A 230,686-nucleotide genomic window follows, 5' to 3' on the forward strand; every position below is an offset into this window, starting at 1 on the left:
CCCATTGGCTCTGTGGAACCGCCGCCTTTATCTGTTAGGACAAAGGAAATGCTCTCTGGGGTATGCCCAGGAGTATGCATTACTTTAAATTCCACATTTCCAATCGTGAAAACATCGCCCTCTTTTACAAGCTTAACAGAAAGGTTATCAGTATATTGATATTTCCAATTTTCATCGCCTTCATTTGACAAATACAAAGTGACGCCATAATCATTTGCCAACTGGCGTGCCCCTGAAACAAAGTCGGCATGGATATGCGTTTCAGTTGCTGCGGTTAATTGGAACCCTTCCTTTTTCGCTGTTTCAACATACGGCGTAATGTCACGTGCTGGATCAACAACAATTGCCTCTCCTGTTTTTTGACAAGCGACCATATAAGAATATTGAGCTAATTTTTCATCAAAGTAAGAACGAAAAAACATGTTTAACCCTCCTATTACCCCATTGGGTATATTGTTGTAACTTCATATTACCCTATAGGGTATAAAAAATCAAGCGGAAATTTTTAAAGCGGTCATCTCCATTCGATTTAGCAGCTTCTTTCTTAATCATAAAGGCGTTATTCATCGTTCGCTTCCTGTTCTTCACGAACTCAGCTTACATAAACGCATAAAAAAATTCCGGCTGTCATTCATGGACATGCCGGAATTTTTATTTTGATTGTTTTTTTCTTTTCATCATGAGGCTGGCCAGCCAAAACCCAATGGTTAACGAAGCAGCATCAATAATAATCAGCGGCCATGTATGGGTATATCCTTTATAAGCAGAGGCTGCAATTAACGCAACGGTCAAGCCCAGGCCCAAAAAATGATTAAATGTTACTCTCGTGAAAAAAATCACGAGAAAGCCGGGCAAAAACATTGCCATTATCATTTTACCTACCATGTTTTCACTCCCAGCAAGCAGCTTTTCTTGCCTCCATCATACTGAAATCTTATCCATTTAGAAAGACTTTTTCTAAAAAACATCCTACTTTTTCTCATATTTCTTAACAATCATCTCGGTCATATAATTCAACTCGTTATATGGGATAAACTCTTCGGAAAGCATGTCCGGTAAAATGTTTTCAATAAAATACTTTACGCAGTTCATATCAGAGAACTCCATAATGGTAGACAGCGCTTCTTTATAAATTTCCAAAAAAAGCGGCTCCGGATTCCGCTTCAGGATTTCCCCAAAGGTTTCATACAACAAATCAATTTTATCCGCCACCGATAAAATCCGTCCCTCAAGCGTATCATCTTTCCCCTCTTTAAATCGCTCTATATAGATACTTTGTAATTCTTCCGGGAACTCTTGCTCGACAAACTTTTTCGCCATTTGCTCTTCCACTTGTGAAAACAAATCTTTTAATTCTTTCGTGGCATATTTTACAGGCGTTTTAATGTCACCAGTGAACAACTCTGCATAGTCATGGTTCAATGCTTTCTCGTATAAGGCCCGCCAATTTACTTTCATTCCTTCTAATTCTTCAATGGTCGCCAAAAATTGAGCGATCTTCGTTACTTTAAATGAATGCGCCGCTACATTGTGCGACTGATATTTAAATTTTCCCGGCAGCCTAAACAATTGCTCCAAATCGGACAAACTCTTAAAATAATTATGTATACCCATGAAATGATCATTCCTTTCCAGAACTATAGAAAAAAATAATGGTATTTCTTCGAATTCCTAGACATATTTTCATTGTAGCCATACAATCGTTAAGTGGCTATTTATTTTATTTTTTGAGGTGACAAAATGAACTTGTGGGAATTATTCGTTGCTTTTATCCTCGGACTCGTAGAAGGGGCAACTGAATTTGCGCCTGTTTCTTCTACAGGGCATATGATTATTGTAGACGATATTTTGCTAAAATCGAAAGAATTGTTTTCAGAACCGGTTGCGAATACATTTAAAGTCGTCATCCAGCTTGGCTCCATTTTAGCGGTTGTGGTTGTATTTAAGGACCGTATTCTCAACTTGCTTGGATTGCAAAAAGGAAGCCGGTCAGCTTATCGATCCGGCCCAAGACTGACGCTCGTTCATATATTTATTGGACTAGTTCCAGCGGCCGCGCTTGGCTTCTTATTCGAGGATTACATTGATGAACATTTATTTAGCATTAATACAGTGCTAATTGGACTCGTTGCTGGTGCCTTTCTTATGCTCGCAGCGGACTGGCTGGCCCCGGGACGTATCAAAGCCGAAACGGTTGATGACATTACGTACAAGCAAGCCTTTCTCATTGGTTTATTTCAGTGCATAGCATTATGGCCTGGCTTCTCCCGCTCCGGTTCTACGATTTCCGGAGGCGTTCTTCTCGGTATGAGCCACAGAGCAGCTGCTGACTTCACCTTTATTATGGCAATGCCGATCATGGCAGGGGCCAGTGCCATATCCCTTATTAAAAACTGGGAGTATTTCTCGATCGATGTATTGCCTTTCTTTATCGTTGGTTTTATTAGCGCCTTTGTTTTTGCTTTATTGTCGATCCGTTTCTTCCTGGAGCTCATTAACAGAATCAAGCTCACGCCGTTCGCGATCTATCGAATTGTGATAGCAGCCGTTATTTATTTCGTATTTTTATAGAAATTAAGTAAAGCCTGCTGCTTCTGTTAGTAGTCTAAAGTCGGTAACCCCTATCATAGGGATTGCCGACTTTTCTCTTTTCTAAACACGCTTTCCTCTGCTCTTGCTTCTCTGCGTTAATAGAGTGAAAAGCTGATTCTATAGAAAAATGCATTAATATAGCTCACTATCTTTTATATACTAGGATGCAAAAACATCCCAAAGTCATTTTTTAGAAAATTGTTTTGTGTTAATGTGGCAGGGAGCCTCTCGGAGCGAAAGTCAACAACTCCTCTTTTTATTCTATAACGCCCCATTTACAAGAACAGGTTGAAACAAAAAAACAAGCAGCTAGGTTAGTCGCTTGTTTTTTTATTTTAGGCTTGATGGATTTACATATCGAAAGCCTGATTCGCTTGTTGTAAATTAAGCTTCTTTTACAGCTTCGATCTCACCGATCACCGGTGACAGAGCTGGGGCAGCCTTTGTGACTTCCACGAATTTAATATGGTAGCCATCCAGTTCCACAATTTTGAATGTGCAGCCTCCATATTCAATCGTGTCGCCTTCCTGAACTTCAAATTTCTCAGTCAAAATCCAGCCGCCGACTGTATCGACATCTTCTTCGTCAATATCTAAGCCGAATAAATCATTTACTTCGCTCAGCAACACTTTTCCGTCAAGAATAAGCTGCTGATCGTTAATTCTTTTAATCATCGGTGTTTCATCCTGGTCAAACTCGTCACGAATTTCACCAACGATTTCTTCCAGAATATCCTCTGTTGTTACAAGTCCGGCCGTACCGCCGTATTCATCAATTAAGATCGCCATCTGAATGCGTTCCTTTTGCATTTTTACAAGCAGATCATGAATAGCAATCGACTCAATGACTTGGATCACAGGGCGAATATAGTGGTCAATCGTCACATTCTTTTTCTTCTCGTCTCTAATATAATCCGTCAATACTTCCTTCATGTTGACCATTCCGATAATACGGTCTTTGTCACCGTCCGCAATTGGATAACGAGTATAGTTTTCTTCCATCGCTATCTCGATACACTGCTCAACCGTGTTTGACTTATCAAACGCTGTTACTTCGGTACGTGGCACCATAATTTCTTTCGCAAGGCGGTCATCAAATTCAAAAATATTGTTCACGTACTTATATTCCGATTGATTGATCTCTCCGCTCTTTAAGCTTTCTGATAAAATCATGCGTAATTCTTCTTCTGTATGGGCCATTTCACTTTCTGAAACAGGCTTGAAGCCAAACAATTTAATTAACAGCGTAGAAGATCCGTTCAATATTTTAATGAATGGATACATAAGCCGGTAAAAGACAATCATTGGTTTAGCGGCTAGTAATGTAACTTGTTCCGCCTTTTGAATCGCTATGGTTTTCGGTGCTAATTCACCCACAACGACATGTAAAAAAGTAACCGTGGAAAAAGCAATCAAGAACGACACGACACTGACAACAGATTCCGCTAAATCAAGGCGAACAAACAGCGGATGCAGCAAATGCTCAACAGTCGGTTCACCGAGCCAACCAAGTCCAAGAGCTGTCACTGTAATCCCTAATTGACAAGCGGATAAATACTCATCCAGATTCGTAATCACTTTCTTTGCAGCGGCCGTGTTTGCACGTCCCTCTGCTGCCAATTGATCGATTCTTGTGCTTCTGACCTTTACAATTGCAAACTCAGTCGCTACGAAGAAACCGGTTAATGCAATTAAAAAGGCAACCATGATTAAGTTTAATATGTCCAAATAAGATCCTTGCGGCTACATTGTGCCGTAAGGAATTACACCTCCGTTAAATTAAAGTGAATAGTACTATTCAACCGTCCTTTTTTTCGTGCGCCGAGGCTTGATCCGGCCTGTTTGCGTACAAAAATCAGTCTGGCTGCTTTTATCCATAAACCGAGTCGCACTGCCTGCAAACATTTCTACATTTCTTTCTACTGCCTTCCCAACATCCTCACCTCACTTCTCCATACTTCTACTTTAAAATATCGGTCTTTTTCAGTCAATGTTTAGTAAGGAAAATATCAGACAATAACGACTCATTTAGAAGGGATTATACGTTATTATATTTCTTCAAGCAGGAAAAAAAGCGCCCAAAATGTTGCTTTTGGGCGCCCTTGTGTTATTTATTTTTTTGACCGGGCACGTTGATTATTCATTCCCTGACCGCCCATGCCTGTCAGCTGAGGAATGACATTCGAAAGTTGTCCGGCCCGACCAGTCATCATGCTGTAAGCAGCAGCTCCAATGCCGATTGATGCAACAATAGGTAAAATTTGAATGTTATTTCTCATGATGTTTCCACCTGCCCCTATTAGATTGCTTTCTCAAGCATATATAGGTTTTGTTATTTGCCCGTAAAACAATCAAGTATTTTTTAACAAAGAACTAGTACATCCTCTTCATAAAACACAGCTAAAATGAAACATATTCTAATTTTTTCCTCATAAAATGGACAAGGAGAGAAAGTCTTTAGGGAGGAATAAACATGGAGGTTATAAAGACAAACTTAAAGGATTCATTCAAATAACGATGAGAAAATTATTGTTAACGTATTTCTACTTACTCTTTGGAGCTTTCTTACAAGGGATGTCGATGTCTTTATTTTTGTTTCCACACTCCATCCCCTCAGGAGGAGCGGCCGGGTTAGCTCTTCTAATGAATCATTGGTTTGAACTGCCTCTCGGTTTTTCTTTATGGTTAGCCAATGCCGTTTTTCTGCTTTTTGCCTTAAACTACTTCGGGTTCACTTGGACGTTTCGAACGATCACTTCGGTAGCCGCAACCTCGACAACCATTAGTATTTTGACTTATCAAGTGCCTCATATGCACATACACATTTTTCTCGATATGCTGGCGGGAAGCATTCTCTTCGGTATTGGAGTGGGGATTCTTATTCGGGTTGGAGCATCAAGCGGGGGAATGGTGATTCCTGCACTCATGATTGCCTCTTATAAAAACTGGAGCCCTGGAAAAGTGATGATGGGGATTAACCTTTTTATTTTCTTATTAACTTCTCTTATCATTGATTATAAAATCGTTATATTTGCTGTCATCTGTCAATTTTTCTCTACTAGTATTATCGATTATATTTACGATTTCAGATTTCAAAAAGTGAGTGTTCTATCCCCCCATTGGCGGAGAAAATAAACAGGCTGTTGACAAACGCTCGCTGTCTTTGCTGCTCGCCTTCCTGCGGTGCTCATGACCCTTATCGTCATTCCGCTCCTCATCAAGCTTCGCATCTCGTTGGACAAGCGCTTTCAATCAGCCTGAGTTGTTGAAAATAGACTTTGTCTGCATCCTTGAAGAAGATCCCTTTTATAGGATCTTCTTTTCCTTTAAATAAGCCAGTATTTCTTTAACAGACTGTTCGACAGACATTTTATCCGTCTCAATCACAATTTCAGGGTGATGAGGGGGTTCATAAGGAGAGCTAACCCCCGTGAAATCAGGGATGACTCCTTTTCTTGCCTTTTTATACAGGCCTTTTGGATCCCGCTCCTCACAAACCTGAATCGGACAATGAACAAAAACCTCAATGAACTCTCCGGGTGCAAACATGCTTCTGACTAATTGCCGATCCTCACGGAAAGGGGAAATAAAGGCGGAAGACACAATTTGGCCGCTATCCACAAATAATTTTGCCACTTCTCCTATTCGACGAATGTTCTCTTTTCGATCTTCTGTTCCAAAACTTAAATCCTTATTCAAACCGTGGCGGATATTATCCCCGTCTAACACATAGCTTCTGCAGCGCTGCTGAAATAACATCTCATCCACGGCATTAGCCAATGTTGATTTTCCAGAACCTGATAATCCAGTAAACCATAAAACGCAGCTTTGGTGCCCATTCAAGAGGTGGCGACTTTCTTTTGTAACGGCTGTATGATGCCAGGTAATATGATCAGCTGTTCCCATATCCTACATCCTTTATATTTTTGTATAGATTTCTTTCATTCCTTTTATAAGAATGTCTATTACTTCCGGCCGGCTAAATTCCTTTGGCGGATGTTCGCCGTTTTTCAGCATTTGCCTAACCGCTGTGCCCGACAGAATAATATGCTCTTGCCTGTCATGGGGACAGGTTTTTTCAGAAGCCATATTGGCGCACTTTTTGCAGTAAAAACTGTGCTCGAAAAAGAGCGGTTTAATCCCGATCTCTTCTTCCTCAAAATGACTGAATATTTTTTGGGCGTCATACGTGCCGTAATAACTTCCTACGCCTGCATGGTCTCGGCCGACGATGAAATGGGTACAACCAAAGTTTTTACGGACAATGGCATGAAAAATCGCCTCTCGCGGGCCAGCATAACGCATGGCTGCCGGAAAAACAGATAAGAATACCCGCCCTTTCGGATAATAATTTCCAAGCAGGACCTCATAGCTTTCCATCCGGATTTCACTTGGAATATCGTCAGCTTTTGTTTCGCCAACGAGTGGATTCAGGAAAAGTCCGTCCACCGTTTCTAATGCTGTTTTTTGAATGTATTCATGGGCGCGATGAACAGGATTGCGCGTTTGGAAGCCGACAATGGTATTCCATCCAAGTTCTTTAAACTTTTTTCTCGTTTCAGCAGGGTCCAAATAGTAATCGTTAAATTTACTTTTTTCCGGCCGTTTAACAAGCGTGATCGGACCGGCTATATACACTTCAGGCCGTGCGAAAAGTTTTTTTACACCTGGGTGATCCAAATCAGCCGTTCGATAAACTCTCTCGGCCTCTAGTTTTTTATCTGGGGAAAATAGTTCCTTCACTGTCATGACGCCATAAACCGTCCCGTTATATACAAGGTTTACGGTTTCTCCCTTTTGTAACGTTCTCGCCTTATCTTTGTTGACCGCCAATGTAATCGGCAACGACCAAGGAAGCCCATTTGACAATCTCATGTTTTGCACAACAGAGTCATAATCAGCCTTTCCCATAAATCCCTTAAGCGGGCTATACGCGCCGTTTGCAATCAGCTCCAAATCACTTAATTCTAATTTATCCAGCTCCACACAGTTAAGCGATGAATCAATGGAAAATAATAAATCTATCCGATTCACTAATGTACCGCCATGCGGCGCAATTCCCCACACATCTTTCCCTCCCTGATAATCCAAGCTGCCGTGTCTTATCCTATATTCTAATTTTGATGAAGCCCACATTCCGACTTAGATCGTCCTGCCCATCGTCCCGCTCGAAGCCCCTCGTTTTCGGAAACCGGTTCGGTACACGGCGCACACCCGATACTCGGAAACCCTTTGTCATGCAATGAATTATAAGGCAATTGGTGAACGTGAAGATACGTCATAATATCCTCCCATGTCCAATGAATAAGTGGACAAACTTTTACCTTGTGAAATTTCTCGTCTTTATTAACATATTGAACATGACTTCTCGTCGGAGATTGCTCTCTTCGCAATCCTGATATCCATGCTTTAGACCCTTGTAATGCTTTCTGAAGAGGCACTACCTTTCTAAGGTGGCAGCAAAGGTTTGGATCACGTTTCCACAGTTCCTCGCCATGCTCCTTTGCCTGCTCTTCCACTGTCATAGCAGGCCGCACCTTTGTAATATTCAACGCAGGATAGCGTTCCTTTACTTTCTCAATCAATTCATACGTCTCCGGGAAATGGAGCCCTGTGTCCAAAAAGATAATCTTTGCTTCCTTATTCACCTTTGCAATCAGATCAATTAAGACGATTCCTTCCGCTCCAAAGCTGCAAGCATACACAATGTCATCGCCGTACTCTCGAAAAGCCCATTTTAATACATCAAAATAATCTGATTGGCTCTCTAAAATCTTTTCTAGCTTTTGTTCATCCCAATTTTCATACGTTAATAAGCCAGCCACTAGGCTTTCCCCCGTTTCTCTCTCCCTGATGACGTTAGAAATGGAAGGTCAATGTAATGCACTCATTGTTTTCTACCGTCATTTTATTCATATTGTTGATATGGCCGTATTGGAAATACGATATAACAGCTCTGATCCATGACCCATGGCCAAACACTAAAAGATTGTTCAAGTCTCGGTACTTTTCCAAAAACGAGATAATTCTCTCTTCCAAGTTGATAAGGCTTTCCCCTAGGATTAATGCTCTTGGCTGTTCGAACCATTGCTCTCCATATTCTTCGTACAGCTTTTCTTTTGGAAGCCCTTCAAAAGGGCCAAAGTCTAATTCGTCTAATAAAGGCTCTGTTTCAAACGAATAACCATAAAGACGGGCTGTTTGCTGGGTTCTTTTCAATGTGCTCGTTAACACCATATCAAATGGTGATAATGCTTTAAGCTGCTGTTGATTGCGAGCAATGCCTTGCCTAGATCCTTCTGTTACAGCTGCAAGGGCAATGTCTCTTCTTCCTTGTAGCCTTTGCTCCTTGTTCCATTCTGTCGGGAGATGCCTTATAAAGGTAATTTGCATTCACTATCCTCCAAATAAAATGTCTCGCTTCTTAATCCGCAGCGTTGAGCTTCTAACACTAACACATCCGTTAACTTCACATTTCCTACATTTACATTTGCTCCAACTTCTTTAATAAAATACATTTGATGCTTCGGAGTAGGAGCTTCAAAAATAATTTTTTTGCTATCAATGTCCTTAATTAATTCACTGATCAAGTTACTCTTAACCTTGCCGTTTTTCTCATAAATACCAGCAGTCCCAGAATCCCTTCCTTCTGTAATGACATACTGGCAGCCTGCTTCTAAAAATTGCTTAATTTCATCTTTCCATTGAGAAATGGCCATTTCCTTGCTGGAATCTTTTGATCCGACTTCGGCAATCACGCAGAAATCTTTTTTGATCTGAGCAATAAGATCGAGACGTTCTTGCAAAGGAATATTGAGTGTCCCGTTTGAAACTTCAATATAGTCAATGCCTAAATTTTGCAAGCTCATCAGGTATTCCGGAATCTTATTCTGGTGGTAGCATTTTTCAAATAAGGTTCCTCCAAAGTAAGGATGGATATTATATTGCTTATAAAGTTCGATCTTTTCCTTTAGATTAGGGGTCACATAAGCAGAGCCAAAACCCATTTTGGCAATATCAATCATAGAACTGTAATCGTTTAAAATACTTTTTAGCTCCTCTAAAGGGGTTCCTAAATCAATAACGGAAGTTAATCCGTATGTCCTGTTTCCTGTTGTCCTTTTCGGTAATTCTAAAAATTCCATAGGAAATGGGCCTCCTCTATTTTTCTAAGATAGATTATTCAAAAACTGGGTAAACGTGTAGATAATGGGCTTTTCCCCATAGAAATTAGACGATTACCCCGTATAAATGCCCATCTCTGCTCAAACAATAGGAGAAGTATATATTCTCAACAGTCAGGGGTGTACATCATTGCCAAAGCAAAAAAAGAAAGGCATGACTATTTTTGCGATCGGGTCTATTCCGCTTATTCTTGTCTTAGGAAACTCCATGCTGATTCCCGTTCTTCCAAGGATGAAAACAGAACTGGATATATCTCAATTTAAAGTGAGCTTGATCATTTCAGTGTTTTCCATTGCGGCTGCCGTATCGATTCCGGTATTAGGTTATTTATCAGACCGGTTTTCGCGGAAAGCTGTGATCATTCCTGCTCTTATTTTGTACGGAACTGGGGGACTTTTAGCAGGATTTGCAGCGGCATGGTTCTCAAATGCCTATACATGGATTCTTGCTGGGAGGGTTATGCAAGGGATCGGCGCCGCAGGAACAGCCCCAATCGCCATGGCGTTAACCGGGGATTTATTCAAAGGTGGAGAGCAAAGTAAAGTATTAGGACTAGTGGAAGCCTCCAATGGATTCGGGAAGGTTATTAGTCCGATTATTGGTTCACTCGTAGCGCTGCTCTTCTGGTATGCAGCATTTTTTGTCTTCCCGGCTTTTTGTCTAATTTCCATTTTGTTAACAATTTTCTTTATTAGAGAAAAGAAAACAAAAAAAGAACCGCCGCCTGTCGGCAAGTATGTAAAGGGGCTCGTCTCCGTTTTCAAAACAGAAGGCCGCTGGCTGTTTGCTGCTTACCTAACAGGTGCGATTTGCTTGTTTACTCTATTTGGAATTTTATTTTATATTTCCGATATTCTCGAGAAAGACCACAAAATTGATGGTCTGCTCAAAGGAGGTATTTTAGCCATTCCTCTGCTGTTCATGACCACTACCTCCTATATAACCGGAAGTAAAATCGGTAAAAAGATGAGACTGATGAAGTCATTAATTGTAATAGGGCTGTTGTTAATGACAATCTCTTTTTCAACATTAGTATTTTTTGATCGCTTAGTTCCTTTCTTTGCCGTCCTTGTCATTAGCAGTATCGGCACCGGGCTCGTTCTGCCATGTATAAACAGCTTTATTACCGGCTCGGTTCCTTCCGACCGCAGAGGGTTCGTCACTTCGTTATATGGTTCAGTCCGCTTTTTAGGTGTGGCAATCGGACCGCCCGTTTACAGCGCGTTAATGGCCTGGTCACGAACAGGCATGTTTTTAGGGACCGCCGGGCTTACGCTGCTGGCTGCACTGCTATGTCTTGTGCTCATTAAGGTAGGCAAAAAAGAACCATCTGAGGAAAAAAGCGATACTTTGTTTGAAAAACTTCAATTTACGTAAAGGAGCAGGTCAATTTGCAAATATACTTTTCACCTGAGGTTGTAACACCTCATTTCCAAGTGTTAAATGTCGTAGACCCTGATCATAAAGCTGTCGGAAACGTAGCTCTTTTATTTGATGAAAAAAAGCTCTACGTATATGGAATATTGGAGGAGGAAGAAGTAGGGGCTGATTTCAAGGACTTAGTCACCCCTTATATAAAAGGCCTCACTAAGGCGAAGCCCGACTTAGATGTTCTTTCCTGCTTATATGTCGGCTGTAAAAAAATAGAATTAAATACAAAAGAAGAAGGTTAAGCTTTTAAGCCCAGTCACTAATGACTGGGCTTAATTTATTGACAGACGTTTCCCATTACCTTAAAACCGAAGAAACGTGAAAGAAGCTGGTCAAAACTTTTTCTCAATCTTCTTTGCTCCCCGCTCCTTTTGTCTTCTGATCGCTTTTTATTGCGCTAGTCCCCTTACATATCTATGTAGCAAGGCGGACGCCCCTTTCATAAATTGAGGGTATAAAACTTGATTAAAGATAGACTGGGGTGTGCGTCTAATGAGCATGGGGATTATTATCATGGGACTCTTTGTTGGTTGTTTGGTTGGATTGACAGGTGTTGGCGGTGCAGCTTTGTTAACACCTGTTTTAGTTTTAATGGGGATCAGTCCAGCAATCGCCGTCGGAACTGATCTCGTGTATAACTCTGTTACAAAGCTTTTCGGTTCTTTTCAGCATTGGAAGCAAAAAACGATCGACCTGCGATTAGTAAAGTACCTGGCCATCGGGAGTATTCCAAGTGCTATTTGTGCAGTCGGACTCCTTCACCTGTTCGATTCCTTCTTTAACAATCAGGAGGAAATTATTAAACATGCGTTAGGGTATGTGCTCATTTTGGTGGCGTTGACTACGCTCATCAAAACCTTTATGAAGGATCGATTTGAGTCCAATTATTTTCAAAGAAAGCCTTTGGAGGAAAAGCGAGGCTTGACGATCGCTATTGGAGCCGTATTAGGCTTCATTGTTGGATTAACCTCTATTGGCTCGGGTTCATTATTTGCCTTAGCTATGCTTTATCTGTATAAAATGCGCCCCTCAGAGCTAGTTGGAACCGATATTGCCCATGCTTTTCTGCTCGTTACAGCGGCTGGCCTTATGCATGCTGGAATAGGAAACGTTGATTATTTGTTAGTGATCAATCTCTTGCTCGGTTCCATTCCAGGTGTCATATTAGGAAGCAGCTTGTCAGCTAAGTTTCCGGCCAAACCTTTAAGAACGGTTATGTCCCTCATTATTCTCATGAGCGGCTTCAAACTAATCACTTAATGACATCGATAAAATTCAGCGGGGAGAAGGATAGAGAGCCTTCTCTCTTTTTATTTACTGCTGCACGGTAAATAGCTCCAGTATAATCTATCGTTAAATTTGTAAAACTAAGTATAGCTCTAAAGCATTTGCTTTTTAGAGGCCCTTCGTTTGATCAATTTACTACAGGAAGGATGGGTTGTTATGAATAACCAAGGCGGTATCATGACCTCGTTGTTAGCTGTAGGAGCGGCTGGAGCGGCCATTTATGGAATATCGAGAGGGATAAAAAATGGAACTTTCCAACAGCTCTCTCAGACAGTCTCTAACTCATTAGACAACCAGGCTGTCGAACAAATAGCGAACTCTGTGCTTGGCATGAACCAAAGCCAGTCTTCTCAACGTCGAAACAATCGATAACTTTATCGAAAAGCAGAGAAAACGATAAGACTGATAGCTAACTCCTGTTCCTTCCACATAACGGAAACCCCTTTTGGACGCAATCGCCCAAAAGGGGTTTTTTATTCTGCCTCTCCTTCTTTTTACATTGTCACATAACCGTGAGTATGCAAACAAAAGAACACTGAAGCATCAGTGCTCTTTTAATCCTATTTTTTCTTAAGAAAAAAGTAAAAAGCGATGATTAAAGTGAGACAGGTAATAGCAGCAAGCTGCCAATAAGACGTGGATGCAAAAATTTGTTTCACTGAATACGCCTCAATGAACAAGGAAGGAATTTTTCCAATGGTGCTTGCTAAACTAAAGGAAAGCAAGCTCATCCTGCTTAAAGCTGCTGTCAGCGTAACAGCACCGGAGGGAACAAAAGGAACGATTCTCAGTAAAAGGACGAGAAAGATTGCCTCTGCTCCTCCTGTATCCTTGAGTTTATTTAAAAACTTATGGTTGAATTGTTTATGAAGCTTTTTAAATCCGTGTCGATAAAGAATAAAGCTGACGACAGCCCCAGCCGCTTCCCCCATAATGGAGACGAGCAGTCCCCATTCAAACCCAAACAGAGCGATATTCGCTCCTGTCAGGAAAGCACTCGGAAGTATACCTGAAACAGCAACAATTATATTTAAACTAATGCTTGCTAAAAACGCTAAAGCTGAATTAGCCGGAAGCCATTGAATCCATTCATTCTCCACGCTCTATTCCTTTCTAGGGTCAAGAGTATCGTTCATTCTCTTCTGCCATAAGCTCCTTGTCTTCATCGGCTAAGATTAAACCAAGCTCGTAATGCTGGCCTTCATAGAGTGAGCCTTGAGCAAATCGATTTTGGCCATTGACATCGACAACCTCGAGCTTACAATAGGCAGCATTTTTTTGCAGTGCTTTATAAAACTCATTTTCTGTGTTCACTTCTATGCCATTGACCTTGTAAATAATTTCTCCAATTTTCAAATCCATTTTCTTGGCTGGTGTATACGGCAAAATGCCAAGAATCATCACACCTTTTGGCTGTGGCGTAAAGAAATAGTGACGGTCCTTCTCATAAGCATGATGACGCCAGGAAATCCAAATACGGCTAAGAAAAGCAAATACAGCACTTACAATCGCAAGCAGCGGTACCCAATAAGCTGCGATAGCGAGCAGCAAGGTCACGACGCCAGCCGCTATAATATTTTTTCCAGTTGCCTTAACAGCAAGCTCTGGGAGCGTACTTTTAACCAACTGAGCAAAACCAACTAAAAAAGGAAACCAAATAAAGGAGTATGTTTCTGAACCGATCGAGACAACCGGCCACCAAGGCCACGGCGATGTAAGCTCACCTGTTGGCAATACTAAAAACACCGGCACAAGCCACAATCGCTGAGCCAATTGCACGCCTACTTTTAATCCGCGCGGACTTTCTACGAGACGAGGCGATGTTCCTTGCCAGCCTTGCTTTAGCATAAGCAGTCCCTCTGTGATGAATAACAACGCTAACACGATGGCCATTGTCATAAGAATTTTATTAAATGAGAGCCCTTCGTATGGAATAAAGGAATAACCTATTTTTTCCGATACAACGAAGATCAGCAAAGCGAGGCCGATTATCCACGCAGGAGACAGCAGCCGAAAACCACCTGCACTTAAGACAATCGTAACAGCGGCGATGAAATTAAGCAGTCCAAGCGGAAGGGTTAATCCAAAACCCACCGCAATAATGGACAGGAGCAGTCCAATTAATAAACTAGACGGCAGTATGTAGCGAACCTCCTGATAAATATCATACACCCGCGTGTGAAAGTCTTTTCGTTCCCTTGATACTCGAAACATGCCGACAACAAAAGCGAGCAGGAACGAAAAATAAAAGATTGGATGGATAAATAACTTTCCAAAGCCGGCCAAAAGCTCCAATAACCATTCTTGTAGCATGGCGTCTCCCCACCTTACATTAATTGCATTCTACTCAACATTGTAGCAAAAAAAGCGGACATGCGTGAGTATATATCGCGTTTCATTTATAAAAGAAGTATTTCCATATAAAAAAGAACGGCCGGCTGCGTTCAGCAGCGACCGTTCTTCCATTATTTATTTAAGCTTTTTATATAAGAGAGAGCCGCTTGCAGCTGAAGATCATTTTTTTCCTTTTTCATTTCTTCCATCCATTTCTGTTCAAGCTGATTTGCTGTTTGTTTATCGATTTTCCCTGTTACCTTGATTTCCTCTTGAACCTGCAAAGCACGAACCGCTTTTTCTGTTTCTTCGCTAAAGTAACCATCTGTTCTTCCAGGCGCATAACCGAGACCGTCGAGCATCATTTGGGCACTCTTTACGCTATCATTGTTCATTTCACGAGTTAACGGCTTGTTGACCTGGAGAGGATGAGCATAAAAGTAATGAGGCTGTCTGACTTCGATGTCAGGTTGAATGCCTTTATTGTGAATCCAATTGCCATTCGGTGTCAGCCATTTATGAGTCGTCAGTTTCAGATTACTTCCATCTCCAAGCGGTACTGGCTGCTGAACAGTCCCTTTACCAAAGCTCGTTTCCCCAATGATCGGGTACCCTTCCGCTTCTTTTAACGCACCTGCCAATATTTCAGAAGCAGAGGCGCTTCCTTCATCTGTCAGTACCGCAATTGGATAAGGCTTTACTTTTTTCGTTTCAGAAAAATAAGGGACTTTTCGTCCTGACTTTTCTTCAATTTGCATATACGGTTTATTTTCCGTCACAAGCTCTTTTAAAATCGCTTCTACACTCGTTAAGAAGCCGCCCGGATTTCCACGCACATCAATGATAAGACCATTTAGTTCTTTTTTCTCCATCTTCTTTAGGGCTGATTTGAAGTCTTTAGCTGTTTCCTCAGAGAAAGAAGTCATTTCAATAACGCCAATTCGCTTCCCTTGCTTTTCTTTCACTTTGGCAAAGACCGTTTCAATTGGGATATTGTCGCGTTTCACTTTAACATTAAGTGATTTCGTCATACCTGGACGCATAATGCCAATCGTCACCGTCGACCCTTTTTTGCCGCGTATTTTCTTTGTTGCTTCATAAATCGTAAGACCACTGACCGTTTTTCCATCAATTGTGACAATTTGATCTTTCGGCTTTAATCCTGCTTTTTCTGCAGGTGAATCTTTAAATGGAGCGACGATCGTCAGTTTACCGTCCACCACCGTAATTTCAGCACCGATGCCTTCAAACGAGGAGTCCAGTGATTCCTCGAATTGCTTCGCTGTATCAGCATCCATATAGACAGAATAAGGATCTTTTAAAGAGCTGACCATCCCGTCAATGGCCCCTTCTATCAGCTGGGTTCGATTGACCTTTTCAACATATTGATTAGCAATCACTTCGTATACGGTCTGTACTTTATGAAGCTCGTCTGGCAGATTTTCATTTCCCTGCTCTGGTGCTTGTCTTTGCGGCTCGGCTATGTTTTCATTTCCGTCCAGCACCAGCAGCCCCCCGTACATTCCACCAGCTCCTATCATAAAAGAAAACAACACTAGCACTGCCACCCATTTTCTCTTCACCATTCCGCCCCCTCCGATTTGGAAAGCTAAAAAAGCCGCCCGGCTCACTACCGCACGGACAGCCCTTTCTCCCACTTTATGAAGAAAATGGACAAGTTATGAATGAAAAAAGGGGGCAGTCCCCCGCTATATTAACGCGTTAGTGCATCGTTGATCGCTTGTTCAACCTGCTGGAGAATATCCGCTGATTCCTCTATGCCAACCGAGATGCGAACGACTCGTTCGTTAATTCCAATTGCACTTTTTTCTTCGTTTGTCAACGCTCGATGCGACGTGCCAAGCGGGTAAGAAACGGTTGTTTCTACGCCGGCTAGGGAAGGGACGATCTTAATCCATCCAAGTGCAGAGAAAAATTGACTCATATTGACTTCTTCCGTTAACTCTATGCTCACCATCGCCCCATTGCCCTGCTCTGATACGTACTTAGGGTAATACGTCTTTTTCACACCGTTATGTTTCTGAAGAAAATCAGCCAATTCTTGCGCATTTTTTGCCTGTCGTTCCATGCGGATGGCCAATGTCTTTAAACCACGGTAAGCGAGCCATGATTCAAACGGGCTCAAGTTCATTCCCATATTTACAACCCGGCTACGGCTCTTCTCAATTAATTCTTTGCTGCCAACTAGTACGCCGGCTGTAATGTCGCTATGTCCGCCGATATATTTTGTTGCACTATGAACGATGAGATCTACACCTTTTGTAAATGGCTGCAGTAAGTAAGGCGTCGCAAATGTATTATCAATCATGACAGCTAGATTATATTTTTTTCCTATCTCTACTAGACCTTCTATATTTTCTACACGTAAAAAAGGGTTGGAAATCGTTTCAGAATACAACAGTTTGGTATTTGGCTGAATCGCTGCTTCAATCGCCTGTTGATCACGGAAATCCACAAATGAAGCCGTAATGCCGAATGCCTGTAATTCTTCTTTTATTAAATGATACGTTCCGCCATAAAGATCACTCGCTGCAACGACATGATCTCCATTTTGTGCTACGGTTAAAATTCCTGCGAGAATAGCCCCCAGTCCGGAGGATGCCGCTACACCATCCGGAGCCTCTTCCAGTGCTGCTACCGCTTTAGCCAGCTCATCTGTATTAGGATTGCCATTTCTCGTATATAAATAAGGTGTTTCCCCTTCGAAGTAGCCCTCTAACTCTTCCAAACTGCTAAATGAAAAAACAGAAGTCTGATAAATAGGCGTTGCCTTACTCTTGAAATTCCGCTGCTCCGCCAATCCGCTATGTACCGCTTTCGTTCTAAATGATCGTTCTTTCATATACCTATCTTCCCTTCCCTTTATGACGTTGATGCTGTGAGGAACTGTTCCCTCTTAAGCTTTTATATACATACTCTACACCGGTTGGTCCAACATGGCCAATGTTATTTATTTGGAAAAGAGGTTTCATTTCATACTTCTATGACTATAGAGCAGCCTGCCTGTCCCAAGTAATGAACGCAGCGGGGGATTGCCTCCATGCTGCGTTCATGTATGATCATTTATTTAAGCTCGCTTACGAGTTGATTCATCATTTGTTCGTCCATAGGGCCTATGATTCTTTGATGAATAGTGCCATCTGTATTGAGAATATACGTCGTTGGAATGGTGGCGATTTGGTATGTTGAGCCAGTGGTCCCGTCTTGGTCAAGTAAGATGGGAAACGTTAAACCGTACTGCTTGGAGAATTCAGCTACTGCTTCTTTCCCTTGATCATTATTCGTTAAGTTCACTGCTAAAATTTCTACATTGCTTTTGTTTGCTTCTTTTTCATAAAAGTTTTGCATATGAGGCATTTCGGCTTTACAAGGCGGACACCAAGTAGCCCAAAAATTCAATATGACTTTTTTGCCTTGATAATCGGATAAAGCTGCTTTTTTTCCATCTAGGGTTTCCAGGATAAAGTCGGGCGCTTGATTGCCTATTTTGAGGCCAACAGCCTTTCCAGCCATTACCTCTTGGTTCTCCCCAGCTTTTATCCCTGGATTTTCAATTTCGGTTATTTCCTTTTTATCCTTCATAATATTTATTGCTGCAATTCCCGCAAGTAACACGAGCAGCAATACCCCAAACCATTTTTTATTCACTAGGATTCCTCCTTATCATCAAAGTAAAGAACAGAGCTGCGCCCATATAAAGCAAGCTGCTGTTAGAGAATAACTCAGCAGTCAGTGATTCAAATAACAACTGCCACAAAGTAAACAACCAGATGGTTTTGCTTATTTGCCCCAGCGGGATAGCGAGCAGGGCAACACTGCCAACAAATTGGCTAAACGCCAGCATCCCTGCTTGTCCAATTAACAAGGACATCGCTAACTCGAAGGAGGCAATGACAATCATCCATGTCCAAACAGCCTGCGCCTGCTCTTCTTTTCGGCATCGCCTAACAACATATATGCCTACCGTGATCAAGCCGAGCCAAATTCCTTTCCAGCCGCCGTTAAAATACAGGATAGACAAAGGAGCCTGTTTGACAATCGCAAAGCTAAACAGAAGCACGCTTGCTTTCCACACGGCAACAAATAGAAAAATGGCATTGCCGTAAATATCTAAAATATATCGTTCTTTCTTCAGCCAAAGTACAAGTGCCGTGATGACAAAAGCAGCCAAAACAGCAAGCTGGGCAGCTGGAATGGTTAAAGAGCCTATCGTAAACCAGTTCATTTTATTCTATTCCTTTACAAGAAAATCTTGCCTGCCACAACCTTCCCTCTTCCATTTTGTGAGGGACTATGATGGGCAGCCGTTTCATACACCTATAGGTATTACATTACACAAAAAGCTGCTTATCGTCCAACTTCTTTTTATTATAAGCAAAAAAGGGCTGCTCCCAAAGATCAGCCCTTTTCTTCCTCTTTTATTTATTAGTAACCCCAGCCAATATAAGCTGCTCCCACAATAATCAAGAGGATAAACAAGACAACGATCAACGCAAAGCCGCCCCCGTATCCGTATCCGCCACCAGCGCTCATGCATTACACCTCCCCTTTACTTACAATTACAGACTATTCAAAAGGGGGGAGATTGCGCGGGCGAATGCCCAGAACAGACTCTTTAGACCGGTGTCTATAAAACAAAAGCTGCCCGTGGAGACTCATATTGAGATTCCAAGAGCAGCTTTCTATTAAAAATTAAAAGTTTACATATTTACGTGGGTTCACTGCATTTTCTTTAGACAACGTCCAAGGGCCTTCGTGAACTTCAAAGTGCAGATGCTGGCCAAATGAACGGCCAGTGTTACCCATATAGCCGATAATCTGGCCTTTTGAGACACTTCCACCTTGAACAACACGCTCTGACATATGCGCATAAACGGTAGTCACTATCTTTCCATTAATAGAATGAGAGATTAGAATACAGTTTCCATAGGAAGACGAATAATAAGAACGGATTACTTGTCCATCCGCCGCAGCGACAATCGGGACACTGACACTATTTGCAATATCGATCCCTTTATGGTCTCCTAAGCTTCTCAAACCAAATTCAGAGGATATATGTCCTTGCGCCGGCCGCGTAAATGCGCCTGCTGAAACAGATGGTGTTTCATCTGAACGGTTAACTGATGATGTTTCTTCTTTAGGAGCAGAAGGAGCAGGAACAGCTGCTGGTTGGCGTTGTTGGCTCTTCTTCTGATCCGCTTTATTTCGTGCTTCTGCTTCTCTTTCACGAGCGAGTCTTTCTTGTTCCTTACGTGCTTGTTCTTCTTTTGCCAGGCGGGATTTTTCAGATGCAATCGCTGCTTTAATCGCCTTTTCTTGAGCAGAAAGCAGTTCTTGCTCTTCTTCTAAGCTTAGCTTTTGATTGTGCGTGTGATCTTCCTCAGTAGCAAGCTGCTCCATCACCTGATCTTTCGCTGCTTTTTTCTTATCAAGCTCTGCTTTTAATTTTTTCAAATCAGCCAGCATATTCTCTAAATTAGCCAGCTTTGTTTTTAACTGTTTTTCACTTTTTTCAAGCTGTTTTTTATCTTTTTCTTGCTCTTCCAAAATATCTTTATCGGCATTTACAAGCGTTGTAACAGCGCTTGCACGACTAATAAAGTCCGTAAAGCTTTCAGAGCCGAGCAGCACATCAATATAACTCGCTGAGCCGCCGCTTTGCTGAAGAGAGCGAGCCCGTTCCTCAAGAACACGATTTCGTTCAGCAATCCGGGCTTTCAATTCTTCTATTTCTTTCCGAAGCTTCGTTATTTCTTGCTTTGTCTCCGCAATAGCTGTTTGTTTTTCTCGGATTTGTTTTTCTGCTTTAGAGATAGACTGATCCAGCTGTTTAATTTCTGCAGACAGCTTTTTCTGTTGATCTTGGAGTTTGGTAATTTTGTTGCTCTTCTCACTAATGTTTTGTTCAATATTCGATTGTTTACTATCAATGTCATGCTGACGGCTCTCAAGGTCAGATAATTTGGAGGCAAATACCTCTTCCGCCAGTCCAAATGTACTTCCTAAACCAAGTGATGCCGCTAAAGCAAATGTAAGTCCTGCACGTTTCTTCAAACTCCAATCTCCTCTCTTCTCTCTAAAAATTTCTAGTTTATCTGTTTGATAGTCGGATATAAGTATAGTATTCGTTAAATCTTTAAGAAGCGGCGAACCGCCATAAAGCTTCCCCACATGCCAATGAAGGCTCCGATTAGTAAAATAACGCCACTGATTTGCCATATAAACGGGAAGTAAGGCAGCGGCTGAATAAAATGGCCTTGCACATGGGTTGTAATGGCCTTCACGACATACGAATAGCCGATAGATACCGCTGCAACCGGCAGTACAGAACCGATTAGCCCGAGCCATAGGCCTTCCAATAAAAACGGCCAGCGGATAAACCAGTTGGTGGCTCCCACTAATCTCATAATTTCAATCTCTTTTCGCCGTGCAAAAATAGTCATCTTAATCGTATTTGAAATCAAGAACATCGCTGTAAACAACAATCCTAAACTAAGTACTAATCCAACGTTACGGCTTGTTTTTAAAAAGCTGAATAACCTTTCAACTTTTTTCTCACCGTAAACAGCGTCCTCTGTATAATCAAACCTTTTAATCTTCTTAGCTACTTTCGGCGTGTCCGTAGGATGCTTTGTTTTCACAACGAACACGTCATAAAGCGGATTGTTTTGTTCGAATAAGGCAAAATCCTCGCCCATGTCTTTAATCAAATTTTGCAGTTCTTTTTCTTTTGGTGAATACGTTACACTTGCCACCTCAGGCAAACTTAACAGCTGCTCTTTCAACTTCTCCTGCTCCGTTTTAGTTGCCTCTAACTTGACAAGCACGCGTACTTCGACATCATTTTCTATATCGGTCGCGGCTTTGTTTAGGTTTAGCAGGATGGTAAGAAAAACCCCTACTAGCAATAGAGTAACCGTAACAGCTGAAACAGCAGCAAACGTCATCCAACCGTTTCGGCTTAAATTTTTAAAACTTTCTCTGAAATGGCGGCGGAATGTTCTAGACTTCATAACCATAATCCCCCCGCTGTTCATCTCGTACAATGCAGCCGCCTTCAATGGCAACTACTCGGCGGCGGACCGTATTAACAATTTCTTTGTTGTGAGTAGCCATTACAAGCGTTGTACCTTGAGCATTGATTTTTTCAAAAATGTCCATGATGTCCCAAGCTGTATCTGGATCAAGATTCCCCGTTGGCTCGTCTGCAATAACGACCTTAGGTTTATTCACGATGGAACGAGCAATCGATACACGCTGCTGCTCTCCACCGGATAATTCTTCCGGAAGCATTCTCGCCTTATTTTTTAAGCCGACGAGCTCCAGGACCTCCATCACCCGCTTTTTAATAACAGCTGGACTTTCTTCGATTACTTCCATCGCAAATGCCACATTTTCATAGACTGTAAGCGTTGGCAATAACTTAAAGTCCTGAAACACCACGCCAATTTGACGACGCAGTAAGGGGACAGATCGAGCTTTTAAAGTCGACAAGTTTACTCCATTTACGACAATACGGCCGTTTGTTGGTTTTTCTTCTCTATACATTAGCTTTATAAAAGTTGACTTGCCGGCACCGCTTGGCCCGACAACGTAAACGAACTCACCTTGTTTAATGGAAATATCAACACCTCGTAAAGCCAAAACTCCATTTGGGTATTTTTTTGTCACACCCTTCATTTCTATCATCAAATCACCTGTCACTTTTTGTCAATTATACAGGAAAAAGCTGAAAAAATTCAGCTTTTCTGCTCAAATCAAGACCTATTATATCACTGATTAAACCCTTGTTAACCGTTAAATACATTACATTTTCTTTTCAGGTCGTAATATATCCGATTATTTCTATGATAAATATGTAAAAATGATCGCTTTTCTCTATATAAAACGCTTTATAAAATGAATGAAAAAGTTGTAATATTTTGTGTCAGGTTGTTCTATTTTGTTTGTCGGTAAAGGAAGATAGAGGGGATCAAAAGAAGAAAAAATAAAGAATGCAGTGTATGTTTCTGCATTCTTGTGGTTACCATTATTTTTTTGTAGCAAGCCAGTCAGCTACCGCTTCAGCATCGGCACCTTGGACGATGTTTGGAGGCATTTGGCCTTTACCATTTTTAACAATGTTTAAAATTTCATCTTTGCTATATTTACTTCCGATTTTGTCTAAAGCAGGCCCAACCTGTCCTTCAAGATTCTCACCGTGACAGCTTAAGCAGTTCTGCTTGTACACTTGTTCACCCTGTGCACTGGCCGTCTCTTTCCCTCCGTCTTCATTGTTGCCTTTGTCTGCGTTGTCATTTCCGCCGCCGCATGCTGCGAGCGCCACGGATGAGCCAATTAACAGAGCCATTAATGATTTTTTAAATTCCATGTTCTCTCCTCCTAGGAAAAAATAACAATGCATGTTAAGTATACCAAAGCCGCCATGTTTTAAAACCAAGTTAAACACTTGAAAATTACTAAGAGCCGCTTCTATTCCAGCTGCCTCAATGCTTTCATCAATTGTATACACTTTATGAACTTTCATTCAGTCGCCTGTTGACATACGCGGAAGCTGCTCGGTATTCTTTGGCATCAAAATTATTGTGCTGCATCATAGTCAATTTTATGTATCCATTGAAGCCCTCTCTTTATTACCATAACCGTTTTTAGCTTCTTTAAACTTGTAAAAGCTAATTAGATGGCCTTTGGACAATGTCTCCATGCCACCATTCAAAAAGCCCTTTACTGCTCTAACAGTAAAAGGCTACATTTTATAAACGCGAACGCAAATATGCATTAATAAACGGATTAATGTCTCCGTCCATTACCGCTTGAACATTCCCGGTTTCCTCATTTGTACGATGGTCTTTTACCATTGAATAAGGGTGGAAGACATATGAACGGATTTGGCTTCCCCAGCCGATTTCCTTTTGTTCACCACGAATTTCTGCCAATTCTGCTTCCTGCTCTTCAATCTTCTTCTGATAAAGCTTAGCTTTCAGCATTTTCATGGCTTGCTCGCGGTTCTTAATTTGTGAACGCTCAGATTGACATGTCACGACTGTATTCGTCGGTAAATGCGTAATCCGGACAGCAGAATCAGTTGTATTGACGTGCTGACCACCGGCACCGCTTGAACGGTACGTATCGATCTTAAGATCATCTGGACGGATATCAATTTCAATATCATCGTTAAACTCCGGCATAACCTCGCAAGAAACGAACGACGTATGACGACGGCCTGAAGAATCAAATGGCGAAATTCGCACTAAACGATGTACACCTTTTTCAGCTTTTAAGTAGCCGTAAGCGTTATGCCCTTTAAATAAAAGCGTAACACTTTTTACGCCTGCCTCGTCTCCCGGAAGGTAATCCATTGTTTCCACTTTGAATCCTTGCTTTTCTCCCCAACGGGTATACATACGCAGCAGCATCGAACCAAAATCCTGCGACTCTGTGCCACCCGCACCCGGATGCAATTCTAATATGGCGTTATTCTTATCGTATGGATCACTTAACAATAACTGCAATTCAAAATCACCGATGCGATTCCGGAACTCCTCCAGTTCGCTTTCTAGTTCATTCTGCAGTTCTGCGTCTGCTTCTTCTTTGACAAGCTCATGCGTCAGTTCAAGATTTTCTTGTGTATCGAGCAGCTCTTTATATTCATTCACGATTTCTTTTAAACCGTTTGCTTCATTAATCACTGTCTGAGCAGCCTGCTGATCATCCCAAAAATTAGGATGCAGCATTTCATCTTCAAGCCCAGCAATGCGTTCCTCTTTGATTTCTAAGTCAAAGAGACCCCCTGAAGTCCGCCAATTTCTTAGCTGTTTTGTCTAACTCATTTCGAATTTCAAATAATTCCATATAGGCACCTCTTCTTTAGTGTAAAAATGTTGTATTGTGCACACATTATTCAAGACATGAATCTGGCGTGCTGTTGATCATTCCAGCCATTTTGTTTACGGAACTGCTGCAGCGGCCGGCCCGTACGGTGGTTTCAGACTTTCTGCTGAGTCAAAGAACGACTCCTTGTCAAGCCCTCCAACCTCCTATCGGGCTAAGCGGGCCGCTTCCGCTTTTCTTTTGTCTAGCTGCAGCGGCCAGCCCGTACGGTGGTTTCGGTCTCTCTGTCGGAGTCAAAGAACGACTCCTTGTCGAGCCCTCCAACCTCCTATCGGGCTAAGCGGGCCGCTTCCGCTTTTCTTCTGTCTAGCTCCGCCTCCTTGCCCCTCGAGGTCACAAGCCAATCCGTCCGGAAAGGTTACAGAACAACCTTTCAGCCGGCCAGTCTTGTGCTTGTCGGGCCAAAACAGTCGGCTCCGCTTTTCTTCTCACCCGCAGCAGTTTTTGTATTTTTTGCCGCTTCCACATGGGCATGGTTCGTTTCGACCGACTGCTGGTGCTTTTCTAACAGGTTTTTTCTTTGCTTTGCTGCCTTCGTCTTCTTTCGGATTGACAGCCTGACCTTTAGCTACTTCTTGCCGCTCCAGGTTGTTTTGGATTTCTGCTTTCATGACATATTTAGCCGCTTCCTCGTTAATAGAGGCAACCATGGCTTCGAACATAGCGAATCCTTCGTTTTGGTATTCTCGCAGTGGATCGATTTGTCCGTAGGCGCGCAGGTGAATCCCTTGACGCAATTGATCCATGGCATCGATGTGATTGATCCATTTAGAATCGACCGCACGAAGCAGAACGACTTTTTCAAACTCGCGCATCTGCTCCTCGCCCATTTGTTCTTCGCGTTCGTCATAGCGCGCTGTTACTTTTCCGTAAATGACATCAATCATTTCATCGGCATCTTTGCCTTGTAAATCAGCGGTTGTCAGTTCCCCTTCACTTAAGAGGCTGCCATTTACATAATCGACAATCGACTGCAGATCTTTCTGCTCTTCCGATTCAGTCGCACTCATATGAACTTGTACAACTTGCTTAATGACCGTTAAAATCATGCCTTCTAAAATTTCACGCAAGTTCTCTGATTCTAGTACTTCATCGCGTTGTTTATAAATAATCTCACGTTGCTGACGCAAGACATCATCGTATTCAAGCAGGCGTTTCCGGGCATCAAAGTTGTTGCCTTCCACGCGTTTTTGAGCGGATTCTACCGCTTTGCTGACCATTTTGCTCTGGATCGGCTGGCTATCATCCATACCAAGCCTTTCCATCATCGATTTCATGTTATCGGATCCAAAACGGCGCATTAATTCATCTTCCATAGAAAGATAAAATTGCGTAACCCCCGGATCACCTTGACGTCCAGAACGTCCACGCAGCTGATTATCAATCCGGCGGGATTCGTGACGCTCCGTACCAATAACGGCTAGACCGCCTAGTTCTTTTACGCCCTCTCCCAGTTTAATGTCCGTTCCGCGTCCAGCCATGTTAGTCGCAATCGTTACGGCCCCCGGCTGACCCGCTTCCACAATAATTTCCGCTTCACGGCCATGATTTTTTGCATTCAGAACGTTATGGGGAACGCCCCGTTTTGTTAACAAGGAAGAGATCAATTCAGATGTCTCGATTGCGACTGTACCCACAAGCACAGGCTGCTTCAGCTGGTGACGCTGATAAATGTCTTCCACAACGGCGCGGAATTTGCCGTCCATAGAAGCATAAATTAAGTCAGGCCGGTCATCGCGGGCAATCGGACGATTCGTCGGAATGCTGATAACTTTCATATTATAAATATTGCGGAATTCTTCTTCTTCCGTTTTAGCTGTCCCCGTCATCCCGGCAAGCTTTTCATACATCCGGAAAAAGTTCTGGAACGTAATCGTTGCCATTGTCATACTTTCATTTTGAATCGAGACGCCTTCTTTTGCTTCAATTGCCTGATGAAGCCCATCACTGTATCGGCGGCCTTTCATTAAGCGGCCTGTAAATTGGTCAACGATAATAACTTCATCTTCTTGTACTACATAATCAACATCTCGCTGCATCGTGACATGTGCTTTCAGCGCCTGATTAATATGGTGATTAAGCGTTACATGTTTCAAATCAAACAAGTTTTCAATTCCGAACGCTTTTTCCGCCCTATTAATTCCTTCTTCTGTCAACAATACGCTTTTTGTTTTTACGTCGTACGTATAATCATCCTCTGCTTTTAACGTGCGGACAAAACTATTAGCGTGAATATAAAGCTGTGTTGACTTTTGGGCCTGGCCAGAGATAATCAGCGGTGTTCGCGCTTCATCAATTAAAATGGAGTCTACTTCATCGATCACCGCATAGTTCAGCGGGCGCTGTACTTTATGTTCTTTATAAAGCACCATATTATCCCGTAAGTAATCAAAGCCAAATTCATTGTTCGTTCCGTACGTAATATCCGCTGTGTATGCTTCTTTTTTCTCTTCCTTCGAGAGACTGTTTAAGTTCAACCCGACAGTCAAGCCGAGGAAGTTATAAAGCTCTCCCATTTCCACAGCGTCACGTGAAGCCAAATATTCGTTAACCGTAATTACGTGAACACCTTTGCCGGAAAGAGCATTTAAATACACGGGCATCGTGGCCGTTAACGTTTTCCCTTCCCCCGTCTTCATCTCAGAGATATTTCCTTCATGAAGGGCAATCCCCCCCATTAACTGAACACGGTATGGATAAAGACCGAGCACACGGCGCGCTCCTTCGCGTACGACTGCAAATGCCTCTGTTAATAAATCGTCGAGCGATTCACCTTTTGCATAACGCTCCTGAAACTCTATTGTTTTGGCGCGCAGTTCCTCATCAGACAAACTTTCCATTTGGTCTGCCAATGATTCAATTTTTTGCGCCATTTTTTCTAACCGCTTAACATCGCGTTTATTTGCATCAAACATTTTTGTTAGTAAGCCCATTTATAGCCGCTCCTTTTTACTTGCAACAAGTTAGTCCGTGAGCCTGAAAACCCTCATAAAATCCTATTTAATATTACCACTATCCCCTATTTGAAACAACTGAACGGCATAGACGAAAGACTAGATTAAAAAGTAAAAACGCCCATTTAGGGCGTTTAAAAGTATAGATAGCGTCTATCTCCACATAACGGGCTATCTGCAAACGAGCGTTTTTATACTTGTAACGCTTGTTTATCCTGTTGCAAGTGTCCTTCAAGCACCTGCTCCATTTCCTTCACTCGCTTTGCCAGACTTGCAGCGGATACACCGAGGCGTGAAGCGAGCTGACTATTTGAATAGTCGGTATCAATCATTTGATGAGATTGCAAAAGCGAATAAACGGCAGCCGTATAAATCTCCGGTTTGCGAATAGTTGGATTTTCTTTTTGGCAATATAAATTCCAGAGAAGCACAGCTGTTTGCTGGCGCAGCTCCCCTATCCCTTCTTCCTGTAAAAAGGCAAGCAAGGCGTCTGCTGTTTTCTTTTGAGATTCTTTTTCCCATGTCAATTCACTATGGTCTAAAGCCTTCTCTTCGCTTTCATTTTGCTCTTCATAGATAGAAAATAGCCCTTCTAACACAGACAGCCAGTTAGCCGCCAAGAATTGTTGTGAGCTGATTTCTTCCGATTGTTTAAATTGTAAGGACAGCCAATTCGTTGCTTTTGGTACAACGTATTGTTCAAAATGAAAATCAATCATGAAAAATGTATACTCTTTTTCAAATGGAAGAAGACCGCCACTTACGAATACTCCCTCAATCGGCAGCTGTCGGCGTGCACGAATAGATACCGTTTCTCCTGATAATACGTCTTCCACTTCGTAAACATTTCCTCGCGCCGTTTTTACCGTACCTGCGATAAACTTCACTTGAGGCCATGTAAGGAAAACGGTTCTCGTCCGTTCTCTATTCACCGTTTGCGCACGATGAGCAACGAATTCCTGAAGAATCGTTTGTCCATTTTTTAAAGGCTGTGTTAAAATAAACCAAATTTCAAAAGCGATTAAATACACCTGTGGATCTTTGCGAAGCACCTCATATGTATGTAAGAATGATTGAAAGTGTTTTTTCATTTCATATGAATGATGTTCCATGGCGTAATCGATTAGTTCACGCTGCAGATTTTCAAGTTCCTCCTGCATCACTCCATGAATGGCAGAACCTTCTATTCTTCCACAGCATTTTTTGAATTTCTTTCCGCTCCCACATGGACATGGTTCATTTCGTCCAACTAACATAAATTTACTCCCCCCTGGATCATCAACTCTTTCTCTATAGTAACATGGATTGTCAATCCATAGTAGAGAAGGCGCCAGGAATAAAAAGTCATTTCTCGCGCCCCATATCCAAATTTGACGAATCGTGGAGACTATTGATAAAGGTTCTTTCGTTTTGCATTCATGTTTAAGAATATAGAGCCTAGAAATGATAGACAAAGTTATCAGGTTAATGGAAAGCACTTATCAACAGCTTGCAGGCTCCCTGCTACGGGAGCCTGCCTTTTGCTTTTTATAATGCTGATTCAGGTAATGCTTGAGAATTGATCTGCTCTTGAAGTTCATCTAAACGACTTTCTAACTGATCTAATCTATCAGTAATGCCTTGAACAGATGCCACATCCTCTACCGCTGGCGCTTCAGGAGTCTCAACTACCGGTGTTCCTGTAGTATCTTCTGCTGCAGGTGTTTCTGTATCACCTTCATCTGGTGTTGGCGCTGGTGTTTCTACATCACCCTCATCTGGTGTTGGCGCTGGTGTTTCTACATCACCTTCATCTGGTGTTGGCGCTGGTGTTTCTACATCGCCTTCATCTGGTGTTGGCACTGGTGTTTCTGTGTCGCCTTCGTCAGGTGTTGGCGCTGGTGTTTCTACATCACCTTCATCTGGTGTTGGCGCTGGTGTTTCTACATCACCTTCATCTGGTGTTGGCGCCGGTGTTTCTACATCACCTTCGTCTGGTGTTGGTGCTGGCGCTTCTACGTCACCTTCGTCTGGTGTTGGCGCTGGTGCTTCTACATCACCCTCATCTGGTGTTGGCGCTGGTGTTTCTACGTCACCTTCATCTGGTGTTGGCGCTGGCGCTTCTACGTCACCTTCGTCTGGTGTTGGCGCCGGTGTTTCTACATCACCTTCATCTGGTGTTGGCGCTGGCGCTTCTACGTCACCTTCGTCTGGTGTTGGCGCTGGTGTTTCTCCAGCTACTGTTTCAATTAACGTATTCACTTGAACTAATAGAATTTCAACCTTTTGTTCACGCTTCTGAACCTCTCCATCAGCTGCGCCTTTTAGCGACAAAGTGTCTAATCGATGGTTGACAGCATTCAAACGGTTTTCTAAACTCGTTAATTTCCCTGCATATTCTTCGCCTTTTTCTGTTTCTTCAACGGTAGGTGCCTCTTGTTGTTTTTCTTCGGCCGCTGATGTTTCAATATTTAGGGAATCGACCTCCTGCTTATAACCATCCAGCTTCTCTTCTATCTTCACAAGTTGCTTGTCAATTGATTTAAGCTGATTCACTTGTCCTTTTACTTTTCCCATATTGATCTTTTTTGCCCACTCTTGCTTTTCGGACGGATGAACATCATCCTGTTGTGCAGCATGTCCATATACCGGAGCGGAAAAAATTGTTCCCGCTGCTAGAGTCATTGCCAGTACGGATGATACCTTTTTCTTTTTTGTCATTCACTTACTCCTCCTTCAACATAGTTAAGCAAAGATCAACGGCCAACACGAAAGTTAATCTGCAGCTGTGTCTGGCACAGTCTTTACGCTACCCATGATAGCGGCAGATTCAACTTGAAACCAAGGCCTAATATGAAAAAGGGAGAGCTTCACTGATCAAATACCATTTTTAACCTTTTTTCTCTTTATTTTGTATATTTTAAGGGAAAATTTTCTTGAATCTTACGCTTACTTCCCTTCTTTCTTTTTTCGAGTTATTCCGCCTTACCTGTTGTTTTGATAAGGTTCTTTCACTATCAACAAGATAATCGTTATGGATTTTCTTTTTCAAGGAAGCAAGCCTGTCCATCCTACTACTTTTCCAATAAAAACAGTCGTTTTGATGGAGTTTATTTTCTAGAAAATTGTTTTCATCTGTCAAAAAAACCCCCACTGCCAATCAGCAGTAGGGGTTTTGATCTTTCTTAATTTGTCTCAATTAAACCGTATTTTCCATCTTTTCGTTTATAAACGATATTAGTACCGTTGCTTTCTGCGTCTGTATAGATAAAGAAGTTATGTCCAAGGAGATTCATCTGCAATACAGCTTCTTCAGAATCCATTGGCTTCAAATCAAATTGCTTTGTGCGAACAATCGCCAACTCATCTGTATCTTCTTCCGTTTGTGTTGACGCTGTTTCACTTTGAGCGATAGCAAAATAATCTTGCGGTTCACCTTTTTCACGGAACTTACGATTTACCTTTGTTTTATGTTTGCGAATTTGACGCTCTAATTTATCAACGATTAAGTCGATAGCTGCGTACATATCTTCATTTCGTTCTTCAGCTCGAAGCACAAGGTTTTTCATTGGAATTGTAACTTCGACTTTTGAATTTTTATCAGAATATACTTTCAGGTTTACGTGAACAATGGCATTTGGAGACTCGATAAAATAACGCTCCAATTTGCTAATCTTTTTCTCAACATATTCCCGAATTGCTGGAGTTACTTCAATGTTCTCACCACGGATGCTGTAGTCTAACATGCTGACTCCTCCTTTACAAATAACTATGTGTATATACTTCTCCTTTCCCTCGGAAACTCCTGCTTAACCTAGTAAAAATGTTTGTCGAAATTGTAAGAAAGAGTGCCTATTTCGTCACTTGGTTTTTTGCTCATGATCTAAGCAGAAGAGATCAGGACGACACATACTTATTGAGGAAGTATACGCTGGCTGCACGGAAATAATGTGGGAGATTTAAAGTTTGCCCTTTAAATCATAAAAAAGCAAACCAGCTAAAAGCGGGTTCGCCCTAAGTCAATTCTTTCTGTCATAAAAAACACCGTCCATCTGCATAGACGCATACGGATTTACATACTTATCCACGGAATCCTTCTTTTTCGTTAAGCTTTGCATATCTTTTTGAATCGTCGCCTTTAATTTCTTTAGCTCCATATCAATCACTGCGTTACGCTTGATGATTTCCTGTCCAAGCTTCTGCTCTTCTTCCGTAAAAGGCGCTTTCACATCCGCAAGAAGAGTTTCTCTTTGTTCAAGAAGGGTTTCAATCGCTGTTATCATCTGATCCCGATCGGCTGACTGGCGGTGCAAAAGCTGGAAGAGCTTGTCTGTTACGTCAAAGCAAGCTTTTACCGCAGACATTATGCTTGGCCACCCGCACCGGCATGCTGGAGCTGGCGATTTTTTTGGATGACTTCTTTCCATGTATCGCGAAATTCTGTCACGAATCCTTCTACTTCTTCTAAAATCGCTGTGTCATTTTTAATATTTGCTTCAATCAAACGACGGTTTAAATAATCATAAAGAGACAGTAAGTTTTCTGATACATCCATGTCCATGTTCAAAGTGACCATGAGTTCTTGAATAATCGCTTGTGCTTTTTGAATGCTTGTATTTTTTGCTTGAATATCTTGATCGGCAATCGCTTGTTTTGCCTGATGGATAAATTTTAAGCAGCCATTATAAAGCATTAGGGTTAATTCGCCAGGAGAAGCTGTTGTTACGGCGTTATTTGAATATGTTTGATAAGGGTTTTTCATTGCCATGAAAAAAAACACTCCTTTAATAATCGAAAATAATAACAATTGAAGATAGATCCTGTGGGGCGCTAGCTAGAGTGCTAAACCGCCCACATGAAATTAAATTTTTTTATCTACTAAAATTCCCAAGTAATCCGTCATGGCTGCGTACATGTCAAGAAGCTTTTTTGACGGAATTTCTCTGATGACTTCTTGTGTTTCGTCATCGATCATCGTGACGTAATATTCTTCCAATTCATCATGAAATTCAAACTTCAAATGAGTGTTTGACGGTTTTAAAAAATCATTCATTCCTTGCACGATTTTTTCCATTTTTGCTTTTTCCGGCTTACGCACAGCTGTTTCAGTTGTTTCTTCCTGCTTTGGTTCCTGCAAGTTAACTTCTGTCGGTTTTTGCACCGCATTTACCGGTATTACTAAATGTTTTTGATTCCCTAATTTATCTATCACTCATTACCGCCCCTTCCGGCTTGGTTTTGCTATTAGTTATATCGGAAGAAGCGAGGCAAAGTTAATAAAAAGAAAAGAATCTTATTGAATGGTTTTGTGAAAAATTTGAAAAAGCAGGAATAGTTGCTCTCCCTGCGTTAAAGTCCATCGTCATTGCCATTGACCAATATACTTATGTATAGAAGAAGCTACATTTTTGAAGTAGGCTTCCTCATGGGGGACAAAGTCTGATTTGCTGATCATCCGCCTAAATGGGATTTGTTCGTTATCTTGATTAATCAAAAAACCTTCCCCTAAAATGGTACGCTCTTTCCCTTCGCAGAATTTTAAAAAGGCAGATAAGTCTACAGAAACAATACCGGCTACCTCTTCTCTCTGTAAGGAATATTCTTCAATAGGCCGCATGCTTTCATATAAAAAAACGTGGCACCATTCGTTATCTAAAAAACCCGCTATGTGCAGGCGATCCGGAATGATACCAAGCAAAATCAGCTCGTTAAAAGCAACGTCCAGCCCTAATTCTTCTTGAACTTCACGCACGCCATCCTGCACCGTCTCATGTGCAAGCAAATGGCCTGCTGCTGTAATATCCAACAGGCTAGGGAAATCCTTTTTCGTTTCACTGCGAACTTGTAAATGAAGGTCGTAACCGTTCTCTTTCTTACTGATGACCCAACAATGGAACGTTTCATGCCAATAACCTTTTTTATGTACTTCATTTCTTGAAGCAATGCCTATTTCATTCCGCTTCTCATCTATTACTTTAATCATTTCTATCGTCATGTTTTCACTCTCCAGGGTGGATATGCTGCACGCGCCCGACTTGGCCATCTTCAAGTCTTACCTTTATCCCGTGCGGATGTGAGGTGGAGTTTGTCAAAATGTCCTTTACAATGCCGGTCGTTCTTTTTCCTGTTCTCTGGTCCTGTTTTAATACAATATCGACTTTTAATCCTGGCTGAATGTCTTTACGGTTCTTTCCGTTCATAAGTTAAAACCCCTTTCGCTTAATGGTTCTATGCCTTACTATAAACGACCAATCCGTTTCTTCCTAATGAAATGGCAGCTCTTCCTTTACCAAGACACTCATATGCTACTTTTTGACTAGAAAGGAATATTATTATATAATAATTATTATAAACTAAGCTTAAAGGAGTTAAAAATGAATATACACGACTTCACGGCAAAGCAAAAAGATGGCAATGTAATCGATTTAAAAGACTATAAGGGCAAGGTTTTGCTTATTGTTAATACAGCTAGCAAGTGTACCTTCACTCCGCAGTTTGAAGATTTGCAAAAATTGTATGTACAATATAGAGAAGCTGGCTTGGAAATTCTCGGTTTTCCATGCAATCAGTTTGGTGGCCAAGAACCCGGCAGTAACGAAGAAGCGGCTGAATTTTGCCAGTTAAATTATGGCGTTGCCTTTCCCATTTTCTCAAAGATCGAGGTAAACGGAGAAAACGCTGATCCATTGTTTCAGTATTTGAGAGAGGCTGCCCCATTTCGAGGCTTTGATGATTCAAACATAAATGAAAAACTCTTAAAAATGATGATCGCAGATCGAAATCCCGAATGGCTGGTTGGAGACTCTATCAAATGGAACTTCACTAAATTTCTCATTGATTCTAACGGCACTGTAATTAAGCGCTTCGAACCTTCAGATGGCTTCTCGTCTATCCAACAACATGTTGAGGGTTTGCTAATTTAATAGAAGAAAGGGGACAGCTTATGCATAAAAACTGGATTATCCTCAAAGATCACGTACGCGATGAATGGCTCGATTATAATGGCCATATGAACGATGCCGAGTATGCACGTGTATTCAGCTGGGCAGGATTTAACTGGATGGAGGACGTCGGCTTTAATGACGACTTTCGCAAACGGCATGACTACACTATTTTCACACTAGAAAGCCACATTTGTTATTTAGCAGAAATGAAACCGCGGGAAGCACTTGAGGTATCTCTTCATATACTAGATTATGATGAAAAGCGCGTTCATTTTTTCTTTGAATTATTTGGTGAAAATGGAAAACGTGCAGCCACATGCGAGCAAATGCTAATGGGCATTGATCAAAAACAACGGCGTCCTTCTCCCTTTCCAAATGAACTTTTTGAAAAAATTTCGTCCTTAGCTAAAGAGCAGGCAGACCTTCCGAGACCAAAAGAAGCCGGACATGTGATTGGCATCCGCCGAAAAAAATAACCTAAAAGCGCTCCAAAGAAAAAACCAATTTCCGTCCCCCACCTGAATGGATGAACGGAAATTGGTTCTTTTAATTAAGGTGCGATCTTTTCGTCTGTCCCCGTTGGTCCTTGATGATTAAATCCATCGGCCAAATGGCTATGTTCCCCAAGAATATAATAATCGAGTGTCTTTTTTGGAATTTGCTTATAGGATTTTCCGCGCACCATGTAGAACACAACACCGATAGCGAGCCATATGATTAGCGCAATCCAGGACGGTACACCCATAAATGCTGGCGAGCCTGGCACAGCAAGCAACACAACGAAGCAAAGGCTGCTAATGACCCCCAGCAAGCTGCAAAACTTCTTCCCTGGCGAAACAGCCCCTTCCATGACCGATTCATCTCCCGACCATTTGAAGAACTTGTAAGCTGCAAAACAAGTATAAAAATAAGCAACGGCTACGCCGATAGAAGCCATATCCACAATCCATAATAGTACTTGGCGGCCAAACCATGGAGCTGCTAAACAGATGACCATCGTAAAAATGATGCCGGCATAAGGTGTTCTATATGTTGAATGAAGTCTTCCGAATACATCAGGTAATATCTTCGCGCGGGCCATCGCAAACAACAAACGGCTCGCCGATACATAAAACCCATTCAGGCCTGTAAAAATCCCCATACAAATAGCAATAGCCAAAACGATTAAACCGACGTTACCAAACGCACCGGCAACAATATCTCCTGTTCCCCAAATCGATTGCTTAGCGACAAGTTCTTGCCATGGCATTCCCACAGCAGTAAAAAGAATATTTGTTACGTAAATTATCGTAGCAAAAATAAGGGCCCATACGATGAGAGAAAACGCTTTCTTGGCAGGGAAGTCAAACTCCTCCGCCGACTGTGGCACGTTATCAAAACCAACGAAAGCAAAAGGCGCAATCGCAACAATCGTTAAAATAGCCGACATCGCTGGGATTTCCGGGTTAAACACTGGCTGTAAATGAGAGAAAGATGAGTCAGGGTGAGTAAACATGCCGAGCGCTAAAGCGGCTACTCCTAATACAAGTATGACACAAAAGATGAACTGCAGACGTCCTGAGAAAGACGCCCCACGAATGTTCAGCCAGGCAAACACACACAAGGCGATCGTGGCGATCAACACTTCTGTGAAGTAGACGTCCCAGCCAGCAATACTGTACATCTGCCCTTTCATTGCTAATTTTGGAATCGTAAATTTAAACAAAAGGGCCATAGCCGATGCGTTTAAAGCGACGATACTCATATAACCGAGCACTAAAAACCAGCCACAGATGTAAGCGTGCGTCCTTCCAAATCCGAGATACGCATAGGCAAACTCCCCTCCTGAAACCGGAAAGTGCCTAATTAAAAACCCATAGCTAACCGCAATTATAATCATTAGCAGCCCGCCGATTCCAAACCCGATCGCTGCCCCAAGCGGCCCCGGTTTCGCCATCCAGTCTGCTGGAAGGACAAAGCTCCCCCATCCGATTGCCGAACCTAAGGCAATCGCCCAGACCCAATGCGGCTTCAACGTCTTGTCCAGCTGTGTTCTTTCTTCCATGTAAATAACCCCCTTGATTTATAAGTAATTAAGCTCATGAAGGGAGGTTAGTCTGAAAGAAGCCGTCACCGTCCCTAAGAGCATAATCCCCAACAATACTGACAAATAATTTAAATATTCTGACAACATTCTACATACTTAGTCTAGGATCGGCACTGCTGCATTTGTTTGTAGAGAAGAAGGAGTACGAGGTAATGTGGAGTTCACGTTTTTTCTTATCCCTACTATATTATAAATTTGTCCAGCTAACGATTCAACATCTCGATAGGTGTTATGAAATACTTCGATAAGTGATCCTGCACGGCCATTAGTAATTGACAGTCTATCTCTTTTATATGTGAAAGGACAGAAAAAAACACCTCCCATGTTAGTACTTAATTTAGTGTACTACCCTCGAAGGTGTTTTTATGCTCTTTCGTTATGTTCTTGGATCATTTGCTATCGCGGTTAAACCTTTTTATTTTCAAGATCCTTTAAAGCTTCTATACCTGAATATAAGAGTGACTCTTCGCTAAAAGGTAACTTTTTTTCCGTGCAAAATTTTATAAATTCTTGATAACCGCTGAAAATGCCCTCTAACAATTTGCTAGCGGGAACAACAGATGACTGTATTACTTCTTGATCCTCATTCATAGCGAGCTTGTTTATTTCAAAGAAATAACCATTCTCTTTTTTTACTAAATAAAGCTTATCGGGATTATCTAATAATTCAATATGGTATTTTTCCTCCCTACCATCGTCCATGACAATATTTAAGAAGTCAGCCCAAGTTTCCAGCAATTCATCCGTCCACTCTTCTTCAGTTAAGAGCTCCTTATGATCATACCTCACTTTTACATATCCGGGCAGATACTGACCCTCCTCATAGTTCAATAATTTCTGTGCTGCTAGTTCGGCAGCAGGATGAGCAATGGGAAGAAATCTGTCTTTTTCATCAGTTAAAAACCCCCATTCCGGAATAAAATTAGAAACATGCGTTACGATCTCCATTTTTTTATTCATCTTGACCCTCTCCCTTTATCCGACTAGAGCGCTCTCCATCCTTTAATCTATATTTAACACTATTTCTCCTATTTTGAACATGAACACTCTGTTCTCTCAAAAAACGGCGCCCCAACGGCTAAACACACGTCTAACCATTAGGGCGCAGTTCAGTTTTTTATTAAAACGGAAATTTTCGATACTCTGTTTGCAGTGAGACCCATTTGGTAACGGTAAACTCTTCGATCACCCATGGGTAGCCAAAGCGGCCCATTCCACTCTGTTTGTTGCCGCCGAATGGCACGACGGGGCTGTCATTCACTGTCTGATCATTAATATGTGTCATACCGCTATCAATTTGAAGAGCGAGCTTCTCCCCTCTGTCTAAGTCAGTCGTAAAGATTGCTGAGCTTAAGCCGTATTGTGTGTCGTTAGCCATTTGAAGGGCTTCTTCGTCTGTTTCTGCTCTAATAAGAGAGGCGATGGGTGCGAATAGTTCCGTTTGGGCAAGCTCACTCGAATTATCCACTTCGGAGAAGACGTACGGTGTTAGCACATTGCCTTCCGCCTTTCCTTCTAGCGCAACATTAATACCTTCTTGCTTTGCCTTTTCAATTATTTGCACTGCTTTATTTAACTGGTTTTTATTCATTAATGGGCCAATAACAGTTTTCGGATCGCTCGGATCACCTGCCGGTAGTTCTTTTACCCGTTCTATAAACTTTTGCTTAAACTCTTCATATAGATCTTTATGAATAATAAGGCGGTTAATAATCATACAGATTTGCCCTTGATGGATGAACTTTCCGAAGATAGCTGCATCTACAGCACGATCTACGTCGGCATCTGAAAGCACGATAAATGGATTGTTGCCGCCCAGTTCAAGAGCTACACGTTTAAAGTTTTCTCCAGCAATCCGTCCGATTAACTTCCCAACTGGAGTAGAACCAGTAAAACTGATTAAACGAGGAATCGGATTTTCAAGCATTTCATTCCCAATTTCTTCAAGGTCCGTTAAAATCATATTAAAGACCCCTTTTGGCAAACCTGCTTCTTCAAAAGCTTTCGCCAAAATTACACCGCCCGTAAGCCCAGTCTGCAAGTCCGGCTTATGGACAACGGCATTCCCAAGAGCGATCGCTGGTGCTACTGTTCGCATCGATAAATTCATCGGAAAATTAAATGGAGAAATAGAGGAGACCACGCCAAGCGGCAAACGATGAACATGGTTCACCTTTCCCTCAATGGGATCTTCAATTTTTTTAACTTCATAGAGCTCACCTGTATATTTCGCCGCTTGCTCAAGGAGGCCAATCGTTAACCCAAGCTCTACTTCTGCTTTTACAGCTGTTCCGCCGGTTTCCCGAGATATGGTTTTTTGTACGTCCTTTTTGTTTTCTTTTAAATAGTTGGCCGCTCTCGTTAAGATGTCCCGCCGCTTTTCAGCAGAAGTCCTGGCCCACTCTTTTTGTGCCCGCTTTGCTGTTTCAAACGCTTCCTTTAATTGCTCTTTTGTGGCAAGCTTCACAGTGGCAATAACAGATTCATCGTATGGATTAAGAATATCTCCAGTTCGTTCACTTTTTCCTTCCGTCCACTCACCGTTTAAAAAACTTTTGTTATAGTGTTCAAATGTTGGCATTTCATTCACCCCTAGCTGTTTTTCAAATGTTATAAAAGTTAACTCTTTTGTGTTTTACCTTGATTAAAAGATTTAAACATGTTCATATGTCCACTATGGATTAAATGTTTTTTTTAATAGCCTTATACCCTCTTTATACACTTCTGCCAAAAAACATCCAAAATACCCATTGAAATTGAAAGCGTTTTCTTTTATACTATTATTAGGTTGGACAGCAACAGTGGCTGTCATGGTATTTGGCGCAGGCGGGGCCGATATCGCATATATATGAATAAAAAATCATCGTTTGTATTTAAAATACAAATGATGCTCACAACTTCATCCACTTCTAAAAAGCGTTAAAGAAAGTTTTTAACGCTTTTTTTCATGCTCTATTCATTCAACCGACATAGCAGACATATAAGAAACAAGGTACAATAAAAAAGAAGTTCATTTATTTACAAGGGGTGGAAAAATATGTTGATCGTGACAACTGAGAAAATTGCCGGTTATAAAATTACTGAAGTAAAGGGCCCAGTGTTTGGCCTAACCGTTAGAGCACGCGGAATCGGAAAAGATATTGTAGCTTCATTCAAAGGACTGGTTGGCGGGGAAATTAACCAGTATACAGAGATGCTAGAGGATGCACGGAAGCAAGCAATGGACCGTATGGTAAAGAACGCTAATGCCATGGGCGCTAATGCGATTATTATGATGCGCTTTGATTCCGGCGAAATCGGCCAGAATATGAGTGAGATCGTTGCTTATGGAACCGCTGTTGTCGCGGAACAGGAATAAAGCAAATGATAGAATGGATTGTCGGCTTTTATGGCTTGCAGCTGATTGCCCTTATCATCTTAGTAATCGGCTCCTGGTTCATTTGGGACCGCCGCTTCAAAACAAAACACGGTGAAAAAGTACCAGAGGGCTTCATCCGCACAAAAGAAATCTCGATTGACCCAACAACAAAAAAGAAACTCGTCGTTTACATGCATCCTGATACAGGAGAACGATTCTATAAAGAAGAAGACTAACCGAAAAGACTCCAGGCTTCCCCTGGGGTCTTTTAAGTATCTATTCATTCATCAGCTTATTTAAGTGAGTCACTCACTTATTGGAAATTTTTTATTCAATAAAATACATAAAAAGTATTTCCCCATAGGTAGCCTTCTCAACTATTTGTTAAGATAACTGTAATCACTCTATCTAAATAAAGAGAAAAGGACGAATCATTTTTAAGAAGACAGGAGGACAATCATGTGAGTTGGAAAGCGTATATTGATATTGCAGCAGCCATGGCCCGAACGGGAATTTTAGGATACGGAGGAGGCCCGTCCGTCATTCCGCTTTTCCGGCATGAAGCTGTTACGCGCTATAAGTGGATCAGTGATGAAGAGTTCGGTGAAATTTTAGCCTTTGCTAATGCATTGCCCGGACCGATTGCCACCAAAATGGCCGCCCAGCTCGGCTATCGCCAAAAAGGAACGATCGGCGCTTGTATCGCCGTGATCGCTCATATCTTCCCTACTACCGTTGGAATCGTTGCCCTTCTAGGGATACTCTATACCTTAAAGGAATCCCCTATCATTTCAGGCATGATTGCAGCGGTCCGTCCTGTGATTGCTGTTTTACTTGGCATGATGGCTTACGAGTTTTGTGCAAAAACGTGGAAAGGATTAGGAAAAGTCATCGGTCTTATTTCTGGCCTAGTTGCTTTTCTGCTGCTTGGCATCATTCATATTCATCCAGCTATTACAATCGCGCTGTTTTTAGCTTATGGTACCGTTCATTTTAAGTTTTCAAGCTGGGCCAAGCGTAAGACCGGCCAAGATCGTGAGGGGTCACTATGATTTTTGTACAGTTATTTTTAGCATTTTTTATCGCAAACTTGCTCGGTTACGGTGGAGGGCCAGCCTCTATCCCTCTTATGCAGCAGGAGGTAGTCGATCATTACGGCTGGATGACCAATGAACAATTTGTTGATATGCTTGCGGTCGCCAATGCTTTGCCTGGACCCATTGCAACGAAGATCGCGGCCTTTGCCGGTTATCAGCAGGCTGGCTGGCTTGGACTAATCGTAGCTACTTTAGCGACTGTCGCTCCTTCTGCCATTGCGATCGTCGTTCTTCTTAAAGTCTTGAACCGTTTTAAGCACTCTCCTGTGGTAAAAGGAATGACCCTTCTCGTTCAGCCGGTGATCGCGATCATGATGATCATGCTGACGTGGGAATTCAGCCACGTCTCCTTTGATTCCATCGGCTACTGGCAATCCCTTCTGATCGCCGCCGTTGCCTTGCTGGCGATAACCAAGTGGAAAGTACACCCGGCCATCGTCATCGTAGCAGCCTTTGTTTACGGCGGGTTAGTACTGCCGCATTTTACAGCATAATTATAGAAGAAAGCTCCTTATATACAGATCTCCAGGGGGCTTTCCTCTTATTTGTTTTGTGCTCCTATGCTCCATAAACAGGGAAATATGACTTTCTTTATAAAAATGATATGTAATGGTTAATTGAAAGCAGGCGCTTGTCTTTTATTATCTTGTGATTAATTTTCAGAATAGATAGAATGTTATTTATCACAACAAGTGAATGAGGCGATTAGAGTTCATTGTCCTCTTCGCCGCACTACTCTTTTGGGGAGGCTCTATATGAATCCACTATCTAATCTTACTAAAAATGTAGATATGACTTTAGAATCGCTTGTAAAGATACTAGATTACTCATCGGATGAGATTTTTGTTCTTGATGGAAATAAGACCATCATTTATGTGAATAGCGCCTGTGAGAAACATTATGGATTAAAAAAAGAAGATGTTCTAGGCAAGTCTAGTGTAGAGCTGTTTGAGCAAGGCTATTGGAAACCATCTCTTGCTCCAGAAGTGTACGAAAAGAAAAAACCCCTCTTTATGAAGCAGACAACGAATCTTGGAGCCGAACTGCTTACATCGGCTATTCCGATATTAAACGAAAACAATGAGGTTGAATTAGTCGTCACCACTGCACGAGAGTTACAGAACTATAACCTGCTTAAACGAAAGGAGAAAACGGGTGTTTCAGCTGCTAAGCATTCAGAGCAAGCAGAAATCGATCTTATTACGAACTGTGAAAAAGTGAAGAGCATTTTAAAGTTTGCCCAAAAAATTGCGGTAACGAATTCAACTGTTTTAATTCAAGGAGAATCAGGGACAGGAAAAGGAGTGCTGGCTCGCTATATTCACCAAACAAGCAAAAGAAAGGAAGGCCCCTTTTTAACCATTAACTGTGCCGCTATCCCTGCTGAACTACTTGAATCGGAGCTTTTTGGCTACAACCCAGGCGCTTTTACCGGCGCTAATCGAACAGGAAAAATAGGCCTGCTCGAGGCTACTGATCAAGGGACACTTTTCTTAGACGAGATCGGTGAAATGTCGTTAAGTCTTCAGGCAAAGCTTCTTCAAGTCATCCAGGACAAAAAATTTATTCCTGTTGGCGGCTATGAAGAGAAGAAAGTGGATATACGCATCATCGCTGCTACGAATCGAAACTTGGCTGAGATGGTGCAGCAGAGGCAATTCCGGGAAGATTTATATTACCGTTTAAATGTCATTGATATTAAAATGCCGCCTCTAAGGGAACGACAAGAAGACATTATCCCGCTCTCCTACAATTTTTTGCACACCTTTAATCGTCTTTATGAAATGAACAAGCTCATTTCCCAAGAATGCCTTGATATGTTGACGTATTATTCTTGGCCAGGAAACGTACGGCAATTAGAGAATTTAATCGAAAGACTCGTTGTGACGAGTGATTCCATCATTGATGTATCCGATCTTCCCGAAACGATCTATGAAAGTATTCAGGACAATCCCGCTCTCTCTCCCCCTTCCTCTCTCAATGAAGCGGTAGATAGAGCCAAAAGAGAGATTGTCCGCAAATCGTTTCAAAAACATAAAAGCTCGCGAAAGGTTGCCAAAGACTTAAAAATCAGCCAGACAAACGCAGTGAAGCTCATCCAAAAATATTGCGAAGACCTGCGCGATCATTCATTTTAGCCAAAACAGGAGCCATCCTAGATAGGATGGCTCCTGTTTTTCAGCTCGATTTTTTCTCTGATGCATACTCATCCTTTTCAGATCGATCAAGCGAAACTTCCTGAGTTCCATAATCCTCTTTTAGCCATTTTAATAGAGAAATTAAAATGATAAGGGAAATAAACATGATCGGAAATCCAGTAATGACGGACAGTGTCTGCAAGGCCTGCAGTCCACCCCCATACATCAGCACAATCGCGACAGAGCCGATAATCAGCGCCCAAGATAAACGAATCCACCTGGCCGGTTCCTTTTCTTCTGTCGTAGCTTTTGTTGACATAAATGAAAGAGTATACGCCGCAGAATCAATCGTCGTTGCCAGGAAAATAAACGCTAGAACAATGAAAACAGCAAGCACAACGTGTGAGCCCCAAGGCATTGCCTGAATCATAGCCACGATCGCTGCTGGCGCCCCTTCATTTTGAAGAATATCAATCACCGGCAGAATGTTATTTAATTCAAAATAAAGACTCGTATTGCCAAATACCGAGAAGGCTAACGCACAGCCGAGAGTTCCGCCAATACACATGGCGAAGACGACAGAACGGATTGTTCTTCCTTTCGAGATTCTAGCGGTAAACATTGCCATAAACGGAGCTAAAGCAAACCACCACGCCCAGTAAAAAATCGTCCAGTCTTGGGCGAAGGTGGAGCCGCCTACCGAATCTGTATACAGACTCATTCTCAAAAAGTTTTGCAGCAGCAAACCCATGCTGTCCGTAAACTTGTTAATGATAAAAACAGTCGGTCCCGCGATAAAAAAGAATAAGGCAAAGGCAAGATAAATATGAATATTAATGTCACTTAACACCTTTAATCCTTTTTTCAATCCAAAATATAAACTTGCTGAAAAGATCATTGTCCAGAATGCGATAATGGCGACATCGAGCCCCAGGGAACGTTCAATGCCAAATAGTTTTGATACCGCCTGTGATAACATTGGTGTCCCTAAACCGAGCGATGTTCCAACACCGCCGACGATCCCAAACATAAACAGAATATCAATACACTTTCCTAAATAGCCATCTACCCGGTCCCCAAGCACTCCCCGGCAGGCTGAGCTAAGACGAGTGTTGGGTATCTTGCGAACGTACAGCGCATAGGCTAAAGCGATGGAAGGAAGACAGTACACGGAAAAACCCATAAAGCCCCAATGAAAAATTCCATAAGTCGATGCCCATTCCGCTGCTTCTACACTTTTCGGAGCGATTCCAAATGGAGGTGCCGTATAATAATAGCTCCACTCAATAAATCCCCAATATAATAAGCTCGAGCCTGCCGTTGAGGTAAAGATTAACCCGATCCAGCTGGCAGTAGAAAACTCCGGTTGATCATGTTTATCCCCTAGTTTAATATTTCCATACTTACTCATCGCCAAATAAAGCAAAACTACGAAGATTAAAAAGGTCACCAGTAAATAAAGCGAGCCAAATTTGCCGCTGATCAGTCCCAATATACTTCCTAAAAATTGATTTCCTTTTTCAGGGTTAATCAGTACAGGGACTGTAAAAATTGCTAACACAAGCAGCGCCGTTGAAAAAATAAATCGATCTATCCTCGATTGTTCCATCATCAATCCCCCTCTTTCTGTATATTCTGACTTTTACCACTAAAAGACATCCATTCGAGATGTAGATACAGTCTACTTGATATACTATCAGGCTGATTGAAAGCGTTTGCCTTTCGAGGCGCGAAACCTGACGAGGAGCGGAGTCATGAGCACCACAGACAGGCGAGCAACGAAGCAAGCGAACGTTTGTCAACAGCCTGCATTCTCTTTCTTCATTTTATCGAAAAGAAAAATTCAGCGCTATCCAATTTGAATGAGAAGCTTTTATTCAAGCATAAGATACGCTGAATGCAACGATCAAGAACGTTTCTCATGGATTAAAACCTTTACTTCATCGCTTCTTTAATTTGTTGGTGAAAATGATGCAAAGCGTGTTCAGTCGGTGAATAAACGCCTCTTTTAAAAGCTTGGGTGCGGAAGCCCATTTGCAAAAGCTCTACAAGCTCAAAGTCTTCTTCCCGTACTTGATCAACAAACTTGATGAGTTCCTCCTGCTCTTCGGATACTTCCTCTGTTGGGAAGTAGTAACTGTAAATAGCGAGTGATTGATCAGGGGAAAGCGGTAGAATCTGGCTCGTTGTCATATTTCCGGAACCGGGATAAATACTAATCATCATATTAGGCCATACCCAATAGAACTGGGCTGGTTCTTCACTTTTTCCATTCGTTAGACGCGAATACTGGCAACTATAATTCTTATAGAGATCGATATTATAATTTTTCATATCGAAGGTTTTAGAAAAAGCCGGATGAGCAATCAGGCAATGGTCACATTCCAGGTAATTATCGACGACCGCTTTCCAGTTCGCCTCAATTAACCGCTCACTTACTCTTACTTTTTTCAAAGAAGCAAGGAAAGGATATTGATCCAACCCGCCCATTAATTCTTCGTAAACATCTCTGAGAGAGGAGGCTTCTGGATCTAAATTAATAAAAATCATCGATTGATAGACAGCTAATTTGACTGGCGTCATGCAGCTGTGCTCTCCTAAATCCGTCGTCTTGAAATTAGGTGCTTTATTTAGTTTGCCGTCTAAATGAAATGTCCAGCCATGATAAGAGCACATAAAAATTTTCTTGTTGCCTTCTTTGCTGCGCTCCACTTTTGCTCCCCGGTGAGGACAAATATTATAAAAAGCATGCAGCTCCCCGTCCTGGTCACGGCTAATAATGATAGATTCTCCTGCAATTTCAAATGTGAAAAAATCACCTTTCCGTTCTACCTGGCTTACATGCCCGGCCAGAACCCAGCTCTTTAGAAAGATCTTCTGTCTCTCTTCTTCAAAAACTTCAGGATTTACATAATTTTCATAAGGCAGTGTGTACCCCAATTGCTTTGCTTCTTCTTTAACATTCATAAAAATTCTCCTCCCCAATATTAAGTCATAAAAATGATGCCTTTCTATCTATAATGCAATAGCTGTGCCAATAGCCAATAGGGGTAGAAAAGCCGTTAAAATCACTCTTTTCAAGAAGAAAGTGAGTTTTTTTACGTTCAGGTGAGTTTTTTTAAAATCATTTTCCCATAAAAAAGAGAGTGCCTTTTTTCGGCACTCTCCTTCTTATTTTCCATTCACCGTTGTGTGAAATTTGTGAGCGCTTCCATAATGGAAAGCTGTCACGATTATGATTTGTTAAAATTACATTTCTCTAGTGGTACAATTTTTGTTTTCTTTATAAATTTATACCCTAACCAAACAGCAATGAACAATGGAAGACCGATGTAGGAAATGATCGCTCCATTCCAGTCAACTGCTCCGCTTGTGAAAGCGCTGTAATTTTGTCCTAAAATAACAATAATACAGAGTGTAAGGGCGAATAGAGGACCAAACGGGAACCACTTTGCCCGGTAAGGCAAGTCACGCAAGTCGCGGCCTTGGGCTATATAAGCTCGTCGGAAACGGTAGTGGCTAATCGCAATTCCAACCCAGGCAATAAAGCCGGACATCCCTGATGCATTTAATAACCAAATATAAACCGCTCCGTCACCAAAGAAAGAAGCAAGAAACGCAAGTGTCCCCATAAGAGAGGTCATAATCAAAGCGTTTACTGGTACCCCACGACGATCTAACTTAGATAAAAATCTTGGTGCTTTTCCTTCTCTAGCCAAATCCCACAGCATCCGAGTAGAAGCATACATCCCTGAGCTTCCCGCTGATAGAACGGATGTTAAAATAATCGCATTCATCACCGATGCAGCAAAGGCAACTCCCGCCTGATCAAATACAAGCGTGAACGGACTCACCGTGACCTCATCACTTGCCAGGCTTGCTGTCGTATACGGAATAATCAGACTAATGATGAGAATAGCAAAGATATAAAAGAGCAGAATACGCCAGAATACTTGTCGAACCGCTTTCGGAATCGAACGGGACGGATTATCCGTTTCACCGGCAGCTACCCCGAATAACTCGGTTCCTTGGAAGGAGTAACCGGCCGCCATAAAAATCCCTAGAATGGTCATAAATCCACCGTGGAATGGAGCATCACCGATCGTAAAGTTTTTAAAGCCAATGTATTCTCCGCCAAGAATACCAAAAATCATCATGACCCCAACGATTAAAAAGACAATAACCGTTACGACTTTAATCATTGAAAACCAATATTCTGATTCTCCAAATCCTTTAACAGAAAGGTAATTTAATGAGAAAATAATCGCTAAACACAAGCCGCTCCACAGAATGGAAGGACTATTTGGAAACCAAAATTTCATAATGAGCGTGACAGCCGCAAGCTCGGAGGCAATTGTGATCGCCCAGTTGTACCAATAGTTCCAGCCGAGAGCAAATCCTAGAGACGGGTCTACGAAGCGGGTGGCATACGTACTGAATGAACCGGCAACAGGCAAAAAGGCGGCCATTTCTGCGAGGCTGATCATAACAAAATACACCATAATCCCGATAGCTCCATAAGCGAGAAGAGCTCCTCCCGGTCCTGCTGTATGAATGGCGCTCCCACTGGCGAGGAATAGACCGGTTCCGATCGTTCCGCCAAGGGCGATCATCGTTAAATGTCTTGATTTTAAATTTCGTTTTAACTCCTGCGGTGACTCTTGTACTCTCTGATTCTCTGCCTCAGTTGAAGATAAAACCGTAGATTGAGAGGCGTTATTTGGCATACATTGTTCCCCCTTTTTTCTGATGAGGACTTGTCATGTTCTGCTTGCGGATTCTTCGGTTGTGCATTCCAGTCTTCATACTTTTGTGTAACCAGCCGCAGCCTCCTGCAGATGCGGCGGCTGATTGAATGCTAAACTACTCTAATACGTATAGTGTTTTAAGCGTGTCATCGGAAGGGCTTTGGAAATAGGCGCCCATTTCCTTCAACTCTCTAATGGTTTGCACATGAGTGGCCGTAATTTCTTCACCAGGTGTTAACAACGGAATCCCCGGCGGATAAGGAAGAATCATTTCTCCACAGAGGGAGCCAACCGCCTCCTCCAGTGCCACTTTTTTACGCGGCATATGGAAAGCATCCCGTAAAGAGACTTCCTGCTTATACAACGTTCCTTCTGCTGCGAAAAGAACCGTTTCTCCTTTTTCTTCCTTTTCAGTCATAGCCCACTGCTGCAGCTTTTGGTCAATGGCTTTAATAGCGTCCACTACTTTATCAATGTCTTCTTGTTCTTCATTTAGTGAAAACAAAAAGACGATATTGCGCGGGTCGCTGATCTCGGCCGTGCAGCCTTGCTCATAAAACATATCCAACAGCTGATAACCGGAGACAATTTCATTGTTACAGGAGATAATCCACTTTAGCGGATCACGGTAATGAACTTCTTTGCTTCCTTCCCAGATGGAAAGCGCTTGCAACTCGTCTGCAAGAGCAATGCGTCTTTCTTCCAAACGCTTCACGGTTTCTTTTAAATGAGCTCGGCCCTCTGTCACTAAATAACGTCTTGCCAAATCCAAAGAAGCTAATAGCGGGTAGGAAGGACTTGTTGACTGAATCATTCCAAGCACTTGTGCCAGCCGCTCACGGGAAACACGATTTCCTTTTACGTGGAGCATGGAAGCCATCGTCATCGCTGTAAGCATTTTATGTGTAGATTGGACAACGACATCTGCACCTTTAGAAAGAGCCGACGGCGGCACTTCTTCCGCTTGCCCAAAATGTGCGCCATGTGCTTCATCGACAATAAGAGGGACACCAGCTTTGTGACAAGTCTCTGCTAAATGAGTAATATCCTGGCTCATTCCGTAATAATTAGGGTTTGTAATCCATACTCCCTTCACATCCGGGTTTTCCTTCAACGCTTTCTCGATAAAATAAATGTCAGACATTTTCGCTACTTTCGTCGTGGATTCAATAGCCGGTGCAATAAAAATTGGCTGAGCGCCTGCCAGCATTAAACCATGGAATACGGATTTGTGCATGTTACGCTGTACGAGAATTTTATCCCCAGGTGCACACAGCGTAAGAGCTACCCCAATGTTTCCAATTGTGCTTCCGCCTACTAAAAAGAAAGTATGATCGGCTCCAAACGCTTCTGCTGCTAGATTCTGCGCATCGGCAATAAAATCAGTCGGATGATGCAAATCGTCGATTCCTACTGATTCAGTCGCATCAATTTTTAATATACTGTCAAAGCGGTCAAATGCTTCCCTGTCAAATACCCGCCCATCCTTATGTCCTGGAACGTGCATCGATGTACGTTTGCTTGCTTCATATAAACAAAGAGCCTCATAAAGTGGTGCCGCTGTGTGATCAACTTTAGAATGAGGTGCTTCAGGTAAGTTCGTAATAGTAAGATTCATTCTCTTTCTCCTCTCATGCATTTTTTAATAGCACTGCCTTAAACGAATGTCACCTTTCTCTATAGCAAGTTGTATGCCAAAAAGGGTGACGCTTCTCATAAACCTTGCAGCAGCGCGAAAAATTAATTTTCCCGAGGAAAAATAGAGAGAATATTTCATAAAATGACCCTGCTAAACCAAATAAAAACCGCCGAAATTTCGGCGGTTAAAAACAGAGAAACAGCTGCACTTTTTTCAAGACAGAGGGCATGAAGCTTGAATATCATAAACAATAAGGAAAACCGCTCGAGTGATTTTACAATATATTTAGCTTCGTCAATTTATATTGCAGTGTTTGTCGGGGAACATCTAGTAACTTCGCTGCCTGTTGAATATTCCCCTCTGTTTCTGCTAGCGCCTGTCTGATCAAATTTTCTTCGGTTTTGATGAGTGCTTTGCGCAATGGCTGCAACGGAATGTCCTCTATCTTCACTGGCGCCGGGGCACTTCCGGCAATATGCATTGGAATGGACTCTACTGTAATAACATCGCCATCCATGATGTTCATTGCCGATTCAATCGCATGCTCTAGCTCACGGACATTTCCCGGCCAGTCATAACGGTTAAAAACAGCTCTAACCTCATCATCTACCTTCATCACAAGCTTGTTAAAAAGAAAATTGTATTTTTGGATAAAGTGATCCGTCAGCAGCGGAATATCCGCTTTTCGCTCTCGAAGCGGCGGGATTTGCAAATTGATTACATTGAGACGATAGTATAAATCTGACCGCAATGTTTTTTCGCGAAGACAAACATCTGCTGTCTCGTTCATCGCAGCGATGATCCGAACATTCACTTCATGCTCCTTCGTTCCACCTACTCTGCGGATTACACCGTTTTCCAGCACCCTTAATAACTTAGCTTGAATATCGAGAGGCATGGAATTGATTTCATCTAAAAAAAGTGTGCCACCATCTGCAATCTCGAACAAACCAGGGCGATCAACAGCGCCCGTATAACTTCCCTTCGCGGTTCCAAACAAAATACTCTCGAGCAGTGAGGAAGGAATCGCCGCACAATTCTGTGCAATGAAGGGATTGGATTGGCGGGGAGAGGCATTATGGATCGACTGAACGAGCAACTCTTTTCCTGTTCCGGTTTCTCCATAGATTAGAATGGGCGATGAAGTCAAGGCTACCTTTAACGCCTTCTTTTTTAACTGTTCAAGAGCAGGATCATTCGTAATAATATCTGTTACTTGATACTTTGCACCAGTCTGGCTGTTCGAAGTTTTTTTCTGACGCTGCCCTGTTTCCACCCTTGCCTGCAAATCAATCAGTTTTTCGGAAAGCTGCTTTACCTTTGTTAAATCTTTCGCAATCTCAACAGCCCCAACCAGTTCCCCGTCTACTTTGATCGGCAGTGTCGTGTTCACCATATCGATCAACGTTCCACGCAAATTGTAATAAGATTGGTGCTGATTATAGATCGGTTCTCCTGTTTGAATCACTTTTATTAAGGTACTGGTGGCGCTAGACAGAGAAGGAAACGCTTCCAATAAGTGCTTGCCCAGTACCTCCTCCCGCTCGACGTTATCATGCTTAGCAGCCACATGATTGTAAAAAATCGTTATGCCATTAGCATCCACCGCATGAATGCCTTCATCAATCGTGCCCAAAATCGCCTGAATCATCTTCATTTCTTTCGTGTCGGTTGCATTCAATAGCATTTTGAACAAGTCTCCTTTTCCACTTACCAAAGGCTTAAAGTATAGCTAAGATCGACAGGCTGACTAAAAATATGTTTAGACAAGAAGCCAGAAAAACGAACTTTTGGCCGCAGCCTGCACTTTATTCCATTTTAAGACAGATCCCTATCATAGAATCAATGCCGGATTTTTGTCGTCGGGTGCCTAATTTTCGGCACTTCTTTGGATCAACCCTTGCGGCATTTTATAATTTTTACCATTTATTCCTATTCCATTATAATCACTATCCTTTTTTAAGTACAGATTAATTTCGCAGCTATCTGCCTCAAACAGCCGCGACAGCGATCCATTCTCCTGTTAGCGATACTCCGCTCCGCCTCCCCAAAGCTCGCGGCCGCCGGTATGTCCCGTTTGATGATGTACTTCCTTGTCTATAAGCTCAAGCGTCCCTGGTTCTTCACTATGATGCCAGACGTAGCCAGGCGGCGTATCTCCTGCAGCGAGCGCCTGCTTGTCCGCTGTGTTTAACCCAAGCTCATCTGCTAATCCTGGGTTTTTTTCAATCGCCTCGTGTAACGTTTCATTGGCGACGGCAAAATGGATATCATCACTTTGCCAATACAACTCTTCAGCTATTACTACGCGAAACTCAGAGTCGAACACAGGAAATGTTCCTTCTATTCTATCGCCACCAGGCAATTCTACTGTCTTTTCCACAAACGGCACACCGGTTTCCGGATGTTCGTAACCGCTCAAATGATCATTGCGCGTATCAATCTCCTCGGCCTCCGCGATATCAGCTCCGTCAACCAAGTCAATCACACCAATAGCAAATGTCGTCACTACCGCCACTTTCCCGATATTTTTCAGTCCATTTAGCGCTTGGTCCTTGTCACCTGCTGCTGCCCCTTTAACCACTTCTGCTGCATTGCCCGCTGTGTACTTAATCGTGCCGCCGATGCCTTTTATCGTTTTGCCAGCTGAATCCTTTAAATCAGCGAGACCTTGCTGTTGATAATGCTCATCTTTCTTCACGAGCCCATATGTACCTTGTACAGCTCCGTCCACAAACTGACCGGCATTTTCTAAAGCAGCCGCAGAAGCCGTCTTTACACTGTCTCCTGCTTCTTCGATCCACTTCTGCTTTAGCGCTTTTCCCCCAAGTTTTACAGCTCCTCCAATCACCGTTCCTCCAGCTTTTCCAACTGTCTTCCCAATCCAGCGTCCTGCTCCCATTCCTCATTCTCCTTCTCTCGTTCAATCATTCTTGCTTTATCTATCTGTTAGTAAGTAGTTCTATATTACCACAATAAAAAAGAATAACAGTTTTTTACTATTGATTGCAGAGGAAAGAATCAAAGTACAATAGCATCTATTTTGTAAGAAAAACACCACTCTACACGGGCCTTTCACTAGACTAAAGACGCATATAAAAGAGACTTATCCACCTCCTAATAGTTTCCTTTTTCATCTAGTTTCCCTCACCTCCATTTGTCATAATAGACACTATAAACATTTCTAGGAGGGAAAAGATGAGGAAATCGATATCAAGACAAAGCTGCCTGCTTATCTGGGTAGTTTGCTTGCTGCTCCTTGCGGCTTGTTCTGATCATTCGAAGACTGTCGAGGCTAATGAGCCAAAAACGACAGCAAAGGCTGAACCGGTTAAAGAAATTCCTAAAGCTGCTAGAACAGTTGAGGGCATGATTACTCAAAAAGCTGGATGGTTAATGGAGAAGCATTTTGATAAAAAGATCGAAGCGGTCAAAACGATCGACTGGTTTAAATATCGCAATTTTTACGACGTGACGTTCGAGCCTATTATGGAGAAAGAAGTTAGCAGCTACTTTGAAAAGCACAAGCAGCCAACCGCTAATGAAGTATATGACTATCTCGTCTACACATTAGGATCAGGACAATATGAACGATTTTACCAGCCCCTTTCCACCTTTAGCCATGGCTTTCAAGCACCTGACTTGCCTACCGGAGAAGATCAAGCCAATAAGAAGCCAAAGCAGGCAAATGTCATCGCATTAATAGATGCGAGCGGCAGCATGAAAGCCGCAGTGCCGGGCGGAGTAAAAATGGATTTAGCGAAAGAAGCGGTTCAACAATTCGTTTCTGAACTGCCAACAGGAACAAACGTATCCCTTCTCGTCTATGGACATGTCGGAACTGGAAGTGATGCTGATAAAGCGAAGTCATGCCAAGCTATTGAATCTGTATTTCCGTTGGCAGCATATGAAAAAGAGGCCTTCCAAAAAGCGACAGACTCCTTTCAAGCAAGCGGATGGACCCCACTTGCTGGAGCCATCAATAAAGCGGCAGACATTCTTTCCGCCTACTCTGCTGATGAATATGTCAACAGCGTGTATATCGTTAGTGACGGTATAGAAACCTGTGACGGCGATCCTGTGGCGGCCGCCAAGAAACTACAGGCTCAAGCTATTCAAGCAAAGGTAAATATTATCGGATTTGACGTTGATGACCTTGGCCAAAAACAACTGAAAGCCGTAGCCGAAGCAGGCGGCGGCGCATATGCCACCGTTAAAACGAAAGACGAACTTGAAACACAAATGATCAAAAAATGGCGCCCTTCTATTTTTGAAATCGTTGGGAAGCAAGGCGTGCCGCTCAATGAATATGTCGATAAAACGGGCGAGCTAACCGATTACAAGATGCACTTAATCGATTTAAGCAACTACGAAAAAAATCGGATTGCGAATGCTGTTTACTTTTTATCCAACCATCAACTGATCGACGACAAAACAAAAGAAGAGACCCTTGCCCTTGCTGAAGACATGAACGAGCTGCGCAACGATCACTTTACGAAAGTATATGAAATGAAAAAGCAGGAATTAGAAGAGGCCAAAAACAGGATTGACAAGGAAGTGTCGGATTGGAAGGAACAATGGAAGGAATAAGCTTGAGAGTATTCTCTGTTCATGACAGAACAAAAAGAGAAGTGCCCTTTAGGCACTTCTCTTTTCTACTTCCATATTCTCTTAATCCGTCTTCATTGCTCCGTTATCCGGATCAACGATTAAAAAGTAATAGCCATACGGCGTCCCTTTAAATCCTACCTTTGCCCGGTAAACATCGCGCTCCCCTTCATAATAGCTCATTTTAATTTCTTTGTCCGGAGACGGTTCACTATTCAAAATCAATTGTTCCGCTTCCTTCAATGTTAATCGGCTTTTAAATTTCAGATGAGCAGTTGTTACGTAAGCTTTCTTGCCATTATACCTAATTTCTGACCAGCCTTCCGTATCAGTCGCATATACAGCAGTAGTTGTTCCTCTTTTAAGTTTCCCCATCACTTTTGCCTGCTGGCTTGGGGTTGCCCGAACGCTGAGAGTGGGAGAGGCCAGTACAATAGCTTCTTTTTTGAATGTACCTGTTGCATTCGCTATCGGCACTAGGTAAGCAGAGGCTATATAACCTGCTCTATTGTTGTATTTAATCTTGGCCCATCCTCCAGGCTCTGTACTATATACATACACCCTCGTCCCTTTTTTCAATGTGCCTATTACTTTTGCCTTTTGGTTTGGCTTTTCCCGCACATTAAGCTGTGTATCCACCTTTACAGTATAGGATCCCGGACCATTCACTGCTGCCTGTGGCGAATAAACTGGCAAGCAAGCTAGACTCAGGAGAAAAGTTAACATGACGGCTAATCGTTTTTTCATTTGGCTCCCCCTTATGATGTTTTTCATTTCAAAAGACCTATTAAAATAATACCATAATAAAAGATATAATTTTACTTAAAATTAATTTAATTCCATATTATTCACTGCCTATTAGAATAAAAACTTTAAGGCTTATGAGCAAGAAATATCTAATTTATTTGACTATTTACATGCAAAATTTTTAGCGCTTTCATGTTAAAATTTTGCATTGTTTACCGATACATACAATTGTCTCTATATGGTTGGAACCTTTTCATTCCAAACAGCCAAAGAAGAACGATTACAGAAAAGAGGTTTTTTTGATGGGAAGCAGCTTTACATATTTCAAAAATATAAGTCCAAAATTGATTTTATCTTTTTCCTTTATCTTGATTATTCCAGCACTTATAATCGGAGCTCTTTCCTATGGGACAGCCAAAAAAGCAGTAGAGCATGAGATGATGGCCGGCTTTTCCGATAGCATCAACTTGCTGAACACGTCCATTGATAACACGATCCAAGCGAAAATCCATGACATTGAGACGTTTTCTAAAAGTGTCGCGCTCTCCTCTTATAAAGGCGAACAAAGCCCAGAGCTGCGTCAAAAGCTAGCGCAGTATTCCAAGCTGCACCCGGAAGTTTATAGCATCTATGTCGGCACGAATACGGGATTATTTATCGAGGAGCCAGTGATTACCGATACGTCCACTTATGATCCGCGGACAAGAGATTGGTACAAAGAATCGATGAACAAAAAAGGTGAAATGGTTGTCTCCGAGCCTTATCCTGATGTCACAACAGGCGACATGGTCGTCACAGTTTCCAAAGCGACAGAAGATGGATCGGGCGTTGTTGGCGTTGATATTAGCTTAAATTATATCCAGGGACTTATTAAACAGGTGAAAATCGGCGAAAAAGGCTATGCCTTTCTTTTAGATAAAGACCAGACCGCCATTGTTCATCCTTCTGTTAAAGCGGGAGAACAGGTCAAGGCCGCATTCTACCAAAAGATGTACGACAAGAATAAGGGACAACTCGAATATGAGGACAAAGGCAGCGAACAAATCATGAGCTTTGCGACGAATGAATTGACTGGCTGGAAAATAGGCGGAACGGTGAAATATTCAGAGGTCACCGCAGCTGCTTCTCCTATTTTCAAAAAGACCTTATTTGTCATTTTGCTCTCCATACTAGCAGGTGCTGCCATTGTTTTCTTCATTATTAAATCCATTATCAAACCGCTTAGAGAACTAAAAGAGCAAGCGATCACCGTAAGCAAAGGCAACTTAACAGAACAGGTTAACATCGAGACAAACGATGAAATTGGACACTTGGCGCAAGCCTTTAACGACATGCAAGAGAATATTAAACGGCTCGTTCAAAAAATCGAATATAACGCAGAACAAGTAGCAGCCGCTTCACAAGAATTAACAGCAAGTGCCGAACAAACAAGCGCAGCAACAGAACAAGTCGCCGTATCGGTCCAGGAAGTCGCCGGCGGTGCCGAAAAACAAACAGCTGGCATTGACCAGACAGCCCGCTCCTTAAATGAAGCAGCACAAGGAACGACTCAAATTGCCGACCGTTCTGCCAAAGTGTCTGACCTTGCGCAGCATACAACGACTCAAGCAGAAGAAGGCGGCGAAGCTCTTGGCAATACTGTCAAACAAATGCATTCTATTCATCAGTCTGTTGCGGAATCTAATACGATGATTCAATCTTTATATGAACGTTCCAAAGAAGTGAGCTCTATTTTAGATGCGATCACCGGAATTGCCGAGCAAACTAACTTGCTCGCTCTTAATGCGGCCATTGAAGCAGCAAGAGCTGGCGAACATGGCAAAGGGTTCGCGGTTGTAGCGGATGAAGTCCGCAAGCTAGCCGAACAATCGCAACAGTCAGTGAAAGAAATTTTCGATATCGTTCAAGGCATTCAAAAGGATACAGAGAACTCCGTACAAGTCATGTCCCGTGTAACAAACGATGTGCAAACTGGTGTAGATATTTCAAATGAAGCAATCGAAAAGTTTAAACGGATCCTTCAAAGTACGAGAGAGATCACTCCGCAAATGGAGGAAGTATCGGCTACAGCCCAACAAATGGCCGCAGCTGTTCAAGAGGTCACTGAGGTTACGACTGAATTAGCCATCATTGCAAAAGGCAATGCAGCGACGTCAGAGGAAGTCGCCGCATCGACAGAGGAACAATTAGCTTCCATGGAAGAAATCTCGGCCTCCGCACAAGCCTTATCCTCCATGGCGGAAGAATTAAAAGAGCTTATTTCTGTCTTTAAATATTAAAAACTAATAAAGCGTGCTGTCTTGAAAATCTACTTATCTTCAAGGCAGTACGCTTTCTTTATGTGTAAGCGCAGATATTAAGGGAATAAACCAAAAGAATCTAGTGAAAGGAGCGATGTTATGGGTGAAGCTTTGCTTTGGGGTGCAATCGCCGGTGCAGCCAATCTATTAGGAGCTGTTATTGTATTACTTACTTCCCTCCCGAAGAAGCTGATTGGGTATATCATGGCACTCGGAACAGGCGCGCTCATTGCAGCTGTTTCTTATGAGCTTCTTGAAGAAGCCTTAGAGCTGAGCGGATTAAAAGAAATTGCATTTGGCTTTCTTGGCGGTGCTATTATTTTTACTGTTTTTGATATGATAATTAGTCGAAAAGGCGCCCAACATCGCAAGCGTTCTGGTGAAGGAAGTGCTTCGCCGGATGGCTCCGGCTCGGGAATGGCTATTTTTATCGGAACCATTATGGATGCCATTCCTGAAGCAGCGATGATCGGGCTAGGCCTTATTAGCGGCGGCGTGAACTCTGCACTCGTTACCGCTATTTTTATTAGTAACGTCCCAGAAGGACTCTCTAGTACATCCGGTCTTCGAAAAGGCGGATTCAGCAAGAAGAAGGTTCTAATGATGTGGCTGTTCGTCCTCATTGCTTCTGCTCTTAGTTCTCTTGCCGGCTATGTCTTTCTTGATCACGCTTCCGACAGTATGAGAGCCATTCTTCGTGCCTTCGCAGCTGGCGGCATTATCGCTATGATTTCCTCTACCATGGCACCGGAAGCTTACGAGAAAGGCGGTCCTGTCGTCGGGTTTATCACTGCATGCGGTATCTTTATTACGTTGCTTCTTTAATCAGGATGACTGTCCTTTTTCTGGACACCATCCTTTTTATTTTTTAGTTAGCAGCTGGATTGTGAGCGATTTTTTGTTGTTTATGAGCGGAGTGTACAATTTATGAGCGAACCTTTGTCGAATGTGAGCGGAGCCATAGGGTTTATGAGCGAAACACACATTTTATAGTTTAAACTAACTAACTTGTTCCTATTGTTCTTTTTTCTTGATCTACTATTTCTTTCATTTTCAGCAAACAAAAAAGCACTGCTTTAAAAGCAGCACTTTAAGACCCGTTTATACAACTTCATTCCTCTTCTTTAATTAAAACACTTTGATTACTGCCAATTGGCATAAGTCTAACTAACCGAACAGCGAGCAGGCCTTTTTTATAGGAAGCGTTAATCTGGTCGGTTTTCACAGAAAAAGGCAGGTTCACCACACGTGTAAAGCTTCCTTCGTTAAACTCTTCTTGAATAACGCGAAACTCACCTTCTTTAAAGCGAATATCACAGCTAACCTCCAGCATCTTCTCGTTCACAATCAACCGGATATCTTCTACTTTTTTGACGCCCGGCAGCAGAAACAAACACATTAGCTCATCTTTCGATTCATATAAGTTCATGCGCAGCTGGTTTTCCGTTCCTTTAAAATACTGATTAAACTTTTCTTCCACTTCCCCGTCAAAGAACTTTTTAAATAAAGAATCCCATCCATCAAAGTAGTTATCCATCCATATTCACCACTTTTTATGAGTTAATGAGAGTGATATTTATAAATTGCCAGCCTGTGTTTGATCCGCTACATCGGGATCTATCGCACTACTTATGCTAATACCGTTATTCGTCGTAACAAAGTCCCCCGTATTAGTTCCTCCTGCTCCGTTTACCTGTTTGAATATGCTTTTCGGAGCAATGTTTAATGTATCGCCAAAATTCATCACTCCGCTATTCGTATTGACTTTAAATGGTCCTGTCACTATGGAAGGCATATGAACACCCTTTTCAATCTAGATTCTTCTAACTCACACGAACCATTGCCGCCTTTATGTGTGCAGCAACTGTCTAATATGCTTGATTCTCGATTCCGCATCTATGATGCCTGTTGATCCAATATGCAGCACACTCGATGAAGCGACCCCTACTATACTAATATGATTCACCCGGATGAAAGGGGAAAGATTGTACCTCGTCACCGTCAGATTCTCATCTATTAGCGGTGTCAACCTTGGTCTTGAAAAAATGGGATAATCGTTAAAATTGCCTTCATTCCCGAAAAAGAGCTCTGCCTGACGCTGGACCGCTAATACTCTATTCCGTAATGTCATAGTAGCGGAATCGCCAATTTCAAAGACTGAACTGTCAGCTACCGTGATGACGCGAGTATCTTGAACAATGGATGTTCTTTTAAACAATGGAGTACCTCCTACTCAGAGGAAAGAGGAACCAAAGGCCCGACAATAAAAGATTCAGGCGGTGTATCAAACATCGACGACAGCGTAATCGCATCTGTGTCCCCCACTAAAACAATAGAAGAGCTCGCCACTGCTTCGATGGCTAAGTTATCTACACAAATATTTTTGTTTACGACCGTAAAATTCATGTCAAAAAGCCCCCTTCCTTTGGCAATTTTGTAATAAATTCATCGTATGTTTTATGAATATCTTCCTTTACTTTATTAACTGTCCGGCCCTCAATCTCTGCGAACTGCTCTTCCCCTATAGGACTCATATTAATTTGATTCAAATAATAATGGATGCGCGAATCAATTTGTCTTCTAATATCATCAATAATATATTGCCGGTAATCTGGATTTATCGGCTGATTTTTTTGCTGCTCGATCGTCTGTAGTGCAGGGTAGCACTCCCCGTTTAAATAATCATGAACTTGCCGCTGGATGTTCCCAAACAGTAACAGTCGCTGCTGCGGATCCATTGGCGGCACTGATAAGTCATTTTGCTCAACGGAAAAGTCCTCGATCGATCCTCCCCCATTATGCGGGGTAATGCCGATATTTAAGGTTCCTTCCAGCCTTTCCACTTTTAATTGATCGAATTTATATTCGACCCTTTCAATGTTGGAGGACTGATTTTTTTTTAATGATTGAATCTCTTGCTGGAGCTTTTGAACATCCGCTTCCAGCTGAGCAATTCTTTGTTGCTGGGAGTTGATCTGTTCGTGCATTTGTTGGAGATTATGTATCATATGAGAATAATTAAAATACATATCATCTCCTCCTTACAGCCAAAGTTGGTGGATCGTTTTAGGAACGAGTCGGGGGAGTGAGAGGAACAAAGAAAGGCCGCCGCCCCGGCGTGCCTGCCTGTGGACCGGTTTGTGGAGCTGGTTCAGTAAATCCCCCTGTGTTGTAGAGATTGGACAAAGCCTTAATAATCCCAGCACTCCCAATTTGCAAAAAAGAAGAGTTGGAAATGCCCTCAATTCTTAAATTGTGGATGACGATGTTTTGATTGATGTGAAAGTTCACGCCCTCTCCCCCTCACAAGAGCACTCTTACATAACGGACTGAATATTGGAATCGGCCGCATCGGCATCATACGTATTCGTTGAGCTATACTCATTTCTTACCCTCATGCCATCACCTGTATTGAAGGAACCCGCCCCGGCAAAGGTTTTGGCTGTGCTGGACGGAGAAATCGCATACACATCACCAATATTAAAAACACTGCTGCTTCCGATACTAATGACCTTTACCGCCCCTACGATCGCTGGCATTGATCTCATCCCTTTTGAAAATCATTCTACTAGTACAGTATGAAGTAACAGCATAAACGTGATAAACGTCTATAGGCGCCAGGCCGTTTTCAGCACTTATCAATAATATATTAACGACAGAAAAAAAAATGAAGGAATCCATTGTTTTTTCGGATTCCTTCTTAATAAAAAGGCTCTGTGATACTTGGTTGTCGATTTTCGCTGCAGGCGGACGCTTTCCGCGGGCGGTCCGTGAGCCTCCTCGTCGCATGCGCTCCTGCGGGGTCTCACCAGGACACGCTTTTCCCGCTGGAGTCGCCGCCTTCCGCTACAATCGACTATTGAAAAAATAATATTCCCTTTTAACGGAGCCAATAGAAATACGAGCTTCCATCGTTTGGTATACACAAATTATAATTCAAAAAATGCTGCTCCAAAAGCCAGTCATCATCAACTTTTGAAGCAGCACAGCTATTTTATATTCTCACATAAGGGGCTAGTACTTGTTCCATTTCCTGAGCCCACGCGTGAAATGCCGGATACAGCGATTCCTTTATGACTTGCTCTTTCATCCGCTGATCATTGAAAAACCCGTTGAGCTGGGAAGCCTGCTCAGCGACTGTTTCGAATCTATCAATAACCTCTTGAATGTCGTCTGCAAAAATGCTTTGCAGCGTCTCATTCACATTCGCCACCTGGTACAAGGCCGCAAAGATATCGGATAACATTTGATCGCTTTCTGTTTTACTATAATCTTCAAAGCTATTGATGACATACACAAAGCCTTCTTCAATCGTCGTCAGCAGATCCACATATTGCTGAACGAAGCTGAACTGCTCTTCTGTTAATGGTTGTTTTCCCAATAGGTTCACCTAATTTCCGTGTCAAAATCTTACTGGCCATTGCTAAACTGGTTCATTAAATAGACCGATTGCTGGTTGGAACGCTGGATCGCCTTTTCCATGGCCGTAAACTGGCGCCAGTAGCGGTCCTCGACTTGAACAAGCCGCTTTTCGAAGCTATTAATGCTAGTATCCAGCCCTTTAAGTGTCCGGCCAATGGCGAACTGCTGCTGAGTCGAGAAAGAGTTTCCTGCCTTTGCCTTTAATTGGTCCATCGTTTTATTCACCGTATCATACAAGCGATGCATAATTCCTTTTTGTCCATCTGTTGTACCGTCACCACGGAAAAAGTTTTCAACAGCTTCTGGGTTCTCTTCAATGGCCTTGCGGAGTTTCGTTTCACTAATTTCCAGTTTCCCGCCTTCTAAATAGTTGCCCGTCGTTGTAATACCGAGCTTCGCCATTTGATTAAACATAGTTGATACTTTGTCGTTTGTCACCGGCTGGGAAAAATTCATCCGCATATTGTTCAGAACACTGCCTAGTATAGGGTCACGACGCAAAAGCCCGCTTTTCGCCTTCTCCTCCCATAGCTCCTGTTGCTTATCGGACAGCGACTCACGTTGATCATCGGTGAGTGGTGTGTAATTGCGGTATCTTTCTTCACCCGTTTTCTTCTGGATTTTATCGATAAGTTCGTTATATTTATTGACGAATTCTTTGATGTTATCGAAGACTTTGCTGCTGTCGTTGTTGATGGAGACGCTGACAGCCGGGCCAGTTTCGAATTCTTGTTTTAGCGTGAATGTGACGCCGTTCATTTCGAAGGTGTTGGAGTTTCTTTCGGTTGATAGACCGTTGATAGTAAATACGGCGTTTTCTCCGCCTTTTTCTAATGATGGATCATCGGAAAATTTCAATATTCCGGTCATAAAATCCCCATCCGTTTGAATTTCCATTCCTGTCGTGTTCCCAAACTTACCCGTTTCTGTTCGGGTTAATGAAACGTTTCCAGTAAACGTATCGAAGAACATAGAAACTCCGGCGTTTGAACTGTTTACCTTATTGACGATTTGATTCATTGATTCAGCAGAGTTAATTAAAAACTTTTCTTTTACCTCTCCCTTGGACGTTTGGGAAGTAATACTAAAAGCAGAGTACTCCTGTGTATACGTTACCTCTGCTACCGTGTCCTTCGCCTGCTCATCTATAAAACTGATTTTGCCTGTATTAAGGTTTATTTCACCCTTAACATCATTAGTATTCTTATCAACTAACTTTACAGTTCCTTTAGCAACATCTAGGGAAGCGGGGTCAAGCTCATAAAAATTTATATCTGTCCCTGATGTTACCTTTAAAGAGAATGTTTCATCCACGGCAATTCCCGCTTTAGAAAGCTGCATCTCCTTGCCCGCCTCGGTGAAGGTTTTAGTGTCTAGCTTTTGTTTAATAACATAGTCTACTTTAATGCTTGCATCTTTTGGAGGAACTGTCTTGAATGTCAACTTCCCATCTTTACTTAGACTTACATCATCGTCACCAAGTGTTGCGCCCTCTCCTACAACCTTAAAAACTTTCCCACCTACCTTTACAGTCATCTCACTTAGGGCAGTGATAGAAATCTCTTCTCCTGCTTTAAGTCCAATCGCTATTGGGTTACTTGTGCCGTCGGCTGCTAAAACAGCTCGATCAACAACTCCTTGTGACCAACCAAAACTGCCCCCATCCTTAATTTTGGATTGCTGGCTGCGTAGGCTTTGAGAAGGATCAATCTTATCAGTGGAGTTTGCTAAAATGGGCTCTTTACTAGTTCTCGTAGCAGCGCTAGCCAACTGTTCTACCTTCTCAATAGAATAAGAAGATTGACTAGCCGCACTGCTCGCCGTTGCCGTTACTCTTGCTTCATCAGTCGATGCTGTCGTTCTCGCCCGGTATTTGGTCGTTAGTTTCATTTGTGTCAACTCTGATCGAAAGTCCTGAAGTAATAGATTCATTGCCCGGTAGTCATCACGCTGCCATTCCAATACTTGCTTTTTTTGCTTTATTTTATTAAGCGGCATCCGTTCCGCTTTCATGAGGTCTTTTACCATTTGGTCGATATCCATCCCACTTGCCAATCCGCCGATCCGAACCATTTATCTCCCACTCCTTACCTGTTTAATCTGCTAATTTGAGGAATTAGTATGTAACGATCATTAAATTATCTTCTCCAGTATTTATATCGGTTAATCGGGAGGGAGTTTAACAGTGAAAGAGAAACAATCCGATATAATGCTCACGCCCTTACATCCGATATCTTTTCCTGTTTTCTTTTAGTGGAAAGAGAGCTGAAAATTGGAAGGTGTATTTCATTGTAAAATTTAACGCTGGAAACCTATAATTAAATCAGCCTATTTTAGAAAGGAAGCTATCAGATTGAGAAGCTTTTTTTATACGATTATTGTTTTAGTTCTTTTATTTATCTCTTGGCCTCTTATTGAAAAGCAAATGGGTGAACCCGATGCTTCCCCATTAATGGAGAAAATGATCTCTTTTACAGAAAACCCTTATTTTTCTAAAGCACTTGACAGTCTTTCTGCCACTCTGCAGCAGTTCATTACCTCAAGTGATACAGCCACCGAACAAGAAACAACAAAATTTAAAAAGCCAGCTTTAACAAAGCCGGAAGCGCAGGCTTTCTCTATTCACAACATCGAACTTTTAGACAGCAAAGCAGAGGTAGAGAAGATTCTCGGTGCTCCTAAACGCTCTTCTTACAATGAATACGGAGTGGAGTGGCACACGTATCATCAGGACTATCAAAATTTTCTGATGGTGGCTTATGATGATCACAACAAGGTAGCCGGTCTTTATACGAATCAGGATCTCGTTTCTTCCACAAGCGGCATCAAACTCGGCAGTTCGAAAGAAACCGTTCTCCAGAAACTTGGAGTGCCTCTGAGCCAAATGCGCAAAGGCTTAGTTTATATGAAGATTCAAGAAAAAGAGGATTATAGTGTGTTTATGATTGATAACAGCTACGTCACCATTTTTTATGATAAACATGAAAATAATACAGTGACCGCCATTCAAATCATCAACAAAGAGTTAGAACAAGAAAAACCTTCCTTTTACGCACAAGGGAGTGCACCGTTAAAAGAAGGGTTTGAATATCAGTTATTTGATTTAACGAATGCTGCCCGGGTAAATCATCACCTGCCAATTTTAAGATGGGATGATCAGGTGAAAATAACCGCAAGAAAGCATAGTGCAGATATGGCGAAGCAGCATTATTTTTCTCATACAAATCTTCGAGGACAATCGCCCTTTGATCGGATGAAGGCTGATCACGTCTTTTTCACATCGGCCGGAGAAAATTTGGCCTACGGACAGTTCAGCAGCATTTTTGCCCATGAAGGTCTCATGAATTCTCTCGGTCACCGGGAAAACATCCTGCGGCCTGAATACCGCTTTTTAGGTGTTGGAGTCGCATTTAATGAGGAAGCGCAGCCTTACTTCACGGAAAATTTCTTTGCTAAATAGTTGAAAGGGCCGAAAAAATCCGGCCCTTTTTTGCGTCAATTATTCGCCGCCATTCGTCCCAGCGGGCCATTTTGATCAATAATATCCTGCAAATTATAAACGGAAATCAGAAACATCGGAAAACCAAAAACATATGGAGTAATCTCATAAAGCTGAAAGTAGATGACAAGCGCTTTGTCGACAATATAGGCTGAATAGCTGTAAAACCGTTTAGAAGCGGGATATCACGCTAATGGATTTGTACACGGACTAAATCCGACAGTCTTTTCACGTAATCACTTCCAGGCTTAAATAAGTCTTTAAGCTGATAAAGCTTTCCGTTTTGCTAATTAAACGTCCAGGACTTGATATAGGTCATTCTATGAGCCGCATGAGCATGATACGTATAATTGGAGAACGATAAGCTTAAAACTTCACGCTGATTATTCTTAATCTCATAGGAACCTTTCATTTCTTCAACGATTGTCTGCATATTTCCAACTTGCAGGTCGATTAGCTGCTAGGTTTAATAGACAATAGTGCGATTTATTGCTTTTTCAATCCCTTTATTTTTCATACCGGTAACTTGGGAGTAGAAAACTGTTTTATTCGGCCCGATATTTAGCTTGATTGCTTGAATTGTAACTGGTCATGCATTAGGCACCATTTCTCATCCTTCTCTCGTTTTACTGCATAGTACTCTTAACGATAAAGAGGGTGTGCGGAGGGGCATGAGATTAGCCATTCTCCCCCCTGATTCATTTTTCGTACAAAATGTTAAACTTCCGGTCCATACGATATAATACAGATAGGTCTTTCTTGCAGAACATAGGAAATACCTCATACCTACCGAATAAACCATCTTTCTAGGCAGGTAAAATCTTTTGTGATATTGTGTATATTTTTTACTTGTCTCCCCGAAAATCAGCAAGTCTTTCAGAAAATCATGTATAACTAGAGAGTGTAATTCATTCCATAACCCCTGGGAGGTGATTCAGGGAAATACGGACTCTTTTCCATCTATTAAAAAATACTTTGTCGATTATTATTTATTTTATTAGACAATTGGCCAAAGAAAAAAGAAAGCCCCAGAAAAATGGAAGCGATTACACCAAGAGATATTTCACTTATGCTATTTCCCTTTTCTTAATGAAAGTTGGCGTGTCCACCCTCTTAAAACCAAACTGTGATAAAAGGAGAAATGTGTATGCAAGAAGATAATAATCATACCCCTACCAGCCTGCAAAGAACGATGACAAGCAGACATTTATTCATGATCTCTTTGGGAGGGGTTATTGGCACAGGGCTTTTCTTAGGCTCTGGCTATACGATCAATCAAGCTGGACCGGGAGGCGCGGTTCTGGCCTATCTTGTAGGAGGATTTCTCGTATACCTCGTTATGCTCTGTTTAGGAGAATTAGCTATCGCCATGCCCGTTGCCGGTTCTTTCCAAGTGTACGCAAGCAAATATATTGGGCCCGGCGCCGGCTTCGTCATCGGCTGGATGTATTGGTTAAACTGGTCCGTTACAGTCGGTGTGGAGTTTACAGCATCCGGTATGCTGATGAAACGCTGGTTCCCGGACACGCCGATATGGATATGGTGTGTAGTATTTGCCGTTCTTCTCTTTCTCTTAAATGCCGGCTCTACCCGCAGTTTTGCAGAATCGGAGTTTCTGCTTTCAAGCATTAAAGTGGCGACCATTTTATTATTTATTATCATAGGCGCGGCAGCCATGTTTGGACTTGTTCATATAAAGGGAACAGAACCCGCTCCCGGTCTTTCTCATTTTGTAGATAATGGCGGACTCTTTCCGAATGGTTTTGCTGCTGTCTTTCTTACCATGATTGCTGTTACTTTTTCATTTCAGGGAACAGAGTTAATAGGAATTACTGCCGGAGAAACGAAGGAGCCTCATAAAGCGATTCCTAAAGCGATCAATAACACTGTATGGCGGACGATGTTTTTTTATGTACTGTCTATGATTGTACTCGTTAGTCTCATTCCATGGCAACAAGCAGGTGTAATTGAAAGTCCTTTTGTGATGGTTTTTGACGGTGTTGGTATTCCATATGCAGCTGATATTATGAACTTCGTTATTCTTACGGCGGTACTCTCCGTAGCGAACTCCGGGCTATATGCTTCCACACGTATTCTATGGGCCATGTCTGGCGATGGAATGGCAAGTTCTGCTCTCCGCAAGCTAAGCAAGCGCGGAGTGCCGTTAAATGCTTTATTTGTAACGCTCGCGATCTCTTGCTTGTGCCTGCTGTCAAGCTTTGTAGCAGAAGACACTGTGTACGTGTGGCTCTTATCCATTTCAGGAATGGCCGGTCTTGTGGTGTGGGCATCCATTCCTATTTGTCAATATTTTTTCCGCAGCCGTTTTCTTGCAGAAGGAAGGCCGCTCAAAGACTTACAATACCGCACGCCGTTCTACCCAGTTATACCTATTCTCTGCTTCCTCCTGTGCGCAGCTGTCTTAGTAAGCATGGTATTCGTTGAAGATCAAAGAATGGCCATTTACTGTGGAGTGCCTTTTATGATTCTTTGTTACCTATATTATTATGTAAGAATACGTCCGAAGAAAGACTCTTCCTCTTCAGAGTTTACGACCGAGAATGGAAAACTGAATATTCATAATTAATTTTTTTCTGTCTTTTTGGGATAGTAAAAATAAGGCCGTTGAAATGATTGATTCAACGGCCTTTTTAAGATAGCAAAAAAAGGATTGTTTTTTATGTTCAAGAACTGCTACCCTTTTTAACATCTCTAGTGAAGGATTCAACCTTTGCTATATATCAAGATATACTCTATTCCATACTTTCCGCAAATAAAAAAAGAGCAACCACTTTGGCTACTCTAAAATGATTCTCTTATCCTTTCAAATCAATATTGCCCCCTAAATGTGGCTGAGCAGCGTGTTGGATGGCTGTTGCATTAGCAGTACCCATTAATCTCTGAAGGGCTTCCCCCTGCTGTTTTGCCTCTCCCATTACCATCTTCATGACTGACATAGAAGCTTGCTGCTGAATTTGTCCCTGGCTTAATGCCATTGACATGAATGCTATATCCATAAAACTGCCTCCTTTCCCTTCTAATAAATCACAGAATGTAGCTGCTTCTCTAGAGAGTGAACTTCACGTTTTAATTTATTCAGTTGATCATTCAACTCATCAATCTCTATTGACGTAAGCTCATATTCAAGAGCGTACTCTGCTATTTGCTTCATTTCACGGAGCTTCTCATCTATCTGTTCAAGAATGCTATCTCGTTCCTTACACCATTGGAGTTGTTCTTCAAGAAAGTTTTTATAGTCTTGGTGAGTGTTATCCATTTATTTTTCTCCTGACAGGCAATTTTTTATAAGGTCTAAAAAGACTGACTTTGTACAATTAAAAATCTCTAAATATCCACCTTAACTTCTTCATTGGCTAATGCCTCATTCACATGTTACCATAAGAACAAACATTCTTTAAAGATGAGGTAATGATGAATGGAGCCATGGAAATTGTCTTCCGTCCAGCAAAATGTTTTGATCGCAAGTATTGCAGGAGACGGAGAAATAACTAATCTTTATAAAGGTTCCCGACGCAGGAATAACAGCTATGGGGAACACTATGGCGTCTAACAACTAGCATATCGTGAATGGAAACAAACGCTCATACCAGAGTTGCTGTATCTCACTCCCAAAAGCAACACACTACGCGCAAAATCTAGTTCTCTCTTTATAGAGCTTTATCCATATTTTTATGACAATGCTAATCAGAAGCAAATACCATCACGGCTGCTGCCTATTTGTACTTTACATGGACGACGGAACACTGTGTAACGAAAAGAGTAAATCACTTAAAGAAAAAGATTTATTTAAATTCTTCTATTATGCTCGCTTTACTGAACTTTCCCCGACAACAGTTAGAGATATTACAACAGCATATTAATCGTACCTTTAATCTTTCTTTTAAATATGCCACCGTCACGGACGGCTATCGCTCTGCTTTAAAATTCACCTCGGTAAAAGACACACTTACTTTCCTGAATACTATCCAATCCATTACGGTAGCATGCCAAAGCATGTACTACAAAACAAACTGAGCTTGGCGTTTTAACTATGAGAAAGAACTGCTTGCCAAGTAATGCCAATAACCACCAGTTCAGAAAGAAGCAAGCCCTATTCATGTGAGGAAATTTCATTAATGATCTCTCGCTTAAACAAACCGGTCAAACAACAAATCAAAGTGCTACGGCCCTCGGCCACACTTATTGGTCTGTCACTTATAAGCTAGGGACGCTTCGGCGAGAAGGCTTAATACAAAATTAATGGAATAAAAACCTCCCCTCCCTATGACTTCGGAGAGGTTAATAAACTTTTAGTAAAAAAATTATATGTGATGAAACAAACTTCAAATGACAGCTAGGTTTCTGTAGTTAATAAAAAGAGACCCTAGTATAACTAGAGTCTCTTCCAAATAATCTAAAATTAACGAAGAAGTTGAAGAACTCCTTGTGGTTGTTGGTTCGCTTGCTTTGCGACTGTACCTTTCAGTGACAGAATAGACTATATCTTCACCCTTATTCTATAAGGGGCTGGGCACTTCGAACAGCGTTTACTGCCCTACGAGATTCATAGTCATAGCTTTTACCTTAGACCGTTTTCTCTAGTCGTTGAACCTTCTCCAGAGTTTCCTCACAGGAGCTTGGCTGCTGATTATCCATTGTTCCATCTCCATCATTTTCACACCTTCACGTTGACCGTTTCCAGTTACGTTGTGGTTGATGAAGCTTTAGGAAGTTCCAGCAATTCACCCAGTGATCCTCTTATCCGTTACCAGATAAGACGCCCTTCTTATCTAATTATCTCAAGAGTTGTAAAACGCCTTGAGGCATTTGATTCGATTGAGCCAACATTGCTTGTGCTGCTTGAGAAAGAATAGAATTCTTCGTTTGGTTCATCATTTCTTTCGCCATCGTGCGAACATTTGCTTTCACAAATGACCAGACTATATCTTCACCCTCTAGCAATCTAGTAGGGGTCGGGCACTTCGGATTCACAATGCTGATGATACATTGTTTCACCTATGGATTCATCGTCATAGCTTTCGCCTTAGACGGTTTCCTAGTCGTTGAACCTTCTCCAGAGTTTCCTCACAGGAGCTTGGCTGCTGATTGCCCAATCTTTTCTTTTTTAGACCGTCACGCTTGTCGTTTCCAACTACGTTGTGGTAAGAAAAGCTCTAAGGGGTTTCCAGCAATTCACCCGATAATAATCACTAACCGTTACCAGCTAGGACGACTGTGCTTGTCACTGCCTAAGCAGCTAAAGCATAATCTACGTCACGGATACGAGATTCCGCTGCAGTTAGGTTTTCAGAAGATGTACCTAAGTTGTTAATTGTGTGTTCTAGACGGTTTTGGTATGCACCAAGTTTAGAACGTTCTGCAGAAACTGCATTAATCGCATTGTCTAATACTTTGATTGCAGCTGTAGCAGAGTCATGCGTAGAAACATCAAGAGCAAATTCTGCACCATCGTTATTAGTTCCGTTCGTAACATCTTTAGTAGCTGTGAATTTAGCACCTTCAACGACACCTTGAGATGCACCAGCAGATGTACCAGAAATATTCAATGCTTGAGAACGCATATCTTTAAAATCAACTTGGAAACTTTGTCCATTGTTGGCACCAATTTGGAGTTTTTCAGTGAATGTTCCACCAACTACTTCAGCTGTTTCCTTGCCAGCCGCTTTTGTTTCAAATGACCATGAAATTGTGTCATCCACTGCAAAATTAGCTGCATCCCAACCGCCAATATTGACCTTTGCTTCACCAATACCATCTTCTGCTGTAAGAGTTACGTTATTCTCGCCATTTGTGATTCTAACTGCTGTACCCGCAGCATTACTTCCAGATTCTGTTAGAGTTGCTTCGAAATGTTTTGCATCAATAGAGAAAGTAATATAGTCAGTTCCAGCAGAAAAATCATTCGCTGAATAAGTACCACTGAACGCAACTTTTAGATCACCATAATCAATAGCCGTACTAGATGCAGCACCTGCTTGAGCTCCGTAACCTGTAACTGCACCCCATGTAGTACCATCATCACCTAGTTTTTCTAATTTAAATGTATCATTAGCTGTACCAACTAATCTATAAGTACCACTTGCTAAATCACTATTTTTGTCAACAGTAATTCCTACCTTAGCAGCAGTAACGTTACCAGTTGCAGTTCCAGCAGTTGAGCTTGTTCCTACATAACTAACAGTTACTTTATGCTCACCATCAGCAAGTCCTTTAGCAGATGTTACTGCTTCACCGTCTAGTTTGTTATTACCATAAGTTTGAGTTACAGTTACTGCAGCATTATTACCTAATTGAATTTCACTACCGGCTAAGCCTGATTGAGATGCTGTGATTTGTAGTTTGTTTCCATCCGTTTTTGTTAAATAAACACCGGAAACTCTTGATGAACCAGAGTTGTTTGCTGCATTAACAATTGCATCAACAATCTTTTCAGCACTTCTTGCACCGTTTAAGTCAACAGATAGTCCTGCGTTTCCATTATAGCTACCATCTGCACTATCATAAAATGCAATTTTTGTTCCATTAACAACGATTTCAGACCCCTTCAATTCATCTATAGTTGCTTTAGAGAAATCAATAGTTTGCGTTGCATGTGCACCTTGTGAACCCGCATTTGTAACATTAGTACCTGCAGTAGTAATAGCTTGTTTACCATTTGCAATAGTTACAGAACCACCATCGAGTGCACCTTGTAATTTGCCATCAGTTGATAAACTCACAGCATTCGCTTGGATTTGAAGCTTGTTGCTACCAGTACTTCCTCCAATTGCAGATGCAGTATATTTACCTTTTAAATTCTCATCATTATTAATAAGTGAAGTTAATTGATTTACTATATCTGTTGCAACATCTGCTCCAGCTTCATTGTTTGATGTTTTGATAGTAATAGTATTTCCAGACACACCACTATTTGTTGCTGTAGAATCAAACGTTACCTTAATCTCTCTACCATCTAAATTAATATTGAAATACTTACCATCATCAGTAGTAGCCGTTGCATTAATAGCAGCAATATCAATAGTTGCTGTTGCTCTATTACCAGGAGTATTTAATCCATTAGTTATACCAGAACCACCAGCAAGCTTAGCAGCAATATCCAATCCATTACCAGAAACCTTTGTAGCAGATTTAGGATCAACCCCACCACCATTTAACAATTTCTTCGTATTGAATTCAGTAGTGTTACCGATACGGTTGACTTCAGATGTTAATTGGTTAATTTCTTTTTGGATTTCTCCACGGTCTTGATCAGTATTCGTTCCGTTTGCTGCTTGTGTAGCAAGTTCTTTCATACGTTGAAGGATATCATGTGTTTCATTTAAAGCACCTTCAGCTGTTTGAATCATTGAAATACCATCTTGTGAGTTCTTAGCAGCCATGTCTAAACCACGGATTTGCCCACGCATTTTTTCAGAGATTGCTAGACCAGCAGCGTCATCTCCAGCACGGTTTATACGAAGACCTGAAGATAATTTCTCCATAGATTTAGATTGCGCACCTGAAGCACTGTTCAACTGACGATACGTGTTAAGTGCCGCAATGTTGTGATTAATTCTCATTTCCTTTTCCTCCTTGGATTATACGGTGGACTTCCGTTTCCACCGGTGAGTGATTTATATAAAAAGCGTGAAGCTTCTTATACCTTTATTAGGGGGCGAAACTCTGCCAGTTCTGTACAAAAAGGACGGGCAGCTAAACAGCTTCAAGCGTCCTGCTTGAATTCGTTTAGCTGCCCGTCCTTGGGCTAAGTTCTTATTCAGTTTGTTTTGTGATTTTACACTTTTTCAACTTGTCGAGCGGCTTCATGTATTTCGCCGCGAACGATTGGCACTTCTCTTGGTGCGTCAATAGCTAATCTAAGATTACCATCTTCACTTTTAACTACTTTGACAAAGATATTGTCATTAATGACTACGTACTCCCCTGGCTTTCTCCCTAGAACTAGCATAGTTTCACCTCGTATGATTTTTTTAAAATGATTCTTTCTTTAACTTACCTCATTATATAGCAAGCAAGTTGCATTAAATAGGTCTAACTACCTGTTTTAGTCACAAAAAAAGGCTGAGTGATAGACTTCTGGGTAGACGGGTAGCGTCTTAAGAAGTTATCACTCATCCTTGAGTGTGCTATTATTAATAAAAAATTTAATAATTTCATCCGTGAAATTATGTAGTTGTTTTAACTATTTTTTATATCGGAAGGTTTATTCATTTGTTTAGCTGTTTTTTAAAATTTTTTAATGTTTTCGCTATTATTTTTTTGTAAATTATAAAAAATATAAAGGCTCCAGATAAAATCTGGAGCCTAAGGATAAACCTATTAACGTAACAATTGAAGTACGCCTTGTGGTTGTTGGTTCGCTTGCTTTGCGACTGTACCTTTCAGTGACAGAATAGACTATATCTTCACCCTTATTCTATAAGGGGCTGGGCACTTCGAACAGCGTTTACTGCCCTACGAGATTCATAGTCATAGCTTTTACCTTAGACCGTTTTCTCTAGTCGTTGAACCTTCTCCAGAGTTTCCTCACAGGAGCTTGGCTGCTGATTATCCATTGTTCCATCTCCATCATTTTCACACCTTCACGTTGACCGTTTCCAGTTACGTTGTGGTTGATGAAGCTTTAGGAAGTTCCAGCAATTCACCCAGTGATCCTCTTATCCGTTACCAGATAAGACGCCCTTCTTATCTAATTATCTCAAGAGTTGTAAAACGCCTTGAGGCATTTGATTCGATTGAGCCAACATTGCTTGTGCTGCTTGAGAAAGAATAGAATTCTTCGTTTGGTTCATCATTTCTTTCGCCATCGTGCGAACATTTGCTTTCACAAATGACCAGACTATATCTTCACCCTCTAGCAATCTAGTAGGGGTCGGGCACTTCGGATTCACAATGCTGATGATACATTGTTTCACCTATGGATTCATCGTCATAGCTTTCGCCTTAGACGGTTTCCTAGTCGTTGAACCTTCTCCAGAGTTTCCTCACAGGAGCTTGGCTGCTGATTGCCCAATCTTTTCTTTTTTAGACCGTCACGCTTGTCGTTTCCAACTACGTTGTGGTAAGAAAAGCTCTAAGGGGTTTCCAGCAATTCACCCGATAATAATCACTAACCGTTACCAGCTAGGACGACTGTGCTTGTCACTGCCTAAGCAGCTAAAGCATAATCTACGTCACGGATACGAGATTCCGCTGCAGTTAGGTTTTCAGAAGATGTACCTAAGTTGTTAATTGTGTGTTCTAGACGGTTTTGGTATGCACCAAGTTTGGAGCGTTCGGAAGATACACTATCAATAGCTGTTTGTACAGTAGTGATCGCAGCATCCGCACCAGCTTTAGTGGAAACATCTACTCCAGCAATACCTAATGCTCCTGATCTCATATCTGAAATACTAAGGTTAATATTTTGTCCCTGATTAGCACCAATCTGGAAGTTTGCTGCACCAGCAGTTACTACTACATTACCAACAGATGCATCCTTTGCATAGTTAGAGTTTGTTTTAATCTCAATACCAAAATCCGAGAAGTTAAGTGTTTGAGCTCCGGCAGCATTGTCGATAGTCTGCGCTTTTCCTGAAGCATCAGTCATAGTTAGCTTTCCAGTTGCAGCACTTGTTATGGTATAAGTACCAGCGGCAGCGCCTGTAGTAGATGCAGATGCTACACCTGCAACAGCTAGGACAGTAGTAGTGCCAGGAGCCTGGTTTACTGTTCCACCCAGTCCACCATTAAGAAGTTTCTTTGTGTTAAACTCTGTATTGTTACCAATACGGTCTACTTCAGTTAGTAACTGAGCAACTTCTTTTTGGATTTCCGCACGGTCATTATTATTGTTTGTATCGTTTGCAGACTGAACTGATAATTCGCGTACACGTTGTAAAATATCATGAGTTTCATTTAATGCACCCTCAGCGGTTTGAATCATTGAAATAGCATCTTGAGAGTTCTTAGAAGCCATATCTAGCCCACGAATTTGTCCACGCATTTTTTCAGAGATTGCAAGACCAGCAGCATCGTCTCCCGCTTTGTTAATACGAAGGCCTGAAGACAGCTTTTCCATTGATTTAGACTGTGCACCAGAAGCACTGTTCAATTTGTTATAAGTGTTAAGCGCCGCAATGTTGTGATTAATTCTCATTTGATTTTCCTCCTTGAAATGAAACGTCCACATCCTTGTGGACCGTTATTGTGTAACGGGTTGTTGAGGTCGGCCGCCCTTTGTTCCTCGTTACATGTTTAATATCGGAGGCAGGTGGGTAAGTTTAATAGTTTAATGAATATTTTTTTATATTTTTTATTTTTTATGTATAAATTGTGAAAGCTTACTGTGGCAAGAAAAAGAGCCTCTTAATGCAGAGACTCTTTTGTCACTTATTTACTTTTCCTAATAAACCAAAGATGTCTTTTACTTCGGCGGAGGCATTTTCATTTTCTTCTTGTATAGATAGGTACACTTCCTTTCGATGGATATCTACGCGTTTCGGCGCATTGATGCCCAGTTTAATTTGATCGCCTTTAATACTGACAACAGTGATTTCAATATCATCGCCGATTTGGATGGCTTCTCCTGTTCTTCTTGTTAAAAGTAACATTGTGCGCTCACTCCTTTACAGCACCGGCCGGCATGATGAGGTGACGGGTGTGGTAGCGATTTTCGTTTAAAATAGCCTGCTTGGCTTTTCGATTACTCATATTGATCACAACGGGCGCCTGCAAATTAGCCGTTGTTTCATTAAATGGTTCTCGAACAGTCAAGATGGTGTACACTGCTGCATCTTCTGGCTTTTGTAGCTCTAGCGCTTCTACTGTAGCGTTATCCAGTTCAATATCATAATCAGGGAAAAAGGCAAACGGATTGGCAATAATAAAGCCCAACTGAGGTGTTTTCATTGATTGTAAAACAAAAAAAGCATCATTGTCAGAGAAAGCAAGCAATGTAAACTGCTTTTCTTCCACAAATCCTGGGATTCCATGATGAAACGCTAAAATAGCTTCCTTTTCTATTTCAACCTGCCCATGGTATTTTGTTTCGATCTTCATCTTGTTCACATCCTTTTATTATATTTCTTGTTCGTAGTTAATCCCTCTGTATTTTAAATTTGCAAAGTCAACAGATAAAGAGGGGTATTGTTTCATACTAATGTTTATCTTACCCGGTTGATAATTGTAAATTGGCTTTTGCGGACGCGTATTATTAATGACTGGATTTACTTTTACATTAATATCTACTTTACCCGGATCATATTGGATACTAACCCCGCCTGCCGAAGGAATCCAGCCAATGTTGAATTCAAGCTCCGGCCCTTCGCTGTTCTGCTTCGCTTGATCAATAAGCGGTTCACCGCCATTTTCAATCATCATTAACTCATCACCCTGGGATGACACTCGTTCCAAACCGCCTAGCCAATCTTGATACCCCTGCTGGGCCGCTTCTTCAATCCGCTTGGAAATATGCTTTAAGTCCATATCTTCCCGTGCTTTTGTCTGGTCAATCGTCAGCCGTGCCGGTGTGCGCTCAATCGTCATTTCTGCCGGTGGCTGTTGTAGGTCTAGTTCAGCAGACGGCTGTTCAATGGACTGAACCGGCTGCTGAGTTGTCATCTCAATTTTGGCTTGCTGGGACGTCATCCTAATTTGGGGCACTTGCATCGTTCGTCACCTCCTGTAAAATAAAAAAGCTATCCCCGCAGGAATAGCTTATCTTAAAAAGTCCATTAAAGTAGGCTGGATAATGCGGGCACCGATGCTCAGGGCGGCACGGTGGACGCTTTCTTGAGTTTTTAGTTCTGTAATGACTTTTTCCATATCGATATCTTCATTTTCAGACATAATGCGGTTCGCGATAACTTCTTGATCCGCCACCCGTTCCTCCATTAGCTCAATACGGTTTAAACGAGCACCAATATTCGCACGTTCATACGTAACAGCATTGATATGCTCATCCAAATCGCCAAGGAAATCACCGATTTCTCTATCAGTTTTGTCTCCCTTTAATGTAGATGAAAGTTTTTCAATGTCCGCGAACATCTTTTGTGTAAAAGCCTTTGTAGGATCAGCATTCACTTGAATGTAAACTCCCTTGGATAGCTCTAACTTAACCGGATCACCTTTTGGGTTAACAGTCACTATTCCCTCACTACTTATTGCAGCTGGTGGATTTAACGTATCGGTTCCATTAAACAAATACTTATCCCCGAATTTCGTGTTGGCGATTTGAACAAGGTGTTCTTTCAATTGATCAATTTCCTGCATAATCGCTTGCCTCTGGGTGCCCTCATACGTATCGTTGCTTGCCTGTACGGTTAATTCCCGAATTCGTTGCAAGGCACTCGTCGCTTTATCTAAAGCGGCATCTGAGTTTTCCGTCCAGTTATACGCTTCAGAAAAATTGCGTTGATACTGCTCAACTTCCAGCAAATTCGTCCGGTACGTCATTCCCTTCATAGCCACGACAGGATCGTCAGACGGGCGGGTAATTTTCTTTTGAGAAGCCATTTGGTCCTGCAGCTTGCCAAGCCGGTCATAGCTGCCTGACAGGTTGGTCAGCATGTTATTAGATAACATCGATTGTGTTACGCGCATCATTTATCCCCCCTTCTTATCTTCCTACCGTGCCCATGCCGTTAATAATTTTATCAAGCATTTCATCTACTACCGTAATATTTCTTGCGGCCGCATTGTAGGCATGCTGGAATTTTATTAAATCTGTCATTTCTTCATCAAGTGATACCGAGCTGACGGATTGGCGGTTTGTTTCTACCGATTGAGCGAGTACTGAGCTGTTTTTTGACATACGCAGCGCCTGCTGGGCATCAACACCAAGCTTTCCGATAATCCCTTCATAAAAAGACTGGATTGTTCCACCTGTTTCAATGGCACTGAGACTGTCAAGATTGATAGGTACCTCTGGATTTGAAAAGCCCTCTAATTTGTACGTTCCCTTCAACAATATAGTGGAAATATTGGCTAAGTTAATAGCGTTTGCTCCGTTTCCGCCATTTAAAGCTTTGGCAGAAGCGGCAATTTGTTTTGTGGTAATTCCCCCCATAGCGATAGAGCTTGCGGCTCCAACATAATTGTCCTTGTCCATGTTTTCTAGCCCTTGGAAGAAAGAAACAGAAGGAGACATCGCGCCTTCTAAACCATACCCCTTGCTATGCACTTCATTAAAAATCCGTCCGAATGTATAAGCCATCTTATCTAAATCGTTAAGCATGTTTGGGTAAAGACCTTCATGGGAATCTGCCAGCCCTTTTAATCTTCCTTGTGAAAAATCCCCTAAATCTATATTTCCGTTTGCTACCGTTGCCTTTGAAGAGTCTTTAACGGTAAAACCTGTTATATCTCCTTTGTTGTCTTTAGTTGGTTCAATAGAATTAAACTTATCTCCATTTACAAGCTCTACAGGATCGCCATTTGTATTGACTAACGAGATCGTATAAGTCCCATCCGCAATCTTGAACGCATTACCGCCAGAAGGATTTTTTATTACTTTAATATTCACAAGCTGCGATAGCTGGTCTACCAACCTATCACGCTCATCATACAAATCATTCGGCAAATAGCCATGCGGTTCAATCTCGCTGATTTGCTTATTAATCCCGCCAATCTGTTCAAGGATAGAATTGACTTCATCTACATGTACATTAATTTGGCTGCCAATATCATTCTTAATCGCTGAAATGGAATCGCTCAGATAATGGAACGTATCAACGACAGCTTGTCCACGCTGCAAGACAACCGCCCGCGCTCCTTCATTCTCCGGATTCACACTCAAATCCTGAAGCGACTGCCAAAACTGCCCCATGACGGCGGCTAAGCCATTCGTGCTCGGTTCATTTAGGATGTTTTCCATTTTACTTAACGCTTCTGACTTGGACTGCCAGTAGCCGAGTTTGTTATTTTCAGTCCGGTATTGCGTGTCTAGGAAGCTTTCCCGTACACGCTGAATCGAGCCGGCTTCCACGCCTGTTCCCATTTGTCCTGGAATTTGCGGGCGATTCATAGCCGGTGCCGGATACGGCTCAGTTTGCTGAAAGTTCACACGCTGGCGTGTATAGCCTGGTGTGTTGGCGTTAGCGATATTTTGTCCGGTTACGCTAATAGCGGTTTGCTGTGTAAACATGCCGCGCTTGGCGGTTTCTAACCCCTGAAAAGTGGAACGCATCGTTGTTCCTCCGTTTCTCTATCATCGTTTTGCTTAAATTGCTCAAAAAAAAGGGGGCAACATAGCCCCTTACCTTATACTTGTGAATCAAACATGGAACGCTTCGGCCGCTGTCCGGCATGTTTAGCCGGGTGTGTATAGGTTGCCTGCTGCGGCTGCGGTTGGAGCATACTCATGCTCATGCTGACGAATTGGAGCGACTGATAAATGAGCTTTTGGTTTAAATCATTTAGTTCCTTTAATTGCTTCAGCCGCTCAAGGAGACTCGTCTGCAATTTTGCTAGTCGCTCCTTGTCCGCTTCTGTTGCTGCCGAAATACAGTCTTCAATCGTCGCCTCCGCCTTGCCAGCCACTTTTTCTGCTTCCCGCTGGCGTTCTACCTCTAGCGTTTGAATGGCGGCTGTGTACTTTTGTTCGTCTTTCAACAGCTGATCCAGTCCATCCATGTCGTTTCGCTTAATAATATCGGTTTTCTTTTCACAGAGCGCCAGCAGCATTTCGTGCAGGCGGTCCATCTTTGCTAGTGTGTCAATTAATTTCCCTGCAGACATATTTCTTTCCCTCTGCTTTCCTGCGGCGCGTTTGGCACTCCGCTTTCATTATTTCTTATAAAACTTCACAATGCCCTCAGCGATTTTCTCCGGCTGCGGCTGATATTCACCTTTGGCTACCTGTTGTTTCAGGCTTGCGATTTTTTCCATACGTTCTTTTGTCATTTTAGACACTTCCTGCATGCCTTTTGCCGCTGAAGAGATTTCCAGTTTATCTTTTGGCGCCTCGACCGCTTTTTTTGCGTCTTGCACTTTGTTTAGCTGTCTTTGGTACGGATTGATGCCGGATACGCCATTCTGGTTAATTTTCACGTCTGTTGATCCCTCTCTTTCTTTTTTTCCGATTTTCTCATGTGTTTACTCATTATATCGGTTTTTTGGAAAAAAAGTTAACAGCGGTTTCATAGGCGGTTTTTATCAATTTTTCTTAAAGGTCCAGTGCCGCTCAAAAAAGAAAATCGGGTCATTTTTACTATCTCTATTTTAACTTCTTTTATTCGCCGCATAGTAAGTCGTTTGTTTTTCTTGCTTTGCTTTTTCGGCTAAAAAGGCTTCCTCACGCTGGATTTGCTTTAAATCCGTTTCAATGTCATTTGAACAATCTCCGCAAACTTTGCCTTTATTAATGATGGCTCCGCACCGGTCACATGGATAGCCGAGGTTCGGAAAATGGGCTGCATGGAGTCGGCCTTTTTTCATCCATTTGTGAATGAGCATCTCATCCACTCCTGTCACTTCTACAACTCGTTCAATTGTAGCTGCCCGGTTTTCTCGCTGGCGTAAAAATTTGTAGACTGTTTCATACAGTTGTTCTTCTTCTTTTGCACACTTCGCACAAACATCACGAAATGCATTCTCCATGTAAAGATCACCGCAACGCGGACAGTTGACAATTTCCCCCATATCAATACCTCCAACAATCACTCAGGTTCCCTATCCTCTGGCAAGCGTGAGTGCACTCACTTCCGCTGCTCCTGCTTGTTTCAACAGATGAGCAGCCTGCCTAAGAGTAGAGCCTGTAGTATATATATCGTCCAGGATGAGAATTTTTTTATGACAAAAGGAGGATTTTTCTTTTATTCTAAAAACTTGAGGAGCTTGAAGACGTTCCACACGGGATTTCTTTGATTGCTTTTCAGAGTGGATACGCTCAAGAATAGAGGTAACTTCAAGACCGGCTACTTCAGCCAATGCTTCCGCTTGATTAAAACCACGTTCAGATAGACGCTCTTCACTAAGTGGAATAGCAATAACTAAATCATACTTAATCTGTTTGGCTGCTTCTCTGATGTCTTGGGCAAATATTTTAGCCAGTACATAATCGCCCCGGTATTTAAAACGGGCAATTACTTCTTTCATCGCGTCATTATAAACGTATAGTGAGCGGTTTTTAGCAAGCGTTCCCCGGTAGAGCGGGTCTTCCTCCCAGCGTACGCAGTCTAGACAAACTCCTTCTATGATAAAAGATGGATCAAGCGCAGCAAGCGGACGAGAACAAGTCCGGCAGCCTTCTCCCTTTATTTTTTCAAAAGACTGCCGGCATTTCTCGCAAATGACAGCCGGGTCCTCCAGCAGGAAAAACTGATGCCAGCTTAACGCCCTGTTTGTTTCTTCCTCACACAGCAAACACCTATTCATCGATCGAGCCACCCCTTTTCTATCCCTTCTCTGTTCATTTGTTCAATACGGGAAACCGCCTGGACGATCGCTTTTGTTTTACCATAGTGAAAAAAGCGAACTTCTCCGTCCGGAAAATCTGCACTCCTGCCAGCACGCCCTGCAATTTGTACAAGTGCACTTTCAGTAAACACATCGTCTTCTGCACCGATCACGGCGACGTCAATGTTTGGAAAAGTCACGCCTCGTTCTAAAATGGTGGTAGATAGTAAGAGTGGAAGCTGACATGCACGCATAAGTGCGACCTTTTCTTTTCGCTCGGAATCTTCGGCGTGTACGGAGGTGATCAAAGGGTTTAACTGCTGAAATAGCGGGAGAGCTTGCTGCATGGAATCAATATGCGGGAAAAAGAGGAGGGCTTGCTTGTTCTCCTGCAGGCTCTTCAGCGTCCAATCTTTTACATTGGCCGGCAACCGTCCCTTTTGAATCGCCTTTTTCCAGTTACCGCACCAGCTGAGCAAAGGCACAGGCAGCGGCTGTCGATGAAAACGGGCAGGAATTTTGACGAATGGCCTGTTTCCTTGTCGGCATTCTTTTTGCCAGGTTTCATTTGGGGTGGCTGTTAAGTAAATAAGGGTGGAGCTGGACTTGCGGGCTTTTTGAACAGCGAATTGCAGGGAGGTGTCGTAGGAATATGGAAAAGCATCGACTTCATCGACAATCATCACGTCAAATGCTTGATAGAAGCGAAACAATTGGTGAGTGGTAGAGACAACGAGCGGACTGTAACGGTGTCGGTCAGGACTGCCGCCGTATAAAGCTGTAACAGTGGTTTCTGGGAAGACCTTCTGCAGACGCGGAGCCAGCTCAAGTACTACATCTGTCCGGGGAGTGGCGATACAAACACGTTTTCCCACAAGTAATGCAGACTCAATGCCGTGAAAAAGCACTTCTGTTTTACCAGCTCCGCATACCGCCCAAATTAACTGCTCGCTATGATCGTGAATAGCCTGAACGACAGCGCAGGAGGCCGCCTTCTGTCCTTCTGATAACTGGCCGCTCCACTGAAGCGTGCCGTTTCCTTCGTACGCTGGTTCTGTGCCTGTCCAGTGAATGAGCTGGGAGCAGCCCGAAACGCGCCCCATCATTAGGCAATGACGGCAATAGGGACACATTGTTTTACAGCGGGCACATGGAAAAACAGCGAACCGGTCTTGTTGATCGTTGCCACAGCGCTCACAATAAAAAGTTTGCTTTTTCTTTGAAATACCGGGAAGCCACCTGATGTTTGGGGAATCCGGGAGTGGAAAGGGGATTTCTTCTTGAAGCAGGAGCCGGCCGGAAAGAAAGGCGGCGATGGAATGAGAGGAAAGCATTTTTTATCTCCTTTTTGATGAGTTTCTTCTATTATATATGACTTTCTATTTGAAGAGGGCTTTTTTCCCATTCAAACAGCGAATTACTTATATTATCATGTAAAGTAAGCGCTTTTCCATTAGCTTCCTATGATAAGAAATTGCTAATATGATATAATGTCAAGGGTTAAAAATTCCATGGGGAAAGGGGAAATTATGAAAAAATTTCTAGCGAGCCTGACCGTGATCGTTTTGTTTTTTACGTTGACGGTTCAAGCGTCTGCTCAAGTGCTGAATGACACGAAAAATCATTGGGCTGCAAAAGAAATACAGACGCTTGTCGATGCCGGTGTCATCAACGGCTATCACGATGGAACATTTCGGCCAGACGCTCAAGTAACAAGAGGACAGTTTATTGCATTTTTAGTTCGGGCATTGGATTTGCCACCTGGAGATTCCGCGTTTAAGGATGTCCCTCCAGGCAGCAATTTATATAAAGATATTGCAGCAGCCAAAAAGGCCGGCCTTCTTTTAGGGAATGCCGAGGGCTATGCACTCGCCAATGATCCGGTTACACGCTCAGATGTTGCGGTTATGCTTGATCGAGCCATGCAGTTAAAAGGAAATTACCCGACAAAAGCCGCACTAACGTATAAAGACACAGCTGAAATTACACGCTATGCTTATGAATCCGTACAGCGCATGACACATTACGGATTAATCAAGGGAACAGCAGATAACTACTTCCTGCCGAAAAAGATCGCTACACGCGGGGAATCAGCCGTCTTCGTGTACCGCTTGATGGAAAAGCTTGATTTATTTTCTGTTAATAAAGATCCAATTACGATTCCTAAACCCGTTGATTCTTCAGAGGTTGTCGTTCCTGTTAATGACTATCAGTATATCAAAGTGCGAATGAACACACGCGGTGTGCCGCTTTCATATGACAAACGCACGACAGCTGATCACATTCGTTCGACAGATTACCATTATTATTATCATATGGGGAATGCCTCTAAACCGCTTGGCTCGTTGAGGGTGACATTAAGAAAACTTGATAACGGCGATGTATTCATCTTTACAAAATTTATCCATAACGGTGATAACACCTACTCTGCTTCAGTCATTGTGCCATTCCAACAGTCGGACAACTATTCATTAGCAAAATATGAATCTTTCGGCCAAGTGGAGCAAACACATGATTCTACCTTCGGCGTTGATAAAACATCCCATCCAGTCGGTATTTTATCAGCTAAGAAAGGCAGCACCGTTACGAATGAAATGATGATGGGGAAAAACTATATTTCTCTTCATCGCCAAACAAATTACGCAAATGGACAGCGTTCAGTCCTTCGTGAGCTGATCAATGAATATGAAAGCTATCAACTATACACAGATACCGCACGGAACCTCGTTACAGCTCATGTAAATATGTCCGTAAAAGCGAAAGCCATCTCCGAAAATTGGGTATTGATTTCGAGCAAGCGTCTGTTTGCGGACAATGCTAACCGGGATGACTGGTTTAAGCGGACCATCAAAGAATACAGTTCTATTAATAACTGGCTAACAGCAGATGGCGCTTATACGAAGCTGCCATGGTCGATTGAGCCTGGTTATAAAATGGGATATGGCCGTAATATCGGCCGATTGCAGGGCGGCATTTATCTGACATCCTATGAGGGCAGCAAAGAGCGTTATTTTGAAGACCTTGTGGTAAATGCTATCGCTGATCTTGATGTTTTTTCTGGTGGAGTTATCGCTTCAGGCAAGACACCAATTTTCAAAACAGAGTATACGAGCACATGGCTGAAGAATGCTTATGGAACGACCGCTCCTTACGTCGATACGCGCCATAATGAAAATGCAGCCTTATTCTTAAAGAACGCTGCACAAGCCTTGGATATTCCACAGCTGTCCGAAGCAAACCTTCGCTATGCTGATTTTCTTGTGAAGCAAAAAGAGATTGGAAACATTATTCAGGTGACCGCTTCTAGTCATTTAATTGCTGACTATTATGCACCAGGCAGCCAGAAAACGCACGTATCACTTAACCATGCTTTAGGTGAAATGAGATTTTTATTAGAAACGTATAAACAAACGCAAAATCCAGCTTACTTAAAAACAGCACGGGAACTGAAAGCCGGCATTGAAAACCTTTATCCACGGTGGATCCGGTCAAATGGTGACTTGTGGTATCAGGTGAACGGCAAGCTTCAGTTTACTGGCAATGACTATGATTGGCTGACATTAATGGACTTGCTGCTCTCACAAACTGCCTTTGAAGAAAACGGCATGAAGCGCAGTTCGATTTTTGATGCCATGATTCGTTCGAAGGCACAGTACCTCGTTAATAACGATATTCCGATCAAATCACAAATCGTCCTGCTTCTTGACCAGCAAGGATTTGGGGATATTGTCAAGCCTGCCGCTGCCAGCGCGAAAAAACAAAACGAAAAGCTGAACCTTGATGAGCTTCCAAAAGATGAATTAGATTTACTCGCTGAATAAGCAAAAGCTCTCCCTTACGTATAGGGAGAGCTTTTTTATGTGTGTCATTACTGATTCTGAAAAGCTACTTTTAAACCGAGTGCAATATAAATCGTGCCGACAATTTTACCGCTCCACCTGCCGATCCAGGAAATCCGCTTGACCAACCTTCCAAGCGGACCTATGCCGACAGCGATGAGCGTGGTATACGTAAAGCTCATGAATACAAAAATGAGACCGAGCACAAGGAACTGTATGATCGCAGCTCCTTGCTCTGGATGGATAAACTGCGGTAAAAAGGCTAAGAAGAATAGCGCTGTTTTGGGATTGAGCACCTCAGCAATAATCGCCTGGCTGTATATGCTAGCGCTCGAAACCAGTGAAACCTTAGGCATTTCCGGATCGGCAGGCTTTTCCAACATCGCCCGGATGCCCATATAAAGCAAATAGGCAGCACCCGCAAATTTCACGATATTAAAGGCAAGCGCAGACGTCATGAGAATGGCGGAAAGTCCAACAGCCGCAAACACCGTATGGACAAAATCCCCGGTCGCAATACCAGCCCCAGCCATAATGCCCGCTTTACGACCACTCTGTGCCGTCCGGGTAAGGGTCAGAAAAACAGCCGGACCTGGAATTAAAAACAGTCCCATTACAACTGCGATGAATGTACCTAAAGTTGAAAAGTCAAACATATAAAACGATCCCTCTCTGTTTTTTCATAGATAATGAGCTAGCTGGCCGCTTGTTTATTTCATCAGTTTATTAGCCAAAAATTAATTTTATCATCCGAATTCACCATTTTATTAGCGAAACACATTAATCTCGCTTCTTTGTCCAGCCAAAACCAAAGGCGCCTTCACCAAGATGGGTTCCAATAACTGGACCGAAGTAGCTAATCGTGAAAGCAGCTTCCGGGAATCGCTCCTTCAGCTCTTCCATCCAAAGACGAGCTTCCTTCTCCCGATTAGCATGAATAATCACCGCTTCTAGCGGCTCACCCTTTTCATAGTCTTCTCCGAATAGATCGGCGACCCGCTTGAGCGCTTTTTTGCTCGTGCGGATTTTCTCAAACGGCGCAATGACCTTGTCCACGAACTGCAACAAAGGCTTCACTTGCAAAAGCCCGCCGATTAAAGCCTGAGCACTGCTTAATCGCCCGCCGCGCTTCAAATGATTCAAATCATCCACAACAAAATACGCTTTCACAGATGACCGCATCGCTTCCAGCTCCTGCATAATCGTTTCTGGCCCTCTTCCTTCCAAAGCCAGTTCAGCAGCACGAAGTACATAAAACGCCTGCGGACCACAGCTGATTTCCGAGTCAAACGAGTGGACGGCTAAGCCTTCCACCATATCAGCAGCTGCGATAGATGTCTGATACGTACCACTGATCCCACTCGATAAATAGACGCCGACCACCGCCTCATACCCTTCATCTGCCAAACGCTCATATAATTTCACAAACTCACCAATCGGCGGCTGCGTCGTTTTCGGCAGCTTCTCCTCTGTGCGGACGACTTCATAAAATTCTTCTGCCCTAATATCCAGTTCTTCTCTGTAGGTTTCCTGCCCGATCACCACGCTTAACGGAATCATATGTATATGCAGCTCGTCACGCAATTCTTTCGGAAGGTAGCTCGTACTATCCGTTACAATAGCCGTTTTCATAAAAGTCACCCCCTTGTTTCTCGTAGTAAAAAGCTTTTCTTCTATTCTATTAAATATAGGGCTTGTTTGCATCTCTTTTCGCTAAAATGCAAGATTGTTCTGTATGGCAGTTCGGTTGCTCATATTTATAAGAGTTTGTTTATCATTCCAGCCGAGTTTTTCCTGCAAAAAAAGCCGTTCCCGCAAAAGGAACAGCCTGACTTTATTTTTTCGACACCATGTGAATCGCCTGTCCGATGAGGCCTTCGACTGCTTCAAGCAAGCCTTCGTTAAAACTTGGGTGAGCGTATGCCGGGAATTTTACGTCTTCTTCTTTGGCGGCCATTTCAAGCAATTGTACAAAGGTGCTGGATAATTCAACTGCTCCCTCGCCAATCATATGAATGCCGAGCATGATCTCGTTAGAAGCATCGGAAATTACTTTGACGAAGCCATCCTTTTTCCCCGTAATCATGGCGTAGCCGTTTCCGCCAAGAGCAAATTGGCTGACACGAATGTCGATGCTAAGTTCGCGTGCCTGTTGTTCCGTCAATCCGACAGAGGCAATCGGCGGGATCGAGTGAGAGATGGTTGGCAAGAACGTCAAGTCTACTTCCGGCTTGCCGCCAGCGATGGCTTCTACTGCCGCTTTTCCTTGCTTGATCGCTTTAACTGCTAAAAGCGGACCTTCCGTCACGTCGCCAATCGCATAGATAGAAGGAATAGAAGACTGCATGTTTCCATTTATCTTCACAAACCCTTCGTCTGTCTGTTCGACACCAAGGCGGTTGAGACCTAGATCTTGCACGTTCGGCTTGCGGCTGCCAGCGATAAATACATGAGAGCCGGTTAGTTCTTCTGCTTTTCCGCCAGCCGTAAACGCAACACGTACGCCGCTTTCTGTTTCTTCCGCTGATTGAATAGCTGCTTCCTTTATCGCTTTGATCTTTTTCTTCTTAAGCAATCGGTTCAGTTCTTTAGCGACTGACTCATCAAATGGAAAATCAGCTGCGTTTTCTAACAGGATCGTCACTTTAGCCCCTAAAGCGTGAAAGCTTGTCGCCACTTCAAGAGAAATATAGTCGTTGCCGTACACAATTAAATGTTCAGGCAGCTCCTGTAAGTCAAAAATTTCATGGGAAAGCAAAATACGTTCACCATTTTTCGATATTCCTTGTGGTAAAATTGGTGAACTTCCTGTAGCGATGATTGCTTGCTTGAACACAAAAATATCAAACTGGTGGCCATTTTCAACACCGACACGATCTTCGGCAATAAAACCGGCTTTCCCTTTAATGACCTCTACTTTGTTCGCTTTGCAAAGGGCTTCTACGCCTTTTCGAAGCTGTTCTGTCACCTTTGACTTGTAAGAAAGCAGCTTCTCTACATTAAATGCGCTTTCTCCTGTTGACAGGCCAAGCTCTTCCATATGGCTCATTTCCGACTGTTTTTTCGCCGCATATGTAAACACTTTAGACGGAATACAGCCTTTATTTAAGCAAACACCGCCGAGATCTTCTTGTTCGATCAGTGTGACCGGCAAACCGAGCTGGGCGGCCCGGATCGCCGCACTGTAGCCGCCCGGTCCGCCGCCAATAATAACAAGATCTCTTTCCTGACTGATTTCTCCAACAACCATTTATATCATCTCCAGCATCAGTTTGTTCGGCTGCTCAATTAAGCTGGCAAACCGGTTCGTGAAGGCAACAGCCGTTGCCCCATCCGCAACGCGGTGGTCAAATGACATAGACAGTGTCATCATATGGCCAATGACGATTTCATCCTGTTCGTTGACAAGCGGCACCTTTTTCGTTTTATGGAACGCGATTAAAGCCGTTTCCGGATAGTTGATAATTGGCGTTGCCCCAATGCTGCCAAGCGGTCCGACGTTGCTGACAGTAAAGGTGCTGTTTTGGATATCCGTCGGCTTCAGCTTGCCTTCCCGTGCTTTTTCGTTCAGACGCTTAATGTCATCATGAATCGTTTTAATTGATTTTTTATCGGCATCATGGACAACCGGAACGATTAAGCCATCTTCCGTATCTACTGCCATACCGATATGATACTCCTTCTTCAATAAAATCTTTTCATTTTCTTCATCAAGTTCTGCGTTGAATACCGGGAAGTCTTTTAACGCGATGACAAGCGCTTTGACAAAGAACGCCGGTACGGATACTGATACACCTGCCGCTTTTAATTCTTCTCGTAATTTAAGCAGGTTCGTCATGTTCACTTCATCAAAGTGAGTAACATGTGGAATCGTGAACAGTGATTTTGTCATCTTTTTCGCAATTTGCTTGCGCATGCCGCGGAATGGAATTTCATCCGGTGTTGTTTGCTGTTTGGAAACAGACGCTTCAGCTGTTGGGGCTGTTTCTTTCTGTGGCTGTTGTTCTCCTTTTAAGAACCGGTACACATCTTCCTCTGTTACCCGTCCAGAAGGATCGGAAGGTGTCACATCTTCAATATTAATATTGTTGTCGCGGGCGATTTTTCGTGTATAGGGAGTGGCCAGCACACGGTTAAAAGAAGAAATAAAGGCTTTCTTCTCCTCTTTCTTTGTAGCCGGCACTTCTGTTTTCGGTGCTGCTTTTACTTCTGCCGCTGCCGGACTGCCTTCTCCTTCAATGTATAGCAGTGTCGTGCCGACTTGAACTGTTGTGCCGGTGTCTATGACGATTTCCTTTACCGTACCGGCGCCTGGTGATGGCAACTCGGCTACCATTTTATCCGTCTGTACTTCAACAAGCGGCTGATCCGCCGTTACCCGATCTCCTGGTTTCACATGATAATGAAGAATTTCGCCTTCCGTCATCCCTTCCCCAATATCATGCAGTTTCACTTCTAGCACATTATTTCCCCCTTTATTTAAAAGTGTAAGCGCCTGAATTGTCCCGACAAGCACAAGAGAAGCCGACGGGAAGGTTGGTCTTTAACCTTCCGGGCGGATTCGCTTGTGACCTCGAGGGGCAAGGCGCTGGAACTGGATAAATTTAAAAGTGTAAGCCGCTCGCTTAGTGGCTAGCTAGCGCCTGGAATTAGATAGGACAAAAACTTAAGGCGCCCGCTTAGTGGCGCCTTAAGCCAGAACATTAGAAATAAACCACTTTTTCGATGCCTTCCAATACACGTGCTGGGGTTGGAAGAAAGTCTTCTTCAAGAGCAAAGAATGGAACGGGGACGTCGAAGCCTGTAACGCGTTCGATTGGTGCCCGCAAGTGTAAGAAAGAGGTGTCGTTGATGATAGAGACAATATCATTGCCTAGTCCGCCTGTTAATTGGGCTTCATGGACGATGACGGCTCTGCCTGTTTTTTGGACAGATTCTGCAATGATGTCACGATCAATCGGGTAGAGTGTGCGCAAGTCAATGATTTCACAGCTGATGCCTTTTTTCTCCGCTTGTTCGGCTGCTTTCTCGACTACTGCCATCATCGCGCCCCAGGCGATCAGCGTGACATCTGTTCCTTCTTTTACTTTTTTCCCTTTGCCGATTTCCACTGTGTATTTTCCAGTCGGCACTTCTTCTCGCTTAGCGCGGTAGCTCTTCATCGGTTCCAGCATGATCACGGGATCTGGATCTTCCATCGCGGCGATCAACAAGCCTTTTGCATCGTACGGAGTGGATGGGCATACGACCTTGATTCCCGGCATATGAGTGAAAAGTGTTTCGGTACTGTCGGAATGAATCTCCGGTGAACGAATGCCGGCTCCATAAGGTGCGCGGATGACCATCGGTACGGTAAAATGCCCCATCGTTCTCATTCGAATCCGGGAAACATGTGTCATGATTTGCTCGTAGGCTGGATAAATAAAGCCAAGAAATTGAATTTCCGCAATCGGTTTAAACCCATTCACCGCAAGGCCAATCGACGTTCCAATAATACCGGCTTCTGCAAGCGGTGTATCCACCACGCGGTCGGCACCGAATTTTTCCTGAAGTCCTTCTGTAGCCCGGAATACTCCGCCATTTTTCCCGATATCTTCCCCGAGGATCATGACGCTGTCGTCTGTTTCCAACAAAGTCTTCATACCATCATTTACGGCCTGCACAATCGTGAGAAATTGAGTCGTTTCCTTTTTTTGCGATACGTCTCTTACTTCCATTTCCATTGCCATTTTACCCCCTCCTCAAATGCGCGAGATAGGATTCCTTCTGATCAGCAAGCTGAGCCGGCATTTCTGCATATACGTGGTCGAACAAATCTTCAACATTTGCTTTCGGGTAGCTCTCCATTGCCTCAACAGCAGATTCTACTTCTGCCTTAATCTTTTCATCGATGTCCGCCATCCACGTTTCATCCCAGTAACCATGATTCTTCATGAAACGCTCCATGCGCAAAAGTGGTTCCACAATGTCTTTTCCTTGGTCTTCTGGACGATATTTCGTCGGATCATCAGCTGTCGTATGAGCACCAGTACGCCATGTGACCGCTTCAATAAGTGTCGGGCCATTGCCGCTGCGTGCATAATCCAATGCTTTCTTTACTTCAAAATACACCGAGAAGCAGTCGTTGCCATCAATGCGTACACCTGGCATGCCATAGGCGACGGCTTTTTGGGCAATCGTTTCCGAGTTCATCTGCTTTTCAATCGGGACCGAAATGGCGTAGCGGTTGTTCTGGTTAAAAAAGACCGCTGGCACTTTAAAAACGCTGGCAAAGTTTAATCCCTCGTGAAAGTCCCCTTCTGACGTAGCCCCGTCACCGAAGTAAGCGATCGCTGCGTTTTTCGTTCCTTTACGCTTTTCAGCCCAAGCGGCTCCTGCTGCATGCGGCAGCTGGGTTGCGATTGGTACAGCGGGCGGGAAAATCTTTTTTCCTTCAGGAGGCACACAGCCTTCTGCCCGGCCGTTCCAATAAAGATAGGTTTTAGCCATATCGGCGCCGAACGCGAGCTTTGCTCCGTGATCACGGTAAGTTGGAAACATCCAATCGTCTGCCCCGAGTGCCAGTGCACTGCCGACTTGAGCAGCTTCCTGTCCTTCGAATGGGGCATACGTGCCGAGGCGTCCCTGACGCTGCAGGCTGATTGCTTTTCTATCAAACGTTCTGATTCTATGCATATGGTAATAAAGGGTTTTGACAAGCTCTTCATCTAGCTGTTCTTCATAAGAAGCGTCCACTAAATTCCCTTCATCATCAATAATTCTTTTGATTGGGTATTGAGTCTCCATAGTATCCTCCCCGAACGATATTAGTTGCGAATATCCCACTTTGGCTTAACGGAAGAAGTGTAAAAGCTGTTTCTTCTGCCTCTCGCAGCCATTCTTTGCTCACACATTCTGTTCGCTGCTTCCATTGTCGTTACCCGATCAAGCTCAGCTTGCTGGTATACTTCTAAAATGGCATCGTAAATGTGCTTTGTTTTAGCAAGTACACGCTCTTTGTTCACTACGTACAATTCATCGGCTACTTGAATGAGGCCGCCGGAGTTGATGATGTAATCTGGAGCGTAAAGAATGCCTTTATCCGCTAACTGTCTTCCGTGCTCTTCTGTCAGCAGCTGGTTGTTGGCTGAACCTGCGATCGCTTTCACCTTGAACTGCTTCATCGTCTCGTCATTGACCACTCCGCCAAAGGCACATGGAACGAAAACATCCGCTTCTTGGGAGTAAATTTCATCGCTGGCTACTACCGTTACAGAACCCGGTGTCGCTTTCGCTTTTTCTTGGATCATTTGCAAGCTTTGCTCGTTAATGTCTGTCACGAACAGATGGGCTCCTTCTTCCAGCAAGCCTTCTGCCACTTTGTAGCCTACTTTGCCGAGCCCTTGGATGGCATACGTGACTCCACCTAAATCGTCTTTGCCAAATAGCATTTTGTTCGTTGCTTTAATGCCGTATAGAACACCCATGGCCGTTGGAATGGAAGAATCGCCGCCACCGCCGTAAGCTTCCGGTACACCAACGATGCAGTTCGTTTCTTTCATTGCATGAATGAAATCCTCCATGTTCGTTCCCATATCCGTACCTGTGTAGAAGCGGCCGCCCAGAGAATCAACAAACTGGCCAAAAGCTCGGAATAATTCAGGAGATTTATCTTTTTGCGGGTCACCGATAATGACTGCCTTTCCGCCGCCAAAATCCACATCAGATGCTGCACATTTATAGCTCATTCCTTTGGAAAGACGAAGAGCATCCTCGAGCGCTTCCTCGACGCTGTTGTAAGGCTGCATACGGCAGCCGCCCAGCGCAGGACCGAGTGTGGTGTCATGAATCGCAATGATCGCCTTTAGTCCTGTTGCCGGGTCGTTACAGAAAACAACCTGTTCATGCTCAGACATTTTTTCAAAAAGAGTAAAATCTTCTGTGATAGAGGTTTTTTTTACTAGACTCATATTCAATCCCTGCTTTCGTTATGAATAGTTAAGCGCTTTCACTTGACATGATCAAAAGAGCGCTGGCCCCTTTGTCATTCTCTATATTTGTAAGCCCTTTCATAAAGAGGCCAAGAAATAGTTTCTAAAGGCACTTTGTTACTTTAATTATAAAAGGTTAATTCCAATATATACATATCAATGCGATTGAATTTTCAGGCTTTTGTTTACTTTTTGTATGTATTTTCTTTTATTCCTCTTCATTTTGTAAAACGCTTTCATTTCCATAAAAAAGAACCTCTTTAATCTAGGATTAAGGAGGTTTCAACAGTTTATTATGAAGCTAAAAAGCCTAATTTAAGGCCATTCCTGCTCTTCGTCAGACGGCAAAATAATTTTTTCAGGAACAGGCGACTTCAGCACAATGGACGTATGAATAATGCCAAACTGAATTAAGTAATCAATCAGCTTGTTTAAATGCTCCATATCATTGACGGCAGCTTTTAGTAAATAATTCACGGTTCCAGTCAAGCGATGACATTCAATAATGTCCGGATGGTTACACGTCATATCCTCAAATACGTCATATGGAACGCTGACCTCGCTCACTTGGATGAATAAAAGAATGTTGCGGCCGACAGCATTAGGAGATACTCTTGCACTTATTTTATCAATAATGCCCTTTTCCATTAATCTAGTGAATCGTTCCGCCACGCTTGGCCGGCTGAGAGAGAGCTTCTTCGATAAATCACTTAATGTAATCCTGCCGTCTTCCTGAAGAGTTTTTAGTAACTGAATATCTATTTCATCCATATGCTCACCTTCACACCCTTTTGTCACGTTGAGTCTAGCTCTTAAATAATGCCAAGTACGTCTAAGTACACAATAATAATCGCCACTGGCGCTAAATATTTAATTAACAGGAACCAAGCTGCAAAAATCTTTTTCCCGATAGAGGATCCAGTGGAAATCTCATCCAGCAGTTTTTGCTTTGGAATTTTTAACGGAACGAAAATAGCAATCAATAAGGCGCCCAACGGCATCAACAAGTTACTGACGAGAAAATCTGCTGCATCGAAAATCGATTTATTAAAGATTAGTATATCGCTCCACACCCCAAATGATAAAGCAGAAGGAACACCTACGATGAAAATAAGCAAACCAATGATCCATGAGAATTTCATTCGCTTGCTGTCATTCCCTTTAGCTAGAACGGCAACGATGATTTCCAGCATAGAAAAAGCGGACGTTAAAGTTGCGAATAAGAATAACACTAAAAAGGCGATTAAGAACAGAACGCCAAATGGAATTTGGTTGAACACGGTTGGTAAGACGTTGAACAATAAAACCGGACCGGCATCTGGTTTTAATCCGAATGAGAAAACGGCCGGGAAAATAGCGAGCCCTGCTAAAATCGCGACAAGCAAATTCAACACAACGATCGAAATAGCGGATTGGGGAATACTTTCCTTTTTCGATAAGTAAGAGCTGTATGTTACCATAACGGACACCCCAACGCTTAGCGCGAAGAAAGACTGCCCCATCGCAAACAAGATCGTTTCTGACGTGATTTTTCCTAAATCAGGCTTTAAGAAAAATTCAATCCCTTCCATTGCTCCATCAAGCGTCACAGAACGCAAAATGATTAACAAAAACAAAATAAACAAAGCCGGCATCATAAATTGACTTGCCTTTTCAATTCCGGCTGTTACTCCTTTGGATACAACATAAATCGTAATTACCATAAAGAGAAGCTGAGCGAACACAGCTAACAATGGATTGGAAATCGTTTCACCGAATAAGGAGCCGTATTGAGCTTCTGACAATCCACTCAAGTCTCCGGTAAAGCCTTTAAAAATATAGATTAATATCCATCCACCTACTACACTATAAAACGACAATAGGACAAAACATGTAAAAATACCGAGACGTCCAATGAAATTCCAGGATGAGTTCGGTGCCAACTCCTTATAAGATTCAATTGCATCCTTCTGAGTGCTTCTTCCGATGATAAATTCCCCGATCAGAAGCGGCAAACCGACAAGCAGTGTAAAGAGGATAAAAATTAAAAGAAAAATTCCTCCTCCGCTCGTGCCAGCTACGTAAGGGAACTTCCAAATAGCCCCTAGTCCGATAGCCGAACCGGCTGCTGCTAAAATGAATCCCAGCTTCGATGACCACTGTTCTTTTTGTTCCATTTTTTCACCCCATAAATTTTTAAAATCAGAAAACGCTTACATTCTTTTCTTTCGCATTACCCAATTTATGTATAACGTTATTCATACGCCATTTTACCAATCGGTAATATTCCAGTCAACAATGTTTTTAGAAAAATCTTTCTCTTGCAAAATTACAGTCATTTTTCCGATAAAAAAAGAGAGTGGTTGATCCCCTCTCCCTTGAAAAGCTTTTTCGATAAAATGATTTCACTTCTCATAACGATTCACCTGAACATATTACCACGAATGCTTCCTTGTCGGCAATAGTGTTGACTGTTTATTTTTCCGCTCTTAGCCTAATCTCTTTTAATTCTTGGGCTGAGCGATTCAACTGTTCATCGGCTTCTTCGATCATTCTTTCTAGCAGTTCTTTGACAGTCGGCACATCCTCAATCAAGCCAGCAATTTGACCGCTGTTAATAAAGCCATTTTCCATATCGCCTTCCACAGCTCCTTTAATATGCTTTTCTTCTGATGTCCATTCCGCATATTGTTCCAGTGTCATTCCTGCTTGTTCCCGTTCGTTCAGTTGTTTAGCATAAGGCGTTTTTAGAATTCTTCTTACCCGGCCAACACTCCGGCCAAAAATCATCGTTTCAGTGTCGCCTGCACCTACTAAATTATGCTTGTACACTTCATGAAACGGAGCTTCCTTCGTCGCAATCAGCCGAGTTCCCATTTGCACACCGCTCGCTCCAAGCATGAGAGCGGCCGCTAATCCTTTGCCATCCCCAATTCCTCCAGCGGCCAGTACCGGCACCTTCACATGCTTAACAATTTGCGGGATCAGCGTAAAGGTCGTCAATTCCAGGCTGGAGTTAATGCCAGCGGCCTCAAAGCCTTCCGCCACAAGAACATCCGCTCCGGCGGCTTCCGCTTTTTGCGCATGCTTCACCGAAGCGACAAGCGTAATGACCTTTATTCCATGTTCATGGAGCACCGGAATAAACGGCGCAGGGTTTCCAGCTGACAATGAAACAATAGGCACTTTATGTTGAATTACGAGATCAATCAATTCTTTCGTATAAGGTGACACACTGAGCGCGATATTGACAGCAAAATTTTTCTTCGTACGCTGTTGTGTTTCTAGAATAATTTTTTCTACTTCATCCGGTGTCATCGTACCGCAGCCAATCGTGCCGAGACCGCCTGCTTCCGAGACAGCTGCCGTTAGCTGGGCATTGCTAATATTGCCCATTCCCCCTTGAATAATCGGGTAGTCAATCTGGAGTAATTCACAAACATCTTTCATTTTTTCTCCTCCTCTTAAAAGAAATGTTATAATAAATAAAAAAGAAAAACAATTGCGTAAATTTATATTTGGAGGGATTCCATGATTGTTACGTATAACAGGAAAAAACCTGAATTAGATGAAACAGTATTTGTGGCTCCAGGAGCCTATCTCATCGGTGATGTTCACATCGGTGCGGAATCGACCATTTGGTTTAATGCTGTTCTCCGCGGAGATGAAGGATCGATTACGATCGGCAAGCGCTGCAGCATTCAAGACAATTCAACGATTCACTTATATGAAGAGGCACCGGTTGTTGTAGAAGATGAAGTGACAGTTGGCCACAATGTTATTTTACATGGCTGCAAAATAGGGAAGCGCTCTATTGTCGGCATGGGCTCCACTATTCTCGATCATGCTGAAATTGGCGAAGAATGCATTATTGGAGCGAACACGTTAATTCCGAGCGGCAAAAAAATCCCACCGCGTTCACTCGTTGTAGGTTCGCCCGGAAAAGTCGTGCGTGAATTAAACGACAAAGACTTCGAGCTTATCCAGCTTTCGATTGATACATACGTCCAAAAAGGCTATGAATTCCGCGAAGTCTTTAAGAAGGACTAAGTCTATCGCTCGCGTTTTCATGGTTTGCACTCACATTCGGCGAAAACACGACCGCAAATCCATAAATTCCGCTCACACTCCATCATTTTGCCCGTAAAAAAGAGAAAGGCGCTATTTTGAGCGCCTTTCTCTTTTTATTTTTGGTATGCGCTCTGGTTCACAATGTACGGATGATCCGCGGCATCATAAGATTTATCCTTGCGGCGCATATCGTTGTCTTCACGGAACACTTCCTCGAAAAAGCGGCTGGCCGGTTCTGCGAGCAATTTATAATATTGCGCGAACAAAAGAGCAGCATGATCGCCGTTCCACATAGACGGCAGCAGCTCTTTTGGCAGTCCTGGATCGGTAAAAAGAAATTTACGGTATTCATGAACGAGGTTTGTCCGTTCTACAAAGCATTCGGCATCAGTCATTTGTCCGCTCGCCATCGCGCTCTGATGGATGATATACCGTTTGCTGTATGTCGAAATAAACTCTTCATACTTTCCTTCAATTTCATCAAGCGGCCAGCTTTTTTCAACGAGCGCGCGGTCTTCCTGCGGCCCTTTATAATCCGCAACAAATAAATCGACATACTCACTAATGTCGTATTTCTCTACGAGCATCTTCACTTCTTTTTCAAGATTGTTCGGTGAAATCCAACAGCCATTGGAAAAGCTCCCAAATCCGCTCCATAACAGCTCTTTCCGTAATTCATCACGAATTTGCCTTTTTTCCTCTGGGATGGTATACATCAGCATCCGCCATTTGCCGTCCCAATCGTGAGCCTGTAATTTGAAAATTCGGCGGGCCGCTTCTTCCATACGCACTTCGCCTCTTGGTGTCAGGAAATAGTAACTCTTATTTCCCTTCTTTTCCGACTGAATCCACCCCTGCTTCACCATTCGTGAAACGGCTACACGAACCGATTGCTCGTTATGGCCAAATTCTTTCAATACACGAATGAGACTGCCAATCCAAATTTTGTTGCCATAATGGCGAATATAGTCGCCGTAAATGGTAAAAATCATTGATTGTGTGTTCGCCATTTCTCCCACTCTTTCTCCCTTGATCGTTTGCATCACTTTCCTTTTATTCATCTTATTATAACGTGACAATAGGAAAAAAGCTTATTTTCCTGTGAATTTCGGGCTTCTTTTTTCACTAAATGCTTGAAGTGCTTCTAAGCGGTCTTCTGTTGGAATCGTTAATTCGTATGCTTTCGATTCAATCGCAAGACCTGTCTGCAGATCGGTGTTCATGCCTTGGGTAATCGCATATTTTGCTTGTTTCAGCGCGACGGGACCGTTTTTCATCATGTCCGCAGCAAGCTGTTCGCAAGCAGTCATGAGCTCTTCCTTCTTCACTACTTTCAGTACAACCCCAAGCTTCTGTCCTTCCTCGGCTGTAAATTTCTTAGCGGTAAAAATTAATTCTTTCGCTTTCATTTCTCCGACAAGTCTAGGCAGGCGCTGTGTGCCGCCAGCTCCCGGGATAATCGCCCAGCTCGTTTCCGTTAATCCCATCATGGCACCTTCTACTGCAACCGGAAAATCACAAGCGATCATTAATTCAAATCCCCCGCCAAGGGCATAACCATTTACCGCAGCAATGGTCGGCTGCGGCAGGGCAGCGATGCTATTAAAGACGTCCCGAATCGCTTTTACATTGCGGCGCACTTCAGTTTCTGTTAATGTTTTGCGCTCCTTTAAATCCGCACCGGCACTAAATGCTTTTTCGCCCGCACCGGTAAAAATAACGACTTTTACTTCTGGATCAATCGAAATTTCATCTGTTACTTCCTGCAGACTTTTTAATGTCTCGTAATTAAAGCAGTTCAACGCTTTTTCGCGGTTAATCGTTACATAAGCAATGTTATTTTCTTTCGTATATAAAACAGTCGACATGTTCATTCTCCCTTTCTATAGAAAAAAGCTGTCCAACGCCTGCCGCTGCTCTTCCTTTTCTTTAATAGAAAAGAGCTCTGGCGCCTGAAGGACAGCCTGTTTATCGAGTGATCCTATTTATCCCAGGTTGTAGACAAATGGTTTCAATCAGCCTAAGAGCCTAGAAAATCGCTTTTGCCTACACTCCTCATTATTCGTTTATATTTTCTACGATTGCAGCAATCCCTTGGCCAACGCCAATACACATAGTCGCTAAGCCGTACTTTTCATCACGCTTTTTCATTTCATACAGAAGCGTCGTTAAAATGCGAGCGCCGCTTGCGCCAAGCGGATGGCCAAACGCAATGGCTCCTCCGTTGACATTTACTTTGCTTTGGTCAAGCTCTAATTGACGGATACATTCGAGTGATTGGGAAGCAAACGCTTCATTCAACTCAATTAGGCCTAAATCATCCACTGTAAGTCCAGCACGGCTGAGTGCTTTTCTCGATGCATAAATTGGACCAAGTCCCATCACAGCAGGCTCTAGACCCGCTGTTGCTCCTGTCACGTATTTAGCGAGCGGCTTCAGGTTCAATTCTTTCGCTTTTTCCGCACTCATGAGAATCAAAGCAGAAGCTCCGTCGTTTACACCGGAAGCATTTCCAGCTGTAACCGTACCGCCTTCAAACAATGCTCTTAACTTGCCCAGTTTTTCAAGACTCGTATCTGGACGCGGATGCTCATCTGTATCCACTACCACTTCATTGCCTTTTCGATCTTTATAGACGACCGGCACGATTTCTTCTGCAAAGCGATTTTCTTCCATCGCTTTTTTCGCACGCTGCTGGCTTTCAAACGCAAATTTATCCTGATCTTCACGAGAAATGTTGTAGCGCTGTGCTACATTTTCTGCTGTTTGCGGCATCGAATCTGTACCATACATTTCATGAAGCTTTGGATTCGTGAAGCGCCAGCCAATCGTCGTATCCTGCAATTCCATGTTTCCACGCGGGAAGTCCTTATCAGGTTTTGCCATGACGAGCGGTGCACGTGTCATGCTTTCTGTTCCACCAGCGATAAAAATATCTCCTTGACCAACGGCAATCGCTCTGGCGGCATACATGACAGCATCAAGCCCTGAACCACACAGACGGTTCACCGTTGTTCCGCCTACTTCCACTGGAAGGCCAGCAAGAAGCGCGGACATTCTAGCGACGTTGCGGTTGTCTTCGCCTGCCTGGTTAGCGTTGCCGAAAATAACTTCTTCAATTTGCTCAGGCGGAAGATTTGGATTTCTTTCGAGTAACGCTTTAATCACGACGGCACCAAGATCATCAGGTCTGACGTCTTTTAAAGCCCCTTTATATCTCCCAATCGGTGTGCGGACTGCATCAACAATGACTACTTCTCTCATTTTTTTACCAACTCTTCCTTGTTCGTATAATCGTAAACGCCTTTTCCGCTCTTGCGGCCAAGTCTTCCCGCTTTGACATACTGTTCAAGAAGCGGTGCCGGACGGTATTTCTCGCCAAGCTTTTCATGCAAATATTTTAAGTTGTTCAAGCGGGCATCCAAACCAACAAGGTCAACTAATTCAAATGGACCCATTGGATAATTTAAGCCTAGCTTGATCGCTTTATCGATTTCTTCTGGTGTGCCGAGTCCTTCTTGCAGCATATAAAATGCTTCATTCCCCACTAATGCACTGATTCGGCTTGTCACGAATCCAGGGAATTCGTTAATCACGACTGTTTCCTTGCCCATCTTCTCGGCTACTTCTTTAATAACAGCGGCTGTTTCATCACTTGTTTCTAGGCCACGGATAATTTCAACGAGCGGCATTTTATGTACCGGATTGAAAAAATGCATCGCAATTGTTTTTTCCGGGCGCTTAGCAAATGAAGCAATCTCAGTCGGGCTCATTGTAGAAGTATTCGTTGCGAAGAAGCAATGCTCCGGTGCATGCTCTTCAATCGTTTCAAATACTTGCTTTTTAATTTCCGCTTTTTCAGGAACCGCTTCAATAATTAAGTCAGCGGCAGCTGCTACTTGTGCCAGGTCGCTCTCATAGCTTAAATTCTTGCGCGCTTGCTCAGCAGCTTCGGCTGTAATTTTCCCTCGCGTTACACCTTTTTCAAAAATTGCGTCAATCTCCTGCTTAGCATTTTGCAAAGCAGCTTCATTAATATCTACCACTGTCACTGAGTAACCGCCGACAGCTCCAACATAGGCAATTCCCCTGCCCATCACGCCAGAACCGACGACTCCAATACGGTTGATCATGTTGTTCTCCCCCTTATGCGTGAAAACGGACAAGAGGCCTGAATGCCACCTGTCCGTCTTCATCAATAAATTAAACTCCTAATGGATTGATCGGACGGCTGCCATAGTAAGACAGGATGCTCTTCGTTTCTGTGTAGAGATCCAGTGACTCAATGCTTAGCTCGCGGCCAAAGCCGGATTGTTTGTATCCGCCGAATGGTGTGCCTGGGAACGCAGAGAACGGACAGTTAATCATCACGATTCCTGCTTGGATTTGATTCGCTACTCGAGTTGCGCGAGCACCGTCTTTTGTCCAGATCGCAGAACCGAGACCAAACTCTGTGTCATTCGCCAGTCTGATCGCTTCTTTTTCATCTTTGAACTTCATGACAACAACAACTGGACCAAAGATTTCTTCTTTTACAACTTTCATATCATGGTTCACATTGGCAATAACCGTCGGCTCATACCAGAAGCCATTTTCATAGCCTTCAGGCTGTGCTGCCTTTCCGCCAGCAAGGATTTCAGCGCCTTCTTCGATAGCAGACTTCACATAGCCGTCAACTGTATCAAGCTGGCCTTGGTCAATGATCGCACCCATATGTGTTCCTTTATCAAATGGATCGCCAAGCTTAATGTTTTTTGCTTTCTCAACGAACTTGCTCACGAACTCATCATAAATGTCTTCATGAACGTACAGGCGGGAACGAGCCTCACAAGATTGTCCGCTATTATAGAAGATTCCGAATAATGAACCGTCTACTGCCGCGTCAATATCTGCATCGGCAAATACGAGATTAGGAGATTTACCGCCAAGTTCAAGAGTTACACGTTTTAATGTTTGAGAAGCTTTCGCCATAATATCTTTTCCGATTGGTGTAGAACCTGTGAACGCTACTTTGTCTACTTGCGGATGTCCTACTAAATAGTCGCCCACTTCTGCTCCAGATCCCGGAACGATATTGACAACACCTGCAGGAACGCCTGCTTCTTGACAAATCTCTCCAAGAACAATTGTTGTTAACGGAGTAAGAGAAGCTGGCTTCACGATAACGGAACAGCCAACAGCAATAGCAGGAGCAATTTTCCAAGCAGCCATCATCATTGGATAGTTCCATGGAGTAATTTGCGCACAAACGCCAACCGGTTCTTTTTCAGTATAGTTATGGAATTGTCCAGGGACATTATTCACTGTGCCGCGATGGCCAACGATCGCTCCAGCGTAAAATTCAAAGTCTTCAATCGCTTGTGTGATTTGTCCTTGGGCAGCGTGGATTGTCTTACCTGTATCAAGAACTTCCAATTCAACAAGCTCGTTAAAACGAGAGCGCATGATAGCTGCGATTTTGTTCAACACTTGCGCACGACGGCCAACAGGATACTTCTTCCACTTGCCGTTATCAAATGCTTCGCGTGCTGCTGCAACCGCTTTTTCAGTATCTTCTTTAGATGCTTTTGCTACTTCAGCTACTAATTCACCAGTTGCCGGATTGTATGTCTTGATCGTTTCACCTGTGCTGCTTTTTACTTTCTCGCCATTGATGATTAAATGATAAAAGTCGCGTTTGACCGCTTCTTGTTCTACTTTCGTTTCTTGAGTCGTTGACATAAGTTCCACTCCCTTTATTTTCCTGAGAAAACAGGTTTTCTTTTTTGCAAAAATGCTTCGACACCTTCACGATGATCAGCCGTTAATCCTGCTGTCCGCTGTCCTTGCGCTTCCTGCTCAAGGTAGTCTTCAAAAGAAAGCACAGAAGCGGCTTTTAATGATCGTTTAATTAAGCCGATTGCCTTTGTCGGCATAGCGGCAAGACGAGCTGCAAATGCACTCACTTCGTCTTCAAATGCTTCAGCAGGAATCAGTTGGTTAGCAAGGCCAAGCTCTGCTGCTTGAGCGGCTGACACTTTCTCTCCCAAAATCGATAATTCAGCTGCTTTTGCTGGGCCGACGAGCTGTGTAAGAAAATAGAGATTGCCGGAGTCAGGGATCAGTCCTACGTGAATAAAAGCGTTTATGAAACTTGCTTTTTCTGAAACAAGCCTAAAATCACAAGCGAGCGCAAGAGAAAATCCTGCACCAGCCGCTACTCCATTCACAGCAGCTATAATCGGCTTCTCACATTGTCTGATTTGTTTCACCATCGGACCGTAATGCTTTCTTAATACGTCACCGTGGTCCATACTTTCATCGACTTCTGATAAATCCTGGCCAGAACAAAATGCCCGCCCTTCCCCTGTGATCACGATGCAGCGAACCTCGTCATTCTGTGAGGCAGCTTTTACCGCATCTTTAATCTCACGGTTCATCTGCGCTGTAAAGGCGTTTAATTTGTCAGGTCTATTTAAAAATAACCAGGCCACTCCGTCTTTTACGTCGTAACGGATCGTTTCAAACATTCGACAAAGCCTCCTTACTTTCCTTTATAATTCGGTTTTCTCTTTTCAACAAACGCATTCATGCCTTCTTTTTGATCCTGTGAAGCAAACAACAGGTAGAAGTTTTTCCGTTCATACTGCATGCCTTCATACAGTGAATAATCTACTGCCTTGTTGACCGAATCTTTGATGAGTCGTACGGAAAGAGGCGGCTGTTTTGCGATTCTGCCTGCGAATTTCATCGCTTCTTCCATCAACAGCTCTGGTGCCACAATTTTATTAATCACACCGTGGGCGAGAGCGGCTTCTGCAGGAATCCGCTCACCTGTCCATAGCCATTCCAGTGCTTTCGTGCGGCCAACGAGCTTTGTCAGCCGCTGTGTGCCGCCTGCGCCCGGCATAACACCGATAGATACCTCAGGGAAAGAAAACTCTGTACCAGCCGCTGCAATTAAAATGTCACAGCTAAGAGCCAGCTCGAATCCACCACCAAATACAAACCCTTTTACAGCACCAATGATCGGCTTTTTCACTAATGACAGTCTGTCCCAATCTGCAAACTGATTTAATAACTCAAGGCGGATCGGATCATCTTCTGCCATTTCGTCAATATCAGCACCTGCTGAGAAAGAATGGCCTTTTCCTGTTAAGACGATAACGCGCACTTCTTCGTCACGGTCGAATGTTTCGATCGCTTCCACAATCTCACTAACCATTTTGCGGTTCAGTGCATTTAACTGGCGGGGGCGGTTTAATTCGACAACCGCCGTTCCGCTTGTTACAGATGTTTCGATAAATTCAAAGCGGCTCATTCCACTTCCTCACCGATCATCAATGTAACGAGATCACCTGCAAATCCCATTAAGTCTTTGCCAGAAGCTTTTCCTTCATCGGAGCGCATGCCATTCTTTAAATCTTCCATGCTGTCATAGATCATTTCGCACATCAGATAATGTTCTGGTTCGCCGCCTGTCATGACATTTTTGTTGAATCTTGTTACTTTCATTTCACGAAGTCCAGGAATCTTCGCTGTGATCGGTCCATGAACATTGAAATAATGCTCATCGAATTGTTCTTTATCTTTTGGCTGCTTGTATAACGCCACTACTTTTGCCATTGTCTATCCCCTCCACTTTTACATCATTGTTGAAACAGGTTTCATTGCTTCAAATGGGTTTTTACAGCTCTTGCAGTATAAAATGCTTCTGCAGGCAGTTGGCCCAAAGATATTTTCCATGGTGACATAGGTGGAACCACAGTACGGGCAATCTACATGCCACGAGCCATCCTCTTCAAAGTGCTCCGGCGGCGGGGCAATTCCGAACGCGCGCAAGCCTTTGTGCCCTTCGTCTGTAATCCGGTCCGATGTCCACGGCGGGTGAAAAACAAATTCCACTTCAACTTCATCTACAAAAGAAAGTTCCTTGACGGCGTTCACAGTATTCTTTTTGATAATTTCTAACGCCGGACACCCTAAAAATGTCGGCAGAAGAACTACTTTGACGCGGCTTCCTTCTGTGATGACTTCTTCTACCATTCCGAGATCAATCACACTGACTGTATCAATCTCCGGGTCTTTTACATTTGTTAGTGCCTCATATACTTGTTTGTTAGCAGATTCTATGGATGTATTCATTAAGGCCACCTCTTTTCGGTGTTAATTACCAAGCGGCTACAGGGTCCAATCTGTATACTTCGGAAAGAGTAGACAGGGCAGTTGTTAAATCTTCTGTATGCTCCCCGTTACGTCCGTTTTTAGCTGGCGCTTCAGGAATTGCCGGTACGGCCAAGCCAAGAGATTCAAAAATCGGTGCCATATTCGCTTTCCATCTATCTTTCAATTCTTCTTCGCTGGCAATTAGATTGTTATTTTCAATAGCCGCTTTATCATTACCATACGAGAAAACATCTCCAAAATCCTTCATTACAAGATCAATTGCGTCGTTCATTTTTTGTTTTGCTTCGTCTGTCGAGCTTAACAATTGAACAAACCATGTTTTCCAGTGCAATAAGTGATAGTAAAGTTCCATGTTCACTTTTACCGCTGTTTCTGCAAGCGGCTGATAAGAGCTTTGACGTAAAGAATCCACTTTCACTTTTTTCGCCTGCGAGTAAAAGAAGTTTCTCACGACAGCATAAGCCCAATCGTATTGAGGTGTTTCCATGTAATATCCTTCACCGTTCACACGTTCAGCCAGTATGCTGTTTTTTCTTTCCTGAGCCGGACGAAGGTGGGCAAGATCATCCGCTTTTCCTGCTCCTACTTCTTCAAGAAGCGTATAATACATTGCCGCGTGTCCCATCGTATCCTGGCTGATAGAGGAAGAAGCAACGTCTTCCTCTATGTGAGGAGCGAGCCCGAGCCACTCAGAGCCCCGATAAGAAATTAAGAAGTCGTCATCCGCCAATTGAAATAACAGATTCGTTACTGCTTCTTTATATTCCGGGCTTAATACGTTTTCTGTGCTGCTCATTTGCTGTCGCCTCCCCATGACAAGATTTCTTTTTCATCGAGCATTTGTTGTTCATAGTGACGCCACTTTTTCTTTAAGTAGCCATAGCCTTTTGTTGTGCGGTATTCTTTATTGTCTAATCGTGCTAGTGTTAATTTTTCCTCGGCATCCATTGCCCGGATATGCTTTCGATTGACGATCCAGATGTCAGCAACCGGCTCGCGGCGCATAAAGTTTTCTTGAGCCATGACGAGTGCCATGTCTTCGTTCGGAGCAAGCAGGCTGAACTGATGCTGGAATGCAGAGCTCGGCGTCCGCTTACTGAATACTTCATATTCTTGGTAAAATGTTTTTTCTGCCATTTTTCTTCTGCTCCTTTCGGTTCGCTCAGCTAACTGTTGCCGCAAGTGCATCGCGGACCCACGCATTATTTTCATAAGAAGTGCGGCGCAGGTTCAAGCGGGCTTGTGAACGAGGTCCTTGGTTTTTAATAATTTTTTTGAATTCTGACCAATCTGGCTGTTGGTAAACCCATTCTTTGTTTTCTTCATCATAATGCATCGTCGGATCTGGAAGAGTTAATCCGAGTGATAGAATACGCGGAACATATTTATCAAAGAAAGCCTGTCGCAATTGTTCATTTGTTTTTGTACGGATTTTATATTTAATCGTTACATCTTGTTTAGATGAACCAGTTGTATCTTTACTTGCTGGACCAAAGAACATCAGGAGGGCATCCCACCAACGATTTAATGCATCTTGGATCATGGCTCTTTGCTCTTCTGTTCCTTCCGCAAGTGCCATAATAATTGCTTCACCGTGCTGCGCGTGGAAGACTTCCTCTGCACAAATGCGTTGAAGAGCTCTTGCATACGGTCCGTAAGAAGCACCTAGCATGTTCGTTTGTGTGATAATCGCTGCGCCGTCAACGAGCCAGCCGATCAATCCGGCATCTCCCCATGTTCTTGTATCCATATGGAAGACGTTATGGAATTTCAAATCACCATTGAACAAATCCTGCATTAAGTCGCCACGGTTTTTGCCGTAAGGTTTCAACAAGTCTTCTGCTACCCGAAGAAGAAGCTGTCCGTGTCCCATCTCATCCTGAACTTTCGCCATAATGCCAAGTTTTCTATGAAGGGAAGGGGCTTTCGGCACCCACTCTTTCTCTGGAAGCGCTCCCATTATTTCGCTAATCCCATGCATAGAAATTAATTTAATGAGGGCCATGCGATACTCTTCAGGCATCCAGTCATCCGCTTCAATCTTATCTCCTGCCTCAATTCGCTGGGTAAATTGTTCTAACTTCTCTTCTTCCGTCATCATTGTCAGGTTAGACATTGTCTACTCCTCCTTTAATTCTATCTCCATCTCTAAAATCATATATAACAGTTTTATAACGTAATTATAATTTATTGTTATACATAATGCAAATATATTCTGAATAATTTTATTTAAAATTTTTTTCAGGCTGTTCTCATGAGCTTTGCTGTCATTTAAAAGGCTCTGTTAATAATGAGTGTAGGTTTGCATTCCGCGGGCGTTGAATAACATCCTTAAATTCTCACCGCACGAGATCATGCGAAATGCATGATGGAGGAATCTTCACGGCTTCTGTTCCAATTACCTATCTAAAAACCAACAACAGCCTTTAACAGAGCCATTAAAAAATCTGACATACATATAAACGCCCGTCTAATCGACCGGCGCTTATATGGATCATCTTATGATCAAATTATTTAATTCAGACTCTTTCAGCACAAAACGGCTGATCAGCCACTTTAATGGACTCTGTTGGACAACCTTCTGCCGCATCCTCCAAGTCATCAAAAAACTCTTCAGGCACTTCAGCTGTTCCCTCGTTATCATCTAAAATAACATAGGAAATACCTTCGTCATCGTAATCAAAGATATCTGGCGCGCTGGCACCACAAGCACCACAAGCAATACAAGTGTCCTGATCAACAATCGTATATTTTGGCATGATGTGATTTCCTCCTTTGTTGATTAGTGAGGCTTTAAATTATTTTGAATCGCCCATCACAGATGTACTGTGAAGCGGCTGTACTCTTGCTTTCGGGTCAATGTAAACTTTAGCATTGCTGATGGCAGTCGGCGCTTCGCCAAAGCCGCTCGCAATCAATTTTACTTTTCCTTCGTACGTACAAATGTCACCGGCTGCGTAAATGCCTGGAATGTTCGTTTCCATTCTGGAATTGACGACGATGCTGTTTTTCTCGATTTCCAGCCCCCAGTTTTTGATCGGGCCGAGGGAAGAGACGAAGCCGTACGTCACGACTACATCGTCCACGTCGATGACTTCTTTTTGTTCCCCCTTCACTTCTTGAAGGACAACCTGTTCAATGCGCTCTTCACCAATCAGTTCAGTCGGCACAAACGGCGTCTTAATGTTTACGGAAGAATTTTTCATCGTTTCGACACTGTGCTCATGCGCGCGAAATTTATCACGGCGGTGGGCAATTGTCACCTGTTCCGCGATCGGCTCAAGCATGAGCGCCCAGTCGACAGCGGAGTCGCCGCCGCCGAATACTTGTACTTTCTTTCCGGCAAACTGGTTTAAATCGTTGATAAAATAGTGAAGGTTTTGGCCTTCATATTTTTCTGATCCTTCAAGCTCCAGCTTTCTCGGCTGGAACGCTCCGTTTCCGGCTGTAATAATAATCGTTTTCGTAAAGTGAGTGCCCGCATTCGTTGTGAGCTTAAAAACACCATCTTCCTGTTTTTCCACTTCTTCTACCGCTTCTTCGAGGCAGACCGTCGGGCTAAACTGTTCCATTTGTGCTTTTAAGTTATCGACAAGCTCCTGTGCTCTCACTTTTGGAAAGCCGGCTACATCATAAATGTATTTCTCAGGATAGAGAGCGGACAGCTGGCCGCCGAGCTGCGGAAGGCTTTCAATGACTTTGCAAGACATTTGTCTCATCCCCGCATAGAAAGCTGTAAATAATCCAACTGGCCCTCCTCCGATGATGGTAACGTCAAAAATTTCCTGGTTGTCAGACATTCTGTATTTCCTCCTTAAATCTAGTGATTCCCTTATTATACGCCTACCGTATCAGAATTTCTCAAGTCAACGATTCGGATCGCTTTCCCTTCTGATCTAGGAATCGCTTTAGGCACATTGAAGACAGTATTCATGGACACCAGGCATGTAGATTTCATTAAATGCTGAATTTCCTTTTTCATTTGCTGAATGCGGAGATGAGTTAAATCTTCTCCAATCTCTTTATATAGTTCGCCTTCTACTTCCACATGAAGCTCCACACCATCCATTGTGCCTTTTCTAATGAGGTGGATTTGGTAATGTGGGACAAGTCCTTCAATTTGAAGAAGCACACGCTCAATTTCTGATGGGAAAACGTTCACGCCGCGAATAATGAGCATGTCATCTGTGCGTCCTTTTACTCTAGACATTCTTACTGTTGTCCGGCCGCACTTACATTTTTCTCTTGTAATAGAAGCAAGGTCACCCGTGCGGTATCTGATGACTGGAAACGCTTCCTTTGTTAAGCTTGTAAATACAAGCTCTCCCACTTCTCCTTCAGCAACCGGCTCAAGTGTATCCGGATTAATTACTTCAACAAAGAAATGGTCTTCCTGAACGTGAAGTCCGTCTTGTGCTTCATAACATTCAATTGACACACCAGGCCCCATAATTTCGCTTAAACCGTAAATATCAACCGCTTTCAAATTAAATGTTTCTTCAAGCTTAGTGCGCATTTCTTCAGACCACGGCTCCGCGCCAAAGATACCATATTCAAGGGACGTCTCTCTTGGATCTAGACCCATCTCTTGCATTTTTTCAGCAATATTTAAAATGTAAGATGGCGTACCGCAAATGCCTCTCGGTTTAAAGTCTTCAATGACTGTAATTTGTCTTTCCGTGTTTCCGCCTGAAATTGGAACCACTGCTGCGCCAAGAGCTTCTGCACCATAATGCAAGCCAAGGCCGCCAGTGAATAATCCGTAGCCGTAAGCGTTATGGAAAATATCTGATTTCTTTCCACCTGCCGCTGCAATGGAACGGGCTACTACTTCACTCCATACTTTGATGTCATTTTCCGTATAACCAACAACGGTCGGTTTTCCGCTTGTACCAGACGATCCGTGAATACGAACAACTTCTTCCTGTGGAACAGCAAATAAACCAAATGGATAGTTGTCTCGCAGATCCTGTTTTTTCGTAAATGGCAGCTTGACGATATCATTTAAACTTTTAATATCCTCTGGAGTAATCCCAAGCTCTTCGAATTTCTTTTTATAAAATTCAACATTGTTATAAACTCTTTTAACTGTTTCTTGAAGGCGTCCAAGCTGCAAGCTTTCCATTTCGGAACGCGCCATCGTTTCAATTTGTGGATTATACATGTGTAGCCCTCCAATTGCGTAATATATAACTTTTGTTTGGAAATTGTTACCCTAATATTCATAACGATTTTAATACGGAGTTCAAATAATAGTAATATAATTAAATTTTAAAATTTGAACGGCTACTTGTCAATAATAATTTCTGAAAATTCATATTTGAACTTCTGATTTGTATATTCTTTTCATTCAGATTTGTTAACGTTTCCATTTTTCCTTTATTTTCAGACTCTTGACTTCCTATAACTACCAGCCTTTTTTTATATTTCTATATGATCAAGAATGCTCTATTTCTCTTATAAACTATCAAATATTTAACAGAAATATTTGAATTTTTAATTTACACATACACAATGCTATGGTATTTTTGTTTCAAGATTTATAAGCGCTTTCATATGTGTCGTTTTTAAATCGTAGTATCACTTATTGTTATGAATTGAACGAGAAAGGAGGAAAGATTATTTCTTACTGCTAAGGTTTTTACTTGGGCAGCGCAGTAAAGAACCACAGCGAACTTATTCTATTATACATCCTTGATAAGGAAAGGAGCTACAAAATGAGTGCCTTATCTCAAAAAGAATACGATTCTACAGGAACTCTAGCAAAAAAACCGAACTACTCAAAATTAACAAAAGAGGCAGATTTTCAAAATCTCATGAAGAAAAAGAAATCATTCATTCTACCAGCGACTGTCTTCTTCCTCGTTTTCTATTTTATGCTGCCTATTTTAGCCGCTTACACAAATATTTTGAAAGCGGATGCATTTGCTGGTCTTACATGGGCCTGGGTATATGCACTGGCACAGTTTATCGTCGTTTGGGTAGCCGGGATTGTTTATATAAAAAAATCTGCTCATTATGACAGTCTCGCCGCAGCCATCTTAACGAAGAATAAGGGGGAGTTGGATACATGAGCGTATTATCATTGATTTTATTTGTAGCGATCATCTTTTTAACTCTTCTTATCACGTATCTCTCTTCTAAGAAAACAAAAAATGCAAGCGACTTCTATACCGCCGGCGGCGGATTAACGGCTTGGCAAAACGGACTGGCTGTCGCCGGTGACTTTATGTCTGCGGCCTCCTTTCTTGGTATTACCGGTGCCATCGCCCTAATCGGTTTCGACGGATTTTATATGAGTATCGGTAACCTTGTCGCTTTCTTGTTTTTATTATTTCTCGTATCAGAACCATTGCGCAACTTAGGAAAATACACGCTTGCTGATATGATCACTGCACGCTTTAATTCTAAAAAAGTACGTGGAATGGCAGCAGTGAACACACTAGTCATTTCGATTTTTTACATGATTGCTCAGCTTGTTGGAGCTGGTGGACTTATTAAACTTCTTCTCGGTATTGATTACTGGCTGTCTGTTTTGATCGTCGGTATCCTTATGACGATCTACGTTATCTTTGGTGGAATGACAGCTACGAGCTGGGTACAGATCACTAAAGCGGTACTCCTGCTCTGTGGTTCATTTATTCTAACGTTTATCGTTTTTGCAAAATTCAATTTTAATGTAACATATATGTTTGAGCACGTAAAAACAGCGACGCCGCTCGGCGAGAAGTTTCTTCATCCAGGAAATAAGTACACAGATGCACTTGATATGATTTCTCTTAATATGTCACTCGTATTAGGGGCCGCAGGGTTGCCGCATTTACTTGTCCGCTTTTTTACAGTAAAAGATGCAGCAACCGCCCGAAAATCAGTCGTCTATTCTACTTGGTTTATCGGGGCTTTCTTCATCATGACGATTTTCCTTGGCTTTGGCGCAGCTGCATTCGTCGGTTTTGATAAAATTGTAGCGGCTAATCCGGCAGGCAACATGGCCGCTCCTCTGCTTGCACAAATCGTCGGCGGCGAGTTTTTATTCGCTTTCGTTTCTGCCGTTGCTTTTGCTACGATCCTAGCCGTTGTTTCAGGGCTTGTCTTAACGTCTGCTTCCGCTTTTGCCCATGATATTTACGGCCAAATTATTAAAGGCGGCAGCATGACAGAAAAAGAGCAAGTGCTCGTTGCCCGGATTGCTTCCGTTGGAGTAGCCATCATTTCCATTCTACTAGCTATTTTTGCTCAAACTTTAAACGTTGCGTTTTTATCCGTATTGGCGCTTGGCATTGCAGCGAGCGCAAACCTGCCTGTTATTTTGTGCACAATTTACTGGAAACGTTTCAACGCTGCAGGTGCGATTACCGGTATGTTATTCGGTCTTGTCAGTTCCGTTGTTCTCGTTCTTTTAAGCCCGAATGTATGGAATCCAGTCCCAGGAGCCGCTATTTTTACAGGCGATCCAATTTTCCATATGGCCAATCCGACTATCTTCACGGTGCCGCTCGGCTTTCTGGGCGTCTACTTAGGAACCATTCTTTCTCGTGAAAAAGCAAATGAAGAATCGTTCGCAGAAGTCCTGTTCAAATCTAACACAGGCTACGGCATTAGCTCTGCAAAAGATCATTAATGAAAGCAGGTGATGAAGTTGACAAAACAACTCGATGAGCAAGAAATTCATGAAACACATTACGAGCAAATCAGGGAAACATTGAAGAATGAACCTTATGCTAATCATTTAGGCATCAAGCTAACAGAGCTGGGAAAAGGAACAGCTTCAGCTGAAATGCACATTGAAGAGCACATGCTAAATGCTCATGGAACCGTTCATGGGGCCGTCATGTTTGCCATTGCCGATTATGTGTTTGCCGCAGCAAGCAACTCCTACGGTAAAGTATCTGTCGGCTTATCAACAAACATGAACTTCATGGCTCCCGGCCGTAAAGGCGCTGTTTTAACCGCAACAGCGACCGAAGAAAAGAAAACTCGGCGAATTGCTTGGTATCGCATCACTGTCGAAAGCGAAGGAAACCTCCTCGCCACAATGGAAGCCACTGTATACCGAAAAGACCAATATTTCGTCCCGATTGGTGAAGAGTAAAAAAAAGAGACTGGCAGCTTGCCAGTCTCTTTCTTGCTTTTCACGAAAAACCCCTTATCAAGGCAGTCGGCTCCGCTTTCGTTCCATCCAGCTCCGCCTCCTTGGGGCTCGAGGTCACAAGCCACTTCGCCCTGAAGGTTACAAAACAACCTTCTTGACGAACTGTCTTGTGCTTGTCGCCCCAGAATAGTCGGCTCCGCTTTTGTAATTAAAATACTTCAGTCCATTCTTCACGCTTTGACAGCATATAACGAGCTAGCTCTTTTGCTCCTTCAAGGCTATGGCTAGCTGCCCAGCCACACTGTACTTCGTTGCAGGCAGGAACTTCTGTCGCTTCTAGCACATCTTCCAGCGTTGCTTCCACAATGCGTAAAATGTCCTCGTAATCGTCGTGGTTAATGACAGATAAGTAATAGCCTGTCTGACATCCCATTGGGCTAATGTCGACAATTTTATCCGAGTGGTTACGGCTAAATTCAGCCATCATATGTTCAAGTGAATGAATGGCGGGCATGTCCATATGCTCTTTATTCGGCTGGGAAAAACGAAGGTCATATTTATAGATCTGATCACCATTTATCCCTTCTTTTTTGCCGGCAAGCCGGATATACGGCGCTTTTACTTTCGTATGGTCCAGATTAAAGCTTTCTACGTTCATTTGTTTTTGTTCTGCCATTGCGATCGCTCCTTTATCAGAAAGTTGTCCTATTCTATTATATCAGGTATCTTGTCCGTTTTGGTTACTTCATCGCAGACAAAGCGGTTTGCTTCCAACCATCTTTTTCTTTGTTAAATTTCATGATTTGCCGTGTTGTTTCTTCTACTTCTTTTCCTGACTGCAAATCTTTTGTGATAGATTTCATTGCGACAAATATATAGGCTTCTTTTTTCTTATCATCATATTTAATAATGGCCGTATGCTGCGGCGCCATTTTCGCATCGAATGTCTCAAATACCTTCTTTACATAAGCGCGCTCCTCATCATAATTGCGTTCTGTATTTTTAGATATCGTATCCATATAGGCATCGAGATTTTTCCCATTAAAGGCATCTACATGCCGAGCGAGTGTCTTCATTAATTCTTCTTTTTCCTTAGGAGGAATATTATCTGCATCTTCAATCGGCTGAGTCACAGTCGGCTGTTTTGTCTCGGCCGGCTGATCAGCTGCTGGCTTCGGTTCTTCTGTTGTTTGTGATGGAGCTGACTTTTCGTCTTTTGTATCCTCATTTCCACAACCAACCAGGAGAACGCCAACTAGCAAAGCAAGCCCTATTAATCTTATCCTCAACGTCTTCACGCCCTTTCTGCCCTATTGTATGCTATAATCCCTTCTCCTCTCAACTATTGTACTTAGAAAAAGGGAATCCCGAGGTACGAAATCTTTCTTATGTATCTCCTAACCCTTTATAAAAAGCACCGTTTGGATACTTGAAGTGCATCCAAACGGTGCTTCTCGATTAATACGGACGATAAGGATAGTATGGATAATGGTGATAATGTGGATAGTGCGGATAATATGGATAATACGGATAGCCTCCAAAAAAAGGACTTCCACCATAATACGGATACGGACGCGGACGGTAACCATATCCAAAACCGTACGGCGACTGACGCATCATCTCTTCTTCAGACCAGTCTGTCATTAGTTCAGTTTCTTCAGGATACATACTGTTTTCCTCCTTTTAATCGAAAACTCCCTACATCCTATGCAATGAACCCGCCTAATGCTAACCATTTATCTTTTATCTTGTTCCAAATGCAACAACCTGTTTTAACAAAAAAGCAGCAGACATAAACGTCTGCTGCTTTACATCCTAAACAAAGCTTGTACAAAACAATTACCTAACTTCTACCCAGCCTTTTTTAATCGCTGTCACAACGGCCTGTGTACGGTCGTTAACATTCATTTTTTGTAAAATATTGCTAACATGGTTTTTTACTGTTTTTTCACTAATATAGAGCGCCTCACCGATAGCACGGTTGCTTTTTCCATCCGCAAGGAGCTGAAGTACTTCACATTCCCGACGAGTAAGCAAATGAAGCGGGCGGCGTACTTCTGTTTGTTGGAAACCCTTTCCTTTCCCTTCATCATTAGCAAGACGGCGGTAGTCAGAAATCAAGTTATGTGTAACACGTGGATGCAAGTAAGAGCCACCATCAGAAACCACTTTGACCGCTTCAATTAATGCGTCTGCATCCATTTCTTTCAGCAAATACCCCATAGCCCCAGATTTTAAAGCATGGGTCACATAATTTTCATCGTCGTGGATAGAAAGGATAATCACTTTCGTATCTGGGAATTTCACTACAAGTTCACGTGTCGCTTCTACACCATTTACCTCTGGCATATTAATATCCATTAAGACAACATCTGGATGAAATTGTTCAATCAGATGTACGGCATCTTTACCGTCGTCCCCTTCAGCTACTACTTCAAAAGATTTTTCAAACTCTAAAATCCGCTTAACCCCTTCACGGAATAATTGATGGTCATCAATAATAACGATTTTCGTTGTCATTCGTCTTTCCTCCCTTAATCGCTCTTACTCTACAATCGGAACGCGGATCATAACGATCGTTCCGTCATTCGGCTTGGAATGAATAGAAAGGTCGCCTTCTAACAATTCAAGACGCTCTTTCATCCCCATAATGCCGAATGAACTTGATTTTTTTTCTCTTATATCAAAACCCCGGCCGTTATCTTTAATAACAGCCAGCACTTGATGTGCTTTTATTTCCAATTTAACGTTAATAGATGAGGCCTCTGAATGCTTCAGCGCATTTTGCACAGATTCTTGTATGAGACGAAACATGGCCACTTCCAATTTGGATGGGAGACGTCTTTCATCTCCCATGTTTATAAACTGAATTTTTGTTTGCTTATTTAATGATTGAACATGCTCTTCAACGGTTGCTAAATATTTTTTCAATGTTGGAACGAGACCAAGGTCGTCAAGAGCCATTGGACGCAAATCATAAATAATCCGGCGGACTTCATATAAAGCGGAACGAACCATCTGTTTCATATTACGAATTTCCTTAAATGCTTCATTCACGCCCCGCTCTCTATACAGCCGCTCAATTAAATCAGATCGAAGCAGCACATTCGCCATCATTTGAGCAGGGCCATCATGTATTTCACGCGATAACCGTTTCCGCTCTTCTTCCTGCGCCTCCATGATTTGCAAGCCGAATTCTTGTTTTAAACGGGCATCCTCCAATACTTCGCCGATTTGCTTCATATCTTGTGTTAAATAATTTAAGACAACGGATACTTGGGAAACAAGATGTTCTGCTCTGTCAATTGTCGATTCGATAGTCGACAGCCGTCTTTCCAAATCGTTTCTTTTCTCAAGGAATTGCTTCTCCTTTTGTCTCGAAACGAGCAGCTTCACTTGCAGATCGTGAGCTTTTTCGTATGCTTTACGGACAGCCTCTTCAGAATATGTATGAAAATTTCGGCTCACTTCTGATAATCGGTTTCTTGCTATTCTAACCTTTTGTTCTAAATCATCCTGCTCAGCAATCAAAGTATGTACTTGAATGCGAACTTGTTCGAGTTCTCCAAGCAAAGATTCATAGTCGCGTCTGCTCTGCTCAGCAATCGCGAATAATTCTCCTTTGCTTTGGTCTACTGTTACAACCATTTTTCTTAGAATGGTATCTAAAAGTGATGTATTGGCATTCTTAGCAGCCATTAGGCAATCCCTTCCTCGACAATCCTATTTTACCTTCATTTCATCTGTATCACTATGATGAGGATAGGCTTTTGTATAAAATCCCACTAAAAGACCTTTTAAAATTAAAAATATTGGAAAATAAAGGTACGTTTCGACCTAAATCTTTAATATGCTTTTTTCATTCCATTAGGTCCTCTTTACCACTTTAACCTGACTTCCCTATGATTATACACATTAAGGATGCGTTCATTATATCATGCCTAAATTTCCTACACATTAAAGTTTAATTACTATTGCGTTAAAAAGATTTCCGTTTTACGTATAAAGATATTATCGCTTTGCTCCTTTTCTGTTTTCATATATCATAAGAATGATTAGTACCCATTTTCCTGTCGATTAAACTTATTATTTTAGAAATTTTTAATTTTTATTGGAGGAATGAATCTTGCTCCCTTATTATTATACAGTTAAAGGATATGGTGAAGAGGAAATCATCATTCAAAAATCACGCTTTATTGCTCACGTCAATCGCGCAGAAACGGAAGAACAGGCGCAGCAGTTTATCGCTGACATTAAGAAAAGAAATTGGAATGCGACGCACAATTGTTCCGCCTATATGATTGGTGAAAAGGATCAGATCCAGAAGGCCAACGATGATGGAGAACCAAGCGGCACTGCCGGCCTCCCTATTCTTGAGGTATTAAAAAAACGCGGCTTAAAAGATACGGTTGTCGTCGTCACTCGCTATTTTGGCGGGATCAAACTAGGGACAGGCGGACTGATCCGCGCGTACGGAAAATCCGCTTCAGAAGGGATTAATGCTGCTGAAGTAGTTGAACGCCGGCTTATGCAAATTATGGAAGCATCACTCGATTACACGTGGCTTGGTAAAGTGGAAAATGAGCTGCGTTCATCTGTTTATACGATTAAAGACATTCATTATCTTGATAAAGTAACAGTGGAGACGTTTGTTGAGGAAAGCCAAAAGGAAGACTTCACTAACTGGATGACAGAATTAACGAATGGGCAAGCCCAAATAAAAGAAGGTTCTCTCCTTTATCAAGAAAAGGTTGTCAAATCTTTGTAAATTTTTAAGAATTGGCTTAAAAATTAAATTTACGCCCATTGCATTTCATAGTAAAATGGTACTTGGCCTTTGGAAAATGACAATTATTGAATGTAATGATTCCTTGCCATATTACCCTATTTAAAGGAGATACAATTTATGTCGTCAGATAGACAGCGTTTGCAAAGGCGCAAGAGACAGAAGCGAAAGCGCCGCATCGCATTCTTTATCCTATTGCCTATCGTATTCCTTACATTTACAGCTGCAGGTTATGGTGCCTTTCTATACAAAAAAGCAGAAACGATTTTTACCGGTTCTTACATGGATGATGGCCGTAAAAAATCTGATTTGCGGGATGCAAAAGTCCATCCAATTAAAGATAATATTTCTATTTTATTTATTGGAATTGATGAAAGCGATGTACGCACAAAGGAAGACAAGTCACGTTCAGATGCCTTAATGCTGGCTACGTTAAATGTGAAAGATAAATCCATTAAATTACTTAGTATTCCACGTGATTCATATGTGTACATTCCAAAAGTCGGCTACAAAACAAAGATCAACCATGCCCATGCTTATGGCGGACCGAAAGCTACCATCGATACAGTGGAAGAATTACTAGATGTACCCGTTGACTACTATGTCCGCATGAATTTCTATGCTTTTATGGATGTAGTCGACGCATTAGATGGCATTAAATTTAATGTTCCGTATAAATTGTCAGAAAAAGACTCTAACGACAGACATAATGCGATCCAGCTGGAGCCCGGCCTTCAGGAATTAAACGGAGAAGAGGCGCTCGCTTTGGCACGTACGCGCCATTATGACAGCGATATTGAACGCGGCAAGCGTCAGCAACAGCTGTTGCGAGCCGTTGTTAAAAAAGCCACTTCTTTTAACTCGATTACAAAATACGATGAAATTCTCGAAGCAGTCGGTTCTAACATGACAACGAACATGACATTTGGTGAAATGAAAGCTCTCATTAATTATGGAAAATCGGGAGATATCGACTTTGAATCCCTTACTTTAAAAGGGACAGATGACAAAATGTCGAATGGCGCTTATATTTACCGTCTTGACGACGAAGACCTTGAAGTGATTAAACGCAAACTTGCTCGTCATCTTGAACTTGATTAAGAAAAAGATCCATCCGTTGCTTTAGAGCAACGGATGGATCTTTTTTATTTTATTTAATTCTTTTTAACGCGAACGCGCATAAAATTGAGGAGCGGTTTGTAGTTGGAACTGACAAGACCAATGCTTTCAACGAATAACTCAATGGCAATGACGATGACTGCCATCATAATAAAAGCTCCCCAAATGGTTGCCATGGAGAAAATAACAGCCGCTAAGCCGAACATAGAAGCAATCGCATAGATGATAATGACGACTTGCTTGTGAGTGTATCCCATCCGCAGCAAGCAGTGATGAAGATGCGATTTATCCGGTGCCGATAAAGGCTGTTTGTTCACCTTTCTTCTAATAATTGCAAAAAACGTATCAGAAATCGGTACACCGAGAATAATAATTGGGATAATTAGTGAAATAACGGTAATATTTTTAAAGCCAAGCAAGGAAAGGACGGCAATAATGTAACCAAGAAACAAGGCGCCTGTGTCTCCCATAAAGATTTTAGCCGGGTGAAAGTTGTAACGTAAAAAGCCGAGCGTGCTTCCTAAAACGAGCAAAGCTACACTCATTACGTATACATCGCCTTTCATGAAAGCCATCAGGCTGATCGTCAAGAGCGCAATCGACGAAACCCCTGCTGCTAACCCATCCAATCCGTCAATTAAGTTAATGGCATTAGTGATACCAACAATCCAAAGAATGGTTAACGGTACACTAAGAAATCCAAACTCCATTTCGCCGCCAAACGGCAAGGTAATGAACTCCATTTTCACTCCGCCGTACAACACAACGATGAGAGCAGCAAGCAGCTGGCCTCCAAGTTTCGCTTTTGCCGATAGCTCAAACCGATCATCCAGCATGCCGGTTACAATAATAATGAAGCCGCCCACTACGATCGCAGAATTAAATGGCGACTGTGGCTTCAGCAAAAACAAACCAATCATAAAGCTAATAAATATTGCTAGCCCACCCATACGAGGCATAATCTTTTCATGGACCTTCCGGTGGTTTGGCTTATCCACTGCTCCGACAGCTATTGCCATCTTTTTAACGAGCGGAGTGATCACAAGCGATAATAAAACACAGATCGCAAAGACTAGGGAAACCATGAAGTACCTCCTTCAGCTATATACAAACACGTTTTACATTGTAGGTTCAATAAAAATTGGCGGTGATTAAATAAATATTATCCGCTTATTTTATGTTGTCTCATAAATTCATTTCCCTTCAACATTATAATGGCAATTTAAAATAACTTCCATAAAAAATAAGCAAAAATTCACTTATCCATCGTGCAAACGAGGTCTGTTCTTGTCCATCAATCTAGCTGAAACCATTCACTTTTCAAGATGTGCAAGCAGGCGAGCAGTAAAGAAAGCAAGCGTTAATCTGCAGCATGTAATTTTTCTTTTTCCTGCTTTTAAGATTCTTTAAACACCTTTCCCGTTGGATTTTAATAGAAACATTGTTTTGTTTTTACAATGTTTTAGATATATTAGTCATTCCCCTCTACTTTTGGTAAAATAGAATAATGATTCATGGTCCCAAACTCACATAATTGAAAATTCTCCAAGGGAGCGTAAAGATAGATGATTTCGTTTTTTAAAAAGCTGAGTGACTCGAACGATCAGCGTTTAAAGAAATATTACAAAATAGTGGAAAAGATTAATGCCCTCGAACCTAGTTTTGAAAAGTTTTCTGATGAAGAATTAGCCCATATGACCGTTGTCTTTAAAGAAAGGCTGGCAAATGGCGAAACAGTCGATGACATCAAAGCTGAAGCCTTCGCTATTGTCCGCGAAGCGTCTAAACGAGTGCTCAGCATGCGTCACTATGATGTTCAATTAATCGGCGGTATGGTGTTAACAGAAGCGAACATTGCCGAAATGGCAACAGGAGAAGGAAAAACGCTTGTTGCTTCTTTGCCAAGCTATTTGCGTGCCTTGGAAGGAAAAGGAGTACATGTCATTACGGTAAATGATTATTTGGCAAGCCGTGACCGGGAGACTATCGGTCCACTTCACGAGTTCCTGGGGCTGACAGTTGGGCTTAATTTGCCTATGATGGATCCGGCTGAAAAACAAAAGGCTTACCAGGCCGACATCACATACGGTGTCGGGACAGAATTCGGTTTTGATTATTTGCGCGACAATATGGTATGGCATCCTTCGCAGCGTGTGCAGCGTCCGTATCATTTCGCTATTATCGATGAGGTCGACAGCGTCTTAATTGATGAAGCCAAAACGCCTTTAATTATCGCTGGCAAAATGCCCGCAAGCGCTGACCTTCACGTCATTGGTTCGCGCGTCGCTAGCCGCTTCATCAGGGATGAAGATTATCATCTTGATGACGAGACAAAAGCTGTCAGTTTAACAGAACAAGGGATCGAAAAAGTCGAAAAAGCATTTGGCATCGACAATTTATACGAGCTAGAGCACCAAACCTTGTACCATTACATGATTCAAGCGGTGCGTGCGCACGTCATGTTTGAACGCGATGTGGATTATATCGTAAAAGACGGAAAAATTTTGCTCGTTGATATGTTTACCGGACGGACAATGGAAGGACGGACATTAAGCGATGGGCTTCATCAAGCTCTTGAGGCAAAAGAAGGCTTAGAAATTACAGAGGAGAATAAAACGCAAGCCTCCATTACGATTCAAAATTATTTCCGGATGTATCCTCACCTCTCCGGCATGACAGGTACGGCCAAAACAGAGGAAAAAGAGTTCCAGCAAGTCTATAACATGCAAGTCATTCAAATTCCGACGAATCGTCCTAAGCAACGGATCGATATGCCGGATAATATTTATGCGACCGAAGAGGCAAAATATAAAGCTGTCACAGCTGAAGTAATAAAGCGGCATGCTAACGGTCAGCCGATCCTTGTCGGTACGACTTCTATCCTTCAATCTGAAAAAGTAGCTGAATATTTCAAAGAAGCCGGCTTATCCTTTGAGCTGCTTAACGCCAAAAGTGTCGAACAGGAAGTTGAATTAATTTCAAGATCCGGTCAGAAAAATCACATTACGATTGCGACCAACATGGCGGGCCGCGGTACAGATATCCTTTTAGGGGAAGGAGTCGCCGAACTTGGCGGACTTTTTGTACTAGGAACAGAACGTCATGAAAGCCGTCGGATTGATAATCAGCTTAAAGGGCGCTCTGGCCGTCAGGGTGATCCAGGAGCGAGCCAATTCTTTATTTCATTTGAAGACACTATGTTCCGCCGCTTTGCAAAAGAAGAATTAGAAAAGCTTGAGAAAAAGCTGCAAACAGATGAAAATGGCCTTGTTCTCAATAAAAAAATGTCTGAGTTTGTAGATCGTGTACAGCGCATTGTTGAAGGAGCTAACTTCTCTATGCGTGAATATAATTTAAAGCTAGATGACGTCATCAATGAACAGCGCGGTATTATTTTTGGATTGCGCAATAAAGCAGTTGACTTAGACGAGCACTTTGACCGTTTTCTTTCTATCCTGAAGGAAGCTGTTCAAGACGAAATAAGCCTCCTGTGCCCGGAAGATGAGTCTTCAGATGAATGGCAGGTAGATCAGCTTGCCGGTAATCTTAGTGCTTTGTTAGGCAGCCATCCCGTTCAGTTGCCTGAGGAAGTGATAAGCAGAAAAGAAATTGAGGAAATCGCGGAACAAGCTGTATCGGCCTATGTCGAACAGTTAACTGCAGCATACGAACCAGAATGGGATCAGTACATTAAGCGGATCATCCTTTCTACGATCGACCGTCTTTGGGTCGAACATTTGGAGAATATGACGCGTTTAAAAGAAGGCATTGGCCTTCGCTACTACCAACAGGAAGACCCAATGAGAATTTACGCACGTGAAGGCCTTCAAATATTTACAGACATGCATCACCAGCTCCAAAAAGAGATCGCTATCCAATTCGGTCATCTCGTTAAGGACTTAAATCATAAGGAGTTGCAATAACTATGTTTTCATTTTTTAAAAAGAAAAAAAGTGATTCAGATAACTTGAAAAATGACGGACGCGAAAGCGCGGTCGCTTCTAGTGAATTAACTGATAGTGCAACAGCTGAATCAGCTGAAGAAGTAGAAACAGAGCTTTCTCTTCATCCAGCCTCCAATGTACCGAAAGAGCAAATGTATGTTCTGCGCTTTTTGAACAATGAGCTCCCTCCCCTAAAAGCGAACCAGCTGTCTTTGTCTGGTATTGAATGGGATGAACAGCCAGCAGGCTTAGCCGTTTCCGCCTTTGTGCGTAACTCGGTAGACAAAGGAATTAAGCTCGGCGATGTGCCGCTTTTACTAATCAATGAGAAAAATGAAGTAAAAGCAAGACATGATTTTAACTTAGCTGAGGTAGGTGAAATTCCGGCTAAAAGCAGCCGCCCATGGACATTTATCTTTCCAGCTTCTTCAGTCAATCAGCAAGTGGAGCTTGAAAAGGAAAACTGGACATTGGCATTTGACTTAACTTCAAAAGAACATAAACTGGATTTAGCCGATTCTTGGGAAGAGGCGTTGCCGGAAGAAGAAAAAGAAAAGCTGCAGCAAATTGTTCAGCAGCTCGGTGTTCCCGGGAAGGATGAATTGAATTTTACTGGGTTGCAGGCGAAGCTGGCGGAGGACGGCAAATTTCATGTCACTGTTCTTATTCGCAATGGCTATAGCCGCCTGATTAACATTGAACAGCTGCCGCTGCAAGTATTGGACAGCCAAAAACAAGTAATTGCTGAAGGACAGTTCAACTTGGGCAGCTTGGAGATTAAACCAAACACAACAAAACCTTGGTCTTTTATTTTCCCAAAAGAACTAGTAAAAAATGAAACTCCTGATCTTTCAAGCTGGAGTGTGCAAGTAAAAAACAATTAATTAGTTAGATTTAAAGTTTCTCAAGCTGCCGCTTATGATCGGCAGCTTCCTTTTTAAGACTCTATTTTCACTACAGGCAACCCGGTATCCTCCTTGTCACGTGTGTTCCTGCGGGACTCACTAAGACCTCACACTTCCTTCCTCTACAATTAACTGTGTAAAAAACAATATTAGCACAAATAAAAAGGACCTTATTTAGGCCCCTTCCAACATTCATTTAGTTTGAAATACTTCCAAAATAGCTGAAACAGTTCTTTCACGGCCTTCCGAAGGTCTATTTAGAACTTTCGCTTTACTAGAGCCGACTGCTCTCCCTGTCATGGTTGTGGAACCGCCTCCATCTAGGTTGAGTGCTTGATAGGCTCCTATACTTTTTAAATAACTAGCAAACTCTTTAAGAGTCATTCCCGCACGTCCTTTTTGACGGCCATCTACAGTAACAAAGTATACTTTTTTGCCAGATTGATCAACCATCACAGCTGAACGTGGTGCTCTTGCTCGTGAGTTCGGGCTCTTTTCTGACATGGTCATCATGACTTTGCCTTTTTGAACGAGGAGAGGACCACTTGCAAGCATAAAATGACTGTCTTTCCACTTCTCTTCTATATCAATTGTCAATGAAACGGGATCACCTGGCTTTAACGACTTTAAAAGCTGATTTTTTTCTCCATGTGCTGATAGCACAAATCCGTTTTTCGGAATGATAGAGCTTGAGCGCTCGCCGTATTTTCTAATAGCTGTTACCCTTCCTGTGACAGTGTCGCCAAATACAGCCCCGGGATCCAGCTGCTGATCCAGCCCATCAACGGTAACTTCATAGCCATATGGATTCGTTCTCGTATTGTTAAACTTCATGCTTCTTGTATAAAGAATTAACTCATCTTTTTCACGAGATTCATTATAGCCTGGTATAGAAAGGGAAGTGCCTTCAATTTCTGCCGTAATAGGCAAATGGAATTGATCAATTACGGCAAAGCCATTTTGCTTTAAACCAAATGCCGCTGGCACGTACATATAATCATTGTAGCTATTAGATACGGCTCCAAGGTTATCTAGCTGCCCTTCTTTTGCTAGCAAATAGGCTGGCTCTCTCGTACTAAAGTGAAAAAAGGAAGCATTAATAGCCCCTAGCTGTCTTTGACCCGCTTCCATCTTACGATTTGAAAGGGCCGAGACCTTATCAAGACGATAGTATGGCACTGGCAAATGATACGTGACACTATGCCCTCTCTTCGTTAAATCGATCCCCATAATATTAATAGCCTGGTAGTTTCCATTAACTTTCGTATAGACATTTCTCCAGTTGACACCATTACTCAATGCTGTTGTTTTTGCCAGGCCTTCCAGCGGAAAAGCCAGCATTAGGACAATCCATAAAAGCAATAGTCCTGTTTTTTTCTTTTGCAATCCCTATGTCCCCCTCTATTTACTCAACTAGTACAATTATACCAAACTAAAAGCCTTTACCACCCAACTTTTACCAAAATAAAAAGAAAAAGCATCTGCTCATTAAGAGCAGATGCTTTCGGGCCATCCAACCGTTGCCACTTTATTATTATCAAATTACAAAACAGAAAACTATACTTTTATTGTACCATATCCCAACATTTTCACAAGAAATATTTTCATATAATGGATATATTGTCTTAAATAATAGATTCTATTTATTTACCATTCTATTCAGTGTAAAGATAAAGTAACAAAGACAAGGAGAGCAAATATTTCTGCCCCCTTGTCTTTATTAATAAAATCTCTTAAAGCTGTCAAACCGCTGTTTAAAATAAGCATTGTCTAAGCTTGTGATCGTGATGCCCTGCGAGGAGCTCGCCTGGATAAATTGGTTGCCCCCAATGTATATTCCCATATGAGAAATGCCCTGTTTGTACGTGTTTACAAAGAAAACAAGATCCCCTGCTTGAGGCTTATTTACATAATAAGAGCGACTATAGTAGCCCTCCGTATTCGTTCGAGGAACATTTTTTCCAGTTTTATTAAAAACATAGTAAATAAAACCGCTGCAATCAAAGCCTGAAGGTTGAGCGCCTCCCCAGACATACGGAATACCGAGATGTTTTTTCGACTCTGCGATTAACGCAGCAACTGAAAAAGGAACGCTAGAGAATTCCGGTTGGCTTGACGGTGACTGACTGCCACTTGTTTCTTTACCTGTTACTTTCAGTTTTTGTCCAACAAATATAGAATCTGATGTTAAGTTATTAAGCCTCTTCAACTCGGCCAAGCCCATATTGTATCTTTTGGCAATCAAACTTAAGGAGTCGCCGCTTTTCACTGTATACGTTCCTGTTGCAGAAGGATTTGTTACGGGCGGAGACGGCTTTGGTGTTGTTGGTACCGGTGCAGGAGCCGCTGGCTGCCCGCTGATTTTTAACTTTTGACCGACGAAGATAGCGTCTGATGTTAAGTTATTGAGCTGTTTTAGCTCCGTTAAGCTCATTTGATATTTTTGGGCAATCCGGCTTAGTGAATCGCCGCTTTGTACTGTGTACACCCCGGATTCAGTTGGCTTCGTTACAGGAGAAGCTGGCTTTGGCGCTGTGGGTGCAGGGGACGGCTGCTTGGCCTGTCCACTTACTTTTAACGATTGGCCGACAAAGATGATGTCAGATGTTAGATTATTCAGCTGCTTCAATGCAGCTAGACTCATTTGATATTTTTTAGCGATCGCACTAAGTGAATCGCCGCTCTTTACTGTGTAAGCTCCTGGTGAAGAAGGCTTTGTCACAGTTGAAGACGGTTTTGGAGGTTGCGGCGCTACGGCAGCCGGTTTTCCATTTACCTTTAATTTTTGGCCTGCGTAAATAAAATGAGACGTCAGCCCGTTTAATTTTTGCAACTCGGCAACGGTCATATTATGTGCTTTTGCAATGGCACTAAGCGAATCACCGCTCTTTATCGTATACGTGCTGACTGAAGCCATTTTAACGCTTACGGCTGATGGTTCCCTTCCCGAAGCTGCTGGACTGCTTACCTTTAGCTCTTGTCCAGCGTAAATGATATTATCTTTTAATCCATTTAATTCCCGCAATTGAGCATCATCCATTTGATATGCTTTTGCGATAGCCCCCAATGTGTCGCCACTGTGAACGATATAGATTCCTGTGGCTGACGTTTGCTTTACAGGTGCCTCTACTGCAGGCTTGGCTGCTCTCGTATGGGACTCGGCTTCTGGGAGCGGCCGTTGAACAGCAGCCGACTGGCCGGCCGCTGGTTTTGCATATACTTTTAGCTCCTGTCCAACATAGATCGTTTGATCTCCGAGATGATTCAGGCTTGTTAATTCAGTTTCTTTCATTTGATAAAGCTTCGCAATCGAGTAAACGGTTTCTCCAGCTTGAACAGTATGTGTTCTTTCTGAAGTTGCTACAGCATTTCCGGAGACTTGAAGGACCTGATTTTCCTGAAGCTGATCCTTTTCCAAATGGTTTAAAGCTTTAAGCGTATGAACATCCATTTCATATTGCTTAGCAATACTGGACAATGTTTCACCGGGTTTGACGACATGCTGTTCAGCTGCATGAACCATCGTGGCTGCCCCGGTGGAAAAAAAAGCAGCAGTTGATAGCGTAAATAGTTTTTTTCTCATCACAAACCCCTTATTACTGGATTGAATCCGTTTCAGGCTATTGACAAACACTCACTTTCTTCATTGCTCGTTTGTCTGTAGCAGCCACTCCGCTCCTCACCAAGCTTCACCGTGGCTTAACAAACGCTTTCAACCAGCCTAGCAGCATGAACAATAAACTTTTATCTGCAGCCTGCAACGGACCATCCGTTTTCTCTTTTTATCGGTTATTTTTCATTTTTTTTAATTTCGACAGCTAGCTTTCTACATGTTACTTCTACAACAGGCAAAAATACCCTTCTTAAATATGAAAAAAGCCGCCGAAAAAACGAGAGCCTTCGTTTTTTCTGACGACTAGTTAGTTGTTTTAAGAGTTCATTTCTTTCCACTTAAGAAAGATTTGTTTGCTTATCCCAATAGCTGCCTTACTTCCCCCTGCTTCTTCTGCTCCTTCTACCATAAGGGCCATGATAAAGGCGGGGTTCTGCTGATCATACGCAACAAAAAGTCCATTTTCTTTTCCGGTTATGCCTTGTTCCATTTTTATTTCAGCTGTGCCGGTCTTGCCGGCGATTGCAAAGCCTGGTAAATCGGCTTCTTTAGCTGTTCCTTTTTGGACAACAAGCCGCAGATCTTGCTTTAACAAATCAGCTGATTCTTTGGAAAGAAGGTCTTTTTTCCACACTTCTGGTTTTGCTTCCGCATAAAGCTGAGGCTTCATGATTACGCCATCATTGACAATTGCATTATAAGTGGAGGCAAGATGCAGCATGCTTGTTAGCACTTCCCCTTGTCCATACCCTGTATCGCCGAGCAAAATTTCTTTATCTAGCGTCCCGCTGTTAGAGATCTGCGATGCCCGTATTGGATAGGCAAACGGGAATTTTTCTCCTAAGCCAAATGAGCGAAGTCCGTTTGTCATGTTGTCTTTTCCTGCTTCAATGGCGGTTTGTGCAAAATAAATATTATCAGAGTAGATAAAAGCCTTCTGGAGATTTACCGGTTCACCTGGATCTTTCACCCTTGTGACGGAATAGCTGCCCCACGAAGCATCCTTTTGCCACTTCAGCCCTTTAATCGGCCGTTCTTTTGCCGGATCAAGCGTGCCTGCTTTCAACGCAATGGCTGCTGTAATTGGTTTAATAGATGAGCCAGGTGCATAAGTAGCGGCGAAGCGGTTTAAAAGCGGTTTAGCCGGATTATTTTCAAGCTGCTGATAACGACTGCCTGATACACCGAGAACAAACTCGTTCGGATCGAAGGCTGGAGAGCTTGCTAATGCCAATACTTCACCGGTTTTCGGATTAACAGCCGCCGCGGTTCCAGGCTTTCCTTTAAATTGCTCATACATCATCTTTTGCAGTTCAGCATCCACGGCCACTTTTATGTCTTTGCCGTTTTTCGGAGCCTTTTCTGCAACCGTTATAGGCTCGCCCTTCTCTTTTTCAATGTATATTTTTTTGCCGTCCTGTGCCCGCAGCTGATCTTCCAATAATTGCTCTAATCCCCGTTTTCCTACTTTATCTTGTGCACTATATCCTTTTGACTTTAGCTTTTTGAGCTCTTCGCTGTTAATGTCGCCAATATAGCCGGTTAAATGTCCAAGCGCTTCTTTATATGGGTATTGGCGCATTGTTATTTCTTCTGCCGCCGCTCCTGGTATCGCCCGGAGCTGTTGCAGCTTTTGTTCCTCATAGGCAGATAATTCTTTTAACGGGACAAAATAGCCCGGCTGTACCCAGCTTTGCTGCAGCTGTTTATCAATAAATTCCGTTGTCACACCGAGCAAGCTGGCTAATTTGCTTTTAGCCGCCGAATTATCATCTATTTCGCCAGCTTGGACTCCGGCTGAGTAACCATGGCCGTTAACAGCTAGCGAGTTGCCATTGCGATCAAAAATCTGGCCGCGGCTGCCTTTCGTTGTCTTGATTCGAATCTTATCGCCCGCCTCCATTTGAGGAAAGATATAAGAAGCGTCCCAATCAATAAACCATTCCTCTTTCTTATCTACTTCTCCCTTTTTCAAGACGGCCTTCTTCTCAAACGAAACAGGTCCTGCACTTGTATCCATTTTTACTTTGATCGGAAGAACCGCTTTGTCCCCTTTCCAATCTTTTTCTTCTTTCGCAAGTGAGGTCACTTTTATATTTTTTACTCCTAAACTCTCATAAATCGTTTCATAGCGATCTACATAATCCTTTTCTTTTACTTGTTTTTTGCTAGAAGGAGCGACATAGCTTTTATACATCTCTGCAAACTTTTCATCGTTCCACAGCTTTGTATACTCGCTTAGCCGTTCTTCCGGTGAAGCTAGTTTGTTACAGCCAGCTAGACTGAAAAGCAGTATAAACAGGCCGGTTAAAAACAAATATTTCCTCATCCTTTCACCCCCGGATTTACATTCAGCGATCTTTCACTGCCTCTTCTCTTTATTATAACAAACATCGTATCAGACAAAGTTTATTTTATAGGTTCTCGTTTACCAGCAATAGCGGAAGGAGACAAGCTTCTTCTAAGTTTATTGGTAAACCCTGTTTTCCATCCTGTCAGGCTTTGCCTTTCAAGGCGCGAAGCCTGGCGAGGAGCGGAATGGCCATAAGGGCCATGAGCACCAAAGGCGGGTGAGCAACGAAGAAAGCGAACGTTTGCCAACAGCCTGAACGCCAGACACTTAAGTGCCTGGCGTTGTCTGTTTGGCGTGAGAGACATAGCTGTGCAGCACCATGCCAATCACAATTAAAATCATCCCGATCATCGAAATCGGGGCTGGTAAAGGGGCAGCGAGCAATACCATTTCTCCGATCACCGCAAATAACACTTCCAGTGATTGCGTTGCTTCTACTGCTCCTAGCTTACTCATGCTGCCTCTAACAAGGTCAGTCGCTGCAAAAAACAAGACCGTTGCAAACACGCCCGAAAAGAGGGCGACAAGACCTGATTGGACGACTTGGCTTTTACTCGGCCATCCATCTGTGTAGACAGCAATACTTGATAAAATGAGCCAAAAAGGCAAACTCGCCAGTGTCATCCCAAGTACACGCTGATAAGCATCAAGACGGTTAGAACAAACATCCATCATTTTACGATTGCCGAGCGGATAGGCAAAGGATGCAATAACGATTGGCACAATACATAATAAAACAGCCTGTAATGACAGCTGACGCGCCTGTTCCGCCTGCATAAGAGCGACACCAGCCAATATAATAAGTGACATGGCAAGGCCTCTGTATGGGATTTTCCCTCTTACTCTTTTTGGACCGCTTGGCGTTTGAATCGTTATGTAAAAAAGCGGTACTAAGAGTGAGCCGGAAATAATAGTCACTTGCCATGTGCCTGCAATAAGCCATCCAGGTCCGTAAGCGGCTGCAAAACAAAGCGGTGCATAAAATAAACCAAACCCTATAATGCTCCAGAGCAGCCAGGCAGAAGGGCTTCTTCTCATTTCAGAAAATAGCGAACTAAAGCCTTTTCTCCAGCCGACAATGATGGCAAGCAACGGCACCATAAACAAGTAGCGCAGGGAAGCACTCCACATCCAATTGCCTCCCTCTGCCTCCATTAGTCGATTTAACACAAATGTAAAAGCAAAGAAAAAAGCAGAAAGTACACCTAACACAATTGGTCTCATCCAAAATCCCCCAATAACAATCAAACCTTCCTGCCCTCACTATAACGTATCTTTAAATTTGCACGCAATGAAAAATTTTCAGAAAGTGAATGGCTTAGCGCTTTACAGCAATAAGGGACTGACCCTAGTGCTATAAAGCGCTGGGGCCAGTCCCTCTGTTTTCATTATGCCCAGTAGGCGAGTGAGCGTTTTTTCATCATTTCGCGATTTTGCTCGGTTGTTTTAGTGAGGACTTGTTCTGTTGCCATGTCAACGATGACACCATATCGGCGGATTAGGTCTAATTGATCGATTTCACCGCTGCGATATTTAGCGATAACACTGTCCATATCTTCTTCGAGCCAGCCAGCACGCGAAGCGCGAATAAATTGTCTTTCTTCTTTTGTTGCTTCCTCATCAATTTCAAATAAATCAATCTCTCTATCAATCTCGCGAATAACGACACCATAGTCTTTTTTCGCACGTTCAATCGAAACATATTCATCAATAACATCCTCGAGCACCGCTTTTGGATCACGCTCGAGCGGATCGCCAAGTCCGCCTCCGCCTGCCGATGGTCTTGTGAACATATCACCTTTTTTCAATTTAATGTTCGAGAAAATGGCACCTAAAAATTTCCTATCTTCTGTATCTTTATTTAACCAAGCACCATGCGGAGTAGACGGAAGTCCACCGAAGATTCCCCATGTGACAGAACGGGAGCGGTCGCAGCAATAAGACATTACGGTATCATTCGCATCTGTTAATATCCCGCCTTTTTCGACCCCGCAGCCACCGCGGAATTGTCCTGGACCAGCCGAATCTGTCACGATTTCGTGTTTCGTTGTAATTACTGGAGAAAGACGCTCCTGTCCTTCACATGGCTGAATGCTGAGGCCTACGCCAAATACTGGAGACAAGGCGTTTGCTCCGTCACGCTTATCACGGCCTCCGTGCCCGCCTGCCATCCAGTCATACCACATAAAGTAGTTATCATAGCCTTGGCGCTTATCCCAGCCGCCAATTAATAAATACTCTAAGTTGAACGAGCAGGCAAGGGCGCGCTCTGGCATAACATGAGACCAAAGCTCAAAGCAGGCATTCATAATTTTTTCATAGGCACCGGAACAGAAACCTGTTACAGCAACCGGCCACGCTGCATTCACGACTGAGTTTTCCGGCAAGTCAACATGCACGACACGGTAGAAGCCGGAGTTTAACGGAATATCCGGGAAAAAGGTTTTCGTACCGGCATAAGCAGCAGACAGCGAAGAACCAAATGCTGAGTTCAAGAAACAGCCGATATAGTCATGGGAACCAGCTAAGTCGTAAAAGATCTCATCACCTTTAATAGTCATTTTCACTTTAATCGGGATGAGACCATCACCTACTTCGGGATCCATGTCAATATAATCCGTTGTCTCCCACTCGCCGTCTGGAAGAGCAGCTACTTTCGCCCGCGCCAGGCGTTCTACGTAATCCTGCACCTCCGCAAAAGCGGTTAAAATGGTATCTAATCCGTATTTTTCAACAAGAGCCAACAACTGTGTCTCACCTGTTTTTGTCGCTTCTGTCTGAGAGCGCAAGTCGCCGAGACGCTCTTCTGGCAGCCGCATGTTGGAAACAAGCACGTTCGCTACATCGTGCAAATATTCGCCCTTTCTCCAAATACGCAGCGGAGGAATTCTTACCCCTTCTCCGTAATGGTCTTTTGACGTAATATCAAAAGAGCCCGGCACAGAACCGCCCATATCTGCCCAGTGACCGTTCAGCTGCATGAAAGCAATCAGCTTATCTTCATAAAATACCGGACGAATGACACGTGTATCGTTAAAGTGTGTACCGCCGCGATACGGGTCATTGACGATAAAAACGTCTCCCGGATGAATATCATCGCCGAAATCCTCGATAACAGCTTTTGCTGTTAAATGAAGCGTGCCGACGTGAACAGAAATATCTTGCGTTCCCTGCATCACTGTATTTCCCTCTGCATCACATAAAGCAGCACTAAAATCACGGTTATAAATAACGAAGGAATAACAAGTTCTTAATACTTGCTCAGACATTTGGTCAACTAAGTTGACGAAACCATTTTTTAAAACCTCAAATGTAACAGGATCTAATTGGCTTTCAAATACTTTGCTCATACTCCCACCCCTTTAGTTAGCTAATGTTGGTACTGTTTCGTCTGTTTGATTTTGACTTTTTTCTTTGTTTTTTGTGAAGGACATAATGATGTTGCGATATTCATCTACTTTTACTGTGCAATACGGAGGTACAACAACCGTTGAATCAAGCTGATCAATAATAGCTGGACCGGAGAACTCAGATAGAACAGGAATTTTCACCCGGTCGTAAACAGCCGTTTCAATAAAGCCGTCCGCTTCTTCAAAATACACTTCACGTGTTTCTTTTAATGCTTCTTCTAACGTTCCTGATGGCTCTTCTTTATTGAATTCCGGCTTCTCTACCGTTCCGATCGCCTCGACACGCAAGCCGTAAATTTCAATGCCCGTTTCCTCGTCTCTGAACGCGAATTCACGTTCATGCTCTTGATGGAAACGTTCAACTGCATTTTCAAGTGATTGCAGCGGTCGATCCACCGTGACAGACAATGTTCTCCACTGGCCTACATAGCGCATATCAACGTAGCGGATTAAATTCATGTTTTCTGGCGCAATGCCTTCTTCTTCAAGCAAGCTGATGGCTTCTTTTTCCATCTCAATAAACTCTTTTTCCACGTCATCTTTTTCAATTTCTGCCACATTCGCCAAATATGTTTTCGTTACATCATGACGAACATCAACGAGTAAACAGCCCATTGCTGCTGCTACGCCCGGATGAGCCGGCACGATAACGTTTGGTATTTCCATCTCTTTCGCCAATTCCGCTCCGTGAAGGGCGCCCGCACCACCGAAGGCAACAAGAGCAAAATCACGCGGATCATAACCGCGGCGCACAGAAATTAAGCGAAGCGCGTCACACATATTCGCATTAGCCACTTTAATAATTGCATCGGCTGCTTCATACACGTTATAGCCCAATTTCGAAGCGACCGTCTTCTCAATCGCTTTAACAGCCGCTTCTTTATCCAGTGTCATTTGGCCATCAAGAAGCTTCGTTCCTAACCGGCCAAGTACGACGTTTGCATCTGAGTTTGTCGGCTCCGTTCCACCTCGTTGATAACAAGCGGGTCCAGGTACAGCACCAGCACTTTGCGGACCATTGCGTAAAGAGCTGCCTTCATCGATCCATGATAAGCTTCCGCCGCCAGCCCCGATCGTTAAAATTTCAATGCTTGGGAAGCCAATTGGATAGCCGTATTCAATGTACCAATCTTTCGTTACACGCAAATCGTTATCATACATTAAAGAAATATCTGTACTTGTTCCGCCCATATCCAGCCCGATGGCATTTTTGAATCCACACATGTTGGCAATATGTTTACTTGCGATGGCTCCTGCTGCAATTCCGGAGCTTGCCAGGCGAGCTGCATAGCGGGGAACCGTTTCAGACGTCATCACGCCGCCGCCAGAGTGAAGAACAAGAATGTCACCTTTGTAACCAATTCCCTTCATTTCCTCTTCCAGCACTTTAATATACTTGCTAATAGTCGGACCAAGAACTGCATTCACAATCGTTGTACTCATCCGCTCATGTTCGAAGATTTCCGGCAATGTTTCAGAAGACGTACAAATGTATACTTCCGGCATCTCTTCTTGTAAAATATCTTTTACGCGTTTTTCATTATCACCGTTTACATAAGCATTCATGAAACAGATCGCAATAGATTCTACTTGACGTCTTTTTAATACTCTCGCCAGTTCACGCACTTCTGCTTCGTTTACCTCTGTCATAATATTCCCAGCGAAATCTACCCGCTCTGTTATCTCAAAACGATCACGGCGTTTAATATAAGGCTCTGCCACATCATTATAAGCATCCCACAGATCAAGCTTCGTCCCGCGGCGGATTTCCGTTACGTCGCGGAAGCCTTTCGTCGTCACAAGTGCAGCTTTTGGCAATTTTCTTTCAATCAGCGCGTTTGTTCCAACTGTCGTACCATGAGAGAACATCGCGATTTGATCACCTGTCAGCTTTGCTTTGGCGATTCCATCCATCATTCCCTTTTCCGGATTAGACGGTGTAGAAGACGTCTTCGTTACGTGGATTTTTCCTGTTTTTTCATCAAATATGAACACATCCGTAAATGTTCCTCCAACATCAACAGCTACATGGTATTTACTCACTTCATCGCCCCCATTGTTTATTAATAAAATGAATGATTCATTTATAAAAATGTTTCTCTGCTGCCTTTCTAGTGCTTTTGGGCACCACCTCCCAAAATGAGTGTTAAGACTGAATATTCTGAACTAACTTTCGGCAGCAAGCGCTGAATTACGCTTGCTGAACGGTCATTTTTACTTTTTCAATGAGCTGTTCTTTTTCACGGCGCAGCTGGAAAGCCTGCTCAACGGTCACCGCATGAAAGCGGACAACAGAGTGCGGCTTCGCCTGTGAGAGCACACTAAGGTCTGGGCTGATCACGGTGCCTGTTGTCACAAAGCCGCCGCCACCCGTGCCATCATTCAGTAAAATGATGAGCTCTTCCTCGTTTGGCACAATGACACCGCCAATAGGATAAGGAATATCAACAATGTTGCCCGGACTGTTTCCGGATCCAAATGGGGCAGCCTCTTTTTTATAACGGACACGCCCTCCGTACAGCCGATAAGCTACTCTGTTGGACTGTGTATGAATAGTCCATTCTTGATTGAGCAGCCCCGTTAACCCCTCGTCACTGATTCTTTCACTGGCAATGCCTAATACGAGATGAAGATCAAGCTGCCGGTTAAAAACAGGCTTGATTTCATTTGGTATGCTTTTTCCAACTTGTCGAAGAACGCCCGGAAGCGGTTCATGAAGCGGAAGCTGATCACCCTTTAACAGCTTTCGGCCGAGCACGCCGGGAAAGCCGCTGGCAAAGCAGGCAGAACGGCTGCCCAAAATTTCCGGTGTGGCGAGCCCTCCGGAGACAGTAAGGTAAGTAAAGATCCCATCGCAAATCTTCCCCACTATCAGCACATCTCCCGCTGATACAGCTATGGGCTGCCAAAGCGGAATCACTTCCCCGTTTAATTTCACTTCTGCTGACGCCCCCGTTAGGGCAATGACGGTCTTTTTTTGAAATTCAATGACCGGGCCCGTTAACATCATTTCTAAACCAGCATAGTCAGGCGGATTGCCAAGGAGGGTATTTCCTAGCAAAAAAGAATATTTATCTGCTGCTCCAGATGGAGGAACGCCCATATGGTAGTGGCCAAACCGGCCAGTATCTTGAATAGTTGTCTTTAATCCTGGTTCAAGTATGTTGAGCACGGTTTAAAACCCCTCCATCAGTTGAGAAATGTAGTGATCACCCTTTTCATCATATTGCTCTACGGAAAATTCAATGGCCTTCACCTTGTATTCATATGTACGCTTTTCTACCTCTTCGCGGATATTATAATATTCCGCCTCTGTTATCGGTCGGTATTTCCATAGATCTCCCGGCTTGGCGAGAAAAAATGAATCCCGGAAGAGAGATAGATTTTGTCCCGGATCGTAGACAGGAACAGCCGCGATTCCAATCAGCTGATAGCTGCCGGTTGATTCCGTCGGATACACGACTGTGAAAGCGCCGCCGATTCCTAGCGCCTCCCCTGGTGTGTAGGACCGCGGACTTGGATATTTTGGTGCTTGAATGATTTTATTTTGCGGCACGCCAAGCGGAAATCCCCACGCTGTCCCTGGCTTGAAGCCAAGTGATGTAATAAAATAAGGCGGTGATGAGTGGGCCGCTATAAAAGCATCCGCCTCCGTGAATCCGTTCGCTCTCATAACATGTATAAAGTCATCCCCGCCTGCTTCTGGCTGAAGATGCTGGTATCTTTCAATCGTATTTTTTGTAATTTTGTCGTTGTACCAAACCGGAATTTCAATAATCCGGCTGCTAAAATACAATTCTGAGCGATGACTTTTTTGCTGGTCAATTTCCTGCAAATAATCCAACAAATGATGGGGAGAGATCGCCGTTGGATCATAACGGATTAAATAAGATGCATTGCTCGGATAAACTTCAATCATGCCAGGGATATTACGCTTCCTTAATTCATTAGTGATGGAAATGGCTTTAAAGTTGCTCTCGATTCTCATTTCTGTTGAAATTTCCGCGTAGATGTATTCATCTCCACAAAAGTCAAATTTAGTTTCCGGAAAAATTAGCATGTTGTTTTCTCCTTCATTTGGATGCCTTCTTCATTCTCCGGCTGACTGTCGAGGCGCTGACTCCCAGTGCATCTGACGCCTTGGCCGCTGTTTTGTATTTGCCGAGAGCCAGTCGTATCAACTGGTCTTCCACTTCCTGAACCGCTTCCTTCAGCGGCATAATTCCCCGGACAGTTAAGTGACCCGGCTCTTCCGACTCACTGTCCCAGACAGCCCGAAATACATCATCCCCAGAGATCACTTCCTGTTTTCCGATGACGACAAGCCTTTCCATCACATTTTGCAATTCCCGAATGTTCCCCGGCCACTGATAGCTTTCCAACAACTGCAATCCCTCCCTCGACAGCCTTTTTTCCTTATTGTAGGTTTCATTTAATTTTTCTAGGAAAGAAAGAGCGAGTGGAGCAATATCCTCTTTTCTTCTTCTTAACGGCGGGATTTGAAGCGGAACAACGTGCAGCCGATAAAATAAATCTTCACGGAATGTTTGGGTTGCGACCATTTTTCTTAAGCTTCTATTTGTTGCCGCTAAGACACGCACATCCACTTTAATAGGCACAAGACCGCCGACGCGGACAACCTCGCGTTCCTGTAAGACCCGCAGAAGCTTTACTTGCATATGGAGTGGGATCTCGGAAATTTCATCAAGAAAAATTGTTCCGCCGTCTGCCGCTTCGAATAGCCCTTTCTTTTTTTCTACGGCACTTGTAAAGGCACCCTTTTCATGTCCAAACAATTCACTCTCCAAGAGATTCTCAGGGATCGCACCGCAATTGATCGTCACAAACGGTGCCTCCGCACGCCGGCTATAAGAATGAATATGACTAGCCACTACTTCTTTGCCCGCTCCGGATTCTCCGGTAATTAACACAGTTGATTCTGTTTCTGCTACTTCCTTTAGTTTTTTCACAAGCTCTGACATTTCCTGTGAACGATACACTAGCTTTTTCGTTAAATCTGGCACCAACGAATGGTCGCTTTCTTCCTGTCTTCTCTCGGAAATTTCTTCTGTGCTGACATCACGAGAGAGAACAATGATTTTCTCCAATTTGCCTTTTTTCATGACCGGCGCTGCCGTCGATAGAATCTTTACATTCCGCCGGCTGCTTTGTGTTATGCTGATCCTCTGCTTTTCTTTTAAACAGAGATCCACAATGTTAGGCTCAAATAGACCTTTTGCTTCAAGCTCATAAATGTTTTGCCCAATTAATTCACCCTTTGAATAGGGCTGCCAAAAGTTTTCGAGAAAAGCACCAGCTATATTGGAAATCTCCCCAGACGGTTGTATCGCCATAATCTGCTCATTAGAGGCTGCATAAATCGTTTGCAGCTCCTCCGTAAGCTCACGGACAAACTCCAATCCGCTTACTGCTTTTTCTAAATGCTCCTGCAGGTAAAATACATGAACGACTCCCTCTATTTGCCCCTCATGATACACGGGTGAAAAGTGGCCCGTCATCTTTTTAAAATTAAAGGAACTGTCTATACCAAATTTCCTCTCGCCTGCCAGGATCTCTTCCAAATCCACATCCGCGGCAACGATTTTCCTATAATTTCTTCCTGCCAAGATCGAACGGGGCAATCCTAAAATCTGGCCGGCGGTCTCATTCATAAAATTCACTTCAAACTGCCGGTTTGTTGTGACAATACCGATTTCAGCACTGTTCAAGCTATGATTTAAAATCTCCAGCTGCAGCTCGGCAAGCTGGTTTTTTGCTTCTGGTATCGTGATGTAGCCTACTATTTCTCTCTGTTCATTCATGCCAGCAACGATATGGCAGTTGTGGCAAAACTCTACCCAGCTCGTTTCACGAACAAGAAGCAGGTCTTTTTTGTACTGAACCGGCTGATTCAATGACTCGGCTCCCTTTACTTGTTTCATTAAAGCACCAAGTGTGAGATAACCGACAAGTTCCTCTTTTTCATAAACAAATGCCGTCTGGCTCTCTTCCCGGGTAAGCAAGCTGATAGCATCTTGTACCGTCGCCTCACTTGATACGCCGGGTGGCAAAGGCAATAAGATCTCCTGCCATTTCCATCTCATTATGACCAAACCCCTTTCCATCGCATCAACGGGAAAAGAACCTTTTATGTGTTAATCAAACGGCTGAAACGCGTTTGAATACGTTTACATCTACTTTTCTATAAGCAAGTATCATGCCAAACAGAGACTAACACATAAATAAAACAAAAATTCTGAAAAGAAAGCTTCTTCTAATGCGATTTAGGCTCTCCTCTTTTTCCCTTTGTCTTCAACGCTATTCGACATTTCTTCTGATAATCCCTTTTTCGTTCTTGCAAAGTTGCAAGTTACATTGCAATTATGCAAGAACATCCTCCTCATTAAAATAATAAGTAACTATACTTTTCATTGCTTTTCCAAAAAGAAAAAAAAACGCTCAAAGCATGCGCTTTTAAGACAATAAAACAATCATCTAGTACATATGTGCATAAACTTGCTGCTATGCATCCTGATTGCAACGATGCAAGAGAAAAAATAGATTCCTCCTTCAATACTCATTGGTTCAAAGGCATATAAACGAACCAGCCGTTTACAGGTAATGTCCCTATCGCTCAAAAACGGTAAAGTGATGAATAATTCATTGAAAAAGGAAATGTTGTTTATCTAAAAAATTAGGTGGAAAGAGTTAAGTAGTATCTTATTTTTTAAATAAAGGAGCTGGATAGAATGAAATGTTACAGTGTTGCACCGAATAAAGATGCTTCGCGTTGGATTGTGAAACTTGAAGATGTTGCTCCTGCAGAAACCTACAGCTCTGTAGATGGAGCTATTCAGGCAGCAGAAGAAATAGCCCAAGCAAATAGTCCGAGCAAGCTTGAGATTTTAGATGCTGATCATAATGTTGTAGAAGAAAGAACCTATTGATATTTACTGCTTTGATAAGCAGTGAGGATTAACCTCACTGCTTATTTAATTTCTTTCTTTAAACTGTAAAGACGCAGAATCTGTTCGACAGTTTGACTCATTTGACGGACAGCGGTCTCAGGGTTCATCGCTTGCTCAATCGTGAGGCAGTCTGTCTGAATAGAGAAGATACCGTCGAAATATGGATGAAGCGCTTCGATATCTTTTCCAAGCCGGCCGGCAAGAGCAATCACGGTTTTATCATGCAGTTTTGCAAGTTTTGCTATGCCCACCGGCACTTTCCCGAGCAAACTTTGTCCATCCAGGCTGCCTTCTCCCGTGATAACTAAGTCAGCCCATTTTATGTCCGCTTCCAGGCCGGTTAACTCTATCACCATTTGAATGCCCGATATGATTTCACCGCCAAGCGCTGCAGCTATAGCCCCGCCGAGCCCGCCGGCTGCTCCACTCCCTCTCATCTCCTTCACGTCTATTCCGTACGCTTCTTGAAATAAACGAGCGAGCTTTTGCAACTTCTCATCAAGCTGCTGCACCTCGTGCTCATTTGCTCCCTTTTGTGGAGCAAACATATAGGCGGCTCCCTCTTGCCCATGGAATGGATTCAGCACATCACTTGCTGCAAGAAATCGCGTTTCCCGAATAGCTGGATGAATCTGCTCATCAGAGAGTGAATCTACACACAGCAGTGGATTGCCCACTGTGTGGATTTCGTTTTTGTCACGATCATACAGCTTCCAGCCAAGCGCCTGCAGCATCCCCAGACCGCCGTCGTTTGTCGCACTGCCGCCAAGTGAAATAATGACTTGGCGAAACCCGTCATTCAGTGCCGCTTTGATCTGTTCACCAAGCCCGTATGTATTCGCGGTCATTGGTGACCGTTCTTTCTCCGACAGCAGAATTAAACCACTGCTTTCCGCGCATTCTACCAAAGCTGCCGGCTTTCCCTCATAGTCAATCGTAAGGCAGGAAGCTTCAATTGGCCGCATGAGCGGATCATGAACAGTTAGCTTTTGAGGCATGCCCGTTAATGCCGCTATTGTGCCTTCACCGCCATCTGCCATCGGCACAACTTTCACCTTAGCGTGCGGAACAGCTTTTGCCACTCCTTTAGCGATCGCTTCTCCGGCAGCAACAGCTAAAAGCGAGCCTTTAAATGAATCAGGCGCGATTAAAATCTTCATCTCAACCCCTCTTTTCATGTTTTTCTTTATCTTAGCGGAATTAGAGAGAAATCCCTCTATTTTTAATTATAAAGAAAGGAGGAACTTAAAAAGGAGACAAAGTGGGATGACTGTCCCACTTTGTCTCCTTTGCTTCTGCTTGTCCACTTGCACTATTTTATTTTCCTCTAAAAGCGCTCGTGATAAGAACTAATGCCGTAATCCAGTGCATCACCATGCCGACGAATGGAATCCAGCCAACGACAGATGTAATAATACCAAGAATGCTGCCGGCTAAGCTTTTTCCGGCATTTAAAGCAATCAGCAACGTAATAATATGCAAAATCGCCATAAATCCAAGCGGTGCCCAGGCGTGTCCCATAATAAAAAATCCACCGATCAGCGGTATGCCTAGGAAGGCTTCTATGCCACCCGTGATCCATTTCATTGTACTTGTCATGTACGTTCTCTCCTTTTTCTCCGATCCTTTATACCTTATTTACGATCAGATCGGAAAAAAGTTTCAATTATATTCTTTTTTTGACAAATGAAGCAAGTAAATAAACGTACTAGCGAATGATCCTCGACTGGTGTTCTTTTCCATGACAGCACTTGCTAGTTTCGCTATAATAAAAGATCGCCAAAATTAAAAAAGTGAGGTTTTTGTTGTGTATAGAGCGCAGACGTGGTTATCACTTAATTTCTTTGCTTTTTTCTTTACATGGGGTGTTTTTTTACCTTATTGGACGGCCTGGCTCATTGCCGATAAAGGTATCACCGTTGAATCGGCAAGCACCATCATCGCTGCCGGCTTATTTATCCGTTCTTTTTCCACCTTTTTCATCTTTCCATCATTAAGCGCTAAGTTTTCCATCGGCACATTGATCAAAGCTTTTCCAGCAGTGAGCACCCTCCTGCTTCTTGTCTTTATTCCTTTTGATTCCTTTTACGCGATCATGACAGCCATGATTTTATTCAGCTTAGTTTACCCGTTAATGTTGCCTCTAACAGAAAGTATCGGAACGATGATGCAAAACGAAGGAGTCCAATACGGAAAAAGCCGTTCCTGGGGCTCAATCGGCTATGCGATCGCTTTAGTTGTTGTCGGCGGAGTAACCGCCTCTTTTGGAGATACTTCTATCATCTATATTATGATGCTTGGTTCTTTATTTATGATAGGAGCCGCTTTTTATTACACACCAGCTTCTTTAAAAAAGCGATCTAAAACACACTCTGTTCCTTTTCGTTCCCTCTTTCATTCTAAGCGTTTCGTGATCGCGATGGTCATTTCTCTATTGGTCCAAGGGGCCCATGCTTCTTATTATAGCTATGGCTTTATTTACTTACAGGATTTAGGCGTCAGCAACACATGGGGTGGTATTATTCTAAATGTTGCCGTTGTTTCCGAGATTCTTTTTTTCATCGTTGCTGACCGGCTGCTGAAGCAGACACGCATTTCTTCCATGTTCCTTATTTCAGCTGTTGCCTCTATCGTGCGTTGGTCGCTCTTATTTTTATTTCCTAATGTGGCAGTCTATATAGCGACCCAACTTTTACATTCCCTGACTTTTGCATTGGCACACTTCGCTTTTATCCGTCTTCTTTACGAAGAATTTGACAGTCGTGAAATCCCAGCGGCTCAAGGAATGTACGCTTCCCTCAGCATGGGGTTAAGCTCTTCGCTGCTGACAGTCGCTGGCGGTTATTTATACAAAGAAGAACCCGGACTTGCTTTTTTAGGAATGGCGTTCGTTCTGGTTCCTGCTATTGGGTGCATTTTTTATTTCAAGAAAAAATTTGAAAGTTCTGTTCATTCGTGAGATGGATTTTAAAATCCTCTGCTTCACCTGATTTTTTCACTTATACTGGGATATATACATACAAAGGAGAGAGCCAAATGAAGATTGTAAAAGCTGAACTCTTTGGCATTCATTTGCCATTGAAATCCCCTTTCATTATTTCTTATGCCACGTTTGATTCTATGCCATCTGTTATTCTTAAATTAGAAACAGATACGGGACTAATCGGTTGGGGAGAAGCCGTACCTGATGAACATGTAACAGGTGAAAACTTTTATAGCTGTATCGAAGTTTTGCGGCACATTCTTTTACCAGCCGTTCTGGGGGAACATCCCTTCCAAATCGAACACCTTCATCATAAGATGAATCAAGCGATCACTGCCAATCCAGCCGCAAAAGCAGCAATTGATATTGCCTGCTATGATTTAATGGGCAAAGCGGCTGGACTGCCTGTGTACGATCTGATCGGCGGAAAGAGTCATACAGAATTGACTTATCCAAAAGTATTAAGCATTGAAGAACCAGAAGTAATGGCGGAAAAAGCACAAGCAGCCATTCAAAGCGGTTTCCACTCATTAAAGCTGAAAGTCGGCCTGGATACACAAATGGACGTAAAACGAATTCAGGCAGTCCGCGCAGCAGTCGGTTTTGATGTTCCTATTCGGATAGACGTCAATCAAGGCTGGCACACCTATACGGCTGCGATTCAGGCGCTGAAACAGCTTGAGCCTTTACAGCTTGCCTGGGTGGAACAACCAATCCGGATGGGTGATATTGACGGCCTAGCGCAAATCAAGCAGCATTGTACGATTCCACTTATGGCGGATGAATCCATCCAAAATGGCGAACAATTAATGGAGATGATTAAAAAAGAAGCGGTGGATAAAATCAATATCAAGTTAATGAAGAGCGGCGGTATCTTTCCGGCTATTCATATCGCCAAAGCAGCTGAATACGCTGGAATCGACTGTCAGATCGGCTCCATGGTGGAATCATCAATCGGCTCAGCCGCCGGCTATCACACTGCGATCTCACGAAAAAATATTACGAGCACTGAATTGACCGGCCCGCTGCTATTCAGTAAGGATATTGGTGACCTCTCATATGAAGTGCCTTTTGTTCACCTCAATACGAAACCAGGCCTCGGCCTTGTGATCGATGAACCGATCTTAGAAGAACTAACCATCTCTCGAGCGACGATAAAATAAGAAAGGAGGATTATTCGTGAAGAAAATAGACAACCAGCTAATGGATATTTTTCAGCATTTGCATACTCACCCGGAAGTTAGCTGGAAAGAAAAAGAAACAACTGCTTATATTGCAGATCTATTAAAGAAGGAAGGAATCTTCGTTTCCCTATTTGATGATTGCACAGGCTTGATCGCTGAAATTGGCAATGGCAAGCCAATCGTAGCCGTCCGTGCTGATATAGACGCCCTTTGGCAAGAAGTAGACGGCGTTTTCCAAGCCAATCATTCATGCGGACATGACGCCCATATGTCCATCGTGATCGGTACCATTTTACAGTTGAAAGACCAAGTAACGAACGGCACAGCCCGTTTTATTTTCCAGCCGGCTGAAGAAACGGGAAGCGGCGCCTTGAAAATGGTTGAAAAAGGCGTAGTCGATGATGCAGACTATTTATTCGGCATTCATTTGCGCCCAATCGAGGAGCTGCCCTTTGGTAAAATGACGCCATCCATTCACCACGGCGCGGTTACCTTTCTAACCGGGAAAGTAGTAGGAGACGACGCGCACGGCGCCCGCCCCCATCAGGGAACTAACGCAATCGATGTCATTTCTGCGCTCAATGAACAGCTAAAGTTGATCCACTTTTCACCTTTTGAACCGTACTCTGTGAAAATGACTCACGTCGAAGCCGGGGGCCAAAGCTTAAATATCATTCCCGGCTCCGCCAAATTTGGGCTTGATGTCCGTGCTCAAAAAAATTCAGTCTTAATGGACATGCAGAAAATCATTGAAAAGAAAATCAAAAAAGTAAGCCAGCTATTCGAGGTAAAAATCGAAACAGAGTGGCTGGATTTCACTCCAGGAGCGGAAGTGGCGAAAGAAGCCGAAGAATTACTGCGCGAAAGCATCCTTGAATATGGCGGCCGCGTCATGCTGGCGGACCCGCTGATCACATCAGGCAGCGACGACTTCCACTTTTATACGATTAAACGGCCAAAATTAAAAGCCGCCATGATGGGAATCGGGGCTGATTTAAAGCCCGGACTGCATCATCCCAAAATGACTTTTGATCCACGCGCTATCCAAATCGGCACTGACATATTGACCCGCGCTGTACTAAACGCCTTAAAAGAATAACGAAAAGCCGACTGCTACATGTTCTCTACAGCAGCCGGCTTTTTTTTTGAACGAAAAATATATTGAACAACACCTTGCTCACGGCTTCAGACCTGTTGTTCACGAATCCTCACCATTCCGCGCCCATTGTCCACGCATCGGCAACTTTGGATTATATTTTTCATCAAAAAAAGCCGGCAGTTGCCGGCTTCTGACTTAGTTTAAAATTGTAACATTGACTGTACGACGTCCCCAGTTAAGAGCTTCAGATTCTGTTGGTACATGGATATCAATGCGGTTTCCTTTGATGGCACCGCCTGTATCACCTGCAACAGCTGTACCATATCCTTCTACATGTACTTTTGAACCTAGTGGAATGACATTAGGGTCCACTGCGATGACTTTCGCATTTCGATTAGCATTTAAATCGATACCTGTCGCTGTCACACCTGAACAGCCAGCACATTTTGCTGTATAAGCAGTAGCAGAAACAGAAATCGTTTTTCCTTGTGGAGCTTGAGCTGGTGCTGATGCTGCTTTAGTCTCTGCTGCCGGTCTTGAAGCTGATACTCCTTTTACCTGACCAGAAAGAGATAGCTTCTCACCTGCATAAATTCTGTCAGAAGACAGGCCGTTAATAGCTTTTAACGATTGTACAGACAAACCGTTTCTAGAAGCAATTTTGAATAAAGTATCTCCAGGTTTAACAGTGTATGTACCGTTTCCGTTGGATGCTGCAGAAGCTGTTCCTGCCGCTTGGCCTCCTACTTCTAATCTTTGATTAGGAAAAATTAAATCAGATGATAAGCTATTAGAAGATTTTAATTGTTGAACTGTTGTATTGTGATTTTTAGAGATGCCCCATAATGTATCTCCACTTTTTACTGTATATGTTTGTGCGGATGCAGCTGTTCCAAAAAGACCTCCGCCGATCATTGTAGTAGCTGCAAGTGCGATAATTTGTTTTTTCATGATAGAAAAACCTCCTGATTGTTCTAACACGCGGTAACTTCCCAGTTTAGCTTTCCAATGAAGTGGGAAAATAAGAAACAACCGCCTGCAAGAAACTTTTTTTAAAACTATGCGTCCAGTGGCACTATTGATAAGGAATGAGATTTATATAAACAACGCGGTCATCCATTCGATAACCCGCTGACGAAATTCATTGTATCACGCCAGGGCGTGTAATGATTTTAAGATGCCATTACGCTTTTCCGCTTTATATAACTTTCTTGTTACAAAAAGATACTTTATGCATACTTGTAACTTCGATGAAATAAATAAGACAATTCCTGCAAGCTGTAGAATACGTTTTTTCTCTTCTTGGACAAAGGTTCCGTTATATTTGATTAGTGGTTTTCACTTCAGGGGAACGCTTTTTCCGCTAATTAACTATTGAACAATAAACATTTATCTTTGCTAGAACCTAAACAAAAAAAGAAACCCGCAAAGCGGATTTCTTTTTTTCTTATAGTCTATTTATTTCAAAATCTGTACTTTTACTGTTCTTACTCCCCAGCGAGATGCTTGTGCTTTATTCGGAACATGAACATCGATTTTATTTCCTTTAATAGCACCGCCTTTATCAGCGGCAACCGCTTGGCCATATCCTTCTACATATACTTTTGTGCCAAGTGGAATCACTTTTGGATCAACCGCAATCACTTTTGCGTTTGGATTTTTCTTTAAGTTAATCCCTGTTGCTGTAACTCCTGAACAACCTTTACATGAAGCTGTATAAGCTGTTGATTTCACTGTAATAACTTTTGCTGCTTTGACTGCTGCCTGCGGCTTGCTTGCAGCTTTCGTAGTTGTATTTTGAAGGACCAATTTTTGGCCGACTTTGATGTTTTCTGATTTTAAGTTATTCCATTGTTTTAATTCATTAACAGTCGTCTTATACTCTCGTGCAATGCTCCATAATGTATCTCCCTGTTGTACTGTGTGACTTACTGACGCTGCTTCTACAGCAGACGTGCTGAATAGTACGCAAGCAACAACCAAAGACATAATAGCTTTCCTCACGAATGAAAGACCCCCTTGTTTTCTCTAACATGTGCCTCATTCTACCATGTAAATATAACGAGACTATTACACTAGCATGTTTGTTTCTTTACACACATATTTCAAACGTTATAATATTCTGAAATAAAACTTCTTCTTCAAAAATCGGCACAAACCTTGATATAACAAGGTTTTTGTCGTATTTAATCGTTTTAGAAAATAGCAGTTATTTCATTGCTATTTTAAAGTCCAGCCCTTTATTTGTTACATTGTTTTACGATGGTTATCTATTATGACACCTTCAAACCCCCTCATTTTTTATCAAATTCTGTTAGATTATATTGGTATGAAGGGAGGGAGTTGTATATAATAAAAAAAGATGTCAATTTATATTACTTCATTGGAGGATGTTAGATGATTTATCGTGTGCAGCTAATTAAAGGGCTGTTTCGCCCGAATGATCGTTTTTATCAGCTGGACCATGCGGAACAATTTAAAGGATTATGGAGCCGTATCTCTTTATTAATCATCATGAGTACAGCCTTATACTTTTTAAGCGGCCTATTAGGCATCCAATCTGAATCCGTTTCTGCCCATCTGGCAAACATAAACAACGCGGAATTTCAGGGACAAAAAATGTGGTTCATGATCGGGAGCACCATTTGGGGCTTTCTATATCCACTTATTATTCTGTTCCTGCCTGCGCTTTTATTTTGGATTTTTTTAGAAATAGATTTTCGAAAATTAGTTGTCTTGCAATCATTTGTTTATGTCATTTATCTCATTGAATTTTGCTTATTAATTCTATTAAATATGACGCTCGCTATTCCGAGAGACTCCTCCCCTTTTTCGCTCGGTGTACTTGCTCAGTATGCAACAAAAAATGAATTAGCAACGAGCTTTTTTAGCTTTATTACACTTTTTCAAATTTGGGCCATCAGTCTGCAATATAAATTTTTAACACAAAGCTCGGAAAAAAGTCCGCGTTTTGTTCTTTTATTAATTTTGGCCGTGACTCTTGCACTCTGGCTCTTTTCCACCTTATTTACATCCATCCAGGTTGGCCGCTTATTTTAATAGAGAAGGAGACGGCGAAATAAATGAAACGAGTAAAGAAATCAGTCTGGCTAACAGCAAGCGTGCTGATTGTTGCCGGCAACCTTTATTTAACTCTTAAAGAAGACAGCAAAGCTGACCGATCACAATGGCTGTCGGAATGGAAGCAGTCAGCGAAAGACGATGTCGTTGAAACCTTCCAGACGACCGGCGTCATTACTCCGGCAGATGAATATCCAATTTACTTTGATAAAAATGAGGGTACATTTCTCAGATTCCTCGTAGAAAAAGGACAAAAAGTCGGTGCAGGCACACCACTATTTGAATATTCATCCTCTCGTCTTGAACAAGAGATAGAAGAACTGAAAGCAGAAAAAACGCAAACTGAGAAACAGATTCAGCTAATCGATGGACAAATAGCTAAATTAAATTCCATTTTAGATGAGATCGAAAAAGAAGCGGATGATGAGACAGACAATAAAAAAGAAAAAGACAGTGCAGCTAAAGTAACTGTTGAAAAAGACATCATTGACCAGGAAACAGAAAAGCTTAAATTGCAAGAGGAAATTAGCAAGTACGATACGTTAATTTCACAAGCTGAGTCAAAGAAAAGCAATCTGGTCGTGAGAAGTGAAAGAGAAGGAATTGTTAAAACGTTAAATTCTCGGTTAGATAATCCAATTATTACGATTCGTTCGCCGGAAGCAGCCGTTCAAGGCGTCTTTAACGAACAGCAAATGAACAAGGTAAATGAAGGATTGATGATTCATGCTTCCGTCGATCCTCTGCCCGTTACTTTCCATGGAGAAATCTCCAGTATCGAAAAATTCCCAGAACAAGAACCTTCCGTCAAAAGAAAAAGCCTGTACCCATTCACTGCACAGCTCGACAAAAGTACGATGGAAGAAGCAGCTAATCAATTATTGCCAGGCATGAAAGCGAACGTGACAGTCGTCACAAAAGAGGCATTACAAGCTGTAACGGTTCCAGCTTCTGCTCTAATCAAGGACGGTAAGAAGTCATACGTGCTTGTCTTAAATGCAAAGGGCCAAATTGAAAAAAGAGACATTAAAAAAGGACTGCTCGTTGACGGCATTCAAGAAATTAAGAGCGGCTTAAAGCCTGGCGAAAAAGTAGTCGCCCATCCCGAAAAGCTCTTAACCGATCATGGCGGATTTGTTACGCCGCTTGATTATACAGCCGTACAAAAACAGCAGCTGCAGCAAATGTCCAAAACAGAACGGCTTAAATTATTGCTCATGGGAATATTGTCTTAAAACACGCAACAGAGCGAAAAATCGCTCTGTTTTTTTTTATTTATCCCCTTCTTTTTTCCTAACAATCTGCTAAACTATCAATGAATGATATTGAAAAAAATGGAGGAAAAGGAATGAACAATAAAAAGAGGATCTCCATTACCATTTTCTTATTTGCCTTTATGCTCTTGCCTTTCACGAATGCTGTTTCTGCAGCTGACGAAGAGCACTATATGAAAGTGGTACGAGATTCTGAATTCTATGCAACAAATGCAGACGACGATAGCACAACAACCTCTCCTATTCCCGCTGGTACAAATGTAAAGCTGCTAGCTGAAGGAGCCGATAAAACAAAGGTCGATTGGAACGGCCAGCAAGGATGGGTCCCTTCAGCCGATTTAACAGCCGTCAGCAATTGGGATGTTTATCCGCAGGCGACCCGTTTTGAAACAACGGTAGACGCTGCCATTTATAAGAAAACGAATGGAAAGCTCACGAAATTTGCCCGTGCATTAAAAGGAGAAACTTTTCTGAAAACAGGTGAAGAAGCTGGTTATGTAACAATTAACTTCAGCGGACAACCTGCTTATATTTTAAAAGCAGAAACTACTCCTGTAACGACAACGTCCCTGCCAGGCGGTGTCCAATCCGGCACTCCTTATAAAAATAAAGCGATAACGAAAAAAGTGACCGATCTTTTCTATAGTAAAGACAACGTCCTTACTTCTATGGCGAAGATTCAGTCAAACGAAATGATTACCTTCACTGCCACCTACCGTGATTACTACATTACAGACATCGGCGGCAGAAACGCTTACGTAAAGAAAAGCGATGTTACTTTATTTAGCGGAAATTATGTAAATCCTTTTACTGCCTATTCATATGAACAAATGACAGCTGATTTAAAAAAATTCGTACAATGGTATCCAGGGATTGCTTCCTTAGAAGTAATCGGAAAATCGGTGGATGGCCGGAATCTCTATGCTCTGAAGCTCGGCACTGGTAAAGAAGAAATCATGATCAACGCCTCTCATCATGCCCGTGAGCATATCACTACCAATTTAACGATGGAAATGATCGATCAATACGCTTACGCTTACGAAACAAATGGAAAAATCGATGGATATTCCGCTCGGCAAATCCTTAACCGTACGTCTATTTATTTTGTGCCGATGGTCAATCCAGATGGAGTGGCACTCGTTCAAAAAGGAGCCAGCAGTGCTAAAAACAAGGCTGCAGCCTTAAAGATCAACGGCAATAAAACAAGCTTTGCTGCTTGGAAAGCGAATGTACGCGGCGTTGATTTGAACCGGCAATACCCAGCCAAATGGCCAACAATCTGCTGTAACCCAGGCAAACCGAGTCCGCAAAATTATAAAGGACCAAAGCCGTTAAGTGAGCCAGAAGCGAAAGCGTTATACGATTTCACATTAAATCATCACTTCAAAACGACCGTTTCTTATCATAGCTCCGGCCAAATTGTCTTTTGGCATTTCGGACAAACAGGCGCTCTGAAAACACGTGACTACAATTTAGCAGTAAAAGTAAATAAAAAGACCGGCTATCGCCTCGTCTCTCCGCAGCCAAATCCAAGCGGCGGCGGTTATAAGGATTGGTTCGTCCAATCTCAGAAAAAACCGGGATTCACCATTGAAGTAGCTCCTTACGTTGGCAATGGCCCAGTACCGATCAGTTACTTCTCTTCCATTTGGAAACAAAATAACTTAATTGGACTTATGCTCGCAAATGAAACGATTAAATAAACAAAAAGGCTGCTCCTATTCAGGGCAGCCTTTCGCAGTTAAACCAAAACCGCTCACACATGAATAACTTCACCTGAGCGATGAACAAACCGCCCCTATCATCTTTTCTTCATCTCGACGATAGGGGATAGCAAGTAGGCAGCATCGCGGCCAACGCCACAGATTAGCGCAGAGCCGCGTTGATATTGCCAAGGAAGGCCAATAAAGTATAGGCCCTTCACCGGACTAATCCCCCGCTGATGGATCGGCTTGCCTGCTAAGTCAATCGCTTCTTGTATCTGAATCCACTCATAAGAGGGCACAAAGCCTGTAGACCAAATGATAGTAGGGAAAGAAGCCATACTGCCATCCTCAAATGTCGCTTCCATTCCTTTTAAGCAAACGACTTTTGGCTTTAATGTAACTTTGTCTTTTTTAAGTAAATTCTTTAATTCCTTTCCAAAGATCGGATCGCTTTGCCTTCTAAACCACTCGCCCTTTTTCGTATCAATTCCCGCATATAGGAGTCCGGCCCATTCCAGCCAACTAAAAATACTTTTACTTAAAAAGCGCAGCGGCAAAAATTTAAAAGGATGATTGACAGCTAATGTAACCTCCCGATCAGCTGCCAATTCAACAGCAATTTGTGCACCTGAATTCCCTCCTCCTACTACTAAAACCGCTCCTTCAGAAAGCTGGTTAGGGACAAGATAAGAAGAGGAGTGAAGCTGCAAAGGCATTCTCTCCTCTTCACTGATCACTGGAGGAATAAATGGCTTTTGAAAGGCACCTGATGCCACCACTACTTGCCCTGCTTTCAAAGTTCCCCGCGTCGTCTCAATCTCAAACAGATTTTCACATTTCTCTACCTTTTTTACAAAGGTCTCAAGCTGTACAGGCAAATGAAAATGAGCGGTATACTCCTCTAAATAGTCAGCGATTTCATCTTTTGTCGGAAAGCCTTCAGGCGAACCGCTCATTAACAGGCCCGGCAAGGAGCTGTATTTTCTAGGCGTGAAGAGCACCAAAGAATTATAGCGCTTCCGCCACGAATCACCTATTCTCTGATGGCTATCTACTAAAAGAAAAGAAAGCCCCGCCTGCTTTAAATAATACCCCATCGCTAAACCAGCTTGTCCTGCCCCAACTACTATGACATCATAACGATTCATATCCCATTCTCCCAAAAGTAGATTGTAAAAAACACAAAGTAGTTGTCGCTGCCAACCACTTTGTGTTTCCTTTGTTACCAAACCTTTTTTCTATTTAACTGTCAGTTTATATGGCTGTGAGGAAGCCCGGCCTTCTGTTTCACTGATTTCGATAAAATATTTTCCTTTTTTCAGTGAGATCATAGCTAATTCCTCGTCCCCGCTTCCATATTGATCAAAGTTCTGAACAAGTACGCCTTTTGCGTTGTAAATTTCAATCTTGCCGTCTAGTCCGCTCTCCATTTCAAGCTTCAATGAGAATGTTTTAGTCTTCGCAACATTTAAAACAAAATGATCCACGTCACCGAACGGAACACCGGCATTTATATAACCTTTGGCGCCTAAATGCCCATCCATCTTCTTCAAGGAAATCGGCTTCTGAGGCACATGGTTAACCACTTTGCCATCGCCGTCCTTTAATGCATCTTTCATATCTGCAACCTTTACTTCATATGGCTGGAGGCTTGGCTTTACTGCCAAAAATGGACTAACTGCCACAAAGTAGCCTGTTCCTTCTTTTGCCACGAAAGAAAGATTGGCTTTCGTTTCAAATGAGAGTTCCAGCAAATTAGGACCAAACGGAATGGACTTTAACTGCTCATCCTCATCTATGATCTTATCACCATTCGTATCTTCAATAAGGGCACCAGAGAAAATAGCTGGCTGACGAAGGTCATATGGAATTGCTGCTTTTTCAGCCGCTGTTAATTTTCCTTGATTAAGAGTTAAACGATAAACCGCTTGTTTACCAGTATTTTTAACATAATAAAAATCGGTATCTCCTGGAAAAATAAAATAGTTTTTCACTGCTTGTCCAGCTTTTAAGACACGTGCTTTCTCAGGATTGTTTTCATCCTGATCCGCTTCTTGCGGCATATTGGTTGCTTTTTTCGAACGAATCGTGTATGGATCTGCGGAAATATTGTACATTTGATTCGTTAAGCGCAGAATGTACGTTTCCCCTTTTTTCAGGGCGATGGTCGTGTTGTTATTTTTCGCCCCGCCAAGCAGGATCATGATCATGTTAAGAATGTCGTCTTCTCCGGCTGAAATCGGGATCAACTCTCCTGTTTCCTTATCGTGCTGTAGAATAGATAACATAGGCAGCTGACTTGAGCCCTTATCAATGTTAAATTCATAAATTCCATTCTCAGACGGAGTGAAAGAATAATAGTCTTCATCTCCTTCTACTTGGAAGTAGCCAGACATTGCTTTCCCTAACTTATAAGGAATAGCCTGGGCTAAGATGGCTTTTGTTGTTTCATCTTCCACTTCCTCTGTTGGCTCTTCGCCATCCGTATCCTCTGTTGCATCAATGGCTTTTGCTTCTGCATATTCCGTTAGATTCATCGTACCCTTTTCGAGCGCAGCCTCTAAATCTTTTTTCAACGGCAGGCCATCTTCATCTTCAGGAAGCTGCTTTCCTTCTACTTTTAATTCGTATGGATAAGCAGATGCCTCATAATCAGCAAATTCAAATGTCCCTGGATTCATCGTTAATAAATCGAGAAGAGACCCTATGTCCCCCATACCGCTAAAAGATTCATTTGTGACGGCGAGCTTATATTTCACTCCAGGCACCGCTTTAAAAGAAAGAGATTCTCCTTGGCTGATGCCGTGATCATTGGCCTCGGCAATCGTTTCTTCTGTACTTGTTCCTTCTTCTTCCGTTACAACAGATAATCTCATGGCGGAATTCACACCAGGCAAGGCAGATAAGGAAACAGAAAGTACTTTTGCTTCATCAACAGCTATGCTGTAATAGTCATAATCAGGCATTCCCGCCTCTTGCGGATATAACGTGAAATCCCCTTTTTTATAAGGAAGTGACTGAATGTTTACAGGATTCTCAGCTGTATCACGATCTGCTTTCAACCCGCTGATTTTTTCAGCTGTGAACGTATAGGATGACAAACCGGATGTACTATAGTTGCCGTTCACATCCTTTATGCCAATAACGAGGGTGCCCTTTTCTTCGGCCGTAAATAAGTGGCCTTCCTTCTCGCCAGCACGGCCTTTGTTATGCTCCGTCAGCATCCCTTCTTCAGCCTCTGCTCCTTCAGGAATAAAGTAAAAATCCATCCCATAATCGTAATTGCGGCTTGCTTCCAAGGAGGTTTGCACATGCTCGTTTTCATTTAAATGCACTTTAAACCACTGCGTTTCTCCCGGTGTCTTGAGCTGGCCCTTGATCGTATTCTTGCCTGCCTTTAGCGCCTTTGCAGAACGGATAAGGGCTTCCCCTGTCCATACCGGCTGTTTCGGCAGCTTCTTCACATCATATGAAAGCGCAGCAAGCGGATTCACTAATCCGTTCGCATAAGTGGTGTCATATCCCTTAGCCCCTAAGTCTGTTGCTGTTTTTTCTAGAATGTTCTCAATATCATAGGATGTTAACCCCGGATGCTTTGACTTCAACAAAGAAACAACACCAGCTACCATCGGGGCGGCCATGGATGTTCCCGTTAATGAGGCAAAACTGGAACCTTTGCCTTCCTTCTCATAAGCTGTGCTATAAATATCTTCCCCCGGAGCCACGATATCAACTGAAGGCCCAAAGTTCGAGCTGTCCGATAATTTCTTATTGCGGTCAACATTCCCTACGCTAATAACGCCAGGATAAGAAGCCGGATAAGAATACATATCTGTCGATTCGTTGCCAGCAGCAGCTACGACCACTGCCCCGCTGTCAATGGCTTCACGGATCGCTTCTTCCACAAGCGGTGAGGAAGCAAAGCCGCCAAGGCTCAGATTAATCACATCTGCCCCTTTAGAAACGGCGTATAAAATTCCTTCTGCAATCGTAAAATCATTTGCCGCTGCTTTGCCGTTAAAGACGTCCACAGGCAAAATTTTGGCATTTGGATTAATACCGTGCCCGCCAATGCCGTTATTGGCTTTAGCAGCGATGATGCCTGCAACGTGTGTTCCATGTAAATCACGAATTGGATTGCTGGCCGGGTCTGCAGCATTGTAGGGTGGAAGCAGCTGGTCTTTCAAATCGGGATGTTTATAATCGACTCCCCCATCCACAACGGCTACCGTTACTCGGTGTTTTCCGGAAAGCTTCAGTGCTTTATCTATATTCAGAAGCGGCAAATAGTACATTTTATCTTTTTTGGGATCTCCTTGTGGAGCAGCAAATTGTTTATACTTTATGCTCGGCGTGATAGAAGAAATCCCTTTTTGCTGTCGGTATACTTTGACGACATCACTTACTTTTTTGGACTTTGGCACTTGAACGACATCGTAGCCCAGCTTTGGCAGTGAACGAACAAGCACCGTCCCCGCTTTTTTGTGAATGCTTTTATCGAGTGATTTGTTGTATTTAATAACGAGTGTATTCGTGTCGACTAATTCATTCATTTCCTTTATGGCTTTATATGCTTCCTTGTTTTTCACGGAAGCAGCGTCAGTCACTGCTGTCTGTTCAGAGGCCTGTTTAAAAACTTTTAATTCGTCGTTATGCACGGCTGCGCCGGTGGCTGTTGGAAAAACCATGACAGCAGAGAGACCGAGGGCCAACACCTTTTTCCACGTGTTCATTTATGTTATCCTCCAAATTTTTTTGTTTACCCAATTAATAATAGCTTAAAAGGAAGAAAAATAGTTTGTTTTTTATATATTTTTTGAAATAAGGGTTATTTTTTCCATATGGTAGACAAAAAAGCTGCAGCCGTTATTAAATCGGCTGCAGCTTCTTTTATTAGATAATCCGAATTGTTACAACGCCTTCAATTTGGCTAATTTTTGCTTCTAATCCGGGAATGACATCACCGTTCACTTTATTGTCAATGTCAATCATTGTATAAGCAAAATCGCCACGGCTTCTGTTCACCATGTCTGCGATATTTAAGTTGTAATCAGATAGAGCAGATGTAATCTGTCCAACCATGTTTGGAATGTTGCGATGGTATACCGTCACACGACGCTTTCCAGTGTAAGGAAGAGAAGCGTTTGGCATATTCACAGAGTTTTTAATGTTTCCTGTCTCTAAATAGTCTTTTACTTGACGGGCTGCCATAATCGCACAGTTTTCTTCTGATTCTTTCGTAGAAGCACCAAGATGCGGAATTGGCACCGCGTTTTTCATTTTTAAGACATTCTCATTCGGGAAGTCCGTTACATATTTGCCGACTTTGCCGCTTTCAAGGGCAACTGCCATATCTTGCTCGTTCACAAGCTCACCACGAGAGAAGTTCAAAATATGAACGCCTTCTTTCATGATGTCAAACGTATTGGCGTTGAACATGCCTTTCGTTGTATCGGTAAGCGGAACGTGAACTGTAATGTAATCACTTTGCGCAAACAACTGTTCAATCGTCATCGCACGTTGAACGTTACGAGATAAGCTCCACGCTGTGTCGACAGAAATGAATGGGTCAAAACCGATGACATCCATATCCAAGTCAAGAGCGTCGTTCGCAACGAGCGCACCAACCGCGCCAAGTCCAATAACACCAAGCGTTTTTCCTTTAATTTCTTTTCCGACAAATTGCTTTTTGCCCGCTTCTACAAGCTTTGGAATTTGATCTCCTTGGCCTTCAAGACCTCTTGTCCAAGCGATACCGGCAAATACATTACGAGAAGAAGAAATTAAAGTAGTGAGCACAAGCTCTTTTACCGCGTTCGCGTTTGCACCTGGTGTATTGAAAACAACAATGCCGCGTTCCGTATAGTCGCTGACCGGAATGTTATTCACACCGGCACCAGCACGGGCAACAGCTTTCACATTTTCACCGATTTCCATGTCATGCATGTTAAAGCTGCGCAAAACGATGGCATCAGGGTTTTGGCTGTCATTATCGATTGTAAAATTTTCTTTATTAAAAACATTTAAGCCGCATTCGGCAATGCTATTGAGTGTTTTAATAGTAAACAACTGTCCGTCTCCCCTTTTATTGTGCGTGTTTTTCTTCGAATTCTTTCATAAATTGAATAAGTGCTTCGACCCCTTCAGTTGGCATTGCGTTATAGATGCTAGCACGCATTCCCCCAACAGAACGGTGGCCTTTTAACGTTTCAAGACCAGCTGCTTTCGCTTCCTTCACAAAGGCTGCATCCAATTCAGCAGATGGTGATACGAAAGGAATGTTCATAATAGAACGGCTGTCCTTTTTAACTGGAGATCGGAACATGTTCGATTGTTCAAGAAAATCGTATAGCAGTTCTGCTTTTTTACGATTGATCTTCTCCATTTCCTTTAAGCCGCCAAGCTCTGTAAGCCATTCAAACACAAGCTTCGCGATATAAATGCCATAAGTCGGCGGTGTATTGTATAAAGATCCGCTTTCGCTATGTGTTTTATAATCTAGCATCGTTGGACAGCTTTCTGGTGCGCCTCCGATCAAGTCTTCTCTAATAATGACAACTGTTAAACCAGCTGGTCCAATGTTTTTCTGGGCACCGGCATAAATTAAGCCGAATTTCGATACGTCAATGTCTTCTGATAGAATATTAGAAGACATATCAGCAACGAGCGGCACGCCGCCTGTATCCGGAATATTTCTGAAAGCCGTTCCTTCTATAGTATTGTTCGTTGTAATATGTACATAGTCGGCTTCCGGATCAATCATGCTGCTGTCTATCTCAGGAATATAGCTAAAGTTTTCCTCTTCTGAAGAAGCAATAACACGAACATCGCCATATTTCTTTGCTTCCTTAATGGCTTTTTTAGACCATGAACCAGTATTCACGTAATCTGCTTTTTTACTGTTTGTGAGCAAATTTAGCGGCACCATGGCAAATTGCTGAGAAGCGCCTCCCTGAACAAACAGTACTTTGTAGTTATCTGGAATGTTCATTAAATCTCTCAGCAGCTGTTCCGCCCCGGTAATAATATCCGTGAATAACCCCGAACGATGACTTAGCTCCATGACAGACATACCAGAGTCTGCATAATTAACTAATTCTTTTTGTGCTTTTTCTAATACTGGCAGCGGCAACATCGAAGGTCCTGCCGAAAAATTGTATACTCTCTTCACGTGAACTCCCTCATTCATTTTAAATTTGGAAATCTGAAAATTTATACATTAATAATATTCATGAATTATAAATTATTCGCGATCACATATCAAGGGGAGGTCCAGTAACTTTCTTCTTACTTTTTCATTGATACCGCTTTCATTGCTTTTCTAAAGGGACCGAAAAAAATTACGAACATTTTTTGTCTTTTTTATCAATTCGTTCGCTTTATTTAGTTTTCTATAAAATTAAAAAAGAGAGCGCTTTCTTTGCTTTTTACGAAAAATACTGAGTTGTTTCTCGTATTTTTGACAAGAATGTCTGCTCTATTTTGCGACATTGGTTTATAATGGGTGAAACACTACTTTTTTACTATAATGGAGGTGGCCCTTATGTATTGCTCGCGCTGTGGAACAAATATGGGCGAACATGCCCGCTTTTGTCCTGGCTGCGGATCGAAGAAAAAGAAATTCTCTTTCGTGAAGCTTTTATTTACACTCTGCTTGATTAGTATTTTCGCTTTCGCTGGAGTCATTGCGTATATGTTCTATGAATCTGACAAACCGTCACAAACGGCGATTGCTCCTGTAAAAGTGAAGAATAAAGAACCAGCCGAAGCACCGAAGCAACCGGTGATTTTTCCAAAGAACGTTACTAAAAAAGAACAAAAGGCCTTAACAGAGATCATTGAAGAAACACAGAAAAAAGTGTACACGCTTTTTACCGATACAGGCCAAGGCTCTGGCTTTCTTGTAAATAAAAAAGGCGATGTGGTGACGAATGCCCACGTTGTAGAAGGCGCTCACTCTTTAACCATCAAAGATAAAAACGGCAATACACACGAGGGGAAAATTATTGGCTACTCCAATACGATTGACGTAGCCGTTGTCCGTGTGCCTGATTTAGCAGGCCAGTCCCCTCTCTCACTTGAAAAGAGCAGCAAAGCCAAAGTCGGTGAAGAAGTTATCGCGCTCGGCAGCCCGCTTTCACTCGAAAACACAGCTACCTTTGGTCATATTACCGGTGTGGACCGCAGCTTTTACATCGGCGATTTTTCCTACGACGGGGTGTATCAAACATCTGCTGCTATCGCTCCCGGGAGCAGCGGTGGACCGCTCGTTTCGAAGGTAACCGGAAAAGTGCTAGCCATCAACTCGGCCAAACAAATGGGACAAGATGCGATCGGCTTTAGCATTCCCGTTAAAGATGTAAACAATCTGGTCCAGGGCTGGATTCAAAATCCGCTGACAGAAGAAGAGATCAACGCTTTATTCTACAATGAAAACGGCGAGCTTTTTTATCAAGAATTCTGGGATGAAGACGCCTACTTTGATGGCGGAGAGTATAACGAAGAAGACGGCTATGAATATGAAGATGTTCCCGATGAACCGTCCGCCTATGAAGACGATAGCTCCATTGATGACAGCTATGGTGAATACGAAGAATATGAGGAAACAGACCCATCTGACACTCCTTACCCGGACGAAACCTACCCAGATACAAGCACAGAGGAGGACAGTGCAGAGCCGCCTTCTGCAAGTGAACCGGCCGATGAAGTGGTCGATATGAATGGTGATGGCGTCATTGATGTCAGTGATCTAACGACCGATATAAACGGTGACGGCATTTTAGATGAAAATGATTTAATTGCTGCCGGAATCATGACAGAAAGCAGCGAAGCTTATTAGCAAGCTCTGTCTCCAGAAAATCATTTCCTGGAGACAGAGTTTGTTATTGCTTCATAATAGTATTTACTATTAGCAATGACTCATAGGAATGGTTCCTATGTCATACAATGAACTAACGGAGGCTCCGATTCTTTTAATAAATTAATTTAATTTTTTATGGAAAAGTATCGTCTGATTGCTGTATAATAGCTACAATTTGTGGTTATGAAAGGGAGGGTATTTATGCGTACCTATCAGGTTGATGAGCGGCCGCCGATTCCGGCGATGATCCCGCTTAGTTTACAGCATTTGTTTGCAATGTTTGGATCAACGGTACTCGTGCCAATTTTATTCGGTGTTAACCCCGCAACTATTTTGTTAATGAATGGTATTGGGACATTAATTTATCTTATTCTATGTAAAGGACAAGTACCGGCTTATCTCGGTTCCAGCTTTGCCTTTATTTCACCGGTGCTCTTTGTGCTCGCGACAGACAGCTATGGGGCAGCACTCGGCGGTTTTATTGCCACTGGTATTATCTTTATTTTAGTAGCGCTCATCATTCGTGTGGCCGGAACAAAATGGGTAGATGTCATTTTCCCTCCAGCTGCTATGGGAGCCATCGTGGCTGTCATCGGACTTGAACTTGTTCCAGTTGCTGCTGGCATGGCAGGATTAATTCCTTCAGGAGATGCCGATCCAGCAAAATGGACGCCCGATACAGATGTAATTACTGTCTCCCTGCTGACACTAGGGATTACCATTGTCGGAAATGTGATGTTCAGAGGATTTTTACGAATTATCCCGATTCTTATTGGGATTGTGGCAGGCTATATTATTGCAGTCTTGTACGGGCTTGTTGATTTTCAGCCGGTAAGAGACGCTCATTGGTTTGCCCTGCCGACTTTTTACCGTCCAGAATTCCACTTGGCAAGTATAGCCATTATTTTACCAGCTTCTCTCGTTGTTATCGCGGAACATATTAGCCACTTAGTCGTGACACAAAACATCGTTGGCCGCGACTTAATGAAGAAGCCAGGACTTGGCACTTCTTTGTTAGGCAACGGGATTTCAACCGTTCTTTCTGGCTTCGTCGGTTCAACACCAAATACAACATACGGAGAGAATATCGGTGTTCTCGCTTTAACGAGAGTATATTCAACATGGGTCATTGGCGGGGCCGCTGTCATGGCGATTATCCTGTCTTTCTTAGGAAAACTGGCAGCCTTGATCTCTACAATTCCAACAGCTGTTATGGGCGGCCTTTCGCTCTTGCTATTCGGAAGTATTGCTGTATCAGGTCTGCGCATGCTCGTTGAATCAAAAGTTGATTATTCTAAAGCAACGAATATGATTTTAACGACAGTCGTGCTCGTCATCGGCCTTAGCGGCGCTACATTGAAGTTCGGTAACTTCGAATTAAAAGGAATGGCCCTTGCTACAGTCATTGCCATTTTGGTTAGCATCTTCTTTACAATTATCGATAAACTCAAAATATCAAATGATTATGAGCAATAAAAAGCAGCCCGAGGGCTGCTTTTTTATGTCGTTTGGCTCGTGGTGGTCAGTAAAATCAAAGTTGTGGCGAGTAACCGATGGGATGGATAGAAAAACAGGCTGCCGGATCAAGTCCGACAGCCTGTAATCTTTATTCTTTTACTTGATACGTCCAGCCGTCTTCTTGATAGACTTTCTTTTCTTTCATCAGCTTACCGAGTGCCCGTTTGAAAGCACCTTTGCTCATCGAAAAGCGCTTTTCAATTTCTTCTGGAAAGCTTTTGTCGCTATATGGCATAGAGCCGCCTCGCTGCAATAAATACTCATATACTTTTTCGGCATCATCCTGCTGGACTTCCTGCCTACGGCCAAGGAGGGACACATTGACAGAGCCATCTTCTTTGACATCAATAATACGGCCATCCACCTTTTGGCCAAGGCGCGGCTCGACTTGTCTTTGGGACTCATGAACAAATCCACGGTACCCTTCTGCTGTAATAATGAATGTGCCAACCTTTGCTGCTCGGTACACAATGCCAGTAATATCTTTGTTAAAGTCTTTTTTCGAAGCCTTCGTGAACTGCTCCGCCATCACTTCTTCTGTTGCTGGTTTAGCAAACAAGCGGTCTCTCTTGTCCAGCTTCAACGTACAATAAAGGCGATCACCAACTATCGGACGCACAGAATACATAAAAGGCAGATCATCCTCTGATACAAGTATATCTTTCGTGATGCCGATTGAAACGAAGACGCCCAATTTTTCTTGTACTCCGACTACTTCTACCCATCCGTACGTATCTTGAGTGATGAGCGGCATCGTCATCGTAGCAGCAAGGCGGCCTTGATGATCTTGAAATAAAAAGACCTCGACCGGCTCATCGGGATCAAACCCCTCTTTTATTTCTGAATGATGAAGCAAAACCGTTTCCTCTCCATCCGTTAAAAACCAGCCAAAGGGCGCTTCATTTTTCACATCTAATGTAACAATCGTGCCAGCTTGTAAATTATACATATAGGGTAAATCCTTCTTTCACTTATATTTATTAACAATCTTCCCGTTTCGGCTTTAATTATAACAGGCTTTTCTGGTGACGTACTCTTTCTTTAAAAAACTTCACCGCTAACTCGGCTTGTTTAATAAATTTGAAAAAAGGGAAACTAACGGTATAAGAAACACTTTAAAAAGGTGGTAAGCAGGATGAGTAAAAAAAGAGGCTTTGCTTCACTGATCAAACTAGCGCTAAAATATGGGCCTATCGTTTACCCGTTTATTAAAAAGATGCTAGACAAACGGAAAGCGGCCCGCGTTATGCCGACTCAAAGATAAAAAGTTCCCAGCCAAACGCTGGGAACTTTTTTTAGGCTATTGACAAATATTTTCAATCAACCTGAATTTTTAAAAATAGACTTTGTCTATCATTTCTTTTGTTATTTTACTTATAACTCACATTCATGACTGCTTTTTTACTCAAAGACTGGCGCTGATCAGCTACTCGAAATACAATGGAATATCGGCCTGCCGGAGCGGTTGAGCCGTCCGCTAATTTCCCGTTCCAATAAGCGACAAAGCCACCCTTTTGTGGTGCAGCGCCGCTCATAAGGGTACGAACATTTTTTCCTGCTGCATTTTCTATATAGATAGATCCTCTCATACTGCCGCTGACAGCAAGACTAGCCCTGAGATTGTTACCGCCAGTTACTTTAAATTCCTTTGTATTAAGTGAAATAGCTCCCACCGGTTCAGGTGTTAATGCAAGAGCTTTATACGCATCAATACGGCCATTCCCGTAAAAAGAATCCCAGGATTTTGCTCCTAAATCGACAGATGACTTGTATAAAATCTGCATCACCTGCTGGGGAGATAAAAACGGATTTTTTGATAAAATAAGGGCTGCCGTCCCCGAAACTACCGGCGCTGCCATAGAAGTGCCATCCATATAGCCGTATGAGTTCCCAGCGATTGTTGACAAAATGTCTTGCCCCGGTGCTGACACGTTAATGTAGCGGCCAAAGTTAGAAAACCTTGTGATTTTATCAGCCGCATTCGTAGCACTAACCCCGATCACGTTAGAAAGAGCAGCCGGATAAAACGGCAAACTAGTATCCTCATTTCCCGCAGCTGCAATGACGATAGCTCCTTTGTTCACTGCATAGTTCGCCGCATACTCCAGAATCCCGGTATAAGAATAGCTGCCAAGGCTTAAATTAAGAATGTCTGCCCCTTGGTCTACCGCATAGAGAATCGCTTCAGTAATCGTATAGCTATCGGCATATTCTCCTTCAAACACATTAATAGGCATCAACTTTACGCCCGGCGCAACACCTGTCACACCCGAACCATTCATAGCTGCTCCAATAATGCCAGCTACGTGTGTACCGTGATGATCCACTGGTAAAACCGTACTGCTAGTAACCGCATTATAAGGATAAACGAGGCGGTTTTTAAACTCTATATGACGGGAATCGATCCCTCCATCGATAACAGCAACCGTAATTTGCGAGTTGCCGCGTGTTCGATCCCATGCTTTTGGCGCATTGATTTTTGAATGAAACCACTGACTTTTATAATAAGGATCACTTGGCTTAAATTGACGCTCTAACTGATAATTCGGCTCTACCTGCCTCACAGCCGCTTCTTTCCTTAACGCAGCTGCTACGTTTGACAGCTCCTGCCTGCTCTGCAACGAAACGTTGGCAAAGAGCCCATTTTGCAGAGCACCTTCTTCAGTTAATCCGTACTTCGTATAGAGAGCTTGACGCTCCGCTTTCGTCAGCACATGATCAAACTGAATAACCAACTCCCCTTTTTCATAGCTCCCCTGAAACTTCTCCTCAACCTGTTGTTTCGGCAGCTCCGCCGCTTTGACCGCACCTTTTCCTGAAGCCGAAGCAACCATAGCACTCGACCCTATGATAACTAGGCCTATCACCGCGGCCTTTTGCAGCCTTAACCCTATCCTCATTCTTTTTCCTCCTATTTTGAGGGCTGACCCCTAACGGAAATATTATAGTTTCTTTATAGCTCGGCGTCTATGTAATTTTTGTTAATAAAACCCTTCAAATGAAAAAAGAGTACGTGAATTGCTTTTCATGCTAGACGCTGACGAGAAGGATATTTATTAACACGCCGATGCATATGGTTAAAGACATTCACCAAAATAAACGGATGGAGGTGTGTTGGTAAGGGGCAGTTTCGTTTAATTTCCATTTGTTTATGTTATAATAAAAAAGAATGTGGTTTCACTAGCTTCTACCCGCTTTTTTTAAGCATGTTGCCCCTTAGTTACATACAGCACAAGAAGGACGAACGTTTCTATTTGATGATGGTTGGGTAAATAGGATTAGACGAACTTTTAAGAACGGAGATGAAGAAAGATGAACGCAAAGAAATTATTAACTTATGGATTGCTTGTAGCGATCATGTTACCGAAGATTAAAGAAAGATTAGAAACACAGCAACTACGCAAATCTTACCAAAATGCACACCGTGTACGCATGAATCATAACAGTATTCTAGAGAAAATCTCTGGCTAAACATCACAACTAAGCAAGTAAACAATAAACTCGAAAAGTGCCTCGCACCTTTCGGGTTTTTATTTTTAATTTGGCAAGAGCCCTCCCTTCACCTCTAATTAACTATTAGATTTTTCAAAAGAAAATGCTATAATTGGGAAGGAATGGGGGAGTTAACATGGCAATTCATAATGTAATGGAGGAAGTTGTCAAAGGAATTATTACAGACCAGCTCGATCACTTGCATCTTTCCTGTAAATGCGAACGATGCCAGGAGGACATTTTAGCTCTTTCACTAAATAAAGTGACACCGAGATATATTGTGAATGACAGCCGGCAGCCCTTAGTCAAAGCAAAATATATGATCGACAGACAAGAACAAGCCAATATCGTCGCGGTTGTCGCCCAAGCGGCAGCGCTCGTCTCTGCGAATAAACGCTGTTCACATATACAATAACGCAACAAAAAATCCGGCCTATTGCCGGATTTTTTGTTTTAACTTTTTACACTCCCAGCACAGCCGTTGTGCTAAAAAACTCTTTATATAGCGCTCTTAAAACGTTATTCGTATCTTCTTCTTTAATGCCAAACACTAAGCTAACCTCAGAGGATCCTTGGTTAATCATCTCGATATTTGCTCCAGCTTGTGAAATGGCGGTTGTCGCCCTTGCTGTCAAGCCCTTTGTATTATTCATGCCTTCACCAACAAGCACGACCATCGCGAAATGATGCTCAATGTGAACGTCATCCACTTTTAAATCTTCACGGCATTTTTGAATGATACGCTCCTCTTTTTCCGGAGAGAGCTGATGACTGCGAACAATAACAGATAAATCATCAATTCCTGAAGGCGTGTGCTCATAAGAGATCTCTTCTTCTTCAAGGATTTGCAGCAAACGGCGGCCAAAGCCAAGCTCGCGGTTCATCAAATATTTGCTCACATAGATCGTTGAGAATCCGCCATCCGCCGCAATACCGATTACTGGGCTGTTAGAATACTCGCGTTCTGCCACAATCATCGTACCTTCTGCAGATGGATTATTCGTGTTTTTAATGCAAACTGGCACAGAATGCTGGAAGGCCGGCATTAACGCTTCATCATGGAAAACAGAGAACCCTGCATAAGAGAGCTCGCGCATTTCTCGGTAAGTCATCCGCTTGATTTCAACAGGCTGATCAACAATCTTTGGATTAGCCGCAAAAACTGAATCGACATCTGTAAAGTTTTCATACAGCTCTGCGCCGATCGCTGCTGCTAAGATAGAGCCGGTAATGTCGGAGCCTCCGCGGGCAAATGTCATCATGACACCATCTTTTGAATAGCCAAAAAACCCTGGAAATACAACAATCCCTTTGCGATCACGCAGGTTCCGCAAGTTTTCGTAAGCTTCAGGTAAAGCACGGGCTCGTCCAGGCTCATCACTCACAATTAAGCCAGCATCCTTCGGGTTCACATACTCTGCCTCTAACCCAATGCTGGAGAAATAAGCAGCAATTAATTTTGCGTTATTGTCCTCTCCGCTCGCTTTAAGCTGATCGATAAACAAATCGCGGTTTTCTTTGTCTTGGCTGATCCGGTCACGTAAATCCTGTTCGATTACTTGAGCAATCTCATGATCAAGACCAAGCTCAGCTGCTATATCACCATACCGCTCTACGACCGCCTGCAGCTCTTTTTCTGCATCTTTGCCGGAAAGAGAAGCTTCTGCCAGGCTAATCAGCAGGTCGGTTACTTTAATATCGTCATCAAAACGTTTACCTGGGGCGGAAACTACTACAATTTTTCGCGTAGCATCTTCTTTAATAATGGCTGCAACCTTCTTAATCTGTGTTGCACTCGCTACGGAAGTCCCCCCAAATTTACATACCTTCATTCCCGTTTCACTCCTTAGTCACCGTTAGATTTTCATGATGGAAAAGTTTTATTTGAAAAATTATACCACTGTCTGCATGAAAAAAGAAGAAATAATCTGATATTTACTCCAATAAGTATAAATTTCCTCTTCATTCCAACTTGTTTATTTTGCTTAATTCAGGGAATATCTATTACATGCGCACCATCAATCACTGCAAAAATTGTTCACAAAAGGAGAGTGCATATAATGAAAAAAAGCAAATCTACGGGAAGTAAAGCCGCAATGACTGCGCTGGCTCTTGGAGCAGCCTACCTTCTTCGAAACGAAAAATCACGCGGCAAGCTCATGGATCAACTTAAAACAATGGGAAAATAATACAGGATAAGACCCTCTCACTACACTGACACATTAAAGCGCCGGAGACTAACCCCACCGGCGCTTTTTACTGTTATGGCTGATTAATATCTGTAATGCGATTTTCCAGTTCTGGAGCGGCATTTGGGTTTGCTTGGATATAGTCTCTGAACATTTCCCAATCGACGAAGCCTGGTTCGCTGACGCGGCCTTCTTCGTAAGCTTTGCCGAATGTGCTGTACCCATCTCCGCCTTTAGCTGTAAATGTGTTCGTTGCGACAACGTATGATTCAGTATCAACAAGCGGTGCATATCCGTTCTCTTTCTTTACTTCTGCCGTTTGTACCCGTTCGCCAACTGGCTTACTGCTGTCATACGTGAATTTCAAACCGGATACTTGTAAGAATCCGCCAAACTGTCCTGGTACTTCCTTTACGCTGTTCTCAAGCGCAGCACGGATTTCTGCCCCTGTTAAATTCATAATAGCAAGCGCGTTGCCAAATGGCATCACTGTCAGCACTTCATCGAGTGTAATATCGCCTTCGTTAATGGAAGCGCGAATACCGCCGCCGTTTTGCACGGCGATAACAGCCTCTTTATTGATCGTTTTCGCTTTTTCCAACATGCCATCTGTAATCAAGTTTCCGAGATTTGTTTCTTTCGTCCGCACATCAGCGCGTTCACCATTTAAAGCAACAGCCGTTTTACCAACGATGGTCTTCTTCTTGGCATCAATGGCTGGCTTATACTCTGTCGCTAAAATTTCTGCCGCTTCCGGATCATCCTTCAATATATAAGTGCCATCTTCCCCCTTGGCATCAATTTCGATCAACTTGCCAGCGTGCCCAATGACTTTACCGCTTTTATCAAACTTGACATCTAATGTACCCAGATATTTATTGTATTCATTGGCTTGGACAATGACTGTTGGTTCTTTCCCCGTTGTGTCCAATACCGGCTCTTTCAACAGGTCATGAGAATGGCCGCCGACGATGACGTCAATCCCCTCTACTTCTTTCGCAAGCGTTACATCGTTGTCGCCGCCGCCATCTTTAAAACCGATATGTGTTAAAGCGATAATTTTGTTAACACCCTGCTTCTCCAATGAGGCCACTGTTTTCTTAGACTTTTCTAAATAATCTTCAAACGCAACTCCTGCCCCTGGACTGGAAATATCGACTGTTTCAGCTGTCGTTAAACCGAAAATACCGATCTTTTCTCCATCGACTTCTTTAATAATAGCGTCATACACTGACCCATTTTTTGGTGTGGCTGATATTCCGCCTGTCACAAGTCCTTTAATATTTTCATCGCTCGTAAAATTGACATTAGCGCTTACAAATGGAAACTTTGCTTTCGCGATAAAATTAGCGAGCGGCTTCGTTCCTAAATCAAATTCATGATTTCCGAACGTCATCGCATCGTAACCGACGAGATTCATGAAATTCAAATCAGCTTGGCCTAAATACTCGTTAAAATAAAGCGTACCGGAAAACACATCCCCTGCATCTAGCAATACATTATTCGGTTTCGCTTTTCTCACTTCTTTAATAGCCGTTACTTTTCTAGCGACATTTTCAATATGGGCATGAGTATCATTCGTATGCATAATCGTTAAGTCGAGTTCTTTTGCAGCAGGATGAGCTAACCGGTACAAGAACAACGCCCATTCCCCACGCTGCAAATGATCATCCGCCCCAAAATGGCTGCTCGTTTTTCCTTCTGTCACACCACTTTTCACAAGGGCATCAACATACTTAGCCCACTGTGCATTGACATCTGTAAATGGCGTCTTTTTCACTGTTTCATCAATCGTAAGCTTATAGGCTAAGGAAATCAGCCGAGCCGTTTCATTGCGGGTAATGGCATCATAAGCTCCAAACAGTCCTGCCGCTTTTCCAGATATGATCCCCTTTTCTGCCAACGCATTGACCGCCCACTGTCCACGTTTAGGCACATCTTTGAAACCTGCATGTTTGTATGTTCCCTTTGGGTCGATTCCTAAAGCCGCCGCTAACTGGATCGCTGCATCCACGCGAGAAATGGAGGCATTCGTACCAAATTGGCTAGAGCTTAACCCTTTCGTAATGCCGTTATTCGTTAAATAAGCTACCGCTTCTGTGTAACGAGCGGGCACATCTTTGAATGAATGTTCTTTTGCCGAAACAGCGGCAGGGCTTACTGCCGGCACCACAATCGCAGCAGCTGCAGCTAAAGCTAGAAACTTATGAGACGATGCTTTCTCCTTACCCAAGATAACTCCTCCTTTGTATAAAACACTTATATTAAAAGATTAGTAGTTTTTAAGAAAAAAGCAACCTATTAAGGGAAAGCTTGCAAACAAATTAGACACGCACTTCTATTTTGTGACTATCCGACCACGAAATTAGTCGTAATTTATATTTTAATCATCAACCTTTTATCTAAAACCATACTTTTATCCCTGTCATGAAGCCCTTACTCTAGTTCTATCTTTCAAAATCTAGTGTTAACCGCTCATTTTACGAAAGAGCATGTTAAGTTTTTTACTAATTTGCTAAAATATGTATATGATTACATAGAAAAAGAATGGGGTGTAAAAAGTGAGAAAAACAGTAAAATGGCTAGCTGCTTCCCTATTGTCTCTAGCTCTTGTAGTACCATCTGTCGGTGCAACGTCAGCTGCAGCCGATCAAGGAAGCTCTCAAGGAACCGTCACTTTTGACAGCAATGCAAAGGCGGCAAATACAGCAACAACAGCATCCTTTAGCGATGTACCGAAAACTTTTTGGGCAAAAGACGAAATCGATTATCTCGTGCAGAGAGGGATTATTGCCGGTTATAAAAACGGTAAATTTGGTATCAATGATCCGATTAAACGCGATCATGCAGCCATCATTTTAGCAAGAGCTTTAGGTGTAGACAAACAAACTGCACCGAATCCGGGATTCAAAGATGTACCGCCTTCTCACCCGGCGTACAATGAGATTGCCGTTTTAACAAAGTACGGAGTATTCAGTAAAGCGAATTACTTCAATCCAAATGGTAAATTAAAACGTTCTCATATGGCCAAAATTATTACAGAGGGCTTCGGATTTGATTATTCTTATCTTGTAACTTTTAAAGATGTAAAAAGCAGTGATCCGTTCTACAAATATATCACTACGCTTGGCAGTGCTGGAATTGCGGGAGGCAGCAATGGCTACTTTATGCCAAATAAGATTCTTAACCGCACAGAGTTTTCTGTCTTCATCGCTCGCGTATTTGAGCCGCGCTTCCGCACAGGCGTACAAGTAGATATTCAGAGCGCTCAATACTTATCAGACGGCCGTTTAAAAATGAATCTAATGATGTATAACAATACTCGTCAAACAGCCCTTAACATTAAAGGGAAATATGCTCTTTATATCGGTGATACATTAGTTGCTAAATCAAATGAAGCAAGAGAATACAAAAATATTTCTGTCGGGGCTAATCAGAAAAAAGCAGTGGTGTTTTACTTCTCAGCCAGCGAAATCAAAAACAAAGTTAACTTGAATGAGCTTAACAATGCTTTACTCGATTATGAACACCAGTGGAAATACTATAAATAAACACTAAAAATAAAGGAGCTGTCTCATACGTCGACTTTTCGACTTAGAGACAACTCCTTTTTGTTTAATACTTTAAGATGAACGAGGACTAACTCCTTTCCTCTCCGCATTAATAAGACCTCCTACCAACAGGACGACAGCGGTAAGATAAAACCACAATGTGAGGATAACGATTCCGGCAAGTTGGCCGTAAATGCGTGTGTAGTTGACGGCGCTTGCGTACTCACCGAAGATGACGGACATCGCTTGCCAACTGATTGCGGCGAAAGCGGCACCTGGTATAACAGAGCGTACTCTTTGTTTGCCGCTTGGCAGAATTTTGTAAAATAAAATAAAAAAGCCAAATAAAAATACTGTTCCAAGTCCCCATTTAATAGCAGTCCATGTGGCGAGAAAGGGAGCGGCAGTTTCAATCGTTATGAGTACTTCGGTGGAGATCAACAAATGAAGCAAACGTTCAGCAAGTGGAATAAGCAGGGAGAGCGGCACAAGAAACATAAAAATGAGCGTTACTCCTAAATCCCGTATGACGCCATGCAAAAAACGAAGCTTGCGTTTAATTCGGTAAGCTTCATTTAACGATCGAACAAGCGACTGAATGGCCATGGAAGACAACCAAAACGTAGAAAAAAAACTTATTGACATTAATTGGCCTTTCCCTTTTTCCAAAACAGTCTCTACATTTTCATGAATGAGATTATATGTATTAGCAGGAGCATAAGGGCGTATTACACTAAGTATGTCATCTTCTTGGATTGGAAAAAAACTTACTAATGAGAGCATAAAAATAAGAAAAGGCACAATAGACAGCAATAAATAATAAGCTGTCTGAGCCGCCTGATCAAAGAATTGTTCAGTAAAAAAACGAATACTGACTCGATATACGAATTTCACCAAATGCATATCCTCATCTCCCCGCTTTTGCTTTTCCATTGCTATAGAGTAGACTCCACTCTTGACTTATTATGTCCTACAAATAGGGTGGATTAACACGAGAATAAACAAATTCATAAGAAAACAGCCTTCTATAAGATTAAGGACTTTCTCTAGAAGAATAAAGGAGCGGAGGATTATCCTCCGCTCCTTTATTTTCAAAGAAGTATACTTATCTTAATTAGTTGTCGTCAACAATAGCGCTATGGACTATCAGCATTGATATGATCGCAGCTACATAGATGGAAACGGCTGGTGCGGTAAAGACGTGTCCTGCTGTTGCACCGATCCCTAGAGCTAAAATGAAACCAACTCCATACATAACATACGGAATGGTAAACGTTTCTTTTAAATGCGTAATAAAATAAAGGATAAAGCGGACAGCATAATATAACAGCGGTGCGATAAGATACAAGAAGCCGATAATCCCTAATGAGAAAAAGAGATCATAAAAGTCCATCTCTATCATTTTTGGTTCTTTCCCCGGCTCAGGCATATCGTAGTTGCCTGCAAATCCCATTCCGAACATTTTTTGCAGAACAGGTGCCTCAGAAAAGTCCTGCTTGAAATCAGCCAAATACTTCTCCCTGCTGCTGAAAACAAGGTTTTGTAATTGTTCTTCCGTAATCTTTGGCTCTTCCGGCGTATCCTCAGGTTCCTCTTCCGATTCATCCGGTGTTGTCTTCTCTGGCTTCTCTTTGCTAAGGTCAATGTTCAGAAGACCAAGATGAGCATACATATTATTAAAAACAGGTGTAAAAGGAGTTGAAATAGCTAGAGCAAAGAGGAGAATAAGGGAAACAAACATATTCACTCTTGTTTTTTTCGTCCGTCCCTTCGTTAAGTAAATAATCAAAAGGGAGATACATGCAGCTGCCAGAACGATTACAATTCCTCCGTACCCTACTTTCGTACCAAGAAAGAGCATGGAGATGGCTAATAGGATGAAGGGAATCCAATAATAGCTAGTCTTAAAAGATTCCGTTTTTTCGATCGCATAGACTGCAGTCACTGGTAAAATAATAGCCATAATGGCCCCGATTTCATTTCCGGCAAAGAACCAGCCGGTAAAGCCTATTTTTGTATGAGAATAATTGGATAAGCTTGTGCCAGTTAAAAAGGATACAATAAACACGGCACTAATGATGAGCGAAGAATATAAAAAGTATGTCGTTGTTTTCTCCATAAACGGTGAGCGGTCTTTTTTCAGCTGCAGATACAGCATATTAAAACCTAAGAATAAAATTGGAAAGTAAATCACTTTGTTATAGAATTTTAATTCTTTGAATAAAAAATAAGGATCTTTTAAGTTCATATTGACAACAATGTTGATACCAATTACCACAGCTAATCCAATTAAATAAAAAATATACTTTTTAGCAAGCGGGCTTGAAAAAGCCAATTTGAGCAGTAACAACAAAATCGCCGCCATATATAGAACGCGGACGATAACACCAACTGTAAGATTTACATTTAAAATCATGAGAGATGCCGTGGTCATTACATCAATGACCGGCTGCAAAACCAAAAATACAAGCAGCAGTAAAAATGTCTTTCGATTCAGCATGTTGATTCGTTCCTCTTCTCTTTCAATTTCCTTTTTATATAAACGCTTAACAACAATAAAAAATTTTTTAATATTCTCTAATCGTTTTCTCAAAACATATCGACAACTGAGCCTATGTATAAAGTGCACCTTTTCCATTATATCACAAAAATGAGTCAATCCTTTATAAATATTGACTCTGACTTAATAATATGCCGCCATTGTATTCTATCATCTTTTCCGCTCTCATACTATCTATTTTGTATGACAACTTTTACGTTTTCAAAACGCTTTTATTAAAATAATTCAAGCTGTCAACCGAACAGCCTGAGTTCCATTTTCCGCAAAAGTTTTCCCCGCTTTATTGCAGGTTATCCCCTGCTTATTTAATGAGCCACTTGAGGGGTTTTACGATAACTTTAACTGTAATTTAAACTTCGCTGTCAAAAATTAAAATGGCTGTAGAGCTCATTAATACTTTATTCTTATTCTATTAGCAGCGGCAAAAGCATACGACACTTTACACTTGGTCTGCCTTCTCATTTCTAGTCATTTTTTTATTATTCCACAGCCTTCTTCTATAATTATATAGGGCCAGAACATAAATGATATGTTCCCAATATTCTCAATTACAACTTTTCTGTAAAGACCTCTTTCCTTCTTTTCATTGTTAAATTTTTAATATTTCAAAAAATATTTACCCTATTCAGCTTCTATACTATACTAAAATAAAATAACGGGTAGAAAGAGTGTATATTTTGGATAACGTTCAAATGTCAGAAAGAGAAAAAAGTATTGTATTCATAGGCTTTATGGGTGTTGGAAAAACAACGATTGGCTCTCTTGTCGCTGAAAAACTGTATCGGACATTTATCGACATTGATGAGGAAATTGAAAAAGAATATAACATGTCCATCAATCAGATTTTTGCTGTGCATGGAGAAAAAACATTTCGGGAAATTGAAAAACGAACAGTTCGTTCATTCTGCAAACAGCCTTTAAAAGTGATTTCTCTCGGAGGCGGAGCCTTTATGCAGCCTGAAATACGGGAGATTTGCCTAAAGAATTGTATTGTTTTTCATTTGGATATGTCATGGGAACACTGGAAAGAAAGGCTAGACCTGTTAATTGACAGCCGTCCCGTTCTTCAAGGTAAAGACTTAAATGAAATAAAAGAGCTTTTTGACAAAAGAAAAGACGCTTACACAGTAAATCATTCTTCTGTGACTGTCGACTCAAAAACGGCTGATGAGGTAGCTGACTCCATTATTGATTCGCTAAAACTCACTTGGTATTTACATAAATAAACATAAAAACAATGAGAGACGACAAACTAGCTCTATCCATGAATAATACTCGTACGATTTTTAAAACATATATTAAAAACACTCTTGGACTGATTGAATGCTTATCTTTTGAAGCTCGAGTGTTTACCAACAACTTATGGACGATACTCGTATCGTCCTCTTTTAATGTCATCCTCTTAATCGATCCCTATAAGTTGCCATAATGCCTACAAGCACCATGTAACCCACCATCCAGAAAAGGCCCCTCTTTTCAATCGTTCGTCCTTCTGGTTTCATGAAATCTCCCCCCTTTCTTTTCATCTGATGCTCATCACCCATAGCATATAAACAACTCACATAACTTATACACGGATTGTTCAGATTGATTTAGCATAATAAAAAATACCTGTTGATAAAAGCATCAAAGAAATCATTCACTTTTCTATTCCTTTCCATTTTATATAATAAAATAGTAACTGAAACTTTTTTCCTAATAACCCTGTTTTTTATTGTAAAAATAAACTATTATTACTATTGTTCGGTAATCAGGAAAGGAGAATTGTTTAATTGAAAAAAACTTTTATGGTATTTTGTACTTTTATTTTGAGTTTTAGCCTGTTTATCCCTTTGGCTAAAGCGGCTCAGTTTAGTGATGTAACGACAAATAATCGTTTTTATAATGAAATTCTTTTTTTAGCAGATGAAGGCATCATTAGTGGATTTGCAGATGGAAAATTCAAGCCAGGACAGGAAGTAACCCGTGCGGCTGCAGCTATTATGATTGGAAAGGCACTGCATCTTGACGGAGCAAACAGAAAAACGCCATTTAAAGACGTAAATCCTGCAAACACGGCCTCTGGCTACATTGCCTCAGCGACAGAAAAAAAGATTATTTCAGGATTCCCAGACGGCACCTTCCGGCCAAATGAGTTTGTAACACGCGGCCAAATGGCCATCTTGCTTGCTAAAGCATTTGAATTGACGAAGGAAGAAGAGATTCCATTTTCCGATGTGAACGCTAAAATGGCGGCTTATGCTTCTATCAAAAAGTTGATAGCTGCCGGCATTGCTTCTGGCTATGAAGACAGTACGTACAGACCAAATCTCGTATTGAAGCGAGATCAGTTTGCAGCCTTTATGGCACGTGCGCTCAATCCTTTTTTTATCCCGGGCAATGAAGTTCCTGACTTTTCCGTCAGCTTCTTAAATGTAGGACAAGGAGACGCGACTTTAATTCAATTTCCCAATAAAAAAACAATGTTAATTGATGCAGGTGCCTCCGAATCAGCCATCAAACGGGAGTTGGCTGCCCTCCACATTGATCAAATTAATATTTTTGTCGCTACTCACCCCGGCGTGGATCACATCGGCGGTGCTGACTATGTGATCAATAATATGAAAGTCGAAAAAATCCTTGACTCAGGTTTGCCAGGAACAGACGCAGAATATAAACAATACATTAAATCAGCAGAGACGAAAAAAATCATCCGTGAAACGATGAAAACGGGCCAGCACCTCTCTCCTGATAAGCGGGCAGACGTAGCTGTCCTTCATGCCGATAGCCACGCAAAAAATGCAGATGACGGCTCTGCTTTGATCCGCATTGCTTATGGAGACACTAGCTATTTATTGGCTTCCGAGGCAGGCACATCTGTAGAAAAGCAGCTGCTATCAAATCCTTCTCTCCAAGCAGACATTTTAAAAACGGCGAAGAACGGTACAAAAGAAGCAACTTCCGAGGCATTTATTAAGGCTGTCAATCCGCTTATTGCCATTTTGTCAACTGACAGTGAACACAGCTATTCCACTGAGGATGTGAAAAAGCGCTTGGAAATGCATGAAGTAGAGGTCTTTTCTACCTTTGAAGGAACCATCGTTACTGTGAACTCTCCAAAAAGTTTTTATATTTTCCAAGAAGATTTCTCTAAATTAACAGATATCCTACCTAGTCGTATGTCTGCAGCAAACTCGAACTTGTGGAGACATTTCGACAAATAAAACAATAAGAAAAGCACATTATCCGTTTTTATAATGGATCATGTGCTTTTTTAATAAAATAAAGGATATTTTTACATTAATTAGTCATATATTAATAGTAAAAAATAACTATATTTGCTACAATGTAGGGGAAAGTACGAAAAGGAGGATGCAATGGGTCATGAAAATTCTTGAAAATTACAAAATCACAACGGACACTATGGCGTTAGTAGAAGAGTATCATCAAGATTACAACTCCATCATTTATGACAAGAACGGTACATACTATTCAAAGCAAACTGTACGCTCCTTATTAAACGAAGCTTGTATCGAGAGAATCTCCACTTATGATGGAAGGATTAAAGCTGTGCGCCAACGCTTTCCATACCGCAAAAAAACACCACTAGTGATTTGCCTCCAAGAGCGCATCTGTGCCTTCCCAACTACATCACCAGACAATTACGGCTGCAAATGGATCTTCCCATATCATCTTCATATGGGCACAATGAAAGACGGACAACTTATCGCCTCCTTCAAAAACGGGGTCCAGCTGACTCTCTCCTGCTCATTTTATGTCTTTAACCGTCAAAGAGAACGCACTGCCAATTGCTTGAATTATTTTGAAAGTAATTTATCCAACTGACGAAAGGGGCAATCCTGCTGCTCTACAGCTGTGAAGGATTGTCCCTTTTATGGTATACCATAGCCTCTCATAGCAAGAAACAACCAAATAAATAAGCTGAAATGACAGCCTTACTATATTCTGTTACTATTGTTTATTATCATGGCAGAAAGGATTGTTCTATATGATCAACGTATTGTTTGTTTGTCTCGGGAACATTTGCCGTTCTCCAATGGCCGAAGCGTTGTTTAGAGATCTTGTAAAAAAGCAAGGACTAGAGGACCAAATCGCTGTCGATTCCGCAGGCACAAGCGGCTGGCATCTCGGCTCTCCCCCTCATAAAGGGACGCTGGAAATATTAAGGAAATATAATATTGATGCAAAAGGACTTTCCGGCCGACAGCTCGTCAAAGAAGATATGGAGAAATTTGATTACATTATTGGCATGGATGAAAGCAATATTCAAAATATCCATAAGCTTCTTGGGCGTCCCGAGCATCCGGTCATTGTTCGCCTATTGGATCTGACAGACAAACAAAAAGACGTCCCCGATCCTTACTACACTGGTGACTTTCAGGAAACATATGACCTGTTGGAAGAAGGCTGCCGAAAACTAGCAGAGAAAATCAAAGATGAGCGATTATAACTTTTTCAAGACTTCTAGGAGCTTATTACACGATAAAGACAGCTATTTGCTGCATTAAAGCAGTCGATAGCTGTCTTTATTCGTTTTTATCTGCTTGATTTTAAATTTTTCAATACATTAATGACAAAGAGCAGAATGCCAAGTACAGTTAAGGTAGCTCCTATGGCAACACCCGCTGTATAGGAAGAAGATTTGGTAGAAAGAAGCAGGAATAAGGAGATCATCATAATGGGGAGACCAAGATTATGGAGCCAGAAATGTGCTTTTGCTATTCCGTTGTATGCCAGAGCGGGGAAAATATGATATAAGATACCTGCAAGCATTAAAGCGGTCCAGCCAAGAAGATTTACGTGTACATGTACTCCGGTTAATTCATAAGAATGGACGATGGACATGTAATAACCTAGCAATACGCCAATCGCAAAGTACACTACAGAAATCTTAATTAATCGAATAGCCATTGTTACTCCTCCCTTCTTACTACATTTTATGTCTGAATTCAGGATAAATTCCTTAGCGGAAAAATATTTCTTCCCCTGTCTTCTCTATGCTTCATTTGAAAACGTAACAGATGTGAAACATGTGCTAGACTATGTAAATGAATAAATAAAAATTTGACGGAAAGGACGGAAAAAAGTGAAAAAGTTTACCTTTGTCATTCCCATTATGATCCTTGTAGGCTGGATTTCTTTGTGGATGCTTAATAAAGATTATTCAGAGATTGATATGCAAACTAGATGGCTCATTACTGCAGGAGCTGCCATCTTTTCAGGGGTGATTTCCTACTTTTTGCTAGGCAGCGATGGGGAAAAAGCGGCTGAGTTAACAAAACGCAAGCAAAAAAAGCGATAAATCTGTCATAACTCTATTATTTTTAATCCTAAAAAGAATCAACTGAAGAAAACTAGGAGCCGTTATAGATGAGAGCCTAGTTTTTTACTTCTTAAATCAGCTGCTTCCTACTAAACGTAAAGAAAATTATAATGAAAAGCGAGCACATAGATTTTACTTTTTGTCCTATTTCTCAATAAAAAAGACTAGCCACTCGTGATAGAGAGGGCTAATCCTTTTTTATACTAAAGAGTGAACAAGTAGACGAGAGGCTGCTTCATACATTTCATCAAACTGAGATAAAGGAAGCGGGTTTTGCCCTTCTCCAAGTTCAATAGTGAACCCCGGCTTGCGAAATTCTTGAATAAACCAATCTTTGTAGCCGCAATGACTGTCTACATAACGAACAGCTTTGTAACCGCTCACCCGGGAAAATTGATTAGCAAGCTGTTCAGACTCTGGCGGCTCTAGCCCTTCATACCCCCAATAAAATTCTTTTCCTTGTGTATGCAGGGCGAGCAGCCTGTCAAAATTCTCTTTTTTCACCAAATCGGCCATGGCTTTTGTTTCTGGTTCAGACAGCGGTGCGTATCCTGGAAAATCTCGCGAAGAAGGTCTTTTTGGCTTTCTCGTCACCTCGAACTCCCAATTCGCCGGAAATTGCTTATTTAAGTCTACCCCGCGAATATTTGCTTTCCATCCAGAAAAGTCACGGCTGCCCTTATTAATAGCGATGACTTCTTTTTCCACTTCAAGAGGAGGACCATTCAGCACTAAATTCACTCCATCGGGATCAACCATAGGCACAGCCGAGAGCTGCGTGTTTGTATATAAAGGAAGAGCAGGCACCCCTTTAATCACAAGCTGGTTTGTTAAGGCCAGCAAGTACTCGTTTAAAAAGCGCATTAATATAGGGGTCGTAATCCATTCATTCGCATGGAAAGAGGCGTTCATCTGTACCTTACGATCACTTTTTCCAATCCGCAAATCATAGAGAGGCAAGCCAAGCACACTTGTTCCAGCTTTTCTTCTTCTCATAAATGGATAAATGCTTAATAATTGATGAATATCGGTTTTCATTTGCTGAAAATCATAAGGCTTCTTGCTATTTACAATAAATGTAGTGACCCTTTCTGGAATTTGCACTTTTTGTCCAACCTGCAGTTGATTAGGATCCACATCAGGATTCAGTACCAATAACAGGTTCACATTTATATTCCGGGCGGCTGCCAATTTCCAAAGCGTATCTCCTTTTCCAACCTTCTGTAGTGCCACTGTAAAACCTGGAATCTCGATAATCTCCCCCGGCTTTAGGGTGTTGGGGTTCACATCAGGATTGGAATCGACAATCAGCACTAGAGGAATATGAAACAACTGGCTATAGTGCCAGAGTGTATCCCCCTTTCGCACACGAATCTTCATCCTATCACACAACCTCCTACAAAGACCTTTTCCCTTATCCTATGTGCGCAACAGCAAAGCTATGAATAAAGGGTCAGTCCCTTATCACTTTTAAAGCGATGGGGACTGACCCCTGTTTTAATAGGTGCCTTCAATTTTTTTAATAAAGTCATCCATTGTATGCGCAGGGCTGACCCCTTGCCTTTTTAGTGTGTACGGGTCGTCTCCAAGCTTTACATTTCCAGTTTCGGTAGTAAAGGCTAGATGAATACCTGCTGCTTTGGCCGCCTCAATGGTATGGGGAGCGTATTGCCCCCACGGATAGGCTAAATATTTAATGGAAGCCGGGTCTTTAAGAGCGCGTCCGATGTATTCTCTTCCGCTCAGTAAGTCAGCTTCAATTTCTTCCGCCGTTTTTGAAATTAGATACGGCACTTGTGTGTCTCTTTCTCTTAAATGCATGCCCTGTGTATGATGCTGAAAGCTGAAAACATCTTGTGTTTCACTAATCTCTTTATGCCCCATATACTGTAGCGTCATGGGATCCCAAGGTTGAGCATAACCTCTTACCTTGCCCCCGATGACAAATACGACAGCTTTTTGTTGGTTTTGTTTTAAGATTGGGTAAGCGTATTTTTGTGTCGATAAATAATTATCATCAAAGGTCACAACGGCCACTTTTCCAGGCAAGTTTTGTTTGTGATTCAAATAGTCTTCTAATTCTTCTAGTAAAATAGTCCGCCAGCCATTTTGCTTTAAATAATTCATTTGCTTTTCAAATTCATCTACTCTAATAACCATTGAATTATTATAGAACGGAGTTTCCTCTGGTTTCTCTACCATATGGTGGTACATTAAGACAGGGATCCCTAAATCCTCTGTCACTTTATTCTTGTGAATGTAGCCAATTTGACCAGCGATAGTAATGATATACCAATCCCCTAATTTTCTTACGATGGGATAGCGAATATTGCCTTTAATAACGGCGATTCCTTTTTGATCTTTACCAATTTTATTATAAACAACAGTCTCTGACTTTGTGATAATTGATAAATTGCTATCGCTGGCTGCCTTTGTTGGCATGCTTTTCTGCACTTTCTTAGCAACTAAAAGCGCCGGGCTTTTCTTCACAGAAACTGTTCCATTGCCAAAGGAGATATAGTAATAGTCCGAATCCTCTTGCAGCACTTCATAAAACTGATTTGGCAAAAGCGTCCCTACTACGAGCGGCCGGCCATCTACTTGGTCATAGGCAGTAACCTGCTGTCTTACCGTTATCCATTTTGATGAAGAAGCCGCTTGTCCTCTTTCTATAAAAAAACCATTTATCAAGATAAAAGAAACACTGGCAATCAGAATAATCCTGATACTTAAGACTCTCAAAATTCCCACTCTTCCCTATAATATAGTTATATTTTATCAAACAAATAACCATATCATAGTAACATAGCATTACCCTAATAAAAAGAATAAAATGAAATTACTTCCTTAATTTCTTAAATTAGTATCATCGTAAAAAAAGAGTCTACTTGGTAGACCCTCAAAATGTTTGCCTTTCTAATTAAACTTTAAATTGGTTCGTAGCACTTTGCAGGTCATTACTCAAGTTGGTGAGCTGTTCCGCTGACTCCGCAACCGCCTGAATCGCATGGAGCTGCTCTGCCGTTGAAGCGCTGACTTCCTCGCAGGAGGCCGCTGTTTCTTCCGAGGTCGCTGCCATGATTTGAATCGTTCTTGCGACTTCCTCTTTATGTTTGGCTACTTCCTGAACTTCATTATAGACTTCATCAATCGAGTATTTCATTTCTTCCATCAGCTTTGCGATTTCTCCAAAGGCTGTGCCCGTATTATGGACAACTGCTTCCTGGTGCTGGAAGGTTTCTCTCGTCTCTTGCATTTGGCCGGAAACTTGTCGGGCACCCGCTTGCAGCTCTTCTACTGTGGCCTTTACTTTTTCCGTTGACTGTGCCGATTGTTCCGCAAGCTTTCGGACTTCTTCGGCTACAACCGCAAAGCCTTTTCCATGTTCACCAGCTCTTGCCGCTTCAATGCTCGCATTTAAAGCTAACAAATTCGTCTGATTAGAAATCTGCGTGATCGTCTCCATGACGCCCCCAATGGCTTTAACTTTCTCATCTAGCTGATCAATAACACCCGCCATGACTTGTAAATTATCTTTCCAGTTATCAAACGAATTCTGCAGCTGCTGTATTTGCTGTCGTCCATTTTCATTAATTTTATCTGTCCGCTCAGCAATCGCCGTCATACCACTCGCTTTTTTATTGATTTTGCTGATTTGCCTGCCAAGACGTCCAGAATTTTCACTGGCGGTTTCCGCATTACCGGCTGATTGTGAAGCGCCGCTTGCGATTTCACTAATCGCTGCCGCTACTTGCTCACTAACCGCATTCGTTTCTTCTGAAGTGGCATTCAAGCTTTCAGCCGATTGGCGAACCTCTGACACAGAGGCACTAATAACGGCAATGAGCCCGCGCATCTTTTCAATCATCGAGTTAAAATCATGAGACAGCTCGCCAATTTCATCTTTTGAAGCAGCTTCTGCCCGCACCGTAAGATCTCCTGCAGCCGTTTGATCCATTACAGCTTTCAAATGGTGGAGCGGCTTAATAATTCTACTAATCATAAAGAATAAGATCACAAAAGCAATAAGTCCCCCTGCCACAGAAAGCCAGATTAGCAGATTTCTCAATTCTGATGCTACTTTATAAATTTCTTTCTCAGGATAAATCGCCCCGATTTTCCAGCCTAAATTCGGAACCGTCGTGTAAACGCTTACTTTTTTTGTGTTATTCATTGTATAACGGGAGACGCCTTCTGACTCGTTTGCTTTATACATATCGGCGACAAACGGATAATCGGTCAAATCCTCCCCTTGTTTGTCTGGATATACAATCGCTGTTCCGTCTGCATCAAGTACGTATGGAAAGCCCTTGAATCCGAGGTTCTTTTCCTGCATGCTTTCCGAGAGTGTTTTTAAGATAATATCTACTCCCAGCACCCCGGCAGCTTTTCCATTCTTCGTAATCGCTTTTGAAGCAGTGATCACATACTCCCCTGTAAAGGCATCCACATATGGCTTTGACCACTGGACTTTGTCAGGCTCTTTCACCGATGCCTGATACCACGGTCTGGCAGTAGCATCGTAGTCATCTGCCACTTTAAGAAATGGATATGTTTTGATGCTCTTATCTGGATATCCAATATAAATGTATGAAGCCTCTTGATAAGTATCCGTATACTTTTTAAAATCTTGGTCAAATTCTTTTGCCAGCTGCTGTTTCTGCACTGGATCGGTGACACTATTAAGATCAGTAAACCGCTTCACCGTTGCCGAATCGGCCATTTGGTTCAGGCCTCTCTCATACTGGCCAAGAAACAGCTGAAAAGAAGAGCTCATTTCGTCTATCATAATTTTCGTTTGAGCGACAACATTTTCCTCTGTCTTCTGCTTAATCTGTAAGCCGCTTACAATCATCATTACAGCAACAACTAGACCAAATATCACCAAGATGGTACTAATGATTTTTGTCTTTATGGACTTGAACATATATTACCCCCTATAAAACCCCTTTATAGTTATTTCGTCACACCCAGCCTTTTGTTTAGCCTTTTTTAAACGGAAGATTTCCTGATAAACATGCCGCCATTCTGGATATCCTGACCTTGTTTCCAGATAAAAGCGAGACAACTCTGGATAAATCATCATTCTTTCTTGATATCACCCTATTAAAAAGAGCGATCCACCTAGCGAATCGCTCCTTCTCCTATCAATCCGTTATCTCATATAAATGTTAACAAGCTCGTAGCATCTTTCTCTTGTCAGCCGTGCTTGAGTGCTAACGTATTGGACAGAGGCAAATGATCCTCCTTCATATGTGGCTGATTCTGCTTTAGCTGTACGATCTCTGTATTTAATCCACTCGCGCTGCTTGCCCCGCAAATTCGTCATTTCACTAGAGGAAAGCTGCGTTTTCAGTACACTGTAAATGTCATTCAGGGCGTCATCCCACTTTTTGTATGCGGCCGCTTCAGCTTCTCTCATTTCCACTGTCGTGCCGTGTTCGTAAATATACGTTAAGTCAGACATACCTGCCTCTATGTTGTACAGCTTCTGCAAATACTCCTCTTTCTTGCTGACAGCTGCTTCGGCGCGTGCTCTTTCCTTCTCTTCTAAAGCCTCTGCGGCTTTTTGCTTCTGCAGCCGCTCATTGATCGATTCCTCAATGCTCTTCACTTCGTCGGAAAAACCGGACAACGCCGTTGCTGTCTCTTCATTTTGCTTGAGCTCATTGATGGATGTCTGTGCATCGCTGTAGTTCCCTTGTCCGATCGAACTCTTAATTTCTTCTAGCTTTTTGGCTACTTCACTAGATTCCTCATCATGGCTCTCAGCTGTTTTTACGTACTCTTCTAATTCTTTCTTTAGACTATCCGCTAAATGGTCTTCCTGAAGCAAATGGTTCGCTTTCGTCAATGCGTCTTCCCATTTAGCCTCCTCGATCGCTTTTTCTACCTCATGATAAGCTGTCAAATCTTCATAAAGACCTTTTGCCTTCTCATCCTTCGGCTTTTCATCCAGCGCCAATTCAAACGATGCCTGCGCCTTGTCAAATTCTCCATTCGCCAACGCCAGCTTTCCTTGCTCCATCGCCTTCTCATACGTCCCATTATTGCATCCAGCTAACAAAATCGCCGCGACTACAACTCTTGCTGCCCTCTTCATAAGTCCCTCCTGAAGTATCATGGTTAGTAAGTATAAAGTATCATAATCTTCTAAATGAGTATATAGTTTCCTATTAAATTTGACACCCCTATCTCTTAGAAGACCTAACACAAAAAACCTGTGATAGGGCGAAAAAACTCCCACCCTATCACAGGTTTTTATCGCTATTCTTTTTTCTCCAGGTAATCCTTCCCCGCCAGTAAAACGGCATGTACAGCAGGAGCACAATGATCCCGCCAGCAAGATCTAAAAACACATCATTTACGAGCGGTGTCCGGCCGTCTGCTTGCAGCTGGTGTCATTCATCAAAAGCCGCATAGATATCCGTACCGATAAGGGCGACAAGAATGCCTCTGAAGAAACGGTCCGACTTCCACAAATAAATATACGCGGAACGCCGCCGCCAGCAGGCCAAATAGAAGCAAATGCACAAACTTGCGGATAAAAAATTCAAGAAAGTAATACTAGCCTTTCGTCTCAACCGATATCTCTTTTCCCCAATACGTCACTTTAAATTGCGATAACACATCTGCGAACCGCTCACCCGGAAGCATTTTTTGCATCATCGGAACGAGCGATGGCTCCTCGTACGCTTGGGAAAAAAGAATAAATGATCACTGCTATAGATTTCACCTGAAACTCTTTCCTTGCAACCAGCGGGCTGCAACCCTTCCCGCTTTCATAAGCAATTATTGATTGTAGTCCCACAAAATGAACCAGTTTTCCTTTTCCTGTACGACAAAAACGTCCTGGTGCAATGAAAAGTTCCCGTATTTCCCCTTGTACACCTGCACAACCGGCACTTTATACACAAAACTAAGCTCCGGTCCGTCAGCAGATACCCGCCACTTCTCCAGCTCCTCCGGTTCACCGAGCGTATAAGAAAAAGACTCTACACCAAAATGGTTTATAAACACCTGTGCCCGTTCTTGTACATAGTGCCCTTTTGTAAACTTTTCTTTTATAAACGGATGGAACATCTCCCACGACTTCGAGAAATTCCCCTCCTGCTCATATCGATAAAAATCATCTACCACTTTCTGTGCCTGCTCGCTCGGCGATGTGAAAAGCCCTCTTACAAAAAGCCAGCCTGCCCCTATACAAAAGAGAAGGAGGAACAGTGTGAACACCACATTCCTCCGTCTGCGCCGTTTTCTCAACAAAGAACCACCCCTTGAAAAAGGCTGTTTACTTGAAGGTATTCAGACAGGCAGCCGACAAGAACAACGGTTGAAGGGTCAGTCTCCCTCTATTTATTTAACTCTTTATAAGCCAGCACCTTCAAAGCGAGCAATTCTTTGTCTGTTAATTTTCCTTCTAATTTATTCAACACTTCCTGCTTATTCCCTTGTTGCAAATCAGCCTGCATGTCTCGCAGCTCTGATACGTTAAATTTTTTCACTAATTGCCGCGTCGCTTCTTCTTTTGTTTGAAAAGGCAGCGTCTTACTATCCACCTTGGCTCCTTCGGCAATAAACTTCTGCAGCTCTGGATCATTCTTTACCTTTTCCTTAATTTGGTCCATCTGGCCGCTATTCTCTAACTGATTTGAGACTTGCTCCATCACTTTATCCGACACAATCTTCGTTCCCACATAAAAAGCCCCAACTGCTAATAACGCTAGGATGATCACCGTAACAAAAAGCACCTTTAACAGCTTCACCTGTACTCCTCCTCTGTCTCGGTGTATAATAATTTTTCTTTCCTCAAGATTCTATCATAATTTAATGGGAATCGTCTTTCACCGCACTGAAGCAATGAGTTGGCTTAAATAATTGTCTAAATATTATGATAATTATACCATTTACTTTCTTACATCAAAGAGCCATTATAATAAATAGCTTGTATAAGTAACTGTGCAGGGAGTGTGCTGCTACTGGTACGTACATCCGGATCACCCTATTTTACAGGAAAAATCGGGAGGCGATTCATGAAGAGAAGCATTCGCAAAAAGATTTGTCCGCCAAGCACCTGACTATGAACAAAGAGAGGAGAATTTTATTGAAAAGCATGCAAGCAAGCGGTAAAAAAATGATGGCACTCGCTCTAGTTGCAGCTATGTGTATGGGTTTTTCTTCTTCTGGCACGCTTCCGAAGAAGCTAGATCCTTTGGCGCCTGATACAGTCTATACGAATGGGACTGTCATTACGATGGATGACAACTCTCCTTCTGCAGAAGCAGTAGCAGTGAAAGGTGGCAAAATTATTGCTGTGGGGAAAAGCAAAGACATCCGTCAGCTGGCCGGCCGTCAGACGAAAACAGTCGACTTAAAAGGAAAGGTCATGATGCCGGGATTAATTGATGCTCATAGCCACTTCCCAAGCTCCGGTTTGGAAGGCGTTGTCTATGTGAACTTAAACAGCCCGCCGGTCGGAAAGATTCAAAAAATCGCTGACCTTGTCTCGGCGTTAAAAGAACGGGCAGAAGAAACAGTCGCGGGCGCCTGGATTCAAGGGCGAGGCTATGATCAGACACTCTTAGCGGAAAAACGCCACCCGACCCGTGCCGATCTTGACCAGGCCTCCGACGAACACCCGATTTTCATTACTCACACGTCCGGGCATCTTGCTGTCGCGAACAGTGCCGCCTTGAAGCTCGCCGGCATCACGAAGGATACCCCTAATCCTGAAGGCGGCACGATCCAAAGAGACCGTGCAACAGGGGAGCCGACTGGCGTATTAGAAGAAAGCGCCATGGCGTTAGTAAGCAAGTATGTGCCGGCCGCTTCACCAGAAAAAGAACTGGTTGCTTTAAAAGAAGCCGTCAAACAATATACAGCAGCCGGTGTCACCACTTCTATTATCGCTGCCGGCAGCAAAACAAGCGTCATGAATCTGCAAAAGTATTCAAAAGAAGGCCTACTGCCGCTTAGAATCACGACGATGGGCAGCGGCGGGCTCGGTGATCTCTCTCCTTCCCCAGGTGAACTGGGCGGCTTTGTGACCGGTTTTGGCAATGACATGCTGAAGCTTGGTGCCGTAAAAATGTGGCAGGACGGATCGATTCAAGGGTACACCGGTTATTTAAGCAAACCATACCACATACCGCCGGGAGACGATCCAGAATACCGGGGACACCCGCTTCAAAGCCGCGAAAAATTAACCGAACGCGTGATCGAGCTGCATAAAAACGGCTATCAAATTGCCATTCACGGAAACGGAGATGCCGCCATTGACGACATTCTCTACGCTTTCCGTAAAGCACAGGAAGCCTTCCCGCGAAAAGATGCGCGTCACCGCATTGAGCACGCTCAAATGGCAAGAGAAGACCAGCTCGACGAAATGGCGAAGCTCGGCATTACCCCTTCCTTCTATGTCTCACATACCTTCTTCTGGGGAGACCAGCATTGGGAAACCTTTATGGGTCCTGAAAGAGCAGCACGCATGAGTCCACTGAAATCAGCGGTGAAACGAGGCATCCGCTTCAGCATCCACCTAGACACACCCGTTACGCCGATGAGCCCGCTCCAAGCCGTCTGGTCCGCCGTCAACCGCACATCTAGAAGCGGCGAAGTTATCGGACCTGAACAGCGCGTCACCCGCATGGAAGCCCTGCGCGCCGTCACTATTGACGCCGCCTGGCAAAACTTCGACGAGAACATCAAAGGCTCTATTGAAACCGGCAAATACGCCGACTTTGTCATCTTAGGCGACAATCCATTAACCGTGAAACCGATGAAGATCAAAGACATTCCGATCCTGGAAACGGTGGTTAACGGTAAGACGGTGTATAAGAAATAAAACAAAGGGTCAGTCCCCCACCGCGTTCAAGCGGTGGGGACTGACCCTTTTAGTACTGCAACGGAATAAACACGTTAAAGGTCACACCTGAATCTGTGTTTTTCACCTGAATGTCCCCGTTGTGAAAATCAATAATTTTCTTTGTGATAAATAAGCCCAGACCAAACTTTCCGCTTTTCCCTTTGTGAAAGTGATTAAATAACTGTTCCAGTGTGTTGTCTTCAATCGGCGGCCCGTCATTTTTGAAGGATATCTTTATACAATCCATCCCTTCATATTTTACGGTATGGGCTGCGATCCAAATCGTCGTTGCCGCATACCTTACATTGTTTTCAAGTATATTTTCAAAAGCGACCATGAGTTCCTCTTCATTTCCCCAAAACTCGATGTCCAGCCATTCCATTTCGATCTTTATGCGCTGTTGATTTAGCGAAAACCTTACGTTTAAGCTCTCTAACATATGATTTAGATTGATTTTTTTAAATTCATTTTTTTTAAGAAAAATATAGTCCAGGCTATTTAAATATAATAGCTTTTCTACTTTACTTTCTAAATTTGCGGCTTCTTTTATAATCACTGAAACCGTCCCTTCAAAAGAATTGTGGAGATAGACCTTATCCTGCAGCGCCTGGGCATAGCTTCTGATGACCATGATGGGTGTTTTCAAATCGTGGGAAACGCTTTGCAAAAAAATCTCTTCTTCTACTTCCATTTTTTTTAACGATTCTTGCATCATGTTAATAGAGGCCGCCAATTTGCCAAACTCATCTCCCCTGTCCAGCGCGATGGGTTCTCCCCATTCTTTATTGGCGATTTTCTTCACTCTTTTTTCTAAATAACGTAAGGGCTCTGTTATTTTATTCGAGATAATTTTGGCGATGCAAATATTGACGATAGACAAAATCACAAGAAACCTAATTAAGTTCCCCAGCAAGTCGATAGATAGATAGTTAACGAGTACAAGAGTAATAATAATGGTAATGAACACAAGAAAGCCTGTCATCGTAACCCAAATTTGCAATCCAAACGGTTTATCTTTCATTATTTTACTAACCGGTATCCATAGCCGTAGACCGTTTCTATAGGAATGTTCTGTATTTTTTTACGCAAACGGCGAACGGTATCATCCACTACACGATCTGAGCCAAAGTAATTCTTATCCCACAGGCGATCGAGAATTTGTTCCCTTGAAAAAACTTGGTTGGCGTGATCAATAAAGAATAATAACAATTCAAATTCCTTGCTGGATAAAGATAATGAAACGCCATCGTAAGAAACGGTGTAATTCTCACGATTAATAACATAATCGTTCATTTTAATCACCTTATGATGAGTATGCTTCGAACCATAGGTTAACTCGATTAATTTATTGGTTTTGATCACCAACTCCCTTGGCAAAAATGGCTTCGATATATAATCATCACATCCGAGTTCTAAGCCTACTACCCGGTCAATTTCCTCATTTTTAGCAGAAATGAATATAATAGGGACGTGCGGATGAACCTTTTTAATTTCTTTAAATAACGTATAGCCGGTCGTATCTGGCAGCATAATATCTAAAATCCACAAATCCGGCGGCGAATGAAGTTTAGTATGCACGGACATTCCATCTAAAAAACCTTCGACTAGATAGCCTTCCCTCTCTAAATAAGTCTTCAGAATTGAGTTTAAATCTTCATTATCTTCCACTAAATATATTGTATTAGACATTAATCCCCCACCCTTTGTCCTACATAATGAATTATTATACAAGAAGAAGAGCTAAAAGGACCCCTGAATTTATCCATTTCAGGGGTCTGCTTGAAAAAGTCTCTTACAAAACCATTTTTAAAAATTCCCGTGTTCTTTCTTGTTTTGCCTGTAAAAACAGTTCATTTGGCTGCCCTTCTTCTAGGATAGAACCGCCATCCATAAATAAAATCCGGTCCGCCACTTCCTTGGCAAACCCCATCTCATGCGTGACGATCACCATGGTCATTCCTTCTCGAGCCAAGTCTTTCATTACCTGCAAAACCTCTCCTACCATTTCAGGATCAAGGGCGGATGTCGGTTCATCGAATAACATTACTTGGGGCTCCATAGCTAAAGCTCTTGCGATAGCGACACGCTGCTGCTGCCCTCCAGAAAGGCTGTGTGAATGCTGGTTTGCTTTCGCCGATAACCCTACTTTTTCTAAAAGCTTCATGCCGCGTTGTTCGGCCTCCGCCTTGGTATACTTTTTTATTTTTAGGAGAGCAAGTGTAATATTCTCCAAGGCTGTTTTATGCGGAAAGAGGTTAAAGTGCTGAAATACCATCCCGACATTTTGCCTGATTGTATTGATATTCTCCTGCTTATCCATAATATTCTTCCCATCAATCCAAACTTCGCCCGTTGACGGTTCTTCTAACCGATTTAAGCAGCGTAAAAAAGTAGATTTTCCTGATCCAGAAGGTCCGATAATGCAGACCACCTCTTGCTTGTAGATTTCTACATTAATATGTTTTAAAACCTCGGCACTTCCGAATGATTTACCTAAATCGTTGACTTTAATCATACAGCAGATAACCGCCTTTCGATCCAATGAGAAAACCAAGTAAGAGCATTGATGATGACCCAATACATGACTCCAACCGCGGCTAAAAACTCAAATGCTTTAAAATTGACCGCATAAATCGTTTGAGCAGAGTACGTCAATTCCGCTATCCCAATCGTCGCCAGAAGGGAAGTGTCTTTAATGCTGATAATAAACTGGTTCACGAAGGCTGGGATCATCCTTTTGATCGCTTGCGGCAGAATAATATATCGCATCGTTTGCCCGTGTGTAAAACCAAGAGCTCTCCCGGCTTCAAACTGTCCTCTGTCGATTGACTCAATTCCCGCACGGAATATTTCGACTAAGTAGGCACCAGCATGGAGACTAAGCACAAAGATGCCCGCTGTGATCGGACTGGTAGCCCGGCCAAAAATAAGAGGAAACAAACCAAAGTAGAAAAAGATAATTTGCACATAAAGCGGCGTTCCCCGGATAATGCTGACATAAACTTTAGCCGGCACTTGTAAATAGGCTTTCTTGGATACACGCATGATTCCAAAAACAAGGCCAAGGGTTGTTGCTAAGAGCAGAGACAAAAGGGCAAGTTCGATCGTTTTCTGCACTCCTTGCAAAAGGAGTGGCATCGAATCTGCAATTAAATTGAAAAATTCCATTCTCTACTTCCTTTCCTAAGGGCTAGGTGTAATCATTCCCTTCTTTAGTTGGAGCCAAAGTACTTGTCATAAATCGCTTGGTATTCACCGTTTTCCTTCATTTCTTTCAAATGTTGATTAAACTTCTTCACAACTTCTTCATTGCCTTTAGCGATAGCAATCCCATAGTCTTCACCTGTCAGCTTCTCCCCGATGATTTCCAAATCGCCAGCCGTACCCGAATTGATTTTCTCTGCAACAAATGGAAAATCATTAACGAGCGCATCGGAGCCTCCTTTTTCTACATCCATATAAAGAGTCGGTTCGTCTTCCAAAATCTTCACATTGGCTCCATACTTAGCTGCAAGCTCTTGTGCCTTTTCAAGACCAGTTGTTCCCTGTTTGGCTACAATGGTCTTCCCTTTAAGATCTTCTGCTGTTTTGATAGCGCTTCCCTTTTTTACGACAAGAACAAGCCCTGAATCAAAATAGGAATCGGTAAAATCTACAACGGCTTTACGGTCGTCACGAATGGTAATAGCCGCAGCAGCGCCATCAATTTGCTTAGATTGAAGAGCAGGAATGATGCCGTTGAATTTCATCTCTTTCCATTCAACTTTAAAGTCGGCTTTTTTTGCGAGTGACTCCACGATTTCGATATCAAACCCCACTAACTCTCCATCCTTTTTCTCACTAAACGCTCCGCCATCTGGAGCCGTAGCGAATACTAAGACATTATTGGCACTTTCTTCTGCCGCTCCGCTCTTCTCCTGTGAAGAACAACCTATCATACTCAGAATCACTGCACTCAACACGACGGACAACAACAACTTCTTTACATTTTTGATAAAAAGCCCCCTAATAACTGAATTTTTTTACTTGTTGTAATGTTAAGAAAGTAATGTAAAATAAATTTCAAGCAAATGTGTGAAATTACGTGAATCTTATGGTTTCTTTCACATACGTGAAGTTGCCTTCTCTAATAAACAAAGAAAGGAGAGATTCCTTTGCACGGAAAGATAGTAGAGACTTTAGGGAATTTTTTATGGGACTCACCGCTGGTTTTTGCTATTCTTCTCACCGGTTTTTACTACACAATGGAAAATCGATTATTTCCATTTAGGCATGCCATACATATTTTTCGCGAATTTTGGCATAGCGTCACTCAGAGCAAAGCCCTTCAACATGGCAAAGGATTGCTGTCCTCCTTTGAGGCTGCCAGTATTGCCATCGGCAGCACGGTAGGAATCGGCAGCATAGGCGGGGTTGCTGCAGCGATTGCCATCGGCGGACCGGGCGCAGTCTTTTGGATGTGGGTTGCTGCACTTGTCGGCATGATGGTGAAAATGGCGGAAGTGACGCTTGCCGTTCACTATAGAACAGCAGATAAAGAAGGAAATGTATATGGAAGCCCCATTTTATATATCGAAAAAGGAATCGGTACAGAGATGAACTTTCAAAAGTGGATGATCCCGGCAGCCTTATTTGGAATTGGCATTATTTCAACTATTTTCATATCCATCCAAAACTACGTTGCCTCTCACGCCATCAGTTCAACATTTGGTCAGAATATTTTTATTGTCTCTTTTCTCTATGCGTCATCTGTGTTTCTGGTGATTAGACGAGGAATTAAGTATGTAGGGAAAGTGTCAAAGTTCATTGTGCCAATGATGTCTCTGTCTTATATTTCTTTAGTGCTTGTGATCATTGTGACACATGTTAATATGATCCTGCCGTCCATTGAATTAATCATAAAGGATGCTTTTTTTGGCACCGCGGCCATTGGAGGATTTGCAGGAGCGACTGTATTTCAAGCCATCACGATGGGGGTTACGCAGGCAGTTTACAGTGGAGAATTCGGCTGGGGAACTTCACCTATTATCCACTCTACGGCTAAAGTGGACCATCCTGTTAAACAGGGATTATGGGGTTGCTTCGAGGTGTTCTTTACTACCATTATCATCTGCACCCTAACAGCCATCGTGATTATAATATCTAGAGAATGGATGACGGGAGGTTCCGGAATTGAATTGGCCTTGCATTCCTTTGAATCTATACTTGGAATGTCAGGAAGGTATATGGTGACCATTCTGCTCTTCTTCTTTGCTTTTACTACATCGGTCGGCTACTACTTTTATAGCGAGGTCATTGTCAGGCACTTGCTACGGAAAACACCGGCGCTTAAGAGCATCTTATTAAAGTATTTAAAACTTTTTTATGCGTTTCCTGAATTCTTATTCGTCGTCTATGTAACAGCCTTTCATTTTCCCGACAAATATATTTGGTTAATGTCCAATATTACTACGGCTGTTCCAACCATCATTAACATTTTTGTTTTATTAGTATTAAGCCATCAATTCAAGAAGCTCTTATTGGATTACAAAGCAAGATACATGAAGACCGGAGAAGTAGATGAAGAAACACCCCTTTTCCATGACCACTAACAAAAAAGTCGGTAAATCATGTGAGAGGTATTGCAAATTGTGGAAGAGATCACACATTTTCTTGGTTTTTCTGCTGAAATCTTTACTTATGCTGTTATGAAAGAATATATGTGAAGGAGAAATGCCAGCGATGAAACCGCTTATTGGATGTACCACTTATTATGTCAGCGCTTTCGAGGAAAGTAAATTAAGGTTCAGCGTGGCGCAAGATCATTTCATGTCGGCACTTGACGACCCCCTTAGTATTCAAAAAGGGGGCGGCATTCCAATAGCTATTCCTCTTATCGATGATGAGGAGTATATAGAGTCTCTATTAGATCGTCTAGATGGCCTGTTGCTCATCGGGGGAAGTGATGTCAATCCTCACTTATACGGTCATCCTTATAAAAAGGGACTTGGGGACATTATCCCTATGAGAGACACGTTCGAACTCAAACTGATTGAAAAAGCCATCAAACGGCAAATGCCGATCTTTGGCATTTGCCGGGGATTACAGCTGTTGAATGTCTTTTTTGGAGGCACGTTAATCCAAGATATGGACCACGCCTATCAAACAGATATTAACCACGCAGGCTACATGGGCCCTAAATGGAACATTGCACACAAAGTTAAGCTGGCCAAGGATTCGGTGCTTCACCATTGTTTTGGAAAAGAAGAAGTAGAAGTCAATAGCTTTCATCACCAAATGATCGATACCCTTGGCCAAGGACTCGACATTGCCGCCGTATCAGAGGATGGCGTAATAGAAGGAATTGTTCATAAGGACTACCCGTTTGTCGCTGCCGTTCAATGGCATCCAGAAATGATGTTCGATGTCCACCAAGAACAATTAAAGCTTTTCGAGCTATTCGTTCATTTTTGCAAACAAAATAAAACTAAAAAACGTGTGGTTTAAAAAAGGGGTCAGTCCCCATCGCATTCAAGCGATGGGGACTGACCCCTACTTTCCATTGAAAAAAATAAGATCCTATGGTACATTTATATAGATAGACATTGTATAATTATTTTTTAATATATTATCCCTATTTTAATTATACAATATAATTTATTAGTTAGTCAACACTTATATTTATTTTTTTAAGGAGTGTTTGCGATGAATTCAGAATTTCAGCAGGAGCAAAAACGAGTGGATCGTGTTATTGAGACGATTACAGAGCAGATCGGCAGGTTGGAGAAAAAAACTTCCCGGCATCGGAATGAAGTAGTTCAGATCCGCAAACACTTCTGGGATGAAGTTAAGGTGAATGTGGATACTTTTGATGATTATCTCGAGACGATCATCGGCTTGAGACAAGAGGCGCAAGCTCTGTCCGTCAGCCAAAGTACCCACCGACATGCATCTAAACGACTGGCCGCGCTGCGCCGCATGCAGGAGATTCCCTACTTTGGCCGAATCGACTTCATGGAAGAGGGAACTTCTACTCCCGAACAAGTCTATATTGGCATCTCCACTCTCACAGATGAAAGCGGCGAGCATTTCCTGATTTACGATTGGAGAGCGCCGGTCTCCAGTGTCTACTATGATTACCAGCCTGGTCCCGCTAACTATGTCACACCGGGAGGCGTCATCGAAGGCCAACTGGAGAAAAAGTGGCAATACCTGATTCGCGGCGGCACTCTCCAATCGATGTTCGATACGAGCCTCACCATTGGAGACGAGATTTTACAACAGGTGCTGGGCAAAGGCACGGATAAACATATGCACAATATTGTCGCGACCATTCAGCAGGAGCAAAATCGGATCATCCGTCATGATCGCGGGAGACTGCTTATTGTCCACGGAGCCGCTGGCAGCGGCAAGACATCAGCTGCTCTGCAGCGGATTGCTTATTTGCTCTACAAATATCGAGATAGCTTGAACGCTGATCAAATTATTCTCTTTTCACCTAACTCGATGTTTAACAGTTACGTGTCGAATGTGCTGCCGGAGCTCGGCGAAGAGAATATGCAGCAGGTCACCTTCCAGGAATATTTGGACCATCGGCTGAGCAAACAGTTTCAAATTGAACATCCCTACGATCAATTGGAGTATGTGTTAACGGAAGCGGATACTCCTGCGCACAAGTCAAGGGTGGCGAGCATCCGCTTCAAAGCCTCCACCGCTTTTTTTGAGGCGATTCACTCCTACCGGAAGTCGCTGGAGTCATCTGGAATGGTATTCAAAGGCATTAGCTTCAGAGGAACGTCTATTGTAACGGCTCAACAAATAGCCGATCGGTTTTATAGCCACGATACCTCCCTCCGCTTTCACAACAGACTGGAAAAATTGAAGGATTGGTTAATCAAGCAAGTAGAGGAAGCCGAAAAGGCCGAACGAAAGAAGCCGTGGGTACAGGAGGAAATCGAGCTGCTTAGCAATGAGGAGTATCATGAGGCTTATACGTACTTAGCGAAAAAGCGAGGATTTAAAGACGAAGACATCGCCGATTATGACATGGAACCGAAGGCACTGGCCCAGTTGATTGTCCGGCAGAAACTGACGCCTTTACGAAAACGAATCCGAGCGTTTCGTTTCATCGACATCAAGGGAATATATAAACAGCTTTTCGTTGACCCTCTGCAGATCAAACAGTGGCTGGAGGAAACACCTGCGGAGTGGACGGATATTTGCCGATTGACGGCAGATGCGCTAGACGAAGACAAACTATTGTATGAAGATGCTACTCCGTTCTTACTCATGAAAGAGCTCATACTAGGCTTTCAGACGAACAGCTCCATCAAGCACATCATCGTTGACGAAGCACAGGACTATTCCCCGTTTCAATTCGAGTTTCTTAAACGCTTGTTTCCTTGGGCAAAAATGACGGTGCTAGGGGACTTTAACCAAGCCATATTCGCCCATGCCAGCGAAATGGTGGATTTTCAAACCTTGACCGGCTTATACGGATCAGTCGAAACAGACGTGATCAACCTGACACGCAGCTACCGTTCCACCAAACCAATTATTGAATTTACACGAAGACTCCTACCGAACGGCGACCGAATTGTCCCTTTCGAACGAGACGGAGAGCGGCCTGTGCTGACACAACTGTCTAATCATGCAGACCTGCACCGCTGTATCGCCTCCAAAGTCGCAGATTGGCGACAACAAGGCTATCACAGCATTGCCATCATCTGCAAATCAGCTGATGAAAGTAAACGCGCCTATGAATCCCTGTCCAGCATCGAGGACATTAAGCTCTTGAAAAACGGCTCCATGGAATATGAACAAGGCGTGGTGGTTATCCCATCGTACCTGTCCAAAGGCATCGAATTTGATGCCGTCATCATTTACGACGCATCCAAACAAGTATACGGCGATGAGAGCCTGCGCAGAGTGTTCTACACCGCCTGCACCAGAGCGATGCATGATTTACAGCTTTACAGCGTAGGCGAACCAAGTCCATTTTTACGGAACGCTCTGCAGGAAAACCTGCTCCAAGCCTGACGCAGCGGGATTATTACGATCAATAAACAGCCGGCACTTCATTATGACTTCCATATTGCCGGCTGTTTTACATTAAAAATCAGCAGTATAAAATAGAGGTGAAATCTTTCATGAAAATAGCTGTTTTATCCGATACGCATATGCCTAAGAAGGGAAAACAACTTCCGGAAATAGTCATGGAAGGAATACAAAATGTCGATCTAATTATTCACGCAGGAGACTGGACAAGCCTTGATGTATATGAGCAGCTAAAGGAAATGGCCCCTGTTGTTGGTGTCTCCGGGAACGTTGATCCGCCTGAGGTAAAGGATGTCTTTGAAGAAAAGAGGATCATCGAAGCCGGTCCATTTCGCATTGGCGTCACCCATGGCCATATCGGCAAAAAGAAAAAGACACCCGAACGCGCATTAGAAGCGTTCCAACAGGAACAATTGGATCTCATTGTGTTCGGACACTCCCATATCCCCTATTCCCAAAGGCATGATGATACGTTTTTGTTTAATCCCGGTTCACCGACTGACAGGCGGTTTCAGCCCAGGTTCTCTTACGGGGTTATTGAAATAGGAGAAACATTGGAAGCAAAACATATTTACTTTTAAGATAAGGAACCGTTACTGTGTCCAGTCTTGATAAATAAGCCGCCATTCTTGATAATAATTGCTGGATTCATGATAAATAGCATTTCTTCCTAGATAAAATCTACCCATTCCTGATAAACACAAAAAAGCGAGCAGGCCTAGAGCCTGCTCTTAAAAATTATGCAATATATTCATCCGCCTCTACATCATCTGCCACCTTTTTGCTGTAATATTTTCCCTTTGTGGCGATAGCAATCACAATCGTTAGAACGAAAGCGATGATGGCTGCGAAAAAGGCAGCGACGTTTTGCAGGAAGACGCCCATGTAGCCGAAAGCAGCGATGGAACCAATCACACTGGCTACGATGAGAGAGACGACGCCAACCGGATTCCAGGCATATAAATACTCTTGTCTATGCTCAAAATATCTAGGGCCCATTTTCAGGACTCTTTTTACAATAAAAGCATCACTCAAGAGCACGGCGGCCCATGAAAGCAGGAAGACTCCCTGGAAAGTAAGCAAACTGCCTAAGTGATCCAGCACACCGCCAAGCATTAAAATGATAGCGGCAATCGAAGTAAAGACGACCCAAAAATTCCGGCCCGGCTTGAATTTGAAGACGTTTTCAAAAAAGTTAGCTAATGATAGCGAACTGCTGTATAAGTTGGTAATGTTAATCCGCAGCTGTGTCAAAATCGTAAAGAGCGCTCCGCCGATGCCGAGAATTTGTACAAAATAAACACCCGGATTAGCTTCCTCCATTTGTACACCGAACCAAATCCCGATGACGCCCATAATAAAGAAGCAGACAAGCTGTGGAAGAAATCCTACGGCGAACACCCCTACTTTAAGCTCTTCTTTTTTAATGAAGCGTGCGTAGTCAGAGACAAGTAACGCCATAATCCCCACGAGACCGTTCATAATTCCGATACAAGCCAGCAGGGATGCGCCGCCAACTTCCCCTCCCTCGGGTAAAAACGTCCAAATGTTCCCTTCAAAATCGGACTTACTGGAGACGATCCAAAAACCGGAGCCGAGCAACAGAACAAAAAGCGGCAATGTCCATTTCTGCAGCTTATCAAGCTGCTTAATGCCGAACCAGTTTAATGGAATTACAATTAAACCAAAGAACACCATTAGTCCCCATATCGGCACAAAAGAGATATATTCATGGACAGCTGCGGCCATAATGGAGCCTTCGATTGCACAATACATAATAAAATTGAGTGCATAAATTAAGGAAGTAATCGAAGCCCCGAAATAGCCAAAGCCGCCGCCCCTTGCCATTAAGTTCACGTTTAATCCTGATTTAGCAGCATAATAACAAATCCCGATTCCTACTACACCCGCTACAACCGTGGCGTAAATTTCCGCCAAGAGGGCATTTACGGCTCCAAATGAGATGGCCATTAAGCTGCCCATTTGAATAAACAGCATGGCTGTTGCTACTCCGAGTGTCACGTTCGTGATGCTCATCCAGCCCATCGTCCGCCCTTCTACAGGCACTTTCTCCAGCGAAAAGTCATCCTTCTTTTCTTCTTGGCTGTTCTTCCCTTTCTCTTCTACTTGCATCCTCTCCACCATCCAAAATTCCCCCTTTGCTTATAAACTTTGATAATAAGTCATTCCATGAGGCTACTTTTCTATAAGCAAGTACGAGACCAAAGTGTTAAATATTCAAAATAAATAGAAAATTTATTATAGAACCCTTTTAAATCCTAATACCTAGGAGCAAAACAAAACTTTCTCTCTATTTTTATTCCATCCAAAGAGAGGCGAAAATAGCTGCTTTTCTTGCAAATCTGCAATTCATCTTTCAATATTGATACATTTAGGAGTGGCCTCTCACTGACGATAACTGCCCCTCTAGACATAAGACAGGGGATTGGATAAGATGAGCGGTAGAGAGATCAAAGTAATAGTAGGAGGGTATGGTTATGAAGGAGGAAAAAGTTGACCAATACATAAAGAAGATAAATGGAGAGCTGTGGCTGGTGGAGGATGACCGGGAAAATCTGAAGGTGAGTTACCGGGTGAAGAAAATCATCTTTGCAGAACAGTCCCCTTTCCAGCATGTGATGGTTCTCGATACATATGATTTTGGGAGAATGCTAGTATTAGATGGCGTCGTGCAATCGACCGAGAAAGACGGATATATTTATAATGAAATGATTGCGCATGTCCCGCTGCACATTCACCCTCATCCGAAGAAGGTGTTAATTATCGGTGGCGGCGATTGTGGGGCAGCACGGGAAATCATTAAATATCCGACTGTCGAAGAGCTGTATTTTTGTGAAATCGATGAGCTTGTCGTCAAAGCGAGCAAAGAGCACTTAAAGGGTGTGTCCGCTGGCTTGGATGATGATCGCGTTCACTATCTTTTCGCAGACGGCATTCAATATATGAAGGAACATACAAATGAGTTCGATGTCATCATTGTTGATTCATCTGACCCAGTTGGACCAGCCACTCAATTATTCGAGTTTGATTTTTATAAAAATGTCTTTGAAGCCTTAAAAGAAGATGGATTAATGGTGTGTCAAAGCGAATCACCGATCTTTTACAAAGAAACGATGCAAAATACTTACGAATCGTTAAATAAGTTATTTACTACTGTAAGACAATACACAGCCGTCGTTCCTACTTATCCAGGCGGTCTTTGGAGCTTTACCCTTGCTTCTAAAAAGTATGAAGCTTTTATTCAACCAACCTATGAGGAAACGACGAAATATTTCAACAAAGCGATTTTACAAGCAAGCTTTGCCTTGCCGCAATTTATGTTAGAGGATAAAAAATAAGCAAAACAGGGTACCGTTACTATGAACGGTACCTACAGGCTGTTGACAAACGCTCGCTTTCTTCGTTGCTCGTCTGGCTGCGGTGCTTATGACCCTCATGGTTACCCTGCTCCTCGCCAGGCTTCGCGCCTCGAAAGACAAGCGTTTTCAATCAACCCGAGATATTGAAAATAGACTTTGTCTACATTCTCCAGGTACCTCTACTATAGAAGGGTACCTATCTTTATTTCACGCTAAAAACGAGAGGAGTGAAAAGATGGAAGTACACATGAACGGCAATGCTCTTAAGCTGATAACAGGGGATATTACGAAACAAACGACGGAAGCGATTGTGAACGCAGCTAATGGTTCCTTACTGGGAGGCGGCGGGGTAGATGGCGCCATTCATCGTGCAGCTGGCAAAGAATTGGTAGCGGAATGCAAGAAAATTCGCGAAGAAGTGCTCGGTGGAGATTATTTACCGACGGGAGAAGCCGTGATCACGAACGGTTACAACCTTCCCGCGAAGTGCATCATCCACACAGTCGGACCCATTTGGCATGGCAATACACAAAATGAAGAAGCGCTATTGGCAAACTGCTACAAACACTCCTTGCAGCTTGCACAGGAAAAGGGTATGACGAGCATTTCCTTTCCGTCTATTTCTACAGGAGTCTACCGATTCCCGATCGACCTAGCCGCGATAACCGCCTTGAAAACAATCATGTACTTTTTGCAACATCATTCATTCGGTCAAGTCGTCATGACTCTCTTCTCACCCGAAGATTATCGCGTGTATGAATCTGCCCTTCAACAACTTCTAGAAAAACAATAAAAAAGACGAGAGGCTAAATAACCTCTCGTCTCCCTCAATTAACAGCAATCCCAGTTATACAGGACATTCGCAAAGTTACGATTCTTCAAATCTTCCTTTGTGATAAAGAAGTTCCCGACTCCGCTGTCTCCCCACATGATGTCTAGGTCTGTATCTGTGTCTACTTGAAGTAATAATACTTGATGGTTTTGATACTTTTCCCTGTAGCTGCGCGGATCTTCTTGGGTAAAGAAAGGATACCCGCCGATTTTTGAACCAGTGGCTCCAAGCGCCTCGGCATAGATTTCTCCTAATTCCGTTCCGTCACTCGCTTCTCCGTATAAATCAAAGGATAGCTGCTCCATACGGTAATCCCCTTCAGAAATAGGTTCTTCTCCTAACTCAAAAGACAGCTTAATTTCGTGCTCGACCGGAAAGAACCCTTCTTCCGATGGCTTCATATAACTAAAATCCGTTACGAGCTCCGAAGGCTCTTCTGTAACGTCCGGATGGTAAAGAATGCGGAAATTCTCCTGATTCGTTCCATCCTCGAAGTCCATTCCTAACAAGTCATCTTCTCCTGCAATGTAAAATTGCAAAATCCCCTTCTCCGGAAAAGGCGCGATTGGCGGCACTTCCGCAAAATTAATTTGAGCGAGCAGACTCAGATAATCTCCATGCTCATCTTTCGGATGCTCCATCCCTTTAGGCAAATACGGCTGACCGCCAAACTTACTGTCAAGCAACCCTGTACGCGCACAAGTGCCCGTAATCTTTACTACCGGCTCTACCGTTTGTTCTAATTCCTCACGATACGGTTCCAGTTCTTTCGGTAAATTGAGACTATGATAAGCAGACACAGAAAACTCCCCTTCCTTGAATCAACAAACACAAACGTATGTTCTTACATTATAACCTAAATTTTTCCGAATGCAAGGAAGAGTTTTACAACATGTCGAACCGAATTTTAATAGCTGTAGCCGCGATAAGGATAGCAAGCAGCCACTGCAAGATTTTTGTATTCATTTTTTGTCCGGCTTTCGCACCAAGCAAGCGGCGAAGCGATAAGACTCGCCACAATCATAATGATGGCCGGGACGAGCAGCACTTGGCCGGCCGTCAGCTTGCCAGCCATTGAACGTTACCTCACTATCTTCCTCCCAGTTAGAATAATAACTAGTACAAGCCTTGTCCCTGTGAGTAACTCTGTGCTTATATATTCATGATAGAAGATACTTATTCCCTATACTACAAGGGGTTTCTCCTATCTTAGAAGACACTTCTTATTGCTTTACAAGTTCGTGAAGGTTATTCCGTAAAAAAAGGGTAATTTTTCATAAAAATATTTTTCTTCTTTTTTATTTTTTCGCCAGAAAGTCCGTTTAACTGTGATTAAAAAAATAGCTATAGCAAAAAAAGATATTTTTTTACAATATTTGAGTATTTTTTACTAGTAAAATATATCCATTATGCTATAGTAAGGTAGAAGTAATCAAAGGAGGAGAGAGTGATGATCATTTTAGAAGATTACAGTGTATCTTTGAACACCATGGCTCTTACCGAAAAACACCATCCAGATTACAACACCATTATTTATGATCGAAAGGGAATCTACTATTCTAAGAAAACAGTCAAGAAAATACTAGAAGAAGCCTGTCTCCAGCGTTTTTGTACATATGACGGCAGAATCAAATCGATGCGCAAACGGACCCGCTATTTTAAAAAGACCCCTCTGTTGATTTGCCCCGATGAAGACATCTATGCCTTCCCCATCATGTCGCCGTCTAAGCATGGCTGCGGCTGGTTTTTTGCTAATCTTGTCCGTACCTTCAAAATGAAAAAAGGCCAACTAATCGTCACCTTTGCCAATGGGCTGCAGCTGCCGGTTGATTGTTCTCTCAAAGTATTTAAACAGCAGCTAGAACGGACCGCTACTTGTATGAACTACTATAGAAACGATAAAATGTCGATGTAACATCTCCCCCTGTCCTTTAGGAGAACAGGGGGAATATAGTATAGAAAAGCTGTCTGAAATCCAGTGTTCAACTGGCTGTCAGACAGCTTTTTTATGCTTTCTGCAAATTCACACCCTTTCGTCAGTCTGCTCCTGCCACATAATCGGTATCCACCGGTCAAACTTCTCATTTGCTGGGGAGAAACTGCTTATTTGCCATGTCGCTCTTAAAATATGATTCTCGCTATGCTTAACGTGACCCGGGAATACGAGGAAGGCGCGCTTCCAAAAGGAAGAATTCCATGACAAGCTTTAATGAACTAGTCCAGCAATTTACCCCTATGATTCATCATGTGATCAAAACATTGCATATCCATAAAGATCAAGAAGAGTTTGTCCAGATCGGAAAAATCGCTCTCTGGCAAGCTCAACAAAGGTTTGACGCCAGCAAAGGCCAATTTTCCAATTTTGCTTATGCCTACATGAAAGGAGAAATGAGAAAAGTGATGACGAAAGTGAACCAGTCAGAAGAGCGGAACGTTTATCCGAGTGAGCTTTTCTGGGAAGTGAAGGTAGACGAACAGCCGGAAAGAACCCTTGAATTAGAAACCTTGCTTTCCTATGCAGCCGGCTTAACCACTAAAGAGAAAAACTGGCTCGTCTGCACCTTCTATCATCAAATGACCGTACGAGAAATCGCCGATCAGGAAAGAGTCTCCTTATCCGCTGTGAAAAAATGGCGTAAACAAGCTATGGACAAACTAAAAAGCCAGTTTCATTAAATAGAAAAAAGCTGGAGAGCTCACTCTCCAGCTTTAACTAGCATATTCTTTTATCTCTTCAATCGAACGAACAACATGGATGGCTTGCAGCGACTTACCGGATGCATACTGAACGGCACCGGCTCCGCCGAGATAAAAATCGACCTTTTGGTTCGCGAGCGCAAACTGATCAAGGTGCTCTAAAAGCCGCGGATCCCGTTCAAAGGGAATGGTCGTTGTAGCGGAAAGCAGCACCTTCGTTGGCTGCAGCTTTTTTACGAGCAGCTCAATCGAACCCGGCGCCGGAGACGCACCGACCAATACCGTTTTCCAGCCTCTAATCATAAATTGTAATAGCAAGATATGGACAGGCACTTCATGCTGCTCGTGAGGAAGACAAGCTCCTACTACAAGAGGCGCTTCTTCTCGACACTGATAGCTGCGGCGAATTTGCACTAAAAAGTCCCGCACCGCTAGACTCGAAAGAGCCTCCTGGTACTCATCCCATTCCCCGCGCTCCCAGCGGCTGCCGACCTCTTTTAAAAAAGGGATGATAACAGAATGGAGGAAAGCGTTTAACCCAAGGTAATGGTAGGCCTGCTGTAAAATAAGGGTCAGTTCCGTCTCATCACAGCGGGCTCCTTGCTGCAATAGCTGTAGAACATAATCATTTATTTCTTCACGGCGATAAGCGAGTTCTTGTACGCGCGCAGGTTCATTGTCGAACAACTCCGCTTTGTCTTTTAAAATCATAGCCGCCTGCTTAATAGAATGCCCCTGAGCTGATAGCTCCTTCACCGTTAGAAGTGTATTGATGTCTTTCTCACTGTAGACCCGATAGCCATTCTCTAATCTTTGCGGCTGTATGAGCCCGTACCGTTCTTCCCATTTTCGGATCAATTGCTTAGAGAGTCCTGTAATTTCAGCAACTTGCTGAATATAATATATTCCGTTGGCGTTAGACTGATCCATAGTTCTCCTCCTTCTAAGCAACGGATCAACGATTGCCTTCATGTTTTGACAAATTTAGTATAGCGTATCTGCGTTTGTTGTACAATGTTATCAAAAAAAGATTAGACAATTACTTGACGTTGTACAATTGGTTTGCTATGAATAGGTGGAAATGACCGCGACAAGGAGGGAACAAGTTGACGCTTAATCGAAAAAGCATCCAAAAAGCTGGCTGGTATGGATTACTTTCAGGCATCTTCTTAGCGATTTTCTTTAAAGTGATTGAACAATCTACTCATTTAAAGGTCTATACGCTCTTGCTCAATGTCGATTATATTCCTATCATCAATCGATACCATTTTCCCGAAATGATAGAGGTTGCTTTTCACCTGGTGATCTCGATTTTATTAAGCATTACTCTAGCATTTGTTCTCCACTTTCATCACATCCCCCTGCGTAAAAACGCGATTTTATGGTGTACGGCCGCCTGCTTGCTGATTGGCCTGCTTCTCTTTCCTACAACAGCTTTTTCTGATCGAACTCCATCCATAACGAGCATCCCTTCTTTGCTTTATTGGCTGGGAGGGCATGCTCTCTACGGCTTCATGCTAGGCTGCTTATTTGCAAGAGAACGAGAGTCTAATTAGAAGTCACCATTTCCGGAACAGGAGCGGGCTTCCCAAATAAATAACCTTGGAAAAGCTGATAGCCATTCGCTTTAAGCCACTGAAAATCTTCCCGCTCCTCGACTCCTTCCGCAAGAGGAACAGCCCCGACCTTTAAAGCAGTTTGCAGCATCGTATTCGCAGCCTGCTGCTTCAAAGGATTCATCGCAATACCTTGCACATATTTCATGTCTAGCTTCATATAGTGGGGCGCCAATTCCTCCAATACCTCTACTGTACTAAAGCCTGCTCCTACATCATCTAGAGCATAATGAAAGCCCTTCTCTTTGTAGTACTGTAAAACTTTTCTCAAGTGGTCCATGTCCTCCACTTTTTCCGTTTCTACTACTTCAAAGACAAATTGTGAAGGCTCAATTCCGAGCAGATTCGCTAATTGAACCGTAGATTTTAGGCAATGCTCCGGTGAATAAATGGAGGTAGGGATAAAATTAATAAATACCTTTTCCTTGATTCTCGCTGCATGGCGGACAGCGGCCATCCGGCAAATCCGGTCGAGCGCATACGTGCGGTTACGGCTTTTGGCAGCCGAAAAAGCTTCAGCTGGAGAAATAAATTGCCCTGCTTCTCCTTTAAACCGTGACAGCATTTCGTAAGCAATGATTCGTTCCTCACCGTCTACAATGGGCTGCATATAGCACGTAACAGACTGCTTCGCAATGACTTGATCAATCCATTGAAACTCCATTAAACTAGGAAGCTCATGGATCGGCCGCCATTCATGATGATCGATGCGAAAGGAAAGCTGATGAACATCCAGATGATCCACAAAAAAATCATACAACCCAGCTGCTCCGGATTCTTTTACGACGATAACCCCTTTTTTATGGCTCACTAACAAGTTATTTTGATCCAGGTAAGTTACGATATCGGGAATGTAACTTAGGTTTTCCTCCCCTAAAAAACGAATTTCATAATGAAGTTCTAATGGATGACACGCCTGACATTGAATCATACACAATCCCTCCTGTGCTTTTATCATCATCTTATTTACTAGAATAAAGGATGATAACTTTTTGTACAATGTTTTTAGATAAAAGTTATACAAACTTTTGACAAAGGTGCTGATCTTTGCTATTAATGGTATAAGAAAAAGATACCTAGCGGGAGAGATGAAGGATGAATACATTCTTTAAATGGAAAAGCAAACGAGAAGAGCCGGCTAAATCCGAACCAGCGACCACACCTATGCCCACAGTCGATTTATATACACATCCTGAATTACAAAAACAAATGGAATTAATTCATTTAACCCAACATGACTTAACTTTTATCCACTCACTGCAGCCCATTGTGAAAAATCGTATTAATGAGATTGTGTCAGTTTTCTATGACAGAGTGCTGGCCGTTCCGTCGCTTCGTCAAATCATCGAGGAGCATAGCGAGGTTAGTCGTTTAAAGCAAACGCTTAGTGCCTACATTATCGATATGTTTGATGGGAACCTCAATGAAGCTTCTATTCAAAAGCGAATGAAAGTGGCCCAAATGCACTTTAGAGTCGGCCTGCAGCCTAAATGGTATATGGGGACGTTTCAGCAAGTACAAGAAGTGATTATCCAGCTCGTCAATGAAGAAATGACTTCCTATGAAATGCGCGAGCGGGCGATGATGACGATTGCCAAGCTTATTAATTTTGAAATGCAAATTGTTTTAGAAGAATATGAAAAAGAAAATATGAAATTAAGAGAAAATCAATATGAAAAAGTAAAGACCGAGCTAAAACATAAAATTTCTTCTATTAGTGAAGATCTTGCCGGGCTAGCGGAGGAAACGAACTTGTCGGTTGAACAGGTGGATTTGCATGCAAGCGGCATTAGTGAGAGTATTCACTCAAATGTAGAAAGTGTACGGCAAATTCAAATAGACGCAGCGAGCGGATACGAAATGGTGAAGCAAGTACAGTCCCATATGCAATTCATCGCGAACAGCTCCGAGCAAATGGGAGAAATCATTCATCAGTTGAAGCAGTCTTCAAGCCAAATTACGAATATTATCTCCATGGTCAAACAAATCGCGGAGCAAACAAATTTATTGGCGTTGAATGCCTCTATTGAAGCAGCACGAGCGGGTGTGCATGGGAATGGTTTTGCCGTTGTCGCTCAGGAGGTCCGGAAGCTAGCCCAACAATCAAAGCAGTCAGTTGAGCAAATTACTGGTCTTGTTCATGACTCGGCCTCCCTCACGAATCAAGCTGTCAACACAACGGCAGACGTGAAGCAAAAAGTCACTCTCGGCTTGGAGGATTCCGCTCAAACTCAGGAAAAGTTTCAACAGATTCTTTCATCTATTGATCAAAACGATGAACATATTAATCGAGTCGAGGCAGACGTCATGGAGCTGGTCCAGGTGATCCAGTCCATTAGCGGCGATACCCGGAAAGTCGCGACGACCGCTGAAAATCTATATAAGACGGCCAATACCTTATAGCCATAAAAAAATCCTTCAGGTCTCAAAAGCCTGAAGGATCATTTACGATATGAATAAAAAATTCCGATTTACACTATTCTCTGTCTCCCTGTGCAGCTTGAATAGCAGCCATCTGTCTTTCAATGTTTTTCACCGAATCATGCATTTTAAAGAAAAGAATAAGAAGTTCGCAATATACACGCACTAACAATGGACCGAGCACAATTGTAAGAAGGCCCATCAATACAGCAAAGCCGCTGCCGTAATAAGAGTTGAAGCCTGTGATAATCATGCTAAGCCCGGAAAGAACAGACATCACAACCCCAATCCAAAAAATAATTTTAATAATTGTTGGCGTGATCATTTTATCGAACGAAAGAAAATTTGCCATTTTTCTCTCCTTTCTAAAAGTCTGCCTTCCTTACCATGTTATTTCCAAGCTGAATTTTTATGTTGGAAATTAAAAGAAATTTGAAAAGAGCGCTCCTACCTGTTGGCAGAACGCTCTTCATTCTTTTATGGATCTTTTGATCGATCCCCATTTTTCCTTCACCAGCTCGGAAAATGTCTGGATCGTCTGTTCTGGCTTCCGGCTTTTCTTGTACACGATAGAAGTATTTAATCCTTTGGCAAAACGATGCAGTACCGTTAACGTTCCATCCGCTACTTCTCGTTCAACCATAGCAGAGCCTATGATGCACACTCCTATTTGATTCAGAACCGACCGCTTAATCGTCTCCTCGCTGCTGCACTCAATAATAGAGGGCGGTGAGTAGTTCATTTCTTCAAATAATTTTTTCGATAGAGCTTCCAAGTTCTTGTCGAATAAAATAGGTAATTCCTCTAATACGTCAACCTCCCCTATACGCTGCAGCAATTCCGTGGAGGCGACAAATAGCAGATCTTCCCTGTCAATCACGATGGATTCGATATCAGATAGTTGATATTCTGCTCCTACAATTCCAATGTCCGCCTTATTTTCATGAACCATCCTGACGGCTTCAATACTATTACAGGAGACAAGCCTAATATTTACTTGCGGATATTGTTTAAAATAATCTTTTAAAATTAAATATAAATAGTGAGAACAATAAAATTCCGGGCTCGCAATCACAAGGTTTCCATATACTTTATCGAGTTGATTTAAATCCTGCTTCATCTCTTGTAGTTGAGCAAAAACCTTTTCACCATGTTTCTTCAGCAATTCTCCCGCAGGTGTTAAAAACGTTTTATTGCCTGAACGAGAAATCAACGTGTGGCCCAGTTCTTCCTCCAGCGCCTTAATCTGAATTGTAACGGTCGGCTGCGTGTAACCTAACTGCTCCGCTGCTTTTGACAGGTTCAGGTGTTCAGAAACAGCCATAAACGTCTTTAAATTTCGTAACTCCATCTTTTCGCACTCACTTTTCATTTCATAATGTTCCATCTTACACGAGAAAAAGAGAGGAAGCCACTGGAGGGATGCGTATTTTGGTGGTGATCGCTCACATTCGACAAGCTTTCGCTCATATTTTCACCGGCATCGCTCACATTCGACAACATTCCGCTCATACAGCCTAAAAAGCCATGCAGCCGACTTGTTTCCTCTGCATGGCTTTTCTTTATTATTCACATTTTTTACGGACGAATGCGGCCATCTGATAAATAATTAAGAACAGAGGCAATAAACACTTTTCCAATCGTCAGCAACGCTTCCTCATCCACATCAAATTTCGGGTGATGGTGCGGGAATGTGGCCTTAATCGCTGGATTTCCGCCGCCGACAAAGAAGTACGTGCCTGTAATCTCTTTTTGATAATAAGCAAAGTCTTCACTGCCCATCATCGGTGAAATTCGTTCCACCTGCTCTTCACCAAACAGGGAAATCGCCATCTCTTCAACACGTTTCGTTTCCGTTGGGTCGTTCCACATGGAAGGGGCATCCCGGTCATATTTGTAGTTATAGGAAGCACCCGCTCCAGCGCAAGTGGATTTCGCTATTTGCCCGATCGCTTCTTCGATTAATGTTCTTGTTTCTTCATCGAATGTGCGCACGGTTCCTTTAATGACAGCGGCATCCGGAATGACATTTGGCGCGCTGCCGCAATTGATCGCTCCAACTGTGAGCACCGCTGACTTTAAAGGATCAACACGCCGGCTGATGATTTGCTGTAAATTTAACACGAGCTGGCAGCCGGTAACGAGAGGATCAACCGTTAAATGCGGTTCAGAGCCATGCCCGCCTTTTCCCTTTACGACAATTTCAAATTCATCTGCAGCAGTCGAAGCGTAGCCTTCACATACACCTACCGTTCCGACCGGGATCGTGGACATGACGTGCGCTCCATAAATAACATCCACGCCGTCTAAACAGCCATCTTCAATCATCGGCTTGGCTCCGCCCGGTGTCAGCTCTTCGGCAAATTGATGAATGAACACGACCGTGCCGCTGATGTCTTCTTTTACTTCACTTAATACTTTCGCTACACCTAGCAAGGCCGCCGTATGAAGATCATGGCCGCAAGCGTGCATCGCTCCCGGAATCTGTGATTTATATTCTACTTCTTTTTCATCCTGGATTGGCAGGGCATCAAAATCAGCGCGCAAGGCAACCGTTTTACCCGGCTTGCCGCCTTTTAATACACCCACAACGCCTCTGCCGCCTACTTCTGTGCGTACGTCGAGCCCTAACTCCTTCAAATATCGGCTGATTTTTTTCGGTGTAATTTCCTCTTGGAAAGAGATTTCGGGATACATGTGGAGGTCTCTTCGAAAAGCGACCATCTCAGGATAAATCCCTTCCAATTTGGCAACTAATTGATCGATCATGATAAAGACTCCTTTCCTTTCACAGCTTCTTTCGCCTTTAGGCCTTGTGCCGCCACACTGACAATGACCGTGACAGCTGTATTTAATACTAAAGCGACGATCCCGATGTCCAGATCCTTAACGAACTGTGGCAATGAAGGGAAAAGCGTCCCAAAAGATGAGTTATTAAAAGTTGTATACATCACAGCCGCTACTCCGGCGATCATACCGGCGACTGCTCCATACTTATTCACAAAGTTATTCTTTAAAAAGCTGAAAAGTAGCGCTGGCAGCAATTGAGCAATGAATCCATAGCCGAGCAGCAGCAGCGTCACGATGGTACTTCCGCCGTTGACCGTGAAATACGTCGCCATTAAAGCGATCACCGGTACCAAGTATTTGGCCATCTTTGTCACCTGCTGGCCCGTTGCGGATGGCACGATCACTTTATACACATTTAATGAAAGCGAGGTGCTCGTTGCCATCAAGAGCATAGAACCTGGAACGAGTGCCGTTAATAAGCCCGCCGCTCCAATTAAGCCGACAAACCACGGATCAAATGTTCTAATCGACAATTTTAAAAGGGCAAAGTCTGTATCCGGTCCTGTTAATCCCGGTACTTGTCCAATCGCTGTAAACCCGACGAAGAAAACGAACAACAGCATCAACGAATAAATCGGCTGCATAATCGTGTTTTTTCGTATCGCTCTGGAACTTTCAGAGGAATAAATAGCGTTGAACAAATGCGGCCAAACCATTCCACCAATGGCACTTAGCAGCGTAGCGGAAATAAACCAAGAGAGACTAAGGCCTTGATCCGGCAAGTGGAAAAAGCCCGGCTTCATCTTTTCCACCGATTCGAACATGGGCTGGATACCACCATAATAATAAAGCGGCAAATAAATCCCTAAGAAAAGAACGATAAAGAAAATCATAAAATCTTTTAACACAGCCGTCCAAGCCGAACCATGAATCCCTGACACCATCACATAAATGGTTAAAGCGACAGCGCCGATCATTCCTGCTGTAGAAGGTGAAATCGCTCCATAAGAAGCAGCGGAAACGATAATGCCGAGACCTTTCAGCTGTAAAACGAGGTACGGCACCATTGCAATCACGCCGATGATAGCGACTAATACACCTAAAAATGGACTGTTATATTTGCTGGCAAAAAAGTCTGGCTGGGACACTAATTTTTTGGATTGCGCGTATTTCCAAATCGCTGGTGCAATCCAATACATCATAATAATTGAAAGCGGCAAATAAACGATCATGTACGCCGCGGGTGCCCCTTTATCATAAGACCAGCCGCTTCCACCGAGAAAAGTAAATGTCGTATTCATTTCACCCGCAAGCAAGATAAAAATCAGGAAAGCACCAAAACCTCGGCCCCCTACTGCCCACTCGTCCAAATCCATCTGCTTGCCCTTTTTCGCTTTAATCCCTAAAAAGATGGACAGCAATAAAAAGAGTAAAATCACGATAAGTGCACTGTTCATTTGTCTGCATCCTCCATATTCCTAGGATCTAAATGATAGATGAGCCATAAAAACCCACTGATTAATAAGGTCCACAACACGACCCAAAAGAAAATAAATGGCATGCCCAGGACGTATTGGTCAACCTCGTCCACAAACGGCAATAATCCTAATGACCCGATAAAAGGGATAATGGATAACAGGATAATTCGTTTCATAAATGCACTCCCCACGAAGTAATGGATTCATTGTTTCTTTATTCCTATCATGCATAAAAAGCGCATAACCTAGACTTTAAAAGGCACACCCGACGGTTGAGAATATTCCGTAAAATCAGTCTAAAACTTAAGGATGTAGCCGCTTACAACTATTGCGCAATAGTTTTTCAACTTGAAACCTCTTACACTGTAATCGTATCACAGTTTTTCATGCTCCATCATTGAAGGTTTATATACCTTATATAAAAAAAATTTATACTGTTAGTGAATAAAACTAGCTTCTTACTGGCAGAAGCGATTCTTATCGTCTGTATAATTATTCTAATTTTATGCATGAATTTGCGTATTTTGCTTATAAAATGTAGAAAATCGATCACAATCGACAAATGTTCGCTCACACTCGACAAAACTCCGCTCACAAAACGAATATGCACCAAAAAAAGCCCCGAACAAAAGTTTGGGGCTTTAGGTCACAGATTATAGATAAAGTTTATTTTCAATATCCCAGGCTGATTGAAAACATTTGTCTTTCGAGGAGCGGAGTGACCATGAGGATCATGAACACCGCAGCCAGACGAGAAACGAAGAAAGCGGGCGTTTGTCAACATCCTAAGACCCAAACCAAGGTTTGGGTCACTCTCTTACAGCGTCGCTGTCGCCTCTAGTGCAGCTCTTAATTCTTTTTCCTTTCTGCCGTATAAGAAATAATACAGAACAGAAAAAGCAAGAACAGCAAGACCAAGACTCATATACAACACACTATATCCTGTATGTGGAATAACAAGGCCGAGCACGTAAGGACCAAATCCAAGACCGGCATCGAGAAAAATAAAGAATGTGGATGTCGCAAGTCCCATGCGATGCGGCGGTGTCAGCTTCACCGCAATCGCCTGCGTGCTGGACTGCATATTTCCGAAGCCAAGCCCAATTAAAAAGCCAGCTGCTAATAAAGCGAAGCCATGCCCTGCTGTGCTCAATAACAGCATCCCTGCGCCGAACAATAAAAAGGCCGGATACATCACATAGTTCGCCCCTCTCAGATCCATTAAACGGCCGGTAAATGGACGTGAGATTAATACGGCTACAGCATAGACGATAAAGAAAAAGCTGGCCGCCTCCACAAGATTGATTTCCATCGCATAGAAATTAATAAACGACAACACGCTCGAATAGCAGAAAGCAACAACCAGCGTGACAAATGCGATCGGCAAGGCTCTCGGCTCTACAAAACTTGAAAGCTTGAACCCTTTGATGTCTGCTGCTTTTACAGTTGATTCGAACGGCGGGACATTCACAAAGAAGGCAATTGCTAAGCTGACGATCCCTAGCGCCAGACAAAAACTAAAGATAACAGGGAAAGTCGTGTGCTGGCTCATGAACAGTCCGATAAAAGGACCAATTGCTGTGGCAAGCGTCGCACTCATCGTATAGTAGCCGATTCCCTCTCCTTTTCGTGTCGCTGGTATAATTTGCGCGACAATGGTTCCCGTTGCCGTACTGGCGATCCCCAACGTCAACCCATGAACAAAGCGATTTAAAAGCAGAAAGCTAATGCCTAAATTAACAAAGTATAAAGCCGTCGTTAATGTAAACAAGATGAGACCGATAAATAATGTTCGCTTCCGGCCAATTGAATCAATCATCCGGCCGATAAATAAGCGGCCAATTAGGGTTCCGATAATGAAAATTCCCGTTACGAGACCTGCCTCACTCGTCGTTGCATGAAATTCAGCGACCGCATATACTGCGATTGTCACCATTAATAAATAAAAAATCAGCGTCATGAAAAAGTTAATGGACGAAACAACGATAAAATCCTTTGTCCATAATTTTGGTCCTGATTTACTCACACTTTCATCTCCTATTTTAAAATATTTTGTTGAATAGTTTTCATAATCTGGATCGCCTTCAGCTGTTCTTCTTCAGAGATCCCCTTTAAAATGTCCTGTTCAAATTCGTCAATGGACACACGAACGTCCTCATACACTTTTTTGCCGAGCGCTGTTAACTGCATTTTCTTTTCACGCTTATCTTTCGTGGGAATCGTTTCTAAATACTCTAGCTCTTTTAAGCGGTGAACCGTTCGGGTCATCGTCGGCTTTTCCACGCTTTGATAGTTCGCCAGCTCCACTAGCGTAGACGGCCCAAAATTAGCTAAATAGTACAACACCGTCCATTGCGCTCTATAGAGATCATGTTCGCCAAGAAGTATATTTAACCGATTCTCAAACGGCCGGTATAACATTAAAAATTGATAGAAAAACTTTTGAAATGTTTGAATTAGAATCACTTCCTATGAAAATAGTTAGCTTGGGTAACTAATTCAATATAACAAAGAAAGTAAAATTTGTCTAGTTCTCTATATGGATTTACCATAACAGGCAAGGATTGAATAAAAGAGGTGAGGATCATGCCTTTCAAACGGAAAGAAAAAAGAAGGAAAGAGGGCAAACGTTATTCTTTGTCTGATTTTTTCTCGATTTGCTTCTCGCTGTTCCGGAACTAGTTATCTTCGCTGTCCGGTCATTCTTTTTTGGCTTTGGCTACTTATTACGTCGGATCATTGAACGCTTCTAATTTTCTATAGGCAACTCACCGAAAACCGATTGTTCGCATACAGTAAATGGAAACATTTCTGAAAGGAGATAAAAGTGAATGTATGATAGAGATTACTCCTATTACTATTCCCCCTTTCCAGTAGAAGAAGACCTCTTATTTGAAGATGGGATGTTATACGATGTCCCCATTGATCGGCTGCAAGGTCCAGGATTTCCAGGAACATTCGGACCGCCCGGAGGTTTCCCGTCAATTCCATCAACCCCGCCACCCGGAGTTCCAGGCGGCGGGCAACAAGCGGGCGGGCCGCCGTCTTCACCGCCTCCCGCCTTCACTCCCCAGCTTCAACAAGGCGCCTCTGCTTTTGCTATTGATCCTGGTGCTATAAGAGGCTGCTTGTTCCGTTACACGTACGTGTGGCTCGAAAACGGCCAAAACTTCTGGTTTTACCCAGTATTCGTGGGGAGAACGTCCATAGCCGGCTGGCGCTGGCAAAACTGGCGCTGGGTTTATTTTGGAACAGACTTGCGAAGAATCCGTTCTTTTCAATGTTTTTAACGAACAGAGGGGTCAGTCCCCCTTCGCTTTAAGGCGATGGGAGACTGACCCCTTACCATTCAAAAAGGTATACTTTTTCTTGAAAATTTAAATACGATCTATCATTTACAAGAAGAAATCTCCCTGCAAAATAGAATACCTTACGACAGAATTCTTTCATATAACAAAAAATATTGCGAATTTATCGAATTATGTAATATAATAGTTCAAAAGTTTCAAAATTGTATTTAACATCCTTGAAAGGGGGTTCATTACCATTTTGGTTTTTTATTGGATGGTTTGGAACTTTATTCTTAAGAAATCTAGCTCTTATAAATGTTATTGATTGAATCATCGTACAAGACAATCAGGAAAAACTGGAGGAAAGTAAATGGAGGAACAAAAATTTCTCAAAACATTAGGAAACAGAGATGTCCTTGCCTTAGCATTCGGAGCCATGATCGGCTGGGGATGGGTTGTCACAACAGGATTATGGATTACAGAAGCAGGATCATTAGGCGCCATTCTCGCCTTTATCCTTGGTGGAATTCTTGTTATATTCGTCGGCCTAACCTACGCTGAATTGGCGTCTTCTCTTCCATTAGCCGGAGGAGAACATGTATACAGCTACAAGGCCATGGGCAGGGTGCCAAGTTTTATTACAACCTGGGCGATCGTTCTTGGATACGTGTCCGTTGTCGCTTTTGAAGCTGTAGCTCTTCCAACTGTATTCGAGTATTTAATCCCTAACTACAGTAAAGGTTATTTATACACTATTGCCGGCTGGGATGTTACGATCACTTGGGCTGGTGTTGGAATTTTAGGATCTATTCTTATTGCCTGGGTTAACTTCCGCGGTATTAAATTTTCAACTGCTATTACCTTCATTTTTACACTTGTTATTGCCATCGCTGGAATTTTATTAATTACCGGAAGCTCTTTTTCTGGAAGCACTGCAAATATGCAGCCGCTGTTTGAAAATGGAATGGCTGGACTCTTAACTGTTATTATTATGACCCCGTTTATGTTCGTTGGATTTGACGTTATTCCACAAGCTGCCGAAGAAATTAACCTCCCGCAGAGACAGATCGGCAAGCTGCTCATCTTTTCTGTTATCCTTGCTGTTATTTGGTATATCCTAGTTATATTTGGCGTTTCACGCATTTTGACTCCTTCTGAAATGGCTGAATCGAATCTTGTCACAGCAGATGCCATGGCAAAAGCATTTGGTGGAAGCCAGTTTATGGGGAATGTGTTGGTGTTAGGTGGAATTGGAGGCATCCTAACGAGCTGGATTGGGTTCTACGTAGGCGGAAGCCGGGCGATATATGCATTAGCTAAAGCGGGCATGCTTCCTAAGTCTCTCGGAGAATTGCATCCGAAATACAATACGCCTCATAAAGCGATTATGCTCATTGCTGTTTTATCTACGGCAGCACCATTATTTGGCCGCCCTGCTCTAGTATGGCTCGTGGATGCCGGCGGTTTAGGATTGGTTGTTTCTTGGTTCATGGTAGCGGTATCCTTTATTATCCTGCGTAAAAAAGTGCCTAACATGCACCGTCCGTTTAAGCTTCCTGGCGGTACAGCCATTGGCTGGATTGCAGCGTGTATGGCTTTAGGCGTATCCGTTCTCTATATGCCGGGCATGCCTTCAGCACTTATTTGGCCTTACGAATGGATTATCGTATTCGCTTGGGCCATCTTAGGATTCATCTTCTATAAAACATCCATGTCCAAATACGGGGCAGAAAACTCGGACAAGCATATGGATGAAGAAATTGATCGAGTCATCCAGTTTGATGATCAGCCTGAATTAAAGAAAAAGTCCTTATAAATGATGAAGGGTCAGTCCCCTGCCGCTTGAAAGCGGCGGGGGACTGACCCTTTTACTTTATTGGTGTTTGAAAGGTTTCAAATAGTTCAGTTAGACGGCCTTGCACTTCTATCCCCATCTCTTCTTCCACATATTGAGTCATTCGCTCGGCTATACCCTTCGCTTGGGCAGAAAAGTTTTTATTTAAAAGAAGCTGAATGTATTCAAAGTAAGCTTGTTCTTGATATGGATCTTTCTTTAAGATGTTTTCGAACAGCTCAAATGATTTGGAGTCGTCACCTTGCCTTGAGTAGTAATGTGCTAAGCTGCGGCAGATGTTAAAGTATTGCAGCCGCAGACTGTCCCTTTCCGCTTCTAGAAAAGACGCGTAAGGATACTCTTCAAAATAGTCTCCTTTGTATAACTCCACGGCCATCAGCATATTTTGAACATTTTGCTCATTGTCGATTGCTGTTAACTCCTTAAACCTTTCCACATCTAAATGCACATGGCGTGTATCAAACAAATAATGGCTTTTGGAACGAAGAATATAACTTGACTGATTGCCTGCTTCCAAATCAGGTTCGATCGTTTTTCTTAGTACCGACAAAGAAACATGAAATTGATTTTGCACGGAGTCAAGCAAGCCTTCCGGAAAGAGTGCCTCCATTAAAATATCTTTTTCTATTTTTTTGTTTCGATTCGTTATAAGAAACTGAAGCAATTGCAAGCTGGATTTTCTTTTAATCGTAATCGGTTTGCCTCGGTAATAAATTTTAAAATGGCCAAGTGTATAGATTTCCAATGAAGGTGCTTCTTTCTCTTTTATCATTACTTGATTAACCGGCTTGATCTCTTTCACCAGCCAATGATAATCATGTTCCCGGCAAAGCTGGAGCAATTCGTTGGTTTTTTCCTTCTCTTTTTTGGAATCCCCTCTTTTTTCGTACATGGTTCGCTGAGACATCAGTACTACACATTGATAATGGGTAAAGAGCGAAAAGGATTGATAGGCTTCTGAAAAACACCCTTCCGCTTCTGTCCATTGCTGATTCTCTAAATAGCTGTTCCCTAATTCTTGATTGGCCCAGCCTTTATCAAAATTGGTATTATACATATCCGCGATTTCAACTGCTTTTTTCCCCCACTCTATTGCCTCATAGATATTTCCTTGCAGCCTGGACATTCTCCCCCTTGTTGTATAGACGAACACAAGTGAGGAATGATCATCATTTTGCGCAATGTCGATCGCTTGTTGAATGTAAGGAGTCGCTTCATTTATTTTTCCCTCATCAAGATAAATGGTTGCAATCGTATCCAGAGCATGAAGCTGGGTATGCTTGTTTCCATATTGATCGGAAATATAAAGAGCACGGCGAATCGCTGTCATCGCTTCTGAATAATCTTCTAAATAACGATAAATCTCAGCCAGAAGATTTAAATTTAAAGCTGTCATCGGGTAGTCTCGAAACTTCTCAGAGCCCTTTAAGGATTCTAGAAATAGGTGCTTTGCTTTCATCAACTCCCCTCTCATCAAACAAATCGTCGCCAGCCGATGCTGGAGATTACAAAGCCACAATTCGTTTTTTTCTTTCTTTAATAGCATGATATTTTCTTCTAAATGCACCGTTAGCTCTTTTAATACAGAGAGCGGAATACAGCGGATGAGAAAGAGAGTATTGTTGGCGATCGATTCCTCAAAAGAAATTTCCTCAAGCCACCCATTTAAAAAAGTCATCGACTCGATCGGATTATAACGATCTCCAATCATCCCCATTATCTTCGCTGCCTTCGAGTAATCCTTCCCAATAATTAAATGCACAAAGGAGAAAACGAATTTATATTGCTCTTCATAAATATGCGCAAGTGCAAGATGGGTACTTCGAATTTCTTCATTTCCCACTTGTTCCTTATATTTTTCATATAAAAACCTGCGGAAAAGCCGATGATACCGAATCACCCCTTGATCGTCTTGATAAATAAACAAATGACGGGTTAACAGATGCTTTAAGATTTTTTCGGAGTGATCGATATGTAAAAAGCGGTTCATAACGGTTGGGTCTAGCTCAGAGAGCAGGCTTGTTTTACATAAAAAAGATTGGATTTCTTCATTCTGAGCTTCAAACACCTCTGTTGAAAGATAATCATAAATATCTTGGACGTGTGGAAAGGACGTCCAGAAGCGGGCGCGCTCCTCCCGATTTAAGTTGCTAATAAGCCCCAGCAACAGCTGATAGCTGGCTACCCATCCTTCTGTTCTTCTCTGAATTAACTTGATCTCATGGTCTTCCAGCTCTAGCTCGTGCATGCTATTAAAAAAATCACGCGTCTCCTCTACTGTAAAGGCAAGATCAAACGTCGTTAACTCTTTATATTTATGTTTTATTTTCAACTTTGAAAGAGGCAAATGCGGGCGTACCTGGCTAATGATGATAAAGCGTACAGCTGATGAACATTCATCTAGCAACCTATTCATAATAGATTGTATTTCGGGGCTTTTATCGATCCATTGATAATCATCTAATACGATCCATACAGGCTGCGACAGATCAGCCATCAAAGAAATAAGGGTATTTAATTCTGTCTCTACATATTGAGGCTCTATGATTTCGTTAGGAGCGTGTTTGTCCTTTAACTGTAAAATTCCTTTTTTTAGATAGCTGAGAAACACATGCGCATAACAATCTGTATTGGACAAGCTGTACCAAACACAAGGGATGTTTTTCTCCATGATATAGTTTGAGACACAAATCGTTTTCCCATAGCCCGTGTCACCTGTTACTAAAATGAGTGAAGAAGGATGAGGATGATCCAGTTCGGCCACTAAACGATGGCGTGTAAGATGTGGAGTGTAATTAGGTATTTTTAGCTTTGAATCTGCAATATTCAAGAAGTGTCCCCCCAACTTAAATCGTTCACGTAATCGATAAGATTTTTTGTTCTGTAAGTCATTTAAGTTGTTTTTGTAAGAAACCAGTAAGAAAAGAGTTTTATATTCAGTCTATACTAAATTTTTTGAATTAACAATCATTTGTCAAGGGGGTTTGAAGATGCAAGAAAGCTATAAATTGTTCATCGACGGAAAGTGGGTAGAGGCTTTATCCGGGAAGACATTCGAATCAATTAATCCGGCAACAGGTGAAGTAAATGCTTTAGTAGCCGAAGCCGGACGCGAAGATGTCGATTTAGCTGTAAAAGCAGCTCGTAAGGCATTTGAGAGTGGTCCGTGGGCTCATATGGCACCAGGCGATCGCGGCAGATTGCTGTATAAAGCGGCGCAAGTTTTATGGGAAAAAGCAGATTGGCTAGCTGAAATTGAATCAACGGATAACGGATTGCCGATTAATGAAACAAAATTTATCGCCATGCCAGCCATGATTGATGTGTTAGAGTTTTATGCCGGCTTAGCCAACAAAGTGGAAGGACGCACGCTCGCCTCTCCATCCAACCGCTTTAATTACACCTTAAAGGAACCGATTGGCGTTGTGGGAGCGATTGTTCCTTGGAACTTCCCCTTAATGCTGACGATGTGGAAGCTGGCTCCTGCTCTCGCTGCCGGCAATACGATTGTCATTAAGCCAGCGGAACAAACACCGGTAAGCATCTTAGAAATGGTAAAGATTTTTCAAGAAGTTGGCATTCCGGATGGCGTGATTAACGTGGTGCCAGGTTACGGCAAGGTGGCAGGAGATGCCCTTTCTTCTCATCCAGACGTTGATAAAATCGCCTTTACCGGATCCACCTCAACTGGGCGTTTAATTATGCAGGCGGCTAGTAAGAACCTTAAGCCAATCAGCTTAGAATTAGGAGGAAAATCGCCAAATATTGTGTTCGATGACGCCAATATTGAAAACGCTGTCAACGGTTCGATGTTTGGCGTGTTCTTTGCCCAAGGCCAAGTATGTGCATCCGGAACGCGCCTCTTTGTCCAAGATAGCATTTACGACAAATTCATGGATTCCTTCGTTAAAAAAGCCCAATCGATTCGAGTTGGCAACCCGTTAGATCCAGCCACACAAATGGGACCGCAAGTCTCGATGCAGCAATTAGATAGAATCCAGCAATACGTAGCAGTCGGTCTTGAGCAAGGTGCTAACCTTGTAATAGGCGGTGAGCAAAATAAAGAGGCCGGAAATGGCTACTTCTTCACCCCTACCGTTTTCGAAAATGTAACGAACGAAATGACGATTGCCCGTGAGGAAATATTTGGGCCCGTTCTTTCTGTTATTCGCTTTAAGGATGAAGAAGATGTCTTGAAAAGAGCAAACGATACGATCTACGGTTTAGCTTCTGGATTGTGGACATCTGATTTAAAACGGGCTCATCGAATGGCAAGAGGACTAAAAGCCGGTACGGTCTATGTCAATACATTTAGCATGTTAGACAGCGCGGCGCCTTTTGGAGGAACAAAACAAAGTGGATTTGGCAGAGAGCTTGGAATTCAAGCGTTAGATATGTACACAGAAACGAAAAGTGTCTGGATTGACTTAAGCGATGAAGGCTTGAATTGGTATGGTCAATAAAAGCCACTTTTAACTATAAATCAAAATTTTAGGAGGTATTCATATGTCAACAAATGTCTCATTAGCCAATAAAACAGCTGAACAATTAATCGAATTAGATAAAAAACACTTCTTTCATCCTACTACTCCTTTGAAGGCACAACAAACGTTTGGCCCTGCCACGATTATCACAAAAGGACAAGGCATTCATGTGACAGATGTCTACGGAAAAGAATACATTGACGGCGTTTCTTCACTCTGGAATGTCAATATTGGTTATGGACGAAAAGAAATAGCCGAAGCCGCCAGTCGGCAAATCATGACGCTTTCATATGGCTCCTCTTTCTTTAATAATTCTCACGATGTCGTCATTCGCCTTTCTGAAAAACTGGCCAGCATGGCACCAGGGGATTTAAATGTAAGCTTCTTCACATCTGGCGGCTCTGAATCAAATGAAAGTGCGATCAAAATCGTTCGTCATTATTGGAAGTTAAAAGGACAGCCAGAACGAAAAAAAATCATCACCCTAGATCAAAGCTATCACGGCGTCACGATGGGAGCCACTAGTGCCACTGGCGTTCCAGAATTTAAAGAAATGATCACAGCGATCGCTCCTGACTTTCTGCATGCGCTGCCATTCCAAACCGAATGTGAACTCGGCGACAAATCAGCGCCAGGCTACGATAGAAGCATCAGAGGCATGATTGAAACAGAGGGTCCGGAAACGATTGCAGCGGTCATTCTTGAACCGGTACAAGGAGTCGGCGGTGTTCGAATTCCACCTGAGGGTTATTTAAAGGCCATCCGAGCACTATGTGATGAATATGGAATCTTTATGATTACAGATGAAGTCATTTGTGGTTTCGGCCGCACCGGCAAAATGTTTGGAGTCGAGCATTGGGATGTAGTGCCTGACTTAATGTCCGTCGCCAAAGGGATTACAAGCGGATATGTCCAACTCGGTGCCGTCATGATGTCTGAAAAATTAAGAGATGAATTAGCGGAACTGTCAGAAAGTGTATTTTTCCATGGCTTTACTTACAGCGGCCACCCAACAGCCTGTGCTGTCGCCTTGAAAAATCTCGAAATCATCGAAACAGAGGGGCTTGTAGAAAATGCGAGACAAATGGGAGAAGAGCTGCTAAAAGGGCTTCAATACCTTGAAAATACCCACAAAACAACAGCCAAAGCAAGAACCATCGGGTTAATGGGCGGCATTGAATTATTGGCTGATCCTGAAAATGATGTTCCTTTTGATTCATCGATCTATGCGGCACCTGCTGTAGTAGAAGAATGCGAAAAACGCAATCTTATCTTAAGACCGCTCACGTTCGGAGGATTAAACGTCGTTGCCCTCGCCCCGCCGCTCATCGTGAACAAACAGGATGTTGAAACGATGATCGAAAAACTATCAGACTCGATTCGAGCTTTTGAAAAGAAAGCTTTATAGAGTCATGATGGAGAAAGATATCCCTCTTCAATAAGAGGGATATCTCTCTTATCATTTGGCAAGACCTTTTCCTTTGGCTTTACCGTAAAAAAATGTAGGGAGAGTGACTAATGGAAGAATTAAAAGCTCCTCATATAAATGTAAGTGAACCGTCACTAAAGAAGGTGTTTAAGACACGAGATCTCGTTATCTTCGGGATGGTGTTTATGGCCCCCGTATCAGCCCAGACCCTTTTTGGCGAACTGACACAAGTATCCCACGGCCATGCAGTATTGTCCTATTTAGTCGGTTTGATGGCGATGATTTTTACAGCGATCTGCTACGGGAAAATGGCGGGCGCCTTTCCGAAGGCCGGTTCTACTTATAGTTATACGTCTCAGGCGATTCATCCCAAGATTGGCTATCTGGCCGGCTGGTCGATCCTCTTAGACTACTTATTAATCCCGATGCTGCTATATAAACTAAGTGCTGTCTTCTTAATGGAGCTGCTCCCTTCTGTTCCTTTATGGCTCATGTTGCTTTTATTTGTCGTGCCGGTCACCTTGAGCAATTACTTTGGCGCACAAATTACCTCCCGTGTTAATCTGATCATGACAGCACTCATGCTTCTCAGTTTAGTTTTATTTATTGGTTTTGCCATTAAAAGCTTATTAGCACAAGGTGGAATCAGCAGTCTCTTCTCTATGCAGAGTATTTACAACCCAGAAACGTTTACAATGGACTCTTTAATTACAGGTGCCTCTCTTGCCGTACTTTCTTACCTCGGATTTGACGCTGTAACGACAATGTCGGAGGATTCCAAAGTAACGGGCAAGATGGTAGGGAAGGCAGCGGTGCTCGCCCTGTTAATTAGTTCCTTTTTTTACATTCTACAAGTGTACTTTGCAACTCTTATTACACCAGATTTTACTTCTTTTGCTTCTCAAGAAACGGCCTTTTTTGAAATTGCCACTGCTGTCGGCGGCAGCGGACTAGCCACCATCTGTACGCTTATTATTGCGGTATCTGGAATTTCAACAGCATTAGCCGGCCAGGCTTCTGCTTCCAGAATCTTATATAGCATGGGCGGAGATCAAATGTTACCGAGCATACTCGCCCGCCTGCATCCTAAATATCAAACACCTTATGTCAGTATTATCATCCTAGCCATTGTGGGGTATGCAGGCGCTGTACTCATCCCCCTGCCTGTCCTATTTCAGTTAATCGTCTTTGGAGCACTCATCGGGTTCTTGTGTGTTAATTTATCGGTTATCGCTGAGTTTTATCTAAGACGTAAAGAAAGAGGCATAAGAGGGGTTTTACTGAACTTAGCCGTTCCCTTGTTAGGGTTATTTGTATGCAGTTACATTATGTTGGGAATGGGACCCATAGGAAAAATAGTAGGCGTCTCATGGATACTCGTAGGATTTATTACCTTAGTTATTCATACAAAAGTGTTAAAGAGAGATGCTGCGGCTGTATTCGAGAATATGTAATAACGAAGGGTCAGTCCCCTGCCGCTTGAAAGCGGTGGGGGACTGACCCTTTAGTCTTCACTCAAAAACCCAATGAGACGCAACAAGTTAATGAACAAGTTAACAAGATCTAAATACAGATTAAGCGCTAAGAGCGGCACCATGTCACTCGTAATCGTCATTCGCTTCATTTGATTAAAGTCATACATGACATAAAGAGAGAAAAGAACCGTTCCAATGATGGAATAAACGAACATGGCAGTAGAAGAAAACGGCCAAAAGAAATTCATGATCGACAAGGTAAGCAGTGCCAATAAAACAGTAAGCAGCAAGCCGCTTAAAAAAGATAAATCTTTTTTCGTTTTTGTCCCCGCTGCCGCCATTGCAAAGAAGACGACGAACGTAGAGGCTAAAGCCCCTAGTACGACTTGGGCTCCCGATGTCATTAAATAATAAGAAACGATTGGATAGGTCGTGATTCCAGATAAGAGAGTAAATACATATAAGAACGTGTACCCTACTGCTTTTCTTTTACGTAAAAAGAAAGCCCCTACTAATAGAAGAATCTCTAACACCGCAAGCGGCAGAAAGAGTGCTGGTGGAACAACGGTACCTACTCCCATGCCAACGAGTGCCACACCGAGTGACATCGCAAACGCTCGCAGAACCGCATTCATCTGATTATGATTCGATACTTCAGGTATTGTATAAGATGACATTACGTGACTCCTCCCTTCATTTTTACCAATCTATACGGATTTTTGGCTAAAAGGTTTCAGGAAATAAGCCGGCAGTAAAATTTTTAAGATTCAGGCACTTTTAGACAGAGTGTCAGAGTCTTTGTTTTCGGCAAATGACTTTTTCATATACGGATAAATCCACCGATCTCCCCCTATTCTTCCCGCATTCATCCCAGCCATAAGAATCAATAGGCCAAGGATTACCAGTTGCGGATTTGTACTCATCGTCCCTGAAAGCAGATAAGAAAAATTCATCACAAGCCCCATTAGCATTGCATAGGAAGTGAAAACCCCTAAGATCAGACCAAGGCCAACTAAGAACTCTCCCCAAGGCACTAATACGTTAAAGATCCCAACGTTTGGCAAAGCGACTTCCTTCAAAAACTCTCCCCACCAGGGCTGCACAGCCGGATGATCACCGGACATTTTGCCGACGGCCCCCTTTAGAAAGCCACTGGCATCAAACTGTCCACCGCTGATCTTCTCCCAGCCCGCCTGCAGCCACTGCCATCCGAGATATAAACGTAAGAAAAACAATAGATAAGATGCATACAAATTTCCCCTTAAAAAACGAATAAACATAAAAATTCCCCCTAAATAAAATCAATTGATAATGATTATCATTTTCTTTTAAATAGTGAGCACCGTCAATATGAAAATGGGAGCAAAACTTCTCTAAGACTATTTTACCGACTTCACATTGTTGAGTATTTTAAAGACACAAAGGAAACTCAAATTTTTAATGAATTTTTAGAATTAACAAACAATTTATCATATAATAAAAGTAGACGACCTATTTGACGTCTTTGCACTTATTTTCACCTGAATATTTAGTGTTTGGCACGAGGCTCTACTAAACTCTGATGGGAGGGAAAGGAATGAGTGAACAAAGGTTTTTGAAGACGTTAGGAAATCGAGATGTTCTTGCTTTGGCATTTGGAGCGATGATTGGCTGGGGCTGGGTGGTGACGACCGGGCTATGGATTACAGAAGCAGGTTCATTAGGCGCTATTCTGGCTTTCATGATCGGCGGCATCGTGGTGACATTCGTCGGCTTAACGTATGCAGAGCTGGCATCCGCTCTTCCACTGGCCGGGGGCGAGCACGTATACAGCTACAAGGCGATGGGCCGGGTTCCGAGCTTTATTACGACATGGGCGATCGTTCTTGGCTACGTATCGGTCGTGGCTTTTGAAGCCGTAGCTCTCCCCACCGTATTTGAGTATTTAATCCCCCATTACAGTAAAGGCTACTTGTACACGATTGCAGGCTGGGATGTTACGATTACTTGGGCTGGTGTCGGTATTCTTGGTTCTATTATCATCGCCTGGATCAACTATCGCGGTATTAAGTTCTCAATGGCGATCACCTTTATCCTCACACTCGTTATTGCGATTGCCGGCGTATTGCTCATTACCGGCAGCTCCATCTCCGGCAGCACGGCTAACATGCAGCCGCTTTTTGAAAAAGGGACAGCCGGGTTGTTAACCGTTATTATTATGACTCCGTTTATGTTCGTCGGTTTTGACGTTATTCCGCAAGCTTCTGAAGAAATTAACCTCCCGCAAAAACAAATTGGAAAGCTCTTAATCTTCTCAGTCATGCTAGCTGTTGTCTGGTACGTTGCCGTTATATTCGGTGTATCCCGCGTGTTAACACCAGCAGAAATGGCCGAATCCAATCTCGTGACCGCTGATGCGATGGCAAAAGCATTCGGAAACAGTCCGATGATGGGCAATATTCTCGTACTCGGAGGAATCGGCGGCATTCTAACGAGCTGGATCGGGTTCTATGTAGGCGGAAGCCGTGCCATTTATGCGCTCGCCAAATCCGGTATGCTGCCGAAATCGCTTGGGGAATTGCATCCAAAGTATAATACCCCTCATAAAGCCATTCTCTTAATTGCTGTTTTATCTACGGCCGCTCCCCTGCTGGGCCGTCCAGCGCTAGTATGGCTTGTCGATGCTGGCGGATTAGGACTAGTCGTCGCCTGGTTCATGGTCGCCGTCTCCTTCATCATCCTGCGCAAAAAAGCACCAAACATGCACCGGCCGTTCAAGCTGCCCGGCGGCACAACACTTGGCTGGATTGCCGCTCTCATGGCCTTAGGCGTCTCCGTTCTTTATATGCCCGGCATGCCTTCTGCCCTCGTCTGGCCTTATGAATGGATGATTGTCTTCGCCTGGGTGATTCTCGGTTTTGTTTTCTACAAGACGTCAATGTCTAAATACGGAACGGCTAATTCCGACCGGCATATGAATGAGGAAATTGACCGGGTGATTCAATACGATGATGATTCGGATTTTGGGAAAAAGAGCCTGTAAGCTACTGATTTTTAAAGGAGCTGCCGAATTTGGCAGCTCCTCTTGTTTAGCGTGGCAAATCAGTGATCCAATTTGGAGTCCGTTCCGATTCAACGCCGGCCAATAATCGGCTCTTCTTTCTAGCCAAATCTACAAACAGCTTAGAAATTGCCTGATGGACATCAGGGTGAAAATAGGATTCTTTAAAAATATATTCATAGTAGGGAGAGGCCTCTCCCTCTTTTAACTCTGTCCGGAAATCTATATGTTCCTCTACTACTGTTAACAAATCAGCCGCCTGAAAGGGCCGAACATAAAACCGAAGAACAACCCCCTCAATCATTTCACCATTATGACCTTTATACTGAACCGTTGCTGCCTGAGTGTGCCCTCCTACCGGAAAAAAGAAGGGAACACTTTGCCTTTTAGCTTCTGAATCGTCAATCATAAACCCCACCTCATTCAAATGCCGGCAAACATTCCAAAACAGTTCCTTCCCTTGCGGCTTCAGCCTCACATTTCTTCACCTCTCCTTTACTTTTTCAAATAGCCCTTTATACATAAAGCGGATAGCCTGATTAAATCCTAAACTTAACAACCAATTCATTTAAATGCTGCACTAACTGATTCATTTCATCGACTGATAATAATATTTTTTCACAGTCTCTTGTCTGCTCCTGCATGGGCATCGCGACCTGTCTCGAAGAAGCCGCACTCTCTTCTGACCCAGCCGAGATCGACTCTGCCTCTGTCACTAATTGGGCAGCATCTTCATGCAATTCTGATATATGGTCTCCATTTAAATGAATCTTCCTTGTCATCTTTTCAATAGAATCTGACATACTGCAAAAAGCCTTGCTGGCCTGTATGACTGACTAAGATTGTCTCGAAGTCATTTCCTCTACATCCTTCATTGCATGAACGGTATTGTCCGCATCTCCTAAGACAGAATGCATAATCTCCTTAATGTGATCGGTTGCTTTTCGTGTTTGATCCGCGAGCTTTCTAATCTCCTCGGACACCACGCTAAAGCCTTTGCCATACTCTCCCGCTCTCGCTGATTCAATCGAGGCAAAGCTTTATCCAACTTTCAATAAATAGGTGGAAAATACCAATTTAACGATATTATTCTATCACCTTCTCCCTGTAGGCTGTATCATTTTTTTACTCATTTAAATAGAAAAACACACGGCAAAGGCCGTGTGTTCAAGCTGTTGATGAGATCTTTTACTGTAAGTTCAAGTGATCTTTAAAGATATTTGACACTCTTTCTCTCTCTTCATCTGGTACTAAATAGTAGTAGATGCCGCCGATTTTCTGTCCATTGCCTTCAATTTGCTCCTG

At 42.6% G+C, this 230,686-nt stretch carries 213 protein-coding genes and 5 pseudogenes (2 of these 218 running past the window's edge); 64 read left to right on the top strand and 154 right to left on the bottom strand.

Annotated elements, in window-relative coordinates:
• The 3 genes from AC623_RS17125 to AC623_RS17135 all read right to left on the bottom strand — a co-directional run.
• On the bottom strand, window positions 1-422 hold the 5' end (the start) of the coding sequence (locus tag AC623_RS17125) for an MBL fold metallo-hydrolase (protein WP_049664783.1). Its footprint begins 991 nt before the window's first position; 422 of the gene's 1,413 nt are visible here — the first part of the coding sequence; it begins with the start codon at window positions 420-422; its stop codon lies beyond the left edge, outside the window.
• 229 nt (window positions 423-651) lie between these two features.
• Complete coding sequence (locus AC623_RS17130) at window positions 652-885, bottom strand: CsbA family protein (RefSeq protein WP_049664784.1); 234 nt, start codon at window positions 883-885, stop codon at window positions 652-654.
• 84 nt (window positions 886-969) lie between these two features.
• Window positions 970-1,614 carry a YfbR-like 5'-deoxynucleotidase gene (locus AC623_RS17135; RefSeq protein WP_049664786.1) on the bottom strand — a complete coding sequence of 215 codons (645 nt, stop codon included), beginning with the start codon at window positions 1,612-1,614 and terminating at the stop codon, window positions 970-972.
• Window positions 1,615-1,740: 126 nt separating this feature from the next.
• Here AC623_RS17135 and AC623_RS17140 point away from each other — a divergent pair, with 126 nt between their 5' ends.
• Entirely contained in the window at window positions 1,741-2,571 is an 831-nt protein-coding gene (locus AC623_RS17140) for an undecaprenyl-diphosphate phosphatase (RefSeq protein WP_049664788.1), read from the top strand.
• A gap of 405 nt (window positions 2,572-2,976) precedes the next feature.
• Here the strand turns inward: AC623_RS17140 and AC623_RS17145 are convergent, their stop codons facing one another.
• Both AC623_RS17145 and AC623_RS21830 read right to left on the bottom strand, forming a co-directional pair.
• Window positions 2,977-4,320, bottom strand: a complete 1,344-nt coding sequence (locus tag AC623_RS17145) for a hemolysin family protein (protein ID WP_049664792.1) — start codon at window positions 4,318-4,320, stop codon at window positions 2,977-2,979.
• 383 nt (window positions 4,321-4,703) lie between these two features.
• Window positions 4,704-4,871 carry a hypothetical protein gene (locus AC623_RS21830; RefSeq protein WP_176713667.1) on the bottom strand — a complete coding sequence of 56 codons (168 nt, stop codon included), beginning with the start codon at window positions 4,869-4,871 and terminating at the stop codon, window positions 4,704-4,706.
• A 238-nt stretch (window positions 4,872-5,109) separates the two neighbouring features.
• Here AC623_RS21830 and AC623_RS17150 point away from each other — a divergent pair, with 238 nt between their 5' ends.
• Window positions 5,110-5,727: a YitT family protein gene (locus AC623_RS17150; protein ID WP_049664793.1), complete on the top strand. Its 618-nt coding sequence runs from the start codon at window positions 5,110-5,112 to the stop codon at window positions 5,725-5,727.
• Window positions 5,728-5,898: 171 nt separating this feature from the next.
• Here AC623_RS17150 and cysC read toward each other — a convergent pair whose 3' ends face one another.
• The 5 genes from cysC to AC623_RS17175 are packed head-to-tail and all read right to left on the bottom strand — an operon-like array spanning window position 5,899 to window position 9,737.
• A complete protein-coding gene (cysC, locus tag AC623_RS17155; RefSeq protein ID WP_049664795.1) occupies window positions 5,899-6,498 on the bottom strand; it encodes an adenylyl-sulfate kinase in 600 nt (199 codons plus the stop codon).
• A 12-nt stretch (window positions 6,499-6,510) separates the two neighbouring features.
• Window positions 6,511-7,659: a sulfate adenylyltransferase gene (gene sat, locus AC623_RS17160; RefSeq protein WP_049664797.1), complete on the bottom strand. Its 1,149-nt coding sequence runs from the start codon at window positions 7,657-7,659 to the stop codon at window positions 6,511-6,513.
• 47 nt (window positions 7,660-7,706) lie between these two features.
• Window positions 7,707-8,417, bottom strand: a complete 711-nt coding sequence (locus AC623_RS17165; RefSeq protein ID WP_053104167.1) for a phosphoadenylyl-sulfate reductase — start codon at window positions 8,415-8,417, stop codon at window positions 7,707-7,709.
• Between the two features lie 34 nt (window positions 8,418-8,451).
• Window positions 8,452-8,985: a histidine phosphatase family protein gene (locus tag AC623_RS17170; RefSeq protein WP_049664798.1), complete on the bottom strand. Its 534-nt coding sequence runs from the start codon at window positions 8,983-8,985 to the stop codon at window positions 8,452-8,454.
• Complete coding sequence (locus AC623_RS17175; RefSeq protein ID WP_049664799.1) at window positions 8,967-9,737, bottom strand: phosphosulfolactate synthase; 771 nt, start codon at window positions 9,735-9,737, stop codon at window positions 8,967-8,969. Before AC623_RS17175 ends, AC623_RS17170 begins: the two co-directional genes overlap by 19 nt.
• A gap of 193 nt (window positions 9,738-9,930) precedes the next feature.
• Here AC623_RS17175 and AC623_RS17180 point away from each other — a divergent pair, with 193 nt between their 5' ends.
• The 4 genes from AC623_RS17180 (at window position 9,931) to AC623_RS17195 (ending at window position 12,867) form a co-directional block, all read left to right on the top strand.
• Window positions 9,931-11,154, top strand: coding sequence for an MFS transporter (locus tag AC623_RS17180; protein WP_049666743.1), 1,224 nt, complete (start codon window positions 9,931-9,933; stop codon window positions 11,152-11,154).
• A 14-nt stretch (window positions 11,155-11,168) separates the two neighbouring features.
• Window positions 11,169-11,450: a hypothetical protein gene (locus AC623_RS17185; RefSeq protein ID WP_049664801.1), complete on the top strand. Its 282-nt coding sequence runs from the start codon at window positions 11,169-11,171 to the stop codon at window positions 11,448-11,450.
• Window positions 11,451-11,700: 250 nt separating this feature from the next.
• Complete coding sequence (locus tag AC623_RS17190) at window positions 11,701-12,468, top strand: sulfite exporter TauE/SafE family protein (protein WP_049664802.1); 768 nt, start codon at window positions 11,701-11,703, stop codon at window positions 12,466-12,468.
• A gap of 183 nt (window positions 12,469-12,651) precedes the next feature.
• Complete coding sequence (locus AC623_RS17195; protein WP_156187069.1) at window positions 12,652-12,867, top strand: hypothetical protein; 216 nt, start codon at window positions 12,652-12,654, stop codon at window positions 12,865-12,867.
• Window positions 12,868-13,055: 188 nt separating this feature from the next.
• Here AC623_RS17195 and AC623_RS17200 read toward each other — a convergent pair whose 3' ends face one another.
• The 21 genes from AC623_RS17200 to AC623_RS17300 form a co-directional block, all read right to left on the bottom strand.
• Entirely contained in the window at window positions 13,056-13,595 is a 540-nt protein-coding gene (locus AC623_RS17200; protein WP_049664806.1) for a TVP38/TMEM64 family protein, read from the bottom strand.
• Between the two features lie 19 nt (window positions 13,596-13,614).
• On the bottom strand, window positions 13,615-14,808 hold the full coding sequence (locus AC623_RS17205; RefSeq protein ID WP_049664807.1) for a PDZ domain-containing protein: 1,194 nt from the start codon (window positions 14,806-14,808) through the stop codon (window positions 13,615-13,617).
• Window positions 14,809-14,960: 152 nt separating this feature from the next.
• Complete coding sequence (locus AC623_RS17210; RefSeq protein ID WP_049666745.1) at window positions 14,961-16,412, bottom strand: S41 family peptidase; 1,452 nt, start codon at window positions 16,410-16,412, stop codon at window positions 14,961-14,963.
• A 131-nt stretch (window positions 16,413-16,543) separates the two neighbouring features.
• Entirely contained in the window at window positions 16,544-17,692 is a 1,149-nt protein-coding gene (locus AC623_RS17215; RefSeq protein WP_049664809.1) for a trans-sulfuration enzyme family protein, read from the bottom strand.
• Between the two features lie 221 nt (window positions 17,693-17,913).
• The gene (locus tag AC623_RS17220) at window positions 17,914-18,498 is read right to left on the bottom strand and encodes a redoxin domain-containing protein (RefSeq protein ID WP_049664810.1); all 585 of its coding nucleotides are present in this window, start codon (window positions 18,496-18,498) and stop codon (window positions 17,914-17,916) included.
• A complete protein-coding gene (locus tag AC623_RS17225) occupies window positions 18,491-19,075 on the bottom strand; it encodes a hypothetical protein (protein WP_049664811.1) in 585 nt (194 codons plus the stop codon). Before AC623_RS17225 ends, AC623_RS17220 begins: the two co-directional genes overlap by 8 nt.
• A 200-nt stretch (window positions 19,076-19,275) precedes the next feature.
• Window positions 19,276-19,383: a YjcZ family sporulation protein gene (locus tag AC623_RS21245; RefSeq protein WP_077247304.1), complete on the bottom strand. Its 108-nt coding sequence runs from the start codon at window positions 19,381-19,383 to the stop codon at window positions 19,276-19,278.
• Window positions 19,384-19,542: 159 nt separating this feature from the next.
• Window positions 19,543-20,904 carry a murein hydrolase activator EnvC family protein gene (locus AC623_RS17230; RefSeq protein WP_049664814.1) on the bottom strand — a complete coding sequence of 454 codons (1,362 nt, stop codon included), beginning with the start codon at window positions 20,902-20,904 and terminating at the stop codon, window positions 19,543-19,545.
• A 74-nt stretch (window positions 20,905-20,978) separates the two neighbouring features.
• A complete protein-coding gene (gene ftsX, locus AC623_RS17235; protein ID WP_049664815.1) occupies window positions 20,979-21,863 on the bottom strand; it encodes a permease-like cell division protein FtsX in 885 nt (294 codons plus the stop codon).
• Window positions 21,853-22,539, bottom strand: coding sequence for a cell division ATP-binding protein FtsE (ftsE, locus tag AC623_RS17240; protein WP_049664817.1), 687 nt, complete (start codon window positions 22,537-22,539; stop codon window positions 21,853-21,855). The genes ftsX and ftsE overlap by 11 nt, the downstream gene beginning before the upstream one ends.
• A 340-nt stretch (window positions 22,540-22,879) precedes the next feature.
• A complete protein-coding gene (cccB, locus tag AC623_RS17245; RefSeq protein ID WP_049666748.1) occupies window positions 22,880-23,221 on the bottom strand; it encodes a cytochrome c551 in 342 nt (113 codons plus the stop codon).
• Window positions 23,222-23,603: 382 nt separating this feature from the next.
• Window positions 23,604-24,702 (bottom strand): peptide chain release factor 2 gene (gene prfB, locus AC623_RS17250; protein WP_156187070.1). Its coding sequence is split into 2 segments (ribosomal slippage): window positions 23,604-24,629 and window positions 24,631-24,702, totalling 1,098 coding nucleotides; the frame shifts between segments, so codons are not numbered across the junction.
• A 467-nt stretch (window positions 24,703-25,169) separates the two neighbouring features.
• Window positions 25,170-27,674 carry a preprotein translocase subunit SecA gene (gene secA, locus AC623_RS17255; RefSeq protein ID WP_049664820.1) on the bottom strand — a complete coding sequence of 835 codons (2,505 nt, stop codon included), beginning with the start codon at window positions 27,672-27,674 and terminating at the stop codon, window positions 25,170-25,172.
• A 212-nt stretch (window positions 27,675-27,886) separates the two neighbouring features.
• On the bottom strand, window positions 27,887-28,951 hold the full coding sequence (locus tag AC623_RS21835) for an AsnC family protein (protein WP_049664822.1): 1,065 nt from the start codon (window positions 28,949-28,951) through the stop codon (window positions 27,887-27,889).
• A gap of 271 nt (window positions 28,952-29,222) precedes the next feature.
• Window positions 29,223-30,395: a hypothetical protein gene (locus AC623_RS17265; protein WP_049664824.1), complete on the bottom strand. Its 1,173-nt coding sequence runs from the start codon at window positions 30,393-30,395 to the stop codon at window positions 29,223-29,225.
• Between the two features lie 464 nt (window positions 30,396-30,859).
• A complete protein-coding gene (gene hpf / locus AC623_RS17275; RefSeq protein WP_049664829.1) occupies window positions 30,860-31,420 on the bottom strand; it encodes a ribosome hibernation-promoting factor, HPF/YfiA family in 561 nt (186 codons plus the stop codon).
• Between the two features lie 273 nt (window positions 31,421-31,693).
• Window positions 31,694-32,038, bottom strand: coding sequence for a flagellar protein FliT (locus AC623_RS17280; RefSeq protein WP_049664831.1), 345 nt, complete (start codon window positions 32,036-32,038; stop codon window positions 31,694-31,696).
• The gene (fliS, locus tag AC623_RS17285) at window positions 32,038-32,442 is read right to left on the bottom strand and encodes a flagellar export chaperone FliS (RefSeq protein ID WP_049664832.1); all 405 of its coding nucleotides are present in this window, start codon (window positions 32,440-32,442) and stop codon (window positions 32,038-32,040) included. The genes AC623_RS17280 and fliS overlap by 1 nt, the downstream gene beginning before the upstream one ends.
• A gap of 93 nt (window positions 32,443-32,535) precedes the next feature.
• Entirely contained in the window at window positions 32,536-32,886 is a 351-nt protein-coding gene (gene flaG / locus AC623_RS17290; protein ID WP_082174464.1) for a flagellar protein FlaG, read from the bottom strand.
• 150 nt (window positions 32,887-33,036) lie between these two features.
• Window positions 33,037-33,669, bottom strand: a complete 633-nt coding sequence (locus AC623_RS17295) for an NUDIX hydrolase (RefSeq protein ID WP_049664834.1) — start codon at window positions 33,667-33,669, stop codon at window positions 33,037-33,039.
• Between the two features lie 4 nt (window positions 33,670-33,673).
• On the bottom strand, window positions 33,674-33,874 hold the full coding sequence (locus AC623_RS17300; RefSeq protein WP_049664835.1) for a YwbE family protein: 201 nt from the start codon (window positions 33,872-33,874) through the stop codon (window positions 33,674-33,676).
• A 174-nt stretch (window positions 33,875-34,048) separates the two neighbouring features.
• On the opposite strand from AC623_RS17300, the gene AC623_RS17305 reads away from it, so the two are divergent.
• Entirely contained in the window at window positions 34,049-34,597 is a 549-nt protein-coding gene (locus AC623_RS17305) for a glutathione peroxidase (RefSeq protein WP_049664837.1), read from the top strand.
• A 20-nt stretch (window positions 34,598-34,617) separates the two neighbouring features.
• Window positions 34,618-35,094 carry a thioesterase family protein gene (locus tag AC623_RS17310; protein WP_049664838.1) on the top strand — a complete coding sequence of 159 codons (477 nt, stop codon included), beginning with the start codon at window positions 34,618-34,620 and terminating at the stop codon, window positions 35,092-35,094.
• A 74-nt stretch (window positions 35,095-35,168) separates the two neighbouring features.
• Here the strand turns inward: AC623_RS17310 and AC623_RS17315 are convergent, their stop codons facing one another.
• The 3 genes from AC623_RS17315 to AC623_RS17325 all read right to left on the bottom strand — a co-directional run bounded on the left by AC623_RS17315 (window position 35,169) and on the right by AC623_RS17325 (window position 39,285).
• Complete coding sequence (locus AC623_RS17315; RefSeq protein ID WP_082174465.1) at window positions 35,169-36,662, bottom strand: APC family permease; 1,494 nt, start codon at window positions 36,660-36,662, stop codon at window positions 35,169-35,171.
• Window positions 36,663-37,109: 447 nt separating this feature from the next.
• On the bottom strand, window positions 37,110-37,664 hold the full coding sequence (locus AC623_RS17320; protein WP_049664839.1) for a hypothetical protein: 555 nt from the start codon (window positions 37,662-37,664) through the stop codon (window positions 37,110-37,112).
• A 160-nt stretch (window positions 37,665-37,824) separates the two neighbouring features.
• Window positions 37,825-39,285 (bottom strand): aldehyde dehydrogenase family protein, encoded by a 1,461-nt coding sequence (locus tag AC623_RS17325; protein ID WP_049664841.1) that lies wholly within the window; start codon window positions 39,283-39,285, stop codon window positions 37,825-37,827.
• A gap of 456 nt (window positions 39,286-39,741) precedes the next feature.
• Between AC623_RS17325 and AC623_RS17330 the strand changes: the two genes are divergently transcribed.
• The 5 genes from AC623_RS17330 to AC623_RS17350 all read left to right on the top strand — a co-directional run bounded on the left by AC623_RS17330 (window position 39,742) and on the right by AC623_RS17350 (window position 43,297).
• A complete protein-coding gene (locus AC623_RS17330) occupies window positions 39,742-40,062 on the top strand; it encodes a YbjQ family protein (protein ID WP_049664842.1) in 321 nt (106 codons plus the stop codon).
• A 5-nt stretch (window positions 40,063-40,067) separates the two neighbouring features.
• On the top strand, window positions 40,068-40,298 hold the full coding sequence (locus tag AC623_RS17335; protein ID WP_049664845.1) for a hypothetical protein: 231 nt from the start codon (window positions 40,068-40,070) through the stop codon (window positions 40,296-40,298).
• A gap of 225 nt (window positions 40,299-40,523) precedes the next feature.
• Window positions 40,524-41,114, top strand: a complete 591-nt coding sequence (locus tag AC623_RS17340) for a chromate transporter (RefSeq protein WP_269429925.1) — start codon at window positions 40,524-40,526, stop codon at window positions 41,112-41,114.
• Window positions 41,111-41,653, top strand: coding sequence for a chromate transporter (locus AC623_RS17345; RefSeq protein WP_049664847.1), 543 nt, complete (start codon window positions 41,111-41,113; stop codon window positions 41,651-41,653). Before AC623_RS17340 ends, AC623_RS17345 begins: the two co-directional genes overlap by 4 nt.
• 261 nt (window positions 41,654-41,914) lie before the next feature.
• Window positions 41,915-43,297, top strand: coding sequence for a sigma-54 interaction domain-containing protein (locus AC623_RS17350; protein WP_049664849.1), 1,383 nt, complete (start codon window positions 41,915-41,917; stop codon window positions 43,295-43,297).
• 40 nt (window positions 43,298-43,337) lie between these two features.
• Here AC623_RS17350 and AC623_RS17355 read toward each other — a convergent pair whose 3' ends face one another.
• From AC623_RS17355 to AC623_RS20815, 6 genes are all read right to left on the bottom strand, one after another.
• Window positions 43,338-44,909: a BCCT family transporter gene (locus AC623_RS17355; RefSeq protein ID WP_231603545.1), complete on the bottom strand. Its 1,572-nt coding sequence runs from the start codon at window positions 44,907-44,909 to the stop codon at window positions 43,338-43,340.
• Between the two features lie 323 nt (window positions 44,910-45,232).
• Complete coding sequence (locus AC623_RS17360) at window positions 45,233-46,264, bottom strand: aromatic ring-hydroxylating oxygenase subunit alpha (protein ID WP_049664853.1); 1,032 nt, start codon at window positions 46,262-46,264, stop codon at window positions 45,233-45,235.
• Window positions 46,265-46,530: 266 nt separating this feature from the next.
• A complete protein-coding gene (locus tag AC623_RS17365; RefSeq protein WP_049664854.1) occupies window positions 46,531-48,024 on the bottom strand; it encodes an amino acid permease in 1,494 nt (497 codons plus the stop codon).
• Between the two features lie 136 nt (window positions 48,025-48,160).
• Window positions 48,161-49,663 carry an aminotransferase class I/II-fold pyridoxal phosphate-dependent enzyme gene (locus tag AC623_RS17370; RefSeq protein WP_049664856.1) on the bottom strand — a complete coding sequence of 501 codons (1,503 nt, stop codon included), beginning with the start codon at window positions 49,661-49,663 and terminating at the stop codon, window positions 48,161-48,163.
• A gap of 295 nt (window positions 49,664-49,958) precedes the next feature.
• Complete coding sequence (locus AC623_RS17375; protein WP_049664857.1) at window positions 49,959-51,371, bottom strand: sigma-54 interaction domain-containing protein; 1,413 nt, start codon at window positions 51,369-51,371, stop codon at window positions 49,959-49,961.
• Window positions 51,372-51,707: 336 nt separating this feature from the next.
• Entirely contained in the window at window positions 51,708-52,586 is an 879-nt protein-coding gene (locus tag AC623_RS20815; protein ID WP_053104169.1) for an HNH endonuclease, read from the bottom strand.
• Between the two features lie 296 nt (window positions 52,587-52,882).
• On the opposite strand from AC623_RS20815, the gene AC623_RS17385 reads away from it, so the two are divergent.
• Window positions 52,883-54,274: a VWA domain-containing protein gene (locus AC623_RS17385; protein WP_053104171.1), complete on the top strand. Its 1,392-nt coding sequence runs from the start codon at window positions 52,883-52,885 to the stop codon at window positions 54,272-54,274.
• Between the two features lie 81 nt (window positions 54,275-54,355).
• Here AC623_RS17385 and AC623_RS17390 read toward each other — a convergent pair whose 3' ends face one another.
• Entirely contained in the window at window positions 54,356-55,039 is a 684-nt protein-coding gene (locus AC623_RS17390; RefSeq protein ID WP_049664858.1) for an SH3 domain-containing protein, read from the bottom strand.
• Between the two features lie 440 nt (window positions 55,040-55,479).
• Here AC623_RS17390 and AC623_RS22395 point away from each other — a divergent pair.
• The 3 genes and pseudogenes from AC623_RS22395 to AC623_RS17400 form a co-directional block, all read left to right on the top strand.
• A pseudogene (locus AC623_RS22395) lies at window positions 55,480-56,376 on the top strand (cache domain-containing protein); the annotation flags it as partial.
• Window positions 56,371-57,318 carry a methyl-accepting chemotaxis protein gene (locus AC623_RS22400; protein WP_442853579.1) on the top strand — a complete coding sequence of 316 codons (948 nt, stop codon included), beginning with the start codon at window positions 56,371-56,373 and terminating at the stop codon, window positions 57,316-57,318. The pseudogene AC623_RS22395 and the gene AC623_RS22400, both read left to right, overlap by 6 nt.
• A 120-nt stretch (window positions 57,319-57,438) precedes the next feature.
• The gene (locus AC623_RS17400) at window positions 57,439-58,164 is read left to right on the top strand and encodes a ZIP family metal transporter (protein ID WP_049664861.1); all 726 of its coding nucleotides are present in this window, start codon (window positions 57,439-57,441) and stop codon (window positions 58,162-58,164) included.
• A 286-nt stretch (window positions 58,165-58,450) separates the two neighbouring features.
• Here AC623_RS17400 and AC623_RS17405 read toward each other — a convergent pair whose 3' ends face one another.
• The 9 genes from AC623_RS17405 to fliD form a co-directional block, all read right to left on the bottom strand.
• Window positions 58,451-58,876, bottom strand: coding sequence for an Hsp20/alpha crystallin family protein (locus tag AC623_RS17405; RefSeq protein WP_049664863.1), 426 nt, complete (start codon window positions 58,874-58,876; stop codon window positions 58,451-58,453).
• A 39-nt stretch (window positions 58,877-58,915) separates the two neighbouring features.
• A complete protein-coding gene (locus AC623_RS17410) occupies window positions 58,916-59,134 on the bottom strand; it encodes a spore germination protein (RefSeq protein ID WP_049664866.1) in 219 nt (72 codons plus the stop codon).
• 54 nt (window positions 59,135-59,188) lie between these two features.
• A complete protein-coding gene (locus AC623_RS17415) occupies window positions 59,189-59,557 on the bottom strand; it encodes a spore germination protein GerPE (RefSeq protein ID WP_049664868.1) in 369 nt (122 codons plus the stop codon).
• A gap of 11 nt (window positions 59,558-59,568) precedes the next feature.
• On the bottom strand, window positions 59,569-59,745 hold the full coding sequence (locus tag AC623_RS17420; RefSeq protein ID WP_049664869.1) for a spore gernimation protein GerPD: 177 nt from the start codon (window positions 59,743-59,745) through the stop codon (window positions 59,569-59,571).
• Window positions 59,742-60,368, bottom strand: a complete 627-nt coding sequence (gerPC, locus tag AC623_RS17425) for a spore germination protein GerPC (protein ID WP_049664871.1) — start codon at window positions 60,366-60,368, stop codon at window positions 59,742-59,744. The genes AC623_RS17420 and gerPC overlap by 4 nt, the downstream gene beginning before the upstream one ends.
• 37 nt (window positions 60,369-60,405) lie before the next feature.
• A complete protein-coding gene (locus AC623_RS17430) occupies window positions 60,406-60,630 on the bottom strand; it encodes a spore germination protein GerPB (RefSeq protein ID WP_049664873.1) in 225 nt (74 codons plus the stop codon).
• A gap of 26 nt (window positions 60,631-60,656) precedes the next feature.
• Window positions 60,657-60,878 (bottom strand): spore germination protein, encoded by a 222-nt coding sequence (locus AC623_RS17435; protein ID WP_049664875.1) that lies wholly within the window; start codon window positions 60,876-60,878, stop codon window positions 60,657-60,659.
• Window positions 60,879-61,333: 455 nt separating this feature from the next.
• On the bottom strand, window positions 61,334-61,720 hold the full coding sequence (locus tag AC623_RS17440) for a hypothetical protein (RefSeq protein ID WP_049664877.1): 387 nt from the start codon (window positions 61,718-61,720) through the stop codon (window positions 61,334-61,336).
• A gap of 29 nt (window positions 61,721-61,749) precedes the next feature.
• Entirely contained in the window at window positions 61,750-63,834 is a 2,085-nt protein-coding gene (gene fliD, locus AC623_RS17445) for a flagellar filament capping protein FliD (RefSeq protein WP_049664880.1), read from the bottom strand.
• A 280-nt stretch (window positions 63,835-64,114) separates the two neighbouring features.
• On the opposite strand from fliD, the gene AC623_RS17450 reads away from it, so the two are divergent.
• Window positions 64,115-65,221 carry a CAP domain-containing protein gene (locus AC623_RS17450; protein ID WP_049664882.1) on the top strand — a complete coding sequence of 369 codons (1,107 nt, stop codon included), beginning with the start codon at window positions 64,115-64,117 and terminating at the stop codon, window positions 65,219-65,221.
• 35 nt (window positions 65,222-65,256) lie between these two features.
• Here the strand turns inward: AC623_RS17450 and AC623_RS22180 are convergent, their stop codons facing one another.
• On the bottom strand, window positions 65,257-65,406 hold the full coding sequence (locus tag AC623_RS22180; RefSeq protein ID WP_331457020.1) for a DUF3298 domain-containing protein: 150 nt from the start codon (window positions 65,404-65,406) through the stop codon (window positions 65,257-65,259).
• A 1,001-nt stretch (window positions 65,407-66,407) separates the two neighbouring features.
• Between AC623_RS22180 and AC623_RS17455 the strand changes: the two genes are divergently transcribed.
• Window positions 66,408-67,847 carry an amino acid permease gene (locus AC623_RS17455; RefSeq protein ID WP_049664884.1) on the top strand — a complete coding sequence of 480 codons (1,440 nt, stop codon included), beginning with the start codon at window positions 66,408-66,410 and terminating at the stop codon, window positions 67,845-67,847.
• A 229-nt stretch (window positions 67,848-68,076) separates the two neighbouring features.
• Here AC623_RS17455 and AC623_RS17460 read toward each other — a convergent pair whose 3' ends face one another.
• The 17 genes from AC623_RS17460 to AC623_RS17540 all read right to left on the bottom strand — a co-directional run bounded on the left by AC623_RS17460 (window position 68,077) and on the right by AC623_RS17540 (window position 82,992).
• On the bottom strand, window positions 68,077-68,277 hold the full coding sequence (locus tag AC623_RS17460; RefSeq protein WP_049664886.1) for a YjfB family protein: 201 nt from the start codon (window positions 68,275-68,277) through the stop codon (window positions 68,077-68,079).
• 20 nt (window positions 68,278-68,297) lie between these two features.
• Window positions 68,298-68,537, bottom strand: coding sequence for a hypothetical protein (locus tag AC623_RS17465; protein ID WP_049664887.1), 240 nt, complete (start codon window positions 68,535-68,537; stop codon window positions 68,298-68,300).
• A 1,517-nt stretch (window positions 68,538-70,054) separates the two neighbouring features.
• Window positions 70,055-70,276, bottom strand: coding sequence for a flagellin (locus AC623_RS22405; protein WP_442853542.1), 222 nt, complete (start codon window positions 70,274-70,276; stop codon window positions 70,055-70,057).
• Between the two features lie 233 nt (window positions 70,277-70,509).
• On the bottom strand, window positions 70,510-72,840 hold the full coding sequence (locus AC623_RS22410) for a flagellin N-terminal helical domain-containing protein (RefSeq protein ID WP_053104172.1): 2,331 nt from the start codon (window positions 72,838-72,840) through the stop codon (window positions 70,510-70,512).
• A gap of 215 nt (window positions 72,841-73,055) precedes the next feature.
• Complete coding sequence (locus AC623_RS17480) at window positions 73,056-73,229, bottom strand: carbon storage regulator (protein ID WP_049664890.1); 174 nt, start codon at window positions 73,227-73,229, stop codon at window positions 73,056-73,058.
• 745 nt (window positions 73,230-73,974) lie between these two features.
• The gene (locus tag AC623_RS22415; RefSeq protein WP_442853542.1) at window positions 73,975-74,196 is read right to left on the bottom strand and encodes a flagellin; all 222 of its coding nucleotides are present in this window, start codon (window positions 74,194-74,196) and stop codon (window positions 73,975-73,977) included.
• Window positions 74,197-74,429: 233 nt separating this feature from the next.
• Window positions 74,430-75,419, bottom strand: a complete 990-nt coding sequence (locus AC623_RS17490) for a flagellin N-terminal helical domain-containing protein (RefSeq protein WP_049664892.1) — start codon at window positions 75,417-75,419, stop codon at window positions 74,430-74,432.
• 229 nt (window positions 75,420-75,648) lie between these two features.
• Entirely contained in the window at window positions 75,649-75,873 is a 225-nt protein-coding gene (gene csrA, locus AC623_RS17495) for a carbon storage regulator CsrA (RefSeq protein ID WP_049664893.1), read from the bottom strand.
• 7 nt (window positions 75,874-75,880) lie between these two features.
• Entirely contained in the window at window positions 75,881-76,321 is a 441-nt protein-coding gene (fliW, locus tag AC623_RS17500) for a flagellar assembly protein FliW (protein ID WP_049664895.1), read from the bottom strand.
• 18 nt (window positions 76,322-76,339) lie between these two features.
• Entirely contained in the window at window positions 76,340-76,930 is a 591-nt protein-coding gene (locus AC623_RS17505) for a DUF6470 family protein (protein ID WP_049664898.1), read from the bottom strand.
• 48 nt (window positions 76,931-76,978) lie between these two features.
• Window positions 76,979-77,863 (bottom strand): flagellar hook-associated protein FlgL, encoded by an 885-nt coding sequence (gene flgL / locus AC623_RS17510; RefSeq protein ID WP_049664901.1) that lies wholly within the window; start codon window positions 77,861-77,863, stop codon window positions 76,979-76,981.
• A 16-nt stretch (window positions 77,864-77,879) separates the two neighbouring features.
• On the bottom strand, window positions 77,880-79,448 hold the full coding sequence (flgK, locus tag AC623_RS17515; RefSeq protein WP_049664905.1) for a flagellar hook-associated protein FlgK: 1,569 nt from the start codon (window positions 79,446-79,448) through the stop codon (window positions 77,880-77,882).
• Window positions 79,449-79,522: 74 nt separating this feature from the next.
• Entirely contained in the window at window positions 79,523-79,999 is a 477-nt protein-coding gene (locus AC623_RS17520; RefSeq protein ID WP_049664907.1) for a flagellar protein FlgN, read from the bottom strand.
• A 48-nt stretch (window positions 80,000-80,047) separates the two neighbouring features.
• On the bottom strand, window positions 80,048-80,311 hold the full coding sequence (flgM, locus tag AC623_RS17525) for a flagellar biosynthesis anti-sigma factor FlgM (protein ID WP_049664909.1): 264 nt from the start codon (window positions 80,309-80,311) through the stop codon (window positions 80,048-80,050).
• 171 nt (window positions 80,312-80,482) lie between these two features.
• Window positions 80,483-80,902, bottom strand: a complete 420-nt coding sequence (locus AC623_RS17530; protein ID WP_049664913.1) for a TIGR03826 family flagellar region protein — start codon at window positions 80,900-80,902, stop codon at window positions 80,483-80,485.
• 30 nt (window positions 80,903-80,932) lie between these two features.
• On the bottom strand, window positions 80,933-81,637 hold the full coding sequence (locus AC623_RS17535) for a ComF family protein (RefSeq protein WP_049664915.1): 705 nt from the start codon (window positions 81,635-81,637) through the stop codon (window positions 80,933-80,935).
• Window positions 81,634-82,992 (bottom strand): DEAD/DEAH box helicase, encoded by a 1,359-nt coding sequence (locus AC623_RS17540; protein ID WP_049664916.1) that lies wholly within the window; start codon window positions 82,990-82,992, stop codon window positions 81,634-81,636. Before AC623_RS17540 ends, AC623_RS17535 begins: the two co-directional genes overlap by 4 nt.
• Before the next feature lie 195 nt (window positions 82,993-83,187).
• Between AC623_RS17540 and AC623_RS17545 the strand changes: the two genes are divergently transcribed.
• The gene (locus AC623_RS17545; RefSeq protein WP_082174566.1) at window positions 83,188-85,479 is read left to right on the top strand and encodes an S-layer homology domain-containing protein; all 2,292 of its coding nucleotides are present in this window, start codon (window positions 83,188-83,190) and stop codon (window positions 85,477-85,479) included.
• Between the two features lie 47 nt (window positions 85,480-85,526).
• Here the strand turns inward: AC623_RS17545 and AC623_RS17550 are convergent, their stop codons facing one another.
• The 10 genes from AC623_RS17550 to AC623_RS17595 form a co-directional block, all read right to left on the bottom strand.
• Window positions 85,527-86,153, bottom strand: a complete 627-nt coding sequence (locus AC623_RS17550) for a LysE family translocator (RefSeq protein WP_049664921.1) — start codon at window positions 86,151-86,153, stop codon at window positions 85,527-85,529.
• A 124-nt stretch (window positions 86,154-86,277) separates the two neighbouring features.
• Window positions 86,278-87,129 carry a DegV family protein gene (locus AC623_RS17555; RefSeq protein WP_049664923.1) on the bottom strand — a complete coding sequence of 284 codons (852 nt, stop codon included), beginning with the start codon at window positions 87,127-87,129 and terminating at the stop codon, window positions 86,278-86,280.
• A 202-nt stretch (window positions 87,130-87,331) separates the two neighbouring features.
• Window positions 87,332-88,747 (bottom strand): dihydrolipoyl dehydrogenase, encoded by a 1,416-nt coding sequence (gene lpdA, locus AC623_RS17560; protein ID WP_049664925.1) that lies wholly within the window; start codon window positions 88,745-88,747, stop codon window positions 87,332-87,334.
• Window positions 88,748-89,959: a dihydrolipoamide acetyltransferase family protein gene (locus AC623_RS17565; RefSeq protein WP_049664926.1), complete on the bottom strand. Its 1,212-nt coding sequence runs from the start codon at window positions 89,957-89,959 to the stop codon at window positions 88,748-88,750.
• Window positions 89,960-90,200: 241 nt separating this feature from the next.
• On the bottom strand, window positions 90,201-91,220 hold the full coding sequence (locus AC623_RS17570) for an alpha-ketoacid dehydrogenase subunit beta (protein ID WP_049666762.1): 1,020 nt from the start codon (window positions 91,218-91,220) through the stop codon (window positions 90,201-90,203).
• Window positions 91,221-91,227: 7 nt separating this feature from the next.
• Window positions 91,228-92,283: a pyruvate dehydrogenase (acetyl-transferring) E1 component subunit alpha gene (gene pdhA, locus AC623_RS17575; protein ID WP_049664927.1), complete on the bottom strand. Its 1,056-nt coding sequence runs from the start codon at window positions 92,281-92,283 to the stop codon at window positions 91,228-91,230.
• Between the two features lie 20 nt (window positions 92,284-92,303).
• Window positions 92,304-93,446 (bottom strand): Leu/Phe/Val dehydrogenase, encoded by a 1,143-nt coding sequence (locus tag AC623_RS17580; protein ID WP_156187071.1) that lies wholly within the window; start codon window positions 93,444-93,446, stop codon window positions 92,304-92,306.
• A 336-nt stretch (window positions 93,447-93,782) separates the two neighbouring features.
• Window positions 93,783-94,238, bottom strand: a complete 456-nt coding sequence (locus AC623_RS17585; protein WP_049664929.1) for an Lrp/AsnC family transcriptional regulator — start codon at window positions 94,236-94,238, stop codon at window positions 93,783-93,785.
• Between the two features lie 41 nt (window positions 94,239-94,279).
• Window positions 94,280-95,623 carry a sodium-dependent transporter gene (locus AC623_RS17590; RefSeq protein ID WP_049664930.1) on the bottom strand — a complete coding sequence of 448 codons (1,344 nt, stop codon included), beginning with the start codon at window positions 95,621-95,623 and terminating at the stop codon, window positions 94,280-94,282.
• A gap of 298 nt (window positions 95,624-95,921) precedes the next feature.
• A complete protein-coding gene (locus AC623_RS17595) occupies window positions 95,922-96,896 on the bottom strand; it encodes an NAD(P)H-dependent flavin oxidoreductase (protein WP_049664932.1) in 975 nt (324 codons plus the stop codon).
• Window positions 96,897-96,977: 81 nt separating this feature from the next.
• Here AC623_RS17595 and AC623_RS17600 point away from each other — a divergent pair, with 81 nt between their 5' ends.
• Window positions 96,978-97,496 carry a gamma carbonic anhydrase family protein gene (locus AC623_RS17600; RefSeq protein WP_049664933.1) on the top strand — a complete coding sequence of 173 codons (519 nt, stop codon included), beginning with the start codon at window positions 96,978-96,980 and terminating at the stop codon, window positions 97,494-97,496.
• A gap of 134 nt (window positions 97,497-97,630) precedes the next feature.
• Here the strand turns inward: AC623_RS17600 and paaX are convergent, their stop codons facing one another.
• The 15 genes from paaX to paaK form a co-directional block, all read right to left on the bottom strand.
• The gene (gene paaX, locus AC623_RS17605; protein WP_049666767.1) at window positions 97,631-98,527 is read right to left on the bottom strand and encodes a phenylacetic acid degradation operon negative regulatory protein PaaX; all 897 of its coding nucleotides are present in this window, start codon (window positions 98,525-98,527) and stop codon (window positions 97,631-97,633) included.
• An 81-nt stretch (window positions 98,528-98,608) separates the two neighbouring features.
• A complete protein-coding gene (locus tag AC623_RS17610) occupies window positions 98,609-99,385 on the bottom strand; it encodes an enoyl-CoA hydratase-related protein (RefSeq protein ID WP_049664936.1) in 777 nt (258 codons plus the stop codon).
• Window positions 99,386-99,575: 190 nt separating this feature from the next.
• Window positions 99,576-100,781, bottom strand: coding sequence for a 3-oxoadipyl-CoA thiolase (gene pcaF, locus AC623_RS17615; protein WP_049664938.1), 1,206 nt, complete (start codon window positions 100,779-100,781; stop codon window positions 99,576-99,578).
• The gene (locus tag AC623_RS17620) at window positions 100,778-101,650 is read right to left on the bottom strand and encodes a 3-hydroxyacyl-CoA dehydrogenase (protein WP_049664941.1); all 873 of its coding nucleotides are present in this window, start codon (window positions 101,648-101,650) and stop codon (window positions 100,778-100,780) included. The genes pcaF and AC623_RS17620 overlap by 4 nt, the downstream gene beginning before the upstream one ends.
• A gap of 70 nt (window positions 101,651-101,720) precedes the next feature.
• Complete coding sequence (locus AC623_RS17625) at window positions 101,721-103,238, bottom strand: aldehyde dehydrogenase family protein (RefSeq protein ID WP_049664943.1); 1,518 nt, start codon at window positions 103,236-103,238, stop codon at window positions 101,721-101,723.
• A 14-nt stretch (window positions 103,239-103,252) separates the two neighbouring features.
• Entirely contained in the window at window positions 103,253-104,026 is a 774-nt protein-coding gene (locus AC623_RS17630; protein WP_049664945.1) for an enoyl-CoA hydratase-related protein, read from the bottom strand.
• A gap of 14 nt (window positions 104,027-104,040) precedes the next feature.
• The gene (locus AC623_RS17635) at window positions 104,041-104,817 is read right to left on the bottom strand and encodes an enoyl-CoA hydratase/isomerase family protein (protein WP_049664947.1); all 777 of its coding nucleotides are present in this window, start codon (window positions 104,815-104,817) and stop codon (window positions 104,041-104,043) included.
• Entirely contained in the window at window positions 104,814-105,122 is a 309-nt protein-coding gene (locus AC623_RS17640) for an EthD family reductase (protein ID WP_049664949.1), read from the bottom strand. The genes AC623_RS17635 and AC623_RS17640 overlap by 4 nt, the downstream gene beginning before the upstream one ends.
• An 18-nt stretch (window positions 105,123-105,140) precedes the next feature.
• Window positions 105,141-105,641: a 1,2-phenylacetyl-CoA epoxidase subunit PaaD gene (gene paaD / locus AC623_RS17645; RefSeq protein WP_049664950.1), complete on the bottom strand. Its 501-nt coding sequence runs from the start codon at window positions 105,639-105,641 to the stop codon at window positions 105,141-105,143.
• 25 nt (window positions 105,642-105,666) lie between these two features.
• Window positions 105,667-106,479, bottom strand: a complete 813-nt coding sequence (gene paaC / locus AC623_RS17650; RefSeq protein ID WP_049664953.1) for a 1,2-phenylacetyl-CoA epoxidase subunit PaaC — start codon at window positions 106,477-106,479, stop codon at window positions 105,667-105,669.
• Window positions 106,476-106,820, bottom strand: coding sequence for a 1,2-phenylacetyl-CoA epoxidase subunit PaaB (gene paaB / locus AC623_RS17655; protein ID WP_049664955.1), 345 nt, complete (start codon window positions 106,818-106,820; stop codon window positions 106,476-106,478). The genes paaC and paaB overlap by 4 nt, the downstream gene beginning before the upstream one ends.
• 25 nt (window positions 106,821-106,845) lie before the next feature.
• Window positions 106,846-107,799, bottom strand: a complete 954-nt coding sequence (gene paaA / locus AC623_RS17660; RefSeq protein ID WP_049664959.1) for a 1,2-phenylacetyl-CoA epoxidase subunit PaaA — start codon at window positions 107,797-107,799, stop codon at window positions 106,846-106,848.
• Between the two features lie 403 nt (window positions 107,800-108,202).
• Window positions 108,203-108,442 (bottom strand): ferredoxin, encoded by a 240-nt coding sequence (locus AC623_RS17665; RefSeq protein WP_049664961.1) that lies wholly within the window; start codon window positions 108,440-108,442, stop codon window positions 108,203-108,205.
• Between the two features lie 39 nt (window positions 108,443-108,481).
• Window positions 108,482-109,483 carry an NAD(P)/FAD-dependent oxidoreductase gene (locus tag AC623_RS17670; protein ID WP_049664964.1) on the bottom strand — a complete coding sequence of 334 codons (1,002 nt, stop codon included), beginning with the start codon at window positions 109,481-109,483 and terminating at the stop codon, window positions 108,482-108,484.
• A 35-nt stretch (window positions 109,484-109,518) separates the two neighbouring features.
• Window positions 109,519-110,847 (bottom strand): phenylacetate--CoA ligase PaaK, encoded by a 1,329-nt coding sequence (paaK, locus tag AC623_RS17675; protein ID WP_049664967.1) that lies wholly within the window; start codon window positions 110,845-110,847, stop codon window positions 109,519-109,521.
• A gap of 553 nt (window positions 110,848-111,400) precedes the next feature.
• On the opposite strand from paaK, the gene AC623_RS17680 reads away from it, so the two are divergent.
• The 3 genes from AC623_RS17680 to AC623_RS17690 are packed head-to-tail and all read left to right on the top strand — an operon-like array spanning window position 111,401 to window position 113,775.
• Window positions 111,401-111,757 carry a DUF485 domain-containing protein gene (locus AC623_RS17680; RefSeq protein ID WP_049664969.1) on the top strand — a complete coding sequence of 119 codons (357 nt, stop codon included), beginning with the start codon at window positions 111,401-111,403 and terminating at the stop codon, window positions 111,755-111,757.
• Window positions 111,754-113,304, top strand: coding sequence for a solute symporter family protein (locus tag AC623_RS17685; RefSeq protein WP_049664971.1), 1,551 nt, complete (start codon window positions 111,754-111,756; stop codon window positions 113,302-113,304). Before AC623_RS17680 ends, AC623_RS17685 begins: the two co-directional genes overlap by 4 nt.
• 12 nt (window positions 113,305-113,316) lie before the next feature.
• On the top strand, window positions 113,317-113,775 hold the full coding sequence (locus AC623_RS17690) for a PaaI family thioesterase (protein ID WP_049664973.1): 459 nt from the start codon (window positions 113,317-113,319) through the stop codon (window positions 113,773-113,775).
• 208 nt (window positions 113,776-113,983) lie between these two features.
• Here the strand turns inward: AC623_RS17690 and AC623_RS17695 are convergent, their stop codons facing one another.
• The 5 genes from AC623_RS17695 to AC623_RS17715 form a co-directional block, all read right to left on the bottom strand.
• The gene (locus AC623_RS17695; RefSeq protein ID WP_049664974.1) at window positions 113,984-114,451 is read right to left on the bottom strand and encodes an S-ribosylhomocysteine lyase; all 468 of its coding nucleotides are present in this window, start codon (window positions 114,449-114,451) and stop codon (window positions 113,984-113,986) included.
• 64 nt (window positions 114,452-114,515) lie between these two features.
• A complete protein-coding gene (locus AC623_RS17700; protein ID WP_156187072.1) occupies window positions 114,516-115,064 on the bottom strand; it encodes a hypothetical protein in 549 nt (182 codons plus the stop codon).
• A gap of 169 nt (window positions 115,065-115,233) precedes the next feature.
• Window positions 115,234-115,443, bottom strand: a complete 210-nt coding sequence (locus tag AC623_RS17705; RefSeq protein WP_049664979.1) for a hypothetical protein — start codon at window positions 115,441-115,443, stop codon at window positions 115,234-115,236.
• A 171-nt stretch (window positions 115,444-115,614) separates the two neighbouring features.
• Complete coding sequence (locus AC623_RS17710) at window positions 115,615-116,295, bottom strand: response regulator (RefSeq protein WP_049664980.1); 681 nt, start codon at window positions 116,293-116,295, stop codon at window positions 115,615-115,617.
• 24 nt (window positions 116,296-116,319) lie between these two features.
• Window positions 116,320-117,474 (bottom strand): sensor histidine kinase, encoded by a 1,155-nt coding sequence (locus AC623_RS17715; protein WP_049664982.1) that lies wholly within the window; start codon window positions 117,472-117,474, stop codon window positions 116,320-116,322.
• A gap of 427 nt (window positions 117,475-117,901) precedes the next feature.
• Between AC623_RS17715 and AC623_RS17720 the strand changes: the two genes are divergently transcribed.
• A complete protein-coding gene (locus AC623_RS17720; RefSeq protein ID WP_049664985.1) occupies window positions 117,902-118,543 on the top strand; it encodes a YigZ family protein in 642 nt (213 codons plus the stop codon).
• Between the two features lie 138 nt (window positions 118,544-118,681).
• Window positions 118,682-119,662, top strand: a complete 981-nt coding sequence (locus AC623_RS17725; protein ID WP_049664986.1) for an LCP family protein — start codon at window positions 118,682-118,684, stop codon at window positions 119,660-119,662.
• Between the two features lie 53 nt (window positions 119,663-119,715).
• On the opposite strand, the gene AC623_RS17730 is transcribed toward AC623_RS17725, so the two are convergent.
• Window positions 119,716-120,765, bottom strand: coding sequence for a glycosyltransferase family 4 protein (locus AC623_RS17730; RefSeq protein ID WP_049664988.1), 1,050 nt, complete (start codon window positions 120,763-120,765; stop codon window positions 119,716-119,718).
• Window positions 120,766-121,245: 480 nt separating this feature from the next.
• Here AC623_RS17730 and secA2 point away from each other — a divergent pair, with 480 nt between their 5' ends.
• Both secA2 and AC623_RS17740 read left to right on the top strand, forming a co-directional pair.
• A complete protein-coding gene (gene secA2, locus AC623_RS17735; protein WP_049664989.1) occupies window positions 121,246-123,603 on the top strand; it encodes an accessory Sec system translocase SecA2 in 2,358 nt (785 codons plus the stop codon).
• A gap of 2 nt (window positions 123,604-123,605) precedes the next feature.
• Window positions 123,606-124,508, top strand: a complete 903-nt coding sequence (locus AC623_RS17740) for an accessory Sec system S-layer assembly protein (RefSeq protein WP_049664991.1) — start codon at window positions 123,606-123,608, stop codon at window positions 124,506-124,508.
• 213 nt (window positions 124,509-124,721) lie between these two features.
• Here the strand turns inward: AC623_RS17740 and AC623_RS17745 are convergent, their stop codons facing one another.
• The 9 genes from AC623_RS17745 to AC623_RS17785 all read right to left on the bottom strand — a co-directional run bounded on the left by AC623_RS17745 (window position 124,722) and on the right by AC623_RS17785 (window position 140,009).
• Complete coding sequence (locus AC623_RS17745; protein WP_049664992.1) at window positions 124,722-125,915, bottom strand: phosphodiester glycosidase family protein; 1,194 nt, start codon at window positions 125,913-125,915, stop codon at window positions 124,722-124,724.
• Between the two features lie 334 nt (window positions 125,916-126,249).
• A complete protein-coding gene (locus tag AC623_RS17750; RefSeq protein WP_049664994.1) occupies window positions 126,250-128,112 on the bottom strand; it encodes a peptidoglycan endopeptidase in 1,863 nt (620 codons plus the stop codon).
• 346 nt (window positions 128,113-128,458) lie between these two features.
• A complete protein-coding gene (locus AC623_RS17755) occupies window positions 128,459-130,471 on the bottom strand; it encodes a penicillin-binding transpeptidase domain-containing protein (protein WP_049664997.1) in 2,013 nt (670 codons plus the stop codon).
• A 291-nt stretch (window positions 130,472-130,762) separates the two neighbouring features.
• Complete coding sequence (locus AC623_RS17760) at window positions 130,763-131,719, bottom strand: DMT family transporter (RefSeq protein WP_049664998.1); 957 nt, start codon at window positions 131,717-131,719, stop codon at window positions 130,763-130,765.
• 164 nt (window positions 131,720-131,883) lie between these two features.
• Window positions 131,884-133,845 (bottom strand): hydantoinase B/oxoprolinase family protein, encoded by a 1,962-nt coding sequence (locus AC623_RS17765; protein WP_049665000.1) that lies wholly within the window; start codon window positions 133,843-133,845, stop codon window positions 131,884-131,886.
• A gap of 12 nt (window positions 133,846-133,857) precedes the next feature.
• Window positions 133,858-135,948 carry a hydantoinase/oxoprolinase family protein gene (locus tag AC623_RS17770; RefSeq protein WP_049665002.1) on the bottom strand — a complete coding sequence of 697 codons (2,091 nt, stop codon included), beginning with the start codon at window positions 135,946-135,948 and terminating at the stop codon, window positions 133,858-133,860.
• Between the two features lie 148 nt (window positions 135,949-136,096).
• Window positions 136,097-137,077 (bottom strand): biotin-dependent carboxyltransferase family protein, encoded by a 981-nt coding sequence (locus AC623_RS17775; protein ID WP_049665003.1) that lies wholly within the window; start codon window positions 137,075-137,077, stop codon window positions 136,097-136,099.
• A 3-nt stretch (window positions 137,078-137,080) separates the two neighbouring features.
• A complete protein-coding gene (locus AC623_RS17780) occupies window positions 137,081-137,965 on the bottom strand; it encodes a 5-oxoprolinase subunit B family protein (protein ID WP_049665006.1) in 885 nt (294 codons plus the stop codon).
• Between the two features lie 13 nt (window positions 137,966-137,978).
• A complete protein-coding gene (locus tag AC623_RS17785; protein WP_156187073.1) occupies window positions 137,979-140,009 on the bottom strand; it encodes a sigma 54-interacting transcriptional regulator in 2,031 nt (676 codons plus the stop codon).
• Window positions 140,010-140,654: 645 nt separating this feature from the next.
• On the opposite strand from AC623_RS17785, the gene AC623_RS17790 reads away from it, so the two are divergent.
• Complete coding sequence (locus tag AC623_RS17790) at window positions 140,655-140,852, top strand: DUF2188 domain-containing protein (protein WP_049665010.1); 198 nt, start codon at window positions 140,655-140,657, stop codon at window positions 140,850-140,852.
• Window positions 140,853-140,893: 41 nt separating this feature from the next.
• Here the strand turns inward: AC623_RS17790 and AC623_RS17795 are convergent, their stop codons facing one another.
• Together AC623_RS17795 and AC623_RS17800 are read right to left on the bottom strand one after the other, a co-directional pair.
• Window positions 140,894-142,033 carry a glycerate kinase family protein gene (locus AC623_RS17795; protein ID WP_049665014.1) on the bottom strand — a complete coding sequence of 380 codons (1,140 nt, stop codon included), beginning with the start codon at window positions 142,031-142,033 and terminating at the stop codon, window positions 140,894-140,896.
• Between the two features lie 157 nt (window positions 142,034-142,190).
• Entirely contained in the window at window positions 142,191-142,472 is a 282-nt protein-coding gene (locus AC623_RS17800; RefSeq protein WP_049665015.1) for a hypothetical protein, read from the bottom strand.
• A gap of 208 nt (window positions 142,473-142,680) precedes the next feature.
• Between AC623_RS17800 and AC623_RS17805 the strand changes: the two genes are divergently transcribed.
• The 3 genes from AC623_RS17805 to AC623_RS17815 all read left to right on the top strand — a co-directional run bounded on the left by AC623_RS17805 (window position 142,681) and on the right by AC623_RS17815 (window position 146,139).
• The gene (locus AC623_RS17805) at window positions 142,681-143,832 is read left to right on the top strand and encodes an MFS transporter (protein ID WP_049665018.1); all 1,152 of its coding nucleotides are present in this window, start codon (window positions 142,681-142,683) and stop codon (window positions 143,830-143,832) included.
• A 77-nt stretch (window positions 143,833-143,909) separates the two neighbouring features.
• Window positions 143,910-145,019 carry a mandelate racemase/muconate lactonizing enzyme family protein gene (locus tag AC623_RS17810; RefSeq protein WP_049665020.1) on the top strand — a complete coding sequence of 370 codons (1,110 nt, stop codon included), beginning with the start codon at window positions 143,910-143,912 and terminating at the stop codon, window positions 145,017-145,019.
• A 40-nt stretch (window positions 145,020-145,059) separates the two neighbouring features.
• Window positions 145,060-146,139 carry a M20 peptidase aminoacylase family protein gene (locus AC623_RS17815; protein ID WP_049666769.1) on the top strand — a complete coding sequence of 360 codons (1,080 nt, stop codon included), beginning with the start codon at window positions 145,060-145,062 and terminating at the stop codon, window positions 146,137-146,139.
• A 195-nt stretch (window positions 146,140-146,334) separates the two neighbouring features.
• On the opposite strand, the gene AC623_RS17820 is transcribed toward AC623_RS17815, so the two are convergent.
• Both AC623_RS17820 and AC623_RS22420 read right to left on the bottom strand, forming a co-directional pair.
• Window positions 146,335-147,090 carry a LysM peptidoglycan-binding and 3D domain-containing protein gene (locus AC623_RS17820; RefSeq protein WP_049665022.1) on the bottom strand — a complete coding sequence of 252 codons (756 nt, stop codon included), beginning with the start codon at window positions 147,088-147,090 and terminating at the stop codon, window positions 146,335-146,337.
• A gap of 507 nt (window positions 147,091-147,597) precedes the next feature.
• Window positions 147,598-147,885: pseudogene (locus tag AC623_RS22420) on the bottom strand (3D domain-containing protein); the annotation flags it as partial.
• A gap of 651 nt (window positions 147,886-148,536) precedes the next feature.
• Here AC623_RS22420 and AC623_RS17830 point away from each other — a divergent pair.
• The 3 genes from AC623_RS17830 to AC623_RS20825 all read left to right on the top strand — a co-directional run bounded on the left by AC623_RS17830 (window position 148,537) and on the right by AC623_RS20825 (window position 152,197).
• Complete coding sequence (locus AC623_RS17830; RefSeq protein ID WP_049665026.1) at window positions 148,537-149,199, top strand: hypothetical protein; 663 nt, start codon at window positions 148,537-148,539, stop codon at window positions 149,197-149,199.
• Window positions 149,200-149,222: 23 nt separating this feature from the next.
• Window positions 149,223-150,455: an efflux RND transporter periplasmic adaptor subunit gene (locus AC623_RS17835; protein WP_049665028.1), complete on the top strand. Its 1,233-nt coding sequence runs from the start codon at window positions 149,223-149,225 to the stop codon at window positions 150,453-150,455.
• Between the two features lie 113 nt (window positions 150,456-150,568).
• The gene (locus AC623_RS20825) at window positions 150,569-152,197 is read left to right on the top strand and encodes a M14 family metallopeptidase (protein ID WP_053104174.1); all 1,629 of its coding nucleotides are present in this window, start codon (window positions 150,569-150,571) and stop codon (window positions 152,195-152,197) included.
• Between the two features lie 98 nt (window positions 152,198-152,295).
• On the opposite strand, the gene AC623_RS17845 is transcribed toward AC623_RS20825, so the two are convergent.
• The 4 genes from AC623_RS17845 to serC all read right to left on the bottom strand — a co-directional run bounded on the left by AC623_RS17845 (window position 152,296) and on the right by serC (window position 159,371).
• Entirely contained in the window at window positions 152,296-153,348 is a 1,053-nt protein-coding gene (locus AC623_RS17845; RefSeq protein WP_049665030.1) for a flavin-containing monooxygenase, read from the bottom strand.
• Between the two features lie 90 nt (window positions 153,349-153,438).
• Window positions 153,439-156,933 carry a S8 family peptidase gene (locus AC623_RS17850; protein ID WP_049665033.1) on the bottom strand — a complete coding sequence of 1,165 codons (3,495 nt, stop codon included), beginning with the start codon at window positions 156,931-156,933 and terminating at the stop codon, window positions 153,439-153,441.
• Between the two features lie 160 nt (window positions 156,934-157,093).
• Window positions 157,094-158,269 (bottom strand): phosphoglycerate dehydrogenase, encoded by a 1,176-nt coding sequence (locus AC623_RS17855; protein WP_049665035.1) that lies wholly within the window; start codon window positions 158,267-158,269, stop codon window positions 157,094-157,096.
• A 16-nt stretch (window positions 158,270-158,285) separates the two neighbouring features.
• Window positions 158,286-159,371 carry a 3-phosphoserine/phosphohydroxythreonine transaminase gene (gene serC, locus AC623_RS17860; RefSeq protein WP_049665036.1) on the bottom strand — a complete coding sequence of 362 codons (1,086 nt, stop codon included), beginning with the start codon at window positions 159,369-159,371 and terminating at the stop codon, window positions 158,286-158,288.
• A 372-nt stretch (window positions 159,372-159,743) separates the two neighbouring features.
• Between serC and AC623_RS20830 the strand changes: the two genes are divergently transcribed.
• Complete coding sequence (locus AC623_RS20830) at window positions 159,744-161,039, top strand: trypsin-like peptidase domain-containing protein (protein WP_053104175.1); 1,296 nt, start codon at window positions 159,744-159,746, stop codon at window positions 161,037-161,039.
• A gap of 222 nt (window positions 161,040-161,261) precedes the next feature.
• Window positions 161,262-162,536 (top strand): uracil permease, encoded by a 1,275-nt coding sequence (gene uraA, locus AC623_RS17870; protein WP_082174470.1) that lies wholly within the window; start codon window positions 161,262-161,264, stop codon window positions 162,534-162,536.
• Window positions 162,537-162,666: 130 nt separating this feature from the next.
• Here the strand turns inward: uraA and AC623_RS17875 are convergent, their stop codons facing one another.
• Window positions 162,667-163,527 carry a CvfB family protein gene (locus AC623_RS17875; protein ID WP_049665041.1) on the bottom strand — a complete coding sequence of 287 codons (861 nt, stop codon included), beginning with the start codon at window positions 163,525-163,527 and terminating at the stop codon, window positions 162,667-162,669.
• 186 nt (window positions 163,528-163,713) lie between these two features.
• On the opposite strand from AC623_RS17875, the gene AC623_RS22140 reads away from it, so the two are divergent.
• The gene (locus AC623_RS22140; RefSeq protein ID WP_269429926.1) at window positions 163,714-163,842 is read left to right on the top strand and encodes a hypothetical protein; all 129 of its coding nucleotides are present in this window, start codon (window positions 163,714-163,716) and stop codon (window positions 163,840-163,842) included.
• Window positions 163,843-163,948: 106 nt separating this feature from the next.
• On the opposite strand, the gene AC623_RS17880 is transcribed toward AC623_RS22140, so the two are convergent.
• Window positions 163,949-165,478, bottom strand: a complete 1,530-nt coding sequence (locus AC623_RS17880) for a S8 family serine peptidase (protein WP_049665043.1) — start codon at window positions 165,476-165,478, stop codon at window positions 163,949-163,951.
• 412 nt (window positions 165,479-165,890) lie between these two features.
• Between AC623_RS17880 and AC623_RS21605 the strand changes: the two genes are divergently transcribed.
• Both AC623_RS21605 and AC623_RS17885 read left to right on the top strand, forming a co-directional pair.
• Window positions 165,891-166,049: a hypothetical protein gene (locus AC623_RS21605; RefSeq protein ID WP_156187075.1), complete on the top strand. Its 159-nt coding sequence runs from the start codon at window positions 165,891-165,893 to the stop codon at window positions 166,047-166,049.
• Between the two features lie 157 nt (window positions 166,050-166,206).
• Window positions 166,207-166,485, top strand: coding sequence for a late competence development ComFB family protein (locus AC623_RS17885; RefSeq protein ID WP_049665045.1), 279 nt, complete (start codon window positions 166,207-166,209; stop codon window positions 166,483-166,485).
• A 46-nt stretch (window positions 166,486-166,531) separates the two neighbouring features.
• Here the strand turns inward: AC623_RS17885 and AC623_RS17890 are convergent, their stop codons facing one another.
• Window positions 166,532-167,902 (bottom strand): aspartate kinase, encoded by a 1,371-nt coding sequence (locus AC623_RS17890; RefSeq protein ID WP_049665049.1) that lies wholly within the window; start codon window positions 167,900-167,902, stop codon window positions 166,532-166,534.
• Window positions 167,903-168,130: 228 nt separating this feature from the next.
• On the opposite strand from AC623_RS17890, the gene AC623_RS22145 reads away from it, so the two are divergent.
• Window positions 168,131-168,259: a hypothetical protein gene (locus AC623_RS22145; RefSeq protein ID WP_269429927.1), complete on the top strand. Its 129-nt coding sequence runs from the start codon at window positions 168,131-168,133 to the stop codon at window positions 168,257-168,259.
• A gap of 73 nt (window positions 168,260-168,332) precedes the next feature.
• Here the strand turns inward: AC623_RS22145 and AC623_RS17895 are convergent, their stop codons facing one another.
• Window positions 168,333-170,492: a 5'-nucleotidase C-terminal domain-containing protein gene (locus tag AC623_RS17895; protein WP_049665052.1), complete on the bottom strand. Its 2,160-nt coding sequence runs from the start codon at window positions 170,490-170,492 to the stop codon at window positions 168,333-168,335.
• A 328-nt stretch (window positions 170,493-170,820) separates the two neighbouring features.
• On the opposite strand from AC623_RS17895, the gene AC623_RS17900 reads away from it, so the two are divergent.
• Window positions 170,821-171,810 (top strand): S-layer homology domain-containing protein, encoded by a 990-nt coding sequence (locus AC623_RS17900; RefSeq protein ID WP_049665053.1) that lies wholly within the window; start codon window positions 170,821-170,823, stop codon window positions 171,808-171,810.
• 72 nt (window positions 171,811-171,882) lie between these two features.
• On the opposite strand, the gene AC623_RS17905 is transcribed toward AC623_RS17900, so the two are convergent.
• Together AC623_RS17905 and AC623_RS17910 are read right to left on the bottom strand one after the other, a co-directional pair.
• Entirely contained in the window at window positions 171,883-172,713 is an 831-nt protein-coding gene (locus AC623_RS17905; protein ID WP_049666776.1) for a YihY/virulence factor BrkB family protein, read from the bottom strand.
• A 211-nt stretch (window positions 172,714-172,924) separates the two neighbouring features.
• Window positions 172,925-174,310, bottom strand: coding sequence for an O-antigen ligase family protein (locus tag AC623_RS17910; RefSeq protein WP_049666778.1), 1,386 nt, complete (start codon window positions 174,308-174,310; stop codon window positions 172,925-172,927).
• 752 nt (window positions 174,311-175,062) lie between these two features.
• On the opposite strand from AC623_RS17910, the gene AC623_RS17915 reads away from it, so the two are divergent.
• From AC623_RS17915 to AC623_RS17930, 4 genes are all read left to right on the top strand, one after another.
• Window positions 175,063-175,596: a shikimate kinase gene (locus AC623_RS17915; protein WP_049666779.1), complete on the top strand. Its 534-nt coding sequence runs from the start codon at window positions 175,063-175,065 to the stop codon at window positions 175,594-175,596.
• A gap of 546 nt (window positions 175,597-176,142) precedes the next feature.
• Window positions 176,143-177,573, top strand: coding sequence for an S-layer homology domain-containing protein (locus tag AC623_RS17920; RefSeq protein ID WP_049665055.1), 1,431 nt, complete (start codon window positions 176,143-176,145; stop codon window positions 177,571-177,573).
• 148 nt (window positions 177,574-177,721) lie between these two features.
• Window positions 177,722-178,195 carry a competence protein ComK gene (locus AC623_RS17925; RefSeq protein WP_197090988.1) on the top strand — a complete coding sequence of 158 codons (474 nt, stop codon included), beginning with the start codon at window positions 177,722-177,724 and terminating at the stop codon, window positions 178,193-178,195.
• A 163-nt stretch (window positions 178,196-178,358) separates the two neighbouring features.
• Window positions 178,359-178,820 (top strand): low molecular weight protein-tyrosine-phosphatase, encoded by a 462-nt coding sequence (locus AC623_RS17930; protein ID WP_049665058.1) that lies wholly within the window; start codon window positions 178,359-178,361, stop codon window positions 178,818-178,820.
• A gap of 86 nt (window positions 178,821-178,906) precedes the next feature.
• Here the strand turns inward: AC623_RS17930 and AC623_RS17935 are convergent, their stop codons facing one another.
• On the bottom strand, window positions 178,907-179,281 hold the full coding sequence (locus tag AC623_RS17935) for a cytochrome-c oxidase (protein WP_049665059.1): 375 nt from the start codon (window positions 179,279-179,281) through the stop codon (window positions 178,907-178,909).
• A 175-nt stretch (window positions 179,282-179,456) separates the two neighbouring features.
• On the opposite strand from AC623_RS17935, the gene AC623_RS17940 reads away from it, so the two are divergent.
• Window positions 179,457-179,672, top strand: a complete 216-nt coding sequence (locus tag AC623_RS17940) for a hypothetical protein (protein ID WP_231603547.1) — start codon at window positions 179,457-179,459, stop codon at window positions 179,670-179,672.
• Between the two features lie 219 nt (window positions 179,673-179,891).
• On the opposite strand, the gene AC623_RS17945 is transcribed toward AC623_RS17940, so the two are convergent.
• The 7 genes and pseudogenes from AC623_RS17945 to AC623_RS17970 all read right to left on the bottom strand — a co-directional run bounded on the left by AC623_RS17945 (window position 179,892) and on the right by AC623_RS17970 (window position 187,459).
• Window positions 179,892-181,073 carry a M14 family metallopeptidase gene (locus tag AC623_RS17945; RefSeq protein ID WP_049665061.1) on the bottom strand — a complete coding sequence of 394 codons (1,182 nt, stop codon included), beginning with the start codon at window positions 181,071-181,073 and terminating at the stop codon, window positions 179,892-179,894.
• 117 nt (window positions 181,074-181,190) lie between these two features.
• Window positions 181,191-182,435 (bottom strand): polysaccharide deacetylase family protein, encoded by a 1,245-nt coding sequence (locus AC623_RS17950; RefSeq protein WP_049665062.1) that lies wholly within the window; start codon window positions 182,433-182,435, stop codon window positions 181,191-181,193.
• A 178-nt stretch (window positions 182,436-182,613) separates the two neighbouring features.
• Window positions 182,614-183,561: a methyl-accepting chemotaxis protein gene (locus AC623_RS22425; RefSeq protein ID WP_442853580.1), complete on the bottom strand. Its 948-nt coding sequence runs from the start codon at window positions 183,559-183,561 to the stop codon at window positions 182,614-182,616.
• Window positions 183,556-184,620, bottom strand: a pseudogene (locus AC623_RS22430) (cache domain-containing protein); the annotation flags it as partial. The gene AC623_RS22425 and the pseudogene AC623_RS22430, both read right to left, overlap by 6 nt.
• Window positions 184,621-184,848: 228 nt before the next feature.
• Complete coding sequence (locus AC623_RS17960; RefSeq protein WP_049665067.1) at window positions 184,849-185,796, bottom strand: lysozyme inhibitor LprI family protein; 948 nt, start codon at window positions 185,794-185,796, stop codon at window positions 184,849-184,851.
• A 689-nt stretch (window positions 185,797-186,485) separates the two neighbouring features.
• Window positions 186,486-186,956, bottom strand: a complete 471-nt coding sequence (locus AC623_RS17965) for a hypothetical protein (protein WP_049665070.1) — start codon at window positions 186,954-186,956, stop codon at window positions 186,486-186,488.
• An 89-nt stretch (window positions 186,957-187,045) separates the two neighbouring features.
• Window positions 187,046-187,459, bottom strand: coding sequence for a hypothetical protein (locus tag AC623_RS17970; RefSeq protein WP_049665075.1), 414 nt, complete (start codon window positions 187,457-187,459; stop codon window positions 187,046-187,048).
• A gap of 347 nt (window positions 187,460-187,806) precedes the next feature.
• On the opposite strand from AC623_RS17970, the gene AC623_RS17975 reads away from it, so the two are divergent.
• A complete protein-coding gene (locus AC623_RS17975) occupies window positions 187,807-189,537 on the top strand; it encodes an amidohydrolase (protein WP_231603662.1) in 1,731 nt (576 codons plus the stop codon).
• Between the two features lie 49 nt (window positions 189,538-189,586).
• Here AC623_RS17975 and AC623_RS17980 read toward each other — a convergent pair whose 3' ends face one another.
• The 5 genes from AC623_RS17980 to AC623_RS18000 all read right to left on the bottom strand — a co-directional run bounded on the left by AC623_RS17980 (window position 189,587) and on the right by AC623_RS18000 (window position 193,520).
• On the bottom strand, window positions 189,587-190,579 hold the full coding sequence (locus tag AC623_RS17980; RefSeq protein ID WP_049665077.1) for a sensor histidine kinase: 993 nt from the start codon (window positions 190,577-190,579) through the stop codon (window positions 189,587-189,589).
• Window positions 190,579-191,247, bottom strand: coding sequence for a response regulator transcription factor (locus AC623_RS17985; RefSeq protein ID WP_049665080.1), 669 nt, complete (start codon window positions 191,245-191,247; stop codon window positions 190,579-190,581). Before AC623_RS17985 ends, AC623_RS17980 begins: the two co-directional genes overlap by 1 nt.
• Before the next feature lie 103 nt (window positions 191,248-191,350).
• Complete coding sequence (locus AC623_RS17990; protein WP_049665083.1) at window positions 191,351-192,073, bottom strand: amino acid ABC transporter ATP-binding protein; 723 nt, start codon at window positions 192,071-192,073, stop codon at window positions 191,351-191,353.
• Window positions 192,070-192,726: an amino acid ABC transporter permease gene (locus tag AC623_RS17995; protein ID WP_049665085.1), complete on the bottom strand. Its 657-nt coding sequence runs from the start codon at window positions 192,724-192,726 to the stop codon at window positions 192,070-192,072. The genes AC623_RS17990 and AC623_RS17995 overlap by 4 nt, the downstream gene beginning before the upstream one ends.
• 44 nt (window positions 192,727-192,770) lie before the next feature.
• Window positions 192,771-193,520, bottom strand: coding sequence for a basic amino acid ABC transporter substrate-binding protein (locus AC623_RS18000; RefSeq protein ID WP_231603664.1), 750 nt, complete (start codon window positions 193,518-193,520; stop codon window positions 192,771-192,773).
• Window positions 193,521-193,712: 192 nt separating this feature from the next.
• On the opposite strand from AC623_RS18000, the gene AC623_RS18005 reads away from it, so the two are divergent.
• The 4 genes from AC623_RS18005 (at window position 193,713) to AC623_RS18020 (ending at window position 199,175) form a co-directional block, all read left to right on the top strand.
• Window positions 193,713-195,149 (top strand): alanine/glycine:cation symporter family protein, encoded by a 1,437-nt coding sequence (locus AC623_RS18005; protein WP_049665088.1) that lies wholly within the window; start codon window positions 193,713-193,715, stop codon window positions 195,147-195,149.
• A gap of 130 nt (window positions 195,150-195,279) precedes the next feature.
• The gene (locus AC623_RS18010; RefSeq protein WP_049665090.1) at window positions 195,280-196,044 is read left to right on the top strand and encodes a gamma-glutamyl-gamma-aminobutyrate hydrolase family protein; all 765 of its coding nucleotides are present in this window, start codon (window positions 195,280-195,282) and stop codon (window positions 196,042-196,044) included.
• A gap of 198 nt (window positions 196,045-196,242) precedes the next feature.
• The gene (helD, locus tag AC623_RS18015) at window positions 196,243-198,576 is read left to right on the top strand and encodes an RNA polymerase recycling motor HelD (protein ID WP_049665093.1); all 2,334 of its coding nucleotides are present in this window, start codon (window positions 196,243-196,245) and stop codon (window positions 198,574-198,576) included.
• Between the two features lie 110 nt (window positions 198,577-198,686).
• Complete coding sequence (locus AC623_RS18020) at window positions 198,687-199,175, top strand: metallophosphoesterase family protein (RefSeq protein ID WP_049665096.1); 489 nt, start codon at window positions 198,687-198,689, stop codon at window positions 199,173-199,175.
• Window positions 199,176-199,332: 157 nt separating this feature from the next.
• On the opposite strand, the gene AC623_RS18025 is transcribed toward AC623_RS18020, so the two are convergent.
• Window positions 199,333-200,739 (bottom strand): purine-cytosine permease family protein, encoded by a 1,407-nt coding sequence (locus tag AC623_RS18025; protein ID WP_082174473.1) that lies wholly within the window; start codon window positions 200,737-200,739, stop codon window positions 199,333-199,335.
• Between the two features lie 353 nt (window positions 200,740-201,092).
• Between AC623_RS18025 and speE the strand changes: the two genes are divergently transcribed.
• Together speE and AC623_RS18035 are read left to right on the top strand one after the other, a co-directional pair.
• On the top strand, window positions 201,093-201,953 hold the full coding sequence (speE, locus tag AC623_RS18030; RefSeq protein ID WP_442853543.1) for a polyamine aminopropyltransferase: 861 nt from the start codon (window positions 201,093-201,095) through the stop codon (window positions 201,951-201,953).
• 256 nt (window positions 201,954-202,209) lie between these two features.
• A complete protein-coding gene (locus AC623_RS18035; RefSeq protein ID WP_049665102.1) occupies window positions 202,210-202,767 on the top strand; it encodes an O-acetyl-ADP-ribose deacetylase in 558 nt (185 codons plus the stop codon).
• A 38-nt stretch (window positions 202,768-202,805) separates the two neighbouring features.
• Here the strand turns inward: AC623_RS18035 and AC623_RS18040 are convergent, their stop codons facing one another.
• Together AC623_RS18040 and AC623_RS21270 are read right to left on the bottom strand one after the other, a co-directional pair.
• On the bottom strand, window positions 202,806-203,606 hold the full coding sequence (locus tag AC623_RS18040) for a YwqG family protein (protein ID WP_049665105.1): 801 nt from the start codon (window positions 203,604-203,606) through the stop codon (window positions 202,806-202,808).
• Window positions 203,607-203,691: 85 nt separating this feature from the next.
• Window positions 203,692-203,884, bottom strand: a pseudogene (locus AC623_RS21270) (sulfite exporter TauE/SafE family protein); the annotation flags it as partial.
• 372 nt (window positions 203,885-204,256) lie between these two features.
• Between AC623_RS21270 and AC623_RS18045 the strand changes: the two are divergent.
• Both AC623_RS18045 and AC623_RS18050 read left to right on the top strand, forming a co-directional pair.
• Window positions 204,257-204,721 carry a competence protein ComK gene (locus tag AC623_RS18045; RefSeq protein WP_049665108.1) on the top strand — a complete coding sequence of 155 codons (465 nt, stop codon included), beginning with the start codon at window positions 204,257-204,259 and terminating at the stop codon, window positions 204,719-204,721.
• Window positions 204,722-205,002: 281 nt separating this feature from the next.
• Window positions 205,003-205,482, top strand: a complete 480-nt coding sequence (locus tag AC623_RS18050) for a sigma-70 family RNA polymerase sigma factor (protein WP_049665110.1) — start codon at window positions 205,003-205,005, stop codon at window positions 205,480-205,482.
• Window positions 205,483-205,515: 33 nt separating this feature from the next.
• Here the strand turns inward: AC623_RS18050 and AC623_RS18055 are convergent, their stop codons facing one another.
• The gene (locus AC623_RS18055) at window positions 205,516-206,433 is read right to left on the bottom strand and encodes a MerR family transcriptional regulator (RefSeq protein ID WP_049665111.1); all 918 of its coding nucleotides are present in this window, start codon (window positions 206,431-206,433) and stop codon (window positions 205,516-205,518) included.
• Window positions 206,434-206,609: 176 nt separating this feature from the next.
• Between AC623_RS18055 and AC623_RS18060 the strand changes: the two genes are divergently transcribed.
• A complete protein-coding gene (locus AC623_RS18060; RefSeq protein ID WP_231603548.1) occupies window positions 206,610-207,059 on the top strand; it encodes a hypothetical protein in 450 nt (149 codons plus the stop codon).
• On the opposite strand, the gene AC623_RS18065 is transcribed toward AC623_RS18060, so the two are convergent.
• Window positions 207,052-208,050: an EAL domain-containing protein gene (locus AC623_RS18065; protein ID WP_156187078.1), complete on the bottom strand. Its 999-nt coding sequence runs from the start codon at window positions 208,048-208,050 to the stop codon at window positions 207,052-207,054. The two genes, AC623_RS18060 and AC623_RS18065, sit on opposite strands and share 8 nt — an antisense overlap.
• A gap of 164 nt (window positions 208,051-208,214) precedes the next feature.
• On the opposite strand from AC623_RS18065, the gene AC623_RS18070 reads away from it, so the two are divergent.
• Window positions 208,215-209,522 (top strand): globin-coupled sensor protein, encoded by a 1,308-nt coding sequence (locus AC623_RS18070; protein ID WP_049665114.1) that lies wholly within the window; start codon window positions 208,215-208,217, stop codon window positions 209,520-209,522.
• 73 nt (window positions 209,523-209,595) lie between these two features.
• Here the strand turns inward: AC623_RS18070 and AC623_RS18075 are convergent, their stop codons facing one another.
• The 7 genes from AC623_RS18075 to AC623_RS18105 all read right to left on the bottom strand — a co-directional run bounded on the left by AC623_RS18075 (window position 209,596) and on the right by AC623_RS18105 (window position 216,229).
• Window positions 209,596-209,892 carry a DUF4282 domain-containing protein gene (locus AC623_RS18075; RefSeq protein WP_049665116.1) on the bottom strand — a complete coding sequence of 99 codons (297 nt, stop codon included), beginning with the start codon at window positions 209,890-209,892 and terminating at the stop codon, window positions 209,596-209,598.
• A 117-nt stretch (window positions 209,893-210,009) separates the two neighbouring features.
• The gene (locus AC623_RS18080; protein ID WP_082174569.1) at window positions 210,010-210,891 is read right to left on the bottom strand and encodes a LysR family transcriptional regulator; all 882 of its coding nucleotides are present in this window, start codon (window positions 210,889-210,891) and stop codon (window positions 210,010-210,012) included.
• Between the two features lie 227 nt (window positions 210,892-211,118).
• Window positions 211,119-212,309 carry a M20 metallopeptidase family protein gene (locus AC623_RS18085; RefSeq protein ID WP_049665121.1) on the bottom strand — a complete coding sequence of 397 codons (1,191 nt, stop codon included), beginning with the start codon at window positions 212,307-212,309 and terminating at the stop codon, window positions 211,119-211,121.
• On the bottom strand, window positions 212,306-213,787 hold the full coding sequence (locus tag AC623_RS18090) for a sodium:solute symporter family protein (RefSeq protein ID WP_049665124.1): 1,482 nt from the start codon (window positions 213,785-213,787) through the stop codon (window positions 212,306-212,308). The genes AC623_RS18085 and AC623_RS18090 overlap by 4 nt, the downstream gene beginning before the upstream one ends.
• Window positions 213,784-213,984, bottom strand: a complete 201-nt coding sequence (locus tag AC623_RS18095) for a DUF3311 domain-containing protein (protein ID WP_049665126.1) — start codon at window positions 213,982-213,984, stop codon at window positions 213,784-213,786. The genes AC623_RS18090 and AC623_RS18095 overlap by 4 nt, the downstream gene beginning before the upstream one ends.
• Window positions 213,985-214,625: 641 nt before the next feature.
• On the bottom strand, window positions 214,626-215,834 hold the full coding sequence (locus tag AC623_RS18100; protein ID WP_049665127.1) for an MFS transporter: 1,209 nt from the start codon (window positions 215,832-215,834) through the stop codon (window positions 214,626-214,628).
• Window positions 215,835-215,845: 11 nt separating this feature from the next.
• Window positions 215,846-216,229: a MarR family winged helix-turn-helix transcriptional regulator gene (locus AC623_RS18105; RefSeq protein WP_082174474.1), complete on the bottom strand. Its 384-nt coding sequence runs from the start codon at window positions 216,227-216,229 to the stop codon at window positions 215,846-215,848.
• 482 nt (window positions 216,230-216,711) lie between these two features.
• Between AC623_RS18105 and AC623_RS18110 the strand changes: the two genes are divergently transcribed.
• The gene (locus AC623_RS18110; RefSeq protein ID WP_156187138.1) at window positions 216,712-217,098 is read left to right on the top strand and encodes a hypothetical protein; all 387 of its coding nucleotides are present in this window, start codon (window positions 216,712-216,714) and stop codon (window positions 217,096-217,098) included.
• Window positions 217,099-217,468: 370 nt separating this feature from the next.
• Entirely contained in the window at window positions 217,469-218,914 is a 1,446-nt protein-coding gene (locus tag AC623_RS18115) for an APC family permease (RefSeq protein ID WP_049665131.1), read from the top strand.
• A 52-nt stretch (window positions 218,915-218,966) separates the two neighbouring features.
• On the opposite strand, the gene AC623_RS18120 is transcribed toward AC623_RS18115, so the two are convergent.
• Window positions 218,967-221,783, bottom strand: a complete 2,817-nt coding sequence (locus AC623_RS18120; protein ID WP_049665133.1) for a tetratricopeptide repeat protein — start codon at window positions 221,781-221,783, stop codon at window positions 218,967-218,969.
• Between the two features lie 160 nt (window positions 221,784-221,943).
• Here AC623_RS18120 and betB point away from each other — a divergent pair, with 160 nt between their 5' ends.
• The 3 genes from betB (at window position 221,944) to AC623_RS18135 (ending at window position 226,320) form a co-directional block, all read left to right on the top strand.
• Complete coding sequence (gene betB, locus AC623_RS18125) at window positions 221,944-223,416, top strand: betaine-aldehyde dehydrogenase (protein WP_049665134.1); 1,473 nt, start codon at window positions 221,944-221,946, stop codon at window positions 223,414-223,416.
• Window positions 223,417-223,459: 43 nt separating this feature from the next.
• Window positions 223,460-224,845: an aminotransferase family protein gene (locus AC623_RS18130; RefSeq protein WP_049665136.1), complete on the top strand. Its 1,386-nt coding sequence runs from the start codon at window positions 223,460-223,462 to the stop codon at window positions 224,843-224,845.
• Window positions 224,846-224,955: 110 nt separating this feature from the next.
• The gene (locus AC623_RS18135; protein ID WP_049665137.1) at window positions 224,956-226,320 is read left to right on the top strand and encodes an APC family permease; all 1,365 of its coding nucleotides are present in this window, start codon (window positions 224,956-224,958) and stop codon (window positions 226,318-226,320) included.
• 50 nt (window positions 226,321-226,370) lie between these two features.
• On the opposite strand, the gene AC623_RS18140 is transcribed toward AC623_RS18135, so the two are convergent.
• Both AC623_RS18140 and AC623_RS18145 read right to left on the bottom strand, forming a co-directional pair.
• Window positions 226,371-227,018 (bottom strand): Bax inhibitor-1/YccA family protein, encoded by a 648-nt coding sequence (locus tag AC623_RS18140; RefSeq protein WP_049665139.1) that lies wholly within the window; start codon window positions 227,016-227,018, stop codon window positions 226,371-226,373.
• A 90-nt stretch (window positions 227,019-227,108) separates the two neighbouring features.
• A complete protein-coding gene (locus AC623_RS18145; protein ID WP_049665141.1) occupies window positions 227,109-227,621 on the bottom strand; it encodes a DoxX family membrane protein in 513 nt (170 codons plus the stop codon).
• Between the two features lie 296 nt (window positions 227,622-227,917).
• On the opposite strand from AC623_RS18145, the gene AC623_RS18150 reads away from it, so the two are divergent.
• Complete coding sequence (locus AC623_RS18150) at window positions 227,918-229,363, top strand: APC family permease (protein WP_049665142.1); 1,446 nt, start codon at window positions 227,918-227,920, stop codon at window positions 229,361-229,363.
• A 46-nt stretch (window positions 229,364-229,409) separates the two neighbouring features.
• Here the strand turns inward: AC623_RS18150 and AC623_RS18155 are convergent, their stop codons facing one another.
• The 4 genes and pseudogenes from AC623_RS18155 to AC623_RS18165 all read right to left on the bottom strand — a co-directional run.
• A complete protein-coding gene (locus AC623_RS18155; protein WP_156187079.1) occupies window positions 229,410-229,790 on the bottom strand; it encodes a hypothetical protein in 381 nt (126 codons plus the stop codon).
• 130 nt (window positions 229,791-229,920) lie between these two features.
• Window positions 229,921-230,184, bottom strand: a complete 264-nt coding sequence (locus tag AC623_RS18160; RefSeq protein WP_049665145.1) for a hypothetical protein — start codon at window positions 230,182-230,184, stop codon at window positions 229,921-229,923.
• Between the two features lie 33 nt (window positions 230,185-230,217).
• Window positions 230,218-230,415 (bottom strand): annotated as a pseudogene (locus AC623_RS22435) (methyl-accepting chemotaxis protein); the annotation flags it as partial.
• A gap of 154 nt (window positions 230,416-230,569) precedes the next feature.
• A protein-coding gene (locus tag AC623_RS18165) for an LCP family glycopolymer transferase (RefSeq protein WP_049665148.1) crosses the window boundary here: on the bottom strand, window positions 230,570-230,686 show its 3' end. It continues 813 nt past the right edge of the window; 117 of the gene's 930 nt are visible here — the last part of the coding sequence; its start codon lies off the right edge, out of view; the stop codon is at window positions 230,570-230,572.

The organism is Bacillus sp. FJAT-27231 (assembly GCF_001183975.1).
Taxonomy (GTDB): Bacteria; Bacillota; Bacilli; order Bacillales; family Domibacillaceae; genus Pseudobacillus; species Pseudobacillus wudalianchiensis.

Excerpts from the sequence above, each read along its gene's own strand:
- AC623_RS17130 (WP_049664784.1), bottom strand. The coding sequence starts at position 885 with ATGGTAGGTAAAATGATAATGGCAATGTTTTTGCCCGGCTTTCTCGTG.
- AC623_RS17135 (WP_049664786.1), bottom strand. The coding sequence starts at position 1,614 with ATGGGTATACATAATTATTTTAAGAGTTTGTCCGATTTGGAGCAATTG.
- AC623_RS17140 (WP_049664788.1), top strand. The coding sequence starts at position 1,741 with ATGAACTTGTGGGAATTATTCGTTGCTTTTATCCTCGGACTCGTAGAA.
- AC623_RS21830 (WP_176713667.1), bottom strand. The coding sequence starts at position 4,871 with ATGAGAAATAACATTCAAATTTTACCTATTGTTGCATCAATCGGCATT.
- AC623_RS17150 (WP_049664793.1), top strand. The coding sequence starts at position 5,110 with ATGAGAAAATTATTGTTAACGTATTTCTACTTACTCTTTGGAGCTTTC.
- cysC (WP_049664795.1), bottom strand. The coding sequence starts at position 6,498 with ATGGGAACAGCTGATCATATTACCTGGCATCATACAGCCGTTACAAAA.
- AC623_RS17170 (WP_049664798.1), bottom strand. The coding sequence starts at position 8,985 with ATGCAAATTACCTTTATAAGGCATCTCCCGACAGAATGGAACAAGGAG.
- AC623_RS17175 (WP_049664799.1), bottom strand. The coding sequence starts at position 9,737 with ATGGAATTTTTAGAATTACCGAAAAGGACAACAGGAAACAGGACATAC.
- AC623_RS17180 (WP_049666743.1), top strand. The coding sequence starts at position 9,931 with ATGACTATTTTTGCGATCGGGTCTATTCCGCTTATTCTTGTCTTAGGA.
- AC623_RS17190 (WP_049664802.1), top strand. The coding sequence starts at position 11,701 with ATGAGCATGGGGATTATTATCATGGGACTCTTTGTTGGTTGTTTGGTT.
- AC623_RS17195 (WP_156187069.1), top strand. The coding sequence starts at position 12,652 with ATGAATAACCAAGGCGGTATCATGACCTCGTTGTTAGCTGTAGGAGCG.
- AC623_RS17205 (WP_049664807.1), bottom strand. The coding sequence starts at position 14,808 with ATGCTACAAGAATGGTTATTGGAGCTTTTGGCCGGCTTTGGAAAGTTA.
- AC623_RS17215 (WP_049664809.1), bottom strand. The coding sequence starts at position 17,692 with ATGAAAGAACGATCATTTAGAACGAAAGCGGTACATAGCGGATTGGCG.
- AC623_RS17225 (WP_049664811.1), bottom strand. The coding sequence starts at position 19,075 with ATGAACTGGTTTACGATAGGCTCTTTAACCATTCCAGCTGCCCAGCTT.
- AC623_RS21245 (WP_077247304.1), bottom strand. The coding sequence starts at position 19,383 with ATGAGCGCTGGTGGCGGATACGGATACGGGGGCGGCTTTGCGTTGATC.
- ftsX (WP_049664815.1), bottom strand. The coding sequence starts at position 21,863 with ATGAAGTCTAGAACATTCCGCCGCCATTTCAGAGAAAGTTTTAAAAAT.
- ftsE (WP_049664817.1), bottom strand. The coding sequence starts at position 22,539 with ATGATAGAAATGAAGGGTGTGACAAAAAAATACCCAAATGGAGTTTTG.
- cccB (WP_049666748.1), bottom strand. The coding sequence starts at position 23,221 with ATGGAATTTAAAAAATCATTAATGGCTCTGTTAATTGGCTCATCCGTG.
- secA (WP_049664820.1), bottom strand. The coding sequence starts at position 27,674 with ATGGGCTTACTAACAAAAATGTTTGATGCAAATAAACGCGATGTTAAG.
- AC623_RS21835 (WP_049664822.1), bottom strand. The coding sequence starts at position 28,951 with ATGTTAGTTGGACGAAATGAACCATGTCCATGTGGGAGCGGAAAGAAA.
- AC623_RS17265 (WP_049664824.1), bottom strand. The coding sequence starts at position 30,395 with ATGACAAAAAAGAAAAAGGTATCATCCGTACTGGCAATGACTCTAGCA.
- hpf (WP_049664829.1), bottom strand. The coding sequence starts at position 31,420 with ATGTTAGACTACAGCATCCGTGGTGAGAACATTGAAGTAACTCCAGCA.
- AC623_RS17280 (WP_049664831.1), bottom strand. The coding sequence starts at position 32,038 with ATGTCTGCGGTAAAAGCTTGCTTTGACGTAACAGACAAGCTCTTCCAG.
- fliS (WP_049664832.1), bottom strand. The coding sequence starts at position 32,442 with ATGGCAATGAAAAACCCTTATCAAACATATTCAAATAACGCCGTAACA.
- AC623_RS17295 (WP_049664834.1), bottom strand. The coding sequence starts at position 33,669 with ATGACGATAGAAATGATTAAAGTAATAGATGAGAAGCGGAATGAAATA.
- AC623_RS17300 (WP_049664835.1), bottom strand. The coding sequence starts at position 33,874 with ATGAACGGAAAGAACCGTAAAGACATTCAGCCAGGATTAAAAGTCGAT.
- AC623_RS17305 (WP_049664837.1), top strand. The coding sequence starts at position 34,049 with ATGAATATACACGACTTCACGGCAAAGCAAAAAGATGGCAATGTAATC.
- AC623_RS17310 (WP_049664838.1), top strand. The coding sequence starts at position 34,618 with ATGCATAAAAACTGGATTATCCTCAAAGATCACGTACGCGATGAATGG.
- AC623_RS17315 (WP_082174465.1), bottom strand. The coding sequence starts at position 36,662 with ATGGAAGAAAGAACACAGCTGGACAAGACGTTGAAGCCGCATTGGGTC.
- AC623_RS17320 (WP_049664839.1), bottom strand. The coding sequence starts at position 37,664 with ATGAATAAAAAAATGGAGATCGTAACGCATGTTTCTAATTTTATTCCG.
- AC623_RS17325 (WP_049664841.1), bottom strand. The coding sequence starts at position 39,285 with ATGCCAACATTTGAACACTATAACAAAAGTTTTTTAAACGGTGAGTGG.
- AC623_RS17330 (WP_049664842.1), top strand. The coding sequence starts at position 39,742 with ATGTTGATCGTGACAACTGAGAAAATTGCCGGTTATAAAATTACTGAA.
- AC623_RS17335 (WP_049664845.1), top strand. The coding sequence starts at position 40,068 with ATGATAGAATGGATTGTCGGCTTTTATGGCTTGCAGCTGATTGCCCTT.
- AC623_RS17345 (WP_049664847.1), top strand. The coding sequence starts at position 41,111 with ATGATTTTTGTACAGTTATTTTTAGCATTTTTTATCGCAAACTTGCTC.
- AC623_RS17350 (WP_049664849.1), top strand. The coding sequence starts at position 41,915 with ATGAATCCACTATCTAATCTTACTAAAAATGTAGATATGACTTTAGAA.
- AC623_RS17355 (WP_231603545.1), bottom strand. The coding sequence starts at position 44,909 with ATGATGGAACAATCGAGGATAGATCGATTTATTTTTTCAACGGCGCTG.
- AC623_RS17360 (WP_049664853.1), bottom strand. The coding sequence starts at position 46,264 with ATGAATGTTAAAGAAGAAGCAAAGCAATTGGGGTACACACTGCCTTAT.
- AC623_RS17365 (WP_049664854.1), bottom strand. The coding sequence starts at position 48,024 with ATGCCAAATAACGCCTCTCAATCTACGGTTTTATCTTCAACTGAGGCA.
- AC623_RS17370 (WP_049664856.1), bottom strand. The coding sequence starts at position 49,663 with ATGAATCTTACTATTACGAACTTACCTGAAGCACCTCATTCTAAAGTT.
- AC623_RS17375 (WP_049664857.1), bottom strand. The coding sequence starts at position 51,371 with ATGCTATTGAATGCAACCGACACGAAAGAAATGAAGATGATTCAGGCG.
- AC623_RS20815 (WP_053104169.1), bottom strand. The coding sequence starts at position 52,586 with ATGGGAGCAGGACGCTGGATTGGGAAGACAGTTGGAAAAGCTGGAGGA.
- AC623_RS17385 (WP_053104171.1), top strand. The coding sequence starts at position 52,883 with ATGAGGAAATCGATATCAAGACAAAGCTGCCTGCTTATCTGGGTAGTT.
- AC623_RS17390 (WP_049664858.1), bottom strand. The coding sequence starts at position 55,039 with ATGAAAAAACGATTAGCCGTCATGTTAACTTTTCTCCTGAGTCTAGCT.
- AC623_RS22400 (WP_442853579.1), top strand. The coding sequence starts at position 56,371 with ATGCAAGAGAATATTAAACGGCTCGTTCAAAAAATCGAATATAACGCA.
- AC623_RS17400 (WP_049664861.1), top strand. The coding sequence starts at position 57,439 with ATGGGTGAAGCTTTGCTTTGGGGTGCAATCGCCGGTGCAGCCAATCTA.
- AC623_RS17405 (WP_049664863.1), bottom strand. The coding sequence starts at position 58,876 with ATGGATAACTACTTTGATGGATGGGATTCTTTATTTAAAAAGTTCTTT.
- AC623_RS17410 (WP_049664866.1), bottom strand. The coding sequence starts at position 59,134 with ATGCCTTCCATAGTGACAGGACCATTTAAAGTCAATACGAATAGCGGA.
- AC623_RS17420 (WP_049664869.1), bottom strand. The coding sequence starts at position 59,745 with ATGAATTTTACGGTCGTAAACAAAAATATTTGTGTAGATAACTTAGCC.
- gerPC (WP_049664871.1), bottom strand. The coding sequence starts at position 60,368 with ATGTATTTTAATTATTCTCATATGATACATAATCTCCAACAAATGCAC.
- AC623_RS17435 (WP_049664875.1), bottom strand. The coding sequence starts at position 60,878 with ATGCCAGCGATCGTAGGGGCGGTAAAGGTCATTAGTATCGGAAGCAGC.
- fliD (WP_049664880.1), bottom strand. The coding sequence starts at position 63,834 with ATGGTTCGGATCGGCGGATTGGCAAGTGGGATGGATATCGACCAAATG.
- AC623_RS17455 (WP_049664884.1), top strand. The coding sequence starts at position 66,408 with ATGCAAGAAGATAATAATCATACCCCTACCAGCCTGCAAAGAACGATG.
- AC623_RS17460 (WP_049664886.1), bottom strand. The coding sequence starts at position 68,277 with ATGGATATAGCATTCATGTCAATGGCATTAAGCCAGGGACAAATTCAG.
- AC623_RS17465 (WP_049664887.1), bottom strand. The coding sequence starts at position 68,537 with ATGGATAACACTCACCAAGACTATAAAAACTTTCTTGAAGAACAACTC.
- AC623_RS22410 (WP_053104172.1), bottom strand. The coding sequence starts at position 72,840 with ATGAGAATTAATCACAACATTGCGGCACTTAACACGTATCGTCAGTTG.
- AC623_RS17480 (WP_049664890.1), bottom strand. The coding sequence starts at position 73,229 with ATGCTAGTTCTAGGGAGAAAGCCAGGGGAGTACGTAGTCATTAATGAC.
- AC623_RS17490 (WP_049664892.1), bottom strand. The coding sequence starts at position 75,419 with ATGAGAATTAATCACAACATTGCGGCGCTTAACACTTATAACAAATTG.
- csrA (WP_049664893.1), bottom strand. The coding sequence starts at position 75,873 with ATGTTACTTTTAACAAGAAGAACAGGAGAAGCCATCCAAATCGGCGAT.
- fliW (WP_049664895.1), bottom strand. The coding sequence starts at position 76,321 with ATGAAGATCGAAACAAAATACCATGGGCAGGTTGAAATAGAAAAGGAA.
- AC623_RS17505 (WP_049664898.1), bottom strand. The coding sequence starts at position 76,930 with ATGCAAGTGCCCCAAATTAGGATGACGTCCCAGCAAGCCAAAATTGAG.
- flgL (WP_049664901.1), bottom strand. The coding sequence starts at position 77,863 with ATGCGCGTAACACAATCGATGTTATCTAATAACATGCTGACCAACCTG.
- flgK (WP_049664905.1), bottom strand. The coding sequence starts at position 79,448 with ATGCGTTCCACTTTTCAGGGGTTAGAAACCGCCAAGCGCGGCATGTTT.
- AC623_RS17520 (WP_049664907.1), bottom strand. The coding sequence starts at position 79,999 with ATGTCTGCAGGGAAATTAATTGACACACTAGCAAAGATGGACCGCCTG.
- AC623_RS17530 (WP_049664913.1), bottom strand. The coding sequence starts at position 80,902 with ATGGGGGAAATTGTCAACTGTCCGCGTTGCGGTGATCTTTACATGGAG.
- AC623_RS17535 (WP_049664915.1), bottom strand. The coding sequence starts at position 81,637 with ATGAATAGGTGTTTGCTGTGTGAGGAAGAAACAAACAGGGCGTTAAGC.
- AC623_RS17540 (WP_049664916.1), bottom strand. The coding sequence starts at position 82,992 with ATGCTTTCCTCTCATTCCATCGCCGCCTTTCTTTCCGGCCGGCTCCTG.
- AC623_RS17545 (WP_082174566.1), top strand. The coding sequence starts at position 83,188 with ATGAAAAAATTTCTAGCGAGCCTGACCGTGATCGTTTTGTTTTTTACG.
- AC623_RS17550 (WP_049664921.1), bottom strand. The coding sequence starts at position 86,153 with ATGTTTGACTTTTCAACTTTAGGTACATTCATCGCAGTTGTAATGGGA.
- AC623_RS17555 (WP_049664923.1), bottom strand. The coding sequence starts at position 87,129 with ATGAAAACGGCTATTGTAACGGATAGTACGAGCTACCTTCCGAAAGAA.
- lpdA (WP_049664925.1), bottom strand. The coding sequence starts at position 88,747 with ATGGTTGTTGGAGAAATCAGTCAGGAAAGAGATCTTGTTATTATTGGC.
- AC623_RS17570 (WP_049666762.1), bottom strand. The coding sequence starts at position 91,220 with ATGGAAATGGAAGTAAGAGACGTATCGCAAAAAAAGGAAACGACTCAA.
- pdhA (WP_049664927.1), bottom strand. The coding sequence starts at position 92,283 with ATGGAGACTCAATACCCAATCAAAAGAATTATTGATGATGAAGGGAAT.
- AC623_RS17580 (WP_156187071.1), bottom strand. The coding sequence starts at position 93,446 with ATGAGTCTAGTAAAAAAAACCTCTATCACAGAAGATTTTACTCTTTTT.
- AC623_RS17585 (WP_049664929.1), bottom strand. The coding sequence starts at position 94,238 with ATGGATGAAATAGATATTCAGTTACTAAAAACTCTTCAGGAAGACGGC.
- AC623_RS17590 (WP_049664930.1), bottom strand. The coding sequence starts at position 95,623 with ATGGAACAAAAAGAACAGTGGTCATCGAAGCTGGGATTCATTTTAGCA.
- AC623_RS17595 (WP_049664932.1), bottom strand. The coding sequence starts at position 96,896 with ATGAAAGATGTTTGTGAATTACTCCAGATTGACTACCCGATTATTCAA.
- AC623_RS17600 (WP_049664933.1), top strand. The coding sequence starts at position 96,978 with ATGATTGTTACGTATAACAGGAAAAAACCTGAATTAGATGAAACAGTA.
- paaX (WP_049666767.1), bottom strand. The coding sequence starts at position 98,527 with ATGGCGAACACACAATCAATGATTTTTACCATTTACGGCGACTATATT.
- AC623_RS17610 (WP_049664936.1), bottom strand. The coding sequence starts at position 99,385 with ATGTCGACTGTTTTATATACGAAAGAAAATAACATTGCTTATGTAACG.
- pcaF (WP_049664938.1), bottom strand. The coding sequence starts at position 100,781 with ATGAGAGAAGTAGTCATTGTTGATGCAGTCCGCACACCGATTGGGAGA.
- AC623_RS17620 (WP_049664941.1), bottom strand. The coding sequence starts at position 101,650 with ATGATCAACCGTATTGGAGTCGTCGGTTCTGGCGTGATGGGCAGGGGA.
- AC623_RS17625 (WP_049664943.1), bottom strand. The coding sequence starts at position 103,238 with ATGTCAACGACTCAAGAAACGAAAGTAGAACAAGAAGCGGTCAAACGC.
- AC623_RS17630 (WP_049664945.1), bottom strand. The coding sequence starts at position 104,026 with ATGTTTGAAACGATCCGTTACGACGTAAAAGACGGAGTGGCCTGGTTA.
- AC623_RS17635 (WP_049664947.1), bottom strand. The coding sequence starts at position 104,817 with ATGAGCCGCTTTGAATTTATCGAAACATCTGTAACAAGCGGAACGGCG.
- AC623_RS17640 (WP_049664949.1), bottom strand. The coding sequence starts at position 105,122 with ATGGCAAAAGTAGTGGCGTTATACAAGCAGCCAAAAGATAAAGAACAA.
- paaD (WP_049664950.1), bottom strand. The coding sequence starts at position 105,641 with ATGAATACATCCATAGAATCTGCTAACAAACAAGTATATGAGGCACTA.
- paaC (WP_049664953.1), bottom strand. The coding sequence starts at position 106,479 with ATGAGCAGCACAGAAAACGTATTAAGCCCGGAATATAAAGAAGCAGTA.
- paaB (WP_049664955.1), bottom strand. The coding sequence starts at position 106,820 with ATGGCAGAAAAAACATTTTACCAAGAATATGAAGTATTCAGTAAGCGG.
- paaA (WP_049664959.1), bottom strand. The coding sequence starts at position 107,799 with ATGTCTAACCTGACAATGATGACGGAAGAAGAGAAGTTAGAACAATTT.
- AC623_RS17665 (WP_049664961.1), bottom strand. The coding sequence starts at position 108,442 with ATGCCAAAATATACGATTGTTGATCAGGACACTTGTATTGCTTGTGGT.
- AC623_RS17670 (WP_049664964.1), bottom strand. The coding sequence starts at position 109,483 with ATGTCTGACAACCAGGAAATTTTTGACGTTACCATCATCGGAGGAGGG.
- paaK (WP_049664967.1), bottom strand. The coding sequence starts at position 110,847 with ATGTATAATCCACAAATTGAAACGATGGCGCGTTCCGAAATGGAAAGC.
- AC623_RS17680 (WP_049664969.1), top strand. The coding sequence starts at position 111,401 with ATGAGTGCCTTATCTCAAAAAGAATACGATTCTACAGGAACTCTAGCA.
- AC623_RS17685 (WP_049664971.1), top strand. The coding sequence starts at position 111,754 with ATGAGCGTATTATCATTGATTTTATTTGTAGCGATCATCTTTTTAACT.
- AC623_RS17690 (WP_049664973.1), top strand. The coding sequence starts at position 113,317 with ATGAAGTTGACAAAACAACTCGATGAGCAAGAAATTCATGAAACACAT.
- AC623_RS17695 (WP_049664974.1), bottom strand. The coding sequence starts at position 114,451 with ATGGCAGAACAAAAACAAATGAACGTAGAAAGCTTTAATCTGGACCAT.
- AC623_RS17705 (WP_049664979.1), bottom strand. The coding sequence starts at position 115,443 with ATGTATCCTGAAGAAACTGAACTAATGACAGACTGGTCTGAAGAAGAG.
- AC623_RS17710 (WP_049664980.1), bottom strand. The coding sequence starts at position 116,295 with ATGACAACGAAAATCGTTATTATTGATGACCATCAATTATTCCGTGAA.
- AC623_RS17715 (WP_049664982.1), bottom strand. The coding sequence starts at position 117,474 with ATGGCTGCTAAGAATGCCAATACATCACTTTTAGATACCATTCTAAGA.
- AC623_RS17725 (WP_049664986.1), top strand. The coding sequence starts at position 118,682 with ATGTCGTCAGATAGACAGCGTTTGCAAAGGCGCAAGAGACAGAAGCGA.
- AC623_RS17730 (WP_049664988.1), bottom strand. The coding sequence starts at position 120,765 with ATGGTTTCCCTAGTCTTTGCGATCTGTGTTTTATTATCGCTTGTGATC.
- secA2 (WP_049664989.1), top strand. The coding sequence starts at position 121,246 with ATGATTTCGTTTTTTAAAAAGCTGAGTGACTCGAACGATCAGCGTTTA.
- AC623_RS17740 (WP_049664991.1), top strand. The coding sequence starts at position 123,606 with ATGTTTTCATTTTTTAAAAAGAAAAAAAGTGATTCAGATAACTTGAAA.
- AC623_RS17750 (WP_049664994.1), bottom strand. The coding sequence starts at position 128,112 with ATGAGAAAAAAACTATTTACGCTATCAACTGCTGCTTTTTTTTCCACC.
- AC623_RS17755 (WP_049664997.1), bottom strand. The coding sequence starts at position 130,471 with ATGAGGAAATATTTGTTTTTAACCGGCCTGTTTATACTGCTTTTCAGT.
- AC623_RS17760 (WP_049664998.1), bottom strand. The coding sequence starts at position 131,719 with ATGAGACCAATTGTGTTAGGTGTACTTTCTGCTTTTTTCTTTGCTTTT.
- AC623_RS17765 (WP_049665000.1), bottom strand. The coding sequence starts at position 133,845 with ATGAGCAAAGTATTTGAAAGCCAATTAGATCCTGTTACATTTGAGGTT.
- AC623_RS17780 (WP_049665006.1), bottom strand. The coding sequence starts at position 137,965 with ATGCTAATTTTTCCGGAAACTAAATTTGACTTTTGTGGAGATGAATAC.
- AC623_RS17785 (WP_156187073.1), bottom strand. The coding sequence starts at position 140,009 with ATGAGATGGAAATGGCAGGAGATCTTATTGCCTTTGCCACCCGGCGTA.
- AC623_RS17790 (WP_049665010.1), top strand. The coding sequence starts at position 140,655 with ATGAAATGTTACAGTGTTGCACCGAATAAAGATGCTTCGCGTTGGATT.
- AC623_RS17795 (WP_049665014.1), bottom strand. The coding sequence starts at position 142,033 with ATGAAGATTTTAATCGCGCCTGATTCATTTAAAGGCTCGCTTTTAGCT.
- AC623_RS17800 (WP_049665015.1), bottom strand. The coding sequence starts at position 142,472 with ATGACAAGTACAATGAAATGGATCACGGGTGGCATAGAAGCCTTCCTA.
- AC623_RS17810 (WP_049665020.1), top strand. The coding sequence starts at position 143,910 with ATGAAGATTGTAAAAGCTGAACTCTTTGGCATTCATTTGCCATTGAAA.
- AC623_RS17815 (WP_049666769.1), top strand. The coding sequence starts at position 145,060 with ATGGATATTTTTCAGCATTTGCATACTCACCCGGAAGTTAGCTGGAAA.
- AC623_RS17820 (WP_049665022.1), bottom strand. The coding sequence starts at position 147,090 with ATGAAAAAACAAATTATCGCACTTGCAGCTACTACAATGATCGGCGGA.
- AC623_RS17830 (WP_049665026.1), top strand. The coding sequence starts at position 148,537 with ATGATTTATCGTGTGCAGCTAATTAAAGGGCTGTTTCGCCCGAATGAT.
- AC623_RS17835 (WP_049665028.1), top strand. The coding sequence starts at position 149,223 with ATGAAACGAGTAAAGAAATCAGTCTGGCTAACAGCAAGCGTGCTGATT.
- AC623_RS20825 (WP_053104174.1), top strand. The coding sequence starts at position 150,569 with ATGAACAATAAAAAGAGGATCTCCATTACCATTTTCTTATTTGCCTTT.
- AC623_RS17845 (WP_049665030.1), bottom strand. The coding sequence starts at position 153,348 with ATGAATCGTTATGATGTCATAGTAGTTGGGGCAGGACAAGCTGGTTTA.
- AC623_RS17850 (WP_049665033.1), bottom strand. The coding sequence starts at position 156,933 with ATGAACACGTGGAAAAAGGTGTTGGCCCTCGGTCTCTCTGCTGTCATG.
- AC623_RS20830 (WP_053104175.1), top strand. The coding sequence starts at position 159,744 with ATGTATTGCTCGCGCTGTGGAACAAATATGGGCGAACATGCCCGCTTT.
- uraA (WP_082174470.1), top strand. The coding sequence starts at position 161,262 with ATGCGTACCTATCAGGTTGATGAGCGGCCGCCGATTCCGGCGATGATC.
- AC623_RS17875 (WP_049665041.1), bottom strand. The coding sequence starts at position 163,527 with ATGTATAATTTACAAGCTGGCACGATTGTTACATTAGATGTGAAAAAT.
- AC623_RS22140 (WP_269429926.1), top strand. The coding sequence starts at position 163,714 with ATGAGTAAAAAAAGAGGCTTTGCTTCACTGATCAAACTAGCGCTAAAA.
- AC623_RS17880 (WP_049665043.1), bottom strand. The coding sequence starts at position 165,478 with ATGAGGATAGGGTTAAGGCTGCAAAAGGCCGCGGTGATAGGCCTAGTT.
- AC623_RS21605 (WP_156187075.1), top strand. The coding sequence starts at position 165,891 with ATGAACGCAAAGAAATTATTAACTTATGGATTGCTTGTAGCGATCATG.
- AC623_RS17885 (WP_049665045.1), top strand. The coding sequence starts at position 166,207 with ATGGCAATTCATAATGTAATGGAGGAAGTTGTCAAAGGAATTATTACA.
- AC623_RS17890 (WP_049665049.1), bottom strand. The coding sequence starts at position 167,902 with ATGAAGGTATGTAAATTTGGGGGGACTTCCGTAGCGAGTGCAACACAG.
- AC623_RS22145 (WP_269429927.1), top strand. The coding sequence starts at position 168,131 with ATGAAAAAAAGCAAATCTACGGGAAGTAAAGCCGCAATGACTGCGCTG.
- AC623_RS17905 (WP_049666776.1), bottom strand. The coding sequence starts at position 172,713 with ATGCATTTGGTGAAATTCGTATATCGAGTCAGTATTCGTTTTTTTACT.
- AC623_RS17910 (WP_049666778.1), bottom strand. The coding sequence starts at position 174,310 with ATGCTGAATCGAAAGACATTTTTACTGCTGCTTGTATTTTTGGTTTTG.
- AC623_RS17915 (WP_049666779.1), top strand. The coding sequence starts at position 175,063 with ATGTCAGAAAGAGAAAAAAGTATTGTATTCATAGGCTTTATGGGTGTT.
- AC623_RS17925 (WP_197090988.1), top strand. The coding sequence starts at position 177,722 with ATGCAATGGGTCATGAAAATTCTTGAAAATTACAAAATCACAACGGAC.
- AC623_RS17930 (WP_049665058.1), top strand. The coding sequence starts at position 178,359 with ATGATCAACGTATTGTTTGTTTGTCTCGGGAACATTTGCCGTTCTCCA.
- AC623_RS17935 (WP_049665059.1), bottom strand. The coding sequence starts at position 179,281 with ATGGCTATTCGATTAATTAAGATTTCTGTAGTGTACTTTGCGATTGGC.
- AC623_RS17945 (WP_049665061.1), bottom strand. The coding sequence starts at position 181,073 with ATGAAGATTCGTGTGCGAAAGGGGGATACACTCTGGCACTATAGCCAG.
- AC623_RS22425 (WP_442853580.1), bottom strand. The coding sequence starts at position 183,561 with ATGATTGAAAAGATGCGCGGGCTCATTGCCGTTATTAGTGCCTCTGTG.
- AC623_RS17960 (WP_049665067.1), bottom strand. The coding sequence starts at position 185,796 with ATGAAGAGGGCAGCAAGAGTTGTAGTCGCGGCGATTTTGTTAGCTGGA.
- AC623_RS17975 (WP_231603662.1), top strand. The coding sequence starts at position 187,807 with ATGCAAGCAAGCGGTAAAAAAATGATGGCACTCGCTCTAGTTGCAGCT.
- AC623_RS17980 (WP_049665077.1), bottom strand. The coding sequence starts at position 190,579 with ATGAAAGATAAACCGTTTGGATTGCAAATTTGGGTTACGATGACAGGC.
- AC623_RS17985 (WP_049665080.1), bottom strand. The coding sequence starts at position 191,247 with ATGTCTAATACAATATATTTAGTGGAAGATAATGAAGATTTAAACTCA.
- AC623_RS17990 (WP_049665083.1), bottom strand. The coding sequence starts at position 192,073 with ATGATTAAAGTCAACGATTTAGGTAAATCATTCGGAAGTGCCGAGGTT.
- AC623_RS17995 (WP_049665085.1), bottom strand. The coding sequence starts at position 192,726 with ATGGAATTTTTCAATTTAATTGCAGATTCGATGCCACTCCTTTTGCAA.
- AC623_RS18010 (WP_049665090.1), top strand. The coding sequence starts at position 195,280 with ATGAAACCGCTTATTGGATGTACCACTTATTATGTCAGCGCTTTCGAG.
- helD (WP_049665093.1), top strand. The coding sequence starts at position 196,243 with ATGAATTCAGAATTTCAGCAGGAGCAAAAACGAGTGGATCGTGTTATT.
- AC623_RS18020 (WP_049665096.1), top strand. The coding sequence starts at position 198,687 with ATGAAAATAGCTGTTTTATCCGATACGCATATGCCTAAGAAGGGAAAA.
- AC623_RS18025 (WP_082174473.1), bottom strand. The coding sequence starts at position 200,739 with ATGGTGGAGAGGATGCAAGTAGAAGAGAAAGGGAAGAACAGCCAAGAA.
- speE (WP_442853543.1), top strand. The coding sequence starts at position 201,093 with ATGAAGGAGGAAAAAGTTGACCAATACATAAAGAAGATAAATGGAGAG.
- AC623_RS18035 (WP_049665102.1), top strand. The coding sequence starts at position 202,210 with ATGGAAGTACACATGAACGGCAATGCTCTTAAGCTGATAACAGGGGAT.
- AC623_RS18045 (WP_049665108.1), top strand. The coding sequence starts at position 204,257 with ATGATCATTTTAGAAGATTACAGTGTATCTTTGAACACCATGGCTCTT.
- AC623_RS18050 (WP_049665110.1), top strand. The coding sequence starts at position 205,003 with ATGACAAGCTTTAATGAACTAGTCCAGCAATTTACCCCTATGATTCAT.
- AC623_RS18055 (WP_049665111.1), bottom strand. The coding sequence starts at position 206,433 with ATGGATCAGTCTAACGCCAACGGAATATATTATATTCAGCAAGTTGCT.
- AC623_RS18065 (WP_156187078.1), bottom strand. The coding sequence starts at position 208,050 with ATGATTCAATGTCAGGCGTGTCATCCATTAGAACTTCATTATGAAATT.
- AC623_RS18070 (WP_049665114.1), top strand. The coding sequence starts at position 208,215 with ATGAATACATTCTTTAAATGGAAAAGCAAACGAGAAGAGCCGGCTAAA.
- AC623_RS18075 (WP_049665116.1), bottom strand. The coding sequence starts at position 209,892 with ATGGCAAATTTTCTTTCGTTCGATAAAATGATCACGCCAACAATTATT.
- AC623_RS18080 (WP_082174569.1), bottom strand. The coding sequence starts at position 210,891 with ATGGAGTTACGAAATTTAAAGACGTTTATGGCTGTTTCTGAACACCTG.
- AC623_RS18085 (WP_049665121.1), bottom strand. The coding sequence starts at position 212,309 with ATGATCGATCAATTAGTTGCCAAATTGGAAGGGATTTATCCTGAGATG.
- AC623_RS18090 (WP_049665124.1), bottom strand. The coding sequence starts at position 213,787 with ATGAACAGTGCACTTATCGTGATTTTACTCTTTTTATTGCTGTCCATC.
- AC623_RS18095 (WP_049665126.1), bottom strand. The coding sequence starts at position 213,984 with ATGAAACGAATTATCCTGTTATCCATTATCCCTTTTATCGGGTCATTA.
- AC623_RS18105 (WP_082174474.1), bottom strand. The coding sequence starts at position 216,229 with ATGTTATACCGGCCGTTTGAGAATCGGTTAAATATACTTCTTGGCGAA.
- AC623_RS18110 (WP_156187138.1), top strand. The coding sequence starts at position 216,712 with ATGTTATACGATGTCCCCATTGATCGGCTGCAAGGTCCAGGATTTCCA.
- AC623_RS18115 (WP_049665131.1), top strand. The coding sequence starts at position 217,469 with ATGGAGGAACAAAAATTTCTCAAAACATTAGGAAACAGAGATGTCCTT.
- betB (WP_049665134.1), top strand. The coding sequence starts at position 221,944 with ATGCAAGAAAGCTATAAATTGTTCATCGACGGAAAGTGGGTAGAGGCT.
- AC623_RS18130 (WP_049665136.1), top strand. The coding sequence starts at position 223,460 with ATGTCAACAAATGTCTCATTAGCCAATAAAACAGCTGAACAATTAATC.
- AC623_RS18135 (WP_049665137.1), top strand. The coding sequence starts at position 224,956 with ATGGAAGAATTAAAAGCTCCTCATATAAATGTAAGTGAACCGTCACTA.
- AC623_RS18140 (WP_049665139.1), bottom strand. The coding sequence starts at position 227,018 with ATGTCATCTTATACAATACCTGAAGTATCGAATCATAATCAGATGAAT.
- AC623_RS18145 (WP_049665141.1), bottom strand. The coding sequence starts at position 227,621 with ATGTTTATTCGTTTTTTAAGGGGAAATTTGTATGCATCTTATCTATTG.
- AC623_RS18150 (WP_049665142.1), top strand. The coding sequence starts at position 227,918 with ATGAGTGAACAAAGGTTTTTGAAGACGTTAGGAAATCGAGATGTTCTT.
- AC623_RS18155 (WP_156187079.1), bottom strand. The coding sequence starts at position 229,790 with ATGATTGACGATTCAGAAGCTAAAAGGCAAAGTGTTCCCTTCTTTTTT.
- AC623_RS18160 (WP_049665145.1), bottom strand. The coding sequence starts at position 230,184 with ATGTCAGATTCTATTGAAAAGATGACAAGGAAGATTCATTTAAATGGA.